Below are 230,686 nucleotides of genomic sequence, written 5' to 3' on the forward strand. Positions count from 1 at the left end.
AACAATTCGCTTTAACCACGGACCAAATATTTTTAAGTCTTTAAGCTCTTTTAATTTAGTAAATGCTAATAAAAAAGAGTCTTGCATAACATCTTCCGCCTCATAAGAATCTTTTACAATTCTAAATGAAGCATTGTACATCGCTTTGTAGTATCTGTTATAGATTTCCAATTGCGCTGATTGGTTACCCGATAAACAAAGCTGAACTAATTGTTCAGTATTAAATTTTTTTAAATTCAAAAAAGCAAATTGTTATAAGATAGATTAAAAGTATTTTGAATTGTTACAGTTTTAAACAAAAAAAAGACCTACATGCGCTAACGAATGTAGGTCGAAATTTTATGAAAGGCCTTATTTATTAAGACTCAGTGGGCTTCTCGGTTTTTTCAATTTTAATTTTTAACTCATCTGATTTTTTATCTAAATCAATAACGATTTTATCCCCTTCTCGTAATTGTGAGGATATAATTTCTTCCGCCAAAGCGTCTTCAACATACTTTTGAATGGCACGTTTTAAAGGTCGCGCACCATATTGTTTATCAAAACCTTTTTCGGCAATATAATCCTTTGCACTTTTACTTAACTTTAGAGTGTAGCCCAATCCTTTAATTCTAGCAAGAAGTTTATCTAATTCAATGTCAATAATTTTATTGATATCCTCTTTTTCTAATGGGTTAAAAACAACGACATCATCAATTCTATTTAAAAATTCTGGTGCAAACGATTTTTTTAATGCATTTTCAATAACTTTTATAGCATTGGCATCTTCCTGAGCTTTTTGAGAGGCAGTTCCAAAACCAATACCTGTACCAAAATCTTTTAACTTTCGCGCGCCTATATTAGAAGTCATAATAATTATGGTATTTCTAAAATCGATTTTTCTACCAAGACTATCAGTTAGGTAGCCATCATCAAGTACCTGAAGTAGCATGTTGAATACATCTGGATGTGCCTTTTCAATCTCATCAAGTAAAATAACAGCATAAGGTTTCCGTCTAACTTTTTCGGTTAACTGTCCACCTTCTTCATATCCTACATATCCAGGAGGAGCACCAATTAGTCTTGAAATAGCAAATTTCTCCATGTACTCGCTCATATCAATTCTAACTAGTGAATCTTCACTATCAAATAACTCTCTTGATAATACTTTTGCGAGTTGTGTTTTTCCAACACCTGTTTGACCTAAAAAGATAAATGAACCAATTGGTTTATTAGGGTCTTTTAGTCCAGCACGATTACGCTGTATAGCCTTTACTACCTTTGCTACAGCTTGGTCTTGACCAATAACTTTGCCTTTAATAAGGTTTGGTAATTCCGATAGCTTATTGATTTCAGTTTGAGCAATTCTATTTACAGGAATACCTGTCATCATTGATACGACGTCTGCAACATTATCTTCCGTAACAATTTCGCGATGCTGTTTTGTTTCTTCTTCCCATTTTTCTTGGGCGATAGCTAGTTCTTTTTCAAGTCTTTTTTCATCATCTCTAAGCTTTGCAGCCTCTTCATATTTTTGCTTTCTAACAACCGAATTCTTGGTTTCCTTAACATCTTCCAGTTTCTTTTCAAGTTCTAGAATTTGTTTAGGGACATCAATATTGGTGATATGAACTCTAGAGCCGGCTTCGTCTAGTGCATCAATCGCTTTGTCTGGTAAAAAACGTTCAGTCATATAACGATTTGTTAATTTAACACATGCTTCAATCGCTTCAGGTGTAAAATCTACATTATGATGTTCTTCATATTTACCCTTAATATTATTTAAGATTTCAATAGTTTCTTCAACCGTAGTTGGTTCAACAATTACTTTTTGGAAACGACGTTCTAAAGCTCCATCTTTTTCAATATACTGTCTATATTCATCAAGTGTTGTTGCGCCTATGCATTGAATTTCTCCTCTTGCGAGAGCTGGCTTAAACATGTTAGATGCATCTAAACTTCCAGTAGCTCCACCCGCTCCAACTATAGTATGAATTTCATCAATGAATAAAATAACATCATCATTTTTTTCAAGCTCATTCATGACAGCCTTCATACGTTCTTCAAACTGACCTCTATATTTAGTGCCAGCAACCAAACTTGCTAAATCTAATGTAACAACACGTTTGTTAAATAAAATACGCGAAACTTTTCTTTTCACAATTCTAAGAGCTAATCCTTCTGCAATAGCAGATTTACCAACACCAGGTTCTCCAATTAAAAGCGGATTGTTTTTTTTGCGACGACTTAAAATTTGAGACACGCGCTGTATTTCCTTTTCTCTACCAACAACCGGGTCTAACTTGCCTTCGTCTGCTAAAGCCGTTAAATCACGGCCAAAATTGTCCAGAACAGGTGTTTTAGACTTCTTATTAGACTTACCAGCGGGAGCGTTAAAAATATTGTCCTTAGATGTGTCCTCAGAACTTGTATCATCATCTTGAAAAGATTCTGCTTTAGGTTCTATATAATCATTATCGTTAGTAATCATAAGTTTGAATTGTTCTTTAACATTGTCATAGTCAACTTTTAATTTATTTAAAAGTTTGGTGGTTGGGTCGTTTTCATTTCTTAATATACAAAGTAGTAAATGAGCAGTATTAATAGAAGTACTTTGAAATAGTTTTGCTTCTAAAAATGTTGTTTTTAAGGCGCGTTCCGCTTGTCTTGTTAAATGCAAGTTTTTCTTTTGGTTTGAAGCAACTGCTATGTTCGGGTTTGCGGGACTCAAGATTTCCACCTTGCGTCTTAAATGATTCAAATCAATCTCTAAAGCATTAAGTATATTAATAGCCTTTCCATTGCCATCTCTTAAAAGACCAAGCATTAAATGCTCGGTACCTATAAAATCATGACCAAGGCGTAAAGCTTCTTCTTTACTAAAAGCGATTACATCTTTTACTCTAGGTGAAAAATTATCATCCATGACAGTCTCCTTTGTGCATTAAAAATACTAAAACATTTTACTAAAGGCAAAAACTATACCTTAAATTGCTAATTGACGAAAAAATCTTTATAAAATCAAAACTTTTGAGGGCTTACTTATTAACTAAAAAACATGGTGAAATTGTTAATAAAAAACACGAAAAAGAATCGTCGATTGTCTTACTATGACTAATGAAATACTTATATTAGCATGTTTTGAAAAACTCATAAAAATTTAATCAAATTATATATGGCAGAAGGAGAAAAATTGATCCCTATTAATATTGAGGATGAGATGAAATCGGCTTACATTGATTATTCAATGTCAGTCATTGTGTCACGTGCTTTACCAGATGTTAGAGATGGTTTAAAACCCGTTCATAGACGTGTACTTTACGGTATGCACGAATTGGGTGTTAGAGCAAATTCGGCACATAAAAAATCAGCAAGAATAGTAGGGGAAGTTTTAGGAAAATATCATCCTCACGGTGATACTTCGGTTTATGATGCAATGGTACGTATGGCTCAGGAGTGGAGTTTGCGTTATATGTTAGTTGATGGACAAGGGAATTTTGGATCTATTGATGGTGATAGTCCTGCAGCAATGCGTTATACTGAAGCCCGTATGCAAAAGATTTCTGAAGACATGTTGGCAGATATCGATAAGGAAACAGTCGATCATAAATTAAATTTTGACGATACCCTAAAAGAGCCAACAGTTTTGCCAACGCGCATACCAGGTCTATTAGTAAATGGAGCTTCTGGAATTGCAGTTGGAATGGCAACAAATATGCCGCCTCATAATTTATCTGAAGTTGTTGATGGTACTGTTGCTTACATTGAGAATAATGACATTGAGGTAGATGAATTAATCAAGTATGTTAAGGCTCCAGATTTCCCAACCGGTGGTACTATTTATGGTTATGACGGCGTAAAGGAGGCCTTTCAAACAGGGCGTGGTCGTATTGTAATGCGAGGAAAAGCAATTATAGAAGAAGTTGCTGGTCGCGAGTGTATTATAGTGTCTGAAGTACCATATCAAGTTAATAAGGCAGATATGATTAAAAAAACTGCCGATTTAGTTAACGAGAAGAAACTTGAAGGTATTTCAACGATTCGTGATGAATCCGATAGAAACGGAATGCGTATTGTATATGTTTTAAAACGTGATGCTATCCCTAATATCGTTTTAAACAAGTTATATAAATATACTGCATTGCAATCATCTTTCAGTGTAAATAATATTGCGCTTGTTAATGGAAGACCTCAACTTTTAAACCTAAAAGATTTAATCCATTATTTCGTAGAACACAGACATGAAGTGGTTGTGCGACGTACAGAATATGAATTAAGAAAAGCGGAGGAGCGTGCTCATATTTTAGAAGGATTAATTATTGCTTCTGATAATATTGATGAAGTTATTGCTATTATTAGAGCATCTTCTAATGCTGATCAAGCAAGAAATAACCTAATTAAGCGTTTCGAGCTTTCCGAAATTCAGGCAAAAGCAATTGTGGAAATGAGATTGCGTCAGCTTACAGGATTAGAGCAAGATAAGTTGCGTTCAGAATATGATGAATTATTATTAACTATTGATGATTTAAAGGATATTTTAGATAAGAAAGAACGTCGAATGGATATCATAAAAGACGAGCTATTGGTTGTTAAAGAGAAATATGGAGATGAACGTCGTTCGGTTATTGAATATGCTGGAGGTGATTTGAGCATCGAGGACATGATTCCAGATGAAAAGGTGGTAATTACCATTTCACATGCGGGATATATTAAGCGTACATCACTTACCGAGTACAAAACTCAAAATCGCGGAGGTGTAGGCCAAAAAGCTTCCACTACGCGTAACGAAGATTTCTTAGAACATTTGTTCGTAGGTACAAACCATCAATACATGTTGTTCTTTACACAAAAGGGTAAATGTTTCTGGATGCGCGTTTATGAAATTCCAGAAGGGAGTAAAACCTCGAAGGGAAGAGCAATTCAAAACTTAATAAATATTGAGCAAGATGATAAGGTAATGGCCTTCATTTGTACTCAAGATTTAAAGGATGAAGATTATATAAACAGTCATTATGTAATCATGGCGACTAAAAATGGTCAAGTGAAGAAAACGTCTTTAGAACAATACTCAAGACCACGAACCAATGGTATTAATGCCATCACAATAAAGGAAGATGATGAATTACTTGAAGCAAAATTAACTACTGGTGAAAGCCAGGTAATGCTAGCACTCAAATCTGGTAAAGCCATTCGTTTTGAAGAAGCTAAAACCAGACCAATGGGTCGAGGAGCATCAGGTGTTAGAGGAATTACTTTATCTCATGAAAATGATGAGGTTATAGGGATGATAGCTGTTGATGATATGGAAAGTAATATTCTGGTAGTGTCTGAGAATGGCTATGGCAAACGTTCAAGCCTTGAAGATTATAGAATTACCAATAGAGGAGGAAAAGGTGTAAAAACCATTTCTATTACCGAAAAAACAGGTAATTTAGTATCTATAAAAAATGTTACGGATGATGACGATTTAATGATTATCAATAAATCTGGTATAGCCATAAGAATGGTTGTAGCAGATTTAAGGGTTATGGGTAGAGCAACTCAAGGAGTTAAACTTATTAACTTAAAAGGTAATGATTCCATTGCGGCTGTAGCTAAAGTAATGCATGATGAAGATGAAGTTGATGATGCCAAAACTCTTGAAGACGCAGGTGCTTCAGATGATGGCACAACTATTGATAATACTAACAACGAGTAAGAATACTATTAAAACTAAATTTAAATTAAAATGAGAAAACAATTTATTATAGCATTTATATTTTCTATAACTGCATTTTCTTTTGCTCAAAAAAAGGAACTTAAAGCAGCAGAAAAAGCTATTAAAAATCAAAACTATGTAGAGGCAAAAGCAGCTTTGAGTCAAGCTGAAGGCTTAATGTCTGCGATGGATGAAAAGTCTAAAGAAAAATTTTATTTTTTAAATGGTCAAGCATTGTACGCTGGAGGGGAAGGTTCTTCGCAAGACATTGAAGCTGCAATTGATAATTTAGGGAAAGTTAAAAATGGTTATAAAGCAGAGATTGCCACCATTAAGCAGAATATGGTAAATAACTTTCTTACAAAAGGGAATACGGCCTATGAAAGTGAAAATTACAATGAGGCATCGTCATATTTTGAGCATGCGTATAAAACGAATAAAAAAGACACCGTTTATTTATATTACGCTGCCGCTACCGCTGTAACTGTGCCTGATTACGATCGTGCCCTTGTACTTTATGATGAACTAAAAAAATTGGGTTATACGGGTATAGCTGAACAGTTTTATGCAGTCGGTAAAGAAGATGGAGAAGAGGAGCTTTTTCCAAACAAAGGATTACGAGATATTGCTGTTAAACAGGGTACCCATATTAAACCAACAGATAAGAAGTCAGAATCAAAAAAAGCTGAGATTGTAAAAAATGTTGCACTTATTTATGTATCTACTGGTGATAATGAAAAAGCAATAGCGGCTATGAAAGATGCTAGAGCGGAAAGTCCAGATGATGTTAATCTAATATTAACAGAGGCTAATGTTCATTTTAAAATGGGCAATACGGAGAAGTTTAAGAGTCTATTAGAAGAGGCTACAAAAATGGACCCTAATAATCCAGAATTACAATATAATCTTGGTGTAGTTGCAGCGGAATCGAATGACATTGAGTCTGCGAAGAGTTATTATAAAAAAGCTATTGAATTAGACCCAAATTTTATTAATGCCTATATCAATATGGCTGCTGTTATTCTTGGTGAAGAGGAAGGGTTAATTGAAGAGATGAATGGTCTAGGAAGTTCAGCGGCAGATGATAAACGATATGATGAATTAAAAGAAGAACGACAACAACTTTATCGCGATGCGATTCCATTTTTATCTAAAGCTTTAGAAATGGATGCCGGTAGCGTTAGTGCCGCGACTACATTAATGAATATTTATAGTGTTTTAGGTGAAACAGATAAGTATAAAGAAATGAAAGCGAAAGTTGATTCTATGAAAGAATAATATTTCTAAGTATTAATTATTAATAGAAAAGCCACTTATTTAGTGGCTTTTCTATTATACTATTTTCTTTATAACCCTTAGCTTGTGTGTATGTTTTTTCGTATCTACATTATAGATTCCAGAATGATCTAGTCTATCTATCCTTACTTTGCCATGCGCATGGATAATGTAATTATCTTTCATAATAATGCCTACATGAATAATTTGCCCGTCATTATTATCAAAAAATGCTAAATCTCCTGGCTCACTTTCTTCTATAAAGCTAAGTGCTTCCCCTTGTGTAGCTTGTTGAGAAGCATCTCTTAAAAGTTTATAACCATTTAGTTTATAAACCATTTGTGTAAACCCTGAACAATCGATTCCAAAAGGTGTTTTACCTCCCCATAGATATGGCGTATTTAAATATAAAAATGCCGTTTCAATAATATTAGTTTTGTTCGAACTACCCTCAAAAACATTACCGTCGAAGGAATGTTTTAAAATTGATAATCCGTTTAGACATGAGCCCAGTGTAATAGATTGTAATTGAAGGTCTTTGTCTTGAACAAATTCAACTAAATCTAATGAAAGTTTCAGCTCTGAACAGTTAAGATTTTTGTATTGTTCTTCAGAAATTTGAAGGTATTGCTTATTATCTACCCATCCTTCATATTTATCAAAAGCTAAACGTATTTTACTCCAAGATTTGCGGTACTCTAATACCTTAAAAAAGTCTCCATAAAGAATTTGGGAAACTAGTTCAGTTTTGTCGGAAGGTTCAAATCTAAGAGGAACAATGCTTAAGTTACAAATCCCGTATTGCATTAATTAAGATTAATTGCGTTCTATAATAATTGCTGAAGCACCACCGCCACCATTACAAATAGCTGCTGCTCCAATTTTAGCATTATTTTGGTCAAGCACGTTAAGTAATGTAATAAGAATTCTTACACCCGAACAGCCCAATGGGTGTCCTAATGAAACTGCTCCTCCATTTACATTTACATTACTATCATCAAGCCCAAGAATTTTCATATTGGCCAGCCCAACGACTGAAAATGCTTCGTTGAATTCGAAATAATCTACATCTTCAATTTTTAAACCAGCTTTATTAAGAGCTTTAGGAAGTGCTTTTGCCGGTGCCGTTGTAAACCATTCTGGTTCATGTGCAGCATCGGCGTAACTTTTTATAGTAGCTAGTACTTTTAAACCTAATTCATCTGCTTTTTCACGGCTCATTAAAACCATAGCTCCAGCACCATCATTTATAGTTGATGCATTTGCGGCTGTTACGGTGCCATCTTTTGTAAAGGCAGCTCTTAGTGCCGGTATTTTTTCTATTTTCACATTGGTGAACTCCTCGTCTTTATCTACAACTAAAGGCTCTCCTCTGCGTTGTGGTACTTCTACAGGAACAACTTCATTATCAAATTTGCCATTTTCCCATGCAAATGCAGATCTTTTATATGATTGTATTGCATAGGCATCTTGTGCTTCTCTTGAAAAATCATATTTTATGGCGCAAGCATCTGCACAAACCCCCATGGCATTTTCATCATATGCATCAACTAACCCGTCTTTTTGCATACCATCAATTAAAGTTGTTGGTCCAAATTTATTTCCTGTCCTAGCATACAAATAATGAGGGATTAAACTCATGTTCTCCATGCCGCCAGCAACAATAATATTGGCATCTCCAAGGGCAATAGCTTGAGTAGCTTGCATGACTGACTTCATCCCAGAAGCACATACTTTATTTATTGTTGTACAAGGAACGTTATTAGGAATTCCCGCCAGAATAGCTGCTTGTCTAGCTGGGGCTTGACCTGTGCCAGCTTGAACAACGTTACCCATTAAAACTTCATCAATTAGTTCTGGATTAAGATTAATTTTGTTCATTGCTGCTTTTATAGCAACTGCACCTAACTTTGGAGCTGATATAGTGGATAAAGCACCAAGAAAACTACCTATTGGTGTTCTTGCGGCAGAAACAATAACTACGTCTTTACTCATGGCTTATTTATCAAGTTTAGTTCTTGCGAAAATAATCAATTTTTAGTAGAAAATTCAATGATTCCATCATTATAAAGACTGTATAAAGTTTATAAATTTACTACATTTGAAAAACCTGCAATTCTTTGATGAAAGACTTTATAAATAAATTCTACAGAAATCATTCCTTAATTTATAAAGGCCTGCTATTTGTGTCAACAGTTTTTTTAATTGTGTATTTATTCCCAAAAAGTGGTAAGTTTAAGTACAACTTCGAAAAAGGAAAACCATGGCAGTCCGAAAATTTATATGCACCTTTTGATTTTGCAATAAAAAAATCAAATGAGGAAATTACACAGGAGAAAGAAAGAATCTCTAGTAATGCTGTTTTGTACTTTAATTTAGATAGTATAATTTATAATGGTGTTGATAATCTTTTCGATTCAAAATTCCCAGAAGTTTTTAAAGATACAATTCCTAAGCAAGATTATGAGCAGCTTTACATTACTGGAAAAGAAATAATTGATGAGCTGTATCTATTTGGTGTTCTTGAGGAAGAATATAATTTCAACAAAGACAAATCTGTTGTTGTTTTAAATGGAAGAAAAACAATCCATAAAACGTTGTTTTCAAATCTTGTAGAATTAAATGAGGTGCCTTCGATGGTTAGTGCATCTATACTAGAAAAAGGCCTAGAGCCATATAAAACTAGTTATTTGTCATTGTTCTTTGACTTAGTTCAGCCAAATTTAGTTTTTAATAAGTCTTTAACAGATAAGGCTTTACAGGATGAAATAAATAATATTTCGTATTCTAGAGGAAGTGTAAAAAGGGAGACTTTAATTATTTCCAAGGGTGAAATAGTAGAAGGAGACAAGTTTCAAATATTACAATCACTTAAATCTGAATATGAATCACAGTTATGGAGTGAGGCTAATTATAATTGGATTTTAATTGCCTACACTTTGTTAGTTTCTTTGGCGCTTTTGATGCTTTTATTGTTTTTGCGAAAATATAGAATAGATGTTTTTGAAAATAACACAAAAGTCACGTTCATATTTTTTAACATTTTTCTAATTATACTAATAACAACGTTAGTCGTAAATTATAATTCAAAATACATCTATGTAGTCCCTATTTGTATTTTGCCTTTAGTGTTTAAAGCGTTCTTTGATGCACGTTTGGGATTATTTGCTCATGTAATTACAGTGCTTTTGCTCGGTTTTATTGTACCTAACAGTTATGAGTATATGTTTCTTCAAATAATTGCGGGAATTGTAACTATTTTAACTGTTTCAGAGCTTTACAAAAGAGCGAATTTGTTTATTTCTGTTGGGCAAATAACACTTATTTATATTGTAGCTTATTTTGCATTTTTCGTAATACATGAGGGAAGTATTGAAACCATTGAATGGGAGACATTCATGTGGTTTGTATTATGTGGACTTGCGACACTATTTGTTCAGCCTTTAATTTATGCTTATGAAAAATTATTCGGTTTAGTTTCCGATGTATCACTTTTAGAATTGTCAGATACAAATACAAAATTACTTAAGGAATTATCTAATAAAGCGCCAGGCACCTTTCATCATTCATTAAACGTTGCAAATTTGGCGGAAGCATGCGCTAATGAAATAGGAGCTAATGCCATGTTAATACGTGTTGGAGCACTTTATCATGATATTGGAAAAATGAAAAACCCGGTTTATTTTACAGAAAATCAATCTACAGGAATTAATGCGCATGATGAGTTATCATCAAAAGAAAGTGCAAAAATTATTATAGAACACGTTATTGATGGTATTGAGATTGCTAAAAAAAATAATCTTCCAGATCGAGTAATCGATTTTATAAGAACACATCATGGAACCAGTGTGGTTTATTATTTTTATTCGAAAGAAATGAAGCTTTTGGATAAGAAAGTAAATAAACATGATTACAGCTACCCAGGACCTAAACCATTTAGTAAAGAAACTGCTATTTTAATGATGTGTGACAGTGTTGAAGCTGCATCAAAAAGTTTAAAAGAACCAACATCCACTAAGATTGATGCATTTGTTGAAAATATAATAAATAAGCAAATTGAAGAAGAACAATTCTTAAATGCAAACATTACATTTAAGGAAATTGAATCGATTAAAAAGATACTAAAACGAAAGCTTGCAAATATTTATCATTTGAGGATAGAATACCCAGAATGATAATTAAAAAAGTAAAAAAATAGTTGCGTTCTATGTGCATATAATATACATTTGCAACCGCAAATTTATTGCATAAGTTCTTATTGAATTTAGGAGAGGTGCCAGAGTGGTAATGGAGCAGATTGCTAATCTGTCGACGCGCAAGTGTCGCCCGGGTTCGAGTCCCGGTCTCTCCGCAAAATAGATAACCATTTCGGGGTGTAGCGTAGCCCGGTTATCGCGCCGCGTTTGGGACGCGGAGGTCGCAGGTTCGAATCCTGCCACCCCGACTTAAGGTCGCGTAGCTCAGCTGGATAGAGCATCTGCCTTCTAAGCAGACGGTCACAGGTTCGAATCCTGTCGCGATCACATAATAACCTGTTGATTATCAGCAGGTTATTTTTGTTTATACCATTTGGTAATTTTCCAGAGAAGCAGATTATTTTGCTATTTTATCACGCAAAACGTGCACAATACGACGCACACTTTGACCATAATACTTCTAATTATGGCAACGGTAAAAACCACTCTAGACACACGTAGACCAAAAGTTAATGGAGCTTACAACATCATTTTTAAAATTAGACACCACAGCAAAGTCTATACTATTAACTCAGGCATTGCGATCCTAGACCGCTATTGGGATTACGAACATTCTAAGATTACAAAACAGCATCCTAATTCTAAGCTATTAAACTTAAAGCTTTTAAAAGATTACTTTAAAATTGAAAAAGCTATGCTCACATTAGATGATGATTTTACAATTGAAAAACTGCGAAATAACTTTAAAGGAATTGCACCAAATACATCAAAATCGTTTAAAAAGCATGCACAAAAATTAATAGATGAATTAATGGCTACCAATAAAACAGGTAATGCTATTGTTTACAGAACTGCTACCAATAGATTATTAGAGTTTTGTGGCAAGGATATTATGCTTAATGAAATAGATTATAAACTTCTAGATAAATTCATACATCACTTACAACTAAAAGGCCTTAAACAAAACAGCATATCAAACTATTTAAGGACTATACGAGCAATTTACAATAAGGCTATAAAATACAAGCTTGTTGATCGTTCTAGTTATCCATTCTACGATATTAGTATCAAGTCCCAGAAAACAGCAAATAAGGCTATTACAAAAGAGAATTTAGAGCGATTGATAAGTTTACCTTTAGAAGAAGATTCAGCCTCATGGAAGGCCTTAAATTACTTCATGCTAAGCTTCTATTTAAGAGGGATTTCATTTACTGATATGGCCTATTTAAAACGCTCTAATATCATAAATGGTAGAGTAGAATACATTCGTAGAAAAACACATAAGCATTATAGTGTTAAACTATTTGGCAATGCAAAATCTATTATAAACAATTTGCATGAAATGGATCAAGATTATTTGTTGCCCGTATTAAATAATAGTATTGTTGAAGATAGCCTAGATGCTAAACGAATCATAAAGCAATGGATAAAAACGACTAATAAGTATTTGAAACGCTTCTCTGGAGAGATTAAAACCTCGGTTATCATAACCACATATTCTTCTCGTTATTCATTCGCTAATGTTGCTAAACAACTAGGATATTCTAATGAGCTTATTGCTGAGGCACTTGGCCACTCTTATGGCAATAAAACAACAGCAATTTACCTAGATTCATTTGATACAAATAAAATAGATGATATGCACTTCAAGGTTATTTCATTTTAATAAGTGCTAATAACTTAGTTAAAGTTTTTAATTTTTTTCTTGATTTTGTGCATTTTACGCTTTCTTTTAACTTCTTCAAGCAACTCAGGTTTAATTTTACTTATCTCGATTTTTAAAGTTTGATACGCTCTAGATTCAAGACTTACTTTATTATGTCCTTTTTTTGGTTTGTAAATCATATTCCATAGTTCAAAAGGGTGTCTGTCTATCATAAAATCAATACGCACATAGTTGTCTTTCCATTTTATAATATCGTTTAGTCTTATTTTTTTAGAAATCGGTAAAATACTGTTCTCTGGTACGTGTGCAGATGGTTTTAAACATCTAAAATTACCAATTGGTACATTTGCTTTTTTTCTTTTCATTTTTACTAAATTTTTAAGTGTTATTAAATTGAGGAGATGTTAGACAGATACTATTAATCAGCAAGCTTAAAGTTAACTCTCAAGCTCAACAAATGCAAGGGGTAACAACACTTTTATGAATATTTCAATGAAAATTTTATTGCTATGATATGGCTAAAAACAAGTTACTATTTGGCTTATTTTGATGTGTTTTTTAACAATTCAAAAAAAAGCATTGCATTATTCGCAATAAAATGGTGTTTTTGTTGATAGCCTTAACTCAAAAATTAAGTCAATTATGAAAAATTATTGCAAATTTTAGTATAGTTTCTTCTAGTTTTTGATAGAAGGCTATTTTTTTGATTAAATAATAAATAATGATCGCATCAATGAGCTCTATAATTAGCTCGGATGCTCCAGATAAGAATATAAAATTATAGGGTTTATAATACCATTAAACTTTAATTTTTAATGTTAAAAGCTATAATTAAATTTATTGTAGAAAAAAGAGGTGTACTCTAAATACACATATTTTGTTACTTTTTACAGCAATTAAAAAATCTAAACATTATAGTAATATAGCTTTCTCTTCATATTAGGAGCGAGTATAATGTTAATTTTAATCTATTTGAAACAAATAAAGGTACTTCTTATAACAACGCCCACATGTTTTAAGCAAAATCGGTGTACTCCCATCAAGTTTATCTACACTGATGCCAAAGCTATGTCTACACAATGTGCTGTTATAGTACAGACAAGCTGTAAGCTATAACTGTATTATGCTAAAATAGCCTCAAGATTGGACCATGTTTTGATAAAGTGAGGTTTTAGTAATTCTTTTCGGAAACCATCTTTCCATCTTCATAGATGGTTTCTTTTATCAGTTTTCCTTCTTTTGACCATTTTTTCCATAAACCGTCCTCCTTTCCGTCCTTGTAAGATTTTTCAGTTACCAACGTCCCATTATAATGCCAAGATTTCCAAACACCAACCTTTTTTCCTTCCTTGAAAGTACCTTCAAGTTCCAACTGCCCGTCCCTAGTCCACTCTTTCCAAACGCCATCCTTTATTCCATCCTTGTAAGATTCTTGACTTAACAAATCCCCGTAATAATACCTTTTCCAAACACCATCCTCTTTCCCATACTTGAATGTACCTTCATTTTCTAACTGTCCCTTATAATCCCAACTTTTGCTAACACCTTCTTTCAATCCATCCTTGTAAGATAATTTAACTGCCAACTGCCCGTTATAATGCCACTCTTTCCAAAGGCCATCCTCTTTTCCGTCCTTGTAAGAATGTTCACTTCTTAACTGCCCACCTAAATGCCAGGTTTTAAAAACACCAACCTCTTTTCCATCCTTATATGTACCTTCACCTGCCAACTGCCCGTCATCATGCCACAATTTCCAAACACCATCCTTTATTCCATCCTCGAAAATACTTTCACCTGCTAACTGCCCGTCCCTATACCAATTTTTCCAAACACCAACCTCTTTTCCATCCTTGTATGTGCTTTCACCTGCCAACTGTCCGTCTATATGCCAATTTTTAAAAACACCATCCTCTTTTCCATCCTTGTAAAATTCTTCACTCCACAATTGACCGTTACTATGCCATTTTTTCCAAACTCCAACCTTTTTCCCATCCTTGTATGTACTTTCACCAGCCAACTGCCCGTTATCATGCCAAGATTTCCAAACACCATCCTTTTTTCCATCCCTGTATGATTCTTCACTTTGTAATTGCCCATCCCAATACCAAGATTTCCAAACACCATCCTTTTTTCCATCCCTGTATGATTCTTCACTTTGTAATTGCCCATCCCAATACCAAGATTTCCAAACACCATCCTCCTTACAATCTTTATAGGTTTGTTCTTTCATTAACTGACCATTTTCCCGCGAGGCTCTATAAACTCCGTTCCTTTTACCATCTTTATATGTCCCTTCAATCGTATGCATCCCATCCCAGCCTTTAACCCAGCCATTCACTAGAGTTGAATCCTTCTTAAAATAGGCAATATCTTCTTTATAGAATATTTCAAAGGGATCGATAACTCTAACTTCAATGGGATCGATAACTCTAACTTCAAAGGGATCGATAATTCTAACCTCTTGAGCGAGAGAAATTATGGGTAAGGCCACTAATAAAAACAGCAGTTTTTTCATTACAGATAATAATAAGTTAAACACAAACCATCCAAAAAACTATAATTTTCAGGGGATAAAAAGAATAATATCTTGAATTGAGGCATTAAGATAATAAAAAGCTAAATAATTTATTTTTTAATCAGGTTAAAGTAGTGCACATAGTGAGCACACGCGTTCACTGGAATCACAAAGGCTAGAAAACATCGTAGCTCAGCTGGATAGAGCATCTGCCTTCTAAGCAGACGGTCACAGGTTCGAATCCTGTCGCGATCACATAAAGCCTTACTAGAAACAGTAGGGCTTTTTTGTATGTTATACTTGATTAAGTTTTAATAGGTTGCCCGCTCGAATGTTGAAACTCCTGTGTGCCTAGAATAATTAAATTAAAACACTGTTAAACGTATGTTTATCAATGTTTTTTTATTTTATATTGTTTAATTTGAGATGATATTTTGTAACTTGACGAAACGTTTTTCTGTTTGGTTATTCCTATTAGATTTACAAACACACTTTATATAAGGTGTGTTTAACGTTTAGTTAGATTCGTTGATTGTATTGTTGGAGAATGAAGTGACTATGTTCAAAACTAGGGTCAATCCAAAGAATCGCGAATAGTTAATTTGGAAATACTTTTATTTGGACCGAATATCTCTCTTGAAAGTATAGCGTTAATTGATGTTAATAATACCGAAATCTATAGCTTCTAGAGAAGCAATTTCAGTAGCTGTGAAAGGAGGCACTGTTTTCACATATGTTTAGTAACTAAAATATAAATTAAAGATGATTAAAAGAATAATTTACACACTTACAATTTCACTTTTAATACTTTCTTGTAGTAATAAAAAAGGAAGTAACGATTTAGTAGTTGTAGAACCCAATCAAACTCTGGAGAAAGTTTCGTTAGAAGGTAAAGAAGCACTCATTTTTACAACGGCTAAGGATACCGACAAAAAGTTATCTTTAGACTTAAAAAAAGTATTTAAAAATGCTAAGCAACCCTTAGAAACTGAAGTGGCAATTTTTGTTAACCCTGAAAAGCACTTCCAAAAATTTTTAGGAATAGGAGGAGCAATTACAGATGCAGCTGCAGAGGTTTTTTCAGTCTTAAGCAAAGATAAACAAGAAGAACTGTTAAAAGCCTATTATTCTAATGAAGGAATAAACTACAATATTATAAGAACGAGTATTCATAGCAGCGACTTTGGATTGGGAAGCCATACTTACATTGAAGAAGGTGATAAGGATCTTAAAACATTTTCTATTGAAAAAGACAAGGTAAAGCGCATACCTATGATTAAACAAGCACAAGCTCTAATTAGTGATGAGATGGTGTTTTATGCAAGTCCTTGGAGTCCACCTGCATTTATGAAAACTAACAACAATATGTTACAAGGGGGCAAATTGCTACCAGAATTTAACCAAGCATGGGCAAATTATTATGTAAAATTTATTGAAGCATATGAAGCTGAAGATATACCAATTTGGGGTATAACCATTCAAAACGAACCTATGGCGGTTCAACGTTGGGAGTCATGTATTTATACTGCAGAAGAAGAACGCGATTTTTTAAAAAATTATTTAGGACCAACATTCGAAAAAAGTGGTTTGGGAGATAAGAATATTGTTGTATGGGATCATAACAGAGATTTAATCTCACATAGAGCAAACACTATTTTTGAAGATTCCGAAGCTTCAAAATATGCCTGGGGAATAGGATTTCATTGGTATGAAACATGGACAGGCGGTGAACCTAAATATGACAACTTAAAGAATATTAAAGAATCATTTCCCAACAAAAATTTGCTATTTACTGAAGGTTGTCAAGAAAAGTTTGATTCAACCCAATACCAGAGGTGGTCTAATGCAGAACGCTATGGCAATTCAATGATTAATGATTTTAATAGTGGAGTTGTAGGTTGGACAGATTGGAATATTTTATTGGATGAAAATGGAGGTCCAAATCATGTTCAAAATTTTTGTTTTGCACCTATACATGCCAACATAAAAACAAATGAACTCATTTATACACCATCTTATTACTACATCGGTCATTTTTCTAAGTTCATAAATCCAAAAGCAATTAGAGTTAGCACAACAACGAGCAGAAGCACCCTTGAAAGCACCTCCTTTAAAAATACAGATGGCACTATTGTCACTGTAGTTATGAACAAAACAGACAGTAAAATTGTCTATAATCTGATAGTAGGTAATAGTGAAATTTCATTAGAAATTGAACCTCACGCTATGCAATCGGTAATATATTAAAGTATAAAAAAAGAAGATTTAAAATTAATAGTATTGTCTTATTATTTAATTAATCCTGTTACACATAACTATTAACTTCTTATCATCTAAAGTTGTTGTAAAAAACAAATACACGTCGCCGCCATCTTTAATCTTTGACTTTTTTCTGATTTGTTGAACGGTTTCAGGGAAATTACGAGTTGTAATATTGGCTTTTTTTATCCCCAATCGTTTTAATGATTTGTTGTTATAAACAATGACATCGTTTATTTGAAATCTTCTCCCAGGAAAGTCGATAAGATTATCGCTTGTGTATAAATGAGAATGTTTATGAAGTTTGTGAACTTGTAGATTTTGAGAAACTATATTGAAACCACCACTTTTTAATAAAGCTGGATTAGGTTCATACAAGTAGAAGAGTGGTGCATGATAGGAGGCTATAGCTTCATTTTCTTCATGTATTGAAAACTCAAAAGAATCCATTGAATCACTTTTTAAGTTAACAGTCTTTATGCTAACATGCTGCGAGTAACCTTTTTCTAAAACCCAAAGCAGTTCTTTAACTTCATTATTTACAGAAACTACATGTATTTTTTTTACATGCTCCAACTCGTTAATTCCAATTGAAATATCTAATAAAGGTGAGGTTTTTATTAGAATATTGTTTGAGTATTCAAAAAGGGTGTCTAAATGTTCAGGAACATTAGGTAGGCAGTCTTTTAGAAAGAAAACTTTGCCTTTGCTATCATGTCTTCGTGATGGGTCAATATAAATCCAATTAAAAGAATTTCCGTTTTGCTTTAAAAAATTCAAGCCATCATCACAGATAGTTTGAATATTAGTTACACCCCATTGTTCATAGTTGTGCGTAACAATATCAGACAGTGATTGATTTATTTCACAATGTGTAACAGTTTCAAATTGTTTTGAAAAATAAAAACAATCAACCCCGAAACCTCCAGTTAAGTCGATAATAGATTTTCCAGAAACTAAATGCGATTTATACTTAGCTGTAATTTCAGATGAGGTTTGCTCTATGTTTAGCTTATTCGGGTAGTAAATATTAGCGCTTGAAAACCAAGTGGGTAGTTTTTTTTCACAGCGCTTTTTAGCTTCAATTTGTTCTACTATCGATTTTATGTCGACTTCAGGAAAAGGACTTCCCTTCAAAATTAAAGTGTTTGCATCAGAATTTAAATTATTGTTTATAAATTCCTGAATGTCAATATTTAGAATCCTTTTATACAAACTAAAACTATAAGCCTTGAGTGAGCTTTTTTACAATTTTATTTTCAGATAAAAACTCTTTTAAAATAACCTTTATGGCAGTATATGCGGGTACAGCAATTATTAATCCAATGACGCCAAATAAGATGCCGGTTATTAAAATCACCAAAAATATTTCAAGAGGATGCGACTTAACACTTTTCGAAAATATAATGGGTTGACTTCCAAAATTATCTACCAACTGTCCAATAATGAAAACAATAAAAACCCAAAAGGTTTTAGGTAAAATCACCTCACTAAAAGACAGGCCAAGATTACTGGTCATGGTAAGTGTAATCATTAAAATACTGCCAATTAAGGGACCAACGTAAGGAATTAAATTTAACAAGGCACATAAAAAGGCAATGACGATGGCATTTTCAACTCCAATAATTAAAAGGCCTATCGTATAGATTATGAACAGAATAAAGATTTGAAAAATAAGACCTACAAAATACCTAGATAACAAGTCCTTTATTTTATTAGATGAGTTTTTCCAACGAGACTCTTTGTTGTCCGGTATAAAAGTGAGCAAACCATTTTCAAATAGTCTGCTGTCTTTTAAAAAGAAAAAAGAAATAAACAACACAGAAAACAGGCCTATACTAAAGCTTCCTAAGCCGCTTATAACTGAATTTAAAAAATCAGGAATGAGTCCATAATCAATTTTAGAAAGCAGATTAGATTCCTTTAAAGACTGCTCTACATCAATTTGATGCAAATCGAAATAAGCTATAATTTCACTGTATAAATTCTCAAGATTGCGTTGTAATTCGTCAATGTTTAATAACGATAAATTTTGACCTTGTTTTATAATTAACGGAATAAACAAACCAACTAAACCAATAAAAATACCAAGCAAAAGAACCATGGTTACGATAACAGCAATGGTATTCTTAAATTTTAACTTTCGCTCTAAAAACAATACAATAGGTCGCCCTATTAACGAAATAACCGCAGCTATGGCTATATATCCTATAACAGATTGAATTTGATATAGAAAATATAAAATCAAGGCTGTTCCTAGAATAATGGCGACTGCTCTTAAAATGCCGTTGGAAATGGTATTAGAATTCAAGTTTTGCGGTTTTAAGAGTAAATCTAGTCATTTCAAGTTTCATTTAAAAGTTTAAACAAAATTAATCAACCTTCAATCACATCTTTGTAATCTTCAAAAAATGATTCAAATAAGCTCATGTTCTCATTGAAGAATTCCATGACCTGCCGCCATGTTTGTTTGTTATGTATCGATACCTTTTCTTCTAATGGCACATAAATTCTAGATATTTCCTTGTGGTTTTCAAGTAGGTACGATTCATCAAAAATAGCCTCGGGAAGAAAGTCGTCCAAGAGAATCGATTTTAAAGACAATAGCTTCTCCCAGCGTTTAATACGGTATTCGAGATCATCTTCGAGATCTAAAGCAACTAAAGCTTTTTTATTATCAAAATGAAATTTAAAGCTTAATCCTTTTAACTTGGTATTGTAAAGAATCCACTTTTTGGGAAATGACTTTCTAAAGCTTGTCCAAAACTCTTGCCTTAGTAATCGAGATTCTTCTTTTGAGAACATGTAAAATAATCAGTTTTAATTATTCCAGTTTTAGAAGGAATGAAAGCTAAACAAAATAAGCAATACCAACACCCAGAATTATGGCGATAAACTTAGAAAGGTTGAACTTGTGTCCTTCGCCACTTTCAAATAAAATAGTGGTAGCAATATGAAAAAAGATACCTATAACAATGGAATTAATACTGTGCGCTAATTGAAGACCTAAGTCTACCGTATTAGAAATATAAGTTCCTAGCGGTGTCATTACTGCAAAAACCACTAAAAAGCCAATGATTTGTGTTTTGCTAAATTTCGATTGAAACAAAAATAAACTTAGAATAGTTGCAATAGGAATTTTATGAACCAAAACACCATAAACCATATCATTGTGCTGATTTATTGGAAATCCCTCTAAGAAACTATGAATACACAAGCTTATAAATAACAACCAAGGAAATATGTTCGATTCTTTATGGATGTGAACATGACCATGTTCGGCACCTTTGGAGAATAACTCCAAAACAATTTGGAGCAATATCCCGCACATAATAAACAGTCCTGTAAGCTTAGTTTCTAAGTGAGAATATACTTCTGGCAACAGTTCAAAAAGAGTTAGTGCTAATAAAAAAGCACCACTAAAAGACAGTAGGAGTTTTGTGTTCCAGCTCGTTTTATTTTTGGTGAATTTGGCAATTATTATCCCAATAATAACGGCGTAAACAGGAAAAAGATATTTATTCATTCAAAAATATTAATCAAATATTATTTAAAAACCATCACTAGTCTTTCAGAGGTTTTTGGGTTAAACTTATTTAATTTATAATCACCAAAAACGTCTAGCAAATGTACATCGGCTTTTTCAAAAAGGGTCTCAAAATCTTTCAAAGTAAACCCTCTAACACGTTCTTCAAAGGTAAAGTCATCACCCATGGCATTAAATCTTATATGCTTTACAATAAAATCCTCCTCAACATAACGTTTTAAATGAAAATCAATACCATCAACAGTCTTTGTTTCCTCTGGTACTAAAGTATCAATCACAAACTCACTATTCATAAAATCTATAACAGCAAATCCAGAAGCGTTTAAATTAGTCTTAATGGCTTTAATCGTGTTTAGGTTGTCCTCATCCTTATCGAAATACCCAAAGCTTGTAAATAAGTTAAAAACGGCATCAAAAGTTTTATGATATGGTTTACTCATATCATGCACTTCAAAACGCAGTCGGTGGTTTTCAAACTGTTTTGCAAATTTAATACTGTTCGCACTCAAGTCTAAACCCGTAACCTCGTAGCCAATTTTATTTAAATACCGCGCATGTCGTCCTTTTCCACAAGCCAAATCTAAAATGCTGCCACCCTCAGGGATATTCAAATAATTTGTAAGCGTATCCATAAAGGCATGCGCCTCAGTATCGTCTCTATCCTTATATAAAATATGATAAAATGGTGTGTCAAACCAAGAGGTAAACCATTTTGTGGTGTCTGTACTCATATGTTTTTATGGTGGTTCCCACGCTTTGGCGTGGTCGGGCTTTTCGCTATATCTTTTTTTCGAACCTCAAAAAAGGATGCCGCTACAATCCCTAACCTAATTGTCAATAAACTTTAACGTTTGCCGCAAAATTACGTTATTTTTGCAAGGTATTAGACGAAAAAAATGGAAGAAAATTTCAAGATGGTGGCCAAAACTTTATTTGGCTTTGAAGACTTATTAGAAAACGAACTTTTACAATTAGGCGCTCAAGACATAAAAAAAGGTGTTCGAAATGTATCTTTCGTTGGCGATAAAGGATTTATGTACAAGGCCAACTTGGGCTTGCGTACCGCCATTAAAATTTTAAAACCCATCCATTCTTTCAGAGTAAGTAGCGAAAAGGATTTATACGATAAAATCTACAAAATGGATTGGGAAAATCACCTGAAACCTACAGGGAGTTTGGCAATAGATGCCACCATCCATTCCGATTTGTTTTCACATTCCCTTTACATTGCCCAAAAAACGAAGGATGCCATTGTCGATAAGTTTAGAGACACAGTTGGGCAGCGCCCTAATGTGGATTTAAAATTTCCAGACCTTAAGATAAACGTCCATATCGATAGACGCCAATGTACTATTTCGTTAGATTCTTCGGGAGATTCCTTACATAAACGCGGCTATAAAACGGCTACCAATATTGCGCCTATAAACGAAGTGTTGGCAGCAGGTTTGGTAATGTTATCGGGTTGGGACGGACAATCCGATTTTATGGACCCCATGTGTGGTTCTGGCACCATGCTTATAGAAGCTGCTATGATTGCTTGTAATATTCCACCAAATTTGATGCGTAAGGAGTTTGCATTCGAGCGCTGGCAAGATTGGGATGTTGATTTATTTGAAAAAATAGAAGAATCGCTTCTTAAAAAAACACGCGATTTTCATTATAAAATTACAGGGTACGATAAAGCACCAAGCGCCGTAAACAAAGCAAAAGAAAATGTAAAGCACGCACAGTTGGACGATTTTATACATGTGCAACACGAAGATTTCTTTAAAACCCAAAAAGGAGGCGAACAAAAACTGCACATGGTGTTTAACCCGCCTTATGGTGAACGTTTAAATATCGATATGCAAGAGTTTTACAAAAGCATAGGCGATACCTTAAAACAAAACTACCCAGGTACCGATGCTTGGTTTATAACTTCAAATCTAGATGCATTAAAGCATGTTGGGTTGCGCCCTTCTCGTAAAATACAATTATTTAATGCCAAGTTAGAAGCGCGTTTGGTTAAATATGTGATGTATGAGGGGAGTAAGAAGGGGAAGTATATGAAGTAGGATTTTTGGGGATTGGCTTGTCTTTAATGATATACGTCAGTTTTAATGACTTATATCAGTCGATAAGCGAAGTTCTCTTTTAAAATGCATAAAAACAGTTTGCACTTGTAAGTAATTATAAACAATTTGCATTTCAATATAGTAACAAGAAATAACTCTTGAACATCGTAATAGTTAGTTTTAAAGTATTCCATCCAAATACAACAAGGCTATATTCGTTTCATGCAAAACTCTAAAACATTTATTTATGGTGTGCTTTTAGGTATTTTAGGAATTGTACTATTTTCTTCAAAAGCGGTTATGGTTAAACTGGTTTATAAGTATAACATAGATGCTATAAGTGTACTGCTATTGCGTATGCTGTTTTCCTTTCCTTTCTATATCGGCGTTTTAATATATCAAAGTAAGCGCGATACCGTAATTCAAGTCACAAAAAAAGACTATTTGTGGGTTGTGCTTTTTGGTATCGTTGGTTATTATTTGGCAAGCTATTTTGATTTTATGGGGCTCATTTATATTAAGGCAAGTTTAGAGCGTATTATTTTATTTGTGTATCCTACCATAGTACTCGTTTTAAATAAAGTCTTTTTTAAGAAGAGCATAAGTTTTCTGCAATGCGCTGCTATATTATTAACCTATTTGGGAATTGTATTTGCCTTTTGGGATGAGGTTGCTATTTCCGGTTTCGAGACTTACATTGGTGGTGCTTTTATTTTGTTGAGCGCCATAACGTACGCCTCTTATCTGGTTGGAAGTGGCTGGTTAATACCAAAATTTGGTGTTGTAAAATTTACGACGTATGCTATGTTGGTGTCTTGTCTCTGTGTTTTTATACATTACGGATTTGCAACACAAACGAGTCTTTATGGATATCCGTGGCAAGTGTATTTTATTGGTTTTTTAATTGCAATTGTGGCCACCGTTATTCCATCGTATTTGGTGTCGCTTTCTATCAAAATGATTGACTCATCTAACTTTGCCATTATTGCGGGCATCGGGCCGATATCTACCATTATTCTTGCTGCCATATTTTTAGGTGAAATATTAACGTTGATGCAGCTTTTTGGAGCTTTATTGGTAATCGTTGGGATTCTTTTTGTGTCTGTTAAAAAAAAGTAGAAAAGGCGACTAAATGTTCTCAACATTATTGTACTTTTATTGTTAATTACTTTGTTTAGGAGCTATTTCATTTTTTCCATTGAAATACTATATTAGCGTTCTATCACAAATTTTTACGAGTTTCTATGGCTGTACAATCTAATTATACCGAAGATAATATACGTTCACTTGACTGGAAGGAGCATATTCGTATGCGTCCAGGAATGTATATTGGAAAACTCGGTGATGGGTCGTCGCCAGATGATGGTATTTATATACTGCTAAAAGAAGTTTTAGACAACTCCATAGACGAGTACGTAATGGGAGCTGGCAAAACCATTGAAATCTCTATTCAAGGCACTAAAGTAACGGTACGTGATTATGGTCGTGGTATTCCCTTAGGGAAAGTGGTCGATGTTGTTTCTAAAATGAATACGGGTGGTAAGTACGACTCTAAAGCCTTTAAGAAATCGGTTGGTTTAAATGGGGTTGGCACTAAAGCTGTAAACGCATTGTCGTCTTATTTTAGAGTAGAATCTACGCGAGACAGTAAAAGTGCCTCCGCAGAGTTTGAACAAGGTAATCTAACCAATCAAGATTTATTAGAAGACACATCGCGCCGAAAAGGAACTAAGGTATCTTTTATTCCAGATAACATCATTTTCAAGAATTATAAGTTTAGAAGTGAGTATATCGTAAAAATGCTTAAAAATTATGTGTACTTAAATCCTGGATTAACCATTGTTTTTAATGGTGAAAAATATTTTAGCGAAAATGGATTAAAGGATTTGTTAAGTGAAAATATTGGAGAAGGCGATCGATTATATCCCATAATTCATCTAAGAGGCGATGATATTGAAATTGCTTTAACACACAGTAAAACGCAATACAGTGAAGAATATCATTCTTTCGTAAATGGACAAAACACAACTCAGGGAGGTACGCATTTAAATGCTTTTAGAGAAGCATTGGTAAAAACCATTCGTGAGTTCTATGGTAAAAATTATGATGCTTCAGATGTTAGAAAATCGGTAGTAAGTGCCATCGCTATAAAAGTTATGGAACCTGTATTTGAAAGCCAAACTAAGACGAAACTTGGTTCTACAGATATGGGCGGTGATTTACCAACGGTTCGCACATATATTAATGATTTTGTAAAACGAAACTTCGATAATTTTTTACATAAAAACCCAGATACTGCCGAAAAAATACAACGCAAAATTTTACAAGCGGAGCGGGAGCGTAAGGAGTTGTCAGGCATTAGAAAATTAGCAAAGGATAGAGCGAAAAAGGCTAGTCTTCATAATAAGAAATTAAGGGATTGTCGTGTTCATTTTGGAGATACTAAAAATGAAAGAAATCTAGAAACTACGTTGTTTATTACAGAGGGAGATTCGGCTTCAGGAAGTATCACAAAATCTAGAGATGTTAATACCCAAGCGGTTTTTAGCCTAAAGGGAAAACCTTTAAACTGTTATGGACTAAGTAAAAAAATAGTTTACGAGAACGAAGAGTTTAATCTTTTGCAAGCTGCGTTAAATATTGAGGAATCATTAGAGGATTTGCGATATAATAACGTTGTCATAGCAACCGATGCTGATGTTGATGGTATGCATATTAGGTTGTTACTAATAACGTTCTTCCTTCAGTTTTTTCCTGAGGTTATTAAAGAAGGACATTTATATATTTTACAAACCCCACTTTTTAGAGTTCGAAATAAAAAAGAAACTATTTATTGTTATTCCGAACAGGAGCGCATTAATGCCATTGAAAAACTAAAACCAAAGCCTGAAATAACACGTTTTAAAGGACTTGGTGAAATTTCACCAGACGAGTTTAAACATTTTATTGGTGATGATATTCGCTTAGACCCAATTATGCTTGACGATAACATGTCCATAGAAGAGCTATTAGCATTTTATATGGGGAAAAATACACCATCACGACAAGAATTTATTATTGATAACCTTAAAGTGGAATTAGATTTAATAGAAGAAAACTAAAACTAAACTAGATATGTTGTATAATAAAAACAAAAAAGAACCAAAAAAGAGATCTTACGACTATTTACACAAACACGATGTTACTTCCAATGCAAAGAAGCGTCGAAAAACTGGAAGAGTCATGCTTAATGGAAAACCAAAACAACAGTAAAATTATAACATCACATATTAAAACCGAAGCTTTAACAAGAAAGAATCTATGAGAACGAACAATGGTAAAATTCGAAACGTAATAATTTCGGTTTATTTTATACTCATTGTTACAGCTATTATAATGGCTACTGTCTTTAGTGCTTTTAAGGATTTGACCAGTAGTACTACTTACACCTTTTTATTGTTTTTATTGGTCTTTGTTGGTTTATTCTTTTTTGTTCACTGGGTGGCAAAATACTTCGAGTACGATAGTGATGGTATGAAAGTGGTTTTAATAAACCGAGGCTTATTATTATCGGATTATTTAAACTATCGGGAATTCAAAGTTGAGTTTGAAAAAGCAGATTTGGTATCCTATAGATTCCATAATTATGTGGTATTTAAAAGCCTAACTTTAATTATAAGAAAGTCATCGGGTAATACGAAACGCGTAAGTTTTAATGTAACACTAGTAGATCGTAAAAAAAGAAAATACATAAGACAGTCCTTACGAAAAATGGTAAAGGCTAATAGAAATAAAGGAAATAGTTAATGGCAGAAGAAAATGATGATTTATTAAATCAGCAAGACGAACCTCAGGAAACCATTACCCGAGTAACAGGGATGTACAAAGATTGGTTTCTAGACTATGCGTCTTATGTTATATTGGAGCGCGCAGTACCTGCGATAGAAGATGGTTTTAAGCCGGTACAACGACGCATCATGCATTCTATGAAAGATTTGGATGATGGACGCTATAATAAAGTAGCGAACATTGTTGGTCATACCATGCAATATCACCCACATGGTGACGCTAGTATTGCAGACGCCATGGTTCAAATTGGCCAGAAAGATTTACTAATTGATACCCAAGGAAACTGGGGAAATATTTTAACAGGAGATAGAGCGGCTGCCTCTAGATATATAGAAGCGCGTATTTCTAAGTTTGGATTAGATGTTGTTTTTAATCCGAAAATAACAGAGTGGCAATCCAGTTATGATGGTCGCCGAAAAGAGCCGGTTAATTTACCTGTAATGTTTCCGTTGCTTTTAGCTCAAGGAGGTGAAGGCATTGCTGTTGGCCTTTCAACCAAAATATTACCACACAATTTTATTGAACTAATTGATGCTTCGGTAAAGCATTTACAAGGCAAACGTTTTACTATTCTTCCAGATTTCCCCACAGCAGGAATAGCCGATTTTTCTAATTATAATGATGGCAATAGAGGTGGTAAGGTACGCGTGCGCGCAAAAATATCGCAACTAGATAAAAACACCCTAGTGATTACCGAACTACCTTTTGGTACAACCACATCATCTTTAATAGATTCTATACTAAAGGCTAATGACAAGGGAAAAATTAAAGTCAAAAAAATTGAAGATAATACAGCTGCTGAAGTTGAGATTCTAGTGCATTTGCCGTCAGGATTATCTCCAGATAAAACGATTGATGCCCTTTATGCTTTTACAAGTTGTGAGTCTTCTATTTCACCATTAGGTTGCGTTATTGAAGACAATAAACCGTTGTTTATTGGTGTCACCGAAATGCTACGCAGAAGTACCGATAATACAGTTCAACTTTTAAAGCAAGAGTTAGAAATAAAACTCGGCGAACTAGAAGAGCAATGGCATTTTGCTTCATTAGAACGGATTTTTATTGAAAATAGAATCTATCGAGATATAGAAGAAGAGGAAACTTGGGAAGGTGTTATTAGCGCTATTGATAAAGGATTGCAACCTCACATAAAACATTTAAAACGTAAAGTAACAGAGGAAGATATTGTTCGGCTTACAGAAATTAGAATTAAGCGCATTTCTAAATTTGATATTGATAAGGCGCAACAGAAAATTGATGCTTTAGAAGAACAGATAGCCGAAGTAAAGCATCATTTAGCACATCTTATAGACTATGCCATTGCTTATTTCACCAGACTTAAAAAGGATTATGGAGAAGGAAGGGAACGTAAAACAGAAATAAGAACGTTCGATGATGTAGATGCTACTAAAGTAGTTATTAGAAATACTAAACTTTATGTAAATAGAGCAGAAGGTTTTGTTGGAACATCGTTACGTCGTGATGAGTATGTGTGTGATTGCAGTGATATTGATGATATTATTGTGTTTACGAAGACTGGCACAATGATGGTCACAAAAGTGGATTCTAAAACGTTTATAGGTAAGGATATTATTCATGTTGCCGTCTTTAAGAAGAAAGATAAACGTACCATTTATAATATGATTTACCGCGATGGTAAAGGTGGGCCTTCATATATAAAACGATTCGCAGTTACATCCATAACGAGAGATCGAGAATACGATTTAACTAATGGCAACAAGAATTCTATAGTTCTATACTTTTCTGCAAATGCAAATGGAGAGGCCGAAGTGGTTACGATTAATTTAAGACAAGCAGGAAGTATCAAAAAATTAAAATGGGATATCGATTTTGCCGATATTCTTATAAAAGGGCGTGTTTCAAAAGGGAATTTAGTCACGAAATATACAGTAAAACGAGTCGAGCTTAAAGAGAAAGGTGTTTCTACATTAAAACCTCGAAAAATATGGTTTGACGATACCGTGCAACGACTTAATGTTGATGGTAGAGGTGAGCTTGTTGGTGAGTTTAGAGGAGAGGATAAATTACTTCTGATTAATCAATCTGGAATTATTAAAACAGTTACACCAGAAGTCACCATGCATTTTGATAATGACATGATTGTTATGGAAAAATGGATTCCTAAAAAACCCATTTCGGCTGTTTACTTTAATGGTGAAAAAGAGTTGTATTATGTCAAACGCTTTTTAATTGAGAATGAGGGAAAAGAAGAGTCCTTTATTTCAGATCATCCTAATTCTCAACTAGAAATAGTTTCTACCGACTGGAGACCTATGGCTGAAGTTGTTTTTGCTAAAGAAAGAGGTAAAGATAGAAAGGATAATTTGGAAGTGAACCTTGAAGAGTTTATATCCATAAAAGGGATTACGGCATTAGGAAATCAGCTAACTAAGGATAAGGTTAATCAAGTAAATTTGCTCGATCCATTGCCTTATGAAGCCCCAGAGGAAGTACATGCTGATGATTTAGAGGTTGTAGATGAAACAGAAGTTATACCAGAACCTAATCGAGATGCAACTAAAAGCAATGGTCAAATGCCTGCATCAAAGAATGGGCAAGACCAAGATTTTGAAATAGATGATGAAGGGCAGATAACCTTATTTTAAACCTTTATTCTCCAAAAGCTAAAAGTTCTTCTTAATTCAAATCCAAGCTTTTTATAAAGATGAATAGGACCAACGTTGGTTTGGTCGACATGTAGAAAAGGTATTTTGTTTTTATCAAAAATAATGTTGGCTGTATGTGTTATTAATTGTTTTGCATAACCGTTCCCAGTATGGTCGGGATGCGTAATAACAGCACTTATTTCAATAAAATCATGAGTCTGCATGCGTTCTCCAGTGGCAGCTACTAGTTTTCCATTTTTGTAAATGCCAAAATATTGCCCTAAGTTTTGGGTCTTTGACTTGAAAAACTCTGGATAAACTAACTTTATAAGCTCCAATAAATCATCATAATGCTCTTGGGTGAGTTCTATAATTTCTTCTAAAATAGGATGCGTTAATCGTTTATAAACAATCATTTGTAACCCAATATATTCTTTAAGATAAGTTATTTGCTCTGGTAGTTTTGGCTTATCTCCAACAATAAAAAAGTCTTTAATTAATTTAGAATGCGCATTAATGGCGTTACTTGTATCTTCATTATTAACAAATGCTCCAAAAGGTGCATAGTCAGGATGATAAAATTTCACATTACCATAGTCTATAGCATGCTCGAATTGATGTTCGGTTAATGAATACCAAACAGGATTGTCTAATGGTGTTTCATCAAACGAATTCATCTTCTATTTTATTGATTATAACATCTTCTGGAGTTAGATAATCGAACCAAAAAGTTTCTTTGTTTCTTTTAAACCATGTAAGTTGACGCTTTGCAAAACGTCGTGTATTTTTTTTAATTTCTGAAACAGCAAAATCTAAGTCCCATGTATTGTCAAGATAATTAAAGATTTCTTTGTACCCAACCGTATTGAGTGCATTCAAATTTTTAAATTTATAAAGTGTTTTCACTTCATCTAAAAGTCCGTCCTCTAACATAATATCGACACGCCTATTTATTCTTTCATAGATAGTTTCCCGATTTGCTGTCAACCCAATAGTAAATGTTTTAAAATGCCGTTTCGTTTTACCTTGGTTTAAAAAAGAAGAATATGGTTTCCTTGTGCCGATAGATATTTCTAAAGCACGAATTACGCGGTGCGGATTATCTATAGCAATGGTTTTAAAAGCAACCTCATCTAAATCTTTCAATTTATTTTGTAAGTAGCTAAGTCCTTTATTTTTTAAGTCATTATTCAATGATTCTCGAATGCTAGAATCTATATCTGGAAAAATATCAAGTCCGTTGGTTACAGCATCAACATAAAGCCCAGAACCACCAACCATTATAACTATATTATGCTGTTTGAAAAGCTCATTGATTTTTTGCAATCCTTCTTTTTCAAAAGAACCTACGTTGTAATTATCTTCAATAGATTTATGATGAACAAAATGGTGTTTTGCAGCTTCAAGCTCGGCTTTAGAAGGAGCTGCTGTACCTATCTTCATCTCTTTATAAAATTGCCGAGAGTCGGCAGAAATTATTTCAGTATTATAATGTTGGGCTAACTTTATGCTGAGAGCCGTTTTACCTATAGCAGTAGGACCGACAATTGATACAAGATATTTAGTCTTCATTTAATAATTCACCACAGTTGTAACAATATTCAGCATTATCACGATGCTTTCTAGACATGCAATACTGACAAGTTTGGGTATTAGTTTCAATGGAACGTTTATTCGTTTTTACCATTTGTGCAGAAACAATACCTGTAGGTACCGCAATTATGGCATAACCCATTAACATGATAACAGAGGCTATTAATTGTCCCAATGCTGTAGCTGGAGCAATGTCTCCATAACCCACGGTGGTTAGTGTTACAATAGCCCAATAAACACTTCTAGGAATACTTGTAAAACCGCTGTCTTGACCACTTTCGACTAGATACATTATGGTTCCTAAAATCACGCATAGTATGAAAACAAACATCATAAACAAGATTATTTTCGCGCGACTTAATTTTAAAGCTCTTATAAGGTTAGTTGATTCCCCAATATATCGTGTAAGTTTAAGAATCCTAAAAACACGCAGAAGCCTTAAAGCTCTCAATGCTACTAATGAGTGAGATCCAACTAAAAAGAACGACAAGTATTTCGGTATCGTAGAAAGAAAATCAATAATACCATAAAAACTAAAAATATATTTACTTGGTTTCTTTACTGCTATAATTCTGGCAATATATTCTATTGAAAACAATATCGTTATTACCCATTCTGCAGCGTTTAAAAGCGTATGATATTTATTGTCAATTTCTTCAATGCTCTCGAGCATTACAAAAATAATGCTAACAATTATTGCAATAAAAAGTACGATATCAAAAAACTTACCAGCAGGTGTGTCCGCTTCATAAATTATTTCATGTAGCCTAAATCTCCAACTATGTTTTTTTGGTTTATTCATGTAACCAAATGTAATAAAAAGATTAGTTCTTTTAATTAAGAGTTAATCTCTATAACCTTTAACCGTTTATTTCGTCGTAAGTAACTTTGAATAATATGTTGTGTATCTCTATTGTTATTCATAGGTGTAATAATGGATTCCAGAACGTCTATATTATTTATTTGATAATTTAAATTGAAAAACCCTAAACCTTTGAAAACCCCATTTTCAATGAGTATAGCACTTCGCTCGTCTATATCGCGACCATTATCAACAATGACCATATTTTTATTTTTGTAACTATTTTTTTCAATTAAAACAGAAACTCTTCGATTATAATGTTCTGGTAATTCTTCTTGAATGCAAGCACCTTCGCAAGTTTTTATATCATAATTAAAGCAGCTGGTTTTTGTTTTGTAAACTCCAGTTAGTTTCTGGCAAAGTGTATAATCTTCAATAGCTTTTTCTATAAAACTCTTCCCGCTTTGTCGGTTACTAAAGGTTGTTATAGGTTTTTTTCTATGGTCTGCTATATCTATTTTTAGGTTGATATAATCATTCTCGTCTACAAAGCTATAAAGTGCATGTGTAAAACTTGTTCTTCTTAAAGCGCGGTTCAGAATTGGTTTATTTCGTTTTATTTCTTCACTCTCTTTAAGCAAAGCAACGAGTTCGCTGCCTGTCGCTTCAAAAGTTACCGCTGTAACTAAGGCTTGAATTTTTTTCGATTTTGGATTTGTTCCAGTAAAGTGCTGATTAATTCGTTTTTTTATGTTTTTGCTTTTACCTATATAAATAATCTCGCCATCTTCTTGATGAATATAGTAAACTCCTGTAATCGAGGGTAATCCTTCAATTATATCAATATGCCTAGGTTCTAATTGATATTTAGGATTCAGTCTTATTGATTTTTGAATTATAGTTTTCGATGTGTCTTTATCTATAAGTAGTTTAAAGAGTTTAACCGTAGCTAGGGCATCACCAGAGGCACGATGCCTATCTGTAACTGGAATACCGACGGCGCGGACTAATTTGCCTAAACTATACGATTTTTGGCCTGGAATTAAATCTTTTGAAAGCTCTACAGTACATAACGTTTTGCGCTCATAATCGAAGCCCAATCTTTTAAACTCTGTACATAAAATTCTATAGTCAAATTGAGCGTTATGAGCCACTAATATGCAGTTCTCTGTAATTTCAACGATACGCTTAGCGAGCTCATAGAATTTAGGTGCATTTCGCAACATGCTGCTATTAATACCAGTTAAGTTAACTACAAAGGGTTGTATTTCTCTTTCAGGGTTTATTAAACTAATAAATTGATCGACTACTTTATGGCCATCATATTTATATATCGCGATTTCCGTTATACCTTCTTCATTATACTTACCACCTGTGGTTTCTATGTCTACTATTGCGTACAAATATTTTTAATTTCTTTTTCGAATTCTATTTAGTTTTAATTACGTAATCCAAAAATACTGCTTCCTATTCTTACCATATTACTTCCACAATTAATGGCCTGTTTATAATCACCGCTCATCCCCATGCTAACAATATGTAAATCACAATTTTCTTGATTCAATGATTTTAAATTTTCGAAGGTACTTTTCAAAAGTTTGAATTCATTATTTACTTGGGCTTGATTATCAGTAAATGTAGCCATTCCCATTAAACCAGTAATTTTTATGTTTTTTAAATCTAAAAACTCTTCAGAATTTATAATATCAAATGCCATTTTAGGCGACATACCAAATTTTGAATCTTCTGATGCAATTTTTATTTGAAGTAAACATTCTATAACTCTATCATGTTTTTTTGCTTGTTTATCAATTTCTTTAAGTAGTTTAAAATTGTCTACACCATGAATTAAACTTACAAAAGAAGCCATGTATTTAACTTTATTCCGTTGAACATGACCTATCATATGCCATTGAATATCTTTGGGCATAGTTTCATGCTTGTCAACCATTTCTTGAATTTTATTCTCTCCAAAAATGCGTTGCCCCGCGTTGTAAGCTTCCATTAAATCATTTAATGGTTTTGTTTTAGATACTGCAACTAATATAACGTCTTGTGGTAATTCAGCTTTTAATTTAAGAAGATTTTGCTTTATAGACATAGATTAGAAATGATATAATAAGTTAGGCTATCTACTTATTTCAAGAATTGTTGCGCCACTTTTTCGGCTTTTCTACTTTCAGAATAGTCATAAAAGCCTTCGCCAGATTTCACGCCTAATTTCCCTGCTCTTACCATATTTACTAATAATGGGCAAGGTGCATATTTTGGATTTTTGAAACCATCATACATGACGTTTAAAATAGATAAACACACATCGAGGCCAATGAAATCAGCTAATTGCAATGGTCCCATTGGGTGTGCCATACCCAACTTCATTACAGTGTCAATTTCTAGTACACCAGCAACCCCGTTATATAAAGTTTCTACAGATTCATTTAGCATGGGCATTAAAATGCGATTGGCAACAAAACCTGGGTAATCATTAACCTCTACAGGGTCTTTGCCTAAAGTTTTTGATAACTCCATAATAGTTTTTGTAACCACATCACTTGTATTATAACCACGAATGATTTCAACTAACTTCATTATCGGGACAGGATTCATAAAATGCATCCCAATAACACGTTCCGGTTTTGAGGTTGCCGCAGCTATTTGAGTAATTGATATAGAGGAAGTATTTGTTGCTAAAATGGCAGAACTTGAACAAAATTCATCTAACTCTTTAAAAATTTTTAGTTTTAAATCGAGATTTTCTGTAGCTGCCTCGACAACCAAAGTGGCGTAATCAATCCCTTCTTTAATACTAGTAAAGGGAGTAATGTTATTAAGAGTATCTTGTTTTTGTTGTTCAGTTATTTTTTCTTTGGCAACCATTCTATCTAAATTAGAAGCAATGGTTTGAATACCTTTTTTTAAGTTGTCTCTATTAACATCAATCAAGTGCACTTTAAATCCATTTTGAGCAAAACTATGAGCAATGCCATTACCCATAGTGCCAGCACCTATTACTGCAACGTTTTTCATTTAGAAATTATTTATTATTTGAGTAGCAACGCGAAGTGCTTCAGTCCCATCATGTAATGTAACTGTGGGTGTGGTATTATTGTTTATAGCATCAGCAAATGTTTCTAATTCGTCTAATATAGAATTGTTATCTGGAATTGGAGGGTTGTCGAAATATATCTGCTTTTTGACACCTTCAGCGTTTTGAAGAATCATATCAAAATCGCCAGGATTTTCAGGAGCATCTTTCATTTTAACAACTTCACATTTTTTGGTAAGAAAATCTACTGAGATGTAAGCATCTTTTTGAAAAAATCGAGCTTTTCTCATTTTTTTTAATGAAATTCTACTTGCTGTTAAATTAGCGACACATCCATTTTCAAACTCTAGCCTTGCATTAGCAATATCTGGAGTATCACTAATAACGGCTACACCACTTGCAGAAACATGTTTCACTTTAGACTTCACAATACTTAAAATGATATCGATATCATGAATCATTAAATCTAAAACAACAGGAACATCCGTACCGCGAGGATTAAACTCTGCAAGGCGATGTGTCTCAATAAACATAGGCGAATTTATATCATCCTTAACAGCAATAAATGCTGGATTAAAACGCTCAACATGCCCGACTTGACCACGTAAGTTATGCTCTGCTAAAAGCTCTCTAATATGTTCGGCTTCTTCTACAGTATTTGTGATGGGTTTTTCAATAAAAATATGTTTGCCCTTAGCTATGGCTTGCTTTGCACAGTCGTAATGCGAGAGAGTTGGTGTAACAATATCAACCATATCGACAGCATCAATTAATGCTTCAATAGAATCGAAAAACTTATATCCAAATTCTGCTTCTACCTTATTTCCATTCGTTTTATCGGCATCATAGAAACCAACTAATTCGTATTTTTCCGATTGATTAAGTAATCTTAAATGAATTTTTCCAAGGTGGCCAGCACCAAGTACACCAGCTTTTAGCATAATTTTAAGTTTTCAACAAAAATAAGATATTTAAAGGACGATTTTATCTATTTCTTGCTAATTTTTGGCCCTAAATTCATAAAAATAAATTGAAGATAATTAGTTTTAAAATTAAAATCTTTATCTAATTTTAGCATTCAAAATACTGTTAAAAATTGAATGATACTTTTAAACATCAAGGGCTAAGAAAAAAACTCGTTAAAGTTATAAAAAACAAGGGAATAACCGATGAAGCGGTATTAAACGCTATTGGAAAAATTCCGCGTCATTTGTTTATGGACTCTGGGTTTTTAGATCATGCATATCAAGACAAAGCTTTTCCTATTGCAGCAAATCAAACAATTTCTCAGCCTTATACTGTTGCTTTTCAAACTGAATTACTTAATATTAAGCAAGGAAGTAAAATTCTCGAAATTGGTACAGGAAGTGGTTATCAAACTGCTGTGTTATGTGAGTTGGGAGCCAAAGTTTATAGCATTGAACGACAGAATGAACTGTTTAAAAAAACGAGTAAATTTTTACCGAAGTTGGGTTACAGAGCAAAGAAACTTATTTTTGGTGATGGCTATATTGGTCTAAAAGAAGAAGCGCCTTACGATGGTATTATAGTAACTGCAGGAGCGCCATTTGTTCCTAAACCCTTATTAAGTCAGTTGAAAATAGGTGGTAGGTTGGTCATTCCAGTTGGAGATGATGTACAAGTTATGACTATGTTTACTAGAAAAGGTCATAAAGAATTTGAAAAAGAAGAATTTGGCGAGTTCCGATTTGTACCTCTGTTAGAGGATAAAAATTAACTACCTAATCTGGTAAATAAGCTTTTGGGATAGGATTGTTCTCTGTTTCTTGAGCCCAGTAAATGTTTATAACCCACCAACGTTTACCGTCATTTAATAGTTGAATGCTATTAATACCTCGCATGAAGGGTTTAGTATCCTTTTCACTGTAATAAGACTCATAAGTACTAAATACTTGGGCAATTGGGCCAAAAGTATTCACACGTCTACTAATTTCTTTTTCAAAAAAACCGTTTTCTTCTAACCATGTTCCAGAATTGTTAATATAATCTTCCGGAGACATGTAACGCACTTGATAAAGATTGGCTTTATTTTTTCCAGATGGAATTAATTTAGCATCTGGTTTAAAGAGGTATTTAAATTGTTTCCAATTTCTCTTTTCTCCTTTTTCACCTGAAATTACAGCATATAAGTTCTTTAAAGTGCTATTTAAAGTATTTACAGCGGAGGAATCTATTGTAAACTCAAATACGTCGTCTTTGGTCTTATCCTGTCCGTTTAAATTTAAAATAAATAAAAGAGACGTTAGAAGTGTTAAAAGTATTTTCATTATATTAATTTTTGGATGGAAAAATAAAAATTTAAAGAATGATTAGGCGTTAACAGTCTCTTAATTTATTTAAAATTTTTCTTAATTCTATCGAGGTTTCGCTTATTATCCCGATCTTTAATGGACTCACGTTTATCGTATAATTTTTTCCCTTTTGCTAAAGCGATATCTAGTTTAGCATAACCCTTTTCATTTATAAATAAACGTAAGGGTATAATGGTTAGACCTGTATTTTGAACCTCTTTATTAAGCTTTTTTAACTCTCTCTTATTTAAGAGTAATTTGCGCTCAGCTTTTGGTTTATGATTGTAATATGTACCATATATATATTCCTCTATAGTCATGTTGATAACGAAAAGTTCTCCATTTTCATTAAATTCACAAAAACTTTCGGTAATAGATGCTCGACTGTTTCTAATAGATTTTATCTCGGTTCCTGTTAAAACAATACCAGCAGTATATTTATCCAATATTTCATATTGAAAACGCGCCTTTTTGTTTAGTATGTTAATGCTTTTTTGCATGGAGCACAAAACTACATAAATTTAGTGCTTAATCAAGAATATTTCTTTTAACATAATGGAATGTTAACCTATAGTTAGGTGTAAATAATTCTTTTTAAATTTAGTAAAACTTAAAATGCGTGAATCGTACTCAATTTATTAAAACAGTAGGGGTTTCATCTATATTTATTCCTGTTATACCATTGTTTTCTTTTTCAAAACAGCAAGAAGAACCACAATTAGAGAAAACTTTGGTTGAAAAATTTATTCAGGTTTCACATGGGCAATTTGATATTGTTAAACAACTTCTTGAAGAGCACCCTACACTTCTTAATGCTGCACATGATTGGAGACGTGGCGATTTCGAAACAGGATTAGGTGCAGCCTCTCATGTTGGAAATAAAGAAATAGCCATGTATCTATTAGATAAAGGAGCACAAGCAAATATATTTACTGCAGCTTTGTTTGGTAAATTGGATATTATTAAAGCAATGTTTGATTTCTCACCAAAATTAATTCATGCAAAAGGTCCTCATGGATTTACACTTTTACACCATGCAGAAAAAGGAGGCGATGAGGCATTAGCAGTTAAGGACTATTTAATTTCATTGGGATTAAAAGAAACTAGAATTCCATTATATTAAGCTTGTAATTTTCATTGTCTTCCCGTAAAACATTTGTATTTTTGGGTTCGATTTTTTAATTCAAATTTTTTATATGAACTCATATGATGTAGCCGTTATCGGTTCTGGTCCTGGAGGATATGTTGCTGCAATTCGCTGCGCTCAATTAGGTATGAAAACTGCCATAATAGAAAAATATGCCACATTAGGAGGCACATGTTTAAATGTAGGTTGTATCCCTAGTAAAGCGTTATTAGATTCTTCACATCATTATGAAGATGCTGTAAAGCATTTTGAAGAACATGGGATTGAAATACCTGGAGATGTAAAAGTAAATTTGGAAAAAATGATTGCTCGTAAGCAAGCCGTTGTTGACCAGACTACAGGTGGAATTGATTTTTTAATGAAGAAAAATAATATCGATGTTTACCAAGGGTTAGGAAATTTTAAAGACGCAACACATATTATAATTTCGGGAGAAAAGACTCTTGAAATTGAAGCCAAAAACACCATAATTGCTACAGGTAGTAAACCATCAAGCTTACCTTTTATAAATATTGATAAAGAGCGCATAATTACTTCAACCGAGGCTTTAAAACTTAAGGAAATACCAAAGCACATGATTGTTATAGGTGGTGGTGTAATTGGTTTAGAATTAGGACAAGTGTATCGGCGTTTAGGCTCAGAAGTTACAGTTATTGAATATATGGATAGAATCATCCCAACTATGGACGCAGGTTTGTCTAAAGAACTGAACAAAGTTTTTAAGAAAGCAAAATTTAAAATTAATGCATCGCACCAAGTTAAATCTGTCGAGCGAGTAGGAGATGAAGTTGTTGTAAAAGCAGATAATAAAAAAGGAGAAGAAATAGAATTTAAAGGAGACTATTGTTTAGTTTCTGTTGGTAGGCGCCCATATACAGATGGTTTAAATGCTAATGCGGCTGGTGTTAAACTTGACGATCGTGGTAGAGTAGAGGTAAATGAACATTTACAAACATCGGCTTCTAATATTTATGCTATTGGTGATGTTGTTAAAGGAGCGATGCTAGCGCATAAAGCTGAAGAAGAAGGTGTTTTTGTAGCAGAAACCATTGCAGGGCAAAAACCACATATAGATTATAATTTAATACCAGGTGTTGTTTATACGTGGCCAGAAGTTGCTGCTGTCGGTAAAACAGAAGAAGAATTAAAAGGGGAAGGTATAGAATATAAGTCTGGTCAGTTCCCAATGAGAGCTTTAGGTAGAAGTAGAGCGAGCATGGATTTAGATGGGTTTGTTAAAATTCTTGCCGATAAAAATACCGATGAAATATTAGGTGTCCATATGATTGGAGCCAGAGCTGCAGATATGATAGCTGAAGCTGTTGTAGCCATGGAATATAGGGCATCTGCTGAGGATATTTCTAGAATGTCTCATGCTCATCCTACATTTACAGAGGCTATTAAAGAGGCAGCATTAGCAGCTACTGAAAATAGACCTTTGCATATTTAAGGTTAAATGAAGTAAAAAAAAGCAGCCCATTGGCTGCTTTTTTTTATGAAAAATTTCAAGTTGTTAATATTATGTTAAAAGATTTTTGTAAATTTAAAGAGCTAACTAATAACCAACTTATATGAAATCTCTTATTTTTATAGCATTTACTATGCTTAGTAGTATTTGCTTCTCGCAAACTATTGATATTCCAGACAGAAATTTTGAACGTGCGCTTATACAAGAAGGCATTGATACGGACAAAACTTTAAACGGACAAGTTCTGGTTCAGGACGTACAATCTGTATCATTTTTAGATTTGTACAATAAAAAAATTAAATGTCTAAAGGGTATCGAAGCTTTCACTTCGTTAACCTATCTGGACTGCCGGAATAATTATATTTCAGACTTAGATTTAACCAAGAATATCTCTTTGCATACCCTTTATGCCGATGTAAACGATGTTTCGAAGAATAACCTAGAAATTAATTCTGCCAATTGGTTTGGGAATTAATTTAACGTTATTTAATTGCCTAATTCTTTGGTTTTTATTAATTTAGAGAACTCCTTTTTATTTAATAGCGCCTTCCCCTAATCGAATTGCCTTTTGCAATTTGAACGCATGTGCTGTTGCCTGTAAATGTTATGTTTAATTCGTTAAACCCTCACATTTATGAAAACGCAATTACTTTTTTGGGCCCTGTTTCTATTTGTTATTAATTTAACTTACCCACAATGCCCATCAGCAGGATATACTTGCATTATAGATTCAAATTTTGAAGGTGCTTTAATTACTCAGGGTATTGATACTGAAGGAACTCTTGATGGAAGGATTTTGACTTCTGATATTAGCACTCGTACTTTTCTTGATGTCAATAGAAACGGAATTACAGACTTAACAGGAATTGAAGATTTTATAGCTCTTGAACAATTAAATTGTGATTGGAATAATTTAGTTAGTCTTAATTTATCAAATAATTCCGCTTTAAGAGTATTACTGTGTAATAATAACCAGATAGAAAATACTTTAGATTTATCTGCAAATAACGCATTAGAAAATGTCGTTTGTAATAATAATAAGTTAACAGACCTAGTTTTACCTAGTTCACCGATCAATCTTACCCAAGTATTTTGCCAGTTCAATGACCTTACCACATTGGATGTTACAGGAGCTGTTAATCTTGATAGATTAAACTTCACTCAAAACACTATACCAACAATAAATTTGGCTAATAATACTAAGTTGACCAGACTATTTTGCTCTATAGCAGGTCTTGAAAGTTTGAATCTTACCACCAATGTTCTTCTAGAAAGAGTTGATTGTGATAGAAACTTATTGACAAGCTTGCTATTACCTAATACTGCGACATTAAATAGACTTTATTGTTATGGAAATAATTTAACCGAAATTGATGCCGGAGAACTAATGGGGCTTGAAATTTTTAATTGCAATTCTAACTTTAACCTAACGACTTTAACTTTACCAAGTACGACAACATTAAGAGAGCTATATGCATGTTGCGCTAGTCTTTCTAATTTAGACTTTTCGGGAAATACAAGTTTACAATACTTAGATTTAGGAATTAATGATTTTGCGTCATTAGATGTTAGCATGTTAAATGGATTAATATGGTTTTGGTGTAATCAAAATGATTTAACATATCTTAATATCAACAACAACAGTAACGATATATTAGGGACTTTTAGAGCACAAGATAATTTACTTACATGCATACAGGTTGATGATGTTGTACAAGCTAATCAAGCCACAATAGATGGTGATTGGGTTATAGATGGAGGTGTAAATTATTCAACAAGTTGCCCACCATTAAGTACCCTAGAATTCAACAAAGAAATGATTTCAATATACCCCAACCCAACAAATAACATCATGCACCTTAAATTAACAACCGGTGCTAACTATTCTCTCATTAATCCTTTAGGAAAAGTAGTTAGCAAAGGCGAATTAATAGCGGGTGAAAACCAAATAAATGTAACTAATTTAACCAATGGTATATACTTTTTAAAAGTTAAATCTGTTTTGGGTGATTTAACCAAAAAAGTATTGAAAAAATGATGTTTGGTTATATTTGGGGAAGCGAACCGAAAGGTTCGCTTTTTTTTATGCATTAGGGCCTTGTTTTTCAATTCATTTGCTCGAATGAATTTCAAAAAATCAGAAAATCTTTACTAAATTCGTTAGCTTGATAATTTTAATGTGACTTTTAGAATAGTTAGGTGTCTTAATAACAATCAACAAATTAAATAGCGTAAGCTACACTTGAATACCCTAGACAATATTAATAGCCAAACAGATGAAAATCTGGTAGAAGCAATCGTAAAAAACAACGATACGTTGCTTTTTGAGATATTGTATGACAGGTATTCAACAGTTGTTTACAATAAATGTTATGGATTTGCGAGGGATGAAGACGAAGCCAAAGATTTAACACAAGATGTATTTTTAAAACTCTTTATAAAATTAGCGAGTTTTAAAGGGAAGTCGAAATTTTCGACATGGCTATATGCATTTACATATAACCATTGCGTAAATTATGTAACCAGGAATACAGCAAAAAAAATTGAAAAACAATCGGTAGATTATAAGGATATAGAAAATATATCTGATAATGAAATAGAAGACAAGAGTTTTCTAAAAATGAAGGTAGATAAGCTTAAAAAAGCTATGGAACTAATTTCACCAGACGAGAAAATGATTTTGCTATTAAAGTACCAAGATTATTTAACTATAAAAGAAATTGAATCGGTATTAGGAATAGGAGAGAGTGCAGTAAAAATGCGCATTAAAAGAGCCAAAGATAAACTAACGTCAGTATATGCTGAGAACCAATAACCATGGAAAATCCGTTTAAACAAATAGATAGACCGCTAAAGGAAGTTCCACCAGAGCTTAAGTCTAAAGTAATGAGCGACATTGCTATGGCTAAGCTTATTATGGAGTTGGCAGCCCTGTTTTCATATAATATTGGCGATATTATTGAGACTGTAATAAATAACAGAAAAAAAAATTAATACATAAAACCCTAACTAAAAAAAGTAATCATGGAAAAAGCAACAAAATGGAAAGATATGGCCATGGAGTCTCTAACCGCAATATGGAAAGAGATAGCTGAAGTATTTCCTAATATAATTGGTACCATTCTATTATTAATTTTTGGATGGCTATTAACGAAGTTAATTGTTAAAGTTGTAAAAAAAGGTTTAAAACTTGCTCATGCCAATAAATTAGATGACACTTTAAACGACATTGAGATTGTTGAAGGAAAAAAACTGAATTTTGATACTATTAAAATCGTTTCGAAATTTGTAAAGTGGGTCATGTACATCATGCTTATTATCATGGCTTTAGACATCATGAATCTAACCATGATATCTGAAAAAATAAGTGATCTGTTAAGTTACTTGCCACAATTATTTACAGCGCTTATCATATTTACTATTGGACTTATTTTAGCGAACCTTATAAAAAAGGGTATAAAATCATTTTTCGAGTCTATGGAATTGTCTGGAGCCAAGTTAATAAGTCAAGTGGTCTTTTTTATCATATTAACCTTTGTTTCTATAACTGCATTAAATCAGGCTGGAGTTGATACAGAGATTGTTACAAGTAATATAACCATGATTTTGGCGGCCTTTTTGCTAGCCTTTGCATTTGCATTTGGTTTTGGAGCACAAAGCGCAGTAAGTAATCTATTAAAAACATTTTATGCGAGAAAGATATATGAAGTTGGACAGGTCATAGAATTCAATAATATAAAGGGTGAAGTTGAAGCTATTAATAGTATTTCGGTAACCCTAAAAACAGAAAAAGGAAAACTAGTAGTACCTATTAAAGACATTGTTGAGAGTCAAATTAAGATTCAGGAGTAATTTTAAGTTAGGGTTAAAATTTGGTTGGTTACTAATCCTGAACCTATAACTCTCTTCATATCCCTTACCATTAGTTTGGTAAGGGATTTTTCAGCTTTATTTTATACTGTTTTTGTTTTTATAGCCTTTATATCCATTGTTCCTCAATTAAGATAAACCTTCTTTAGCTATTAATAGTCAATATTATATATCATTTTCACTGCCTTAATTATGAAGACACAAAAGCATCAGTTTTCTTATTAAAATTGAATTTTAAAATTATCATTTTATTAAAATAGCTGCAATATTTTAAACAACTCATTCTTAAATATTACTAAAATTTTTGAAGTGATAATTTATTAAATATAACCTTTCTAAACCTTTTCAACCATTTCATTAAAATGTATCTTTAGGTATACACTTTTAATTAATTTGCATGCGAATAGGTATTATTATTGGAAGAATAGGTGGTGTTGACGGTGTGGCACTTGAAACAGAGAAATGGATAGAAATATTAAAAAAACTTGGTCATGAAGTCTTTATTATGTCGGGAGAATTTGAGTCTTGGAATATGGATTATGAGTATCATTATCTTTTTCCAGCTTTATCTTTTTTTTCGGTAGAAGCCGAATGGGGACAGCGTAAAGCGTTTTACGAACCCGATAAAAATCCAGAGCCTTTACTAGAGCATGTTGAAGATGCCTCTAACATGATTTATAAAGCGATGCTTCAATGGGTAGTAGATAAAAAAATCGATGCCATACTTTCTGAAAACGCTTCCGCACTGCCGTGCCATTTATCTATGGGAGTTGCTATTAAGAAACTCATTATAGATACTGGATTACCAATTGTAACCCATGATCACGATTTTCATTGGGAACGCGGTCAGCGTTATGTTTCAGCACATCCAGAAATCAATCAATATGTTGATGATAATTTCCCTTTATTAATTCCTCATGTTAAGCATGCGGTTATTAACACATTCGGAGTAGAAACCTTTAAAAATAGATTTAATATTGATGCGACTTTAGTACCTAATGTAATGGATTTTAATCGTGTTTATGGGGTGCCAACTCCAGAGAATCAATTCTTTTTAAAAGATATTGGTATTACAAATGATGAAATTGCATTATTACAAGTCACTCGTATTGTCAGGAGAAAGGGTATTGAAACAGCCATCTCACTAATTGATAAGTTGGATGATAAAAAATTAAAGCTTGTTATTACAGGCAATAATAACGATGATGAAAATAAAGAATATTACAATGAATTAATCGATCAAATTCATGATTTAAATTTGGCTAATCAAGTCATATTCGCAGCACACAAAGTACTAGATCATAAAGATTTATCTGACGTTTATGCACACGGAAGAGCCTGCACTTACTTTAGCACTTATGAAGGTTTTGGAAATGCTTTTGTAGAATGTATACTTGCCAAAAAGCCCATATTCGTAAATAATTATAAACCTGTTTATATGCAGGATATTGGTAATAAAGGTTTTGAAACTGTGATGACTGAAGACGGGAATTTAACCAATGAAAAAGTGCAGCAAATGTCTGATATAATTTATAATCCAAAACGATGTCTAGAAATTGGTGAATATAATTTTAACCTTGGTAAAAAATATTTTTCATACGATGTGCTTGAAGAAAAATTAAATAGCCTATTTACGTTTTAAGAAGCTAAAAATGACTAAAAAAAAGACAACGAAAATTACAAATATTTTAAATGAACTTAAGAATGAAAAAATAAATACCTGGTTTGATTTAGGGTTATTTATAGACAGATTTAAAGAACGAGATTCACAATCAGCCTTTACAGGAGATGCACCATTATTTGATGCACACATAGAAAAAGGCGGTATCGCATTTTTAACCTTTTACTTCACCATAGATGGTATTACTGTTGAAACCGAGAAATACGCTAAAACCTTTAAAAAGATTTACCCTAATATTCCCATTCATTTTGTAGCTGGAGATATTAAACAAGAGGCCGATGAATTGATTCCAAAAGACGCCTTTAAAAAAGTATTTCCAGAAATGGAAGCTTTTGATGCATGGCCATTATATGATGATTTCTTTAGAATAAAAATGGAACGTGGTAGTGAGGCATATAATAATCTTATAGGTAAGTTTTGGCAAGAGGTTTTAGTCTTGGTAGAAAAGTTGGGTTCTTATATTGAAGAGCATGATATTTCACTGTTGTATCTAATTAATGTATGTTCAAATCCAGGTAATGTATCTTTAGCCTTTGCAACCGTTTTAATTTCAGAATATTTAGGTATTCCAGTTATTAATAATAATCATGATTTTTATTGGGAAGGTGGCAATAGAGAAGTAGAGATTAAAACCAAAGGTCTAAAAAAAGGCCCGAGAGATTTCTTTTTTCACAATGCTCATGTTGGCGAGTTTTTCTCAGTAATTGAAATGATATATCCTTGGGAAAGTCGCTCATGGATGAACGTAAATATCAATAAAATTCAGCAAAACCATCTTATAGATGTCAATGGGCATAATCCAGCTAATGTGGCATTATTAGGTACAGCGGTAGATACCAAAATGCACCAAATGAGTAAACGCGATGTTATAAAAGCATTTATGCAAGTGTCTACAATTTTTGCTAATAAAAAAGAGACCATAACGGTGCATACCGTGGCACATCATACAGATAGTGAACGCTCATTAAAACCAATTTTATTGGGCCATAAAACCATTCGTGAATTCGATTTTGTAAACAATAACATTGTTTTTTTACAGCCCACACGAGTCATTAGTAGAAAATCAATTGAGCTTAATTTTAAATTGATTAAACGCTTATTTTCGTATGATTCATTTGCGGAAAAATTTATTACGAATCCGCAATTAAAATTGTCTTTAATTGTTTCAGGTCCTATACCACATGGGCAACAAAATTATTATCACGATTTAAAAAAAGATTTTAAAAATTTCCTTAAAGAGCTTCCAAAAGAATTCAAATCAAGAGTGCTTCTTGGGTTTTTGTTTAGTGAGTTTGATAAGAATGAATTCAAGAAAAAATATAAAAAGCCATTAGATATAGAACAGCTTTATGATGTAGCGTCTTTAATTTTATTGCCAAGTCAAACAGAAGGTAGAGGCTTACCAATAATTGAAGCAGCAGCCTGCGGCACACCTATATTTTGCAGACAATATGAGCCTAGAGAAGTTTACGATGAGGTTATTGGACGCCATTTAGATGAGTCGTTACGTCTTAATGTTTTTGAATTTAAAGGCTCAAAAGTACCTAAAAGATTAGCTGAAAAAATATGTGATCACGTGTTCTATCCTCAAAACAGAATGGTTGACGTTACGCATAATAGAAGTGTCATTAATAAACGCTATAGTTTAGAAGCTTTGCAAAAAAACATGGCTTATATTATCGGGCGACTGCATTTACAGCTAAACGCTATTTCTAATACAGTTAATACGCAGGTGGTTAATTTATTAGAAGCATACAAAGCCATGATCAATTTTGAGAATGACGACCTTCATGCTATTCTTAATAAAAAAACCAGACACTATTTACCAGGTTATGGTAGGCTGTCGTTTATGACCTATTTAAAGTCGTTGATTGACCCCAGTTTTTTTAGGGTAGAGGAGCAGCTAATAAAAGGAAAAGTGATGAGTTATGCTAGAATGATGGAAAATGATATTCCAGATTTGGTAAATACCGATTTACAACTCATTCATAAATATTACAACTCCATTGATGATATTTTTAAGTATGTTGATGGAGAATTTGAAATAAGACATGACCATGCCTTAGCATACAGACACAGAAATAAAAAGAAGTATGCCTACCAAGATTTTACCTATCAAGAGGTAACAGGTCTGGTAAATATGATTTACAGTGATGTTTTTAAGCCAGAACATTTACCAGACTTAACTTTAGCACCACAATTTTTTGCCGATTGGGAATTGGCCTTATTTCAATTGACTAATAGTCGGTTTTTAGGCATAGACGACCGTAAGATTTTAACAGAAAAGTTAAAAAATAATGTTCCTAAAGGCTATTTCCCTGGTCGTTATATTAAGCATGAATTAGAGTATTTTGTATTGCAACCTATTCGCGCACAACTTAAGCTTAAAATTGAAGAAGAGCTAACCGCTGAAGTTCTTAAAGCAAAGGGCGAAGCATTAGAAAAGGTCTATATTTTTATTCATGAACCAAGAATAACCAAATGGTTTTCAAATGCGAATATTAAGGAGTATTTAGAAAGTGATAAAGAACCTGAACTAGGACTACTATTTAAAATGGGCGTTGTTGAAATTATAGAAACTAAACAGTGGTCTGAAGGGGTGCATTTTCCGCAAATGGGAGCTAAGGCTATTAAGGTTTTACGAGATATTAAAGATGCTAACGGTTTTATTATTACCAATGGTGAATATGCAGCAATGATGACCGATATTATAGAAATTGATCATTTTCATATTGGTAAGGTACAACATACATTGACTGCTAAAATTATGGGAATTCCTAAGGATAGCGGTTTTATACAATTTGTGCCAGCGGCGGTAAGAACTACTTTAGCATTTCCTACACCCATACAAACAGCTAAAGATTTTGATACTATTTTAAAAGGCGATTTATATAAAACACTTAAAAGTAAGCTTGGAGAAAAGGTCTTGTTGCAATTAATATCTAAAGATGCCATTGAAAACGGAACCCCTATTGCGAAACTATTAGAACAAATAAACGCCAGTTTAAACGATATTAAAACGGTTGAAAAAGTAAAATCATCATTTGCAGGTGGTGTTTATGAAGATGGTTTACCGTGGAGCGGTGTATTAGCCGAAATTGATACTAAAAAGCATAACTGGAAGTTTGCAGCACATATTGCAAATAAAGAGCCAAAAAATGTGCCAGCACTCATCAAGGAATATCAAAAGAAAAACAAAAACAAAAACAAAATAGAATTAGCTTGGAATGGTGGTTATATATTAAACCCTGAATTGGTTGGAAAATTAGGTTTACCAGAAACCTATATTGGCTCACCTTTAGGCTTGTTAATCATGAATAGGGCTGTATTTTGTCCACCTCTTTTTAATAAACCAGCATTTATTATTTATAAGAATGGCGATGTTGATATACGGAAGGTAAATTGTAAAGCAGGTTTTATTATAACCGGCAAACGCGATATGGTATTTAAGCCAAGTCATTATAACACACACAGCAATACTGAACCCTGTTTTTACGATTTGACTTATACAGAAGATAATATTCAAGGTGATGGTAATGTTATTTTAAGATTGGCAGGCCATACGGTTAAGCAAATTATTAAAACAAAGGTCAATGAGGTGATACCTGTTATTCCAGTAGGGATTACGTTGTCTATACCAGCGGCGGTGTATGCTAATATAAAGATTGAAGAAGGTATGCCGCTAGATATTCAATTATTAGAACCAGAAACCAACCCCTACAATTGGGATGAGATCTCGTATGCAATTGAAGCAGGTCCAATGCTAATAGATGACGGGAAACAAATTTTAGATATGGAAGATGAAGGTTGGAAAACCTTGAATTCTATTAAAACACAAGCAGCCCGATTGGATTTTACAGATATGCGAGGTCCAAAAATAGCCGTAGGTATTACCAAATCAGGTAAATTAATGGTGCTTATGGTAAACGGACGTATTAGAGAATCTGTAGGGGCTACCCATTTTGATATGGTAGATATACTTTTGAAATATGGAATGGATAAAGCTATGGGCTTTGACCCAGGCGGAAGTAGCACTCTAGTAGTGGATGGGAACATTATGAATATTTCGCCTTACAATAAAAACTATGAGAAGGATATTTATTCCTTACCACCTGAACCACGGTTTGTAGCGAATGCAATTATGGGTTGGATTGAAGCTTGATTTTTTAAAATCGAGATTTTATTATCCTAAGTCTCTTAATGAAAATGAGGAGTAATAATCCAATAATGATTAGTGGTCATAAATGAACAATTAAAATAAATCATTCAAAACTTTAGCTAATCTTATACCAGCAATCTGTAATTGCCTTCTAACAGTTTCAAAATGAGTATAGGAATACCTGTATCTTAAATTTTCATTTGGTTCTGCCGATTTATAGGCAATTTTTGATAATTTATGTGTTTCATTCACCCAATCAAAGATACTGCCTTGTTGTATTGCCTTTACTTGTTTATTGTTCAGTACATCAGCGTTTTCTGCTAATTCGGTATAAGTCATACCATATTCCTCAATCATTTCTTTATCCCAAACGCGATGTAGGTTGGTATCTTTATAAAACCATTGCACTTTAAAATCGTTACCCCCTTTGTCTTCCTCTAAACCTATATGCATAGGTTGATGTAAATCTCCAACTAAATGAATTAAAAGTTTTAAGTAAAACGCCTTATCATCGTCTGATGCATTTTTATCTTGTATTACAGTTTTACAATATGCTATGCCAGTAACTAAATCACCATCAGGATTTTTTTTAGAATCCTCATAATTAGTTTCTAACGGCATGTTTATATAATGCCATGTATAGAACTTATTATATCTGCGATCAGATTTTATTTCATCAGCATACGTAGAAACGAGGGCCAATGATTTTCTGTTCAATAATCGTCTAACTTCTCTTTTGGCTTTGCCAGATAAGTAGTCATCTGCTATTTTTCCAACAACACGATGCCCTGTCGAACCCCAATAGGTATTGGCTGTGTTTCCATACATTGGAATAATAAATAATAGCGCTATTATAAAAATGTAAAGTGTTTTCATTATTTAAATTACTTTTTCTTATTCCTCTTATTATAATTTTTATCGCCTTTGGTCTTTGGTTTTTTATACTTTTTTGCAATTTTAAATTTATAAGAACCACCTAAATTTTCCTTCTGGTTCTTTTCCTTTTTCTCATGGAATGCTGGTCCAGGTGCATTTTCATCACGACGTTTTATAGGGTTATTACGTTCTCTTATTTGCGGACGTTCTTCTTCAATTAATTCGGTTGAAATCTCAACACTAGCTGGTAGCTCTAAAACCGGAATTTGCATTTGCATTAGGTTCTCTATACTTTCTATAGCTTCCTTTTCTTTTTCAGTTGAAAAAACAAGTGCTTCACCCTCACGCTCCGCCCGACCTGTTCTACCAATGCGATGCATATAGTTTTCAGGATAAATAGGCACATCAAAATTTATAACATGGCTTATATTGTCAATATCTAAACCTCTTGCCATCACATCCGTAGCAATTAAAATACGGTTTACACCTTCCCTAAATTGCTCAATACTTCGCAATCTATAATTTTGTGTTTTATTGGAGTGAATGACACAGAGTTCTTCTTTAAAATACTCATCTAACTTATCAAACAATCTGTCCGCCATTCGTTTGAATGCTACAAAAATCAAGACTTTATTAAAACGTTCTTCGTCTTGCAAAAGATGCACTAATAGATTTACCTTGGTATAAAAATTAGGCACTTCATATCTATTCTGCGAAATGTTATCTAGAGGTGTTCCAGAAACCGCAATAGAAATACGCTCTGGTTTTCTAAAGAAATCTGTTATCAATTCATCAACATCTTGCGTCATAGTTGCCGAAAACATGATGTTTTGTCTTCGTTCTGGAAGTATATCAAAAATATTAATTAGTTGATGTCTAAATCCCAAATCTAACATAACATCAACCTCATCTATTACCAATTTTTGAATAGATTTTAATTGCAATGTTCTACTTACAGCTAGATCGTATAAACGTCCTGGTGTTGCCACAATTATGTCCAAACCTTGCGCAACAGCTTGCTTTTGAGTATTGATGTTGGTACCACCGTAAACACCTAAAACACGATTATTAATATATTTTGATAGTTTCTCAATTTCCTCAACAACTTGCACAACTAATTCTCGAGTTGGCACTAAAACTAGAACACGAGGGTTATCTTGCTTAGAAAATTTTAAATTCCGAAGAATGGGTAACATATAAGCAAACGTCTTTCCTGTACCTGTTTGAGCAATCCCCACTACATCTCTACCTGAAGCCACTAAATTAAAGGCATTGGTTTGAATAGGCGTTGGAGTTGTAAATCCCAAATCGTCTAGGGCATTGTAAAGCGGAGTGTTTAAATTAAGGTCTTGAAATGTCACGGTAACTATTTAACAGGCAAAGTTAAGTTTATTAAATGGGTTAGGCTAAAAGGGTTTCGTTAATTTCAATTTGGTAGGCCGCTTCGAAGGTTTTATTTGGTTTTAAACTAATAACACCTTCCTTGGTAGTAAATTCTTGATTAGTGTTTTCAGAATCTGCAATACCCAACCAAGGTTCAATACAAACATAGTCACCATTTGGTTTTGCCCATATACCTAAATAATTAAAATCTTGATAACTCACAGATAAAATTTCACCATTTAAAGCACTTTTTAAAGTCACTTTTCGAGATTTTAAATCTTTAAAAATAAGGGCGTCTTCATTAAATAAATCGTGGGTTAGTGGTAAAGTATTGGTGTTTACAATCATTGGCTTAGTTTTAGAAGAAATCAAACCGTTTTTCATGTTAATTAAATGGGTTTTCGAGTTTTCAGCTTGTTCGAATTCTAAAACATAATCATCATAGTTTTCGTTATTAAATACAGGGCATTTAAAAGCAGGGTGCCCACCAATAGAAAAATATATGGATTTATCATCGCAGTTTTTTACGGTGTGTTTAACCTCTATGCAATTTTCTATAAGGATGTAAGTAATATAAAATTCAAATTTAAAAGGGTATATTTTTTGCAGGACTTTATTTGAGGTTAATTTAAAAGTTAAACTATTTTCAGTTTGTTCGTTTAGTGTAATAGCATCATTATGCCTAATAAAACCATGTTTTGGAAGCTTATACTTTTTATTATCAAAAATATAGGAATTGTCTTTTAATGCTCCAATTATTGGGAATAAATTTGGTGCAAAACTGCCCCAAACGTCAGGGTTCGCATTCCACATAAAATCTGTTTTGTTTTTAACGGAAATTATCTTGCATAATTCTGCTCCAATTTTTTTGATTGAAATTTTTATTTTATCGTTTTGTAAAGTGAACATAGATGCTGTTTAAAGTAGTTTACAAAATACTTAAATTTTTAAATCACTTCATTAACTTTGCTCGATAAATTTATCTGTTGAGAACAACTCAAATTCATAAACTTAAAGACGTTAACCGCTTTTGCAAACAACTATTAAATTGGGCTCAACAATTTGATGATGTGGTTTGGTTAGATTCTAACGCTAATAGAAATCGGGATGAGCAAAAATATTCTAGCTATGATGCCATATTAGCTGTGGATGCATTTACAAGTATTAAAACCGATTATCATCAAGGTTTTGAAAAACTCAAGGAGTATCAGACTTATACTAAAGACTGGATTTTTGGATATTTAGGGTATGATTTAAAAAACGACACTGAAGAATTAAAATCTGAAAACTTTGATGGATTAGGGTTTTCAGATTTGTGGTTTTTTCAACCTAAAAAAGTATTTTTAATTCAAGATGATCATGTTGAAATTCAATATTTGAATTTTGTTTCAGATGAAATTAATGATGATCTATTCGATATAAAACAAGCTAATGAAACTGCAAGAGGAAAGGCTTTTTCTGAAATTAAGATTAAACTTCGAATTCATAAAGACGCCTATTTCGAAAAAGTAAACGCTATTTTAGAGCATATTTATCGTGGGGATATTTATGAGGCTAATTTTTGTCAAGAGTTTTATGCTGAGAATACTCGGATAAATCCTCTCGAAACTTATCGTAAACTAAACCAGATATCTAAACCACCGTTTGCATCCTTTATAAAATTAGATGACAAATTCATAATAGGGGCTTCGCCAGAAAGATTTATTAAGAAAGAAGAAACAACTATTATTTCACAACCTATAAAAGGCACAGCTAAGCGTTCAGATATTGTAGAAGAAGATTTACAATTAAAAACAGATTTGGCACAAGATGAAAAAGAGCGAAGCGAAAATATTATGATTGTAGATTTAGTTCGAAATGATTTGTCAAAAACGGCTTCAAAAGGAAGTGTTAGTATTGAGGAGTTATGCAAGATTTACACTTTCGATCAAGTGCATCAAATGATTTCTACTGTTACATCAAAAGTAGACGAGAAAACACATCCGGTAGATATAATAAAAAGTACGTTTCCTATGGGAAGTATGACAGGAGCTCCAAAAATTTCAGCAATGAATATCATTGAGGATCTGGAAGAAACCAAACGAGGTGTGTATTCTGGGGGTGTTGGTTATTTTTCGCCTTCAGGTAATTTTGATTTTAATGTCGTTATAAGAAGTATTTTGTATAATGCCTCGAAACGTTATGTCTCATACTCCGTAGGGGGAGCCATTACCGCAAAAAGCGATCCATTAAAAGAATATGAGGAATGCTTAGTAAAAGCAAAAGCTATGCGCGAGGTTCTAGAAAACTAAACTATGAAAGATACTTTCAACTTAAAACTTCATAATTCTAATTTACATGGTAAATATTGGACTACCGATGAAGTTAAAAGTGTGGTGGTGCTAATTCATGGCATGGGAGAACATATACAACGCTATGAGAAATCAGTCATTAAACATTTGGTAGAAAATGGCTTCGCTGTGGTTGCTTGCGATTTATTTGGACATGGAAAAAGTGAAGGCAAACGTGGATATGCATCAAGTTACGATTCACTTTTGGATTTAGTAGGAGCTACTATTGACAAAGCTCAAGAGATATTTCCTAATAAAAAGAGTATACTCTATGGGCACAGCTTAGGTGGGAATCTTGTGATTAATTATGTCTTGAGAAGGCAGACAAATGTGAAAGGAATCATCTTATCAAGTCCATTTTTAAAATTGGCTTTTCAACCTCCAAAGTGGAAAGTGCATTTGGGTAAATTGTTGCTTAAATTTGCGCCTAAAATTACACTTTCAAATGAAATCGATCCAAGTAAAATTTCTAGGGAGCTCAATGAGGTAAAGCGATATCTGGCTGATCCTTTAATTCATAATAAAGTGAGTCCTATTTACGCTTTTCCTATTATGGATGCGGGTAAATGGGCAATTGAAAATGCGAATCACCTAAAAATAAAAACCTTAGTACTACATGGCACTGGTGACAATCTTATTGATTACAATGGTAGTAAAACCTTTGTCGGTAAAGCAAAATTTGCTGAATTAAAGTTGTTCGAAAATGGCTTTCATGAATTACATCACGACTTATGTAGAAAGGAATTCATTGAAACTGTTTTAAATTGGCTTAACAAGCATTAGATTTGTGAAATGCTCAATAGCTTTAGAGATCATATACATTCAAAATTCCCCTTTCTTAAAGAGAGTAAAATCCTTGTGGCAGTTTCTGGTGGGATTGATAGTGTTGTTTTAACACATTTGTGCCATAAAGCTAATCTTAATATTGCTTTGGCACATTGCAATTTTAATTTACGTGGTGATGAAAGTGATGCCGATGAAGATTTCGTAATTGAACTTGCTGAAAATTTAGATTTAGAAGTATTTGCGCAACGCTTTGATACCAATAAATATGCCGAAGACAACAAGCGTTCCATCCAAATGGCGGCACGCGAGTTGCGTTACAATTGGTTTAGTGAATTAGCAGAGCAATTACAATTCGATTATATTTTAACCGCACATCATGCAGATGATAATTTAGAGACGTTTTTAATCAATTTTACTCGAGGAACAGGTTTGGAAGGATTAACGGGAATCCCAGAAGTAAACGCAAAATTTGTGCGCCCGTTATTACCATTTTCTAGTGAAAGTATTGAGTATTATGCCAAAGCGAATCATATAAAATGGCGTGATGATAGCAGTAACAAATCGGTTAAATACCTACGGAATAAACTACGACATGAAGTAGTGCCCATTTTAAAGGAGATTAATCCAAGTTTGTTGCAAAGTTTTCAATCTACATTAGAGAATTTAAATGGTACAGCGGATATTGTTGAAGAAAGCACCAATGACGTATTAAAGCGTGCCATTGCCTCTAGAGATGAAAATCATATAGCTTTTAAAATTTCAGAATTCAAAAAAGTGAACAACCCAAAAGCTTATTTATTTGAGGTATTTAAAAGCTTTGGTTTTTCAGAATGGAACGATATGGTAGATTTATTAGATGCAGAAACAGGTAAGCAGGTTTTGTCTAACACCCATCGCCTTATTAAGAACCGAGAACATTTATTATTAAGTACTATTTCATCTGGTGAAAGTGAGATTATTTCAATTGTTAAAGGCGAAAAAGAAAAGCAAACACCGTTTGGAGTTGTTTGTTTTGAAGATGTGGCTGATGTTACGGATGTAAATGAAAATGAAATTTTTGTGGATAAAGACAAACTCAAATTTCCTTTAGAATTAAGAAAAAGTCAAGAAGGGGATGTCTTTTATCCTATTGGGATGAGAGGTAAAAAGAAACTGAGTAAGTATTTTAAGGATGAAAAATTTTCGCTACTAGATAAAGAGAATACATGGTTATTGTGTTCGGGAGATGACATTGTCTGGGTTGTTAACCATAGAGCCGATGATAGATTTAAGGTTGAATCTGGTACTAATCAAATTTTTAAAATAGAATTGAAATAATGCTGTCATTCCTGCTGATGCAGGAATCCATAAATATGAAACTCCAAGGTCAAATAGTCGATATAGAAAACAAACGGATTTACAAAGGTGAAATTACTTTTGAAAATGGAAAGATTGTATCTATTGAAGAAAAAGATCACGACGTGAAACATTATATTCTACCCGGGTTTGTAGATGCCCATATTCATATTGAAAGTTCCATGTTAGTGCCATCTGAATTTGCTAGAATAGCTGTAAAACATGGTACAGTTGCCACAGTTTCCGATCCACATGAAATAGCAAATGTATTAGGTGTTCCAGGGGTTGAATTTATGATTGAAAATGGGAAAGAAGTCCCGTTTAAATTTAACTTTGGTGCACCGTCATGCGTTCCTGCAACTAATTTTGAATCAGCTGGAGCAAAAATTGATGCTCAGGACATAAAAGAACTTCTTCAAAACCAAGACATCAAATACCTAGCGGAAATGATGAATTATCCTGGAGTAATTTTTGATGATGAAGAAGTTTTAAAGAAAATAGTTTGGGCCAAACATTTTAATAAGCCTGTTGATGGTCATGCTCCGGGAGTGAGAGGGGAGGATTTAACCAAATATATCAAGGCAGGAATTTCAACAGATCATGAATGTTTCACCTTTGATGAAGCTTTAGAAAAACTTCAAAAAGGGATGAAGATTCTCATTCGGGAAGGAAGTGCGGCTAAAAATTTTGATGCACTAATCGATTTGCTACCGGAATATTATGAAGATATGATGTTCTGTAGTGATGATAAACATCCGGACGATTTAATAGTTGGTCATATCAATCAACTTTGTGCTAGAGGCGTGTCAAAAGATGTTGATGTGTTTAAGGTATTGCAAGCTGCTTGCGTTAATCCTGTAAAGCACTACGATTTGAATGTTGGTTTGCTTTCAATTGGTGATGCAGCAGATTTTATTGTGGTCGAAAATTTAACCAATTTTAAAACATTGAAAACTTACATTGACGGAAAGTTGGTTTATACGAAAGGGGAATCATTAATTAAGTCAGTGCCTTTTAAAAATTTAAACAATTTTAATTGTCAAAAGAAACTAGTAACAGATTTTAAGGTTGAATCTTTAGCGAAAAAAATTAAAGTTATTGAAGCCTTAGAGGGACAATTAATTACCAATGAAATTATTGCCGAGGCTACCGTTGAAAAAGGTAATCTAATTTCAAATACCAAAAAAGATGTTCTTAAGATGACGGTCGTAAACCGTTATCAAAACCAAAAACCAGCATTCGCTTTTATTAAAAATTTTGGATTAAAGGAAGGTGCCATAGCGTCATCTGTTGGTCATGATTCTCATAATATTATTGCCGTTGGAGTTTCAGATGAAGCTATTTGTAAAGCAGTAAATTTAATTATTGAAAATAAAGGAGGTATTTGTGCTGTTTCTGATTCCGAAGAAAGCGTTGTTCCTCTTCCAGTAGCAGGAATTATGAGTGATAAAGATGGAGCAACTATTGGAAAGCAATATGCTGAATTGGACGCATTTGCAAAACAGTTAGGAACCGAATTATATGCTCCTTACATGACCTTATCTTTCATGGCGTTACTGGTTATCCCTTCACTAAAATTGAGTGATAAAGGATTGTTTGACGGCTCCAAGTTTGACTTTACTCCTTTAGAATTTGAGTAAATCAAAATAACTATTTCTAAAACAATTGACGAAATCATGCCAGTAATCGAATCCAAATATACCCCCCCTTTTTATTTTAAAAACGGTTTTATTTCTACGGTTTATTCTGGCTTAATTAGACGAGTTTCATTAAAACAAGAACGAGAGCGTATTACTCTAAGTGATGGTGACTTCTTAGATTTAGATTGGAGCTATTCAAAAAAAGAATCTAGTAAACTCATTATACTTTTGCATGGGTTAGAAGGTAATGGTCAACGTCCCTATATAACTGGTGCTGCGAAGTTGTTCAATGAAAGTAAGACAGATGCGGTATGTGTAAATTTTAGAGGCTGCAGTGGTGAAGAAAATCGATTTTATTACAGTTATCATTCTGGAGCGACTCAAGATTTAGTTGAGGTGATTGAACATGCAATATTCAATAAGAACTATTCAGAAATTTATTTAAAAGGAATCAGTTTGGGAGCAAATATTATTTTAAAATATTTGGGGGAACGTGAGGAAATACCAAATCAAATAAAGGCAGCAATAGCTGTATCAGCGCCATGTTGTTTAAAAGGGGCATCAGAAGAATTACATACTTTTAAGAATAAACTTTACCACGATTTGTTTTTAAAAGATTTGGTAAAAAGACTTAAATTAAAACAAGAACGATTTCCTGAAATGATAACTAAAAAGGAAGTTAATTCTATAAAGAAGTTAATTGATTTGGATAACTTATATACTGCCAGAGCACATGGATTTAACGATGCTATAGATTATTATGAAAAATGTAGTAGTCACCAATTTCTTCATAATATCAAAGTGCCAACTTTAATAATTAATGCTTTAAATGATTCATTTTTATCTCCAGAATGTTATCCAGTTAAGAAAGCCAAAAAAAATCCTAACTTGTTTTTAGAAATGCCAAAGTACGGAGGGCATTCTGGATTTATTGATAAGGCAAATGTTTATTACAACGAGAATAGAGCTCTTGAATTTATTTCAAAAGGATAAAATTGGATTAGTCTAGGTGTTATTTGTTTAAGTTAACCCTGTGTTAAAATATTAAGTTAGTTAAAAAGTCAAGACTAAATTTAATATCTTAATAGCAAAATACAGATTATGCCAACATTTAACTTAAAAATCAACAACGAAACACATTCTGTCGAGGCAGATATGGATACACCACTATTATGGGTGTTGCGAGATAAAATTAACTTGGTAGGTACTAAATTTGGATGTGGAATTGGCCAATGTGGCTCTTGTACCGTTCATGTAGATGGTAATGCTATGAGAAGTTGTCTTTTACAAGTATCGCAAGCGGAAGGAATGGATATTACTACTATTGAAGGTCTTTCAGAAAATGGAGATCATGTTGTTCAACAAGCGTGGAAAGAAGTGGATGTCCCGCAGTGCGGTTATTGTCAAGCCGGACAAATAATGACAGCTTCTGCATTTTTGAACAATAATCCAAACCCTTCAGAATCTGAAATTCGAAACGCTATGCATGGCAATATTTGTAGATGTGCAGCATATAATAGTATTGAAGAGGCAGTAAAATTAGCCTCAGAAAAATTAAGTTAACCTATAAAAAATTAAAAACAATGACACCTTCAAAAAAACTAACTTTCAGTAGAAGATCGTTCTTAAAAACTTCTGCCTTAGCAGGTGGAGGGATAATTATAGGTTTTAACTTATTCAATTCATGTAAGTCTGATGTGAAACCAGCGATTGATTTAAGTCAATTAAATTATAACGATTTTAATGCCTTCATAAAAATTTCACCAGAAGGAAAAGTAACAATTTTTTCACCGAACCCAGAAATTGGTCAAGGTGTAAAAACGTCAATGCCGATGATTATTGCAGAGGAACTTGAAGTTGCATGGGAAGATGTTTATGTGGTGCAAGCACCTTTAGATACAGCGAATTATAACCGCCAAGTTGCAGGTGGTAGTCAATCTATACGTCATGGTTGGACGGCATTACGTCAAACTGGAGCTACGGCAAAACAAATGTTGGTTAATGCAGCTGCCGCTAAATGGGGTGTTGATGCCTCCGAATGCTCTGTTAAGGAAGGAGTTATAAGTAACGCCAAAGGCGAAACCTTTAATTACGGCGATGTTGTTAATGAAGCGGCAACACTAGAAATTCCAGAGGAGGTAAGTTTAAAAGATCCAAATGATTTTACAATTATAGGTCAAGGAAAAGGAAATGTCGATATAGACAGAATAATTACGGGCAAACCTTTATTTGGTTTAGATTATAAGGTAGAAGGGATGCTCTACGCCTCAGTTTTAAGACCGCCAGCATTTGGTCAAAAATTAGAATCTTATGATGCATCTGCAGCAAAATCTTTACCTGGTGTTGTTGATGTTATAACAATTGGCAAGAAGGTAAGAGCGTATAACGAAGCTGGAAATAGAAATTGGTCTATGGTAATGAGTGATTCAGATAAAGTTGTCGTTATTGCAAAAACAACTTGGGATGCTTTTAAAGGAAAAAAAGCTCTAAAAGCTGTTTGGAAAACGGATACTCCATTAGAAAGTACAGAAAAGCACGATGAAATTTTAAATGGTTTATTAACAGGTAAAGAATTTAATACCAGAAGAAAAGATGGTGATGTAGCAAAAGCTTTTGCTAACGCTGATAAGGTAATTGAACGGGTTTATGAATCACCCTTTTTACCGCATAATACTTTAGAACCAATGAATTTCTTTGCAGATGTTACAGATGAAAAAGTGAATTTGGTTGGTCCTGTTCAAACTCCTGAATCTGCCCAAAAGGTTGTTGCTGACTTGTTAGGAAGAGATATTGAGACAGTTTCTGTCGATATGACAAGAATGGGTGGTGGATTTGGACGACGCCTTTATGGTGATTTTGTATATGAGGCAGCAGAAATTTCAGATGCCATTAGAAAGCCAATTAAAATGGTGTCTTCACGTGAAGACGATATGACTACTGGAGTTTATCGACCTGCTATTAAGTATAGAATAGCCGCGTCGATAAAAGATGGGAAGTTAACTGGGTATCATTTAAAAGAAGCTGCTGTTAACTCCAATATGTATGGGCTAATTCCTAATTTCTTTCCAGCAGGAGCAGTCGAAAATTATCAGGTAGACACCGCTAATTACCGGAGTAACATTACTACAGGTGCTTGGAGAGCTCCTTACACAAACTTTTTGGCAAGTGCAGAGCAGAGTTTCTTTGACGAATTAGCAGAGGAATTAGGTGTAGATAGAGTTAAGTTACACATGGATTTATTAGAGAATGTAAAAAACAATCCAGATCCAAAAATAGAATACAGTCCAGAGCGTTTACAAGGCGTTTTGAAATTGGCCGTTGAAAAATCGAATTGGGGAAAATCCGAAAGTGGTGTTTACCAAGGATTGTCTGTTTATTATTGCCATAACACGCATGTTGCAGAAGTAGCCGATATAACAATGGAAAATGGAATACCAAGCGTTAAAAAAGTGACTTGTGCTATAGATTGTGGTATTGTTATTAATCCTTTGGGAGCTATGAATCAGTGTAAAGGAGGCGTACTTGATGGTATTGGTCATGCTATGTACTCGGATTTTGGCTTCAGTAATGGAGTTCCACAGTCTAATAATTTCAATTCATATCAGCTTATCAGAATGGGACAAACACCTAAGGTGGATATTCATTTTATAGAGAATGATATTGATCCAACGGGACTTGGAGAGCCAACGTTGCCTCCGGTTGGAGCTGCGGTGGCAAATGCCATTTACAAGGCTACAGGTAAGCGTTTAACAAAACAGCCTTACATGAGTAATATGAATGTTGAAGAGAAGATTTTAGGTTAAAAATTTTAATTAGTTTAAGAAAAGAGCTTTTGTATTTGAAGCTCTTTTTAATTTAAATAATGACACACGAATTTAAATTAATAATAGAAGAAGCAATAAAAGCTAAAACAGGTGGGTTAAAATCTGTTTTGGCTTCGGTTGTTGATTTAGATGGATCTTCATATCGAAGACCAGGGGTACGCATGTTAATTTTGGAGGATGACACCATGATTGGAGCAGTGAGCGGTGGGTGCGTTGAAAAAGAAGTGCTATTGCAAGCGCAATCTGTTTTCAAAACAGGAAAATCTAAAATGATGACTTACGATGGTCGTTACCGATTAGGGTGCGAAGGTGTTCTCTACATTTTGTTGGAAGCGGTTAATTTTGATACTACTTCTGAAACCTCTTTTTTCAAATGTTTGAATGAAAGAAAATCGTTTGAAGTTATCTCGCATTATAAAAAGAAAGAAGGTGTTTTTGAAGGTTTAGGTTCTGAGGTTAAAATTGGTAATATTGGTTTTTCCATATCTTTAAGAAGTTCAAAAACAGAAGGTGATTTAATTTTTCATCAAAAGATGCCTCCGTGTTTTAAATTAATAATAATTGGTGCAGAACATGATGCTGTTCAATTATGTAAATATGCAGCTTTAACAGGCTGGGAGGTAACGGTTGTGGCAGGAATCTCAGAGTCTAAGTCTTTAGATAATTTTCCAGGAGCAAAAGTTTTAATACCAACAACACCAGAGGATTTGGATATTTCATCTGTTGATAATCAAACTGCCATCGTTTTGATGACGCATAATTTTGCTTACGATTTACGTCATTTGGTAGCTTTAAAAGACACAAACCCTAGTTACATAGGGCTTCTAGGACCAACAAAAAGACGTGAAGATTTATTGTCTCAATTTATAGAATATTGTCCAGAGGTTTCGGATCAGTTTTTAGAAGTTATTCATGGACCTGCGGGTTTAAATATTGGTTCCGAAACACCCCAAGAAATAGCTATATCAATTGTTTCTGAGATTTTGGCAGTATCTAGAAAACGCAATCCAATGTTTCTTAGTAAAAAAACAGGGAGTATTCATTCGAAACATTAAACCTTGTCTCAATCTTCAAATATCATAATAGCCATTTTAGCAGCTGGAGCCTCAACTAGAATGGGAAGTCCTAAACAACTTTTAAATTGGGGAGAAAAAACGATAATTAATCATTCTATTTCTACTGCCAGAAACACGTTAGCTAAAGAAGTTATAGTTGTTCTTGGTGCAAATAATGAAACCGTTAAGTCTCATGTAATAGATAATTCGGTTTCAATTGTTGTAAATAAAAATTGGAAAGAAGGTCTTGGGAAATCAATTGCTCATTCTGCCGAGTACGTCTTAAATTCTTATGAAAATTTTGATGGACTTTTAATTGTTTTAGCTGACCAACCTTTGGTGACAAGTGAGTATTTAGATGACATCATTAAAGCATTCTGTCCAAATAAAAATGAAATTATTGCTACTTTATATAACCAAGATAAAGTAGGAGTGCCTACCTTATTCGATAATGCATATTTTAATGATTTAGCACAATTATCTGGTGATGAAGGAGCAAAGTCTATTTTAAAAAAGTACATGGACTTTGTAAAGGTTCTTTGTCCAGATTTTGAAAATTTGGATATTGATACTAAAGCTCAATATGAAATACTTAGAAATAAGGTTTCTAAATAATATTATTCCCGTTATTTCTTATATTAGAGTATGAGTAAGTCACCAATTGATAAAGCGTTAACACCTGAGAAGTTCGAGAATTTAAAAATTAAAACCCCACCAACTAATAGTGCAGGTTTTAGGGGTCTAAAAGCGGCCTTAAGTCATGCAAATAAGTATATGAAGATAAAAGACGCCTTAAAAGTGTCTTTAAAAATAAATCAAAAAGGTGGTTTCGACTGCCCAGGATGTGCATGGCCTGATCCAGACGACGACCGTTCTTTTTTAGGTGAGTATTGTGAAAATGGATTAAAGGCTATGGCTGAAGAAATGCAAAATAAGCTTATTGCTCGAGATTTTTTTGCACAACATTCTGTTGATGAGTTGGCTAGTCTATCAGATTTCGAAATCGGCAAATCAGGACGATTGGTAGAACCTATGTTTTTGCCAGAGGGAGCAACACATTATCAACCAATTTCTTGGGATGAAGCTTTTAGCAAAGTTGGAACAAACTTAAATGCATTAGATCATCCAGATGAAGCTGTATTTTATACTTCTGGAAGAACCACAAATGAAGCGGCCTTTTTATACCAATTATTTGTGAGAGAATTTGGTACTTCAAATTTACCAGATTGTTCTAATATGTGTCACGAAGCTAGTGGTAGTGCCTTATCAGAAACACTTGGTATCGGAAAAGGTTCTGTTACTTTAGACGATTTGTACAAGGCAGAACTTGTGATGGTAGTAGGTCAAAACCCAGGAACTAACCACCCTAGAATGTTATCTGCTTTGGAAAAGACAAAGAAGAATGGTGGTAAAATTATAGCGATTAACCCTTTACCAGAAGCTGGATTAATGAAGTTTACCCAACCACAAAACCCCATTAAAATGTTAACAGGTGGAATACAGCTGTCTGATGTTTTTGTACCAATAACGATTAATGGTGATGTGGCATTTTTTAAAGCATTACTATTAAAGCTTTTAGAAAAAGAGGAAAACACTGGAAATGTATTTGATAAGCCTTTCATTGAGGAGTATACGAATGGCTTAGAGGATTTTATTTCAGATTTAAAAACCTATGATTTTGATGAATGTTTGCAAGCCTCTGGAGTCTCTAAAGAATCATTTGATGAAGTTTTTGATTTAATTCTGAGTAAAAACAAGATTATCATTTGTTGGGCAATGGGTCTTACACAGCATGAAAATGCTGTTGATAATATCCGCGAATTGGTGAATCTGTTATTGTTGAAAGGTAGTATAGGGAAGGTAGGTGCTGGGACATGTCCTGTTAGAGGGCATTCTAATGTTCAAGGAGATAGAACTGTTGGTATTTGGGAATCCGCTCCACAAGCGTTTTTAAATAAAATTGAAGCAAAGTATGGCTTTAAACCTTCAACTAAACATGGTTATAGTGTGATTGAGTCGATTAAAGCTATGTATGAGAAAAAAGCAAAGGTCTTTTTCGGTTTAGGAGGAAATTTTATTTCTGCGGTTCCAGATACGGTTTATTCTGCCCAAGCTTTAGCGAATTGTAACTTAACAGTTCATGTAAGTACAAAGCTAAACCGTTCTCATTTAGTCACTGGAAAAGAAGCTCTTATTTTACCATGTTTAGGTCGTGCTGAAAAAGATTATCAAAAAACAGGGGTTCAAACTCAAAGTGTTGAAAATTCGATGGGTGTGGTGTCATCTACAAAAGGCATTTTAGAACCATGTTCCGATAGTTTGATGAGTGAAGTCGCCGTAGTTTGTGGAATTGCCAATGCAACGCTAAATGAACGTTCAAAAATTAATTGGTTAGCTTACAAAGACAATTATAATTTAGTAAGAGATGATATTGCTGAAGTCGTTGAAGGATTTGAAAATTACAATTCTAGAATAAATCTACCATCAGGTTTTTATTTACCAAATGGAGCAAGAGTTAGAAAGTTTAAAACCAAAACAGGAAAAGCAAATTTCACTATTAATAAATTACCAGATTGGAAATTAAAAGAAGATGAATTGATAATGATGACCATGCGCAGTCATGACCAATTCAATACAACCATTTATGGTCTTGATGATCGCTATCGTGGTATTTTTAATGAACGACGTATTATTTTTATGAATCGTGAAGATATGAAACTACGTAGTTTAGAGGAAAATGACGTTGTACATCTAAAATCAGAATATAACGGTGTGATTCGTGAAGCCAATAACTTTAAAGTAGTTGGGTATGATATTCCTAAAAATTGTTGTGCGACGTATTTTCCAGAAACTAATGTCTTGGTGCCGTTAGATAGTTTTGCGCATACAGCTAAAACCCCGGCCTCAAAGAGTGTGAGGGTTGTTGTCGAAAAAGCTTAATATTTTCGGAAAATCATAACCAATAATTTATTAAATAATAACCATTTCCAATTTTAGAAAAACAATTTAACTTCAAACTGTTTAGAAAAACCTTGAGGCATTTAATAAAAAAAGTAATTGTGTATCTTGCCTATTATAGAATTTAATCCCAATAGATAATGAAACCCACACGTTTTGAAACTGCTATTGCGCTTATTGATAAGGCTAATTCTGAAGATATAAACGCTTACGAAGTTGCTGGAATAAAATATCCTAAAGAACTATTGTACTCGCAACGTATGTCGCGAAAATTGTTGCAGTTTAAGCCTAGTGCCTCTAAAGCCTTGCAAATTGCTGCACGAGCACAACATATTTGTAGATGGAAAATTCCAAGAGATGAATACCCAATGAATCGTGTAGGGTATATAAAATGGCGCGAAACTTTGAAAATGATGCATGCAGATTTAACGTCAGAAATCTTAAAGAAAGTTGGCTACGATGATCTGTTTGATGATAGAATTAGAAAAATTATTTTAAAGAAGTTCATTAAGAAAAATGAAGAATCTCAGGCTTTAGAGGATACTATTTGCCTAGTATTTTTAGATTATTATTTTGAAGAATTTGCTAAAAAACACGCAGATGAAAAAGTGATAGATATTCTGCAAAAAACATGGGTAAAGATGAGTGATGAAGGCCAAAAAGAGGCTTTGAAGCTTAACTTTTCTGAAAAATCTTTGGGTTTGTTAAAACAAGCTATCGTATAAGGATACTCAACAGGAAATAAATTGATTAACAAAAAAGAGTATTGATGAGAAAAATGAGCTTGCAATTAATTATCTAAACTAGGACTATTAAGAATAGAGATTAATAAATTTATATAACACAAAAACATTAAACTAAATTATGATGCGGAAATTGATAAGCTCAGGCTCTACATTCGAAGAAAAAATTGGTTATTCAAGAGCAGTTATTCAAGGCGACTGGATTTTTGTTTCAGGTACTACGGGTTATGATTATAAAACCATGACCATTAGTGATGATATTGTTATGCAAACTGAGCAATGCCTAATGAATATAAAAAGTACTTTAAAACAAGCAAAAGCAAGTTTGTATGATATTGTACGTGTTACTTATATTTTACCAAATGTTAGTGATTTTGAACGCTGTTGGCCGGTGCTTAAGAAATACTTTGGAGATATTAAACCTGCCGCAACTATGTTAATGGCTGGACTTGCAGACAACAAAATGAAAATTGAAATTCAGGTAACTGCGTTTAAAGGTTAAAAGCACCTACTTTAGATGAGGTTGTTTATAAAGAAACCTTATTTAAAGAACAATTAATTAATTAATTTTAATTGCTCCAGTTCCAGCTTCCCAAAGCTTTTTATTAAAATTTAGAAATTTTATTAAAAACCATTCATCGACACTTAATTGCATCTCAACTATACTTAAATTCAATTAATCGAATGCTTATTATGCAACGCATAGATTTGTTCTATTTTCACAGTTAAAAAACGTATAATGAATAATTGTTTAAAAATCTTGCTTATTGAAGATGATATGATAGAAGTTATGAAGTTGAATAGGGCTATATCTTCGCTTCAACTCAATCATAAAATTGTGGAAGCAAATAACGGTGAGGAGGCCTTAGAAATTTTAAAGAATAAAGAAGCCTTACCAGATATAATTTTACTAGATTTAAATATGCCAAAAATTAATGGCATTGAGTTTTTAAAAATCTTAAAAGAAGATAATAATTTGAAATATTTACCTACTATTATTTTAACAACATCAAATAATAAAAGAGATTTATTAGAATGTTTTAAAATTGGAATAGCAGGCTATGTTTTGAAACCTTTAAAATATGAGGATTATGTCTTTAAAATTAAAAATATTTTGTCCTATTGGAGTATTAATGAATTAATAAAAATTTAAATGAAAGGTATTGTATTTACGGAATTCTTAGATTTAGTTGAAGATAAATTTGGTTTAGAAATGGTTGATAAAATCATTGAACAATCGGAATTGGAGTCTGGTGGGGCCTATACTTCAGTGGGGACATATGACTTTTCTGAAATGCTTCAATTATTGAAAAATTTAAGTTCATATACTGGTATTTCAATTGATGATTTGCTCTTAGTATATGCAGAGCATTTTTTTTCAGTTTTAGAGGAAAATTATCCATCTTTTTTTAAAACGTATACAGATCCTATTGAAATGTTAGCTTCTATTGAAAATCATATCCACGTCGAGGTAATTAAAATTTATCCAGATGCTGAGTTGCCTACGTTTGAGCTTGTGGAAAGAACGGATAATTCCTTAATAATGATTTACAAATCTAGTCGAGCAATGCATCATTTTGGTTTAGGATTAATGAATAAAACCTTTGAACACTTTAATACCACCGCTTCTATAATATTGGAAAAAATAAAGGAAGATGGTACTGAGGTTAAGTTTATTATTAATAAAAATTAATGAGTCAAGATAATATTGACATATTAAAGCGAGCCCTTAAACGAGAAAAAGAGGCAAGAAAATCTGCTGAAAAAATTTTAGAACAAAAATCTACAGAACTCTACTATTCCAAGAAGAAAATAGAAGAATTGTATAGAGAAGTAGAATCTGAATTAACAAGAACAGACTCTCAACTTCAAGGCGTTTTTGAAAATATTGTTGATGCCTATGTTATTATAGATATGGCAGGAAATGTTTTAAAAATGAATGTTACTGCAGCTGACTTATTTGATTTTAAATCTGTTAAGGCGGAAGAAAACCTAATGAGTATGGTACTTCCAGAAGATATTGATTATGTTTCTCAATCGTTTAAAAAGCTCCAGAAAGAAGGTTCTATTAAGGACTTTAAAATTAACATAAAAACAAATAGAAATTACGTAAAACATGTTCATGTAAATGCTAGCATTATTTATGATAAAGGAATAGCTGTTGCAGCTCAAGGTATATTGAGAGATATTACTCAAGAAAATAAGTATCAAAAAAGTTTAGAGGCTGAAAGAGAGAAGTATCGCGCTATTACAGCAAACATGAACTTAGGATTACTGGAGGTAAATAATAATGACGAAATTTTATTGTGCAATTTAAGTTTTTGTGAGATGTCTGGTTATGCACAAAAGGAACTCATTGGTAAGAGAGCCAGTGACATATTTCTAGATAGTGAGGTTGCTCAAATTATTAAAGAAGAAAATTTAAAAAGGCAAAAGGGTCATTCAAATTCTTACGAGTTAAAAGTTAAAAACAAACATGGTAAAATAAGATATTGGTTGGTTAGTGGGGCGCCAAATTACAATCTAGAGGGGCAAGTTATAGGTTCAATAGGTATTCATTTGGATATTACCGCTTTTAAAAAATTGCAAGAACAAAAGGAAAAATTACTAAATGAACTTGAAAAAAGTAATGACGAGTTACATGAGTATGCACATGTAGTCTCCCATGATTTAAAATCACCGTTGCGTAGTATAAATGCTTTGGTAAGTTGGTTGAAGGAAGATAATATTGAAAAGTTGGACGCAACAAGTATAGAAAACTTTGGACTCATTGAAACTACTTTAGAAAAAATGGAACAGCTTATATCCAACATTCTAACTTATTCAAGCCTTGGTGAACAAAAACATTCAAAAGGACTTGTTGATTTGAATGATGTTTTATTAGAAGTTAAACGAACTATTTATTTACCAAAGCATATTTCCTTAAATGTTAACTCCAAATTACCATTTATAAATGGTGATAAAATCAAATTGGAACAACTGTTTCAAAATTTAATCGGTAATGCGATTAAGTATTGTGATAAAGAAGAAGGATTTATAGAAATTAATTGCCAAGAGTTTGATGATCATTTTGAATTTTCGGTTAAGGATAATGGAATTGGGATTGAAGAAAAACATCATGAGAAAATATTTAAAATATTTAACTATCTAAATAAAAGTAAAGACTCTTCAGGCATTGGTTTGTCTATAGTTAAAAAGATAGTGAGCCTTCATGGTGGTGAAGTTTGGCTAAAGTCAGTAGTAAATGAAGGAACCACCTTTTATTTTACTTTAAAAAAATAAGTATGGAGCAACCTAATTTATCATATATTAATAGTATGTCTGGAGGGGATGAACGTTTTGAAGAAAAACTTATAATGATTATTAAGGATGAGTTTCCAATTGAGAAGAAGGATTATTACCACAATTATAAATCCAATAATTTTAAGTTAGCAGCAGGAAACGTACATAAACTTAAACATAAAATTAGTATTTTAGGCCTTGAAAAAAGTTATGAGATTGCTGTAGCATTCGAGAATAATTTATTAAAAGGCAATACCAACCTTAGTCAAGAATTCGAATCTATTTTAATAAACATAACTAATTATTTAAAAAAGTTATAATTAGTATATATGAATTGTATTATTATTGACGATGAGGCTGCTTCTCGAGCTATTATTAGCCATTTTTGTTCAAGTTTTAACAACATAAGCGTTATAGAGGAGTTTCCTAATGCAATTCAAGCAATAAAGTTTTTAAATCAAAATGAAATTGATTTAATTTTTCTAGATATTCACATGCCTGACTTTAATGGAATTGATTTTATTCAAACCTTAAAGAACCCTCCAAAAATAGTGCTTACAACATCTGATGCGAATTTTGCTATACAAGCCTTTGAATATGACTGTATTGTAGACTATTTGGTAAAGCCAATTGCACCCGAGCGTTTTTCTAAGGCAATTACGAAGGCCAATAATTTGGTGTCAAAATCCAATTTAGAGGATACGAGTTCTAGTACAGAAAATATAGAGACTATTTCAGGTAATGACTTATATGTAAATATTGATAGACGTTTAATTAAAATTGATATTCCGAGTATTTATTTGGTTGAGGCAAAAGGGGATTATATTCAAATAAAAACAGAAAATAAAAACTATACGGTTCACTCTACTTTAAAAAAAATAGAAGATAAATTACCAATAGATTTATTTTTAAAGGTGCACCGATCTTTCATAATTAATATTAAAAAAATAATTGACATTGAAGACAATAGTGTTTTAATTAAGAAAGATGTTATTCCGGTAAGTCGATCAAATCGTCCTGAATTAATGAAACGACTTAATCTTCTATAAGCATTTAACTAATTATCAGTGGTCCTGTGTCATCCATCTACACATTTTGTTTATTTGCCGAAAATAATAATACTTAGGGTATAATAAATAGCATCTTTGTTTATATAAATACTTATAACAAGATAAAGATGTCACTAAAAATTACTGAAAATAATGGTGTTTACTTTTTAAGGGGAAACCTTAATGCCCTCACAAGTAATTTTCTTCTCAAGCATATTGAATTATTAAAAGAGCTTGGACACGGCATAACTATAAATATAGATTTTGTGAACGAAATTGATGCCTTTGGTATGTTAACATTAAGGAATTTATATAAAAGTACTTTAAGAAGAAACCAAAACTTTTGGATTACTGGAAACGGATGCAAAGAAATTTATCAAGATTTCGTGAGTAGTGGTTTAGAAAAACGCTAGATTTTATAAGTGAGTTAAATGAAATAAATACTTGTAATGCAATCTATTAATAATTAATTCTTCTCTTTTGAGAGTTAATAGCAGCGGTAGTCTTATTTAATAAGGCTGCCGTTTTTTATTTTTATAAACGATAATTATTTAATGATCTATATTTCCATATTATATTCATAAAAGCTTTAAATCAAATAAACTTTGTTGCGTGTAGAAAAAAATTATTCTATAAATCTCCTATAATATTTACCAAAGGGTTTTATCTATCAAAACCTCAATTGTTGAGTAGTTATTTTCTTAAACTGTTTTAACAGTAAATATAAATCACTCATCTACATCAATCTTCTATTCATCGAAATATAACGTCGCAAGGCTGATTTTCAAAGTAAGTTTGTTTCATAAAAAATTAATATTATGAATATAACAATTATTGGAAGCGGTTATGTTGGACTTGTAACAGGCGCTTGTTTTTCAGAAGTGGGTATTAATGTTACATGTGTTGATGTTGATCAACAAAAGATTGATAACCTAAGAAATGGAATTATCCCAATTTATGAACCTGGATTAGAGAAAATGATTACCAGGAATATGAATAAAGGGAGATTGCATTTTACAACAAAAATATCGGATGCCGTTAGGAGTTCTGATGTTGTTTTTATTTCTGTTGGAACACCTCCAGATGAAGATGGTAGTGCAGATTTAAAGTATGTTATTCAAGTTGCTCGAGATTGCGGTAAACATATGAATGATTATACACTCGTAGTTACTAAAAGTACGGTTCCCGTTGGTACATCGTTAAAAGTGAAAAACGCTATCAAAGAAGAATTAGATAAAAGAAAAGTTAACATTGATTTTGATGTAGCTTCAAATCCAGAATTTCTTAAAGAAGGTGCTGCTATAGACGACTTTTTAAAACCAGATAGAATAGTGGTTGGGGTTGAAAGTACCAGAGCAGAAGAACTTTTAAATACGCTATACAAACCATTTACGCTTAACGGGCACCCAATTATATTTATGGATGTTATATCTGCAGAAATGACTAAGTATGCAGCAAATTCTATGTTAGCTACTAAAATTAGTTTTATTAATGATATTGCAAACCTTTGTGAAATTGTTGGAGCAGATATAAATAAAGTAAGAAAAGGTATAACTTCAGATACCCGAATTGGCAACAAATTCCTTTACCCAGGTATTGGATATGGAGGTTCGTGTTTTCCTAAAGATGTACAAGCCTTAATTAGAACTGGAGAAGAATATCAGTACGAACTAAAGGTCTTAAAAGCAGTCGAAGCTGTAAATAATTCTCAGAAGTCCATTCTGTTTAATAAGATAATGAAATATTATGATGGCGATCTAAAAGGTAAAACAGTGGCTTTATGGGGCCTTTCTTTTAAGCCACAAACCGATGACATGCGCGAAGCCCCATCATTAGAAATTATTAGAAAATTATTAGCGGCTGGTGCTAATGTAAGGGCATATGATCCTGTGGCATTAAATGAAGCTAAACATCACTTTGGAAATGCAATAACTTATTGTGAAGATCAATATGAGACTTTAATAAATGCTGATTGTTTAGCTGTTTTGACAGAATGGTCAGAATTTAGAATTCCAAATTTTAAAATAATGCACAAGTTATTAAATGTTCCTGCAGTTTTTGACGGAAGAAACATCTATGATAAAAGTGAGCTGAAAAAAATTGGATTTGATTATTTCTGCATTGGTGTTAATACTGATAGCGATATTTTAAAACCAAAATTAAGTTTATCATATTAAATTTTTTAATTAATTATTATGATACGAAAAAAAATTCTTGTAACCGGAGGAGCTGGTTTTGTTGGATCTCATCTTTGTGAAAGATTATTAAATGAAGGAAATGAAGTTTTTTGCTTAGATAATTTCTTCACAGGACAAAAGCAAAATATTATACACTTATTAAGTAATCCATATTTTGAGTTGATTCGTCATGATGTTATTAACCCATTCCATATTGAGGTTGATGAAATATACAACTTAGCATGTCCAGCTTCACCTGTTCATTATCAATATAACCCTATTAAAACTATAAAAACTTCTGTAATGGGAGCCATAAATATGTTGGGTTTAGCTAAAAGAGTTAATGCGAAAATATTGCAAGCTTCTACAAGTGAGGTATACGGTAACCCGTTGATTCATCCTCAACCAGAATTATATTGGGGAAATGTAAATCCTATTGGAGAACGTTCTTGTTATGACGAAGGTAAGCGAGCTGCAGAAACATTATTTAGTGACTATAATAAACAAAATAATGTTAGAATAAAGATTGTTAGAATTTTTAATACTTACGGTCCAAGAATGCATCCTAATGATGGTAGAGTGGTGTCTAATTTTATTGTTCAAGCCTTACAAAACCAAGATATTACCGTTTATGGTGTAGGTCAGCAAACTAGGAGTTTTCAATATGTTGATGATTTAGTTGAAGGTATGATTAAAATGATGGCAACAGAAGATAGTTTTACTGGACCTGTAAACATAGGAAACCCCAGCGAATTTACAATTGTTGAGCTTGCTGAAAAAGTTATAAAGATGACGGGGTCAAAGTCAAAAATTGTATACCAACCTTTACCGTCTGATGACCCTTTGATGAGAAAACCAGAGATTTCTATTGCGAAAAAAGAACTTAACTGGACCCCCAATATAAAACTAGAAACTGGTTTAGAAAAAACGATTAAGTTTTTTCAAACGATTATCTAATTCCATAGCATATATATTCAAAATCATGAAGAAAAAAATACTAATTGTTGATGACGAATTAACAACATGTGCATTATTAGAGCACTTTTTATCAAAGCAATATAATGTTGTTACTAAAACATCTGGATTACAGGCATTAATTTGGTTAGAGCAGGATTTGCCAGATTTAATTATAAGTGATATTCAAATGACTGAAATGAATGGTTTCGATTTCTTGAAAGAAATTAGGTTAAAGGGTTATACCAAGCACACTCCAGTTATAATGCTTTCCGGTCGCACTGAGAGTAAAGAACGTATAAAATGTTATCAATTAGGAGCTCAGGATTACCTGATGAAACCATTTAATCCAGAGGAACTTGAGGAAGTAGTTAAAAAGAATTTATTCCCAATTCATTATTCTAGTAATTGGTAAACTTAACTGCTCTTTAAATCAAATCTAATCATAAAAACTCATTAAATATTTTTGTTATGACTATACTTTATGTAGGAAACTCACCAGAAAGTTATAGCCGCTGTGCTAAAGAAAAAAATATTGAAATTATTACAGCTAGCAATTCTCTAGAAGCCTTAAAATTTTTAAACAAAATAAAGGATATATCTGTTATTATATGTAGTTATAATTTACCTGGTAATAGTGGAATGTTTTTATATGAAAGTATTGTAGAAGAACCATCAATAAAGGACACACCTTTTATATTATTATCTGAAGAATATAACAAAAACCTTTTTGAACAATCTTTTAAGAAAGGTATTAGCGATTATTTTGTTGTTAAAAGTACAGAGGTTAACCACATAATAGACAAAGCACAATCATTACAGTATTTTAAAGGAAATGAAAAAAAAGTAAATAAAGATTTAGATCAAAAAGTAGCGTATAAGATACCGACATCTAAGAGAGCGTTTGATATTGTTTTTGCTTCATTGGCATTAGTTGCTCTATCCCCGTTATTGTTAATTATAATGCTTGCTATTCGTTTGGAGTCTAAGGGTAAAGTCTATTACAATGCAAAACGCGTTGGTAGGAAAACCTTTGATTTTTATAAACTACGGTCCATGAGAACAGGATCTGATGAATTAATAAAAAAACTAGCAAAAGAAAAAAATCAATATAATTCAGAAAAAGCAGAAGTAACAATAAACTTAAATAAAGTCTGTCCCAAATGCGAAAAGTTAAAAGAGGGTCAGTTTTGTTCTCCAATCCTGCATGTAGACAATAATGAAATATGTGATTACTGGTATAACTATCAGAAAAAAGAAGTCGAAAAAAACAAATCTACGTTTATAAAAATAGTAGATGATCCTAGAATTACAAAAGTTGGGAAAATTATAAGAAATACAAGTATAGATGAATTACCTCAATTAATTAATGTTTTAAAAGGAGACATGTCTATCGTTGGAAATCGTCCGTTACCTGTTTATGAGGCAGAACTACTTACCAAAGATGAGTTGTCAAAACGCTTTCTGGCACCGGCAGGTATAACAGGATTATGGCAAGTTGAATTGCGCGGAAAAGGTGGGGATATGTCGGAACAAGAACGAATGCAGTTAGATAGTAAATATGCTGATTATTTTATAGGGAACAATTATTCTTTTTGGTATGATGTTCAAATAATTTTGAAAACAATACCTGCTCTAATGCAAAAAAGTTCAGTTTAACAAATGAAATTAATTATGAAACGAAAGATAGAATTAATAGTATATGTGTTCCTTTTTTTCCTAACAATTCAACAAGTTGAGGCACAGAATGAGGTTTCTGATTCTAAATCAGAATCTATTGAACTTCTAATACCATCATTACAGACATTAATAGATTCTGCAAAAGTTAATAATGGATTGGTGAAATATAGACGTTTAGAAATAGAAGCCAAGGAATCTAATTTAAAATCCAAACGAAAATATTGGACTAGAAACTTTGGTATTCAAGCTGATTCAAGATATGGAACATTCAATAATTTTGCTACAGTAACTGGAGATAATTCAACAGTAAATCTTGCTAGTAACACACAACAATTTAATTATAACGTTGGGTTATATTTAAAAATCCCTGTTTTTGATGTTATAAACCGGAAATCTCAAATAAAGCAAGCCAAGGCAGAATATGAGCAGGCTAAAAGCATGGTGAAATCACAAGAAGATGAGTTAATAGAAATTGTGATTAGATATTATGAAGATTTGGTGCTTAAGCAAAGTTTACTTGAATTAAGATCTGAAAACATTGGTAATGCCAGAGTAAACATGGAAATGGTAGAAAAGGAATTTAAAAATGGGCTAGTTGAGATTACAGAATATGTTAGAATCTCAGACATGACATCAAGAATTGCAGCTGAATTCATGAAGGCAAAATCAGATTTTTTAATTTCTAAAAAATTGTTAGAAAACTTAGTTGGCTTTCAAATTAACTAAATAATCATTTATATATCTAACAATAACTCTTCCCATTAAGGCTTTTTTTAAGTAAACTCTCTTTTACATCTAGCCAAATTTTCAAATTAAATTAAAATGCAATTTTTTGACATAAAAAAGATTCCATTCAACTACACATAAGTTCTAACCATCGAAATATATCACCAGTATCTTTATTATGAATGTAAGTTTGACCTATTAAAAAAAGTTAAAATTAATTTAAAATATTAAAAGGTTATTAAAATTATTTTAATCCCCAAAAAATGAAACTGATAGACTTCATAAAATTAATATTAAAACATAAAGTAATACTCATTTTTGTGCCATTACTGATTGGTTGTCTTGCAATACTACTAACAAGTAATCCAAATCATAAATATTACTCACAGACAATGCTATTTACAGGTTTGGCTTCTGGCTCATCCATTGATATGGATAAGTCCTTTAATTATTTCGCGTCCAATATTGCATTTGATAACTTAATTAACATTATTAATTCAAGAGAAACTCAAGAGGAAGTTGCCGTTAGATTATTGAGTCAACATTTATTACTAGATGGACCTGATGATAGATTTATTTCAAGTAAAAATTATAATGAACTTAAAAATGAAATACCACAAGACATATACAAATATGTTGTAAAATCATCTAAAACTAATACTGAAAATGAATTTTCAGAAAATTATGAAAATGGGGGTGTAAAGTCTTTACCTGAATCTATTAATAAGATAGATTATGAGCAAACGGTTACTAATCTAATGGCTTTAATGAATAGTGATAATGTGAATTTTGTTTATTCATTATTAAATTTTGAACACCCAGTATATTCTTTAGAAACTATGTCAAAGGTGAAATCTATCAGAATCTCTAATAGTGATTTAGTAAAAATCAGTTATGAGGCGGATGATCCAGCTATTTGTCAACAAACCTTAGCCATTTTTAATGAGGTATGCATTAGAAAGTATAAAGATTTAAAAGAAAACGGGTCTGATGCTGTGGTTAAGTATTTTGAAGCACAACTTGAAAAATCACAAAAAAACTTAACTGCTATTGAAGAAAGACTATTAAAATTTAATCAAGATAATAGTATAATTAATTACTATGAGCAAAGTAAGGCTGTGGCTATTGTTAAGGAAGAGTTAGAAGTAGAATATAGCAATAAAAGAGCTGATCTTGCTGGTTCAGAGGCTTCAACTAGAAAACTAGAACAAAAGCTAAAAATTCAAGAATTAATTCAGAATAAGAATGATAAGATATTAAAAAACAAAAAGCTTCTGGGAGATTTACAATATAAGATTGTAATGATGGAAGCTAAATCTTTAGAATCTGAAGAACGTTTAAATAATCTTAATAGCTTAAAAAAAGAAGCTAATAATCTAGAAAAGGAAATAGAATCTAGTGTTAGTCAATTATATTCATTTCAAAATAGCGTCGAAGGGGTTCCTATAAAAAAAGTTTTACCTCAATGGGTAGATCAGATAGTGGAGACTGAAGACCTAAAGGCTAAACTTAATGTTATGGATACACGTAATAAAGAGTTTGAACAAAAATATGCCAATTATGCACCAGCAGGGGCAAATCTTAAACGTATAGAGCGTGAAATTAATGTAGCCGAAGAAGAATACCTTGAGATTTTACACGGACTAAATCTTGCTAAATTAAAGTATCAAGACACCCAGTTATCTAGTAATCTAAAAGCAGTAGACCCACCATATTTCCCTTTAAAACCAATGCCTTCAAAAAGGAAATTGATAATAATTGCCGTTTTGTTAGTAAGTTTTATTATGCTATTAGGGGTCATTTTGGTTATGGAATATTTTGATAATACCTTGAAAAATATTGATATAGCAGAAGAGAAACTTAATATTCCTGCAATGGGAATGCTAGCTAAACTTTTTAAATCAAATAGTCAAATAGATTTAGTTAGTATTCAAGATAGATTGATGGACATTTTTATGCAAAACTTAAATCATACCCTTAAAAAGCAAAATACCTTCAATCAGCCTAAGGTCATTACTATTTTTAGCATGCAAAAGGACGAAGGTAAAACAGTAATTGCAAATAATATTGCTAGAAAACTAGAGCAATCAGGTAAAACAGTTTTATTCCTTAATCATTCAAATATTGAAAAACAAAAAAATAATAAAACCAAGCATTCTCGTCTGCATAAACTTTTAGGGTATCAAGACCCAAGAAATGACTATAGCCATCCATTTTTAAAAACGTCTACTGAAGAAACAGATGGTATAGATGTGAAAGCATATAAGGTAGATAAAACCTTTTATAATGCTAAAACTTTTGAAGACTTGAATCGTAACATCTCTGCGAAAATAAAACAAGATTCTGATTTTGTAATTATAGAATTGCCGAATATTTTGGAAATTAATTATCCGGCAGATTTAATGATAAATACAGACATAGCATTACTCGTGTGTAGGTCAAACAGACTTTGGTCTAAAGCGGATGAGAGTTTGTTAAATAACGTCAAAGAGCTTACACCTTCTAAGTTACAATTCATTATAAATGGTGTGGAATTGAATGAGGTTGAGGCACTCGTAGGAGAGTTGGTTAAGGAAAGATCGAAATTCAGAAGACGGATAAAAAATATTCTTAGACTACAGTTTTATTCAGAAAGTCATATATAAGTAAATGTATCATTTTATAGCAAAAATTTTAAAAGAAGATAATTTCTTGTCATTAGCGGGAAACCTCATTATCGCTGTTTTTGGTCTTGGTAGTTTTGCCTTGATAGCTAGGGACCTAGATCCAATATATTTTGCACAGTGGGTGTTATTTGTTTCGGGAGGAGCTTTAGTTGAAATGTTACGCTTTGGAGTAACTAATAATGGTTTAGTTAGATTTTTAAGTGGTGCGTCTAAAAAGGAAAGCGCTGAATTAATAGGTTCTAATGTATTTATAAGCTTTGTTACTACTCTGATAATAGTAGCATTGCTAATTGGTTTTAAGTTTCTATTTAAAGATTCTATAAACAATTCTGGTTATGTTCTCTTTTTTTCTTGGTACCCTATATTGGCATTTGTAAACCTACCATGGAACAATGCGCTTGTTGTAATGCAGGCAAAAATGAATTACGGAAAAATTCTTGTTATAAAATCTATTAATAGTGGTTTGTTCTTTTTGTTTCTAGTCCTTAATTATATCGTGTTTAAACTTTCTGTAATTGAATTAGTTTGGACATTGATTATCATAAACCTTTTTACATCTACGCTCTGTGTTATTAAAAACTGGGACGGTTTAAAGTTCATAAAAAAGGCGAATAAAGCAACCAATAAAACTCTATTAAATTTTGGTAAGTATAGTACATTTACATTAATTGGAACAAATCTATTAAGGAATGCAGACATACTTATTATAAGTATAAGCCCTCTGGGAAGTGCTGCAGTTGCGTTGTTTAGTATTCCATTAAAATTAACAGAATTACAACAAATTCCGTTGAGAAGTTTTGCTGCTACAGCTTTTCCCAAAATGTCAAAAGCCAGTTTGGAAGGAAATATTAAAAAAGTACAAAGCCTATTTCATTCATACTCTGGCGCTTTAACATATTTATTCTTATTTATTTCTATAATCACGTTTATTTTTGCTGAATTTTTTGTTGTATTAATTTCAGGTTATCAATATTTAGACCCAGCTACTACAAGTTTCAATATTGTAACACTTGTTAGAATACTTTCGGTGTATGGTCTACTTTTGCCTATTGATAGAATGACAGGAATTGGTTTAGATAGTATTAATAAACCAAATATTAATGCCTTAAAAGTAATAGTAATGTTAGGCGCAAATATTATTGGGGATTTAATTGCTGTTTACATTTTTAATTCCTTAGAACTAGTTGCCGTATCTACGTTGGTGTTTACTTCAATTGGAATAGTTTTAGGCTGGTACTTCCTTAATAAGGAATGTAAAATAACCTCAATTGAAATATATAAAAGCGGTAATAGGTTTTATAATGGGCTGTGGCTTCAAACTAAGGTTCTTTTACAACAATTTAAGGTTTAAAAATAAGGTATGAGTTCATTTAATAATGATATAAACCCATTTGAAACCAATTCTGGTTCCCTACGATTAGCTAATCTCAATATTCTAATTCCTGTAATTGCTATTGCATTGTTAATGGCTTTTGTTATTATTAAAATTGAAATTTTAGGTTTTATATTGTGCCTTACACTATTTATTGTTATTGCCCTTCTTTATGTAATATTTAAAAAACCAAAAACGGGTATTTTTCTTTTAATTATATTGGGATTCTTTGTTACAGGTGCGGGAAGATATGTTTCAGCTCCATGGGGTTTAACAATAGATGCCTTATTGGTGTTAATATATATAGCATTATTTTTCAAAGCATTTGCCGAAAAAATCCATTGGATAAAAGCAAAATCAAGTTTAACTTGGGTCGTAACTATTTGGATGGGTTATGTCTTACTTCAAATAGGCAATCCCGAGGCTCAAAGTATTGAGGCCTGGTTTTACGCCATGCGTGGTGTAGCTTTCTATCAATGGCTTTCCATACCGTTGTTATTTATACTGTTTAACAAGTCAAAGGATTTAGATACTTTTTTTATTATTTGGGGAATTTTGTCATTGCTTGGGACTCTTAAAGGGTTTCAACAATTCCATTTTGGAGTAGATCCTTTTGAGCAACGATGGTTAAATCAAGGAGGTGCTGAAACTCACATCCTTTTTGGAAAACTTCGAGTTTTTTCTTTTTATTCCGATGCAGGACAATTTGGTGCCTCCCAAGCGCATACCGGAGTTGTATTTGGCATTTTAGCTTTCTTCAAAAAGGGCAATTTAAAACTAAAATCATTTTTTGCATTTGTAGCATTAGCTGGTTTTTTGGGAATGCTAATCTCTGGAACACGAGGTGCTATTGCTGTACCTGCCTTAGGTGGAATTATGTTCTTAATTCTTAAAAAGAATCTAAAGTTTCTTGTTTTAGGAGGTATATTAGGCATTTCCATATTTATATTTTTTGCTTATACAACGATTGGTCAAGGTAATGCGGAAATTAGGAGGATGCGCACGGCTTTCGATCCTAATGAAGCTTCTCTACAAGTAAGATTATCTAACCAGAATAAATTGAAGGGATATCTTGCTTCCCGTCCTTTTGGTGGTGGTGTTGGAGCCACAGGAAATTGGGGGCAACGTTTCACACCTCATACTTTTTTAGCAAATACTGCTACAGATAGTTGGTATGTAATGATTTGGGCAGATACAGGTGCAGTAGGGCTTATCTACTATTTATTTATGATCTTTTTTATTTTAATTACAGGAGCTTATAATGTTATGTATAAGATAAAGGATGATTGGCTAAAATCCCAAATTGCTGCTTTGGTATGTGGTATGGCCGGAATTATCATGGCCTCTTATGGCAATGGTGTATTCGGACAAATGCCAACAGGTATACTTATGTATGTTAGTATGGTTTTTATGTTTATTTCACCTAAAATGGACAAATTGAAACAAAAAGCTGCCATTCAACTACACTAAACTTCTATCCATCGAAATATCCAGTAAGGCGGTATTGTCTAAATGTAAGTTTGTACTATAAAAATTTAGTATTATGAACTATAGAAGTATAGATGATTTAAACAATGTAATTCTTAAACAACTTCATTTAATCCCAAGAGATATTGATCTTATTGTTGGAGTTCCAAGGAGTGGTATGTTACCAGCTAATTTAATGGCGTTATATCTCAATTTACCATATACTGATATTCATTCTTTCATGAATGGGGTTATCTACAAATCTGGAGCAAGGAAGCAATTTTTTAATGAAAGTGATTATAAAAATATTTTAGTGGTTGATGATTCTATTGCTTCAGGGTCAGCCATAAAAGAATGTAAAAATGATTTAATTCATTTAGAGTCTAAATTCAACATTAAATATTGTGCAATCTACTTTACACCAGAAAACAAAAATTTGGCAGATATTGCTTTTGAAGCCATACCTACACCTAGATATTTTCAGTGGAATATTTTTAATCATACAACGCTTGAAAAAGCATGTTTTGATATTGATGGTGTGCTTTGTGTTGATCCATCAAAAGATCAAAATGATGATGGTGCTTTGTATAAGTCTTTTTTACTTAATGCAGCACCACTCTATATTCCAGGGAGTAAAATAGGGACTATTGTAACCTCTAGACTTGAAAAATATAGAAGTGAAACAGAAACCTGGTTGAAGAATAATGGAGTTCATTATGATAAGCTAATAATGTTGGATTTACCAGATATGAAGGCGAGACAAAAAGCTAACAATCATGCTGGACATAAAGCAAAGGAATATCAATTAGGTAATTACAATTTATTTGTAGAAAGTGATTTTGGTCAAGCTATTGAAATCAATAGAAAGACAAAAAAACCAGTATTCTGTACAGAAAATTTTAAAATGATTTATGATTCTGAATCCATGATATATAATTTAAAAAGCGGTAAATACCTTCCTTTTCTTCGTCGTTATGGATTAAAGCTAAGAGAAACAATTAGAAAGTTCAAAGTTCAGAATCAAAAGCAAACCATTAAAGAGGCCTCAACAATTCCAAATTAATAATTGTGGTTTTATAAACACTTTACAGCCATGTCTTTTATGCAATTAATAGAATATATTTTAAAAGGAATTGAATACAGTTTATTTGGTTACTTCACGATGTCTAGTTTATACATATTTGTTTTTGCTTTTGCTGGTCATTTCTACGAAAAACGTAGAACTAGTAAAAGTAAAGTCCATGATAAAATAGCGGTACTTATTCCTGCATATAAGGAAGATACTGTGATTGTTGATGTAGCAAAAATGGCACTTAAACAAAAATATCCAACTGAATATTTTGATGTGGTAATTATTGCCGATTCTCTAAAAAAGCAAACAATAGTCGCTCTTAAAGAACTTCCAGTTATACTTATAGAGGTGTCATTTACGAGAAGTACAAAATCTAAAGCTTTGAATTTTGCATTGGACAACTTAAGTAACCCTTATGATGTTGCTTTAGTCTTAGACGCTGACAATATTATGGAGCCTGAATTTCTGGTAAAAATCAATGATGCTTTTCAAAAAGGAAACCAAATAGTTCAGGGGCATAGAAAGGCAAAAAATCTAAATACCTCATTTGCCATATTAGATGCGGCAAGTGAAGAAATAAACAATCACATATTTAGAAAAGGTCATAGAGTTTTGGGTTTATCCTCTGGACTAATAGGTTCGGGAATGGCATTTAATTACAATTTGTTTAAATCAATGATGGCATCAGTTAAGGCCATTGGAGGTTTTGATAAGGAGTTAGAGTTTAAATTAGCCATGAATAAAATTGAAATTGAATATTTACAAGATGCCATTGTCTTGGACGAAAAAATTCAAAAATCATCTGATTTTTCCATCCAGCGTAGAAGATGGCTTTCAACACAGTTTGTCTATTTACAAAAATATTTTGGCAGCGGTTGTAAAGAATTTTTCTTAAAAGGTAATATTAATTTCTTTGATAAACTTTGGCAAATGTTGATTCCACCAAGAATATTGCTTATTGGATTAACCTTTTTTATATCCTTAATTTATTTTGCTTTACCATTTATATTTAACATGGAATACCCAAGCCTTACTAATTTCTGGTATTTCAATCTGCTTATAACAGTAATTGCATTTGTTTTAGCTCTACCAAGATCATTTTACAATTTACAGACAATTAAAGCATTGATTTCATTGCCCTCGGCTTTTATTAGAATGGCACTATTGCTTTTCAAACTTAAAGGAGCGAATAAGAAATTTATTCATACCGTTCACGGAACAATCAAAAATTAAAAATTATGAGAATAGGTATAGAAGCACAAAGATTATTTCGTCCTCATAAGCATGGAATGGACATAGTAGCACGTGAATTAATTTTAAATCTTCAAGTTATAGATAAAGAAAATGATTATTTCATTTTTGTAAAACCTGACCAGGATAAATCAACAATTAAAAGTACAGCAAACTTTAAGGTTGTAGAAATTCCGGGTGGCCCTTATCCATGGTGGGAGCAGTTTAAATTGCCAAGAATTGCCAAATCATTTAATTGCGACATATTACATTGTACTAGTAATACTGCGCCTTATTATAAGAACATTCCTTTGATTACAACTCTTCATGATATTATTTATATGGAAGGTAGTATGTTGAATTTGTTATTTAATAAAGCATCTCTATATCAAAAATTCGGCAATCTATATAGAAGGGTTATTGTGAGTAAAGTGATAAAGAATAGTAGACGTCTTATTACTGTTTCAAATTTTGAAAAAGAGAACATAACTAAATATTTTAAGCTAAAACACAAGGTAATTAAAGCTGTTCATAATGGAGTGAATAAAACATTTACGGTAAATATTGATGCTGATCACATAGCAAGGGTAAAATCAAAGTATAAATTACCGGAAAACTATTTTCTGCATATAGCTAATAAAGATCCAAGAAAGAATACTAAAAAAGTGCTGATGGCATTCAAAGAATTTTTGGGAAGAACAAATTCCAGACAAAAGCTTTTGATGCTCGGATATAAAGATGCTTACCTAAAAATTTTATTAAATGAAATTGGGGCTATAGATCTTTACGATCATATTATTTTAACCGGATATGTTTCAGATGACGACTTGCCAGTAATTTATAAGTTGTCTCAACTTTTTTTGTTTCCATCGCTAAGGGAAGGATTTGGGATACCAATTATAGAGGCCATGGCTTGTGGTGTTCCAGTTATTACATCAAATACTTCTTCAATGCCAGAAGTAGCAGGTAATGCAGCTCACTTAATTAATCCAAATAAAATAGAGGATATATCTAGTGCAATGCTGAAGATTGTTTCTGACGAAAACTATAAAAACATGCTAATTCAAAGGGGGCTTAAACGAAGTAAAGAGTTTTCTTGGAATAAAATGGCATTTCAAGTTTTAGAGCAATACAAACAATTATATAAAGAAATTAACACCTAAGGTTATGATAAAAGGAAAAGATATTGTCATTATTGGTATTCAACCATGGGATATTGAAATAGGAAGTAATTGCAAAAATATAGCCCTTGAATTTGCTAAAGATAATCGAGTGCTTTATGTAAATCCACCAATGGATAGAATAACACGAATTAAACAAAAGAATAATCAAAGAATTCAAAAAAGAATTAGAATAGCAAAAGGGCAAATTCCAAATCTTGAAAAGATAAGTGATAACCTTTGGAATGTTTATCCCAAAAACACAGTAGAATCTATAAACTGGGTTGGTTCTCACAGTATTTTTAAAATTTTAAATAAGCGGAATGCTCATTTATTATCAAGTGATATTAAATCGGCCATAAAACGTTTAAACTTTTCAGATTTCATTTTGTTTAATGATAGCTCAATGTTTCTTGGACTTCATTTAAAAGAATTGCTTCAACCAAAAGTGTATGCATATTATATGAGGGATTATCTTGTAAAGGTACCTTATTGGCAAAAGCATGGAGAGAGAATAGAACCGCACGTTGTTGAAAAAGCAGATGTGCTTACAACTAACTCTGACTTTTTTGCTGAGTTTGGTCTGTGCTATAATCCTCATAGTTATATGGTCGGGCAAGGTTGTGATGTTTCTCATTTTAGTGATGAAGATGATACTATAAAAGTACCTGATGAGTTTAATGATATACCGTCACCAGTAATTGGTTATGTTGGTTCTTTAACAACACTAAGGCTTGATATTAAACTACTTGAGCACATTGCAAATGAAAGAAAATACTGGAGTATTGTTTTGGTTGGGCCAGAAGATGAGGATTTTAAGAAGTCCGAATTACACAACTTACCAAACGTGTATTTTTTAGGAAGAAAAGATAGTTCTGAACTCCCAAATTATGTAAAAGGGTTTGATGTGGCGATGAATCCACAGTTGATAAACAACTTAACCATTGGGAATTATCCACGAAAAATCGATGAATATTTAGCAATGGGTAAACCTATTATTGCAACTAAAACTAAAGCCATGGAGATGTTTAAAGATTCTGTTTACCTAGGCTCTACAAAAGAACAATACATAGAATTAATAGAAAAGGCATTAAAGGAAGATTCAAAAGAACGTGCTAAAAAAAGAATTAATGTAGCGAAAAGTCACACCTGGTCAAATAATGTTGAAGCTATTTACAATGCTATAGTAACAGCTACCAAACACAGAGTGAAATGGGATTAAAAGAGAAAATAAAATCTAATAATAGGCTGAAGAAGCTCGCGCATTGGTCAATTCTTATTCCAAATCAAACAAGACCAAGATTATGGGTAAAGTGGTTTGTTAATCCATTTTACCATAAAAAAGGTAAAGGAGCCTACGTAAGAAGAAGAACGCGTTTAGATGTAACTCCTTGGAACAAATTTGAATTAGGAATCAAATCAACTATCGAAGATTTTTCGGCCATAAACAATGGTGTGGGCCCTGTGGTTATTGGAGATAGGACTAAAATAGGATTGAGTAATACTATTATTGGTCCGGTAACTATTGGTAATGATATACGTTTGGCTCAAAACATAACCCTTTCAGGTTTAAATCATAATTATGAAGATATAACACTTCCTATTCATGAACAAGGTGTTTCTACATCTCCAATCGTTATTGAAGATGAAACTTGGATTGGCGCAAATGTGGTCGTGGTTGCTGGTGTAACAATCGGCAAGCATTCTATTGTGGCAGCAGGTAGCATTGTGACTAAAGATGTTCCGCCTTATTCAGTTGCCGTTGGTAATCCGGCTAGAATAATAAAACAATACAATTTCGAAACAAGCACTTGGGAAAAAATTAAAAACTAAACTTATGGAATTTTTAAAACTGTTTTTTTGGATATTATTATTTATTGTATTCTATACATATATTGGTTACGGTATTCTATTATATTTAATAATTAAGATTAGAAGAACCTTCAAAATTGGTAAAAAAGTAGATTTAGATAGCTCTTATGTACCAGAAGTAACTTTATTTATAGCCGCTTACAATGAAAAAAATTATGTAGCGGCCAAAATGAAAAATTCTTTAGAGCTTGAATATCCTAAAGATAAATTAAATATTGTTTGGGTTACTGATGGATCTGATGATGGCACACCAGAATTGTTAATTAAATATCCAAATACTACTGTACACCATTTAGATGCCAGAAACGGCAAAATAGGAGCAATGAACAGAGGCATGGAATTTGTAAAAACGCCTATTGTCATTTTTAGTGATGCTAACACCATGTTAGGTAAAGAATCTATAAGACGAATTGTGAATCAATTTAGTGATGCAACTGTAGGATGTGTCTCTGGAGAAAAGCGCATAATTAATAAAGAAAGTGATGTTGCCTCCGCCGCAGGTGAGGGTTTATATTGGAAATATGAATCAACCTTAAAGAAATGGGATGCAGAACTTTATTCTGTAGTTGGGGCAGCTGGAGAATTATTTGCAATTAGAACAAAATTATATCGTCATGTTGAAAAAGATACCTTGCTTGATGATTTTATAATCTCATTACGTGTTGCACAGGAAGGTTATACAATAAAGTATGACCCCGAGGCATATGCTATTGAAACAGCTTCTGCTAATGTAAAAGAAGAACTAAAACGAAAAATTAGAATTTCAGCTGGAGGGATTCAATCAATAGTAAGGCTGAGGTCTTTACTTAATGTATTTAAATTTGGAACACTTTCTTTTCAATATATATCTCATCGTGTCTTACGATGGACTTTAACGCCTTTGTGTTTGCTTGTAATAATTCCAGTTTCTTTTTTACTAGCGTATAGCACAGGAATGTTTGAAGTTGGCCTATATTCCATTTTATTTTGGCTTCAGATACTTTTTTATTTTGCCGCGTTATTAGGTTGGTTTTTGGAAAATAGATCTACACGAGTAAAAGCATTGTTTGTTCCTTATTATTTTTTCATCATGAACCTTTCTGTTTTACTTGGATTTTTTCGATATATGAAGAATTCGCAATCTGTAAATTGGGAACGGGCTAAAAGAGCTGTTTAATGTTATTAACTACTTTTAATAAAGAACTCTAATACATATCAAAATATAGAAAATGAAAATAGGAATCATAATCATATGTTATAATAATGAAAATGATATTGATATAGGCCAATGTGCTAAATATTTAAATGAATTAAAAGATATTGAGATATGTTTGGTGAATAATGACAGTAAAGACAATACTTATAATCTTTTGGAGGAACTTAAGGAGCATTGTGTTAACGTTTCTATATTGGATATAAAAAGGTTTAAATCTGATAATTCAGCAGTTAGGGCTGGAGCTAGGTTCATGTCGAATCAATTTAGTCTAAAATATTTGGGATATGTTAATTCAAATAGTTTATTTAAGTATCATAGCATAGTTCTATTATTTAAAGCAATTAGAGATAATCAAGTTGATATATTAAATTATAATCAAAGCTTTCTAAATAAGAAAGGAATAAGACTCACAATGTTTCAAAGCTTATTTCCAGTTATGGATTATTTAGAAAAAATGAATATCGAAAATCTGTACACTAGCCTTAATCATAATCAGTAACTAAAGAGCCGGCATTCTAAAATTTTATGAATTTTTAAAGACTTTCTGCTTAAATGATATAATTTGAAAACCATTCGTCTACATAAATAGGCTTACCAACCTTTTAAAATTGTCAATTATAGATTAGTTGTAAAGTAAGCACAATCTATTAATAAATTTGTGTTTAGTTGGTGAACCTTTAAACTTAGGTTTTACTTAATTATAAAATCAATTTTCAACCTTAGAGTATTATGAAAAAACTTTTGAATAGCTTTTCGATTTTTAGTGTATTATTTTTTTTCGTTTGTTCTTGCGACGTAGATCCTGAGATTGAAGAGTCAAATACCGTAATAGAAGCAGAGGGTATTTCCATAATTGTTCCCAATGGATTTGATTTTAGTACGCAACAAGAAGTACAGATTAATATAAATGATAACACGAAAAATGTGAGATATGATGTTTATGCTTATTCTGAAAATAAATACTATGCAGGAACAGAAACTTTTGAAAACCAAGAAGGAGAAATAGTAACAGAAGGTTTCTATAAATCGGATGTTCTGAGTAAATTAGTTTTCTCAGGAGTACCATTTGAGGGTGTTTTAAGTCAAACAATAAGTTTACCAAAGTATTATGATAAAGTATACATAAGAAGGAATGATAATCTAAAGTATTCATCCTCAATTGAAAATATTATTAGTGAAAAAGTAGAATATAATTACTCTTCAACAAATAAAAGCTTGGCTGGGAAGTCCAGTTTGCCTGATATTGTAAGCGATTTTTTATATTGCGTAAATGGATCAGCACAATTATTTCAAGTTGACCCTCTTACAGGAGACCTTACCGACCTATCTGAGATGCCTATGGGCAGCTGGACTTGTGCTATAGATCAAGAGAATAAAACTTTATATTCCATAGGAAAAAGTAGCCCTTATCCTTTAATGAAGTATTCTATTGAAAATGACACATGGGAAATTGTTGCTAATATTGGTAGAGGCGGACCAAGACTAGATTATAATTATAGAGATGGGTTGCTTTATTTTTCTACTGGAAATAAACTTTATACATATAATCCAACAAATGGTGTAAATTTAAATACCTGGATTATTAATGGCTTGCACAGTACGAGTGGTGGTGATTTAGCATTTGCAGAAGATGGTACTTTGTTTTTATGCACCTTTTCAGGCCTGTACAGATTAGAGTTGGATGAAAACAATGAATATCAAAGTTATAGAATAAGTGCAGATAATCTGCCATTTCAGCCTACATCAATGACGTTTGATTCTAATCAAGAATTATGGTTAGCCAATAACGCTAGTAGTTCTGATTTAATTATTATGGATACGCAAACAGGTGGTTGGAGATATAATTATGGAGTTAACGCCAATAATAACTCAGACTTGGGAAGAACTATAAATGATTTGACAACATTTAGAGTTTTTACTCAAATAGAAGAAGATCCTGACACTGATGGCGATGGCATTGTAGATAGAGATGACAGCTATCCTGACGATGCAAATAAAGCTTTCGAGATGTTTACTCCAAGTAAATATGGTTGGGGAACTGTAGCATTTGAAGATTTATGGCCTACAAACGGTGATTATGATTTTAATGATTTAGCTGTAAATTATAGGGTTGTTGCTATTTTAAATGCAGAAGGTTTAGCTGTACAATTAGATTTTATGATTAATACAAAATCAAATCGTGCAAGTTTTACAAATGGTTTTGGTATTGAGTTAGATTCTATTTTACCAACTCAAATAGAAACTGTTTCTGGTAATATTTTGATTCACAATTATATTAATCAAAACACAAATGGAACGGAAGCTGGTCAAGACAAAGCTGTAATAATAATTTTTGACGATTCTAATTCAATGCTAAATAACGAGCATAAAGTATCTGTTAAATTTACATCTCCCATTAGCACAAATGATTTGGGAATGGCACCATTTAACCCCTTTATGATTATTGATAAATTAAGAGAAAAGGAAGTTCATTTAGCTTATATGAATACAACAACACTAGGATTAAATACTTTTGATGTAGAAGGCACTAATAATGATGAGGATGGTAATTATATTAGTAATAATGGGTTCCCTTGGGCCATTAATATTGTACATGATTTTAAAGTGCCAAAAGAAAGTAAGGCTGTAAATAAGGCTTACAATCATTTTGATTCATGGGCAATTTCAGGTGGCTTAGAATATAAAGATTGGTATAAAGATAATCCAGGGTATAGAAATACTGAAAATATTCAATTCTAAAATATTTACGTTTTATAACCTTCTTAGAAGAATAGTTAGAAATAATTAAACATCTATCCTCCAATTGTAATCATACTTCTATTATTGTTATGAAATTTAGGTTCTTGTAGCTTTTTTAAAGTATTCATACCACCACGAACTTTAAGTTTCAACTTAACCGCTTTTTGAATAATAGGTTCAATAGGTTTTCCTGCACGAAATGAGGTTAATAAATCTGATTCAGTTGAGGAAAACAAACAGTTTTTTAATTGACCATTAGCGGTTAATCGTAGTCTATTACAAGAATCACAAAACGGATTAGTCACAGAGCTTATAATGGCGAAAGAACCTTCATATCCTTTTATCTTATAATTTTTAGAGGTGTCATTTGGAGCATCTTGTAAACGTTCTATTTTATTTTCTGAAAATGCTTTATTTACACAACTCATTACTTCTGCATAAGAAACCATTTTACTCATATCCCATTTATTACCATCAAAGGGCATAAATTCTATAAATCTAACTGAAATAGGTAAATTCTTGGTGAAATTGATAAAATCAATAATTTCATTATCATTAAATTCCTTTATTAAAACAGCATTGACTTTAACAGTAAATCCTTCTTTAACAAGTAACAAAATGTTGTCGTAAACTTTTTGAAATTTTTGACGACGTGTGATATGTTTAAATTTTAAAGCGTCTAAAGAATCTAAACTCACATTTATTTTATTCACGCCGTTAACTTTAAGTACATCGATAAACTTATCAATGATTACAGCGTTTGAAGTAATAGATAATTCAACTGGAAGCGAAGAAAGCATCGCTAAGATTACAGGAATATCTTTTCTAATTAAGGGTTCTCCGCCAGTCAATCGAATTTTGGTAACGCCATTGTCCACAAAAATTTTGGCGATTTCATAAATTTCCTCATAAGTCATTAAATGACTTTTAGGCGATAATTTTACACCTTCTTCAGGCATACAATAAGTGCATCTTAAATTACAACGTTCTATCAAAGAAATCCTTAAATAGGCGTGATCTCTACCGTGAGAATCTTGTAATATGTTTTGTTGTTTATTCATTAATCGTGTCTAGCACCTTTTAAAATTCTAAAACTGTGTAGTATCGCTGGAAATATAGCATCCATTGATTCTTTTGCGCCATTAGTTGAGCCTGGTAAAGCTAAAACTAAAGTATGACCAATGGTACCTGCAACGCTTCTTGATAACATGGCAAATGGCATACGTTCTTGACCGTAGCTTCTGATGGCTTCCTCAATGCCTGGTATTCGTCTGTCTAATATGGGAAGAAGCGCTTCTGGAGTAACATCTCTTCCTGATAATCCTGTTCCACCAGTATAAATTATCATATCGATACCTTGTTCCTGGTAAGTTCTTGCTTTTTGCTGAATATTTTCAGCTTCATCAGGAATTATAACATATTCAGAGATTTTTACATTACAACTTTCAAGCTTGTTAATTATAGCTTTTCCAGCTTTGTCTTCTTTATGACCTGCGGAAATAGAGTCAGAACAAACCACAACAGCAGCTGTTAAGTCTTTTCTAAAGGTGTCTTTGAAATCAGATTTCCCACCTTTCTTTTTCAAAAGTTTAATGGCGTGTATTTCAATGCCTTTATCTATAGGTTTTAGCATATCATACATATTTAATGCTACAACACTAGCACCATGCATCGCTTCAACTTCAACGCCAGTTTTGTAAATGGTTTTTACGGTAAATAATACAGTAATTTCTAGACCATCAATTTTGTACTCCACACCTGTAAATTCTATAGGCAAAGGGTGGCAATCTGGCAAAATATCTGGAGTGCGTTTTACGCCTAATAAACCAGCAGCTTTACTCATGGCAAATACATTGCCTTTTGGAACAGTATCATTTTCAATTGCGGAGATAGTTTCAGGTTTACTTACTTTAACAATAGCTTGGGCTACTGCAGTTCTTAGTGTTGTATTTTTGTGTGTGATGTCTACCATAATTTAACTATTTAATTTCCATTGATGACTTTCATCTTCAAAAATTTCCTTTCCAAAAACAGGAACATCAGCTTTAATGGCTTCAACTATAAACTCTAAAGCTTCAAAAACTACTTTTCGTCTTGGTGATGACACAAACACAAAAAGACAAATTTCACCTGCTTTTACGGTACCTAAGCTATGGTAAATATGCATACATGTTAAATCAAATTTTTCAAAAGCCGATTCTCGTACCTCATGGAATTTTTGATTTGCCATATCTTCATAAGCAGTATATTCAATAGCGGAAACCGTTTTACCCTTAATATCATCTGCACGTACTTGTCCGAGAAAAATATTATGTGCACCTATACTAGTCTTAGTTTGATGCTTGTAAATAGAATTCCCTATAAACTCTGAAGTTATAGCACCTGCTTTAAAAACACTTTTCATTGGTTTTTTATCTTTCATTAGATAGTATTTTATTATGTTCTTTTAAATAATTGTTAATTTCTGAAGCGCCTTGAGGTATACTAAAACAGTTGTTAATATTTAATTCTTGCAATACTTTTACGGCATTTTTACTGCGCATTCCCGATTTGCAAAAAAGAGCTTTCTTTTTTGATAAATCAATTTTATGTAAACTAGTTTCTAATTCACTTAATGGAATATAAGTAACCTTTAAATGGTTTACTTTGGGTTGTTCGTGTATCTCTCTAACATCAATAAACTGAACGTTTTTTTCTGAAATCATCTCGGATATTGAAACTTCCATGACTTCAATTTGACAGTCAATAATGAGACGCTTATTCTCAAAACTATCTTGCTCATCTAAAACAGATTGAATACTAGTTTCGTTTCTGTTTATTTTTAAAGTTGACGTTTGGGATGTCATAGCATTATAGCAAAGCAATTTCCCTGAAAGCAAATTACCAATACCTAAAATGATTTTTAGAACTTCGTTGGCTTGCATACTACCAATTATTCCAGGAAGCACTCCTAAAACACCAATTTCAGAGCAATTAGGAACGGCTTCTTTTTGCGGTGGGTTAGGGAAGAGGCATCGGTAACTTGGTCCATTTTTATAATTGAAAACAGAAACCTGTCCTGCAAATTTATAAATGGCTCCAAAGACTAGCGGTTTATTTGTAATGATGCAAGCGTCATTTACCAAATAACGCGTTTCAAAATTATCTGAACCATCAACGATAATATCGTATTCTCTAAAAAGGTTAATTGCGTTTTGATAGGTGAGTGGTTCTGGGTAAGCAATTATTGAAATATCACTATTTAAATCTTGCAAACGTTCTTGTGCTGCAATGGCTTTATTTTTTCCCAGAGATGAAGTTCCAAAGAGCACCTGACGCTGTAAATTTGAAAGTTCAACCACATCAAAATCTATAACTCCAATAGTACCAACACCAGCAGCGGTAAGGTATTGCAACACAGGGCATCCTAAACCACCAGCACCAATAACCAAAACTTTTGCATTGGAAATTTTATCCTGACCTTCTTGTCCGATTTCTGATAAAATGATATGTCTGCTGTATCTATTCATTTGTTTTATCCTCCGGCAAATGGTGGCAATAAAGCGATTTCCGCTCCAGTTAATTCCGTATCTAAATCCACTAACTCTTGATTCTGCGCTATTTGAAAATCTTTGTTTTTTAAATCTGAATACTTAGTATTCAGGGTATTTAAAAGCCCTGAAACACTGCCTTTAGAAACTTCTAATTGCTCCTCTTCTTTTTGAGTAACTTCTGCAATTTGTCCGAAATATTTAATCGTAATAAGCATCTTCAATTTGTTTAAATTCTTCTTTTGTATTCACATTTAATGTAGCATTTTGATATGCTTCATATAAAACAACATTTTTATAATTACAACTTTTTATAGCGACTCTCAATCGCCGTTCATCCTGTTCTATAAAGCTTTTGAATGTATCCTTAATACGCTTTTTGTAAAGCGCAATTAGAGGCATAGATTTACCATTACTTTCAACTTGGATAATATCAGAAGTATCATCGATGGCATTCGCTAATAATTGTAGTACTTCAGAAGTTATCAGTGGGATATCACAACTCAAAATGAAATTACATTCAGTTTTTGAAGCTTCTAATCCTGAATAAATACCAGAAACAGGACCTGCGTCTTTGGTAATATCCGTTATGCGTTTTAATCCGAAAGCATCATATTCTGAGACATCTGAAACAATAATGATTTCAGAAACTAAAGGCTTTAAAGCATCAATACTGTATTGTACAAAAGGTTTATTGTTTAGCATTAAAAACCCTTTATCAGAACCCATTCTTGAGCTTTTTCCTCCAGCTAGAATAATGCCGGTTATGTTGGTTTTATCTATCATTTAGGTGAAAAATAATTTAGCACAAGCTATAATTAATACAAAAGCCAATATATATCTTAGACGCTGATTGTTGATTTTTTTACTACCATAATACCCTCCTAAAACACCACCAATTAACGCGATAGCTACTAGCACAAAAGCGTCTTTTTTTATTGAAACGCCACTACTCAATTGACCTATTAAAGCCGCCGCTGAATTTACCCAAATAAACAATGCTGAAACCGCTGCAGCTTCTTTCATTTTACCCCAATGTAATAGCAGGATTACTGGTGTTAATATAATCCCGCCACCAATGCCAATAAGTCCTGAAAAGAAACCAATTATGCCGCCAACAATTAATCCTTGCCATAGTTTAACTTGCTTTGTATTATCACTTTCTTTTCCAAACACATTTAGCATTTTAAGAATAGCGAAGATTAATAAAACAGCTAAAATCTTTTTATAAATAGAAGCATCAACGTCAATTGTGCCTCCTAAATAAGCCAACGGAATAGAAGCTATGGCGAATGAGATAAACAGTTTCTTATTAAAATGTCCTGCTTTAAAATAGTAGTAGAACGAAATTCCAGCAACAAAAATATTAAGCAATAATGCTGTAGGTTTCATGCTTTCTGGAGCAAATGAAAACAAAGCCATTAGCGCTAAATACCCACTTGCACCGCCGTGTCCTACGCTTGAGTATAAAAAGGAAACTACAGGTAGAATGATTAAAAAAAGATATATGTTTTCGGTTTGAAGCATTTAAAGATGTTCAATTTTACTTAGTTGTTCATCCAAAAACGCCCAACAATTCTTATTAATTTCATCAAATGCTTTAATCAATGATTTCCCATATTTTGTAAGTTGTGCGCCACCACCTCCTTTGCCACCAATGCTATTTATAGTTACTGGTTTTTTAGCCGATTTGTTTACAGAGTCTAAAAGTTGCCACGCTTTTTTATAAGAGATATTTAGTGATTTTGCAGCTTTAGAAAGAGATCCAGTTTCATCAATAGCTTTAAGCAAATGCACACGTCCTTCTCCCAGAAGCACATTGTCTTCCGATTCAATCCAAATGCGACTTTTTATTTTATAACTCATATTACTAAATTATTGTGGCAATAATATCACTTCTAATGCATCACCAATATTAATAGTGCTTATATCTTCAGGTGCAAAAACTAAAGCGTTTGAAAGCGCAAATGTTTGTAACATTGATGAGTTTTGTCCATCTAAAATTTCAATTTGCCCATCGTTATAAATGCCTTTTAAAAATTGTGGTCTATCACCTTTCTTTACAAAACCGTTTATAGCTTTAGCCTTTATTCTTGGTAATTCTAAATCTTTACGATGCATCATTTGTTGTAAAGCGATATACACATATACATAAAAGCAAGATAATGCTGCTGCTGGATTCCCAGGAAGTGCAAATACTTGGGTGTCTTCTTTTTTTCCATAAAATAAAGGCTTACCAGGTTTTTGCTTTACTTTATAAAAGAGTTCTTCAACTTGTAATTCTCTTAACGCTTTACCAACAAAATCATAATCTCCAACTGAGATACCGCCCGTAATTAACACCAAATCATTATTACCTATAGCACCTTTAAGCGTTTTAACAGTTTTAGTATAATCGTCTTCAACTTTGTAAAGGGTAGCATCGTAAAACTTTAAATTATAAAGCGCACTCAAGAGCATTTTCGAATTGCTTTCGTAGATTTTCCCATAAGGCAAATCTTCTCCAGCATCTATTAATTCATTTCCAGTAGTAACAATTGCAATATTCGGCTTTTTGAAAACCGAAACCTGATAGATGCCAAGAGAAATCAAGTACCCAATGGCAGCAGGAGTCAACTTTGTGCCTTTTTTTAAAGCAATAGCTCCAGCTTTTACTTGTTCACCTAACGGACGAATATTATGCTCTAATGGAATTTGTTCTGAAATTCTAATGGTTTCACCATCAATAGCCACTTTTTCCTGCATCATAACGACATTTGCCGATTCAGGAACAGGTGCACCTGTAAATATTCTAACGGCTTCTCCTTTTTTTAATTGAGGTTCATGACCGTCACCAGCCTTAACTTCTCCAATTAGTTTATAAGATAAGTTGTCGTGCAAATTCAAAGCATACCCGTCCATAGCTGATTGCCTAAAAGGAGGCATGTTTATCGGTGATAAAACATCTTCAAACAACTCGTATCCACCAGCTTTTTCAACCTTTTTTATAGTCGATTGTAGTAACGGTTTGCCGTTTTGTTTTACAATAGAGATAGCTGTAGAAATGGAAATCATTAGAAATTTTCGTTATATCCAATCAAATATAACGAATTGATTTTGTTTATTACTTTCTTTGTTAGATTTTCCTAATGTGCACTGTGGAACTTTTAGATTCTTAAAACAAACTAATGTTCAAGGTATGAGAAGTTATTTTTTGAGTTTTATTACTTATTTAAAAATTCCAGTTTTAACATCCCACTTCGGCGGGATTTTTTTACATAAAAAAACTCTGTATAAATATTTATACAGAGTTATGGGTTTTTTTAAATTCCCCCTTCGGAATTAATTAATAGCATATCAAAGATACTTTAGTCTTACCAAAACAACAACAGCGGGATTAATCAATATGTTTGCTATATTAACCTTAAAACTGAGGTATATTAAACTCTGGGTAAAAATATCATACAAAATTACATTCGCTAGTTTAAATACATTTCTTACATTTAAACAGTAAAGAAATTATATGCTTAAAAAAGTTTTTGGTAGTGCCGTTTTCGGTGTTGAAGCTACCACCATAGTTGTTGAGGTAAACGTTGATAATGGCATTGGATATCATTTAGTTGGGTTGCCCGACAATGCCATTAAAGAAAGTAACTATCGTATTGCAGCTGCTCTTCAGAATAATGGATATAAAATCCCAGGGAAGAAAATTATCATTAATATGTCACCTGCCGATTTGCGCAAAGAAGGTTCGGCTTACGATTTAACTTTAGCTATTGGGATTTTGGCATCTTCAAGTCAAATTAAGACAGAGAACTTAGAAAAATATTTAATTATGGGTGAATTGTCTCTTGATGGTAGTTTACAACCAATAAAAGGGGCATTACCTATTGCAGTTAAGGCTAGGGAAGAGGGTTTTAAAGGATTCATACTCCCAAAAGTAAATGCAAAAGAAGCGGCTATTGTAAACAGTTTAGAAGTCTATGGGGTGGAGAATATAAAGGAAGTTATTGACTACTTCGATAAAGGAACACCATTAGAGCAAACAATAATTGATACTCGAAAAGAGTTTGAAAAAAATTTAAACTATCCTGAATTCGATTTTGCCGATGTAAAAGGACAGGAAGGTATAAAACGTTGTATGGAAATTGCTGCCGCTGGTGGCCACAATATTATTTTAATTGGTCCGCCAGGAGCTGGTAAAACCATGTTAGCAAAGCGATTACCAAGCATTCTGCCACCAATGACTTTACATGAAGCATTAGAAACAACAAAGATTCATTCTGTTGTGGGACGCGTAAAAGATACAGGATTGATGGCGCAGCGTCCTTTTCGTAGTCCTCATCATACAATTTCGGATGTTGCCCTTGTAGGCGGTGGGGCTTACCCACAACCAGGAGAGATTTCTCTATCTCATAATGGTGTTTTGTTTTTAGATGAACTACCCGAATTTAAGCGGAGCGTGTTGGAAGTCATGCGGCAACCTTTAGAAGATAGAGAAGTGACTATCTCGCGGGCGAAGTTCACAGTAACCTATCCGTCGTCTTTTATGTTGGTGGCTAGTATGAATCCTAGTCCAGGAGGATATTTTAACGATCCTGATGCACCGGTAACGTCCAGTCCAGCAGAGATGCAACGGTATTTGAGTAAAATTTCTGGTCCTTTATTAGATCGAATTGACATACATATCGAAGTAACGCCCGTTCCCTTTGATAAATTATCAGACGATAGAAAAGGTGAAACTTCTGTTGAAATAAGAAAACGTGTCACGGCTGCCAGAGATATACAAAGTAACCGCTTCGAAGATTCGGAAACGGTGCATTACAATGCTCAAATGAATACCAAACAAATTCGAAAATATTGTGTTTTGGATGAAGCCTCAAAGCAATTACTCAAAACAGCTATGGAACGATTGAATTTATCCGCTAGAGCGTATGATAGGATTTTAAAAGTTTCACGTACAATAGCAGATCTTGAGGATTCTGAATATGTAAATGGATCTCATATAAGTGAAGCTATTCAATATAGAAGTTTGGATAGAGAAGGTTGGTTGGGGTAAGTATATTATGATTAATTAACAAGGAGTAGTCGATATCTTAAAAAAAGAAATATGAAGAATTTTATATTCATTGTCATACTGCAATTTTCAATTTTCGGATGTAATCCAAAAAAAGAAAAGCAAGAAATTGCTGCACCTTCAAAAGTCGAAATTGTAGAAAAACCTATTCTTAATTTAGAACAAGCCAATAAATTAGCGGCCTTACCATTACACTGTATTAACACAGAATATCCGAACAGGCTATCCCAGACTTTAGGCGGTAATGAGGATTTAAAACCACCTACAACCTTGCATCCCGCTTTTTATGGTTGTTTCGATTGGCATTCTTCTGTGCATGGTCATTGGAGTTTGGTAAGCCTACTAAAATCCTTTCCTAATCTTGAAAATGCAGAGGAAATAAAACAGCGTTTACTGAGCAATATTTCAAAAGAAAATATTGATGCGGAAGTAGCCTATTTTCAAGGCAAACATAATAAATCTTACGAGCGTACCTATGGATGGGCGTGGTTACTAAAATTAGCAGAAGAACTTCATACCTGGGATGATTTGGTAGCAAGAGAATTGGAAATGAATATGCAACCTTTAACCGATTTACTGGTTGAAAAATATATTGCCTTTCTTCCTAAATTGAACTACCCACAGCGGGTCGGTACGCATACTAATACTGCTTTTGGTGTATCGTTCGCGTATGATTATGCAGAAACTGTCAATAATGAAGATCTTAAAAATGTCATTCGGGAGCGTGCCTTATACTTTTACCAAAATGATAAAAACTGCCCGATAACATGGGAGCCGAGTGGTAGTGATTTTTTGTCCCCGTGTTTAGAAGAAGGCTCTTTAATGAAGCGCTTGTTATCTAAAGAAGACTTTAGAGAATGGATTAATACCTTTTTGCCTCAATTAAAAGATCCAAACTACAATCTTGAAGTAGGGATAGTTTCTGATAGAACCGATGGACAATTGGTACATTTAGATGGTGTAAACTTTTCAAGGGCTTGGGATCTATATAAAATAGCAGAAGATTTACCAGAGTATAATCATCTTAAAAACTTAGCTAACAAGCATATCAACTATTCACTACCTAGTATTTTTGGCGACAGTTACGAAGGTGGACACTGGCTAGGTAGCTTTGCTATTTATGCGCTTAATGCATCGCAGAATGATTAAAAAATGGTTTCGTAATATTGGACCTGGCCCTTTAATAGCAGCTGCTTTTATAGGCCCTGGTACGGTTACAGTTTGTACGCTTGCTGGTGTTGGATTTGGGTTTGCATTGCTTTGGGCTATGACGCTATCTATAATAGCTACTATTGTTTTACAAGAAATGGCGGCAAGATTAGGCATTATTTCTCAAAAGGGTCTTGCAGAAATTTTAAGATCAGAAATAAAGCATCCTATATTAAAAGGGTTTGCCATTGTTTTAACACTTTCAGCAATCGTAATAGGTAATGCTGCCTACGAAGCCGGTAATATCTCTGGTGGTGTTTTAGGATTAGAAACTATAGTTGGTCATCAGTTTATTGCATTTGGTGATTTTTCATTGAATTTATTAAGTCTTACCATAGGATGCATTGCATTCATTTTATTGTATATAGGAAATTATAAAGTACTCGAAAGGGTTTTGGTTTTTCTGGTGATTTTAATGAGTTTATCATTTTTGTTTTCAGCAATAATAACTAAACCGAATCTTTTCAAGGTTTTTGAAGGTGCCTTTATCCCTAATTTTCCAAAGGAAAGTTTATTAACTATTTTGGGTTTAATTGGTACTACGGTTGTACCTTATAACTTGTTTTTGCATGCTTCATTAGTAAAAGAGAAATGGAAAGGTGAGAGCGACTTACAATATGCTAGAAAAGATACGTTTATAGCCATTATTTTAGGTGGCTTAGTTTCTATGTGTATTATAGTATCTGCAGCTTCCATTGATTCGTTCCAAATTAATAATGCTTCTGATTTGGCTAAAGGCTTAGAACCAGTTTTTGGAAGTTTTGCTAAATACTTTTTGTCAATCGGGTTGTTCGCAGCTGGTATTACAAGTGCCATAACAGCTCCTTTGGCAGCAGCCTATGTAGCAAGTGGTTGTTTAGGGTGGAAAACAAATTTGCGTTCAAGAAAGTTTAGAGCAGTTTGGATATTTATTTTAGTTTTAGGGGTGTTGTTTTCATCGCTCAATATCAAACCCATTACTATTATCAAGTTTGCACAAATAGCTAATGGTATTCTTTTACCTATTATTGCTGGATTTTTGCTATGGGTTATGAATAAGGAAAGTGCACTCGGAGTTTATAAGAATAGTTTAAAACAAAACTTATTAGGATTTGTTATCTTAGTTATCAGTTTATTATTATCCATTGTGGCGCTTAATAAAGTGCTTCAACTTAATTTATTTTAGTGAATAATCTTATAGTTGATATTAATGCTGATGTAGGAGAGGGCATAGGCAATGAATCGGAATTGCTACCATTAGTTTCTTCGTGTAACATTGCATGCGGTGGTCATGCAGGGGATAATGAGACAATGGTTAAAGTTATTAAAGAAGCTAAGAAAAATGGCGTTAAAATTGGGGCGCACCCTTCATTTCCAGATAAAGAGGGTTTTGGAAGAAAGCCAATGGATATTTCTTGTGCAGCTTTATTTAAATCGCTAGAAGATCAAACAAATCGACTATTAAACCACTTGAAACATGCAAACGCAGCGTTGCACCATATTAAACCTCATGGAGCACTTTATAATTTGGCTGCAAAAGATGAAAGAACGGCAAATGTAATTGTAGAACTTATGAAGTGTTTTGCCTTACCTATTTATCTTTATGTACCCTATGGTTCGGTAATTGCTGTAATGGCTCAAAAGAACAATATCCCCATTATTTATGAAGCCTTTGCCGATAGAAATTACAATGATGATTTAAGTCTTGTTTCACGTGAGTATTCGAACGCTATTATTTCAGATTCAGAAGATATGTTTAATCATGTTTATGGGATGATAAAAAATAAAAAGGTAAAAACAGTTAACGGTGCCCATATTCATATTGAAGCACATACGTTTTGTGTACATGGGGATAATCCTGAGGCTATAAAACTGTTGAAAAGTTTGAGATTACGATTATTAGAAAATAATATTCAAATTCTTTAATATGTCGAATTATGAATTGTCGTTCAAACGTTTTGGTGAATCCGCTATTCTTATAGAATGGCCTCAGATAATTCATAAGGATGTATTAAATAATATCTTGAATTTTAAGCAGTCACTACTTGAATATTATAAAGATTATCAAGTTTATTTAAACCATGCATATTGCTCGTTATTAATCAATTATGAGACATACGATTTCAAATATTATAATGAAGTTAAAGTTTTAAAAGATCTATATAATTCAAATAAGGATAATTTATCAAAGTCTGCGTTGTTATGGAAAGTTCCTGTTTGTTATGACAGTTCATTTGGAATTGACTTGGAGGAACTTTCTGAAGCTAAAAAGCTTAATGTAGACGATATTATTAACCTGCATACCAAAGTGGATTACTTAATTTATTTCGTTGGTTTTTTACCTGGATTTTTATATTTAGGAGGGCTGGAAGAAGTACTTCATACACCTAGAAGGGCAACACCTAGATTAAACATTGCAAAAGGAGCTGTAGCTATTGGTGGAAAACAAACAGGGGTTTATCCTAGCCAAAGTCCTGGAGGATGGCATATAATTGGTAATTCACCAATAAATTTTTTTAATATCGAACATGAAAAGCCTTGTTTTGCCCAGGCTGGAGATTTTATTAAATTCTATTCCGTGACAACTGAAAAGTTTAGAGAAATAAAAACGTTAGTAGAAGCTGGTGTTTACCAATTAGAAAGTGAGATAATCAATGATTAAAGTATTAAAACCTGGATTTTATTCAAGTATCCAAGATATAGGTCGTATTGGTGGTCAAGCTTTCGGCGTTCCGGTTTCGGGGACTATGGACGCTTATGCAGGTAAGCTGGCTAATGCATTATTGGGTAATAAAAGTGAAGTGGCGGTTTTAGAAATAACCATGACTGGTGCAACTTTTGAATTTAATTGTTCTACTTTAATTTGTATCACTGGAGCAGATATGAATCCTAATCTAAATAAAATTCAAATCAGAAACAATCAAGTTGTTCATATTAAAGAAGGAGATGTATTGAGCTTTGGGAAATTGAATAGAGGCTTTAGGGCTTATTTGGCCGTTTTTGGAGGTTTTAAGGCAAAAAGAGTAATGGGTAGTTATAGCATGTATAGGGGCATAACAGAGCAGACAAATATTAAGAAAGGAGATGCCTTAGATATAAATGTAATAAGTCCAACAACATATAATACTAATGCTTCATTAAGAGTTAAAAGTGATTATATTAATGATATTACTATCGAGGTTTTTAAAGGGCCAGAATTTCAATTACTCACTGAAATTCAGCAGAATAAATTATTAAATTCAGAATTTACAATTTCAAAAAACAATAATAGAATGGCATATCAACTAAACGATAAGCTTGTAAATAATTTGAAACCTATAATAACATCGCCTGTTCTTCCTGGAACAGTTCAACTGACACCTTCTGGGACTCTAATTATTTTAATGCGTGATTGCCAAACAACAGGAGGTTATCCAAGAGTGCTACAGTTAAAAAATATGGCTATTAATGTTTTATCACAGAAATTTACTGGGAATAATATTAGGTTTAAGCTAATACAGTTTTAGCAAAACTTTATAATATTTCTAGAAAGGATTATATAGTTTTACATACAAACCAAAGGTATGCGATTAAGTCTTTACATTTTGTTCAGTTTATTTTTTCTATGGTCTTGTAATTTGGAGAAACCTGTGGATGTGGAATTTATTGTAAATAAGTCTATTGAGGTTACAGGTGGCGAAATAATTAAATCCTCCGATATAACATTCGATTTCAGAAATAGAACTTATAAGGCCATTCGAGACAACGGTCAATTTACTTATATAAGAATGACCTTAAAAGATGGAGATTCTGTTTTTGATATTTTAAGCAATTCTGGATATGATCGTTTTATAAACGATAGTCTAGTAAAGGTTGCAGATTCGATGATTCCGAGATATTCTGCCTCAGTAAATTCGGTGCATTATTTTTCTTTATTGCCCTATAGTTTGAACGATCCTGCGGTAAATAAAACATATATCGGAAAATCAACAATAAATAATTCAGAGTATTATAAAGTTAAAGTAACCTTTGATCAAGAAGGTGGAGGGCAAGATTATGAAGACATTTTTGTCTATTGGATAAATTCAAAATCTTTTAAAACAGACTATTTAGCTTACTCTTATCTTGAATCGAATGATGAGATTGGACTTCGTTTTCGTGAAGCATTTAATGAGCGTTATTTGGAGGGTATCCGTTTTATAGATTATAATAATTATAAACCTAAAAAAAAGGGCGTTTTTTTAAAAGACTTAGATAAGTTTCTTAAAAATAATGAGTTAAAATTACTTTCTAAAATTGAACTCGAAAATATTGTAGTTAAACCTCTTAATTAATAAACAGCAATTTATCCGTAATAGCAGTTCCGTTAATTGTAACGATGTATAAATTTCCGTTATTATTATGCTCAATTTGTTTGTATTTATCCTTCTTTAATATTGAATTTACAAAACTAGGTGTTGAATTGCTATGTCCAACAATTAGAACATTACTTCCTTTTGTTTCTTTTAAGAATTTTTCAGTTTTTAATGATTTATGGTTGTAAATGGTTAATTCTATTTTGTTTTTGGAAGCACTAGGTAAAGCAGTTTCACGTGTTCTAAAAAAATCCGTGGAGTAAATGGCATCAAATGAAATATTTTTAAAAACTTCTGACCATTTTTCTGCACGTAAAAGACCTTTATCTGTTAGATGTGGGTTTCTATCGGTACTATCACTTTTATCTTTTTCGGCATGTCTGATAAAATAATAATTGGAAGTTTTTAGATCGTAATCATTTTGAGAAAATGATGAACAAGTAATTAAAAGAATTAATAATGCTAGTATATTTTTCATAATAAGTTAAATTGCTTGTTATACAGAATCCAAGTGATTGTAGTTATAAGTTTAGTTTTTTTTAAATATAAATATTAAGCTAATTCTATTGCAATCTCAATCATATCTTTAAAGGTAGTTTCTCTTTCTTGACTTGTGGTACGTTCGCCAGTAACTAAAGAATCAGAAATGGTTAAAATTGATAAAGCATTAACATTATGCTTAGCCGCTACCGTATATAACCCAGCTGTTTCCATTTCAACACAAAGGACCCCAAATTTCGACCACTTTTTATAAGATTCGAAGTCGTCGGCATAAAATTCATCCGAGGTAAATACATTACCAGCTTTTAACTCAATGTTTTTAAATTTGGCTGCTTCAACTGCTTTTTGAAATAATTTAAAATTTGCTGTTGGTGCATAATCCGCTCCTCCAAACCGTAATTCATTGACTCCAGAATTGGACGACGCTGCCATCGCTAAAACGATATCACGTATTTTGACATCTTCTTGGTAAGACCCAGCACTTCCTACGCGTATTAGGTTTTTTACTCCATAATCAGAAATAAGTTCATGAGCGTATATTGATATTGAAGGCACCCCCATTCCTGTGCCCATAACAGAAATTGCTTTTCCATTAAATGTTCCTGTATACCCTAACATTCCTCGTATTTTGTTAAAACACTTTGGGTGTTCAAAAAATGTTTCTGCTATCCATTTGGCGCGTAGTGGATCTCCTGGTAATAGAATAGTTTCAGCAATTTCACCTTTTTTGGCTTCAATATGTACACTCATAAATTTTAATAATTTGAATTCGACGAATTACCAGTAATAATGGCAATTCCAGAAGATGTTCCCAATCTGTTAACACCAAGATTTATATATTCCATGGCGGTTTTAAGATCTCGTATACCGCCTGATGCCTTAATCTTGGTATTACCATTATTTATTACAGATTTCATCAATTTTATGTCATTTAAAGTAGCGCCTTCAGTTCCAAAACCCGTAGAGGTTTTTATATAATCTGCACCGCTTTGTATGGCTAATTCACTTGCCTTTATTATTTCAAGCTCATTCAAATAACAGGTTTCCAATATGACTTTTAAAATGTTATTTGGCATTATGTTTTTTACAGCTTCTATGTCTTTCCAGACACTATCAAAATCTTTACTTTTTAAGAACCCTATGTTTATCACCATATCAATTTCATCGGCACCGTCATTTAAAGCTTGTTTGGCTTCTTTTACTTTAGAAAGAGTTGACATAGCTCCTAAAGGGAATCCTATGACACTGCAAATTTTTATGGATGAATTATTTAAATACTCTTTCGCTAATGAAACATAACAACTATTCACGCAAACAGAATAAAACTCATGTTTCTTAGCTTCATTACATAAATTTTTAATATCCAATATAGTAGCAGTAGCTTTTAAAAGGGTATGATCTATGTATTGATTTAATGGTTTCATATATCTGTTAAAGTTAAGTTTATTTTTCTAAATAAATCTAAGTAAAAAACATCTTTGTCATGTTTTAGTTTAAGATTCTAAATGTCCACACACTAATGAGATAAACGGAAATCAATTAAATAAAAATGCCCAACAAACATGCTGTGTGAATTGGGCATTTTAAAATATTAATTTTTAATTATTTAAACCGAAACAGATTCTGCTTTCAATTCTACAGAGGTATTAATTCTATGCACACCAGCATCAATAAATTTTAATGCAGTTTCAATGTCATTTATTCCTCCAGAAGCTACTATTTTTACTTCATCTTTGACAGTTTTCTTAATTATTTTTATGGCGGTTAAAGTTGCTCCACTTTTAGTAAAACCGCTAGATGTTTTTATAAAATCTGCCCTTGTATCTAAACATATTTCGCATGCTTTTATAACTTCGTTTTTACTTATTTCAGAAATCTCAAGAATAACTTTCAAAGGTGTGTTTCCAATAGCTAATTTGACATCAGTGATATCTTTTAAAACGGAAACATAATTCTTACTTTTAAGAAAGCCAAGGTTAATAACCATGTCAATTTCACTCGCTCCGTCTTCGATGGCTTTTTTTGCTTCATATACTTTAGCTTGTGTTGTCATTGCTCCTAATGGAAACCCAACAACTGTACAAACCTTAATACTGGTGCCTAAAAGTAATTGTTTAGCTAGTGCAACGTAAGAACTATTAACACAAACTGCATAATAATTGTTCTTTTTTGCTTCATAGCATAGATCTATGATTTCACGTTCTGTTGCTGTAGATTTTAGTAGGGTGTAATCAATGTACTTGGATATGTTCATTATTATAAGTAGGTTTTTTATCTATTTCATAATAAATCAGGAAATAGAATTGCTATTAATTAATAAAATTTATGTAGAGTTTGGGGCCTTACATGTTACCAAGTTATAAATTTATCTTGTTAAAATGTCTTATAGAAACTTATTTTCGACGAACTGCAAACTCAAATTATTTAACTTGTTTGTTATCAAAATATTGCATTTTGGCTAAGTTTTATGATTTTTAACGATTTTTTTGGTTTTTTCGTCTAGAAACAAAGAAATCACTTCTGATTAGATTAAATAAGAAAAGCAACGCTTACCTAAGAAAATAGATTTACGTTGCTTTTCAACTAACCAACCAACTAATAGACTGTTTGTATGAAGAATTGTTACAAATTGAGTCTATTATTTTTTAAAATTCTTCAGTTACAAGGTCTCCTTGATTTCTGAAAACTAAATTATCATCGAACGCATCAAGAAGTATAATACTATCGGTCGTTATTTTACCCGATAAAATTTCTTTGCTTAGAGCATTTAATACCTCTTTTTGAATGACTCTTTTAACAGGTCTTGCTCCATACTCTGGATTATATCCTTTTTTAGCTAAATAGCTTATTGCTTCTTCTGTAGCATCAAAGGTAATACCTTGTTGTGCGATAACCTTTGTAACAGACTTTAGTTGCAGCCTTACGATTTCAAGAATGTCCTTTTTACTTAGAGGTGAAAACATTACGATATCGTCTATTCTATTTAAAAATTCAGGTCTTACACTTTGTTTTAATAAACCAAGGACATCAATTTTCGCCGATTCAATTGCAGATTCTAAATCTTTAGTTGCCTCAAATCGCTCTTGAATTAAATGACTTCCAATGTTCGAGGTCATTATAATAATGGTGTTTTTAAAATCTGCTACACGTCCTTTGTTATCTGTTAAATGTCCTTCATCTAAAACTTGTAAAAGAATATTAAATGTATCTGGATGCGCTTTTTCTATTTCGTCCAAGAGTACCACAGAATATGGTTTCCGCCTAACTGCTTCTGTTAATTGACCACCTTCATCATATCCAACATAACCAGGAGGAGCTCCAACTAATCTACTCACAGCATGACGTTCTTGATATTCGCTCATATCTATTCGGGTCATGGCGTTTTCGTCATCAAACAAATATTCTGCTAAAGCTTTTGCTAATTCTGTTTTTCCAACACCAGTAGTGCCTAAAAACAAAAACGTTCCTATTGGTTTTTGTGGATTCTGTAGACCTGCTCGACTGCGTCTTACAGCGTCGCTTACGGCAACTATAGCTTCTTCTTGACCTACAACTCTCTTGTGAAGCTCGTTTTCTAATTTTAGCAATTTTTCACGTTCACTTTGAACCATTTTGGTTACTGGTATCCCTGTCCATTTTGCAACTACCTCTGCAATATCATCATAAGTGACTTCTTCTTTTATTAAAGAGTCTTCCGCTTGTTCTTGAAGTTGCTTTTGGAAGTTTTCAAGATGCTCTTGAGCTTCTTTTATCTTTCCATAACGCAACTCTGCAACTTTACCATAGTCACCTTCGCGTTCTGCTTTTTCCGCTTCTAACTTATAGTTTTCAATATCTTGCTTTGTGTTTTGGATATTATCAACTACTTCTTTTTCGCTTTTCCACTTTGCATTTATTTCATTGCGTTGTTCTTTTAAATTAGCCAAATCTGAACGAAGTGATTTTAGTTTTGCTTCATCCTTTTCACGCTTAATAGCTTCAATCTCAATTTCTAATTGCATAATCTTTCTATCCAAAACATCGAGCTCTTCTGGTTTAGAATTAATTTCCATTCTGAGCTTTGAAGCAGCCTCATCCATTAAGTCAATAGCTTTATCTGGTAAAAAACGATTTGTAATATACCTTGTAGAGAGCTCTACAGCTCCGATTATAGCATCATCTTTAATGCGTACTTTATGATGTGTTTCGTATTTTTCTTTAATACCTCTAAGAATTGAAATTGCACTTTCAGTATCAGGCTCATCAACCATGACTTTTTGAAAACGACGCTCTAAGGCTTTATCTTTCTCGAAATATTTTTGATATTCATCTAGTGTAGTAGCACCTATAGCACGAAGCTCGCCGCGAGCAAGAGCAGGTTTTAAGATGTTTGCTGCATCCATTGCACCTTGTCCGCCTCCGGCGCCAACTAAAGTGTGGATTTCATCTATAAACAACACGATGTCTCCATCGCTAGTTGTTACCTCTTTAATAACCGCTTTTAAACGTTCTTCAAACTCACCTTTATATTTGGCTCCAGCAATAAGAGCTCCCATATCTAGAGCAAAAATCTGTTTATCTTTTAAGTTTTCTGGAATATCGCCGTCTATAATTCTGTGGGCTAAACCTTCAGCAATGGCTGTTTTACCTGTTCCAGGTTCACCAACCAAAATGGGGTTGTTTTTGGTTCTGCGGGATAGAATTTGCAATATTCTGCGTATTTCCTCGTCGCGACCAATAACGGGATCTAACTTACCATCTCTTGCCAATTGGTTTAAGTTTTTAGCGTATTTACCAAGCGAATTATAAGTTTCTTCTTGGCTTTGTGAGGTTACATTTTCACCTTTACGTAATTCTTCAATGGAAGCCTTTAGACCTTTTTCAGTGACTCCCTGATCCTTTAACATTTGTGCTATTTTGCTGTTTGATTTAAAAACAGCTAATATTAAATGCTCAATTGACACAAAGTCATCTTTCATTTTTTTTGCAATAATTGATGCCTCATTTAGAGTTTTTCCGGCTTCACGTGAAAGCATAAGGTCGGCTCCAGAGACTTTCGAAAAACTTTCAAGTTGTTTATCTAAGGCCTGCTTTAGTATTGATACATTAACATTTAATTTTTTTAAGAGAAATGGCAGTACGTTTTCATCTACTTCAAAAACACCCTTAAAAAGATGCTCATTTTCAATTTGTTGATGGCTATAACCCTGCGCAATTTGCTGCGCTTGTTGGATAGCTTCTTGTGATTTTATTGTATAATTATTTGGGTTCATATGATGTAAATTTTTCTTTTCATTACCTAAAAGTCAATAACCTTACCAAGCACTGTAACAAGACAAAATGTCTTTAAAGCCATTGTAATTAGTGACGTTTTGTCCTGTTTTATGATATGAAAAAATTTGCTCATGGCTGTTTGGTTAATGTATGGGTTGAATTTTTTTTAAATCAATCTGTGAAGTCTATATTTGAAAGAATTCAAAAATTATCTAATATGCGTTTTTCTACTATTGTATTATTGTTTCTTTTTCAATTCTCTAATATTTTTTATGCTCAATCGGTTGAAGAGGTTGTTATAAGTGATGTTGATTCCAAATTCAATAAATTAGTTTGGTCCGACGAGTTTGATGATAGCGGTGAGGTTGATAAAACAAAATGGCATCATCAAACGAAGTTAATTTTTGGTTCTGGTTGGGCAAACAATGAAGAACAGCATTATACAAACAGAGTTGCAAATTCTTATGTTAATAATGGTACATTGAAAATAAAAGCAATTAAGGAGCACTATAAAGATCAAAGTCAAGAAAAACAATATACTTCGGCTAGACTAAACTCAAAATTTGCTTTTAAATACGGAAAAGTGGTCGTACGAGCTAAATTACCATCGGTTGCCGGTACATGGCCAGCAATTTGGCTATTAGGGAAGAACATTAGCGAAAATGGAGGTTATTGGCACGGCGAAGGATTTGGAAATACTATTTGGCCTTTATGTGGAGAAATTGATATTATGGAACCTAATAAGTTAAAAACCGAAACTTTGGCAACATGGCATTGGCACAATGGTGAGAAATATCAAATGAATTCTAAGAGCGTGCCTTTAACAAATATAGATGCTTCTGAAAATTATCATGATTACATTTTGGAATGGGATTCAAAATCAATGCGTATTTATATAGATGATACTTTGGTTAATGAGATGCCTACGGAAAAGCCATATCATGCTGAATTTTATATATTGCTCAATGTAGCTATGGGCGGTAATCTTGCCGCAGAAATTGACTCTGAATTTACTCATGATATTATGGAAATAGATTATGTTAGGGTTTACAAATAATACGTTTCATCTGTTTAACATTAACATGACTGACCTAATATATTATTGGGTTATTAAATTACTTTTGTAAGCTTCAGAATAAAATTCGACTTTTAGCACATGGGATTATTAAATAAAATTTTTGGAGACTCTGCTGAAATTAAGGAAGAATATGTTTTGCCATGGATTACCTTGAATAATTTAGGGCAATTAAATCATATCGAGGAAAAATCCAATAAAAAAACTCAGGTTATTTTTAAACATTCAACACGTTGTGGTATTAGTTCTATGGTTATGAGACAGTTTGTGGATGCTTATAATTTCAGAGAGAAAGATTTAGATTTATATTATTTAGATTTAATAAATTTTAGAGAAGTTTCTAATGAAGTTTATTATAAATTTCAAGTCATTCATGAATCGCCGCAACTTTTGGTTATTAAGAATGGCACAGCAGTGGCACATGCGTCACACGGAGAAGTGAATAATATTGATTTAAGTAGGTTCATATAAAACTGGAAAAAGTTGAAGATTTTATAACTGTCCATTCCTCTTTTAGAATACCATAGCAACAAGTACTTCGCTTAAACCCATCTAACATCAAAGTATCCTTTCTTAGAATTCCCTCAAGCTTAGCTCCAAGTTTTTCAACAGCTTTTCTTGAGCGCACATTGCGCTTGTCTACGCGAAATTCAACTTTATTAAAATTTAACGTTTCGAAAGCATATTGTAGCATTAAAAATTTCATTTGTGTATTCAATCCGGAACCTTGAAACTCATTACCTATCCAAGTCCAACCAATATGTAATACTTTGTTTTTCCAATTAATAAGCCCGAAACGTGTGCTTCCAGCATATGCCTTTTTACTTTTGTCATAAACTATAAAAGGTATGGTAGTTTTTTGGGTTATACCATCAATAGCCGTTTGAACATAAGCCAATAAATCTTCTTCAGTGTCAATTTTACTAGGAGAATATTGAACTAAGTTTTCTTCCTGTGCAATGTCTATCAAGTTTTTATAATTACTAAGACTTAGGGGAGATAGTTTTACAAAATGATTTTCAAGCGTTGGTATATTCATATAAAAATTAAAAGTAGCAACAAAGATAAATTAGTTATCGCAATTGTTTTAACCGTAATAGGCATTTTGTATTTTTACCCCATTCAGTAAAACATTTTTAATGCAATTATCGAAAAAAGAAATTTTACGGCGCGCTAATTCTATTACTAAGGATACCTTAATGGAGACTTTAGAAATTGAAATGATTGATTTTGGCGATGACTATGTAATAGGTAAAATGCCCGTTAATAAAAGAGTGCATCAGCCGGATGGCGTCCTACATGGTGGTGCTACTGTTGCTTTAGCCGAAACGACCGGGAGCTTTGCTGCTGAACTTTTGCTTGATACTAAGAATTATTTTGTTAGAGGTATAGAAATAAGTGCTAATCATATTAAAAGTATTCGAGAAGGCCATGTGTTCGCCAAAGCTAAGTTTATACACAAAGGTAGAACAACACAATTATTAGAGATAAAAATTACCGATGAAGATAATAACCTTATTTCACTCTGTAAATTAACAACCGTTTCATTACCTAGAAAGAAATAATGACTGATAATCAGTTTTTTGGTAATCTTCAAGATCATTTCGATAAAAGCCTTCCCTTTGTGGCTTATAGAAAACCTAATTTGAATGAGGTTAATGCGTTTTTACAATCTGATAATAGGGTATATAAGACTATAAATTTTCAAGAAAAAGGCTTTATTTTTTCTCCTTTTAATAATCTAGATGACACTATATTAATACCACTGGAAAAGTCTGAAAAGATTAATCTTTTGTTTAATTTTTCAAATATTGAAAAACTCTCTGACCTTGTAAAAAATGAAGATAGTCTGCAAAAACAACAGCATATAATTCTTATAAAACAGGGGATAGAAGCCATTAAACAAAAGGCTTTCAAAAAAGTTGTGCTTTCCAGAAAAGAAATAATAGATATTGAAAATAGAAACACCATAGATGTTTTTAAAAACCTTTTGAAAACTTATAAATCTGCTTTTGTGTATTGTTGGTATCATCCAAGAATAGGATTATGGCTTGGTGCAACTCCAGAAACATTAATTAAAATAGAAGGAAAACGTTTTTCTATTATGGCACTAGCAGGTACACAAGAATTTAAAGGATCTTTGGACGTAACGTGGCGACAAAAGGAAGTACATGAACAAAAAGTTGTAACCGATTTTATTGTAGAGAATTTAAAACCATTGGTTGAAAATTCAAATATTTCAGAAACTGTTACGGTTAAAGCAGGTAATTTACTTCATTTAAAAACAATAGTTACTGCTAAATTAAAACGAAATTCCACTTTAACAGATTTAATTTCAGCATTACATCCAACACCTGCTGTTTGCGGTTATCCAAAGAATAAAGCGAAACAATTTATTTTAGAGAACGAAAATTATAATCGTGAATTTTATACTGGTTTTTTGGGAGAGTTGAATCTAGAAAACAATAGGAGTCCTAGAGCCAGTAAAAGAAATATAGAGAATAGAGCTTATACAGTTATTAAGAAAAGCACGCAATTATATGTTAACTTAAGGTGTATGCAAATTAAAGATAAACAGGCTCTCATTTATATAGGAGGTGGTATTACCGAAACTTCAAACCCGGAGAAGGAATGGGAAGAAACAGTATCAAAGTCGTTAGTAATTAAAAGCGTCTTAAATTAAGGTGTTTTACATGTGTTTTGTTACTTTTACTTATTCATTATAATTAGATGATTTACCCTAAAATTCCATTAGCACAAACCGTTGTGCAACTTTGTAAGGCAAAAAACATTAAACATATTATTATCTCTCCAGGTAGTAGAAATGCACCCTTAACGATTGGATTTACAAATGATAGGTTTTTCACCTGCTATAGTATCGTAGATGAACGCTGTGCCGCCTTTTTTGCAATTGGTATTGCCCAACAATTGGGAGAGCCAACTGCCGTTGTTTGCACCTCGGGAAGCGCTTTACTTAATTATTACCCTGCGGTTGCTGAGGCATTTTATAGTAATATTCCTTTGCTTGTTTTATCCGCAGATAGACCAAAGCATCTTATTGGAATAGGAGATGGGCAAACCATCAATCAAAAACATGTTTTCGAAAAACATATTTTATATTCAGCCAATTTAAAATTAGATTTAAAAGACGAAAAAAACATTCCTCCAGCGCAAGAATTACCCATAATGAAGAACCTTGAGAATAAGTTAGAACGTTTTTTAGGTTTGCAAAAAGATATTCAGATTTACAACGAAGAAGAGCTTAACGTTGCAATTAATTATGCTATTCATAAAAAAGGTCCTGTTCATGTAAATGTTCCTTTCGATGAGCCGTTATATGAGACTGAAGCAGCTTTAAGTATTGCTCCTAAGTTAGTTGATATTCAAAGAAAGTTGATACAGTTAGATGATTATACAATAATGGAATGTTTAGATACTTGGGTGTCTGCCCAAAAGAAGATGATTCTAGTTGGCTCTAATGCGCCTAACGCTATTGAACAGAAGTGGCTTGACGAATTAGATAAAGATGACAGTGTTATTGTTTTAACCGAAACGACATCTAACATTAATCACCCCAATTTTTTCTCAAGTATTGATCAAATTATTGCACCGTTAACAGAGAAAGAACAAAAAGAGTTACAACCTGATTTATTATTGACTTTTGGTGGATTGATAGTTTCAAAAAAAATAAAAGCACTTTTACGAAAGTTCCAAGCAAAAGCGCATTGGCATATCGATGAAATAAGTGCTAACGATACGTTCTTTTGCTTATCGAATCATTTGGAGATAAGTCCAAATACCTTTTTTGAAATTTTTCTTCCTAGAATCACACATTACGCCAAAAGTAATTACAAGGAACATTGGACTTCGGTGAAGAAGCATCGATTGGAAAAGCACGCACAATATTTAAATGAGCTACCATTTAGTGATTTTAAAGTATTTAGTGCGTTGGTAAAATCGTTACCTGCAAATTCTATATTACAAGCGGGAAATAGCTCTACAATACGTTATTTGCAACTTTTTAAATTAAATAAAACAATTCAGGTTTTTTGTAATAGAGGAACAAGCGGTATCGATGGAAGTACTTCTACAGCTATTGGCTGTGCGGCCATAAATACAAAGCCCACTATATTTATTACTGGAGATTTGAGTTTCTTTTATGATAGTAATGCTTTATGGAATAGTCATATCCCTAGTAATTTTAAGATAATTGTAATAAACAATGGTGGTGGTGGAATTTTTCGAATTCTACCAGGTCATAAGAACACTGATAATTTTGATGAGTTTTTTGAGACCAAGCATGAATTAACCGCAGAACATTTATGCTCGATGTATGGTTTTGATTATCTAAAAGCTTTAAATGAAAATGAACTTAGTGATCATTTAAAATCATTTTATAAGAAATCAAAGCAACCTAGATTGTTAGAAATATTTACACCTCGCGTTTTTAATGACGAGGTGCTTCTAGATTATTTCAATTTTATAAAATGATGATGTGACCAAATGGTTTTTCTTGTGTCTAATAAATAGCTATCTTTAAAAAGATTGAAATATTAACCCTTAAAAAATTATCTAATCATGAGTAAAAGAGATGAACTTATTGTTAAATATGCTGCCGATTTAAAAGAAAAGTGCGGTGTAGATGCAGACATGGATTTATTAACTAAAGTAACTATTGGTTGCGGACCATCAATTTACAATGCAGATTCTTCAACAGTATCGGGCTCTGACGATTCAGAACTAGCAACGGTAAAAAATAATTTCTTAATTAAGAAATTGGGCTTAAGTGATGGTGCTAAACTAGATGAAGGTATATCAGCTGTAATGGAGCAATATGGACGTTCTAATAGAAACAAATACAGAGCAGTAGTTTACTATTTGCTTACTAAGCATTTTGGTAAGGAATCTGCTTATTAGTTTAGTTGGTTTGATTTGTTTTTAAAGCGTTGCATTTGCAACGCTTTTTCTTTACATAAAATTTAAACAGTACATCTTATAATATATTACCTTTGCGGCATGATAAAATTAGGTCAATATAATACCTTAGAAATTCTTCGAGAAGCAGAACAAGGCATCTATTTAATAGATGATGAAGATAATGAAGTATTATTACCAAATAGATATGTTCCAGATACTTTTAAAATATGGGACAAATTGGAGGTTTTTGTTTATTTAGATAATGAAGAACGTCCCGTTGCAACAACCGATAGACCATATATTGAATTAAACGATTTCGCTTTATTGCGTTGCAATCAAGTTACAGAATATGGTGCTTTTTTAGATTGGGGTTTGGTAAAAGAATTGTTTTGTCCATTTAAAGAACAGGCTTTTAAAATGAAACCAGGAGGTTGGTATTTAGTGTATTGTTATATGGATGAAAAAACCGATAGGTTAGTAGCATCGAGTAAAACAAATCGTTTTTTAGATAACAGAGAACTAACTGTTAATCAGTTTGATGAAGTTGATTTAATAGTGTCACATCCTTCGGATATTGGAATGAATGTAATTGTAAATAAGAAACATAAAGGTTTGATTTACAAAGACAATATTTTTACCGACTTAAGTATTGGTGATAAACTAAAAGGTGTTGTTAAAAAAATACGACAAGGTAATAAGTTGGATATTGCTTTAGGTCAGGTTGGCTATAGAAATATTGAGCCAAATGCTGATCGTATTATGGCAGAGTTGGCAGATAATAGCGGTTATTTAAATCTTACAGATAAGTCGAACCCTGAGACGATAAAAGATTTACTTCAAATGAGTAAAAAAAGTTTTAAGAAGTCTATTGGAACACTTTATAAAAATCGGCTTATTGAAATAAAACCAGATGGTATTTATTTAATTCAGTAATTCGGCAACTTTATTTTCTAACGCAGGACCCCTTAAGTTTTTCGCAACAATTTTACCGTCAACATCTAAAAGAAACGTCGCAGGAATCCCACGGACATTATACATTTTAGCAATTGGGTCTTGCCAATACTGCAAGTTAGAGATATGATGCCACGTCATTTTATCGTCATTAATGGCTTTTATCCATCTATCTTTATGTCCTTGTCTATCTAAAGAAACACTAATAATTTCCAGTCCTTTATCGTGATATTTATTGTATACCTTTACCACGTTTGGGTTTTCTCGTCTACAAGGTCCGCACCAAGACGCCCAAAAGTCGATAAGTGTAAGCTTTCCTTTTATATCATTTAGGGCGAGCGTTTTCCCCTTCGGTGTTTCAGCACTAAAATTTGGTGCAACACTACCTATCTGAGTTGCTTTTTCAGCTTCTCTTATCATTTTTTGTGTTTGTATAAAACTACTTATGTTTTGTCCTTGACGTGAAGCTTTTAAATTTTCTGCCAAACTAGAATATGTACTTTCTATGGGTTCTAATTCTGCACCTCTAACTTTAATAGCTTCGTTTAATAAGATAATTGCAACATCAGAACTTTTATTTTGCATAGCATGATTTACTGACAAATCATTTAATTTTTTTCGGGCTTGGTTAATTGCTTCGAAGATATTTTGTCTATCTACACTTTGGTTTATATTCGCTATTCTGTATTCATTATGCAATTTTTGCAATTTTTCATTTTGTCGTTTCTGTGCCAAATAATATGCTTGATATACCTCATTATTTTTACTTCCTAAAACTTTTGAAGTATTCAAACTGTCTTTTTCAATTGAAATTGAAATATCACCATTCTCAACAATCAATGGTAAAAATCCTTCTGTTCCATTAATGAATAGGTATTCTAAAGAAGGCTCTTTACGTTTGCCTTCAAAAATAAACTTTTCATCAATTACGATAGCGGTATCCTTGTTTACCATTTGTCCACGCTCATTTTTAACTTTTAAATAGGCACGCATACCATTATATATACCAGGTGCATTCGCTTCAATCACAAAATTATCTGTTCTTTTTGGGGTTTGACAAGCCAAAATGATTCCTAAAAAAAGAAAAATTATAAGTTGTTTCATTGCAGGAGTATTTTAGCTCAAATATAATTATTTTTGCTATATGATAAATCAGGATACCATAGTAGCTTTGGCTACACCTTCTGGAGCAGGAGCCATTGCCATTATTCGTTTGTCTGGCAAAAATGCAATTGATTTAGCAGAAAGTAGTTTTAAATCTATTTCGGGTAAAAAACTAAAGAATCAAACTACACATACTATACATCTGGGTCATATTATTGATGGTGTTAAGACTATAGACGAAGTGTTGCTATCTATATTTAAAAACCCAAATTCGTATACTGGTGAAGATGTCGTTGAAATATCTTGTCATGGCTCAAATTATATACAACAAGAAATTATTCAATTGTTTCTTCGGAAAGGATGCCGTATGGCAACAGCTGGTGAGTTTACGTTGCGCGCTTTTTTAAATGGTAAGTTAGATTTATCTCAGGCTGAAGCTGTAGCTGATTTAATAGCGAGTGACAATGAAGCGTCGCATCAAATAGCTATGCAACAAATGCGTGGCGGCTTTTCTTCTGAAATTGCCAAACTTCGTGAAGAACTTTTAAATTTTGCTTCGTTGATAGAATTGGAACTTGACTTTGCAGAGGAAGATGTGGAGTTTGCAGACAGAACGCAATTTAAAGAATTAATTGAGCGTATCACATTTGTTTTGAAACGATTAATAGATTCGTTCGCCGTTGGTAACGTGATTAAAAATGGAATTCCCGTGGCTATTGTAGGTGAGCCCAATGTAGGGAAATCAACTTTGCTTAATGTATTGCTAAATGAAGAACGTGCCATTGTTTCGGAAATTGCAGGAACCACAAGAGATACTATTGAAGATGAAATCTCTATTGGTGGTATTGGCTTTAGATTTATAGATACTGCTGGCATTCGTGAAACTAAAGATGTAGTAGAGAGTATTGGTATTAAAAAAACCTTTGAAAAAATTGAGCAATCACAAGTTGTTATCTATTTATTTGATAGCACAAAGTATAAAGCACAAAGTGATAAATTTAAAATAGAGCTAGAGAAAATAAAAAACAAATATCCACTAAAGCCATTAATCATTCTAGCCAATAAAATAGACCAGATTGATGACATTCAAATTACACAAATGCAATCAGAAATACCACAGATAAAATTATTATCGGCTAAAACAGGTTTTGGTGTAGTAGGATTAACCAATTCACTCTTAAATTTGATTAATACTGGCGCTTTACGCAATAACGAAACTATTGTTACCAATTCACGTCATTATGATGCTTTACTAAAAGCTTTTAAAGAAATACAAAAGGTAAAAGAAGGTTTAAACACTGACCTATCTGGGGACTTATTAGCAATAGATATCAGACAGGCTCTTTATCACTTTGGGGAAATTACAGGCGAAATCACAAACGACGATTTATTGGGTAACATATTTGCTAACTTCTGTATCGGTAAATAACAGAAATTTAGCAATTTCATAATACGAAGTCTCTAACAACCTATTAATTAACAATTATTGTAATAATATTTAATATCTTGTTATATTGAAGCCTCATTTAATAGATGTTAACACATATTGCTTTTATCGAATGATTTATAGTATATTAAAAAATAAATAATTAAAAGATGAATAAAGGTTACAGTATTTTCATAAGTCTTGTGGTTGCATTAGGAGGCTTTCTTTTGGGGTTTGATAGTGCAGTTATTTCTGGTGCTGTTGGAGGAATAACACATTACTTTAGTATGACAGATTGGGAATTGGGTTTTTCTGTTGGTTGTGTGATTTTTGGCGCTATGGCTGGAAATATTAGTGCTGGACCATTAAGTGATAGATTTGGCAGAAAAAAAATTCTTATAATTACCGCCATTTTATTTACAGCTTCGGCGAGTTGGTCTGCTTTGGCAACGGGTTATTTAGAGTTTGTTGTGGCTAGAATTATTGGAGGCGTTGGAATTGGAGGAGCCATATTAATTGCTCCTATTTATATTGCTGAAATAGCACCACCTAAATTAAGAGGAAGTTTAGTTTCTCTAAATCAACTCAATATTGTTCTAGGAATTTCAATAGCGTATTTTTCTAATTATTTTTTAAAAGATATTGAAGGAGATAGCTGGCGTTGGATGCTTGGTGTAGAGGCTATTCCTGCTTTTATTTATTTTTTAGCCTTATTTATTGTTCCCAGAAGCCCTAGATGGTTAATTCAAAAACTGAATCATGTTGAAGTTGCACGAGGAATTTTAACAAAAATAGGAGGTGAAGATTATGCATTAGCAACCATATCAGAAATACAGAGAGGTATAGCAAAGAAAGAGCCTAAAGGAACTTTTTATCAGCTCTTTCAAAACAGAATGCGCACTATCATGATTATCGCATTTGGTATTGCTTTTTTTCAGCAAATAACAGGCATTAATGCCATATTTTACTACGCACCTACAATTTTTGAACAGGCAGGAGGCAGTACCGACTCATCATTTCTTCAGGCGATTGTTGTTGGTTTAACAAATTTAGTTTTCACACTTGTTGCTATTTGGCTTATTGATAAATTAGGCAGGAAGCCGCTTCTTATAATAGGTACTGCAACTATGGCGATAGCTTTATCAATGGCAACTTTAGCATTTAATAATGCCACATACAATTTTAGTAAGGTATCTATAGACCAAATTGAGAATAGTGAAATAAGGAAAGCGCTAAATGAATATCAAGGGAAATCTTTTAGTTCTCAAAAGGAATTATTTAGTAATCTTGGACCCGTTTTGAACGAAAGTCAGTTACATGAATTTAAACGTAATCACGTTAAAAAATTCATATCAATTAACGCAAACTTAGTGCTTATAGCAATTTTACTTTACGTAGCGGCGTTTGCCATTTCATTAGGACCAGTTATGTGGACATTACTTTCAGAAATATTCCCTTCAAATATAAAGGGTATAGCTATTTCGGTTGTTGGATTCTTTAACTCATTAGTAAGTTATACGGTTACTCAATTTTTTCCATGGGAGTTAACAAACCTTGGTCCAACATTAACTTTTGCAATATATGCGATAATGGCAATTTTATCTTTGGTCTTTGTAATAAGATACGTTGTTGAAACAAAAGGAAAAAGTTTGGAGGAAGTTGAGGCATTATTAGTTAGAGGTTAGTAAATCTGTTAGTTTGCAATTAATTAAATAAGCTCGCCTACATTATGTTTAAGACACCTGTGACTTTTTATTCATTAATGCCTCCTTTACATTTGAGCATTAATTATTAAACCAAAACTTAATTTACTTAAACCGCTTCAGTTTGTGAAGCGGTTTTTTGTAATAAATTGTGATATGATCAGGATAAAAGGGGTTTGTCATCTTCTATATTTATATTGAGATCATGTATTTATTCTTTCATTAAAAATAAAAAAATCGATAAAACGCTTGTTTTTAACGATTAATTACATATTTTTGCTAAATAAACCCTTAAATCTATCAGTAATGAAAACAAAATTAATCTTGCTTAGCTTCTGCTTTGTATTACTTGGTGTTTCTAGTTTTGCACAAAAGAAAAAGGAACCTCAAAGCATTATTTCAGGAGACGTAGCTATTAAAAAATACCATAGTAAAGAAGATCTAGACCGCATGCAAAAAGGAGAATTATTAGGTCTTTATGTAGAGCGTATTGAAAGTCTTGTTGGGTTATTGCCATATATCGCTTTCGCAACTAAGCCTGGTATAACCATGTCTACTTTAGGAATTCCTAATGACAGTGAAAATAGAAAAGCATTAGAAGGCCAATTTGAGGCTACTGACAATTTCCTTGAATCTAACCAAGAGTTCCAGAAACGTATTTTACCTTATTCCGATACAGATAATTTGGTTTCTGCTATTCTCTATTATGAAGAAACTCTTAAGGCTCTGCACGAATACAGTGAATTTCATTAAGAATTATCCAGTATTTATCTAGGCATATTTAAATCATTTTGACATTTAATCGAGTTTATTTCGTTAAAATTTTATGATAAATATGCATTTTGTCGATAAAATTGGTATTTCATGGAATATTACAGTATAATTGTAAACAACTTAAAGCTGATTTAATATAAATTTTCAATCATGAAAAGTTTAATAAAAATAGTATTCATATTTCTTTTTGCTATAGGAAATATTTGTGCGCAACAAGAAAAAGGGATTGTTGGTGTAAATAACTGGCTAAATAATTGGACAGAATTTAAACCTAGTCAACAAGATTATGGTGAAGTAACTCAAATTATAACGGGTAATATAATCGAAGACACCAAGTTATATAAGAGATATAGATATTTACTTTTAGGAAATGTATTTGTTGCTAACGATGCAACGCTTACTATTGAACCTGGAACTGTAATAATTGGTGATTACGAGTCTAAAGCATCGCTGACTATATCAAAAGGAGCAAAAATAATTGCAGATGGATCTGAAACAGATCCAATAGTTTTTACATCCAATCGAAGTGTTAAAAGAGCTGGAGATTGGGGAGGACTAATTTTGCTTGGTGACGCTCCTATGAACAAATTTGGTAATGGATCGGTGTCAAATTACTATACAGACTTAGATCAATCTTCTTATGGTTATGTTAATTATGGAGGTGAAACGGCAAATGGGACTTCTGGAATTCTTAGATATGTGAGGATTGAATATGCAGGAAAAAGAATAGGGAGAACCGATTACTTTAGTGGATTATTGCTTGCGTGCGTAGGTAATGAAACTATATTAGAAAATATAATGGTTAGTTATGCTGCTAATAATGCTTTCGAAATAATTGGAGGTGGTGTTAATTTGAATAAGGCCGTTTCATATAAATCGAACGGAATAGATTTTAAATTCAATTATGGAACACAATCTGTAATAAGTAATTCTTTGGCAGTTCGGTCACCTTACATTTCAAGTAGTAATGGGTCTAGATGTCTTCAAGCCCTATCTTACAGTAATAATAAAGAAGTGGACTTTAGCAAAAAAGGGACTTTTGTTGACGCCGATAATTTGACTGTCTTAAACTTGAGCGATAACTTAAGTAACGATATAAAAATGGGCTTAGTTAAGGAGGCAATTTTCATTGGTGAAAATGCTTCATTGGATATGAACAAGAGTGTAATTTCTGGGTTCAATCCGGCTGTTTTATTAGCTGAGAAGATTACCATTAACCAAGAAAATTTAGAAAAAATAAAATTTTCTGAAATGTATTTCAACAACTGTAATGGAAATATTTTCGTTGAGCATAATTCAAATAATGAAGACTTAGAAAACTGGTATGGTAATAGTGCTTTTTTTAATGTCTATTCCAAGGGTGTTGATTCTCAAACTTTTATTGATGTACAAAATGAAAGAAGACCAGACTTTAGATTAAAGATTAATAAAATAATTGCAACTAACGACATTAATGAAAATTAAGAATCTAATTTTGAAAAAGAACATATTTAGATTTTATATAAAGCCTTTAGGCTGAATCGGATTCATACATTTTAGAATATAGCCCCAATAAAAAAATAATATATGATGAAAAGCTCCAAATTTATTCAAATTTTTATTTTTTTATTTTTTGCTAAAGTATGTAACGCTCAAATAGTAATTAGTAAGCCAAATCTTGGTTTTACACAAGCATGTGCAAGCCCTTCATTTAATAGTTATAATGTAACATTTACATTTTCTCCAGATACAGGCATAACAGCTTCCAATCAATTTATTATAGAATTGTCTGATGAAACGGGAAGTTTTGCAAGTGCAGAAGTTATTCATACCACATCTGCTGGTAGTGTTACAGCTTCTCCTGCAACTCTTAATTTTATGTTTCCAACTACTATAGCTGGAGGGGCTTATAAAATTAGAATAAAAAGCACATCTCCTGCAGCTACTAGCACAGGATCGGATGCTTTTCCCGCATATTATAAAGAGCAAGATGAACCGTTTACAATTAATAATTTAATATCGACAGCCGTCTATTGTGCAGGTGAGACTTATACTCTAACTATCGATAATCCAGGTACGCCACCTAATAATTCGCCACTGCAATACCCAAACTTGTCCTTTAATTGGTTTAGAGAAACAAGCGAAACTACATCTGTTTTTGTAGCTTCTGGTGAATCTTTAGAAGTAAGTGAATCTGGGACTTATTTTGTAGAAACCGATTATGGTTCTTGTACATCAAACTCCTTCTCGAACCGAGTAGCCGTCAGTCAATCGGGATCTGGGTCAACAACATCTATAAGTTCAAGTTTGGGTAATCCCTATTGTTCTGGTGATGGACCAACACGACTAAGTGCTATTAATGGCAGTAGTTATAAATGGTTTAAAGATGGAGTAGAAATTACCGGAGTGACCACACAGATGTATGAGACAAATGAATCTGGTCTGTATTCAGTAGAAATAAATTTAGGTAATTGTTTGGAAACATCTACAATCGATCTTAATGCTGAAGGATTTTCAAGTAGTATCGACGTTCCTGAGAATAATTTTTTAGATGAAGGAGAAACATTGGATGTAGCAGTTACCACCGATGCTATAAATCCAGAATTTAACTGGTATAAAGATGGCATCTTAATTTCTGGAGAAATTAATAATAGCTTTACATCATCAGAAATGGGTAGTTATAGTGTAGTTGTAACACAAACTTCTGGATGTTTAGCTTCAAGTGAACATATATTCAATATTCTTGATGCATTTCCATCGGTAGCAAAAATTCCCAATATAGTAAGTCCTAATGGAGATAGTGTTAATGACACATGGATTATTCCTCAGGAATATGTCTCTGGAACCAACACTGAAGTTATCATTATTAGTTCGCAAGGAAAAATAGTTTTACAAACTAAGGATTATCAAAATAATTGGCCAGAAAATCAATTGGAATTTAAATCTATAAATCCAGTTTTCTATTACATAATAAGGCCAGAAAACAAAAAAGAACAAAAAGGTTCTATAACGGTTATAAAATAGCATGTACAAACATTTTCTATATATAGTTTTCTTTGTCTGTATTTTACAACAATCCCATTCTCAGCAGGATGGCGTTGTTGCTTTAGAGCTTCCCGTTAGAAACTCTTTAAAATTTAATAGATATGCCATTAACCCAGCGTTTAGTTTTGTAAGAGAGCAGAATAGATACATAAGTTTTACTAATAAACGTCAATGGGTGCAATTTGATAATGCACCACAGACTTATCTTTTTAGTTATTCTGGCAGATTTAGGGAAAATATTGGTACTGGAATTGCTTTATTTCAGCAAGACTATGGTGTATTAACCACGTTTGGAGGATTACTAAATTTTGCTTACAATGCTAGTATAAATAGAGATAGCAACTTAACTTTTGGTGCAAATATTGGTTTTTATACAAGTGGTATAAATGAAGGAAATGTTATTACAAATTTTCAAGACCCATCACTTAACAATATTCCTTCTAATTCTATATTAACGATAAGCCCTGGAATTAATTATGGAACTGCATTCTTCGATTTTGGACTGGCTATCAATAATTTAGCATCTTATAATTTCACCAATTCCGAAATGCTTGAGGACAATCCGCAACAAGGAGTTCAAGCACATATCATGTACACGGGATATATGAATACTCGTGGATTTTTCGATCAAAGCAAATTTTCAATGTTGATTAGGTCGGAATTTCAAAAAGATGATACTATACTTTCTGGTCTTGCTATGTTAACAATCCCAAAAGGGATATGGGCTCAAGCTGGTTATAATACACGCTACGGAATGTCTGCAGGAATAGGTCTTAATATTACTCAACAAATTGCTTTAGAGTACAATTATGAAAAAGCTATGGGTGATTTTGTAGATTTTGGAAGTTCTCATGAAATTACTTTAGCCTATAAGTTTAAGAAGCAGTATCGCTATGATTATGGCGATGATGACGATGAGGAAGCGCTAATTATGCCATCTAGAAAGTCAAATCGAGTACTTGCCAAAAATAAACCTGCTAAGTATAAAAATTTGCCAAGAGTTAAGCGTGTTCCAAAGGTTGAAAATGAAAAAGTTGAGAATGCTATAAAAACAGACACAATTGCGGTTGCTAATAATGTTCCAGATATTGAACCAGAAAAGACTGATGAAGAATTAATTGAAGAACAACGATTAAGAGCTATTGAAATACTAGCAGAGAAGCGCAAAGAAGAAGAAAGATTAAAAGCAGAAGCTGAAGCTAAAGCAAAACAAGAAGCTATTGCTAAGCAAAGAGCAGACGAACAAGCAAAACTGAAAGCAGCGCAAGAAGAACGAGCAAGATTGGCAAGAGAAGCTAGGCTTAAAGCTGAAGCTGAAGCAAAAGCTAAGCGCGAACAAGAAGAAGCTGCTAGAATTAGAGCAGAAGAGGAGGCTCAAGCTAAATTAGCAGAAGAAGCTTGGATTAAGGCTTTAGAGGAGGAAAAAATTAGGCTTGAAGAAGAGACTAAGTTAAAAGCAGAGCAAGAAGCCCAAGCTCAAAATGTGCAACCGGAGATAGTTGCAGATGAAATTATTGGCATGATAGACCTAGATGGTGTAATGGTACCAGCTCCTAGAGACAGACAAACGAGAGAAATGAATGGTCTTACCCTTTTAACTAGTAACTCTGGACTTGAGCAACAAGATTTATTAGAGCAGTTAAAAGAGAAAATTGCAATGAAGCAAAAAGATCTTGATGACTTAAAAGAAGAAAACGATTTAAGCGAACAAGGAATTTATAGCGCGCCTAAGGCGTTTAAGAGTATTTCTGCGGAAAATGCAGCAATGGCGGCAATTCAATTAAAATTGGATAATGTTATTAAAGCTAGAGATTTAAATATTAAAGAGCTTGAAGCATTATATAATGAACGCTTAAAAACGGTTAGAGATAAGCAAGATGTTACCAATAAATTTTATGCTGATAAAATAAAAGAATTAAAATCTCAACAATTGCAAGCTATAAATACTCGATCTAGTTTAATGACTAATCTAGAAGAAATAAAAGTGGCTACAGATATAGAAAGAAAACGCCGCATAAAACGTGCTGCTTTCGATAATGACCAAGTGAGATATCAAAAAGATCGAGCAACCTTAAAACAAATTAAGGATTACACACCAGTTAGTAATGAGCCGCTAGAACCAGAACATTTTGATTCTGGGGAATTATTGAGTAACATCCAAATTTTAAAGGATGTTAATAATGTAGATAATGGTTATTATCTAGTTATTGCTGTTCATAGAGATGTTGCTAAAAGGGACGAATTCTTGAGAAAAGCAGTAGCCGCTGGTGAGTCGAATATCGATTTCTTCTTTGATGTGAATACTAGTAAGTACTATATTTATTATCAAAAGTTTGATTATATAGATACTGCAAATGAAGCACTTAAGTCTAAAGGCTCACAGGCATATAATACGAATATGTCTGTGGTGAAAATTGAAAACTAATAGATATAAATGCCCTTAAAAATGGTTTATCCTTTACTTTCAGGACATCTTTTCTTTATTTAAAATAGGTGTTTCAGAATCCTTATCAATGCAATTCCTAGCAGCATAGATTCTGACTTTAGAATTATTAAACCGACTGCAATTAAAGGTTTTAAAAATAATCTTTGATATAGATTTATACTTCAATATTATACAAAAAGTAATCTAAAGACTACTTTATAAGCGAATAATATAGATAAAACGACTAAAAAAATCGATAAAATGCATAAAAAACACATATTCCTTTCTTTATTACAAAATTAATTACGATATTTATACCGATTAAAATCATTAAATAACGACGAAATGTCGATTTGGTAGTAATATACGTATGATAAAATAAATTTAATGAAACAAAATTAGAGTTCTTATTTCTTTGTTAAGCCCCAATTTATAAAGAAATAATAAATAGAATTGCCATGAAGAAACCTACTTTTTATAATTTAACACTTGTTGTTTTATTATTATTATTACTACTGTCTGCTAGTAGCTTTGCTCAAACCTACGATCCATTTACTGAAAGAGTAAAAGTTGAAGTAAGAGGAAGTATGTTAGTTGTAGGTAATAATATTATTGGGGAGAATAACTTACCGTTTAATGATTTAACAAGAGATAATCAAGATGTCGATATGAGATATATCGATATCGACTCAGATGCATCAACGTTTAGTTCCAGTAGTGCAGAAATACAATTACCACCTCATGAAGATGGAAGTGCGACAGATTGTTATAGAGTTGTTTATGCAGGTCTTTATTGGGCTGCTTCACTACAAAGCGGTGATAGAAGCGATATTAATCAAGTAAAATTCCAACTACCTGGAAGCTCGACGTATACAGATATCACGGGGGAAATAGTTTATGACGCTATTGCTAGCCCGATAGCAGCAGAGGCAAGTGAACCAGGAAACACTCCTTATGCTTGTTATGCAGATGTTACTAGTTTAGTTACAAGTTTAACTGATATAGAAGGAAACTATACTGTTGCCAATGTTACTTCAAGTGAAGGATTTAACCATTCTACAGGATTATCTGCTGGATGGACACTTATTTTAATTTATGAGGACCCTGAACTTTGGACAAAATCGTTTACCATTTTCGATGGTTTTAGCCATATTTTTGACGGTCATCAAGAAACCATAAATGTTACGGGTTTCCAAACACCTCCAGCTGGAAATATAGATTTACAATTTGCTTATGGTGCTTTAGATGGCGACCGAACTAAAAGAGCTACAAAACTTGAGATAAACGGAAAAGAAGTTACAACAGAATTAAGATCAGCCAATAAATTCTTTGGTTCTGTAATAGAAAACCTTGGTTATGATGGTAATCCTAATCCACCAAGTCTTGTTTATCCTAGGAATCCACAAAGTGAAAACACATTGGGATATGACACAGGACTTTTAGAAATCATTAATTCAGAACCAGAATTTATACGTAATGGTGATACTGCAGCCGATTTCAGGTTACAGGTAGCAAGAGGACAGGCTGACCCTATTTTCGCTTTTATGAGTGCTTTTGGTGTAGATATTATTGCCCCAGATATCGATCTCACAAAAATTGTATTGGATGAATTTGGAAATGATATTGATGGCGATGATGTGGTTTTAGGCCAGAATCTATTCTATGAAATTACTTATCAAAGTGTTGGTAATGATAATGTCACACAGTTTACGCTTAAAGATATTTTACCTGATAACATTATTTTTGATCCGGCAACAGATATAGATTATACCAATGCTGGTGGAGCAACATTGCAATCATGGGATCCCGTAACAAGAGAATTAATTTTCAATATTCCCGATAGTTCGGTAGAAGTTGGAGACCCCGCATTTGTAATTCGATTAGCGATTCAAGTAGTTCCCAATTGTTACGATTTAAGTCAGGCCTGTTCTAATGAAATTAGAAATCAGGCATTTGCTACATATAGAGGTGTTATAAATCCAACAATAATTGAAGAAGAAGGAAGTTTTGCTACAACGCAATGTTTAGGCGTTCCAGGATCTACCAATTTTATAGTAGATATTTCTAATTGTGATTTTCAGCAAACTGAAGTTTTATGCGGTTCTAGTGTGGAATTAGTCGCTGCATCGGGTTACGATAGTTATTCATGGTCAACTAGTCCAACTGGTACTCCAGTTATTGGAACAGGACAGACTTACACGGCGACAGCCACTGGAACATACTATGTGCAAAATACAACAGCCGCTACCTGTATTTCAATTAATGAGCAATTTAATGTGATAACTTATGGTAGTTCATTAACGAATCCAGTAATTCCTTATGCAGATTTATTGCCTATTTGTCCTAACGACGGTAAGGTGTTGCCTTATATATTCTTATGTGGAGGGAACGAAACAAGAACCATAAACACCAATATAAGTGATTCGGTATCAATTATTTGGGAACAATTAGATGATACAAGTTGTGCTCCTGTTGGAGTAGACGATTGTGCTAATGAAGACGATACGTGTACATGGAACCAAGTTGGAACTGGGGCAGATTATATTGCAGATACCTCTGGAGAGTTTAGAGTAGTGATTAATTATCCAGGAGGGTGTTTTAGTATATTCTATTTTAATGTGTACCAAAATTTATTAACACCAACTATTACGGCTGAAGATATTTTATGTACAACACCCGGTAGCGTTACTGTTGGGGGAGTACCATCTGGATATGAATATAGTCTAGACCCAAATGGTCCATTTCAATCATCAAATACATTTATAGTTAATGCACCAGGTTATTACGAAGTTTATATTCGTCAAGTTGGTGTAACCACTAATCCATGTATTTTTCAAACACCAGAAGTATTAGTTAGAGAAAGAGATTTTACTGTAACTACTAATGTAATTCAGCCCAATTGTAATGGAGAAACAGGAAGTATTAGTTTAGCTGTAAATGATGCGCTGCCACAATATTATTATAGTATTTATGAAGGAGGAACACTTGTAAATACTGTAGCTCCAATTACAGCAAGTGATTATACATTTTCATCATTAAATGCTGGTTTATATACAGTAAATGTTACAACTGATGATGGCTGTACTTATACTGAAGACATCACAATTGTAGAGCCACCATTGCTTACTGTTGCTGCTGGATTAACAACCCCATTAACATGTGCAGATGGTGAAATTACTATTTATCCTGTAGGGGGAACACCCCCATATAACTATTATATTAATAGTACAACTATATCTCAAAATGTACCTACTTACACAGTAACTACACCAGGAGTTTATGATATTACAGTATTAGATTTTAACAATTGTTCTGCAACAACTTCTATTACAGTAGATGCAATTTTGCCTCCAGATTTTACAGTTACACCAACAGATATTCTCTGTTCAGATGATCCTAATAGTGGGTCTATTACGATTAACGTATCAAATGCCAACGGAAATAGTTTACAATACAGTATTGATAATGGAGTAACCTTTGTAAGCTCACCTGTATTTACAGGTCTTATAGCAGGAAATTATGATGTAGTTGTGCAGTATACTATTGATGGTTCAGTATGTACAACAGCTCCTCAAAGTATAATCATTACAACAGCCTCACCTATAACAGGGACGGCCACATTAACGGCACCTTATACATGTGTTTCTAATGGCGAAATTTCAGTATCTGGAGTTACAGGAGGAACTGCGCCATATACTTATAGTATTGATGGTGTAACATTTCAGAGTGGTACGATGTTTACAGGTTTAACAGATGGAACGTATACAGTAACCATAAGAGATGTTAACGATTGTTCTTCAATCTTAGCACCAATAACAATAGATTCTTTAGATCCACCAACAGATTTAGATTTTAGTAGTTCATCATTAACTTGTCCTTCAAATACATCTGATGTTACCTTAACAAGTACTGGAGGTACAGCTCCGTTGGAATATCAAATAATTGCTCCATCAGGATCAGCTGCGGCTTATCAATCATCAAACGTCTTTACTGGTTTGGCTCCAGGTACGTACACATTTCAAGTTAGAGATGCTAATGACTGTACTTATGTTGAATCATATACTATTGATGCTTTACCAGCACTAACCATTGTGGGTCAAGTATTGAATGATGTTAGTTGTTTAGGAGCTTCAGATGGTTCCGCAAGATTCACAGTTTTAGGAACTGCAAACTTCAATTATACCATTAACGGAGGTTCTTCTACATCTGGGACTTCAATAATAAATTTAACAGGATTATTAGCCGGAGATTATACAATCGTAATAAGCGACAATGTGACAAATTGTTCAGCTACTGAAACAGTTACTGTTAATGGACCACCTTCAGCATTAAATATTTCGACAACCGTTACACCAATTGCCTGTAATGCAAATGGTAGTGTAACTATTAATACCACTGGAGGTTGGGGAGGATATACCTATGAAATTACGCAACCAGATACCACTGTTATTGGACCTCAAGGGAATAGCACATTTACTAATCTTACACAAACAGGAACTTATACAGCGGTTGTTACAGATTCAAATGGATGTATGGAGAATACAACATTCACCTTAAATGCGCCAACTAATCCAACTGCAACAATTGATGCATCATCAGATTATTGTTATGATGGCACGAATGGAGCCACTTTAGTTGTGAATGCCACTGGAGGTGTAGCACCATACGAATATAATATAAATGGTGGGCCATATGGATCAAGTAATACTTTTGCTAACCTAACACCTGGAAATTATTTCATAACAGTAAGAGATGCGTTTGGTTGTATTTATAATGTACCAAGCCAAACTATTGCTGATCAATTAACGGCTACGGCAACTTTAACAAAAGGATTGGATTGTACAACATCACCAGACGCTGTAATTAATATTACAGTTTCTGGAGGAACAGCACCTTATACTTACGAAGTATCCTATAATGGTGGTGCTTTTACATCTACTACAAATCCACCATATACTTACAGTAGTGCTCAAGTAGGAGATTATCAATATCGAATTACTGATGCCTTAGGCTGTAACACAATAACAAATATAGTCGCTATTCAACCTATTACTAATCCATCTGCAACAGTAACAACTACTGATGTTTTCTGTAACGGTGATAGTAGTGGAGTAGCAGTTATTGACGTCGATGAAACTTTAGGTCTACCGCCTTATCAAATAAGTTTTAATGGTTCAGCATATACATCGCAAACGGTATATAACGGTTTAGCTTCTGGAAATTATAATTATACGGTAAGAGATAGTAATTCGTGTGAATTTAATGGTGTAGCCACTATTAATGAGCCATTAACGGTTATATTGGGTACAGAAATAATTATTCCAATAACCTGTAGTGGTGCTGGTAATGTACTTGGTGCTATTCAAATTTTAAATGTATCTGGAGGAATACCAGATTATACCTATACTTTATTGGATAGTTCAGGTAATGCAGCTTCTACAAGTTCTGCTAATCCATCTGGACCTACAGCGAGTACGAATGTGACCTTCAACGATTTAAATTTTGGAAATTATTATTTGCGAATTGTTGATGCTAACGGTTGTGAATATAATTTTGGACCATATTTAGTAGCTTCAGATGTTAGTGAATTAGATATTGTAACAAACTCTAGTGGTAGTTGCTTAACGGGTGTTGACTATAATATCAGTATTGTTAATGGTACGGGACCTTTTAGAGTAAGAATATATGATGGAACAACAACATTTAATCCTACCGATGGTGTTGCTCCAAATGGATTACCAACATCTGATGTTTCACCAAATGAAAGAAACCATCAGTTTGCGGGCTTACAGTTTGATGTAAGCTACTCTTTTGAAGTTTTAGATATAAATACAGGTTGTTCGTACATTGAGCAAGTGCCAGCTATAGTAAGTCCTTCAACCATTTCGGTAACTGGTACATCAACTGACATAACATGCTATGAAATTCCAGGCCTTGATGACGGTACTTTCGCTTTTACTATTTCAAGTTATAATGGTAATGCACTTTCGTGGGAGGTATTTAATAATTTAACGAATACCACTACAGGAATTACAGGAAATGCTACTGGTTTAACAGGAACTGACTATAATGATTCGGTGACAAATTTACCACCCGGAGATTACTATTTGTTGGTTACTGAAACGGATATTACCTCAACGCAGTGTACGGCCCTTATAAACTTCCAAATAACCCAACCAACAGAGTTATTACTTGCACAAGTGGTTAATACCAATGCTAACTGTAATCAAGATGCCCAGGTTGTAGTTAACGGAAGCGGAGGAACACCTCCATACGAATATGCTTTTGTTGAAGATGGTGTTATACCTAGTGGAGGAGATTGGACTCCCAATAATTTAGCAATTTTGGATATTGCTGTAAATACAGATTGGGATGTATATGTAAGAGACATGAACGGGTGTGATATAAGTACACCTTTGGATGTAACTATCTCATCTGATCCATTACCAGTTGTTACTTTACCGATATTGGCAGACGATCAATGTACTTCTAATGGTAGTTCGTATACCTTTACGGCAACACCTGGAGGTGCTGAGATAGCACCTGTATCATATAGTGTTGATGGTGTGAATTTTCAATCTAGCCCAACGTTTATAGTGTCTTCAGACGGGACATATACTGTGACTATTAGAGATGGTAATGGTTGTACCGCCACAGATACAATTACGATTTATCCTCCTTTAAATTTAACACCTATAGTAACCGCATTGCCAACATGTCCAGATAATGATGGAGAAATTACAGTTACTGGGTTTGGAGGCTCCGGAGTATATACTTATGAAATTATTGCGCCTATATTAGTTGCTCCACAGGCTTTAAATGTATTCTCTGGACTATCAGCAGGAAATTATACAGTTAGAATCACAGATACTACAACTTTATGTACTAATGATGCTAATATTGAATTAGATGCTGCAACACCTGTAACATTCACTGCAGCTGGGACCGATGCAATATGTAACGGAGGAACAGATGGAATTATAACAGTTAGTTTATCAGCTGGAAATGATAATCCATCGTATACCTATGAAATAACAGCTCCTATAGTAGTAGTGCCTCAAGCATCTAATATTTTTACAGGACTTGCTGCTGGAACTTATACAGTGCAAGTGAATTCAGGAAGAGGTTGTTTTACAACTGAAGATGTTATTGTTGGTGAGCCAACACTTTTAACTGCTTCTGGAGTCGCAACAGATTTTGCTTGTGCGCCAAATAATTCGGTTGATACCTCAACGCTTACTATAACAGAAACTGGAGGTACAGCTCCATTTGGTTATAGTATAGATGGTGTAAATTATTTTGCATCAAACCTATTCGATATTATTGACAACGGAAGTGTTCAAAATATAGATATTTATGTAAGAGACTCTAATGGTTGTATAGCAACTAATACAGTTACAATTAATCCATTACCAGCAATAACTGCAACTTCGGTAGTAATAGGTAACCCAATTGATTGTAATGGAACGGGTACAGTTTCTATAACGGTTACTGGAGGTTCGGGGAACTTTAGTTATCAAATGTTACCAAGTGGAACCCCACAAACCTCAAATATATTTGCCATTACCAGTCCTGGAGATTATTATTTCCAAGTGAACGATATTGATACTGGATGTACCGCAACAACGGCACCATTTGCTGTATTGCCTTTTGATATTATTGATGTTGTTGCTACTGCGACCAATGCGGTTACATGTTTTGGAGATTTAGATGGTGCTTTAGAAATCAACATTAGCGGATATTCGGGATCATATACTTATAATGTATTCAATAGTTCGGGAACTCTAATTGTAGGTCCAATGACAGGAAACACGTCAACCAATCCTTTGGTAGTTTCAGGTTTATCTGGAGGAAATTACTATGTTGAGGTTACTGAGACTACAAGCCCGTTTTGTACAGTCACTTCGAATTCCATCACTATAGATTCACCAACTGAACCATTAGACCTTACGATTACTGAAACATCTAATGTTAGCTGCGATAATAATCAAGGTACAATAACAGCAGTTGCTGCAGGAGGATGGGGAACTTATGAGTATGCCTTATCAGGAACAGCATCTGTAGCTTTTTCATCAAATGGTTCGTTTACAAATTTATCAGCAGGTTCATATACCGTTTTTGTAAGAGATGCTCGAGGTTGTATAGTATCAGATACTATTGTTTTAAACACACCACCACCAATTACGGCTAACATTGCTGCAACGCCAACCATGTTAAATTGTTTTGGGGATAATAATGCGACCATAACGATAAGCAACGTAACAGGAGGGCAAGGGTCAAATTATACGTATACGCTTAATAGGGTTGCTCCAACAACAAGTTCTTCTGGACCTCAGACATCTAATGTATTTACAGGTTTAGGTACTGGGACTTATAATGTTTCTATTAACGACGGCTATAATTGTCAATTTACCACAGCTAATGTAACTATAAACGAGCCAACGCAAATAGATGTTAATTTAGTTTTGGCAACATCACAAACTTGTACCAACGATGCCACATTAACATTAAGTGCTTCAGGTGGAACAGGATCTTTTGAGTATAGTGATATTTCAACTTTCACAAGTGTTTTAGGTGTGTTTACAACTAATATTACGTTTAGCGTAACACCTGGTTCTTACTCATATTATGTAAGAGACGCTAACGGTTGTATAGTTACAGTTTCAAATGAAATAACTATCGATCCGCTTCCTGCTTTAATGGTTACTTTAGATACAACAAATGCAACGGTAAATTGTGCTGGAGATAGTACTGGTGTTATCATTGCTGAAGCAGAAGGTGGATTAGGAAATTATTTTTACACATTACAAGATAGTTCTGGTAATGATATTGTAGGCGCTACACAAAATAGCCCAGGTGTTTTTACAGATTTACCAATAGGTACTTACCAAGTTCAAGTAGAAAGTGGGGATTGTCTTGAGGTTTCGTCACAAGTAACAATAACTGAGCCTACAGCACCTTTAAGTGAAACCCACACCGTTACTCCAGTAACTTGCGCAGGAGGTGATGATGGTATTATTGAAATAACTGCAACAGGAGGAACAGGTATTATTAAATATGCAATTTCACCACGCTTAGATCAGTTTTTTGAAGAGAACATTTTCGATAATCTTGCTCCTGGTACTTACGAAATAATAGTTCAAGATGAATTAGGTTGTTATGTAACTTTTACTGAAACTTTGATTGACCCAATTCCAGTATCAATCATCATAGTTCCAAATTCTATTTTACCTGAAGTTTGTGATGGTGATATGAATGGTGAATTTAGTATTGATATTTCTGGAGGTAATATGCCATACAGCGTAAGTCTGGATGATATTAACGGTACTTATACAACTGGAACAGCAACACAAACACAGTTTGATTTTACCAATCTAATTGGAGGAGATCATATTGTTTATGTGCGTGATGCTTTAGGTTGCGAGTCCGAATGGAATATTACTTTCCCAGAATCTGTTATTATAAATCCAACTGCTGAGGTTGTATTTGGCTGTACAAATAACATCTCAAGTAATACAGTAATAGTAACTGTTGATGCCAGTAATACAGATCTATCTCAGTTAGATTATTCATTAAACGGAGGGCCGTTCCAGCCTAGTAACGTGTTTATAAATATACCAGCAGGTATAGGACATTACATTGATGTTAGACATACTAATGGATGCATCCAGCAAACACCACCATTTGATGTTCAATCTTTTGATCCTTTGCAATTAGTGATAGAAGATGGTGCAATAAATGAAATTGTGGCATTGGTGTCGGGAGGAACAGGAGATTATGAATTCACGCTTAACGGAGAGTCTTTTGGTAATACAAACACCTTCTTGATTTACGAATCTGGAGATTATACAGTTACAGTAACAGACTCTAACGGTTGTTTTGCAACTGCAACAAGATATTTTGAATATGTGGATGTATGTATACCTAATTATTTTACACCTAATGGAGATGGCAATCTTGATGGTTGGGGACCAGGTTGTACAGAGCAATATAGAGACCTAACGTTTGATATTTTCGATAGATATGGAAGAAAGATCGCTACGCTAAGAGTGGGTGAGAAATGGGACGGTAGATATAACGGACGTGAGCTTCCTACTGGTGATTACTGGTATGTTGTTAAGTTAAACGATGAAAGAGATAATAGAGAATTTGTGGGACATTTTACATTATACCGCTAAAAATTAATGCCTCAAAGATTAAAATTATGAACCTTAAAAAACCAATCATATACCTACTTTTATTAGTTGCATCATTCAACTATGGTCAGGAATTAAACTTACCTGTATTCACCCAATATTTGGCTGATAACAACTTTGTAGTTTCACCAACTTATGCTGGAATTGGAGATAATTTAAAAATTAGAGCCAATGGTTTAACGCAGTGGGTAGGCATTAAGGGCGCACCAGATAATCAATCGGTGTACGCCGATGTTAGGCTAGGTGACAGATCGGGTTTAGGGTTTTCTTTTTATAATGATAGAAATGGTAATACCATACAAACAGGCTTAAAATTCTCGTTTGCCCACCACCTTATTTTAGATGTTACTTCAGAGCAATATTTATCTTTAGGTATTTCGTTAAATGTGAATAATTTCAAAATAGATATTCATAATTTTAATACGACTATTGAAAATCCGATTATAGATCCGTTTGTAACAGACGATAGAAGAACCTCAAACACTAATTTCGATATTGGAGCTTTATATAGAAACAAAGCTTTCTTTTTCAGTTTTAACGCTAATAATATTCTTGAGAAAAGTGTTGAGGAGATTCGTGTGGCAGAGCCTAATTTGCTTTTAAATTATCAAATATATTCGGGTATTACCTTTGGAGATACTAAAAAGAATAGTATTGAGTACGAGCCTTCTATTTTCTACCAATATTTTAGTAGTGATAAACGTTCAAGTACCGATGTTAATTTTAAAATGCGAAAGTATGGAAGAAACGACGATTATTTTTGGGCTGGTATTTCTTACCGCTTCCTAAACGATCAATTCTTTAAACCACTAAATATAGGACCAATGGTGGGATTCAATAAATCCATATTCTATTTTGGATATGCTTATCAGATTACTACTAACGAATTATCTGCGTATAACTCTGGAACCCACGTAGTAACTATTGGATTAAACTTTTTACGGGGTATTAGTAATTGTCCATGTACCAAGACTAGAGTAAGATATTAATATGCAAGCAAGAAAATAAGCTACTTCTCAACAATTTCAACCTCAAATAGTTTATCCCAACGTTTACCAGTAACAAACAACGTATTTGTATTAGGATTAAATGCGATACCATTTAGTACATCTAGGCCTTGATGCTGGGTGACTTTTGCTTTTAAAGGTTTAAAATCGATAACACCAGTTACAGCACCATTTTTTGGGTTAATAATAGCTACCCCATCTTTTTGATAACGGTTAGCATAAATACTTCCATTAACCCATTCCATTTCATTAATTCCAACTATTTTACCTTTGTTGGTATAAACTTGTATGTATTCTTGTTCAACCAAAGTTTCTGGATTTAATAGCCAAATTTTTTCAGTGCCATCGCTTTTGTATATCTGGTTATTGTTGTTACATAATCCCCAACCTTCCTTACTATTACCGTATTTAAAACTACTTAATTTATCAAATGTATTAATGTCGTAAACAAAACCAGTGCTTTCTTTCCAAGTCAATTGATATATTTTATCATTTAAAATAGTTAGCCCTTCTCCAAAGTATTCATCAGCTAAATCAATATTTTTGATAACTTCACCTGTTTTATAATCTACCTGTCGTAATTTAGATTCTTTATACTGCCCAGTACTTTCGTATAAATTTCCATTAAAAAACTCGATACCTTGGGTGTAGGAAGTAATATCATGTGGATATTCATTAATGATTTTATAGGTGTATATTTTTGGTGGTAAATCATTCAAAATGGTAATGTTACTCGATGTTTCTTCCTTTTTATCATCATAATAAACAACAGCTCTAATCGTTTGTTTTCCTAATTTAAAATCAGCTAGATTATTCGATTTTTGAATTGCTTTTCCATCAATAAAATATGAAACAGAATCAATAGAGTGATTTTGTTTGTTTTTTATTGTGATATTTAAGGTATCAGAAATAGAAATATTTCCTTTATCAGCATTAGTTATAATGTTGAAATTACTTTTTTTCTTGTTGGAATTCGAGCCGCAAGAAAATAAGATCCCAAATAAAAATATGATTGTTAGAGACTTAAAAAAATTCATTTTTAGGTTAATTTTGGAGCAAGATATTTATTTAAAATCAGTTTAAAAAATCATTGTGAAAATTTTAAAAGGTTGTATCTTTGCAACCGGCAAGTCCTACACAACCAGCTCCTGTAGAATCCTCCAGGGCGGGAACGCAGCAAAGGTATACGGTTGTAGCGGTGTGATGTAGGTAGCTTGCCTTTTTTTGTACAATAAACTGAAATCTTCTTATCGTTTCTATTTTGTATTTTGGTACTATTATTAAGTAATCATAATCTTTATGTCAAAAGTTGTTTTAATAACAGGCGGGTCATCTGGAATTGGAAAGTCAACAGGTGAATGTTTAGTAAATAAAGGCTATACCGTTTATGGAACAAGCAGGAGTCCAAATAATTATCCAGACAGCAAATTCCCTATCTTGGAACTAGATGTAAAGAATTTGGATTCAATTAATAAAACAGTCAATAAAATTATTGAAACGCAAGGTAAATTGGACGTTTTAATAAACAATGCGGGAGCGGGTATTACTGGTCCTATCGAAGAAACTCCAGATGCAGAGATAAAGGCAAATTTTGAAACTAATTTTTTTGGTCCCATCAATGTTATTAAGTCTGTTTTGCCACATATGCGTAGTCAAAAATCTGGATTAATAATAAATGTTACATCCATAGCTGGCTACATGGGTTTGCCATATCGCGGTATTTACAGTGCTAGTAAAGGGGCACTCGAGCTTTTAACCGAGGCTTTTAGAATGGAAATAAAACATTTTAATATCAAGATGGTTAATATCGCTCCGGGTGATTTTGCTACTAATATTGCATCAGGACGTTATCATGCGCCACTATTGGATGATTCGCCTTATAAACAGCCCTATAGCAATACCCTAAAATTAATGAATGAACACGTTGATAAAGGTAGCAATCCGGAATTAATGGCACTCCGTTTATTTAAAATAATAAATGCAAAGAATCCAAAAGTGCATTATAAAGTTGGTGAGTTTATGCAAAAATTCTCAATTGTTCTAAAAAGATTGCTTCCAGATAAAATTTACGAGAAGCTTTTGATGAATCATTACAAGCTCTAAAAATACTTGGTACGTTATTTGATATTGATGATTCAAAAATCAACAAATCATGATACGTCCTTTATCAATTATTCTATTACTTCTTTCTTTTAGTTTTGTAACAAGTTGCCAAGATATTTTGGAATGCGTTATAAATAGACATCCCAGATTGGACGACAAAAGACTTGTTACAGCTTTAGTCGATAATTTTTATTTTGACGAAATAAGGGCAGATATAAAAAATGAACCACGAGATAATAGTTATTATTACTATTTCTCTATTGATGGAGATTTACCACGAGGTTTGGAATTTTTTATTGATTACAGAAGCGTGATTATAGAAGGAACACCTTTAGAAACTGGGATTTATAATTTTACCATTCGTTTAAGTGTTGAACAAGCTAACGATTACTACGAGGAATGTGAAAATCAACTAAACGATTGCGACGGCTTGTGTGACGATACTACTTTACAGAGGTATAGATTGGTAGTTCAATAAAATCTCTTTGTAAGTTGTTAATATATTTTGATATAATTTAATTTAACGACAATCTTATTATTGTAAATTCGCCAATAAAATTTAATCAACTAAAAATAATTTGTTAGAATGAAGTTTTTTATAGACACAGCTAATCTGGATCAAATAAAAGAAGCACAAGACCTTGGTGTTTTAGATGGAGTAACTACCAATCCATCTTTAATGGCCAAAGAAGGCATTACTGGGCATGATAATATCTTAAAGCATTATGTAGACATTTGTAATATAGTTGATGGTGATGTAAGTGCCGAAGTTATTGCTACAGATTTTAATGGCATGATTAGAGAAGGTGAGGCACTTGCAGAACTTCATAAACAAATAGTTGTAAAATTGCCGATGATTAAAGATGGTGTAAAAGCTTGTAAATATTTTTCTGAAAAAGGTGTAAAAACAAATGTAACTTTAGTATTCTCTCCTGGTCAGGCTTTGTTAGCAGCTAAGGCAGGAGCAACCTATGTATCTCCCTTTATAGGTAGATTAGATGACATTTCAACAGATGGTTTAAACTTAATTGCTGAAATAAGGCACATTTACGATAATTATGCTTTTGATACAGAAATATTAGCAGCCTCTGTAAGACATACTATGCATGTTATTGATTGTGCAAAATTAGGAGCCGATGTTATGACAGGACCACTTAGTTCTATCGAAGGTTTATTGAAGCATCCTTTAACAGATATAGGTTTAGCAAAGTTTTTGGCAGATTACAAAAAGGGTAATTAATACTGAAATGATAAAAATAAAAAAGCCTTTGCATTAATTTGCAAAGGCTTTTTTTATAGGGAATGAGTTTATTATTTATTTAATAATCCTAGTAGTTGCTCCTCAAAATTTGAGTAAAAAATATTAGTATTACTATCAATTATCTTTTTATTTTTATCAACAATAATCGCCTTTGTAATGGGATACAAGGCTAGTACTTCCTTGGACTCTTCTGGGTTTTTAAGTTGATATTTGTCTTTGCAAGACAACTTGTTTCGTTTTAATGTTTTCGTCATCATTTTCAAATCATAGTTGTCAATATTCACTGTTACAAAAGATACTTCTGGGTATTTTAACTTTAATTCTTCGAGCTTCTTATGAGTGTCTTTAAAATGACTGTAAATTGAGTGTGACCAGAAACAAAATACTGTAGGTGTATTTATTACCGCATTTAAATCATACTCATTATTTTTACAATCTATTATAGCAACTTCAGGAAGAATTTTTCCTTTTTTTAATTTGTAAATGGCTAAAGAATAATGTTTAATTAAATCGTTTTGCTCCTTATTATCGCTCTTTGCTAGAAAGGATTTTAGAACAGCTTCGCTACAGGATTCACTTTTATTTTTAGTTAAAAAATTGATTGTATAGTGATAAAGAAGATCATTTTTAATTGATGATTTGTCAACCAAACTATCTATAAGTTTAAGCTTGTCAAGAGTAAAACAAACCGATTTACTATCAAAATAATCTTTCTTAGAATGTTCTAAATGCTCTTTAAGCGCAAGGTTATTAAAATTCGACTTTAAAAAAGATTGATAACTAAAATAGTCTTTCAAGAAATCATCATTGTAGTTTACGTTTTTTCTATATTCATAAAAACCAGAGGGCAAGGAGGCAAGTATTTCGGCTTTGTTTTTACCATAATGAACAAAAGGATATATTTCTTTGTTAAAGTAGTAATTATAATCTATGTTGGCCTTGGCTAATTTGTTGAAAAGGGTAGAGGTTTCATACTTACTTTTAAAATGATCTAAATGCTTTAATTTTTTCGATTTTATGTATTCAATCTTTTTCTCAAAATCTTTGGCTTCCAACTGGCAGTATTTAAAAACACTTTTTTCTTGTTTTTCATTCTGCAAAAATTCATCAATAAAATAATTGTTCTTTTTTGCCCCTCTACCAGAATAAACAAGAGATTCGTCAAAATCTAAAGTATTTAATCTAAGCAATAAACTATCTTGAGATTCAAGCAGCACCATTTGGAATTCGTCTCCATGGCGAAAAGTATACAATCCTTCAGTTAAGTTCTCTATCTTATACAAGAATCTGTTGTTTCCATCAAGAATAATGGTATCCTGAATAGTTTCAGGTTTGGCAACAACAACAAAGTTATTTTTAGGGTTAATTATTTGACCTCCTAAAAAAGCATAATTCTTATCAATAGAATTACTTTCCTTTTTGCAACCTACAAAAGCAAGAATACTTAATAATAATGCAAAATATAATTTCATAAATCCTTTTCTATGCAATTGGACAGGATGTCCTCATTTTCTAAGCAAAAATATGTCTTGTTATTAAAAGGTGCTGTTAATAGGCTGTTAAATATTAGTATAACTGAATTTCAACAGATTTCTGGTGTTTAAAAATATATGAGATACATTTCGCCTAACAATTTGATTTTTCTACTTTTGCAAAAATTTTAATAAACGTTATGTTATCAGTTTCTAATCTTTCAGTTCAATTCGGTAAAAGAGTACTATTTGATGAAGTTAATACCACTTTCAATAATGGCAATTGCTATGGTATAATTGGTGCAAATGGTTCTGGGAAATCTACCTTTTTAAAGATTCTATCTGGAAAGCAAGACCCTACATCTGGACATGTCTCTCTAGAGACAGGTAAGCGTATGTCTGTTTTGGAACAAAATCATAATTTATATGACGAACATACTGTGTTAGAAGCCGTTTTAATGGGTAATAAACCTTTGTTTAAAATTAAAACTCAAATTGATGCTTTGTATGCAGATTATTCCGATGAAAATGCCGAGAAAATTGGAGAGCTTCAAGTAGAATTTGAAGAAATGAATGGTTGGAATGCTGATAGTGATGCAGCCGCAATGTTATCAAATTTAGGTATTAAGGAGGAGTTTCATTATACGCTCATGTCCGATTTAGATGGTAAGCAAAAAGTGCGTGTCTTATTAGCACAAGCTTTATTTGGTAATCCTGATGTTTTAATAATGGATGAGCCCACCAATGATTTGGATTATGAAACGATTTCATGGTTAGAAAACTTTTTAGCTAATTATGATAATTGTGTTATTGTAGTTTCTCACGACCGTCATTTCTTGGATGCTGTTTGTACTCATATTTCTGATATTGATTTTGGTAAAATAAATCACTATTCAGGTAATTACACGTTTTGGTATGAATCTTCTCAATTGGCTGCTAAACAAAGAGCACAGCAAAATAAGAAAGCTGAAGAAAAGAAAAAGGAACTGGAGGAGTTTATTAGAAGATTTTCAGCTAATGTTGCTAAGAGCAAGCAGGCGACAAGCAGAAAGAAAATGATAGACAAATTGAATATCTCAGATATTAGACCTACAAGCCGACGCTATCCTGCTATTATTTTTGAGCGTGATAGAGAAGCTGGGGATCAAATATTAAATATTGAAGGACTAGCTGCATCTATAGAAGATGAAATACTGTTTAAAAAAATCGATTTAAACCTTGCTAAAGGGGATAAAGTAGTTGTGTTTTCAAGAGATTCGCGTGCAACTACAGCCTTTTATCAAATACTTAATAATAAAGAAAAAGCAGATGAGGGTAAATTTGCTTGGGGTGTTACTACAACTCAATCTTATTTACCATTGGATAATAGTGAGTTTTTCGATAACGAACTTACCTTAATAGATTGGCTTCGTCAATGGGCTACTACTGAAGAAGAGCGTGAAGAAGTTAATATTCGCGGGTTTTTAGGTAAAATGATATTTAGTGGAGAAGAGGCATTTAAAAAGTCATCTGTATTGTCAGGTGGTGAAAAAGTTAGGTGTATGCTTTCTCGTATGATGATGATGAGGGCTAATGTACTGCAGCTTGATGAACCAACTAACCATTTAGATTTAGAAAGTATTACAGCCTTTAATAATTCACTTAAAAACTTCAAAGGAACAATTTTGTTTACAACCCATGATCATGAGTTTGCTCAAACTGTTGCTAACAGAGTTGTTGAATTAACACCAAATGGGATTATAGATCGTTATACAACCTTTGATGAATATATGCAAGACAAGAAAATCAAAGAATTAAGAAATAAAATGTACGCTGTAAGTGTTTAGATAAAAAAGCCCGATAATGATTTATCGGGCTTTTTTTATAATGCTTCTTGATTGGATCTAACGCTTTCCACAATTTTAACTGCTTCATCAAGCTCGTCCTTGTGAACATGAATTTCTTGTAGCAAGTGACCTCCAAAAATAGGATTTAAATTTGATTCATTTTGTTCTTTAATCACTGCATTAATACCAATATCTTCTAAATTTTGCTTAATGTGTTGCGCGTTAACTAAATTACCAGTAAAAATTTTAATATAATTAGAATCTGTCATAGCCATAACGTTTAAAGGTTCTTCTTAAAGATACAACATTTTGAAATGATTTAAAAATTTTTATAAACTCTGTTATAATGAAGAAAATTAAAATCATTAAATTTAGAAATGATAAATCAATTAAGTAAATAATAGCCATTTACCATGAAAAACATTTTAGTTATCTTCTTTTTGCTTAATGTAGCTTGCAAGGAAAAAGGAGCTATCCAAGAAGAATCTATTATTTCTAAAAGCAACATTTTTAACTATACTAAAATTATTGACTTAACTCATGACTTTTCAGATGAAACTGTTTATTGGGTAACGGCTAAAGAATTTCACTTAGATACGGTTGCGCACGGTGAGACAGATCAAGGTTTTTTCTATGCGGCTAATAATTTTACAACCGCAGAACATGGTGGAACACATATAGATGCGCCTATTCATTTTGCAAAAGATGGACAAACAGTTGATAAAATACCCCTTGAGCATCTCATTGGTCAAGCTATAAAAATCAATGTGTCAAGCAAGGCATTTAATAATCCTGATTATTTAATTCGCATTGACGATTTTTTACAATGGGAAAAAGATGAAAATATAGAAATACCTAATGGCAGCATTATTTTATTGGAGACTGGTTTTTCAAAATATTATCCGAATAAATTAAAATATTTAGGAACAGAAATGCGAGGCCCAGAAGCCGTTAAAGATTTACATTTTCCAGGATTATCACCGGAAGCGGCTACTTGGTTGGTTGAAAACAGAAATATCCATGCGATTGGTCTTGATACACCTAGTATTGATTTTGGACAATCATCTGATTTCAAGACTCATGTCATTTTATTAAGTGAAAATATACCCGCATTTGAAAATTTAACCAATTTAGAGAAACTTCCAAGTAAAGGTTTTACCATTGTTGCATTACCTATGAAAATAAAGGGAGGAAGTGGAGGCCCTTTAAGAATAGTTGCTTTATTAAACTAGGCTCTAAAAAGAACCTTTGACACCTATTCTATTTCCACTAAAAGAAAGGTTCCATGTTATTTTATTAGACTTTGGATTTTGAATACCGTAAGCTTCTTGCTTAAATAGAAACTTATCGATGCTATCCACAACTATAATACTCAAGGCTGCACTAAAGGCAACATCTGTTAGCCAATGAGCGCCGTCTACAAGTCTTGATATAGGCGGGATAGCTCCGATGGTATAAATACCAGCTTTAACCCACACATTTTCGAATTGCTTTGCTATGGCATGAGTCATGGTTACAGATAAAACAGTATGACCAGAAGGAAAGGAATGAAAAGCACCTTGAGACGAGAAAAAATTAAACTCATGAGCGCCTAAATTTTCTCCAGGTCGTGCTCTACCCATAGCAGTTTTGGTAAAACTCTGAATAAAACCTGTAGTAACAGACGATGAAATGATTAGAATACTTGTTCGTCTTATTTTTTTGTTTTTAGTAAACAATCCAAAACCATACAAACCAGCATTGGCCATAAAATAATTTTGAGGACTACCAAAATACCAGCCAAAATCTCTAACAACGCCTGGAAAGTCGTCCTTTTGTCTAACTATAAAATCATCGAAACCTTCATCTGCTGCAGACAACGCAATCGTACCAACTACGAGCCCTCCTAATTTAGCAAAATCTCTACCTTTCCAGTCTAGTGGTCTTGTAAACGAATGTTTAACACTTTTCCATGTAGTATTGACATCATATTTAAAGTCCTGCCATGTATTTGTAGTATCAATATTAGCGTTATTTGATAATTGTTGGCAATTTGCATAACTTAAAAGTAATACTGTAATTACAAGAAATAAATATTGTTTTAACTTCATAAAACTATCTTAATTCAGCGTTAAGCTGTTTTTCAAAATTATTCTGAAGTTTATTCATTATCTTATCTATTTGCTTATCGGTAAGAGTTTTGTTCTCATCTTGTAAAGTAAAACTAACGGCATAACTCTTTTTACCTTTTGGTAGGTTCTTGCCTTTATAAACATCAAATAGATTAATTGATTTTAGTAGCTGTTTTTCGCTTTGCTTTGCAATTTTATAAATAGATTCGAAATTAACATTGTCGTCTAGCAATAAGGCAAAGTCACGACGAACTTCAGGATATTTTGGAATAGCTTTAAAAACGATTTTATGCCGCTTCACAATTTCTAAAATATTATCCCAGTTAAAATCGGCATAAAGAACATCTTGAGCTATACCAAAATATTTTCGAACAGATTTAGATACTAATCCAAATTCTAACAAATTCGTTTTTCCTAGCTTAAAAGCTAATCCTTCACTAAAAACATCATTAGTTACTGGGATTTCATTAAATCTACTGATGCCTAAACGTTCCAAAACAGAGGTTAGAATACCTTTTAAATAGAAAAAATCACTTTTTTCATTCTTGGTATGCCATTGCTCGTAATCTCGATTACCAGTTACTAAAATTGTTAAATGTTTAAATTCTTCTCTTTTCTCATTAAAATTATGATAGCTTTTTCCAAATTCAAACAATTTTAAATCGTTTCGTTTTCTGTTTATATTATGGGAAACAGCTTCTAAACCAGAAAAAAGTAAAGATTGTCTTAAAACCGATAAATCATTACTTAAAGGATTGAGCATGGTTATATTATGTTCTTCCTTGAGTTGCTCACTAAGTGCAATATAATTAGGAGTAGTAAGTGAATTTGATAGAATCTCAAAAAATCCTTGATATGCTAACTGATTACTTACTATATTCTGAATTTTATAATCTTCAAACTTAGACGTATTAGAAATTGAAGCGTTTAGTTTTCTTGAAGTATTGATATTGTTATAGCCATAAACACGCAGTATTTCTTCAATAACATCGGCCTCGCGTTGTACATCGTTACGATATGAAGGAACTGTTAAACCAAGTCCAGCTTCAGTTACGTTATTTACTTTTATGTCTAAGGATGTAAGAATACGCTTTATAATCTCCTTCGGAATCTCTTCACCAATTAAATTTTTCGCGCTATCAAAACTTAAACGCACTTCAAAATCTTTAATCTTCGTTGGGTAAATATCCATTAAATCACTCGTTATTTCTCCCCCAGCTAACTCTTGAATTAGTAAGGCAGCTCGCTTTAAAGCATATTCAGTAATATTGGGATCTATACCACGTTCAAATCTAAAAGACGCATCTGTGTTTAACCCATGACGCTTTGCTGTTTTACGAATGCTAACAGGATCAAAATAGGCGCTTTCGAGAAAAATACTTGTTGTGTTTTCTGTAACACCTGATTCAATTCCTCCAAAAACACCAGCGATACACATCGGTTTTTTTGCATCACAAATCATTAAATCTTCTTCATGGAGCTCACGTTCAACACCATCAAGCGTAGTAAATTTAGTGCCAGATTTCAATGTTTTAACCTCAATTTTATTACCCGAAATTTTAACGGCATCAAAGGCGTGAAGCGGTTGGCCTAGCTCATGCAACACATAATTAGTAGCATCTACAATATTGTTTATTGGATTTAACCCAATAGCTTTTAATCTATGCTGAAGCCAGCTTGGAGAATCTTCAACCTTAATTCCAGAAATAGTTACACCGCAGTAACGAGGTGCTAACTCTTTATTCTTTACATCAATATCAATCTTTAGAGTGCGATTATGAATATGAAAAGCGCTTGGTGATGGTGTAATTAGTTCTAAGTTTAGTTCTTTTTGAACCAAGCCTGATTTTAAATCGCGTGCAACACCATAATGACTCATAGCATCAGCTCTATTAGGGGTTAAACCAATTTCAAAAACGGCATCATTTTCAATTTGAAATACATCTGATGCTGGTGTTCCAACTTTAAGTTTTTCGTCTAAAACCATGATGCCATCATGTGATTTCCCTAATCCCAATTCATCCTCCGCACAAATCATTCCATGACTCGCTTCACCACGAATCTTACCTTTCTTTATGGTCCATGATTCACCCTCATCAGTATAAAGTGTTGTTCCAATAGTTGCTACTGGAACTTTCTGTCCTTTAACTACATTAGGCGCGCCACAAACAATTTGCAACGGTTCTTCAGTACCAATATCAACTCTTGTTAATTTAAGTTTGTCGGCATTTGGGTGTTTAATACAGGTTAATACTTTTCCAACAACAACACCGTCCAGACCTCCTTTTACAGATTGATAGCTTTCTATACCTTCAACCTCAAGCCCTAAATCTGTAAGTAATTCTGCAATTTGTTCCGGACTCCAGTCAATCTTTATAAACTGTTTTAACCAGTTATATGAAATCTTCATAAAACATTTTCTATTTAAGCAAGCAAAGATAAAATATTGAAGCTAGCATTCAAACATTGCTATATAATTTGTATTTTCAATTTTCAAATAATAAAACTTCATAAATGAAACCTTTTTTAAAATTAGCATTTGTTGTTTGTGTGTTCGTGTTTTTTTCGTGCAGAGACTTAAAAAAAGAAGAGGAAGAAGCAAAAGCGGTGATTGAACAGATTGAAGCTATTGAGACTCAAATTGAAGGGATATCAGAAGATATCGATAACAAAGTATCAGAATTGGAAGAAGCGCTAGAAGCATTAGATAGTATTTAAAATCGAAACATGATGAAAATAAAATTCATATTAGTTTTTACCACATTAATTATGATTGCCGGTAATCAGTCAGTTTTTGCTCAAGGACAATCGGATAAAGTAAAAGAGAAAATTAAAAAAGAAAAAAAACAAGTAAAGCAAGCAGCAAAAGATGAAAAAAAACAATTGAAAAAAGCTGAAAAAGAAAACCTTGAGGGTGTTGAAGATGATCTAAATGAGGAATTAAAAGACCGAAAGGAGAAAGCAGAAGAAAAGTTAAAAGAGAACAAAGGAAATTCGTATGGTAAGTTTAAAGGTGATTTGAAGGGTAAAGAATTTGGACAGTTTAGAGCTAATCAGGCTAAGGAAAAGCTGGAACATGAGTCTCAGGCTTTAGATAAACGTGAAAGTACGGTCCGTAAAGGTAGAGAGCTTATAAAAGAGGCTAAGGAAAAAGTTGAAAAAGCTAAAGAAAAGGGAGAATTATCTGAAGAAGAAGCTAATGAGAAAGAAAAAAAGATTAACAAGGCTGAAGAAAAATTAAAAAGTTTAGATGAGACTATTATGAAAGGTAAGGAGCGTATAAAAGAAGAGAAAGAAAAGTTAATGAAAGTGGACAAGGAAGAATAAGAATTTTTATTAGAAATAATTTAAAAGTGCTACAATTGTGTAGCACTTTTTTTTGTAAAATGCCTAGGGATATGATGGTTTAACGCTGAATTTTGATGCTATTGTTTTTCTTAAAGAATCGTTAATTAACAGTTTTACTATATTCTTTAACAGAACTCTAACATCCGTGTTTTGTAATTGTGTCTACTTTAGTTTAAGAACTTTAAACAATCAAAAATGAAAATCAACTACCTACCAAAATTATTCATGTGCTTTTTGCTTTTAGCAACTTCAAACGCTTTTCCTCAATTAAATACGCCTAGAGGGAGTCAACAAGCTACGATATCTCAACGAATTGGTATTACTGATGTGATGATTAAATATTCAAGACCAAGTGTTAATGACCGAGAAGTTTGGGGTCAATTAGTACCTTATGGAATGAATAATCTCGGATTTGGAACCGCCACAGAATCACCTTGGCGCGCTGGTGCAGATGAGAATACCATTATAAAATTCACGGATGATGTAACCATTGAAGGCAAAGCTTTAAAAGCTGGCAAATATGGTTTTCATATTATTGTAAATGAAAACGATACAGCTACGCTCATTTTTTCTAAAAATTACAAAGCTTGGGGAAGTTATTTTTACGAACCAAGTAATGATGCTTTGCGTGTAGACATTGCTACTCAAGAAATTCCTCATACCGAATTGCTAACATATAGTTTTGATTATGTTGATGCTAACTCAGCCATAGCTTCTTTAAAATGGGAAAAGAAACAGTTTCCTTTTAAAATTGAAGTGGATGTTCCTAAAATAGTTTTGGCTAACATTAGACAGGATTTTACAGGGCAAAATGGTTTTCAACGTCAAAACTGGGAGCAAGCCGCTAATTACGCCTTAAATAATGGAGGTGATTTAGAAGAAGCCTTAGGCTGGATAAACGGTGCTATTTCTGGGCAGTTTTTTAGTCAAAAAACCTTTAACAACCTTCAAATTAGATCTCAAATTTTATCAAAACTTGGGAAAGAAGATGAAGCTTCTAAAGCGATGGATGAGGCTTTAGGTTTAGCAACTATTTTTCAAGTTCATCAATATGGAAGAACATTAATCGGTCAAGGAAAAAAGGATAAAGCATTAGAGGTTTTTGAAATGAATGCTAAAAAAAATAAAGATATATGGCCAGTTCATTATGGTTTAGCAAGAGGATATTCAGCCCAAGGCAATTATAAAAAGGCGCTTTTACATTTAAAGTTAGCCTTAAACAATGCACCTAATGATGCAAGTAAGGATAGAGTACAAGCTAATATTGAGAAACTGGAAAAAGGCGAAGACATAAACTAAATAAAATTCATCAATCAAACTATTCATCAATCAAACTACAACAGTTTTAAAAGCTCAATTAATTATTTGATTGGGCTTTTTTTAGCTAATATAGTTCCAAATGTTTCGGTACTTACCCATGGATTGATATGTGCTTAAAATGGGTTTATTTTTATCTTTAATTAATGTGGGGTCTTCATTTAAAACCTTTTTAGCGTAATACCTAGCATTCATTAAAATATCCTTGTCTTTTAATATATCTGCAATTTTTAAATTAAGAACGCCGCTTTGTTGGGTCCCCATAATATCTCCAGGACCCCTAAGTTTTAGGTCTACTTCGGCTATTTCAAAACCATCATTAGTACGAACCATCGTTTCAAGTCTTGTCCTACTGTCGTTTGTTAATTTATGACTAGTCATTAAGATGCAATAACTTTGTTCAGCTCCGCGACCCACACGCCCTCGTAGTTGATGTAGTTGTGATAAACCAAAACGCTCTGCGCTTTCAATTATCATAACTGAGGCGTTTGGCACATTTACACCAACCTCAATAACAGTAGTGGCTACCATAATTTGAGTTTCACCTTTTATAAAGCGTTGCATTTCGAATTCTTTATCGGCAGGTTTCATTTTACCATGTACTATCGAAATTTGATAATTAGGTAAAGGAAAGTCCCTTGATATGCTTTCATATCCATCCATTAAATCTTTAAAATCTAATGCTTCACTTTCTTTTATTAATGGATATACAATATATATTTGGCGTCCTTTTGCAATTTCATCTCTTATAAATTTAAAAACATTCAGTCTGTTTTTATCATAGCGATGCACTGTTTTAATTTGTTTTCTCCCTGGCGGTAATTCATCAATTATAGAAATATCTAAATCACCATAAACTGACATTGCTAAGGTTCTCGGAATTGGGGTTGCAGACATAACTAAAATGTGTGGAGGAGAGAGATTTTTCTTCCATAATTTGCTGCGCTGTGCAACGCCAAATCTATGTTGTTCATCAATAATGGCGAGACCTAAACTTTTGAATTTCACTTTGTCTTCAAGTAAGGCATGTGTGCCAATAAGAATTTTCAATTCACCATTCTCGAGTGTTTCATGAATTTCTTTTCTTTTGGATGTTTTTGTAGAACCAGTTAATAGTTTTATTGAGATATTAACTTGTTCACACCATTCCAATAAACCATTATAGTGTTGGGTTGCTAAAATTTCTGTTGGAGCCATGAGGCAAGCTTGAAAGTCATTATCTATAGCAATTAAAATTGACATGAACGCTACTATAGTCTTACCTGAGCCTACATCACCCTGCAAAAGACGATTCATTTGTGCTTTACTACCTAAATCCGCTCTAATTTCTTTTAAAACACGTTTTTGAGCATTTGTTAATTCAAAAGGCAAATGCTCATTAAAAAAAGTGTTGAAATAATCTCCAACATATTCAAAAGGAAATCCTTTAATTTTAGTTTTATTAATAAGGTTTTTAAGAATTAACTGTAGTTGGATAAAAAAAAACTCTTCAAATTTTAAACGATATTGAGCTTTAGCAAGTAATCCTTGGCTTTTAGGAAAATGAATATTAAATATAGCTTCACTTTTACTTATTAACTTTAAATCGCTAAGAATATTATTTGGTAATGTTTCAACAAACCGTCCTTTGGTTTCAAGAAACAGTTGCTGCATTATTCTATTAATAACTCTATTCGTAATGCCTTTGTTATTAAGTTTTTCTGTTGAAGGGTAAATGGGTTGCATTGCAGATCGAACACTTTTTTTATGTTCAGAAAGCAATTCCATTTCGGGATGCGGCATATTAAATTTACCATTAAACCAATTAGTCTTTCCGAAAACAACATAAGGCGTATTTAGTTTTATCCCTTCGCGTATCCATTTCTGACCTCGAAACCAAACCAATTCCATAATTCCCGTTTCGTCTTGAAATGAAGCAACTAGTCGTTTGCCGCGTTTTTGAGAGATCTCCTTTAAATTAATTATTTCTCCAATTATTTGAACCTCGGCACTACTGCGTTTTAATTGGTTTATTTTGTAATATTTGGTGCGGTCTAAATAGCGATTTGGAAAAAGATTAAGCAAATCCTGATAAGTGTGAATACCCAACTCCTTGCGCAGTAAGTCAGCACGATTAGGGCCGACACCTTTTAGATAATCAATTGGAGTTTGTAGGTTGGTATTCATGCAACTAAAATAATTCTTTTGTTATTAATAGCAGATAGCATTTTGGACTAAAGTTTGCTATATTCGAGGTATGAAGGTATTACTCAAGTTATCTTTTTTTATTCATGCAGCACTTTGTTTAGCACAACAGACTGATTATGTTGATTTTAAATCAGTAAATGCGATTATTGAAATTAAGCCTAAAAGTAACCAGGTTACTGGTGAAATAACCTTGAGTTTCGATATTTTAAAGACAACAGATTCAATTTTCATAGATGCTCAAAATATGCAATTGGAGAATGTTCGATTCAATAATGATTCTATAAATTGGTCTAATGATGGGAAAAAATTATGGCTTATAAAGTCTTTTAAGCCATCGCACAACAATGAAATTTCATTTCGATATAATGCGAATCCAACGAAGTCAATTTATTTTATCGATTGGGAAGATGATGTTATAAACTCGGGACAAATTTGGACACAAGGTCAAGGTAAATACACTAGCAATTGGTTACCAAGTATAGATGACATGAATGATAAGATAGAATTTGATTTATCTGTTACTTTCGATAAAGATTATGAAGTTATTGCAAACGGCAACCTAACATTTAAACAATTTAACGATTCCACAATAACATGGCATTACGATATGCAAAAACCTATGTCCAGTTACTTGGTAGCCTTAGCAATAGGGAAGTATAATAAAAAAGTTGCGTATTCCAAAAGAGGAATTCCATTAGAAATGTATTATTATCCAGAGGATTCTTTGAAGTTTGAACCGACATATCGATACACAAAAGCTATGTTCGATTTTTTGGAGAATGAAATTGGAGTGCCCTATCCATGGCAAAATTACAAACAAGTACCAGTGAAGGATTTTTTGTATGCTGGTATGGAAAATACAAGTCTTACAATTTTTTCAGATAGTTTTGTGGTTGATTCTATTGGATTTGTGGACAAGAACTACGTGAATGTGAATGCACATGAATTAGCACATCAATGGTTTGGTAACTTAGTGACTGAAACTTCAGGGATGCATCATTGGTTACACGAAGGTTTTGCTACGTATTATGCACTTTTAGCCGAAAAAGACATTTTTGGTGAAAATTATTATTACTGGAAGTTGTATGAATATGCCCAAGAACTTTTAGATCAAGATAGAGCAGGACAAAGTACTTCGTTGCTGGACCCAAAGTCTAGTAGCATTACATTTTATAAAAAAGGGGCTTGGGTTTTACACATACTACGAGAAAGTATTAAGGATAAAGCCTTTAGAACAGCCGTAACAAATTATTTAATAAAACAACAGTTTAAAAATATAGAAACAAATGATTTTATTGGTGAGGTAGAAAAGGTGATTGGGAAAGATCTAAATGAACTGGTTGAAAGATGGTTAATTAAAAAGGAATTTCCATATGATGAGGCTATGCAAAGTCTAAAAAAATCAACTTTCATTCAGGAATTTCTAATGGTAGATTGTGAAGTGCAAACCTCTAAATGTAAAAAATATTTATCCTCACCAATTTCGGCTGAGGCTAAATCAAAAATTATTCGTCAAAATGACGGATTAATCACAGTAGAAACTTTTAGAAACCCATTAAAGGTAAGACAAACCATTTCCAAATCGTTATCAAAGGTTCCTTTGGAACTAAAAGAAAACTATGAAACACTTTTAGACGATAAATCATACATTACCTTAGAGGCCGCCTTATTTGGATTATGGAATAGTTTTCCAGATGAACAAGGAAAGTATTTAAATAAAACAAAAGGATTAGTAGGTTTTAGTGATAAGAATATAAAAACGTTATGGTTAACTTTAGCCTTATTGACGGATGATTTCGAACCAGAAAATGATAATGAATATTTTTCTGAATTAACAGATTTTACAAGTTCTAAATATAGTTTTGAAGTCCGACAAAATGCCTTTCGTTATTTAGCTTGGGTAAGTTCTTGTGGTATTGAATGTCAAGAAAATTTAAAAGAAGCAACAAAGCATCATAATTGGCGATTTTCTAAGTTTGCAAAAGAATTATTAAAAAAAATTGAATGAAAGCACTAGTTATTTCAGGAGGTGGTAGTAAGGGCGCTTACGCTGGAGGCGTCGCACAGTACTTGATTCAAGAAGCTGGTAATGACTATGATATGTTCTTGGGTACATCCACAGGGAGTTTGTTGGTGCCGCACTTAGCTTCTGGCAAGATTGACAAGCTTTATGATATTTATACAAATGTTAGACAACGTGATATTTTTAGTGTAAACCCTTTTACGATTAGAAAAAAAGGAAAACGTGAGTTCGTTTCAATTGATTTTATCAATACGGTTTGGCAGTTCATTAAAATGAAACGAACTTTTGGTGAAAGTAAAGCATTGCGTCGCCATATAAAAAGGAATTTTACTGAAGCCGAATATAATTTAGTGAAATCGACTAAAGATGACGTTGTAGTTACAGTTTCCAATTTGTCAAAAAACAGGGTAGAATATAAGTCCATTAAAGATTTTAATTATGAAGAATTCTGCGATTGGATATGGATTTCTTGTAATTATATTCCTTTTATGTCATTAGCAAAAAAAGATGGTTTTGAGTATGCTGATGGTGGTTTAGGCTGCGTAGTTCCTATAAGAGAAGCCATACTTCGTGGCGCGACAGAGGTTGATGCTATTGTACTAGAGAAAGAGTCTTTGGAGTATAATAAAGTACTTGGTAAAAACCCCTTTTCTCTTATGATTAATTTATTTGGGCATTTATCAGATCAATTAGAAAGAAATGATATCACAATTGGAAAACTTGCAGCCAAAAACAACAACGTAAAGCTTAACCTTTATTATACACCATCTAAACTAACAGAGAACTCCTTAATATTCAACAAGGCTTTAATGACTTCCTGGTGGCAACAAGGTTTTGATTATGCTAAAGAGAAATTAAATGAAGCGCGTTCTAACGAACTTCGAATTGATTAATAAAGCTCACTTACTTCATCTTTAATAAAAGAAAGGGCTGCATCACTTGGAGCTCTTCGCTCCATCATTTCGGTTAAAATGACTTCTCGCAACTTCTCTGCTGTATCTGTTTTTTTCAATAAACTAGCTTTTCTAATCAATTGAATAGTGGCGTTTTTTGCAGCAGAAATAATGTTCCAACATTTATCACTAATGTAGATTTGCTGTGATAAATTATGCTCTAACTCTTGTTCAATACTTGATATAAGTAAAGATTCATAATCTTCTTTATTTGAGGATGTTGGCTTTACTCTAACAAGAAGTTTGCTTGGGGATATACGCTCTAAATATAGAGCCATACGTTCGTATGCTTGTAACCGAATAGGAAGTGCTGTTACCTCCATGTCTTTTTTTAATAAATAGCGTCTCCTACCATCTTCATTTTTTGTATGTTCCTTGAAAAAGTAATAGGCTAAAATTCCAGTTATTAACGAAGGAATAGCAAACATGAATAGGTCAACAATGCGTTCTGCGTCCATAGCAATTAGATTTGATTTGGATTACTACCACCCAAATATACACAATCTTTTAAGCTTTGCATATTGGTAAATGGCACCGGGGTTTTGTTATACATATAAGCCCTGCTTAATTCTTTTGAAAGATTATGATCGTCTACATTCATTTCTATATCTGTCATTTTAAATTGACACGGATGCTCATAACCTGCAGCATGAGTAATTTCAATAAGTTCTTTTTTAAAGGTTTGAAAGTATTGAGCAAGTCGCACCGATTTAAGAGTACGATCAATACCATTTTGTAACCATTTACTTTGAGTAGCTACCCCACTTGGACACCGATTTGTATGACAAATTTGCGCCTGGATACACCCAATACTAAGCATCGCTTCTCTAGCAACATTAATACAATCGACACCCATAGCGAATGCCATGGCTGCTTTAGCCGGAAAACCTAATTTCCCACTTCCAATAAAGACTAATCTTTCAGTTAAATCTTTATTTTTAAATAGTCTATACAAATCGCTAAAACCGTATACCCAAGGCAACGACACATGATCTGCAAAGCTAGGAGGTGCAGCTCCTGTACCACCTTCACCACCATCTATAGTTATAAAATCAGGGCCTTTTCCTGTTTTCAACATAAGATTAGCTAATTCTTCCCATTCCCCTAATTTACCAATAGCTGCTTTTATACCTACAGGTAATCCGGTAGCTTCGGCAATGTCTTCAATAAAAACTAGTAGTTCTGGTACATTTGAGAATGCTTTATGGTTAGGAGGTGATAATACATCTTTACCAACTTCAACACCTCGAATCTGTGCAATTTCCTTGGTGATTTTTGCTCCAGGCAAAACACCTCCTTTACCAGGTTTAGCCCCTTGCGATAATTTAATTTCAATAGCACGTATGAATGGGTTTTCTTCAACAAGCTTTATCATTTTTTCCATGGAAAAACTACCATCTTTGGATCGAACACCAAAATATCCTGTTCCAAAATGAAAAACTACATCACCTCCATGGCTATGATAAGGAGATAAACCGCCTTCACCCGTATTATGGTAAGCATCCGCCATTTTAATGCCTTTGTTTAAAGATTCTACTGCTTTAGCTGAAAGTGAGCCAAAGCTCATTGCGGAAACATTTATAACAGACTTTGGTCGATACGGCCTTTTTCTTTTATTGTAAGCACCCATAACTTTAGCGCATGGAAGAAATGACTTGTCAATTGTATTAGGGTGATTTTCATTTATTTTAAATGGCATCATGGCATTATTTATAAAAATATGCTGATGTTCATAAATATCTCTATCGGTTCCAAAACCTTCATAATTGTTTTCCTTTTTGGCAGAAGCGTATATCCAACTGCGTTCAATGCGGTTGAAAGGCAATTCCTCTCTATTGTTCGCTACAAAATATTGGCGCATTTCTGGTCCAATACTTTCAAGCCAATAACGTAAATGCCCCACAATAGGGTAGTTGTGACTAATTGTATGCGCTTTTTGGAAAAATATATCGCGTATAGCAACCAATAATAAGAAAATCAATACCCATCCCCACCAAGGAATATTTGACATGAAATCTAATAAATCACTCATTAAATCTAGTTATTTAAAAAATCGAAAGTTATTTGTGTTAATGCTTTCACGCCTGTAATTAAACCGCTTTCATCAATGAAGAAATCTGGAGTATGATGAGGAAAAGCTTCAGTATTACCAGGCGTCATACCTCCTAAGAAAAAGAAAAACCCAGGCACAAGTTCTTGATAATATGAAAAGTCTTCACCTCCTGTGGTGGCTTTACGCAAACGGACATTTTCATTTCCAACAACCTTTTGAAGAGACGGTAGCATTTTATCAACCAAATTGAAATCATTATAAGTTATCGCTGTATTATTTTGAAAGCTAATGGTTGCTTCACCGCCATAAGCTTTAGCCAATGTAGTTACCATTTCGGTCATTCTTTTTTCAATAAGTGCTTTCATGCCGGGGTCTAAGGTTCTAACAGTACCAATGAGCTCAGCGCTTTCAGGGATAATATTAAAACGTGTACCAGCAGTAATTTTACCCACAGTTATAACTGCTGCTTCATCTACTAATTTGGATTCCCTACTAATAATAGTTTGAAGCCCATCAATGATTTTTGCAGAAATCAGTATTGGGTCTACGCCTTGCCAAGGTCTACCACCGTGAGTTTGCTTCCCCTTTACATTTATTACAAAACGTTCTACAGATGCCATTACGCCACCTTTCTTGTAATAAATAGTTCCAACCTCATAATTTGACCGAATGTGTAATCCGAATATAGCATCAACTTTTGGGTTCTCTAAAACCCCTTCTTTTATCATTAATTTAGCACCGCCTTCTTCTCCAGGAAGAGGCCCTTCTTCTGCTGGCTGAAATATGAATTTTACAGTACCGTTTAATTTGTCTTTATTCTTAGTTAGAATTTCTGCTACGCCCATTAAAATAGCAGTATGCGTATCATGACCACAGGCATGCATAACGCCAGTTTCTGTATTTAAAAAAGTAGTTTTTACTTCAGATTTGAACGACAGGTCATTACGCTCGGTAACTGGTAACCCATCTATGTCGGCTCTTAAAGCTATTACTCTCCCAGGTTGACTCCCTTTTAATACAGCAACCACACCAGTATGAGCAACACCTGTTTGCACTTCAAGTCCTAAAGATTTTAGATGTTTAGCAATTTTTTCAGCAGTTTTAAATTCTCGATTTGATAATTCTGGGTATTTGTGAAAATCACGACGCCATTCAATAACTTTAGATTCAATGTCTGCAAATTGTTTTTCTAGACTTGACTGAGCTTGAATGTTTACAGTAAATAAAATGCTTAGGAATATGATATAAAACTTCATATTGGGAATACAATTAGTGATTTATAGAAAGTTAAAGATATTAAAATTTGATAAAGGAAGAATTGTTTATAATTATTAATAATTACGGCATGTTAAAAGCTTAACATTGGTTATTTTCACGATATAAACTACTAGTATTTTGGAAGCATATTTAGAACAGTTAAATGAAGCTCAGTTGGCTCCAACACTTCAAATGGAAGGGCCTATGATAGTTATTGCAGGAGCTGGTTCTGGAAAAACTCGAGTCTTAACGTATCGCATTGCTTATATGATGAGTAAGGGTATTGACCCTTTTAATATTTTGTCTTTAACCTTTACCAATAAGGCTGCTCGAGAAATGAAAGAGCGAATTGCCCACATAGTTGGTGCAAGTGAAGCTAAAAACTTATGGATGGGAACCTTTCACTCTGTGTTTGCTAAAATTTTGCGTATTGAGGCAGATCGTTTGGGCTACCCAAGTAATTTTACCATTTATGATACTCAGGATTCGGATAGATTAATTGCATCGATTATCAAAGAAATGAATCTTGATAAAGACGTTTATAAGTATAAGCAGGTGCGCTCTAGAATATCTTCCTATAAAAATAGCTTAATAACTGTTAAGGCATATTTCAACAATCCAGAACTTATCGAAGCTGATGCCATGGCACGCAGACCTAGAATGGGGGATGTATATAAAGAATATGTTGATCGCTGCTTTAAAGCTGGCGCCATGGATTTTGATGACTTACTATTAAAAACAAATGAGCTTTTAACACGGTTTCCAGAAGTTTTAGCAAAATATCAAAATCGGTTTAAGTATATTTTGGTAGATGAGTATCAAGATACTAATCATTCACAGTATTTAATAGTTAGAGCCTTATCAGATAAGTTTCAAAATATATGTGTCGTAGGAGATGATGCGCAAAGTATTTACGCATTTAGAGGAGCTAATATTAATAATATTTTGAATTTTCAGAAGGATTATGATGATGTAAAAGTGTTTAGACTAGAACAGAATTATAGATCGACTAAAAACATTGTTAATGCAGCCAATTCTATAATTGATAAAAACCAAACGAAGCTCGATAAGGTTGTTTGGACGGCAAATGATGAAGGTGCAAAAATAAAAGTAAATCGGTCTTTAACAGATGGTGATGAAGGCCGTTATGTGGCTAGCACCATTTTTGAAAACAAAATGAATCACCAATTGAAGAATAGTGATTTTGCTGTTTTATATAGAACTAATGCACAGTCTAGAGCGATTGAAGATGCTCTAAGAAAGCGAGATATTAAATATAGAATTTACGGAGGCCTTTCGTTTTATCAAAGAAAGGAGATAAAAGACGTACTGTCATACTTACGACTTATAATAAATCCTGCCGATGAGGAAGCTTTAAAACGAATTATTAATTTCCCTCCAAGAGGTATTGGTCAAACTACAGTTGATAAACTTATTGTGGCTGCAAATGGTTATAATAAAACCATTTTCGAAGTAATGAAATCCATTGACAAAGTGGAAGTTAGAATCAATTCAGGTACAAGAACAAAACTTCAAGACTTTGTAACGCTTATTGAAAGTTATCAGGTCATGAATCAGTCTGCCGATGTTTTTGAGTTAGCAGAGCATGTTACAAGAACTAGTGGTTTAATAAAAGAGTTTAATAAGGATGGTACTCCAGAGGGTGTTACCAGAATGGAAAATATTGAAGAACTCTTAAATGGTATGAAGGATTTTGTTGAAGGTCAAAGAGAACTGGCTGATACAACAGGTTCATTAGCTGAGTTTCTTGAAGATGTGGCATTGGCGACCGATTTAGATGCAGATAAAGGTGATGCCGACCATGTTGCTTTAATGACCATTCACTTAGCAAAGGGATTAGAATTTCCTTATGTTTATATTGTAGGTTTAGAGGAAGATTTATTCCCAAGTGCTATGAGCATGAATACACGTAGTGAATTAGAGGAGGAGCGTAGGCTCTTTTATGTCGCCTTGACTAGAGCAGAAAAGCAAGCGTACTTAACTTATGCTTTATCGCGTTACCGTTGGGGAAAGCTTATAGATTCTGAACCTAGCCGCTTTATTGAAGAAATTGATGATAAGTATTTAGATATAGTGACCACTATAGAAGAACGTCGTTTTAATCCGATGTTGAGTGCAGATATATTTGGTGATGTCGAGCCTAATAAAATTAGATTCAAGCCGGCAAAACAACCAACTCTTAAAAAGAAAGGTTCAGTTAAAAAAGAAACAGCAAAATTTCAAGTTTCAACACCTAAAAATTTAAAACCAGTAGCAAAATCTAATGGTAACACGAACTTATTCGATAGTAAACTAGCTGTTGGAAACATCGTAAAGCATATCCGTTTTGGAACAGGTGAGGTCATGCAAATAGAAGGAGCAGGAGCAGATTTAAAGGCAGAGATAAATTTCCAGCATGGTGGTGTGAAAAAGTTATTGTTACGATTTGCTAAATTGGAAGTGATAGGGTAATGGCAGAGTTTATAAAGATATATGAAGAAAATCCTAACCCACGAGAGATTGATAAAGTGATTAAAGTGCTTAAACGGGGTGGTTTAATAATTTATCCTACCGACACCGTTTATGGTTTAGGGTGCGATATATCTAATTTAAAAGCGCTGGAACGCGTTGCTAGAATTAAAGGCGTAAAACTTGAAAAGGCGAATTTTTCATTTATATGCAAGGATTTAAGTAACCTTAGCGATTACGTTAAACAAATAGATACTTCTACTTTTAAGATTTTAAAACGGGCACTTCCGGGGCCATATACATTTATTCTTCCGGGATCCAAATCGTTACCAAATCCGTTTAAAAAAAGAAAAACAGTAGGTATTCGTGTTCCTGATAATAATATAGCTTTAGAAATTGTTAATCAGCTAGGGAATCCAATTATTTCTACTTCTATCCATGATGAAGATGAAGTTCTTGAATACACCACTGACCCTGAGCTTATTTTAGAAAAGTGGTTCGATTTGGTAGATTTAGTAATCGATGGAGGCTATGGTGATAATGAACCATCAACAGTAATTGATTTATCTGAAGACCAGCCAATTATAGTGAGAGAAGGGAAAGGAAGTTCAGAAATATTTTAAAACAGAAAGCCCAACTTAAAGTTGAGCTTTTTAAATTTTATTTTTCGTTTTTTTAATTAACGTGTTTTTCTAGAAATTCGGCAACACCTTGATGCGTTGCTTGCATGCCAGTTTTACCTTTATTCCAGTTTGCAGGACAGACTTCACCGTTTTCTTCATTGAATTGCAAGGCATCAACCATACGCAATGCTTCGTCTACATTTCTACCAAGAGGTAAATCATTTACTATTTGATGGCGTACAATACCTTCTTTGTCAATTAAAAACAAACCACGATAGGCAACTAACTCCCCAGAAGCTTGAAGCATGTCATTATCATCATAAAAATAATCACCAGCAAGAACGTCGTAATTTTTTGATATAGTTTTGTTTGTATCAGCAACTAGAGGGTAAGTTACTCCTTTTATACCACCATTACTTTTATCTAATTGTAACCAACCCCAGTGTGATTGTTCTGTATCTGTTGAAACACCAACTATAGCTGTTTTTCTAGATTCGAATTCTTCTAATTTTTCTTGAAATGCATGAAGTTCTGTTGGGCAAACAAAGGTAAAATCTTTTGGGTAAAAGAATAATATCACATGTTTTTCACCAAGAAATTGATCTAACGAAAAATTGTCTACAAATTCGCTTCCGTTTATAACCGCTTGTGCATTAAACTGAGGTGCTTTTTTTCCTACTAATACAGCCATTTTTTTAAAATATTTTGTTTGAAATTTAATTTATCGGATGCAAAGATATTTTGCTCCAATAGACTAGCAAAACATTATTATTTTAAAAACTTATACAACTATAAATTAGTCTAATTTGGCTTTAATCATTCTAATTTTTAATCTTAGAGCAGCAAATAGAAGTGTAGTGAAAGGGCTTAGCCAATTGAAGATGGCGTAGAAGAAATATTCTCCAACTCCAACACCTAAAACACTAGATTGGTAAGCGCCACAAGTATTCCATGGAATTAAAACAGATGTTACAGTCCCGGAATCTTCTAAAGTTCTACTTAAATTTTCTGGAGCTAAACCTTTATCATCGAAAGCTTTTTTGAACATTTTGCCAGGAATTACAATCGCTAAATATTGATCTGATGCAATGGTATTTAAACCTAAACAACTTATTACTGTACTAGCAAACAGTCCGAAAACAGAAGATGCAATAGATAATAGAACACGAGTTATTCTTGCTAACGCTCCAATAGCATCCATGATGCCACCAAATACCATTGCGCTAATAACCAGATAAATGGTCCATAACATGCCCTTCATTCCTTTTGCAGCAAAGAGTTCATTCAGTTTTTCGTTATCTGTGGCTATTTGTGTGTCTACGAAAATAGAATTAAAAACAGAGCCTATTTTAGAATTACTTAAGGCATTTAAAACATCAGGTTGAAAAACAAGAGCAAAAACTCCTCCAATAATTACCCCGGTACCGAGTGCTATTAAAGGCTTTGTTTTTTTTAATATTAGAATAATTACAACTGCCGGAACTAAAAATAACCATGGTGTAATATTAAACGTATTTTCGATTGATCCCAATAAACTACTTATATCTGCATTCCCTGAAGTATCTATAGTAATACTTATTATTGAGAATACAATTAATGTGATTAAAATTGTTGGCACAGTTGTAAACGTCATATATCTAATATGAGTAAATAGATCTGTACCAGCGATAGCTGGGGCAAGATTGGTTGTGTCACTAAGCGGCGACATCTTATCACCAAAATAAGCTCCAGAAATAACAGCACCAGCAATCATTCCAGGGCTTATATCTAATGCACCACCTATTCCGATTAGTGCAATACCAACAGTTGCAGATGTCGTCCAAGAACTACCAGTAGCTATCGAAATAATAGCACAAATTATTACACATGCCGGCAGAAAAATATTTGGATTTAAAACTTGTAAGCCATAATAAACCATTGCTGGAATAACACCACTTACTAGCCAAGTTCCAGCTAAAGCACCAACAAGAAGAAGAATTATTATAGGAACAAAAATACTTCTTAAGTTTTCCCATACCTCAGAAGCCATAAGTGAGAGATTAACTTTATTGAATAATCCAACCACGGCTGCTACTAAACCACCAGTTAAAAGAATAAGTTGATTTGAATATTCCCCAAGCATCTCTCCATCAGCAAAAAATATGTTATAGGCTAATAATCCCATTAATATAGCTACAGGAACAAGGGCTTCCAAAATGTTTAATTCGGTATTCTCTATAATATTTTGATCCTCAATTTTTGTTTTAGATATATTTTTGTTGTCTTTCATCTGAGTGGTTTTGATTCGTAATGTTACAATTTTAGCCTCATGTATGCAAATAGATAATAGTTCTGTATTTTTACTTTTCAAGAATATACTATGGATTCGTTAACCCAAATTGTACTTGGCGCCGCTTGCGGAGAAGCCGTGTTAGGAAAAAAAATTGGAAATAAAGCGTTGCTTTTTGGAGCAATAGGAGGAACTATTCCTGATTTAGATGTTTATGTTGGGAGTTTGCTATATGGTAATCAAATTGATGCTATGTTATTCCATAGAGGTTTTATGCATTCCATTTTGTTTTCTGTTTTAGCAGCGTTTCTTTTTGGTTGGTTCGCATTTAAATTATATAATTCAGGTAAACGAAGAGGAACAACTATTCAAAAAGATTGGATAAGTTTGTTTTTTTGGTCACTCTTTACACATCCAATTCTTGATTGCTTTACGCCTTATGGGACTCAGTTGTTTTCACCTATAAGTAGCTATAGGGTAGCTTTAAATAATATTGCTGTTGTGGATCCTATTTATACCATTCCATTTTTGTTATGCATGATTATTCTGATGTTTTTCAAGCGAACATCCAGTAGACGGTTACTTTGGTTGAGACTAGGAATAGGTGTTAGTTCGATATATTTATTGTTCACGTTTGCTAATAAATTATATATGGATTCAATATATAGAAAATCTCTAAACTTTAATAATGTAATCTATAAGCGCTATTTTACGCAACCTACCATTTTTAACAATATTCTATGGTATGGTGTCGCTGAAACCGATTCTACTTATTACGTCGGTTATTATTCATTATTGGATAATGAAAATAAGTTTTCTGATTTTAAAGAATTGCCAAAAGAAAGAGCTCTAAACGTTAATGATTACAGGCGGGTTAATGATTTAGCTTGGTTTAGTAATTACTATTTTAGTATTTATAAAATAGCTGAAAATGAATATCAATACAATGATTTACGATATCCGCTTACAAGTGATGAAAATTCTAATTCATCAGTATTTAGGTTTCGGTTATTTGATGAAAATGGCATATTAAATATGAAACCATTTGAGCGAAATGAAGACAATGTATCTGATGCTTTATCAGCCTTATGGAAAAGGATAAAAGGCAAGTAGACTTTCTAAACAGGTATTTTGCGACCTAAAGGATCTAAAATATTTAATTCCACCATGCATTCTCGCATCATGTAGTAAGTTCTATCTATATCTGCATCTAAGCCTATTGAAAACCGGATAAGACCATCAGTCAAGCCCATCGCTTTTTGTTCTTCAATTGGTATTTCAGAAGATGTTGAAGTCCCAGGAGCACTAAAAAGTGTTTTATAAAAACCTAAGCTTACCGCTAAATAACCTAAGTTTTTATTTTGCATCATTTCCATAAGCTCATTCGCTTTTTTTAATGAACCAACATCAATTGTGAGCATGCCACCAAAACCATATTGCTCGTTCATTATACTTTTAAATAAGTCATGAGATGGATGTGATTTTAAACCAGGATATACGGTTTTTAAGCCATCTCTTTCAAATTTACCCGCAAGGAATAGTGCGTTTTTACTATGCTGTTGCATTCTAATATGCAAAGTTCTCAAGTTTTTTAAAACAGATGCCGCTCTAAGGCTATCCATTGTTGCGCCTAATAGCATAGAAGCTCCATTGTTAACATTTCTCAATTCATTAATAAAATCTTGTGTGCCACAAACTACTCCTCCAACAGTATCACTTGTACCGTTTATAAATTTAGTTAGGCTGTGAATCACCACATCGGCGCCCAAAATCGCTGGTGAAATTGACAATGGGGAAAACGTATTATCAACAACTAATTTTAAATTATGTCTTTTAGCAATCTTCGAAAGACCATTTATATCTGCAACTTCCAAAAGTGGATTACTTACCGATTCACAATAAATTATCTTAGTGTTTTCGGTTATTGCCTTTTCTACTGCGTTTAAATCCGTAATGTCTACAAATGAGGTTTTAATATTAAATTTTGGAGTGAAATTTTTAAAAAATGCATAAGTTCCCCCGTAAATTGTTCTGCTAGTAACAATATGGCTTTCGGCCTTACAAAGTTGAAGTATTGCTGGCGTAATAGCACCCATTCCAGAAGCCGAAACATTTGCTGTTTCTGTTCCTTCCATAGCAGCCAAGGCTTCACCTAAATATAAATTAGATGGAGAAGAATGTCGTGAATATAGGTAGCAACCATCCGCATTGCCTTCGAATGTATCAAACATGGTTTTGGCTGAAAGGAAAGTATAGGTTGATGAGTCTGAAATAGAGGGGTTTACGCCTCCAAATTCACCAAAATATTGTAAATCCTGTATACTATTTGCTGGTTTAAATGCCATATTAATTGTTTTTATAATACAAAATTGAGTATTTTTAGACTAAATATCAATATTTAGTATTTTATATAGAAAATAAAACTATATTTAATTAAATAAATAGTTTTATTAAAAGTAAAATTAACTTTTAAATGATTCTGAATTAAATTTTTTCTGATATGAGTTTTGATAATACTGATAGAAAATTACTTGAATATTTACAGTCTGATAGTAAACAAACAACAAAGGAGCTTTCAAATAAACTTAATCTTTCTGTAACCGCAGTTTACGAGCGTATTAAAAAGCTGGAACGAGAAGAAGTTATTTGCAAGTATGTAGCACTTTTAAATAAAGAAAAAATAAATAAATCCTTTATAGCCTATTGCAATATTAAATTGGTACAACATTCTAAAGCCTACGTTATACAATTTGAAAGAGAGGTTGCAAAATTAAGTGAAGTCTTAGAATGTTATCATATTAGTGGAGATTATGATTATTTATTAAAAATTCTAGTTGAAGATATGCAAGCTTACCGAGAATTTATGGTGAAAAAGCTAACAACAATTAGCCATATTGGAAGCACACACAGCACTTTTATGATTAATGAGGTTAAGCATACTACAGTGATAAGTATTTAAGAATTAATATGAAATCAACTCAATATAAATTCATAGAATTATTAATATGTTTTATTCTTATACCAATAAGCTTTACCATCGATTATTCTATTTGGATTAAGCTGCTTATTGCCCTTTTTGGGTTTATCTATACCTTATTGATTATATTAAAAGTTGAAAGATTAAAGTTTAAAATAAGCCCACAAATAAACTGGAACCTATTCATTAGAGAAATCTTTTTAAAGCTTACAGTTATTATAATAGTAACAACAGCGTTTGTTTATTTAACAGATAAAAGTTCCTTATTTAAAGTGGTTCTAGAGAAACCTAAAATATGGATTTTTATATTGTTCTTTTACAGCATGTTTTCAGTATATCCTCAGGAGTTAATCTACCGAAAATTTTTTTTTAAGAGATATTCAAAACTATTCACAAATGAAAGATTATTTATTTTTCTAAACGCCATTTTATTTTCTTTAGGTCATATCTTTTTTAGAAACACTTTAGTCTTAGTTTTAACTTTTCTTGGAGGTCTTTTATTTGCTATAACATTCAATAAAACAAAATCCATAATTCTTGTCTCAATTGAGCATGCCATTTATGGTTGTTGGCTTTTTACGGTTGGTATGGGTGAAATGTTAGGGTTTCCCGCTTAATTGTAAAATAATATTTACATAATAAATAGGTTTATTACTTCTTTTTTCTATTTTTAAAAAACTATTAACTAAACCAGAATAAAGTATGAAAAAAATTGGCTCGATTATTTTAGGGTTTATCATTGGCGCATTTGTAACATATTATTTTTGTCCTCGGACAGTTAGTGAAGTTAAAGAAGCCAAAATTATAAAACCATCCGGAGTAATTTCCATTGCTGAAGCAGATTCGTTAAATAATAATTGGACTAAATTTAGAAAGGTAGCAGTCGATTCAGCTGCTAAAAAGCAAGGACGAAACAAAGATAATCGTTGGGCTGCCTGGTCTCTGGATGATATTGAAAATTATATTTCTTACGCTAAGAATCAATCGGATAGTTTAGGTTATGATATGACTGGAATTCGCATTTATCTTGGTGTTTATGGAAAAAATGCAGGGCAAACAAAAAAGAATTTAACGACCATGTTTATGGTTCCAACGGGTAAAAAATCTGTATCTCAGGCAAGTTCTTTAATCTTCCAATCTAGACGCGATAACATACCGATTGATCCCCTTAACGAAGGTCAAGGAGGTGATAGTTCTTACCCATGATGGATTATTTAATTCTTGCTTACTTTAATGATAGACTTTTTACTTGAATACAAAAGTCCGCTAACTTTCATATTAGAAATGCTTGCTGCTGTTACGGGCTTGGTACTTTATGGAAAATATAAATACCATTATGCAAAGTATTTTATATGGTTCATAGTTTACCTTTTTATCTGTGATTCTCTAGGAGGTTATTATAAAAATCTTATTAGAAATGATGGTGTTTTAAGTTTTTTAGAAGGTACAGTTTTTGTAAAAAACTATTGGTGGTTTACTATTTTTTGGAAAATAGGAGCAATCCTCTTTTTCGCATTTTATTATAATAAAATTTTGCAAAAATATTATTTTAGACGTATTGCCAAAATAAGTGGTTCGGTGTTTTTTATTTTTTCAATCTTCCATGTTATAATGAATTTAGAAGATTATTTTAAAACATTTTTGCCGGCTATAAGTATTTTTGGCGCTATTGTTATATTTATAGTAACAGTACTCTACTTTATTGAGCTTCTTCAAAGTGAAAGAATTTTAACTTTTTATAAATCCTTAAATTTTTATATCACTTTCACAATTTTTATTTGGTGGTTAATGGTTACACCATTGGTTTTTTATGATATTTACATGTCTAATCTTGATAATAGCTTTATTTTTTTAAGGACAAGAATCTATTTATTTGGTAATTTATTTATGTATTCAATGTTTGTTTTCGCATTAATATTTTGCAAGCCAGAAAAAGAGACCTTAATTGACTTTACCAAATAATTCTAAAAAAAAGACTTATTACTGCTGCATTTTTAGATAATAATCGGCCGAATGTTTACCTGATCCATATATTAGAAAGAATGCGCAAACGAACAAGGTTACTATTGCTAAAATAAGATTGTTAGAATTCATATCTCCCACAAAGTTTATAGCTATAGCTCCTATTAAAATTGGAACCTGAGCTAAAATAGCCCATCTTGTTAATAATCCAAAGGCTATAAGAATACCACCAATAAAGTGGGCAGGAGCTACATAATGAATAATAATCATACCACCAGCCATATTTTCCATAGGCTTAAAAAGATTCATTAGCATCTGGCTGTCTCCCATAAAATTTATTCCTTTTATAAATAGGAAAACACCAAGAGCAATTCGTAGTAAGTCAATAGGCAAATACGTATGTGCATTAGCCCATTTGTTTAATGATTTAATTGTTCCCATGATTGAAGTTGTTGATTTTCAATCAATAAGATACGAAAAAATAAGAAGTTTTTAAAATTAAACTTGAAGCACACCCAAATTAAACTGTTTTTCAATAGGAGCATGGTTAGCAGCTTCAATACCCAAAGAAATCCATTTACGAGTATCTAAAGGATTGATTACAGCGTCTGTCCAAATTCTGGCAGCAGCATAATATGGTGAGACTTGATTATCGTAACGGTCTTTTATTTTATTGAATAGTTCTTCTTCTTTTTTAGGAGTAATTTTTTCGCCTTGTTTTTCTAGTGAAGCTTTTTCTATTTGAAGTAAAACCTTAGCAGCTGAGTTTCCGCTCATAACCGCCAATTCTGCACTTGGCCATGAAACAATTAATCTGGGGTCATAAGCTTTGCCACACATGGCGTAATTTCCAGCGCCATAACTATTACCGATAATAACGGTAAACTTAGGAACTACAGAATTGCTAACGGCATTTACCATTTTAGCTCCATCTTTAATAATCCCAGAGTGTTCGCTTTTACTCCCAACCATAAACCCAGTAACATCTTGCAGAAATACTAATGGAATTTTCTTTTGGTTACAATTGGCAATAAACCTAGTGGCTTTGTCCGCAGAGTCATTATAAATCACACCACCAAACTGCATTTCAGTTGGTTTGGTTTTAGAGCCTGTGGTTTTTACAATCTGTCGCTGATTTGCCACAATACCAACCGCCCAACCATCAATGCGAGCGTAACATGTTATAATAGTTTGCCCATAGCCGGCTTTATATTCTTCATATTCTGAATTATCAACCAATCGTTTTATAATTTCGAACATATCATACTGATCTGCACGACTTTTTGGAATTATTCCAAAGATATCTTCAGGGTTTTCAGTAGGCTTTTTTACTTCAATTCTATTAAAACCAGCTTTATTGTAATCGCCAATTTTATCTACTATGCTTTTGATTTTATCCAAGGCATCTTTATCATCTTTTGCTTTATAATCGGTAACTCCAGAAATTTCACAATGTGTTGTTGCCCCTCCTAAAGTTTCATTGTCTATACTTTCACCAATAGCGGCTTTTACTAAATAACTTCCAGCCAAAAAGATACTTCCTGTTTTGTCAACAATTAAAGCTTCATCGCTCATAATAGGAAGGTAGGCACCACCAGCAACACAACTGCCCATAACTGCCGCAATTTGAGTAATACCCATACTGCTCATTATGGCGTTGTTTCTAAAGATACGTCCAAAATGTTCTTTATCAGGAAAAATCTCATCCTGCATGGGTAAATAAACACCCGCAGAATCCACTAAATAAATAATTGGTAATCGATTTTCAATAGCTATTTCTTGTGCTCGAAGATTCTTTTTACCAGTAATCGGAAACCAAGCTCCTGCTTTAACCGTAGCATCATTGGCAACAACAATACATTGCTTACCTTGAATGTATCCTATCTTTACTACAACACCTCCTGATGGACAACCACCATGTTCGGTATACATATCTTCACCAGCAAACGCACCAATTTCAATGGATTTGGCTTTGTCGTCCAACAAATAAGTGATACGTTCTCTAGCCGTTAATTTGCCTTTGCTATGTAGCTTTTCAATACGTGATTTTCCACCACCTAAACTAACTTTAGATAAACGTTTGTTGAGTTCAGAAACTAATAGTTTATTGTGATCTTCATTTTTATTGAAGTTGATATCCATAGATGTATTTATTTGTAGACGAATTTACGAAACCAATTCCTGTCTGAAAAGTGAATAATTTGTTAAAATATATAACATGGAAATATATTCCTTGGAATATAAAATTATTTATTGTAATTTTGTAATGTAATTTATAATTAAAGAAATGAAAATAAATAAAATAATTTATTATATAGCAACAATAATATTAACTGCTGTCATGTTATTTTCAGTAAGTATGTACTTTTTAAAGCACGAGATGATAAAAGATGCTTTTGAAAGTTTCGGTTACCCCACATATATCATATATCCTTACGCTATGGTAAAATTATTGGGACTAGTAGCACTGTGGTTACCTGGATATAAAATATTAAAAGAATGGGCTTATGCTGGGTTCTTTTATGCATTTATACTAGCGTTTTTTGCACATTATATGATTGGTGATGGACAACAAGGGACAGCTATTGTTGCTTTAATAGCTTTAATTATATCATATATATTTTTTAAAAAAACAAAATAAATAGAATAATAGTCACAAATTTCTTCTTTTGAGGAAATAAATAAAAATCAATTCAATGAAAAAGATAATAGCCTTTGCAGGGAGTAACAGTAAAACATCAATCAATAAACAATTAGTCGTTTATACTTCAAGTTTAGTTGATGATGTAGAAGTAGAAGTTCTTGATTTAAATGATTTTGATTTACCACTATACGGTATTGATTTAGAAAATGAAAAAGGTATTCCAGATGATGCACATCGATTTTTAAACTTGATAAAATCATCTGATGGAATTGTTTTATCCTTAGCAGAACACAACGGGGCATATTCAACTGCGTTTAAAAATTTGTTTGATTGGATGTCAAGAATAGACGGAAAACTTTGGAGTGAAAAGCCAATGCTTTTAATGGCAACTTCTCCTGGAGCTAGAGGTGGAGCTACTGTTTTAGAAATTGCTAAAGGACGTTTTCAATACATGGGCGGCAATATAGTTGCAGATTTTAGTTTCCCTTCATTTGGAAATAATTTTTCTGAAGAAAAGATTATTAATGAAGCATTGCATGCTGATTTGAAAGAAAAAGTGAGTGTATTTAGAGCATCTTTATAACTAAAAACTAAGAATATGGGCGATTTATCAAAAGATATAAATTCAACATTTGCGAATAATAGAGTGAAGGCTTTATTGAACATTATTTATACGTCCAATTGGATAATGAGTCACCAGAATGAGTTTTTTAAAACCTATGGAATTTCGCCCCAACAGTACAATGTTTTAAGAATTTTAAGAGGTGCAGATGAACCATTAAACGTTCAAACGATTAAAGATAGAATGATAGAGCGTTCACCTAACGCAACGCGTTTAATGGATAAATTATGCGCCAAACAATATATAGAGCGTTGCCCTTCAGAACATGATAGACGTGTTGTTAAAATTGCGATAACAGAAGAAGGTAAGGCGTTTTTAGAATCTATACCAAATGATTTCAATAGAGATTTATTAAGGAATTTGAGTGAAGAAGAAGCGGAACAATTAAGTAATCTGCTTGATAAAATGCGATAGTCGCGTTTTTTTACCCAAATAGTTTCCATGGAAACTATTTTAAAAATAATTATTATGAAAGCAAATACAATAAAAACAGTTGGGAGAAGCGATTTCGTCAACATGGGGCCAATACAATTACGGCAGCCCATCCCAACAAGAACGATTGATAATATAGATCCGTTTATATTATTGCATCATTACGGACCTTATGATATTTCAGAACGAAATAATCCGTTTGATTTAGGTCCACATCCGCATCGCGGATTTGAACCGATAACCTTTTTAATTCAAGGGGAACAACTGCATAGAGACTCACTTGGAAATGAAAGTGTAGTGAAAGCAGGCGATGTACAATGGACAACGGCAGGTAGGGGTATTATTCATGCCGAAGCACCAACAAAGGACTTTGTGCAAAAAGGAGGTGCACTTGAAGGTATTCAGTTGTGGTTGAATCTGCCCGCTGAAAAGAAAATGATCGAGGCTAATTATCAGCATGTTGCTAATGAAGATTTTAAAACCGTTACTTCTGATGATAAGAAAGTGAACATTCAAATAATAGCTGGTGAGTTGGAAGGTGTTTATGGACGTGTTAAAACACAATCCCCAGTAAATGCTTTTATGATTACTGTTGAAGCAGGTGGGGGTCATGAGATTAAAGTTCCAAATTCACATCAATCTACAGTGTATTTGTTGAAAGGTGATGTTACAATTAATGATTCAGAAACTTTGAAATTGGATGCAAATCAATTAATTCAATTTAATCAAGATGGTGAAGGGTTTTCTATTACCGGAAATGAAAATAGTATGCTATTATTTCTTTCAGGAGAACCATTTAATGAACCAGTAACGACGTATGGCCCTTATGTGATGAATACACAAACTGAAATTATGGAAGCGATGCGAGATTACCAAATGGGAAAAATGGGTTTTTTACCCGCAAATTAATAAATGTCAGTTCGAGTATCCCGATTTTTTAATCGGGCTATATCGAAAATAATTTTAAAAAGTAAATATTATGAAAACAGTAATTCACAAAGCAGATACTAGAGGTTACGCCAATCATGGTTGGCTAAAATCACATCACACATTTAGTTTTGCGAGCTACCAAAATCCGGAGCGTATGAATTTTGGAATGTTGCGCGTTTTGAATGACGATGTAGTACAGCCAAAAATGGGTTTCGGAACGCATCCGCATCAAAATATGGAAATCATTTCTATTCCGTTAAAAGGCGCTTTGTCCCACAAAGATAGTATGGGTAATAAACGTGCTATTGAAGTTGACGAAGTGCAAGTGATGAGTGCGGGTACGGGACTGACCCATTCGGAATTTAATGATAGTCAAACGGATGAAGTTAATTTTTTACAGCTTTGGATTATACCAGAAACCATGGGTGTAGCCCCAAATTATGAACAGCGTAAGTTTGATTCATCTGAACGTAAAAACAAGCTACAAACCGTCGTTGCACCAATGGATAAATTAGAAGGTGATGCGTTACCAATTAGTCAGCAGGCATATATCTATAGAACAGATTTAGATGCGGGAAAAGCTGTTATATTAACGCCTAAAAACACTGATAATGGTTTTTATATTTTCCTTGTTGATGGTAGTATTGAAGTTTCAGGAAATAATTTAAATAAACGAGACGCTATTGGTGTTTGCGATGCACATAGTTTGGAAATTACAACCCAGAAAAGCGCACAAGTAATAATAATTGAAGTTCCCATGGACTAATTATTATTATGGGGTAATAGCGAAAAAACATCGAAAAATAGATTTTCGTAAAATTAAAAAAAGTGTTTAATATCAATAAAATTATTGATAATGTATAGTTTCAAATAAGGTGAATTTTGTTAATTTGAAAAACTAAACTTTAAAGGCTAATCTTGATAAAGAAAGCACCATTATTATTAATTTTCACACCTCTCATAGTATTGGCGCTTATCGGGATTTTTGTTATTCTTCCTTTTTGGGTTTATGTAAAAGAGCTAATAGCTTTTACATGTACTTCAATAATTTGTGCTTCAACTTTAGTTATTTTACCTAAGATTCTAAAAAAAAGCATGCTATTTTTTTTCATGTTTATCTTATATACTTTAATTTTTATAAAATTAAGTTTTTATTTAAATTATGGAGCTAGATTAAATGCCTCAACACTTTATGCAGTTTTTGAAACTAATGAAAGAGAGTCCCTAGAATATTTATCATCTTATTTTAATAATCAAACAAATTTACTTTTAGCTACGGTATTGGGTTGTTTTTGTGTTGTGGTTTTTTTTGCTCGAAGTTTAAATGTTCACTATAACTATAATAAATATTTTAAGTGGATGTCAATAGGTGTAATTGTGCTATCTGGCATCTTATTGTTAAATAAATTTCATTATTATAATTTAATTATAACTGGTGCTAATTCTTATCAGGAATATAGTGAAGTGAAAAAATTAATCAATTCTGAGCTATCAACACCAAAAAGTAAAAATTTGGTTGTTGACATTAACAGAGATGAACAGACTTTTGTCGTAATCATTGGGGAGTCAACAACAAAATGGCATATGGGTTTGTATGGGTATTATAGAAACACTAATCCAGAACTCGCTAAGCTTAAGGAGAAGCTTTATATATTCAATAATGTAATTTCACCAAACGTAAACACGATAGTTTCATTAGATAAAATTTTAACATTTTCTGATTTTCACAACCCAAATAGGGGTGGAAACACTTCGCTTGTGCAAATGGCTAACATGGCAGGTTTTGAGACTTATTGGGTGTCAAACCAACATGTGCACGGTTTAAATCAGTCCTTTGCAGCAGAAATTGCTTATGCTAGTAATTATAGCTATTTTTTAGCGATGGACCATTATCATTTTTCAACCAGTTATGACGAGGTAGTGTTACAAAAATTTGAAAACATTATAAATACTAAAACTAAAAAAAAGCTTATATTTCTTCATCTTATAGGTACTCACATTCGTTATTCTGATAGATATCCTAAAAGTTTTAATGTGTTTAAATCAAAGGAACAGGAGTTAGATAAGGATGTAGATATGGAAAAAGAAAGTATAATTGACCATTATGACAATGCGGTGCTGTACAATGATCATATAGTGAGTGAGGTTATCAAAAAAATCAGCAAGCAACCCACAAAAAGTACGGTTGTTTATTTTTCAGATCATGGTGATGATGTTTACGATGTAAATCAAAATATATTCGGACATAGTGAAGATAATGCAACACCTCCTATGTATGAAGTCCCTTTCCTATTGTGGTTTTCTAAGCAAAACCCAAAAAGAACAAAAGATTCAATATTAAGAAGTTATACTAATAGAAAATATAATTTAGAAGATTTTGAACATACATTTTCTGATTTACTAGGTGTTTCTCATAACCTTTTTGAACCCAGTAAGAGTATAGTAAATGATAAATTTAAAGAAAAGAACAGGTTAATTAAGGATGGTGTGGATTATGATGTTTATAAAGCGAAAAAGTAAATTAGGATTACTTTTTTTACTACTTATATTACTTGGATTTCTTGTTGTTAATGTTACTATAAGTGTTTATAAAGCACCTTTTATGGGTTTTTATACCTCTAAAATTTATGGGCACAGGGTAAATTATTTAAATAAGTTGCAACAAGCTAAATCAAGTTTTATAGGGGTAGAATTAGATCTTGTCTATTTAGAGGATTTAAATCTTTTTGATGTGAGACACCCTCCTGAAGCATCTACAAATTTTTATTTTGAAGATTATTTAAATGAAATAGGTGAGGAAAATGATTTAAAATTATGGTTAGATATCAAAAATCTTAATTCGGACAATGCCGAAAATATCTTAGCAAGAATGGATTATCTTTTAAAGACACATAATCGGTTAAGAGAAAGTATTTTGATTGAAACAGTATTTCCTGATGCTTTAAGTATGTTTCAAAAAGCAGGATATACCACAAGTTATTATTTACCATACTTACACTTATTAAGTAAGTCTGACCAAAAAGACACCTTATCATATATCAAGAATACATTAAAAACTTATCCGGAGCTAGGAATTTCTACCCATTACATGGGTTATCCTATTCTTGAAAACGAATTTCCGGAATCAAGTAAGTATCTATGGGCTTTGGGTGGAAATAATATTTATAAAGATATTTTTTTAATTCGTAAGCTTTTAAAAGATCAAACTGTTAAAATTGTTTTAGTTTCATTTTAAAATATAGAAAAGTAAATTACCCAATTAAAAAAGTATTCTGGTAAAATGTAAAATAGGTGAAAAGAGATTAATATTTTACGATATTTGCTTTCAACTAACTAATAAAAGAAAGATTATGGCGATGAATAAAAATACGGTTTTAGCATGGGCAACAGTTTTAATGATAGTTATGGGTGTTGTGTTAATTTTAATGGGAGCTTACAGATACGATGATGTAGCCGGTTGGGGTTTTGCAACTGTTGGTATTGGTTTTTTTGCAATAGCATGGGTGTTTAATGCTTTAAAAGGAAGAGTGTAATGAGTGATGATAAAAAGATAATTTTTTCAATGTCTGGTGTTACCAAGACATTTCAAAGTGCAAATACACCAGTTTTAAAGAATATTTATTTAAGTTTCTTTTATGGAGCTAAAATTGGGATACTAGGACTTAACGGTTCAGGTAAGTCCACATTATTAAAAATTATTGCTGGCGTTGATAAAAATTATCAAGGGGATGTGGTGTTTTCTCAAGATTATTCTGTTGGATATCTAGAACAGGAGCCTCAGCTTGATGAAGATAAAACAGTAATGGAAGTGGTCCGTGAAGGTGCTGCAGAAACCGTTGCTATTCTTGATGAATACAATAAAATTAACGATCAATTTGGTTTAGAAGAAGTCTATAGCGATCCAGACAAAATGGAAAAGCTCATGAACCGACAAGCTGAATTGCAAGATCAAATTGATGCCTCAAATGCCTGGGAATTAGATACAAAGCTTGAAATTGCTATGGATGCGCTTCGCACTCCTGATGGTGATAAGAAGATTGGTGTATTGTCTGGTGGTGAACGACGTCGAGTTGCCTTATGCAGGTTGCTTTTAAAAGAGCCCGATGTATTACTTCTAGATGAGCCAACTAACCACTTAGATGCCGAATCTGTGCATTGGTTAGAACATCATTTGGCAAAATATAAAGGCACAGTAATCGCCGTAACTCACGATCGATACTTTTTAGATAACGTAGCGGGTTGGATTTTAGAGCTGGATAGAGGTGAAGGTATTCCTTGGAAAGGGAATTATTCATCTTGGTTGGATCAAAAATCAAAACGTATGGCCCAGGAAGGTAAAGCGGCCTCAAAGCGTCAAAAAACGTTAGAACGTGAGCTGGAATGGGTGAGACAAGGTGCAAAAGGACGTCAAACCAAACAAAAGGCGCGTTTAAAAAATTACGATAAGTTAATGAGTCAAGACCAAAAACAACTTGATGAAAAACTAGAAATATATATCCCTAACGGACCTCGTTTAGGAACAAACGTGATCGAAGCCAAAGGTGTGGCCAAAGGTTATGACGATAAATTATTATATGACGATTTAAACTTTAATCTTCCGCAGGCTGGAATTGTTGGGATTATCGGACCAAATGGGGCAGGTAAGACCACTATTTTTAGAATGATAATGGGCGAAGAAACTCCTGATAAAGGGGAATTTATAGTTGGGGATACGGCTAAATTGGCCTATGTAGATCAAAAGCATTCTAACATTGACCAAGAGAAAACTATTTGGCAAAACTTTAGTGATGAGCAGGAACTGGTGATGATGGGTGGAAAACAAGTCAATTCCAGAGCATATTTAAGTAGATTCAATTTCTCAGGAAGCGAACAAAACAAGAAGGTTAAATTACTTTCTGGAGGAGAACGCAACCGTTTACATTTGGCTATGACTCTTAAAGAAGAAGGTAATGTGTTGCTTTTGGATGAGCCCACTAACGACCTTGATGTTAATACATTACGTGCTTTAGAAGAAGGACTTGAAAATTTTGCAGGGTGCGCCGTAGTAATTAGTCACGATCGTTGGTTCTTGGATAGAATCTGCACACATATTCTAGCTTTTGAAGGCGATTCTCAAGTATATTTCTTTGAAGGAAGTTTTTCAGATTATGAAGAAAACAAAAAGAAACGACTAGGAGGAGATTTGATGCCAAAGCGAATAAAGTATAAGAAATTAGTAAGATAAAGACTAGAAACGTTCACTATTAAAGTGGACGTTTTTTAATTATCCTGGCCATACATATGTCCTTCTGTAAAATCTTGATAAGGCTTTTCTTCATCTTCTGCTATTTTTTTATTTATAGCATCCAAACGTTCATTTTCCTTTTTTAACTTATAAGATTTACGAATTCCAAGTAGCAACAAAATCCCAAAGAATACCACTACAACAATAAGAAGATTCACAATAGTACTTTCATTAACCAATAATATTGCAAAAAAATTGTGAGTCATTCGATTTGGGTTACTTTTTTAAATTGATGATAACAAATATAGTACATTCTTTCATTTTGTCCGAAAATTTTAACAAGTGTAACAATTATATAATTTATTATACTAATTATTTGAGCACCTAAAATTTCTAATTTGAGATTTTTTAACGAAATTGCTTGTCCGTATAATTGTTCAACCTTTAATATAAATAACATGTCTGACGACTTCGATTTATTAGAAACTAATTCCAACGAAAAAACAGAGAAAGTAGATGTCAATTGGGGAAAAGCCATTGACACCATGAAATCTAAACTTTCACAAGAGGATGATCCAGAGGTGCGTCAAAAAATATTGAATGCTACTTTGGATGATGTAGTTCATATGGCTGAAAAAGACAGAACTACACTTTTAGATGCCATTAAAGACTTAACAGATTATCAAGATGAGGTTGGTATTATATTTGAAAAGTTTTCTGAGTTAAATGCTACCGAGCAAAAAGTTATTGATGATGCTCAAAAAGCCTTAGAGCGTGCGAAAATAGAATTAGAAGATTTTCAAGCAAAACCTGATACTTGGTGGAACAACCTATGGGGACGTAAAAGCAAAATTAAGAACGCGGAAGATGTGCTAAAAGCTGCTGAAAAAGTTAGGGCAGGAGCGGATAATAAGGCAAAAGCCATGTTCCAAAAGCGTATAGAAAGTGCGGATGTGCAAACACTCTTAAGTGAATTATCCTATAAATCGCAAGCAGCGGTTACCCGTTTAAAAAATCGTGAAGTTGAAATCAAAGAGGTCGAGGATAAACTTCAAGATGCCATTGTTGAAGCCACTAAAAACCATACAAAAGCTTTAGAGAAAAAGAAAGAAGTTGAAGCAAAACTTGAAGAACGATATGCTTTGTTAAGGCAAGCACGTCAAGAATTAGAGGATATTGTTGACAAGCAGTCAGCTGAATACGCGCAAGCTATTGGTAAAGTTACAGAACTTGAGCAAAAGGTAGAAGAGCTAGAAGGCCTTAAAAATGCTTATACAACACTTGCTGCAAGTAAAGATAGCTTCGTGCATAAACATAATTTGACTATTAAAGTGCTAACATCTCTCAGAAGCAATTTACAAACACATCGAGCAAAATTAAAGAGTGATACCGAAGAACGTCTTAAATATTATGATGGTTATGTGGTGGCTTTAAAAGCTAGGACAGATCAAGAATTCGCAGCTATTTTAGAGCATTTAGGTGTTAAAACCGATGAGCATATTGGAGAAACGTTGGCATCTATGCATACTGCGAGTGCTAAGGCACGTCAAGATATGATGGACAACATCCCAGTTCACGAAAAAGTAATGCAAGGTGTTTACAGTAGTTATGCCGAGGCCTTACAAGAAATTAGAGCTAAAGATGGTGAAATCCAAAAGAATTTTGCAGAACGTTACGGCATTGATATGAAAGAGATTTTTGAAGATTATTACAATGCTGATAAAAATATACCTTCTGCAGATGATAGTGAACCAGCAGGACAAACAAAACCAGAAGTTAACGACGACGATTTATTGTCTTAAAATACTAAGGGCGTTACCCTGATGAAAATTCGGGGTCGGTCTTTTTGTTATAACTTTTTTCAAAAGAAGAAAAAAAATGCCGCTTCAATCCTTAAAGCTGGCAAATCTATAAATATTCAGGCTTTACTAAGAACTTTTAATTTTTAAAATGTCAATAAACCACATTGTAACCCCTTTAGATTCGGCGATACTTGACTCCAAAGAGCAATACGTTTTTTATTATAAAATGGTAGACTTTGCTTTTAAAGAATTAATTGTAGCCGTGCAGCTAGAAAACATCTGTAATGATATTGAGGTGAAATTGTTTAAGCAATATTGCGATTTACTATTGTATTCTATTGAGGCTATGCGTGTCAAGTACATGTATGATGAGGAAGATAATATGAAAGTGGACTTGACAGATTCTGGGTTTCCAAATTATTTAGAGTTTCGATATTTATTTAACGATTTGGAATTGCGCGATGATTACTTAGGTAAGCTAACGCCAATAGAAACCTTGAAAGATGAGTTTTTAGATGCCTTATTACGAAAAAAAGAACCTATTAAAAAGAGCAAGCTGTTTCAAGCATCCTCAATTGTGTATTACACTTCGGTGAATAAACAATACATTTTCAATAGGTTTGTTCAGGGGAAAATTGTTGAAGCTCCAGAAAATTCTAAGGCAGATTTATTGACAAGCTGGAGTTTTTATGATGTGTCCCACAACCGCCCTTTTATCTGTTTTATGTATTTTAATTATGATGGAAATAAAATCCTTGATTATCGGGATGAGATATATAATGTGTTAAAAACAGTTGCAGATAGATATATGTCGCTGGATACCATGGCATATACAATAGATAGAAAATTGCCAAAAATATCTCCAAAACTCATTAAGCGTATCGATTTAGGGCCTTTACATAATGTATTTGCAAAAGATGAAAATATAATAACTCATAATATTCTAGAAAGTATAGGAAAAAAGGAAATCCCTTTGGAATCTTATGCGTTTTCAATGCAAGTTGATGATGTAAGCTCTAAAAGTGAATTTAAAGAAGGTGGTTTTTTTAGTAAACAAGTTTTACAAAAATGGGATGATGTCTTTAAACAAAAATATGTTTTAGCACCACATAGAGTAATTCAGTTAATATATAACAAGACACCTGAAATTATAGATAAGCTTGTTAAAGCACCCATTGAAATGGCAGGTTTAGAAATAGATTTAAAAAAGACGTCATAACGACGGGCTAAGCGACATGTTATCTAATTAAATATATCAGATTGCCAAGTTGCACTCTCTCAATGACGTAAAGAATAAAAATATGGAACACAACTCAACATTTCCAATAAAATTAACAGAATTGAACATGCTTCGTGACGAAGCGTCTTCATTTTTAAAAAATATACAATGGGAGCAAGGTTCTCGTGCAAAGAGCAAGGATAAAGAAGCTAAAGACGACTCTATATTATTGTATTTATCACGAGCCAACAATGGTTCTAGTAGTGCAGAAATCACATCTGTATCTAAAACTATTTTAGCCTTAAAAAAACGGTTGCTTCCAGATTCTGTTGCGATTCCTATTTTTTTGAACCAAACTTTATTTGCTGTTCAAGAGGGAATTACCTTGGGCATTTGGATTAAGGATAGTTACTATGATGCGTCTGGATTATCCAGTTTGAATGAAAATAAAGCGGCATTAGATAATATTGGAAAGCGTGAGTTTGAAAGTAAAATGCATACAGCCACTGCTTTTATGCTATTTTCAATAGCTTATAAAATATTACACGATTTAAAACCACATGCATCGGACGATTTAAGTGTAATGAAGCAGAAATTTGCTGGGATTCCGGAGGTGTCATTAATGTCGCCTTTAAAAGGTGTTTCCTGCAGTTTGTTCTATTTTGACAAGTATTTAGGGCATCCAGATATTATAAAATCTGATAGAGATGTTATTGATTTTACTGTTGTTTATTTTGAAGCTTTAATTGATGAAATTCAAGTTCGTAAAAGCTCTTTGGAATATACTGAGACTATCGAAGATAGAACTTATAAGTTAGAAAACTCGGAGTTTGCCGTTTCAGGCTGGAATAATGTATTTCAAGGTGCTGCCAAAAGTGTAGAGTTTAATAAAATACAGTTTGAGCAAATAGTTGGTAATAGAGATGCAAAACATTTTGCACGACGACTAACCGAACGTTTATTAAGCTACGATTTTACCGAAAAGAAAAATCCGTTTCAGGAGTTAGGAGGTTTTATGCCTGTTTTTATGGGCTATGGGATACCAGGAACAGGCAAGAGTATGTTGATTGCTGCTATAGCAACACGGCTTAAAGAACATTGTGATACTTTAGAAATTCCATTTTTATTTCATCCTATGCCAGATACTTTGATTTCGACTTTTCAGGGTGGTTCTGCAGAAAAAATGGTAGAATGGATGAAACCGATGCAAGATCCTTCGAAACTTATTTTTGCGCCTATAGATGATGCAGAGAACAACTTACAAGAAAGGACATTACAAGGTGTTTCGGCAGGAGTTAAAGAGGTGATAGGTGTATTTTTAAGATATACAGAAGGTGCGTATGCGGTAAATTATGGTAATAGTTCCATTGGCTTATTTACTAATCTTCCAGAAATGCTAGACAAAGCGGTTATTTCACGTGTGCAAGGCAGATTTAAAATCGATGGAGCCAGAACTGAGCATGATTTTTTAGACCAAGATCATCTATGGTGGCGTAAATTGGATGATACCATGCCAGATTTTGTAAACATGCAAGGTCCTGAGAATTACAGCTATTTACAGAATCAAGGATTAGCTAAAAACATGGGAGAAATATTGAATTTAACAGACAAACCATCTGAAGAACGCGTTCATGCCATTTATGATAAGGTAGAGAAACAATTCAAAACAAATCAACATTTATTTTATGCCAATCTTTATAAAGATATGCAAAAGGCATTTTCATTCTTTTCTTCAAGAGACGTTAGAAACATTCAAAGTGCCGTATCTCTTAGATTAACTGATTTTGATTTAGAAGAAGATTGGTTTGAAAACCCAGAAATATATTTTAAGCAGGATTATGAAACCAAATATAATATGCTTCAAGAACTCATGCGGAGCAATATGAAAGGACTTGATTTCTCTGAAATTCGTCGTCAAGAGGTAGTGCGTTATCTTGATAATGTTGCAACCATTGCAGATACCGATTTTAAACGAAAAGTAGATGCTAGAGTGAATCAACTAAATATTGAAATGGAGGCGAGACAAACGTTTGAGAATGGACAATAACCAAATCAACAATATCGAAAGCACTTTACTTTCAGATAATTATTTTTTTCTTAAAAAGTATAATTTCGATTATCTGATGCCCAATGGTAAATGGGTTAATCAAATGAGAGAGGTTTACGACAGGGGTGATGGTGCTGGAATTCTACTATATAATAAAACAAAGAAAACAGTCATCTTAATAAGGCAGTTTAGAATGCCGACATATTTAAATGGCAATGAAGACGGGTTTTTGTTAGAAATTTGTGCAGGACTTTTGGATAAAGACAACCCTGAAGCTTGTATTATTCGTGAAACTGAAGAAGAAGTAGGATATCGTTTAAAGTCAGTGAAAAAAGTATATGAAGCATATTCTTCCCCTGGCGTTATGACGGAAAAAATGCATTTTTTTGTTGGCGAATATACCGCTGCAATGAAAGTAAGTGATGGTGGTGGATTAGATAGTGAGCATGAAGATATTAAGGTCTTAGAGATCCCTTTTAAAAAAGCTTTAAGTATGTTGCACAATGGAGAAATAGTTGACACTCGCACTATTGTCTTGATTCAGTATGCTATAATTCATAAGCTAATAGAATAAATGGACAAATTAAAACAAGCAAACCTATACAGAAGCGAATTAATCCCTGTTAGCGGGAAGTTGGTTGAGCGTTACAATAAATGTTTGGTAAAACTTGGTTTTACAAAAACCAAACTTAAAACCTTTCACATTGACGGCATTGGTTGGAGTCCAGAAATTGCTAAAGAAAAAAGAGTGAGCCATTATTTAAGCAATGGAGAAGCAAATCCGCATGGTATTTTAATATCGCCTTTACAGAAAGGGAAACCGATATATTATCCATTTCATAGTTTTGATAGGGATATGATGCGTTTTATTTTCAGAGCATACGGCGATAAAATAAACGATATTACCCGAGATTCCGCTATTTGCATTGATTTTGACCAAAAAATAGATGCTTTTTATGAGCCTTTAGATGTTCTTAAATATAATACGGTTCATATTAATTTTCATTTAATGGATAATCTCTATCATCTTCAAAATGATCAATTAGAGCTTATCGAAAAGTTTAATCAGGGGAATAACTTTATAGATGAAAATATACATCAAGAGCTGTTGAATTCTGCGAAAACTTATGGCGATTTAAGACATAGAGATTTAAAAATGCCAGCCTTAAGCTTTTCAGTAAGTTCATTTTATACCAAAGCATTTGGAGGTATTTATTTGCTAAGAGATTTTATTTCACCAATTATAATATTTGAGGATACAAAGTGGCATAAAGAAGCTATAAAAGACACGAATTATGATGTGTTAATTTATCATATTGAGCAACCCGAATTGATGGATAAATTACGTGACCACGTTATTATAGAATACGATTTGGAAAAAGCTATTAATACTAAACGTTATGAACGTATTAAGAAGTTTGAATTAACTAAATACTTAGAAAAGCCAGAACATAACATTAAAGAGATTCTAAATAATCCTATTTTATTTAAAAGCTATTTAAATAAATTAGATATAAATTCTCGTAAAAAAGTAATGAGTGTTGAGCGCTACTTAGAAAAATTAGAAGTTAGTAACCAATATAAAATAGCAGATATTGTTGATTTAAAACTCTTTGAAGCTCTGCATGAACCGCATTCATCATTAGATGAAAAACATAAAGATTTAATTTGGAAACTATTAATCAATATAGCACCAAAAGATATTCTGTTTTGGTATTGGTATGATAAAGAAGATTTTTATAAAAGTTTTAAAACATGGGATGATTCTCTTAAAGAATGGGCTATTGAAACCATTAGTAACAATATATGAAAAAAATAGACTCATAGTTTATGGAGCTTTATCATTTTGTTTATATCATTTTAACTCTTATTATATGGAATATAAGCTATCTGCATACAGGTAAATATGTTAAACCTAAATGGAAACAATTTGGTAAATTTATATTTTACATCACGGTTTCTATAATTTTCATTTTTTGGGTTAAGCATTACAGTCTAATTTTTATAATTGGACATCAGCTATTGGGTTTATTATTCCATATAAAGGTTTGTAAACAAAACAGAATTAATTGGATAAATTGTGAGCCAACAGAAGAATATTTAAAGCTTCATAAATTGTGGGCTCAAGGAAAATTTAAGGAATAAAACTAAAGATTATGACACTAGAATTAATCATTTTTATCGCTTCTATACTATTTGGAGCCCTTATATATTGGAGAGAGTCTCATGGTAATGGGTTATATAGGTTCTTTAATAAACTTATGTATTCCAAAGAACTTCAAATGAAATCTACCGATAAAACAGGGTTTTTATACCAACAGAAGTTTATAATACGTCTAGTATTTATTGGTTTCTTATTTATAATAGGAATTATAGTTACGCGTTTTTTAATTCCTATAGATATTGCAACCATTTCCATATTTGCTTCAATGATAGTTGGCACATTAGTAGGAACTTATTTGGCAAATTTTATTTTCAAATCAAGTGAAGTTATTGATGAAAAAAGTGATTCCATAGAAGATATGGTACATGATACTATTGAGAAAGGTAAGGACTTTATTGAAGATTTGAAGACTAAAGATTCAGAAGAAATTGTTGAAGAAATTAAAGAATCACCAAAAGTTAAAGGAAAAAGTGCTCGTGAACGGTTAAAAGATAAAGGATATCTAAAATGAAAATGATATCGAATAAGTCTAGGTATATATTAATTTGTGTATTTGCAGTTCTGCTTATTACTGAATTGATTATAATGGACTACGACAACTTTACAGATTGGAAAAACTGGTTAGCTCTATTAGCACCAATTCTAATGATAATAGCTATGGTGCTGAGTATAAAGCAGGTTAATAAACAGGGAGAGAATTAGTGACTATGATAAAAAACTATTGGAATAAAGGTAAAAAGCAAAAACGAATAACCATTATTTTTGGCTTAGTCTTACTATTTCTATTATTTGTTTTACGTGACGATTACCAGCCAGCGCTCTTATTTGTAAGGAAATATATTTTTATTATTTTATTGAGTGGAATTGTGCTATTCTTCGGATTGCGAAAGTTTAGAAGATCGGCAAGCACCGGAGCTAGATTAGCTATACTGGGGCTGTTACTAGCCTTTTTTGGTCTTTTATACATTGTTGGTTGGCATTTTAGAATGTATGATTATATGAAAACTTATAATGTGTTCAATAATCTAAATCGGGTTGAGATAAATGAATTACCATTAACTCAAAATGAACGCATTCAACCACTTCGAAATGTTTTTTCAATGGCAAATGAAAGTGTTGGCGAAACTAAAGATGTTTCGTTACCTCATTTAGTTAGAATCGAAAATGAAAATAAATGGACCATGGCCATTCAGCCCACTGAGAAGTATGTCTGGCAAGGAATGACAGATAATACCGAGGAGGTGTTTGCTGTGTCGAGTACGACACCATTTCCTAGGTTTTCGAGTGAAAATAGAATTCCAGTTACCTTTTCAATAGGAGAGTCGTTAAAGTTTAGTAGAAATACATATAATGCGGTGGTACAGCGATTTAACTTTTTTAAGCTTTTTTTAATGGAACCAAGTGACACCTATTATATGCAGAATGATTCTGGGCAATGGGTGCAGGTGGTAAGCTTGATAAAATGGAAAGGGTTTTTGTTTCCATACCCAACGTTTGGAGGTGTTATGGTTATAGAAAATGGTGAGCATGATTTTAAAGATTATTTAGAGCGTATTCTAATAGGTAAGGGAACTTTTATTAGTCCTGAAAACATGAAAAATCATGACTATTTAACACGACAAAATACACTTGCCGAAAAAGTCTCGAGATTGCAAGCCGAATCATTAAAATTTTTAGGAGGATTTAGCGACCCGCTACCTTGGAATATGGAAACGGCAGTTAAAATTCCAGAAATGCCCAAAGATCAAAACCAACAACCCTATGTTACCGATTTTGATTTTTCGGACACACAATCTGCAGCTTATAGCGGTTTGTACCATTGGTTTGGACTAGAGCCAGTGGGAGATGAGCGTACAAGTTTAAGTTTTAGTGTATTTGTTCCTGCCGATGGCACAGACAAATTATACTATTACAATCACGCAGCAAAGAAACAAGGATATGCAGGTGTCTCTGCAATGCCTTTAAAAGTAAAGGAGTCGAGAAAAGAATACGATTGGACCGCAAATACACCAGTTGAATTTAGACCTTACATAAAAGATATTGCAGGAAGAAAGCGCATGTTTTTTATGGGAACAGTGTCTTCAATTAGTAATGAAAATGCAGAACAATTTGATGGCTCTGCAACTCCAGATTTGGTTCTGATTGATAGTGAATATCGCGATGTGGTTTGGATAGATGTTAAGCATCCAAGTGAATGGAATAAAAAGGTCTATAATCAATTGAACGAAGCATGGCGATCTAGCGAAAAAATTGGTTATTATTTTGTTGAAGAGTCCAAAACTATTGATATAATGCCGGAGTCAACAGATACAATAGCTCCAGTTTTAAGGGATAGCTTAAAAACAAATGAAATTGAAAGGTTACAACGACAAATTGATTCTTTAAAATCTTTGAATAATTAAAACACCAACTTCATTTTAATATTACTCCGTGCATATGGTGAATTTGGCTCAACTGGAATTTCAATAAAACCATACTTTTTATAGATATAGATGGCATTTTCTAACTTGGTGTTAGAATAAAGTATAAGTTTTGGTAGCCTCATATTTTTCGCAAAATCAATACAATACTGCATTAATTTTTGTCCAATTTTATAACCACGATGTTTGGGTGATACAGCCATTTTAGTTAACTCGAAAAGACCATCATCTCCCAAAGGCATAAGTGCAACCGTACCAACAATTTCATTATTCAGTTTCGCAAAAAATATATGACCGCCCTTGTCTATTATATATTGCTTTGGTTTACTTAAAACCTCTTCGTCATAGGCTTCTACATAAAAATAAGTTTTTAACCATTCTATATTTAACTCGTAAAAGTATCGTACATATTCTTCTTGATACAAAACGATATTCAATTCTTGTAATCCATATATTTTTACATTTTTAATAATAGTTTCACTAAAACTTTTAGATCCAAGTTTATTTTCCAAAATATTTAAGTGCTCGATAAGGGAAGAAGAATTTTCTAAAGTAAATTCTTTTATAACGTCTTCGATACTTTTCCAAATGGGCTCTAATTTCATCAAAGTTCTTTTTCCATGATTAGAAAGATGAATTATTTTTTTTCGCTTGTCTAAATCGTCATGTTTAAAGCGAATAAGACCTTTGTCGTTTAGTTTATTGACAGCTTGTGTGATAGCAGGCTGTGTAAAGTGTAATGAATTTTGAATATCTTTATTTGTAACACCATTTTTATTAACTATAATTTTAAAAATAGGGAATAGGTAAGGATCAAAATCTATATTAAAATAATCATAGACTAACTGTGTTTCTTTCATAATAAATTCACTTACTCTTTTTAATCGAGAGCCTAAACCCAGTTCGCCATAACCTCTTAAAGCATCCATATTATTATTTATATAAGTACTTATGTAAATCTAATATAAATTGTATTCTAATTCAAAACTTTATGCCTTAATAAAGTCTGTAATGAGGTAGGTAATAAGTTTACCAATTTTAGTAGCAGTCTTTTTTGTTGGTGAAGCTTCACATATGTGTAGATAGCAAACATTGTTTTTCTTAGCAAAATAATCTAGAAACTGTCTAGATTTATTAACGGTGAAACCACTAGGTGTCATCGCACTCGAGGGTATATTTTCAATAGCATCACAATCAATTTCAATACCAAAATAGTCATCACCCACATGTTCTGAAGCACGCTGCAATTCATATTTAAATTTGGTTTTTTTTCTAATTTCTAAATCTTCAAAGGTATTATATAGTATTTGTTTTGTTTTATTCAATACTTTAAAGACCTTATCTGAGGTATAATTTTCATGTAAACCGAAAATAAAGTATTTGTTTATAAAACCTTCATCGAAGGCGTAACTAAATCCATTTCCACTATGCCGACCTTCTTTATCTCTAAAGTCGGAATGTGCATCTAGGTTTACAACATTAATCTTTTTTCCTAAAGCTAAGGCAGTACCCTTAATATTTCCGTATGCATTATTATGTCCACCTCCTATAATTATTGGTTTTTTTCCAGCTAAAACTATTTGATTTATAAGATGAGTAACAGAATCATCAATATTATTTACCAGCTTTCTTGCCCTTAAAACATCCTTTTTTCTAGAAGAATTTAATCTTGAAACAGCCAACATTTCATTGGTGAAATCTAAATGACCTAATATTAATGCGTTATTTGCTCTTGTAAATTGGTTACTCTGTATGTTTAACAAAACTTTAAGTGTAGCACTCCAAGCCTTTGCTGTTCCACGTTTACCATGGTTTGCAAAAACACCAATATCTTCAGGCAAACCAAAAATAACATACTTAACATCCAAATTTTTAAGTTGTTCGTATATATTGGAAATGCTGGTTAAAACTTGAACGTGTTGACCAAATTTGGATTCACCAGAGCGTTTGTTTAGTAATTTATTTCGAGTAGCGTTATTAAATAAAACTAGGTTGTCCATAAAACAATAAATATTGAATAATAAAAATACATCATTATTTATTTTTAGCATTATAAAATTGAAGTTATAAAATTTAAAAACATTAGACCTTAACAAACATTAAAAACAAGTAATTATGGAAAACAACAAAAATAGTATGGGCCTTAAAATAGCTTTAGGAATAGCATTAGTTCTATTTTTAGGAACTGGATTTTATACTATGAATCTTTACAAAGAAAGTAATGATACCAAAAAGCAATTAACTGAAGAGAAGCAATTAGTAATGAATGATTTAAACGCCATGGCAAAACAATATGATGAGGCTATTAGCGAGAATGATGTGGCTAATGCTAACTTAGTTGATGCCAGAGCAAGAATTCAAGGTTTAATAGATTCTTTAAAGATTTCTGAAACTAATGTGAAGAGTTTATGGAGATATAAAAGTAAATATCAGTCTCTACAAAAGGAAATGGATGTTCTTTTAGCTCAAAATGATTCTTTACGAGTAGAGAACTCTTACTTAGCCACATCTTTGGATAGTACTCGTGTACGTCTCGAAGAGCGCACTGTATTTACAGATTCATTATTGGTACAAAATACAGCTTTGGCTGAAGTGGTTGAAAATGCTGCTGTATTATCTACTGTTGGATTAAAAGGATTTGGAGTTATAGAAAGAACTTCGGGTAAGTTAATCCCAACTGAAAGAGCAAGTCGAGTTGATAAAATTCGTGTTTGTTTTACAGTTGCTAAAAATGCGTTAGTACAGGCTGGAGATCAAGAATTATACGTACAGGTAATAGATCCTAACAGTAATACATTAGGATTAAACGATCAAGTACAATTTGGTGAAAAAATACTTAACTATAGTATGATTAGTAAATTCAATTATGAAAATAGCAACCTAAATATTTGTGAGTTTGTTGTTTCTAAAGGTGAAGATAAATTTGCTAAAGGTCGTTATGTAGTAAATGTTTTCAACCAAAAAGATTTAGTATCAAGCTCTGAGTTTACTTTAAAGTAAACAAAATATAACACTTAAGAGCAAAGCCCTAAACTAAATGTTTAGGGCTTTTTTATTCAACCACTTTTCCATTTATAATGACTTGGTCTATGTGGTTATCACCAAAAGCATAGGGTAAATAATTATAGCTTGGAATATCCTTTGTAATAATAATATTAGCTTTTTTTCCAGTAGTAATGCTTCCATAATCTTCAGATATACCCATGGCATATGCGCCATTAATGGTTGCAGCATTTATGGCTTCTTCAGGTGTCATCTTCATTTTTATACATGCGGTACTCACAACAAAATTCATATTACCACTAGGGGTAGAACCAGGATTATAATCGGAAGCTAATGCTAAGGCTAAACCAGCATTTATAAGTTTACGAGCAGGTGTATAGGGGATACTTAAAAAGTAAGAACATGAGGGCAAAGCAACAGGTATCGTGTTACTAGCTTTTAATGCATTTATATCTTCTTCTGTTAACTCTTCCAGATGGTCTACAGATAATGCATTGTTTTTAACAGCTAATGGTACACCTCCAAAAGCATTAAACTGGTTGACATGTATTTTTGGAGTTAGACCATATTCTAAACCAGCTTTTAAAATCCTATTGGTATGCTCCAGAGAGAAATAACCTTTCTCACAAAAAACATCAATAAAATCAGCTAGATTCTCTTTATGAATCAAAGGAAGCATATCATTAATAATTAAATTGATATAAGCGTCTGCATCACTTTTAAATATTTTAGGAATGGCATGTGCTCCTAAAAAAGTAGCTTTTATTTTTATAGGTGCATTTTCACGAATTCGTTTTATAACACGAAGCATTTTTAACTCAGCATCAACGGTTAAACCGTATCCTGATTTAATTTCTAAAGCACCTGTTCCTAATTTTATTATGTTTTTTACTCTTTTTAAAGATTGTTCGTACAAAGAGTCTTCATCCGTATTCTGTAACTCTTCTGCAGAATTCAATATACCACCACCACGATTGGCAATTTCTTCATACGTTAAACCATTTATTCTATCAACAAATTCTTGCTCCCTATTACCAGCATAAACAATATGAGAATGAGAATCGCACCAAGATGGTAGAACTATTTTACCAGAAGCATCAATAACTTTATCAGCGTCAATATTAGTGCAGTGATTCATCTCACCAAATTTCATGATAACATCGTTTTCAATTAAAAGAAAGGCGTTTTTAATAGCTGGCAGTTCTTTCATATCAGCTCCTGATACTTTTAGTTCCGTTCTTTCTCGAATTTGTAGTAATTCTTTAATATTGGTAATTAATAGTGTCATGTAAAATATTATTGACAGGAAATATCGCTAAATTTAGCAACAATAAATTTAATGAGATGCAAACTATAGGATTAATTGGAGGTATAACACCACAATCAACAATAATGTATTATCAGATATTAAATGATCTAGCCGAAAAAGAATTTGGTGAGTTTCATTCTTGTAAACTTATTATAAACTCAGTAGATTTTGCTGAAATTAGTAAACTACAAAAAGTAAACCGTTGGGATGAGCTAGATAAAATTATGAGTGATGCTGCACAAAGTTTGGAAAGAGCAGGAGCTAATGTTATTTTAATATGCGCAAATACGATGCATTTAACAATTGATGCTGTAAGAGAAGCAATTTCAATTCCAGTTGTTCATATCGCTGATGCTACTGCTGAAGAAATAAAAAAGCAGAAGTTAAGTAAAGTAGGATTGTTAGGTACTAAATATACCATGGAAAAGGATTTTTATAAAGATATTCTGAAGTCTAATGGTATTGACGTAGTTATTCCAAATGAAAAAGAAAGGATTGTTATTAACGAAGTTATTTATAACGAACTTTCGAAAGGAATTTTAAAAAAAGAAAGCAAAGCATTGTATTTAGAAATAATAAATTCATTAATTTTAAGAGGTGCCGAAGGAATTATTTTAGGTTGTACTGAAATTCCTCTTTTAATTGAACAGAAAGATGTGAAAGCGCCCATTTATGACACTACAACAATTCATGCATTAAAAGGCTACAGAAGAGCACTTATAAATTAATAAATGAATAGAAACTTTACTTTTTTAAATTCTATTACAGATATATCTGAAGAGGCTTTCGCTATCATTAAAAATATATCTGTTTTTAGAAGAGTACCAGCAGGGTGTCAACTAGTAAAATATGGAGAAAACACCTCAAAGGTATATATGCTTGTAAATGGTATTATTCGATGCTATTTAAGTACAGAAGAAGGAAAAGAATTTAATAAAAGTTTTTATCTACCTATAAGTTTTGTTGGATCCTTAACCGCCTTAATGAAAAAAAAGCCATCAAAATTTGTTTTTGAAACATTGACCGATTGTAAATTATATGAAATAGATTTTTATAAACTAATGAAACTTTGTGAAGAAGACACTGGCTTTAAAAGCTTATACAACAAAGTGTTAGAAGGTTTATATATAAAATATGAAAAAAGGTTAGTTGAATTAATTTCATTGGATGCCAAGGAACGTTACTTAGCTTTAAGAAATCAAATACCTAATGTAGATGAGTTAATACCGCAATATCATATTGCCTCATACTTGGGTATAACTGCCGTGCAATTGAGTAGGATCAGAAAAAAACTGGACGGTGATTAACATTTGTTAACAAAATTATGATTGGTAAATAATAAATTTACATCGATTTCTTTTTGATTTAGCAAAAGGATTGATAGCTAACCAACCAAAAAAAAACAGGTATCTATTAAATACCTGTTTTTTTATTTTATTATTTCAAGTTTAATTATTTCAAACTGCCTACCATGTCTTCAGGTTTTACCCAAGCATCATAATCTTCGGCATTAACATAACCTAAATTAATGGCCTCCTCTTTTAAAGTTGTTCCATTTTTATGAGCTGTATTCGCAATTTCTGCAGCTTTATAATACCCAATTTTAGTATTTAATGCAGTCACTAACATTAACGAGTTATTAAGTAGTTTAGTGATTACTTCATAGTTAGGCTCAATACCAACGGCACAGTTAAGATCAAAACTTACACAAGCATCACCTATTAATTGAGCTGATTGTAATACATTGGCTGCCATAACAGGTTTAAAAACATTTAGTTCATAATGACCTTGCAAACCACCAACAGAAACGGCTACATCATTACCTATCACTTGAGCACAAACCATTGTTAATGCCTCACATTGGGTTGGGTTCACTTTACCCGGCATAATAGAACTACCTGGTTCATTAGCAGGAATTATTATTTCGCCTATACCACTTCTAGGTCCAGATGCCATCATTCTAACATCATTGGCTATTTTATTTAGAGAAACCGCTAATTGTTTTAATGCTCCATGTGTCTCTACCAAAGCATCATGAGCTGCAAGCGCCTCAAATTTATTAGGAGCAGTTATAAATGGCAATCCTGTAAATTCAGCTATAAATGCTGCAACTTTCTTGCTATATCCTTTAGGTGTATTTAGTCCAGTTCCAACTGCAGTACCTCCAAGTGCAAGTTCACTCAAGTGGGGTAATGTATTTTCTAAAGCTTTTATACCATGATCTAATTGAGCTACATATCCAGAAAGTTCTTGCCCCAATGTTAAAGGTGTGGCATCCATTAAATGCGTTCTACCAATTTTAACGACCTCATTAAAAGCTTCAGATTTTTTCTTTAAAGTATCCCTTAGTTGTTTTACACCTGGTATAGTAGTTTCAACCACTTTTTTATATGCTGCTATATGCATTCCAGTCGGGAACGTGTCATTTGAGGATTGCGATTTGTTAACATCATCATTTGGTTGAATTGTTTTTTCGCCTTCACCAATATTTTTACCAGCTAATTGATGTGCTCTGTTTGCTATGACCTCATTGACATTCATATTACTTTGAGTGCCAGATCCTGTCTGCCATATAACTAAAGGGAATTGATTGTCGTGTTTTCCTTCCAAAATTTCATTACATACCTTTCCAATTAAATCACGCTTTTCCTCTGATAAAACACCTAATTCACAATTGGTATATGCTGCCGCTTTTTTAAGGTATGCAAAACCGTAGATAATCTCCATAGGCATTGAAGCAGTAGGTCCAATTTTAAAATTATTTCTTGAACGCTCAGTTTGTGCTCCCCAAAGCTTATCAGTAGGTACTTTTACCTCACCCATTGTGTCTTTTTCAATTCTGTAACTCATGGTAATAATAATTTAATTTTAAGTTGCAAAGTTAATTCTTTTAGCCTTGTTTCAATTATGATATATGTTAGTTTTTTGAAAGTTTTTTAACATAATTACGAGCCAATATTTTCGTTTTATTACACGAAATATCATAACTTAGTAGAACTTCAATAAGTTATCATTAAATAATAAATAATAAAAAAATATGGCAGCAATAAGATTAGGAGACATAGCTCCAAACTTTACAGCAGAATCTACAGAAGGCGCTATTAATTTCCATGATTGGTTAGGAGATAGTTGGGGTATATTATTTTCACATCCAGCGGATTATACACCTGTATGCACAACAGAATTAGGAACTGTAGCAAAATATAAGATTGAATTCGAAAAAAGAAACGTTAAAGTTGTAGCACTTAGCGTTGATGGTATTAAATCGCATCATGGTTGGATTAATGATATTAATGAAACCCAAGGCACAACTGTTAATTTTCCAATTATAGCTGACGAAGACCGAAAAGTTTCAGAATTGTATGATATGATTCATCCTAATGCCGATAGTAAATTAACCGTACGTTCGGTGTTTGTAATTGGCTCTGATAAAAAGGTAAAACTCACTATTACTTATCCGGCTTCAACAGGAAGAAACTTTGATGAGTTATTACGAGTTATTGATTCCTTGCAATTAACCGCTTATCATAAAGTGGCAACGCCTGCTAATTGGAACAATGGTGATGACTGTGTTGTTGTGCCTGCAGTAGCAACAGAAGATATTCCGGTCATTTTTCCGAAAGGGTATAAAGAGGTCAAGCCTTATTTGAGGATTACACCACAACCCAATTTAAATTAGTTCATAATGCTGTTAATAATTTTTAATTTGATATTGTATAAGAAAGCCTTTTCAATTATCTTTGCCAAAGATTTATAAAAGACACTTATTATTATGTTTGATTTCGACCAATATTTAGGCTTTTTAGCATTTTTAACGATTTTAACCATTGGTTTTTGGTTAATGATTTTTTTATTGACTTTCGTTATACCTTATTGGATTGGTGGATCTTTAATTGAAAGATTAAAAGAAATTAGAGAAGCAAAAAAAGCTAAAAGAAACGCATAGTTAAAAAATAAAGTAACAATTATAAAAAAGGAAGCTTATTAAGCTTCCTTTTTTATTTCTACATATCTATATCACCACCTCTAAAGTTTCGTTGGAATTCTCGCTTTTTCTTTTGATTAAACCTGTATGTGAAAGATAGGTTATATGAGCGTACACCACGGTAACGCAGGTCTCGAATGGTTATGAAATCGTCTGTTTCGACAGTTCCTGTAAATGCCCGTGTGTTAAATAGGTCATTGACATTAAAGGCAATAGATGCTTTTTCCTTAAACATATCTTTACTAAATGCAAGGTTTACTGTTAGCACACCATCTCTGGTATTTTGAGCATCTAAACTGGGGCCTCTATAATTAATGTTTGTTTGCCAATCTATTTCCCATGGAATAGTTAATTTATTACTTAATCGAGCCCTCCAACTCACATTTTCCGAATCGAAGTTAGCACCATCAAATTCACCATCGATTATAGAATTAAAAAGGTTAAAATCGGTATTTACGCGCCATTTACGAGATGGACTATAGGTAAGATTAAATTCAAAACCATAGCGGTTTTCTGTTGCAATATTAGCAGGTGTTCTTAATATTACTGGTACTTGAATGCCGTCAACTTCAACAAATTCTCCTGTCCCTCTACTAACAAATCGCATTACATCGGTAGATCTTTGATAATATGCTGATGTACTTAAAACAAACTTATTAAACCTATTTAAGTAGCCAAGGTCGATTTGCCCTGAATACGTTGGATTAAGTCCAGGGTCACCTTGAAAAATATTGGTAACACTACTTCTTGAAGGGTATGGGTTAAGAAAGAATGACCATGGTCTTCTCAATCTTCTATTAAAACCTAATGTAAGATTTTCATCTTCGTTAAACTCATAGGTTAAGTTTATTGTTGGAAATAGCCCTGTAAAATTTCTTTTTTCGAAGTCACCAGAAGTTGGTTGATCTAATGTAAGTTGCGTATTTTCCATTCTTAATCCCAGCAAATAAGAAAACTTATTTATTTTACTCCCAAATTGAAAATAAGCAGCATGGATATAATTTCTAAAATTAAAGACGTTTGTGAGATTTGTGTCAATTTCGAATTCACCAGTATTACTATTTAGCAATTCTACTTTATAATCTGTTGTGGTATCATCATAGTCGCCACGATATCCCATTTCAAATTGGCTATTCTCTCCAAGAGGTAATACATAATCAGTTCTTAAAAATATTTTAGAACCATCGACTATCTGTGATAAAATGTCACTATCAATACCATCTACATTTATCAATGAAAATTCATCTCTATCATTATCTTCAAACTGAAAATCAAAAGTTAATTTGTGACCACTTGTTTTAAAGTTTTTAGTATAATTAAACGAGTATTGAATATTTTTAGAATCGGTATCTTGAGGGTCAATTCTTAAATTATCACTTAATAGATTCATATTTGAATCTAACTGTAATAATCTCGTAGTAGATTCATCCAGTCCATTATTATCACTAAAAACCATTGATGTTGTAATAGAAGACGAGTCATTTATATACCATTCCACACCAAAATTATTTGTAATTCCTTTCGAGGTATTGACCCAGTCTCGCTTTTCATCGTTTATGTTTCCATTGTTTTTAAATGTTGTATATGAATACCAATAGCCTGGTGATTCGTTGTATCTATAAGAGATTGTGTTAAAAATATTAAGATCACCAGTTCTAAAATTGATATTGCCAGAAATTCCAGCACGATCTGGATAGCCAACATTGGCTGTAACAGCTCCATTTAAGCCTTGCAGTTTACTACGACGCAAGATTATATTTAAAATTCCAGCAGTACCTTCTGCTTCATATCGAGCAGATGGTGAGGTAATAACTTCCACTTTTTCAATAGCCTCTGCAGGTAATTGTTGTAGCGCATCGGATGAATCTAGACCAACTAATCCAGAAGGTTTGCCATTTATAAGAATACGAACATTGTCATTACCACGAAGTGCAATATTCCCCTCGGCATCAACAGAAACAGAGGGTACATTATCTAGAACATCACTTACGTTTCCACCCCTTACTGTTAAATCTTTACCTACATTATAAATTTTCTTGTCTAGTCTAACTTCAACAGTTGTTTTTTCAGCTATAATCTCAACTTCATTTAAAGTCTCTAAGTCCAGAGATAATGATACCGTACCCATATCTAAATTGGAATCTATCTTTTTATTGGAAAGTTCAAAAGTTTTATAAGATATATATTCAATTCTAATATCATAGATTCCTTCAGAAACTTTAATTTGAAAATTTCCATTAATATCGGTAATAGTACCATCTACAACTTTCTGTTCTTTATAACTGAAAAATGAAATAGTCGCATATTCAAGAGGTTGCTTTGTTTCTTGATCTATCACATTTCCTTTAACAACTCGATCTTTAACAGTTTCAGGCTCAGCCAAAAGTTTGGTCGTTGAAATCAAAAGAATAATTAACAAGTAGAAATACTTCATTTTAAAAAGTCTTATTTAAAAACAAAGCAAAATTATTGATATATAGTGCTGCTCTCGGTTAAAGAAAAGTTAAATAAAACCGAGGAATGATTGATTGATACTATGCCTAAATAAGCAAATACTATTTGATGAAATTCGCTATTAATTCTGGAGGTCTTCCAATTACTGCTTTGTCACCATTTATGACAATTGGACGTTCAATTAATTTGGGGTGGCATACCATGGCTTTAATGATTTCTTCATCAGAAAGGTTTTTACCTTTATAATTTTCTTTCCAAATAGTTTCATTGATTCTCACCAATTGTATGGGTTTAATATTCAATATTTTGATGATTTTACCCAATTCTTCAATTGAAGGAGTATCTTCCAAATACTTAATAACTTTAAATTCTTTTCCTGAAGTTTCTAAGATATTTAAACCTTCTCTTGATTTGCGACATCTGTTATTATGGTAAATCTTAATCATTTTAAATATGAATATTAAAACCTATTAAATCTTCTTTTAGCCGTTCGGGACTTGTAAATCGAATACCATTGATTCCTAAATTATTTGCTGCTTCAATGTTTCTGAGATTATCGTCAATAAATATTGAGTTTTCAGCTTTAATGTTAAATCGATTTAGTGTAAGATTGTATATCTCATCAAATGGTTTCCTAGTTTTCTCTTCTCCAGAAACAATAATACCTTCAAACCAATGCAAAAACTCAAAACGTTCTAACGCAATAGGAAATGTCTCAGCACTCCAATTTGTTAATGCTACAACTTTATACTTTTTCGAATGTATAAGCTCTTTTAAAACTGCGACTGTACCGGCAATGGCATCTCCCAACATCTCTACCCATCTACCATAAAACATTCTAATCTCTTTTTCGTATTCTGGAAACATTGTAATACGCTCTTCAGTAGCTTTAGCCATAGGATAACCAGCATCTTGATTTTCATTCCAGTCATGAGTACATATGTTATCGAAAAACCACTGCATTTTTTTTCGGTCGCCATCAAATACATCTAAAAAAACGTATTCTGGATTCCAATCGATAAGTACGCCGCCTAAATCGAATATTATCGTGTCTATTTTATTCATCTTATAATGTGTTTGAATCTTCTTTATGTTTTTGCCCCATCATCATTAAATAGGCTTTTAGAAAAGCATTAATATCGCCGTTCATTACATTATCAACATTACCTGTTTCGTAATTGGTACGAACATCTTTTACTAATTTATACGGGTGCATCACATAATTTCTAATCTGGCTGCCCCATTCAATTTTCATTTTGCCAGCTTCAATATCGTCACGCTGTTCTAATTGCTTTTGAAGTTCAATTTCGTAAAGCTGCGACTTAAGCATTTGCATTGCTCGGGCTCTATTATCGTGCTGAGAACGGGTTTCTGAACATGAAATTTGAATCCCTGAGGGTTTATGTGTTAACTGAACTTTGGTTTCTACTTTGTTCACATTCTGTCCACCAGCACCACTAGAACGTGCCGTAGTTATTTCAATATCGGAAGGATTAATTTCAATTTCTATAGAATCGTCAACCAGCGGATATACGTACACTGAAGCAAAACTTGTATGACGCTTCGCATTACTATCGAAAGGGGAGATGCGAACCAATCGATGGACTCCATTCTCACCCTTTAGCCATCCAAATGCAAAATCGCCATCAATCTCTAAAGTTACTGTTTTAATACCTGCAACATCACCTTCTTGAAAGTTAAGCTCTTTAACTTTAAATCCACTCTTTTCAGCGTACATGAGGTACATTCGCATGAGCATACTCGCCCAATCACAAGATTCGGTTCCACCAGCTCCAGCAGTTATTTGCAAAACGGCGCTTAAGCTGTCACCTTCATCTGAAAGCATGTTACGGAATTCAACATCCTCTATTAAATCGGAAGCTTTATTAAAACGGTTTTCAACATCTTCTAAAGTAGATTCACCTTCTTTAAAGAATTCATATATAACCTCTAAATCCTCAATAAGAGTTTTTAAATCTGTGAAGTCTTTTACCCATTTCTTTTTAACTCGCAAAGACTTCATTATTGTCTCTGCAGCTTTGGGGTCATTCCAGAAATTTGGATCGAATGTTTGTTCTTCCTCGTTTTGGATTTCTATAAGTTTGGAATCTATGTCAAAGATAGTGCCTAAGTTTATCTAGGCGGGTATTGAGAACTTTTATCTGATCAGATGTAATCATTTCGAATAAATAATTTTCACAAAAATAAACTTTATATTACGATATTAAAATAATGCTTAGCTTTAAGAACAAATTAATTTGTTATGAGGAAATTTATATTGGTCTTTTGTTTGTTCGTTATGAATTTGGATGTTTTTTCACAAGCTTTAAAAGATAAAAATCTAACAGCTTACACAGGCTTTTTTAATTTTTATTATGAAGAGAGTCAGGATAAAATTTATTTAGAAGTAAAAGAACTCAACTTTGAATTTTTATATGTTAATTTCCTAGCTACAGGTGTTGGGTCTAATGATATTGGCTTGGACAGAGGGCAATTAGGAAAAGAGCGGCTAGTGAAATTTGAAAAAGCAGGTAACAAATTACTATTAGTTCAGTCAAATTTAGTATATCGAGCTAATACAGATAATAAATTAGAAAAAAATGGTGTAGAACATGCTTTTGCAAAATCTGTATTATTTGGATTTGAAATAATTCAGGAAGAAAACGGAAAGTATATTATTGACATAACCCCGTTTTTAATGCAGGATACCCACGGCGTTTCAACCGTTTTAAAAGTTAAAAAAGAAGGAGATTATAAAGTAGATTTAACAAAAAGTGCATTATCCAAGCAAAGAACTAAAGCATTTCCTAAAAACGTGGAATTTGAAGCTTTGTTGACACTAAAAGGCACTCCAACAGGAAAATATCTTCAAACCGTAGTACCTACACCGTCGTTAATAAGTGTTATACAACATCATTCATTTATCGCATTGCCAGATGGTAATTATAAACCTAGGGTTTTTAATGTTGGAAGTGGTGCGCTATCAATGTCTTATTTAGATTATGCCGCACCAATTCAGGACCCTATAAAAAAGCATTTTGTTGTTAGGCATCGATTAAAGAAGAAAAATCCAGAGGCAGAAATTTCTGAAGCCATTGAACCAATAATCTATTATTTAGATCCAGGTACTCCAGAACCTATTAGGACAGGCTTGCTGGAAGGTGCGTCTTGGTGGAACCAAGCTTTTGAAGCTATTGGTTTTAAAAACGCCTTTAAGGTTAAAATGCTGCCTGAAGATGCTGACCCCATGGATTGCAGATATAATATTATTCAATGGATACATCGCTCAACAAGAGGCTGGAGTTCCGGAAGGAGCGTTGTTGACCCTAGAACAGGAGAAATAATTAAAGGGCATGTTAGCTTGGGTAGTTTAAGGATTCGTCAAGATTTTTTAATTGCTCAAGCCTTAATGGATAAGCCGTTTAAAGAAAATGATAACAAATATAAACCTATTCTGGAAATGGCCTTAGCAAGAATTCGTCAATTAAGCGCACATGAGGTGGGGCATACATTGGGCTTTGCACATAATTTTGCTGCAAGCACTAATGGCAACGCCTCTGTTATGGATTATCCGCATCCGAAAATAGAATTAAAAAATAACGAAATCAGCTTAGAAAACACTTACAGTACTGGTATTGGTGAATGGGATAAAATTGCTGTAGCCTATAGTTATAGCGAGTTTAGCGAAACTGAAGATGACTTGAATGCTTTAAAAGATATTTTGGATAGCGCTTCAAAAAAAGGGCTTCGCTTTATAACAGATAGTGATGCAAGAGCTCCAGGGAGTGCACATGCATTTGCTCATTTATGGGATAATGGTAAGAATCCTATAAATGAATTAGATGCGGTTTTACAGGTTCGAGAAAAAGCAATATCAAACTTTTCTGTAGATAACATAAGAACATTCGAACCTTATTCTGCCCTAGAGGATGTTTTTGTACCTCTTTACTTTTTTCATCGCTATCAAACAGAAGCTGCAACAAAACTAGTGGCTGGTTTAGATTATAATTATGCGATTAAAGGGGATGGTAATAATATAACAGACGCCTTAAATGCTGATACACAAAGGAATGCTTTAAAAGTAATTATTAAGACGCTTTCGGCAGAAACATTAGCTATCCCAAAAGAAAAATTAAAACTATTTCCACCACGAGCTCCTAATTATCCGAGAACAAGAGAATCTTTTAAGGGGTTAACAGGAGTAAGTTTTGATGCTTTAAGCGCTGTTTCAACCTCAAGTGCGTTAACTTTAAAATATTTGTTACATCCAGAACGTATGAACAGATTAATACAACAAAAGAGTCTAGATAATGAGCAGTTAAGTATTAGAGAGCTTTTAGAACAATTAATTGATAGTTCATTCAATAAGAAATATGAGGATGACTATTTAAATGAATCACAACAAATGATAAATGTTGAAGTTCTAAAATATATTATGAATTTAGCTGTAAATGATAAAACATTTTTTCAAGTAAAAGCAGAGGCTAATCAAACGATAGAATATATATTAATGCTATTGGAGGATAAAAACAATCCTAATAAATATGCCAATCAATTTGCTAAAATGATTTCTGAGTTCCGAAAAACTCCTAATAAATTTAAAATAAACCATGCACCTCAAATACCTGATGGTTCGCCAATTGGTTCAAGTATTTGTCATTATAAATTAAATTAGGATTTAATATTTATTCTTTAATAAACAAAAGAAAAAAGTATATAAGATTTTATACTACAGAAAATGTAATAGTTCGATAAAGTGGAATTTAAGATTTGGGAATACCCTTAGCCTCAATGATATAATCACTGCCGTAATTACTTGTGAAATTTATTAGATGTGGTTTAAATTGAAGATTCGAATATTTATTTGATAACAAAAAATGTTGACTGTTTTAATTAGTAAATAGTGATATATTTATAACATCAATTAATATTTTGTTTTAATGATAATAGATTTAAGAAGCGACACGGTTACAAAGCCTACAAAAGGGATGCTGGAAGCTATGATGGAGGCTAAAGTAGGTGACGATGTTTTTAGAGAAGATAACACTGTAAACGAATTGGAAAACCGTCTCGCTGAGATGTTCGGAAAAAGTGACGCTTTATTTTTTCCATCTGGAACTATGGCGAATCAAACCGCCATAAAACTAAACACTAACCCTGGCGAACAAATTATTTGTGATAAATATGCACATATTTATAATTATGAATCTGGTGGCGTTTCCTTCAATAGTGGCGTGTCTTGTAAGTTAATTGATGGTAACCGTGGTATGTTTAATCATGAGCAAGTTATCGATGCTATAAATCCTGAAGCTTATTATTATAGCAAATCATCTTTAGTTGAAATTGAGAACACCACTAATAAAGGAGGTGGAGCATGTTGGGATTTTGATGAAATAAAAAAAATTAAGAAGGTGTGTGATGATAATCAGCTTAGATTTCATTTAGATGGAGCGCGTATTTGGAACGCATTGGTAACTAAAAATGAATGCCCAAAACAATATGGTGAGCAGTTTGATACTATTTCTGTATGCTTAAGTAAAGGTTTGGGATGTCCAATTGGATCGGTTCTTATTGGTAACTTAGATATTATGAAAGATGCTTTGCGTATTAGAAAAATATTTGGAGGTAATATGCGTCAAGTAGGCTATTTGGCAGCCGCTGGACTTTATGCTCTTGATAATAATATTGAAAGATTGGTCGATGACCACAAAAAGGCTAAAGAAATTGGAGAGGAGCTTAAGAGACTAAATAAAATAAAAATTGTGGAGGAAATTGAAACCAATATTATTGTTTTTGAGTTAAACAATGATGTTAATGAACAACAATTCGTTCAAAACTTGGCTGATAAAAATATATATATAATTAGTATGGGGAGTGGAAAATTACGAATGGTAACCCATCTCGATTATACCAATACCATGCACGAAAAGTTAATAAGTACTATAAAGACTTTATAAACGTAAAAAGTCTTTTACAATTTATAACATATCCATTCCTGGAATATTAGGCATACCTTCTTTAGCTACGGCAGCCAATTCAGCTTCGTTCACAGAAGTAGCTTTTGTAATAGCTTTATTTAATGTTAATATTAAATAATCTTCAAGTTGTTCTTTGTCTTCAAGAAGTGTGTCATCAATTTCAATAGCCTTAATCGTTCTATTTGCGTTAAGTGTTATCTTTAATTGACCATCAGAACTTGCTTCATCAATAAATACAGTATCTAATCTTTTCTTTGTTTCTTCAACTTTCTTCTGGGTTTCTTTTAATTTCCCCATCATTTTCATCATATCTCCAAACATACTTTTAAGTTTAAATTGAATTACAAAATTATCAAAATTAATATTTAAATTTCGGCTATTATACTTTAAAAATGAAGAATAAAAGTATTATTTTAATCTTAAGCATTATTTTTGCCATTTCCTGTAAAAAAAATCATCAAATGTTAAAAGATTCAGCTGTCATTAATCCTCCCAAAGCAACAAAGATTCCACATGAATTAAATATTCATGGAGATACACGTATTGATAATTATTACTGGTTAAATAATAGAGAGAGTAAAGAAGTATATGACTATCTAAAAGCTGAAAATGATTACACGAACGTTATTCTAAATCATACCAAAAATTTACGGAATACGCTTTTTGAGGAAATGAAAGGGCGAATAAAAGAAAATGATACATCTGTTCCTTATAAGTTAAATGGGTATTGGTATTTAACGCGTTATGAAGAAGGAAAGGATTATCCAATTTATACAAGAAGAAAAGAGAGTTTGGATGCTGTAGAGGAAATTCTCTTTGATTGCAATGAAATGGCAGAAGGCCATTCATACTTTAAACTTGGAGGGATTTCTATTAGTCCAGATAATAATATGGCAGCGTTTTCAACAGATATAATAAGTAGAAGAAAATATACCATTCATATAAAAAATTTAATTACTGGTGAGGTCCTTTCCGATAAAATAGAAAACACCACTGGTGGTTCAACTTGGGCTAACGATAACGAGACACTATTTTACACAATGAAAGACCCTGTTACTCTGCGGTCCAATAAAATATTCAAGCACAAACTAAACACTAATATAGTTGACGATAAAGAGGTGTACCACGAATCAGACGAAACCTTTAACACATTTGTTTATAAATCTAAATCGAAAAAGTATATTATTATTGGATCTTCAAGTACGTTATCAACAGAGTATCGCTTTTTAAATGCCGACACACCAGATCAAGAATTCAAAATTTTTCAAGAACGCACTCAAGATTTAGAATATAGTATTGCCCATTATAATAATCATTTTTACATCATTACTAATAAAGATAATGCTACAAATTTCAAACTTTTAAAAACTCATGTAGATAAGACCGAACTTAGTCATTGGGAAGAAGTTCTTAGTCATAGAAAAGAGGTTTTGATTGAAGATATAGAAATTTTTAAAGATTTTTTAGTAATTAATGAACGTGAAAATGGCTTGAACAAATTGAGAATAATCAGTTGGAATGGTGAAGAAGATTATTATATGCCTTTTAGTTCCGAAACTTACACAGCTTACGTTGGAAACAACCCAGATTTTGACAGCCATAAGTTACGATATGGTTATACCTCATTAACTTCTCCAAATTCCGTTATTGACTACGATTTAAAGTTAAAAGTTTCGGAAGTTAAGAAAGAGCAAGAAGTAATTGGAGGTAACTTCAAAAAAGAAAACTATAAAGAAAAGCGCATTTGGGCAACAGCAAGAGATGGGGTTAAAGTCCCTATTTCTTTAGTTTACAAAAAAGGAATCGAGTTTGACGGTAATAACCCATTATTACAATACGCCTATGGTTCTTATGGTTCTACCATCGACCCATCATTTTCATCAATAAGGCTAAGTTTACTCGATAGAGGATTTATATATGCTATTTCTCATGTAAGAGGTGGCGAATATTTAGGTAGAGACTGGTATGAAAATGGGAAACTTTTTACCAAGAAAAATACGTTTACCGACTTTATAGATTGTTCTAAACATCTGATTGAAGAAAAATATACATCCAAAGAACACTTATATGCTTATGGCGGTTCTGCTGGAGGATTACTAATGGGAGCTATTATTAATATGAATCCGGAATTATATAATGGTGTTTTAGCAGCTGTTCCATTTGTCGATGTGCTAACTACTATGCTCGATGAAACAATTCCTTTAACAACAGGAGAATACGATGAGTGGGGAAACCCTAATGATAAGGGATATTATGATTATATGAAATCTTATTCTCCTTACGACAATATTGAAGCTAAAAAATATCCGAATATGTTAGTTACAACCGGATTACATGATTCACAGGTACAGTATTGGGAACCTGCCAAATGGGTAGCAAAGCTGAGAGAATATAAGACGGACAATAACAAATTATTACTCCATACAGATATGGATTCTGGTCACGGTGGAGCCTCCGGAAGATTTGAAAGCTTAAAGGAAGTTGCTTTAGAATATGCCTTTTTATTAGATTTAGAGGGAATTAATCACTAATAAAAAAAAATGTATTATTTTTGCAAGGTTTTAGGCTTTGTATAAATTGAAATTTGTGAAGCCGTTAAAAAGCATCTATGGAGCAAAAGAATCAAGTTTTTGATAATGTATTAGATTTAGTAGGGAATACGCCTCTAATTAAACTCAATAGATTGACTGCCGATTATAAAGGAGACTATTTTGCAAAAGTAGAATCTTTTAATCCAGGAAATTCTTCAAAAGATAGAATAGCACTTTACATTATTGAGCAAGCTGAGAAGCAAGGTATTTTAAAGCCTGGTGATACAATCATTGAAACTACCTCTGGTAACACTGGATTCAGTATTGCAATGGTTAGTATTATCAAAGGATATGATTGCATTTTAGCTGTAAGTTCAAAATCATCTACAGATAAGATTGATATGCTTAAAACAATGGGAGCGAAAGTTTATGTTTGTCCTGCCCATGTTAGTGCTGATGACCCAAGATCTTACTATCAAGTAGCAAAACGTTTACATGAAGAAACCAAGGGTTCTATTTATATTAATCAATATTTTAATCAATTAAATATTGATGCGCATTACCATAGTACAGGTCCGGAAATTTGGAATCAAACGAAGGGTAATATAACTCACCTAGTCGCATGTAGCGGAACAGGAGGAACTATTTCTGGTACTGCAAAATTTTTAAAAGAGCAAAATCCAAACATTAAAGTTATTGGGGTAGATGCTTTTGGTTCGGTAATTAAGAAATATCACGAAACCAGAGAATTTGACGAAAAGGAAATTTACCCTTACCGAATTGAAGGTTTAGGTAAAAATCTTATTCCATCTGCAACAGATTTTGATGCTATTGATGAATTTATAAAGGTAACTGATGAAGAAAGTGCTCATTCTGCTAGAGAAATAGTTAAGAATGAAGGTTTATTTGTGGGCTATACTTCTGGAGCTGTAATGCAAGCTGTTAAGCAATTGAACGAACAAGGCAAATTCAAAAAAACAGATAAAGTTGTAGTCATTTTTCCAGATCATGGATCGAGATATATGAGCAAGGTTTACAGTGATAAGTGGATGAATGAACAAGGTTTTTTTGATAGTGTTCATGAAGCTACTGCTGAAGAAATACAATACATTAAGTAACAGTTCAGTAGATATTTCAAAAAGAGATGATTTTTGTTGATTTAACAGCAAATTGTCTCTTTTATTATTTTATTGACAAATGGACGTGCAAAAATTATGCTCTAACAATATAAATATTTAATTTTGCAGCATGTTTTAAGTGCTTAATATTTGTTTAGAATTAGAAGTATCTTTAATTAATAGCAATAAGATTTATAATAAATGAAAGATTTATTTGATAAGATTTATAAGGACAAAGGACCTTTAGGTAAGTGGGCTTCGCAAGCCGAAGGCTATTTTGTTTTTCCTAAATTAGAAGGAGAAATTTCTAATCGTATGAAATTTCAAGGAAAAGATGTTATCACATGGAGTATTAACGATTACTTGGGGCTTGCTAACCATCCAGAAGTTCGTAAGGTTGATGCTGAAGCAGCTGCACAGTATGGTTCGGCCTATCCGATGGGGGCAAGAATGATGTCTGGTCACACAGATTTGCATGAAAAGCTTCAGAATGAGTTAGCTTCGTTCGTAAGTAAAGAAGCAGCTTATCTTCTTAATTTTGGTTATCAGGGTATGGTGTCTACAATTGATGCTCTTGTTGCTAAAGATGATATTATTGTTTATGATGTAGATGCACATGCTTGTATTATAGATGGTGTACGTTTACATATGGGAAAGCGCTTTACTTATAAGCATAATGATGTAGAAAGTTTAGAGAAAAACTTGGAAAGAGCAACAAAAATGGCCGAGCAAACGGGAGGTGGTATTTTAGTGATTTCCGAGGGTGTATTTGGTATGCGCGGTGAGCAAGGACGTTTAAAAGAAATTGTTGAACTTAAAAAGAAGTTTAAATTTAGATTATTTGTTGATGACGCGCATGGTTTTGGCACTCTAGGAGCTAATGGAGCAGGAGCAGGAGAGGAGCAAGGCGTTCAAGACGATATTGATGTATATTTCGCAACCTTCGCGAAATCACTAGCAAGCACTGGAGCATTTATTGCTGGCGATCAAGAAATTATAGACTATTTAAAATATAATTTGCGTTCTCAAATGTTTGCAAAATCTTTGCAGATGCAGTTAGTAGTGGGAGCGCTTAAGCGATTGGAAATGCTAAAAACTATGCCAGAACTTAAAAATAAGTTATGGGAGAATGTAAATGCATTACAATCCGGATTGAAGAAACGTGGTTTTGACATAGGGACCACACAAAGTTGCGTAACACCAGTTTATTTAAAGGGCAGTATTCCTGAAGCAATGGCTTTAGTTAAAGATTTACGTGAAAATTACGGTATCTTCTGTTCTATAGTTGTTTATCCTGTAATACCTAAAGGATTAATACTGCTTAGATTAATTCCAACTGCCACACATACTTTACAGGATGTTAAGGAGACTTTAGATGCATTTGATGCCATTAGAGATAGATTAGAAAATGGAACTTATAAGCGCTTATCTGCAGCTGTTATGGCAGCAATGGGCGATTAATAGGGGTAAAATATTATCTTTATAGAATAAAAAAATCCGATTCTCAATGAGTTGGATTTTTTTATGGAATATCTTTTCTAAAAGTACATCGTTTTTTATAAATAATTGGATTAAAATTTCTCCATAGTTTATTTATAGCTGCATTATCTGCTAATTCTGGAGTTCGAATACATTCAATTATTCCTTTTTCTGTAAAAGTATTATGAAACTCATTAAATATTATGGCATGTACTCCTTTTTGCTGGTATTCTGGGTGTACTCCAATTAAGTAAAACGCTACCTTTTTACTATGTTTTTTTGCATGTAGCAAATGTTTTATACCAAAAGGAAATAGTTTTCCTTTCATTTTTTGTAATGCTTGAGCAAAAGAGGGCATTACTATACCAAATGCCACTAATTCATCATTTTCATCAACAACAAACTTTATATATTCAGGGTTAATAAACCCTAAGAATTTCTTTTTGAAATAATCTTTTTGAATATCAGTAATAGCGACAAATGAAGATAAGGAAGCATAGCTTTGGTTGAAAAGATCAAACATTTTATCTGCATACGGCATTACTTCTTTTGTTTTTTTAAAGTAAAGAGGTCTTAGTTTATAACGTTTTTTAATAATTTCTTGAATACGTGAAAAGTTTTCTCTTTTAATATCAACAAAAGCGTGTTTATGCTCTAGATATTCTTTTTCAACTCTATAACCTAATTTTTTAAAATGTTCTGCATAGTAGGGGTGATTGTACCAAGTAATCATAGTGCCTATGTGATCAAATCCTTCAGTTAGTACGCCAACTTTATCTAAATTTGAAAAACCTATTGGACCTTCAATAAATTCTAAATTATTCTTTGTTCCAATTTCTAAAACTTTATCAAGTAGCTTTTTAGTTACTTCTATATCATCGATCACATCAAACCAACCAAAGCGCATTTTGCGTTGGTTTTGGTTTTTAACTTCAAGCCAATTGATAATTGCAGCAACCCTTCCTACCACTTTATTTTCCTTATATGCCAAGAAAAGTGTAGCCTCTGCATCATTAAATACAGGGTTTTCTTTTTTGTTAAAAGTTTTTATTTCTTGACTTATAATTGGCGGAACCCAATATTTAGAATCTTTGTATAGCGTAAAAGGAAACTTAACAAATGTTTTTAATTCCTTTTTAGTATTTACTTCTTTTAGTGTAATCATATAAAAATGATAGATTGTGACATTTAATTATCGTCAAAATCTGTGTCTTTTCTTTTTTGTTTCTTTTTTTCGCTAGAATCCGAATTCTTGTTCTTTTTAGTTTTATTACGTCTTGCTTGTCGTTTACCTTCTTCTTTTGCCGACCCTCCGTTATCAATATCTTCGTTTTCCTTGTCTTTATGAAAATCGAATCTATAAGAAGCTCCAAAATTAACGCTAAATACAGAAGGTGTATCTTTTGTGTTAAATGTTAAGGCTGTGTCTAACTGAAAATCTTTACCCCATAAATAGGCACCACCAAAGCGTAATAAATTATCGGCATAAAAGTCACTTTTAATTCCTTGAGTTTCACCAAATATCACCCACTTTGGGTTAAATGAATGTGTTAAGGTTATTATGTATTGAAAATCGGATTGATCTGTTCCTATTCTATCCTTTATTAAATTAAGGACCAATACCCATCCACCGGCAAAATTATTTTGGGAAGCAATCATTACTTTCGGGCTGAAACCTTCTATTTCAGGTGCCGTATATGGATTATTTTTAGTGTCAAAATTGGCTCCAACATAAACAGAAACTGCTGGAATTAAAGATTTCCACTTAAAACGATGGTTGGCGTGATAACTATAAAGGTTGGGTTTGTCCTCTTCTGAGTTTTTATAAGGATCGAAAACTAAATATTTGGCGCCAATTGTTAAAAATTTAAAATTAGCTCGATCTTCATCAAAAGGCACACTTGATAAAAATGTCTTGGTGTCATTTTGGTAATTACCTTCAATATTTAATTCTAATTCTTCAAAAAATAAACCATAGCGCGCACTGAAATCAACTCCAAAGCCATCTACTTCTGTGCTCAACGCTGGCGTGCGCTTTTCATTAATTATGTAAGGTCCAACCTCAAACTGTAGGACATTTGTCCCAACAGAAAAGGCGCTTCTTGAAACTCCAGGTCTATTTGAGTTTATAACATCGGTATATTGTCCAAAGCAAAGTGCAGTTAAAAGGCTAAAAAAAAGAATGCAAGTAGATTTGATAGGCTTCATAGTTATGATTTTAAATGAAATCTGAATTTGTTTGTTTAATAGCGTTAATTAGTTTTGCTTAAGGGTTCTCAAATATAGATATTTTAATGATTTTTTATCATTTATGAACGTTTTTTAAGTTGATAGAATTGTATTTTTGTACTTAATTATTAATCAAAGTTAAATTATGGGTTTATTAAGAACCATATTTATAATAGTTGTTGTTTGGTATTTGTTTAAGGTATTGGGGCGACTATTTGCGCCTTTTCTAATAAAATTTGCCGCTAAAAAGGCAGAGCAACGTTTTGGAGATCAATTTGGTCAGTTTCAAAAACAACAACAAGACACAGTCAAAAAGCCTGGAGAGGTTACTATTGATAAAATACCAAAGACAAAAACTTCAAATAAAAATGTAGGCGACTATGTAGATTATGAAGAAATTGAATAGTATTAATTTACACTTTCAATTTATGTAATTCTTGAAAATTATAACTATTTTTCACAATCATTGTTTTAATACTTTTTTATGCCATCTTCTGTTAAAAGATTCCTGATACACTTTTCGGTAATAATTGGATTCATAATAATTTCACTAGCATACTTCAGTCCCGTTTTAAAAGGTAAACAAATATTTCAAAGTGATATTATGCAGTATATTGGGATGTCTAAGCAGCAAACCGATTTTAGAACTAATACAGGAGAGGAGACTTACTGGACCAATAGTGCCTTTGGAGGGATGCCAACCTATCAATTAGGAGCAAAATATCCGCATAATTACATAAAAAAGCTTGATTTAGCATTGCGGTTTCTGCCAAGGCCAGCTGACTATTTGTTTCTATATCTATTAGGGTTTTATATCTTTTTACTAGTCTTGAAAGTAGATTTTAAATTGGCCATATTAGGTGCTTTGGCATTTGGGTTTTCAACCTATTTGATTATAATTCTGGGTGTAGGACATAATAGTAAAGCACATGCTATTGCTTATATGCCATTGGTTTTAAGTGGTATTTTGTTAACTTTTAGAAAGCAATATATTTTAGGTTTTTTAACAACTGCATTGGCAATGGGACTAGAGTTGGTTGCAAACCATTTTCAAATGACCTACTATTTAATGCTTTTAGTAATTGTTTTAGGTTTAGCTTACCTAATTGATGCTTATAAAAAGAAATTGTTACCTCATTATTTTAAGTCAATTGGGATTTTAGTTGTTGCTGTTATGATTGGTATTGCGCTTAATGCAACAGGAATTATGGCAACTCAAGAATATGCAAAAGAAAGCACTCGTGGAAAAAGTGAGTTAACTATTAATCCCGATGGAAGTCCTAAGGAAGTTACTTCTGGTTTAGATAAAGAGTACATAACACAGTATAGCTATGGTATTTTGGAGTCCTTAAATTTGTACATACCAAGGTTTATGGGAGGAGGCAATGGGGAGAATGTTGGAAAAGATTCAAAAACCTATGAGGCATATAGAAAATTAGGAGCTAGCCCTAGCCAGGCATTGCAAGAGTCGAAGAGAGCTCCTTTATATTGGGGAAATCAACCCATAGTTGAGGCTCCTGCTTATGTTGGTGCCGTCGTATTGTTTTTATTTGTTTTGGGATTATTTTTGGCTAAAGGTCGCTTGAAATGGTGGTTGGTAGGAGGTATTTTGCTTTCATTATTATTGTCTTATGGCAAAAATCAACCTTTTGCTTTTATAACCGATTTATTTATAGACTATTTTCCGCTTTACAATAAGTTTAGAGCAATAACTTCAATTCAAGTTATTTTAGAATTATGTATTCCGGTATTGGCAGTTTTTGGAATATCACGTTTATTCAATGATTTTGACAAGAAAGATGAAAAACTTAAAGCATTAAAGTATTCGGCTTTAATTACTGCAGGATTGGCGTTATTATTACTCGTTTTAAAATCATCATTTGATTTTGCTGGCGGAAGTGATAGTTTTTACAGGCAGAATTATGGACAAGCGTTTGTAGATGCTATTAAAGAGGATAGGAAGGCCGTATTTACTTCCGACACAATAAGATCGCTTATTTTAGTATTACTAGCTGCAACGGCTTGTTTTATGTTTTTGAAGAACAAGTTGAAAGAAAAATGGTTAATGGTTAGTTTAGGAGTTTTGATTTTGTTCGATTTAATTGGGGTGGACAAACGATATGTTAATAACGATGATTTTATCTCAGCCATTCAAGTAAATAAGCCTTACACTGCAAATTCTGCTGATAAAGATATCTTAAAAGACACAACTCATTTTAGAGTGTTTGATATTGTTTCGTCTGGAGCTCGAGCTTCATATTTTCATAATTCACTTAATGGTTATCATGCTGCAAAACTTAAACGCTATGAGGATGTTTTTGAATTTCATATTAGACAGAATAATATTAATGTACTTAACATGCTTAATACTAAGTATATTTTAGTGCAAGATGAGGAAGGGAAACCCATGGCGTATTATAATGAAGAGGTAAATGGCAATGCTTGGTTTGTAAAGGAATTAGAAAAAGTTAGTTCTGCAAATGATGAAATAAAGTTATTAGATAGCTTAGATACTAAAACTAAAGCAATTTATACTTATCAATCATCAAGAGATATTGATAGAGAAGTGTCAAAGTCTCCAAAAGAAGCATTTAAAATAGATTCACTTGCACACATAACACTTAAAGAAGTAAAACCTAACTACTTAAAATACGAGTCTAACAACTCTAATGATGGATTTGCAGTATTTTCTGAAGTCTATTATGGTAATGGTTGGAAGACTTTTATTGATGGGGGAAAAGCATCACACATGCGTGTTAATTATACCTTACGAGGTATGCATGTACCTTCAGGTAAGCATATAATTGAATTCAGATTTGATCCAAATGTTGTTAAAACCGGGAGTAAAATTGCATTAGCAAGTTCAGTTTTATTTGGAATACTGCTTCTTGCGGGTATATTTTATGAGTTTAAAAAGCGAAATAAAAGTGCGTAAAAAAGCACTCATTATAACTTATTATTGGCCACCTGCTGGTGGTCCTGGGGTACAGCGTTGGTTAAAATTTGTAAAATATTTACCTGATTTTAATATTGAACCAATTGTTTATATTCCAGAAAATCCTAATTATTCCATAGTTGATAAAAGTTTGTTAGAAGACGTTTCTGCTGAGTTAGAAATTATTAAACACCCTATAAAAGAGCCTTATAGGTTGGCTAGCTTTTTTTCAAAAGCATCTACTGATAAAATAAGCAAGGGTATTATTACCGAAACGAAAAAGCAAGGTTTATTAGAAAAATTAATGCTATGTGTTAGAGGGAATTTCTTTATTCCTGATGCTAGAAAAAATTGGATAAAACCCTCTGTTAATTATCTATTAAAATATATTTCTGAAAATAATATAGATACTATTATAACCACAGGTCCTCCACATAGTTTGCATCTTATTGGTTTAAATTTAAAAGAAAGGCTAGGAGTGACGTGGTTAGCAGATTTTAGAGATCCATGGACAACAATTGGGTATCATAAACAATTAAATCTCGGAAAAAGAGCACAACAAAAACACAAAGTTTTAGAAAGTAAGGTTTTAAATGAAACTGACCAGGTGATTGTAACGAGCTATACAACTAAAAGTGAATTTGAAAAGTTAACACAAGTTCCAATTTCAGTTATTACTAACGGATACGACAAAGAATCAACTGGGAATTTGGAATTAGATTCAAAGTTTACCATGGCTCATATAGGTTCTTTATTATCCAAAAGAAACCCGACTGTTTTATGGCAAGTGCTTTCAGAATTAATAAAAAGTAACAAAAGTTTTGCTGAAGATTTTCAGTTGAATTTAGTAGGTTCTCTAAGTGATGAAGTTGTTAGCACACTTCAGTCTTATGATTTAAGTGATTATTGTAATAATTTTGGTTATGTATCTCACAAAGAAGCAGTTAAATTTCAAAAAAATTCACAAGTATTATTATTAATCGAGATCGATTCAGAAGAAACGAAATGCATCATTCCTGGAAAACTATTTGAATATATGGTCTCAAATAGGCCAATTCTGGCAATTGGACCTCAAGATTCTGATGTAGAAAAATTAATCAGAGAAACTAATACTGGGAATTACTTCTTGTACGATAACTTGGAACCTTTAAAAAACACTATATTAAAGCATTACAATGCTTATAAAAAAGGTGAATTACAGTCTCATGCTATGGGGTTACAAAAGTATAGTAGAAAGGCTTTAACAAAATCATTGGCTGAATTAATTTAAAATGGGAGTTGTTTTATCGCAATCAATAAAGAACACGATTACTACTTATATAGGTTTTATTATTGGTGGAATAAACACACTGTTTCTATTTACAAACTTTGTAAGTGATGATTATTTCGGGTTAATTCAATATATTTTCTCAACAGCTGCTATTATGATGCCACTAATGGCTTTTGGTGTTCACAATACAATAATTAAGTTTTATTCTTCATACAAAACAAGACATTCTCAAAATAGTTTTTTAACCCTTATGCTTGCACTACCGATGTTTATAGCTATTCCTGTTGGATGTCTTGGTTATTTAAGTTTTGAAGTACTTAGTTCTTGGCTTTCTCAAAAGAATGCTATTATTGAAGATTATATCTGGTTAATCTTCTTATCAGCTTTATTATTTGCCTATTTTGAAGTTTTCTACGCATGGAGCAAGGTCCAAATGCAAAGTGTATTTGGAAACTTTATGAAAGAGATCTTCCACCGAATGTGCACAACTATTCTGCTATTTTGTTTGTACTTAGAAATACTTAATGTTAATCAATTAATAGTTAGTATTGTTGGTGTTTATGCTTTGCGCATGATAGTGATGGCTTTATATGCCTTTAGTTTGAAATCACCTGTTTTAAGATTTAACCGACTGCCTAATTTTCAAAAAGTCATAAAGTATTCCGCCTTAATTATTATAGCAGGTTCTGTAGCAAATATCATTTTAGAAATAGATAAGTTTATGATAGGTCATTACATTCAAATAGAGAATGTAGCTTATTATGCTGTCGCTATATATATAGCAATGGTTATTGGCGTACCTGCCCGTGCCATGCATCAAATTACAAGCCCGATAACGGCAAAACTTCTAAATGAAAATGATAAAAGCGAATTAAAGGTGTTATATCAAAAAAGTTCATTAAGCTTATTTATTATAAGCGGCTTCATTTTTTTATTAATCGTTTTAAATATTTCGGAATTATACCATTTAATACCCGAGAAATTCAGAGACGGTATTGTAGTTGTATTCTTAATAGGAATAGCAAAGCTTTCAGATAACGTATTAGGTAATAATAATGCTATTTTATTTAATAGTGATTATTATAAAATGGTACTTCTTCTAGGATTGGGATTGGTTATATTAACCATTACATTAAATGCTTTATTTATTCCAATGTATGGTGTTTTAGGCGCTGCATATGCCACATTTATAGCAGTAATTATTTATAACGTAGCTAAAATATTATTTGTGAAGTATTTATTTAAAATGATGCCTTTTACTGTAAACACTCTAAAAACACTGTTTCTCATAGTTGTAAGTTTTGGTTTATTTTATTTCTGGAATTTTTCTTTTCACCCTATTATTAATATTATTCTTAAATCTTTAATATTAGTTGCGTTTTATGGTTTTATTGCACATTACTTAAAAATTTCGGATGATGTTTCTAGTCTTATAAAGAAAATTATAAACCTATAATTTATAAAAAAAGAAAACCCCACGAATTTGCTTTGAGGCAAACTTATCGCGGGGCTTTCCAACTAACCAACCAAAACGGTTATGATCTTCTTCTTGAAGTAGATCTTGTATTGTTATTAGAAGAACTTCTACTTTGAGTTGCTCTAGATTTACTTGTTGAAGTTCTAGAAACCGATTTTTGTGTTGTTATTCTCGGTTGTCTTTGAGAACTTCTGTTTGCTACCTGAGCAGTTCTTCTGGTGCTGCTATTTTTATTATATGTACGAGAATTTGTTCTTCTTGGTTTATGGGTAAGCGAATTATTTCTAGATTGGGTTACAGCACTTTTTCTCGATCTTGAGTTATTAACGCTTGGTCTTACACTTTTATTATCACGAGAAGGTGTATTACTGCGTATTATATTTCTGTTAGCATTGTTATTAATTCGTCTTGAATCTCGGGTTGCTAAATTGTTACTTCTTCTTGAATCCTGACTTCTTGCTACTTTTGTATTCGAACTTCTAGAAATTTTACTAGATATATTATTATCACGTCTTGATGTTCTACTAACAGCAGTATTATTAGTTCTTCTAGAACTTGTATTTGAACTAGCATAGCTTCGTCTTGATGAGGCTTGTCTATTTACTTGAGTTCTATTTCTATCGCTTCGGTTAACCGTAGCATAACGAGAATTTCTGGTTATACTGTTACCACGTCTACTTGCTACTGATGTTCTTGGTCTGTAATTATTATAGAACGGTCTGTTATACACATATCTTATTGGAGAATAAAATTGTCTGTATGGTCTATTATAAACTACACAATAATTAAATGCAGGAACACCGTAGAAAACATGCCATGGTCTATACACATAATGTCTATTGTAAATATTTATAAATCCTGTGTAGTGTGAAAAATTATTGAATCTGTTATAATGAACAAATAATCCACCTACACGAGAAACGCGACCGAAGTTATTGTAATGAATATTCACATTTCCAGCTTGAGAAATTCGTCCATAAAAATCGTAAAAAATTGGTGTATTCTCAATTTGAATTACAGCACCAAATTCATCATACTGTACATAGGCGTTATAGTTGTAACCTGAATTAAAACTAATATTTGCATTTGGAGATCCAATGGAAACATTAATATTAGAACCGAAATAACGTTGGATGTTAAAATCGAACTGCCCATCTGGAAAAACAGAAAATTCAATTCCATTTTCTACAAATATGAAAGAATTACCGTAGCCACCATAAGTAATAGTGGTTGCATTAATATTGGTATTAACTGTTTCTGCATTAACTGTAAACCCTGTTAGGAGTAAACCGGCTAATAAAAAGGCTATTTTTTTCATAATTGTAAAATTTAATTTGTGAATACATTTTACTGATTACAAACAGCGTGCCAAAAATCAGAACCAAGATTCAACTGTTTGATTATCAGTTACTATAATAGTGAAATATATTTTAACTTTACTTATTTATAATTCCTCAAAACAAAACTCGAAACCTAATGGCCTCGAGTTTTATTTATATTAAATAGTTAATATAATATTATTGCTTATTCTTCTTTTGCTTTTTTATCTTACCATTTTTCTTATAATAATAATTGTCATCTCGTTTATTATCAAACCAATCATTGTCATGGAAATGTCTGTCTCTGTGGTTTCGAAAATCATGAATCATACTACAAGAATTAACACCACATACATGGCAAAAATCATCTTGATAACGATTAACTTGCCCTCTAAGGTTTACAATTTCACCCCAATGGTTGTAGTTTACTTGTAAGCCACCAACTTGTCTTAAAGTGCCATTTCTTCCTCTTCTGTATTCAATAAATACAGACCCAATTCTGGTTACCTTTCCACGTCTATCATAATTTAAAAACACATTTCCAATTCGTCTTACTTGCCCAAATCTATCTCTAGATATGTAAACACCATTATTTCTTGTATTATTGGAATAGGCAACATTCATATTTGGACCTTTATAGTTCGCATTTATATCGCTGCGTTTCGATCTATTAGATCTGTAGTAAGCACGATTATTATAATATGGATCATAATTATTGGTATTGAAATCGAAACTACCATCTGGGAATATCAAGAATTCCACACCGTGTTCCATAAAAATAATGGGTTGAGCATAACGATCATATTTATTATTCTTTTTGTTATAATCTGAGTGATGGTTGTTGGTTGCTGATACACCTGTTAATCCCATTAACAGCATTGTAAGTAAAAGTATTCTTTTCTTCATAGTTCTAGGATTTAATATTGTGCCTACTCTTTAGCTTTTCGGCTTGCGCTATATAACTTCAGGATTTCAATATGCGTGCCAAAAAAATAAAAAACATAATTCATTAACTTAATATATATAGTAAATTTGTTATTAAGATATTGAATTACTGTTGGTTATAATTTTATCTTGTTGTATGAAAATAAAATAGATAATGATAATCTTATATGTACATCGTAATTTTATTTAATAATTATTACATTTATAAAAGTCAACTAATTAAATGTCAAAAGAACAAGAAATTTGCAAAAATTGCGAAAGTCAATTCGATGAAGGCTTTTATTTTTGTCCATATTGTGGGCAACAAGCAAAAGAAGAATTAACTGTTGGGGTTTTATTTTATAATACCATTAGTAATTATTTTTCTTTTGATGCTCGGTTTTTGAAAAGTTTCTTTCCGTTGATGTTCAAACCAGGGTGTTTAGCAAAACGCTTTATAGAAGGTAAGCGTTTGCTTTACTTACATCCTGCTCAAATGTATTTATTCATTTCGGTAGTGTTTTTCTTTTTATTATCGGTGACAGTTGTTAGGAATCAAGTAGAAACTTTGGATACTAACCTAAAAAAAACACTAAATAAACCCATTATATCGGATAGTTTAAAACAAGAAAGCATCAAAGTTTTAGATTCGACAATAATGGATAGTATTTTTAAACATCTTGGAACAGCTGATATAACTGGTTTAGGAATTAATGACATTAAAGCTTCAGATTCAATAAAAAAAGATAGTATTTTAACGCCATTAAAAAATGTTAACATACCTGGTTTAGAAATTAAAGATGTAGAAGCTATAGACTCAATAATACAAGCTAATACAACTAAAGAGACTAAAGAATCATTAGCATTTGATTTTAATAGGAAGAAAGTAGATTCGCTAATTGCCTTGGGTGCTGCAGATGAAGACGTTTTTAAGGCTATGGGAATGTCTGATGATGCAGGTTCAATTGCTCGAAAATTTTATTCTCAAGTACTTAAGTTTTATAAACAACGAAATGGTGGTCAAATTTTACAAGCTTTTTATGACACAATTCCTATTTCCCTTTTCGTTTTATTGCCAATTTTTGCATTAATTTTAAAACTATTTTTCAGAAAAAGAGGAAGCTATGCCCATCACTTAGTCTTTAGCTTTTACTATTTTTCTTTTCTATTTTCTGTGTTCAGTTTAATTCTAATTATTAATAATTTTATAGAGATACCAGATTCATTAGATTTTTTAATAGTAATGTCGACATACTTCTACTTATTGATAGCTATTAAACATTTTTATCAACAAGGTTGGTTTATTAGTTTTATTAAAACAGGAATGACAACATTTATCTATTTAATGTTTGTTGTCCCAATTGCCTTAATAATCATTAGTTTAGTTAGTTTTTTCTTTTATTAGAAAGTTCTAATTAAACACACTTGAAAGTTTCTCGTTAAGGTATTTTCCTGTTACTGAAGTTTCAATTGTAATAATTTCCTCTGGTGTACCAGATGCTACTATTTCTCCGCCATTTTCACCGCCGTTTGGACCAAGGTCAATAATGTAATCTGCACATTTAATTAAATCGATATTATGCTCTACAACAATTATAGAATGTCCTTTTTCAATAAGCGCATTAAACGATTTTAATAGTTTTTTGATGTCGTGAAAGTGTAGGCCAGTAGTAGGCTCATCAAAGATAAAAAGCGCCTTTTCTTTATTATTTCCTTTTCCTAAAAATGTAGCAAGTTTTATGCGCTGAGCCTCACCTCCAGATAGGGTAGAAGAGCTTTGCCCTAGGGTCACATAGCCCAATCCTACATCTTGTAATGGTTGGAGTTTGTTTTTAATTTTTGACTGCTTATGTGTTTCGAAAAATGAAATAGCATCATCAATAGTAAGATTTAGAATATCATCAATACTTTTATCTTCAAACTTAACTTCTAACACTTCTTTCTTAAAACGTTTGCCTTTACACGTTTCACATTCTAAATGGACATCTGCCATAAACTGCATTTCAATAGTTACTTCACCTTCACCTTTACAAGTCTCACAGCGTCCACCATCTACATTAAAGGAGAAATGTTTAGCTTGGTAATTACGTAAATTGCTAAGCTTTTGTTTAGAATATAATGACCGAATATCGTCATAGGCTTTTATATAGGTTACAGGATTAGATCTTGATGATCGCCCAATAGGGTTTTGGTCTACAAATTCGATATGATTAACATTAGAAAAACTACCCTCTAAAGAGGTGAATTGTCCTGGTTTATCACCAAAATCGGTTAATTTCTTTTGCAATGCAGGATAAAGTATTTTTTTAACTAAAGTACTCTTACCACTACCAGAAACTCCTGTTATAACTGTTAGCATACCTAATGGAAAACGTACATCTATATTCTTGAGATTGTTTTCTCTTGCACCTTTTATTTCAACGAAATATTTGGAGCTACGTCTCTGTTTAGGTAATTTTATAGATAGCTTATGACTAAGATACTGAGATGTTAATGAGTTAGAATTTAAAATATCATTGAAATTACCACTTGCAACTACTTGCCCACCAAGTGTTCCAGCCTCTGGTCCAATGTCAATTATATTGTCCGCCGATTTCATAATATCCTCATCATGTTCTACAACAATAACCGTATTTCCTAAATTTCTTAATGATTTTAAAACGGAAATCAATCTTTCGGTATCTTTTGGATGTAGGCCAATACTAGGTTCATCTAAAATATACATGGAACCCACCAAGCTACTACCAAGTGAGGTTGCTAGATTAATTCGTTGACTTTCTCCACCTGAAAGCGTATTAGATTTTCTATTTAATGTTAAATATCCTAATCCAACATTAGAGAGAAAGGATAATCTGTTTTTAATCTCTTTAAGTAACCGTGTTGCTATTTTGGTATCATGATCATTTAATTCTAAGTTGTTAACGAAACTAGATAATTTATCAAGAGGTATTTCAACTAAGTCAGTTATAGTTGAATTTCCAACTTTAACATAATTAGCTTCAACTCTTAGTCGTTTACCATTACAGGTTTTACATTTAGTTTTTCCGCGATAGCGTGATAGCATAACGCGATTTTGAATTTTATAAGCCTTTGATTCTAATTCAGTAAAAAAGGCATTCAAGCCTTCAAAGTATTGATTCCCATCCCAGATAAGCTGTTTTTGTTCATCAGTTAACTCAAAAAACGGTTTATGAATCGGAAAATCAAATTTATGAGAGTTATTAACTAATTGATCTTTATACCAACTCATACTTTCTCCGCGCCATGGAAAAATAGCGCTTTCATATACCGACAATCCTGTATTGGGTATCACTAAATCTTCATCAATTCCAATAATATCACCATAACCCTCACATTTTGGACATGCACCATAGGGGTTATTAAAACTGAAAAGGTGAATATTAGGCTCAAGAAACGTGATGCCATCCAATTCAAATTTATTGCTAAAAAGACGCTGTTTTTTATCTTTTAAAGATTCAATTATACATGAACCTTTTCCTTCGTAAAAAGCCGTTTGAATAGCATCGGCTAATCGATTGTAAAAGTCTTCATCGTTTTTGGTGATTATCCTATCTACCACTAATAATGTGCTATCATCTTTATTTGTTTCTTTTACCTCATCAAGTCTTAAAATATCTTCATTCACCTTTATTCTTGCATAACCTTGTTGCTGTAAGGCTTTAAGCTTATCTGCCATGGTTCTTCCTTCTTCAAGGTGGATAGGAGCTAAGAGCAGAAGTTTTTCGTTTTCGGTAAAGGTTTTTAAATAGTTTAAAACATCTGTTACCGTATTTTTTTTAACCTCGTGTCCAGAAATTGGCGAGTAGGTCTTACCAATTCGAGCAAAAAGAAGTTTTAAGTAATCGTAAATTTCGGTGGTTGTACCTACGGTTGATCTTGGATTTGTTGAATTTACTTTTTGCTCAATAGCAATTGCTGGAGCTATACCTTTTATGTAATCTACTTTAGGTTTATTTAACCTCCCTAAAAACTGACGTGCATAACTTGATAAACTTTCGACATAGCGTCTTTGCCCTTCTGCGTAAAGCGTATCGAAGGCTAAACTAGATTTACCAGATCCAGATAACCCAGTAATAACGACTAGTTTATTTCTCGGTATTACAACATCAATATTTCTTAAATTATGCAATTTAGCACCTTTTATAATGATGTTTTGTTTGGGGTCTACTTCAGAAATATTAGGAATCATAAGAGGTTTAAAGGAATAATCTTGCAAAGATACTACAAGTATTTCATCTGATAAAACGCATTATAAATCCAAAATAAGCTAAAAAAATGTGTTAATTTTTGTTTTTTAGGAATGATTGTTGTTATATTTGACCAACTATTAATCACTTAATTATCACTTGCCTATAACATAATATTACTTTTAAACAGTTAAACCCCAAGCAAAGAAGCCTCTTCTTTTGCGTTAAAAGTAATGATTATGCAACACCAAATTATTTCAGATGCTACGTTAGTTAGTAGCTACATTAATGGCGATGAAAGTGCCTTAGAAGTTCTTATTACCAGACACAAGCAAAAGATTTATAGTTTTATTTATTCCAAAGTTTACGATAGAGATGTCGCCGAAGACATTTTTCAAGATACTTTTATAAAAGTTATAAGAACGCTTAAGCGCAAGGCTTATAACGAAGAAGGAAAGTTTTTACCATGGGTAATGCGTATTTCTCACAATCTGGTTATCGACTTTTTTAGAAAGAATAACAGAATGCCTAAGTTTGATAATAGTGGGGATTTTAGTATTTTTTCTGTTTTAAGTGATAATAATTTGAATGCAGAAAAACGAATTATTAAAGAACAGGTAGAAAATGATGTAAGACGATTGGTTGACGAATTGCCAGAAGATCAAAAAGAAGTCCTTTTAATGCGTATTTATAAGGATATGAGTTTTAAAGAAATATCAGACAGGACTGGTGTTAGTATTAACACCGCTCTAGGGCGTATGCGCTATGCTTTAATTAATTTAAGAAAGATAATAGAGAAACATAATATTGTTTTAACAAACTAACACAATAAAGTAATACTTGCCACGTTATTTAATCATAATAACCCTTTAATTAAAGAAATGGCAAAACTTTACTCTGAAAAACATTCTATTAAAAATTTTAATGATCTAGAACCGAGAGAAGAAACGGTTAATTTTCTTCTAAATTACTCTAAGGCTTTAAGTGTTATAAATTGTAATAAAATGAAGTTTGAAGCGCTTCTAAACTAAGTTTTCAAAAGCTCTGATTTTTTATCAGGGCTTTTTTGATTTTAGATAATCCTGTATAACGGATTTTCTCCCAACAGTTTTAGTTATTATATCTTTATGTAAATCCCATCCTCTAGCCGGAGAATATTCTCTACCATACCAAATAATTTGAAGATGCAAATCGTTCCATAATTCTTTTGGAAATAAGCGTTTAGCATCTTTTTCTGTCTGGCTTACATTTTTACCATTACTTAAATTCCAACGATACATCAATCTGTGTATATGCGTATCAACTGGAAATGCAGGAACACCAAATGCCTGGGACATGACCACACTTGCAGTCTTATGACCAACTGCAGGTAGCTCTTCTAATGCTTCAAAGCTTTTTGGTACTTTACCCTTGTGTTTTTCGATTAATATTTTAGATAACCCATGAATGCCTTTACTTTTCATCGGAGACAACCCGACAGGTTTTATTATATCTCGTATATCTTCTACCGAAAGTTTAACCATATCATAAGGGTTGTCTGCTTTTTCAAAGAGTAATGGTGTTATTTTATTTACCCTTATATCTGTACTTTGAGCAGACATTAAAACAGCTATCAACAAAGTGTAAGGGTCTTTATGATCTAACGGAATTGGAATTTCAGGATAAAGTTTGTAAAGTGTATTAATTATAAATTTAACCTTCTCAGTTTTAGTCATAAGTTGTACTTTTGGTAAAAAATCAAAGTTAAGACTATGAATACTCTAAAACAAGGTGAAGCTGTTCCTAATTTTACAGCTAAAGATGAACAAGGAAATACAATTTCATTAAGTGACTTTAAAGGTAAGAAGTTAGTTGTTTTTTTCTACCCAAAAGCTAGTACACCTGGCTGTACTTTAGAAGCTTGTAATTTAAGAGACAATTACAAAGAACTTCAGGGACAAGGATATGAATTATTGGGTGTAAGTGCAGATTCAGCAAAAAAACAATCCAATTTTAAAAATAAGTATGAATTTCCTTTTCCGCTATTAGCTGATGAAGAGAAAACTGTTATTGATGCTTTTGGCGTCTGGGGACCAAAAAAATTTATGGGTAGAGAATATGATGGGATACACAGAAAAACATTTATTATAGACGAAAATGGAGTAGTTGAGCGAGTAATTGATAAAGTGAAAACTAAAGATCATGCAGCTCAAATTTTAGGATAAAAAAAGCAGTTATTAACATAACCGCTTTTTTATTCAATGAATTTTTTATTTCTTTTTTACACGCTTTTTAATTCGCAAAGGACTCAAAGGTTTCCTTGTATAGCCGAACAAACGGTAGTCTTTAATTAAATCTGCAGTGCCTTCTGGAACCATATCTTCCCAACCACGATCTCCAGCGTCAATCATTTGCAGTATTTCTCTTGAAAATATACTCATGATACTTTTATCATAATTTTCAATATCAATTACTTTTCCATTGTATTTAAAGAATTTGTATAATTCTTTCATTCTAGGGTAAACCTTTAAATTATCACTATTTATCAACTCTCCAGTTTTAGAGTCAAGCATAGGATATAAATAAACCTTAAGGTCTTTAAAGAATAATTTCCCAAAAGCTTCCAATATGCCACCACTTAAATGACGGTAATATTTTTCATCAAAAATATCAACCAAATTGCTAACACCCATTGCTAATCCCATTCTAGCCTTAGTGTATTTAGAGAAATACTCAACTACTTTATAGTATTCTTGGAAATTGGAGATCATAACAGATTGACCAAGTGAGCAAAGTAAATCTGCTCTATCCATAAAATCTTGCTCATCAATTTCGCCTTCAGCTCTAAGGTTTGATAGCGTTATTTCAAAAACAACCTCCGTCTTATCTACATCAACTTTATTTTCCTTAATAAACATTTCATATGACTTCTCATACATGGCCATGTTTACCTTAGTTACAGGTCTAAAACTACCACGTAAAGCTAAAATATTTTTCTTGTATAGAACTCTTGCTG

Annotated in this window: 198 protein-coding genes, 3 tRNA genes and 1 other RNA gene (2 of these 202 cut by a window edge); 132 read left to right on the top strand and 70 right to left on the bottom strand. The window is 32.7% G+C overall.

Annotated features, from left to right (window positions below):
- Positions 1-240, bottom strand: the 5' portion of a protein-coding gene (locus FEF17_RS10785) for an RNA polymerase sigma factor (protein WP_139002407.1). Its footprint begins 318 nt before the window's first position; 240 of the gene's 558 nt are visible here — the first part of the coding sequence; its start codon is at positions 238-240; the stop codon falls past the left edge of the window.
- Between the two features lie 118 nt (positions 241-358).
- Entirely contained in the window at positions 359-2,905 is a 2,547-nt protein-coding gene (locus FEF17_RS10790; RefSeq protein WP_139002408.1) for an ATP-dependent Clp protease ATP-binding subunit, read from the bottom strand.
- 249 nt (positions 2,906-3,154) lie between these two features.
- On the opposite strand from FEF17_RS10790, the gene gyrA reads away from it, so the two are divergent.
- Together gyrA and FEF17_RS10800 are read left to right on the top strand one after the other, a co-directional pair.
- Positions 3,155-5,677, top strand: a complete 2,523-nt coding sequence (gene gyrA, locus FEF17_RS10795) for a DNA gyrase subunit A (RefSeq protein ID WP_139002409.1) — start codon at positions 3,155-3,157, stop codon at positions 5,675-5,677.
- A 30-nt stretch (positions 5,678-5,707) separates the two neighbouring features.
- The gene (locus FEF17_RS10800) at positions 5,708-6,955 is read left to right on the top strand and encodes a tetratricopeptide repeat protein (RefSeq protein WP_139002410.1); all 1,248 of its coding nucleotides are present in this window, start codon (positions 5,708-5,710) and stop codon (positions 6,953-6,955) included.
- Positions 6,956-7,009: 54 nt separating this feature from the next.
- On the opposite strand, the gene FEF17_RS10805 is transcribed toward FEF17_RS10800, so the two are convergent.
- The gene (locus FEF17_RS10805; protein ID WP_139002411.1) at positions 7,010-7,759 is read right to left on the bottom strand and encodes a C40 family peptidase; all 750 of its coding nucleotides are present in this window, start codon (positions 7,757-7,759) and stop codon (positions 7,010-7,012) included.
- A 9-nt stretch (positions 7,760-7,768) separates the two neighbouring features.
- Complete coding sequence (locus FEF17_RS10810) at positions 7,769-8,947, bottom strand: acetyl-CoA C-acyltransferase (protein WP_139002412.1); 1,179 nt, start codon at positions 8,945-8,947, stop codon at positions 7,769-7,771.
- Positions 8,948-9,075: 128 nt separating this feature from the next.
- Between FEF17_RS10810 and FEF17_RS10815 the strand changes: the two genes are divergently transcribed.
- From FEF17_RS10815 to FEF17_RS10835, 5 genes are all read left to right on the top strand, one after another.
- A complete protein-coding gene (locus FEF17_RS10815) occupies positions 9,076-11,127 on the top strand; it encodes an HD family phosphohydrolase (protein WP_139002413.1) in 2,052 nt (683 codons plus the stop codon).
- Between the two features lie 92 nt (positions 11,128-11,219).
- Positions 11,220-11,303 (top strand) — tRNA-Ser (locus FEF17_RS10820).
- Between the two features lie 18 nt (positions 11,304-11,321).
- A tRNA-Pro gene (locus tag FEF17_RS10825) sits at positions 11,322-11,396 on the top strand.
- Positions 11,397-11,401: 5 nt separating this feature from the next.
- Positions 11,402-11,475: transfer RNA gene (locus tag FEF17_RS10830), tRNA-Arg, on the top strand.
- Between the two features lie 139 nt (positions 11,476-11,614).
- Positions 11,615-12,814: a tyrosine-type recombinase/integrase gene (locus tag FEF17_RS10835; protein WP_139002414.1), complete on the top strand. Its 1,200-nt coding sequence runs from the start codon at positions 11,615-11,617 to the stop codon at positions 12,812-12,814.
- A 14-nt stretch (positions 12,815-12,828) separates the two neighbouring features.
- Here FEF17_RS10835 and FEF17_RS10840 read toward each other — a convergent pair whose 3' ends face one another.
- Together FEF17_RS10840 and FEF17_RS10845 are read right to left on the bottom strand one after the other, a co-directional pair.
- Positions 12,829-13,179, bottom strand: a complete 351-nt coding sequence (locus tag FEF17_RS10840; protein WP_139002415.1) for a hypothetical protein — start codon at positions 13,177-13,179, stop codon at positions 12,829-12,831.
- An 806-nt stretch (positions 13,180-13,985) separates the two neighbouring features.
- On the bottom strand, positions 13,986-15,329 hold the full coding sequence (locus FEF17_RS10845) for a toxin-antitoxin system YwqK family antitoxin (RefSeq protein WP_139002416.1): 1,344 nt from the start codon (positions 15,327-15,329) through the stop codon (positions 13,986-13,988).
- A 762-nt stretch (positions 15,330-16,091) separates the two neighbouring features.
- Between FEF17_RS10845 and FEF17_RS10855 the strand changes: the two genes are divergently transcribed.
- Positions 16,092-17,576, top strand: a complete 1,485-nt coding sequence (locus FEF17_RS10855) for a glycoside hydrolase family 30 protein (RefSeq protein ID WP_139002417.1) — start codon at positions 16,092-16,094, stop codon at positions 17,574-17,576.
- Positions 17,577-17,621: 45 nt separating this feature from the next.
- Here FEF17_RS10855 and FEF17_RS10860 read toward each other — a convergent pair whose 3' ends face one another.
- The 5 genes from FEF17_RS10860 to FEF17_RS10880 form a co-directional block, all read right to left on the bottom strand.
- A complete protein-coding gene (locus tag FEF17_RS10860) occupies positions 17,622-18,725 on the bottom strand; it encodes a THUMP-like domain-containing protein (RefSeq protein WP_344736932.1) in 1,104 nt (367 codons plus the stop codon).
- A gap of 85 nt (positions 18,726-18,810) precedes the next feature.
- Entirely contained in the window at positions 18,811-19,899 is a 1,089-nt protein-coding gene (locus FEF17_RS10865) for an AI-2E family transporter (protein WP_139002419.1), read from the bottom strand.
- Between the two features lie 65 nt (positions 19,900-19,964).
- On the bottom strand, positions 19,965-20,393 hold the full coding sequence (locus FEF17_RS10870) for a DUF4268 domain-containing protein (RefSeq protein ID WP_139002420.1): 429 nt from the start codon (positions 20,391-20,393) through the stop codon (positions 19,965-19,967).
- Between the two features lie 46 nt (positions 20,394-20,439).
- Entirely contained in the window at positions 20,440-21,114 is a 675-nt protein-coding gene (locus tag FEF17_RS10875; protein ID WP_139002421.1) for a ZIP family metal transporter, read from the bottom strand.
- A 20-nt stretch (positions 21,115-21,134) separates the two neighbouring features.
- Positions 21,135-21,866, bottom strand: coding sequence for a class I SAM-dependent methyltransferase (locus tag FEF17_RS10880; protein WP_139002422.1), 732 nt, complete (start codon positions 21,864-21,866; stop codon positions 21,135-21,137).
- Positions 21,867-22,031: 165 nt separating this feature from the next.
- Here FEF17_RS10880 and FEF17_RS10885 point away from each other — a divergent pair, with 165 nt between their 5' ends.
- The 6 genes from FEF17_RS10885 (at position 22,032) to FEF17_RS10905 (ending at position 29,644) form a co-directional block, all read left to right on the top strand.
- Positions 22,032-23,189, top strand: coding sequence for a THUMP domain-containing class I SAM-dependent RNA methyltransferase (locus FEF17_RS10885; protein WP_139002423.1), 1,158 nt, complete (start codon positions 22,032-22,034; stop codon positions 23,187-23,189).
- Between the two features lie 222 nt (positions 23,190-23,411).
- Entirely contained in the window at positions 23,412-24,308 is an 897-nt protein-coding gene (locus FEF17_RS10890) for a DMT family transporter (RefSeq protein WP_139002424.1), read from the top strand.
- Between the two features lie 125 nt (positions 24,309-24,433).
- Complete coding sequence (locus FEF17_RS10895; RefSeq protein ID WP_139002425.1) at positions 24,434-26,290, top strand: DNA topoisomerase IV subunit B; 1,857 nt, start codon at positions 24,434-24,436, stop codon at positions 26,288-26,290.
- A gap of 13 nt (positions 26,291-26,303) precedes the next feature.
- Entirely contained in the window at positions 26,304-26,441 is a 138-nt protein-coding gene (locus FEF17_RS14305; protein ID WP_170180997.1) for a hypothetical protein, read from the top strand.
- A 48-nt stretch (positions 26,442-26,489) separates the two neighbouring features.
- Positions 26,490-26,975 carry a hypothetical protein gene (locus FEF17_RS10900; RefSeq protein WP_139002426.1) on the top strand — a complete coding sequence of 162 codons (486 nt, stop codon included), beginning with the start codon at positions 26,490-26,492 and terminating at the stop codon, positions 26,973-26,975.
- A complete protein-coding gene (locus FEF17_RS10905) occupies positions 26,975-29,644 on the top strand; it encodes a DNA gyrase/topoisomerase IV subunit A (protein ID WP_139002427.1) in 2,670 nt (889 codons plus the stop codon). Before FEF17_RS10900 ends, FEF17_RS10905 begins: the two co-directional genes overlap by 1 nt.
- Here the strand turns inward: FEF17_RS10905 and FEF17_RS10910 are convergent.
- From FEF17_RS10910 to FEF17_RS10940, 7 genes are read right to left on the bottom strand one after another with little or no spacing between them, the layout of a single operon-like run.
- Complete coding sequence (locus FEF17_RS10910; RefSeq protein WP_139002428.1) at positions 29,641-30,321, bottom strand: GNAT family N-acetyltransferase; 681 nt, start codon at positions 30,319-30,321, stop codon at positions 29,641-29,643. The genes FEF17_RS10905 and FEF17_RS10910 overlap by 4 nt on opposite strands.
- Positions 30,308-31,216 (bottom strand): tRNA (adenosine(37)-N6)-dimethylallyltransferase MiaA, encoded by a 909-nt coding sequence (gene miaA, locus FEF17_RS10915; RefSeq protein WP_139002429.1) that lies wholly within the window; start codon positions 31,214-31,216, stop codon positions 30,308-30,310. Before miaA ends, FEF17_RS10910 begins: the two co-directional genes overlap by 14 nt.
- Entirely contained in the window at positions 31,206-32,039 is an 834-nt protein-coding gene (locus FEF17_RS10920) for an ion transporter (RefSeq protein ID WP_139002430.1), read from the bottom strand. The genes miaA and FEF17_RS10920 overlap by 11 nt, the downstream gene beginning before the upstream one ends.
- A gap of 35 nt (positions 32,040-32,074) precedes the next feature.
- Entirely contained in the window at positions 32,075-33,442 is a 1,368-nt protein-coding gene (locus FEF17_RS10925; RefSeq protein WP_139002431.1) for an exonuclease domain-containing protein, read from the bottom strand.
- Between the two features lie 35 nt (positions 33,443-33,477).
- Positions 33,478-34,140, bottom strand: a complete 663-nt coding sequence (locus FEF17_RS10930; RefSeq protein WP_139002432.1) for a YggS family pyridoxal phosphate-dependent enzyme — start codon at positions 34,138-34,140, stop codon at positions 33,478-33,480.
- A gap of 35 nt (positions 34,141-34,175) precedes the next feature.
- Positions 34,176-35,066 carry a 3-hydroxyacyl-CoA dehydrogenase family protein gene (locus tag FEF17_RS10935; RefSeq protein WP_139002433.1) on the bottom strand — a complete coding sequence of 297 codons (891 nt, stop codon included), beginning with the start codon at positions 35,064-35,066 and terminating at the stop codon, positions 34,176-34,178.
- A complete protein-coding gene (locus FEF17_RS10940; protein ID WP_139002434.1) occupies positions 35,067-36,026 on the bottom strand; it encodes a Gfo/Idh/MocA family protein in 960 nt (319 codons plus the stop codon). It lies immediately after the preceding gene.
- Between the two features lie 155 nt (positions 36,027-36,181).
- On the opposite strand from FEF17_RS10940, the gene FEF17_RS10945 reads away from it, so the two are divergent.
- Entirely contained in the window at positions 36,182-36,823 is a 642-nt protein-coding gene (locus FEF17_RS10945) for a protein-L-isoaspartate(D-aspartate) O-methyltransferase (protein ID WP_139002435.1), read from the top strand.
- A gap of 4 nt (positions 36,824-36,827) precedes the next feature.
- On the opposite strand, the gene FEF17_RS10950 is transcribed toward FEF17_RS10945, so the two are convergent.
- Both FEF17_RS10950 and smpB read right to left on the bottom strand, forming a co-directional pair.
- Positions 36,828-37,373, bottom strand: coding sequence for a hypothetical protein (locus FEF17_RS10950; protein WP_139002436.1), 546 nt, complete (start codon positions 37,371-37,373; stop codon positions 36,828-36,830).
- 65 nt (positions 37,374-37,438) lie between these two features.
- On the bottom strand, positions 37,439-37,897 hold the full coding sequence (gene smpB, locus FEF17_RS10955) for an SsrA-binding protein SmpB (RefSeq protein WP_139002437.1): 459 nt from the start codon (positions 37,895-37,897) through the stop codon (positions 37,439-37,441).
- Positions 37,898-38,016: 119 nt separating this feature from the next.
- On the opposite strand from smpB, the gene FEF17_RS10960 reads away from it, so the two are divergent.
- The 9 genes from FEF17_RS10960 (at position 38,017) to FEF17_RS10995 (ending at position 49,725) form a co-directional block, all read left to right on the top strand.
- Complete coding sequence (locus FEF17_RS10960) at positions 38,017-38,520, top strand: ankyrin repeat domain-containing protein (protein ID WP_211342478.1); 504 nt, start codon at positions 38,017-38,019, stop codon at positions 38,518-38,520.
- 73 nt (positions 38,521-38,593) lie between these two features.
- Positions 38,594-39,994: a dihydrolipoyl dehydrogenase gene (gene lpdA / locus FEF17_RS10965; RefSeq protein ID WP_139002438.1), complete on the top strand. Its 1,401-nt coding sequence runs from the start codon at positions 38,594-38,596 to the stop codon at positions 39,992-39,994.
- Between the two features lie 121 nt (positions 39,995-40,115).
- A complete protein-coding gene (locus FEF17_RS10970; protein ID WP_139002439.1) occupies positions 40,116-40,487 on the top strand; it encodes a leucine-rich repeat domain-containing protein in 372 nt (123 codons plus the stop codon).
- 159 nt (positions 40,488-40,646) lie between these two features.
- The gene (locus tag FEF17_RS10975; protein WP_139002440.1) at positions 40,647-42,050 is read left to right on the top strand and encodes a T9SS type A sorting domain-containing protein; all 1,404 of its coding nucleotides are present in this window, start codon (positions 40,647-40,649) and stop codon (positions 42,048-42,050) included.
- A 204-nt stretch (positions 42,051-42,254) separates the two neighbouring features.
- Positions 42,255-42,827 (top strand): RNA polymerase sigma factor, encoded by a 573-nt coding sequence (locus tag FEF17_RS10980; RefSeq protein WP_139002441.1) that lies wholly within the window; start codon positions 42,255-42,257, stop codon positions 42,825-42,827.
- A 2-nt stretch (positions 42,828-42,829) separates the two neighbouring features.
- Complete coding sequence (locus FEF17_RS14310; RefSeq protein WP_170180998.1) at positions 42,830-43,006, top strand: hypothetical protein; 177 nt, start codon at positions 42,830-42,832, stop codon at positions 43,004-43,006.
- Positions 43,007-43,036: 30 nt separating this feature from the next.
- A complete protein-coding gene (locus FEF17_RS10985) occupies positions 43,037-43,864 on the top strand; it encodes a mechanosensitive ion channel family protein (protein ID WP_139002442.1) in 828 nt (275 codons plus the stop codon).
- Positions 43,865-44,279: 415 nt separating this feature from the next.
- Positions 44,280-45,524, top strand: a complete 1,245-nt coding sequence (locus tag FEF17_RS10990; RefSeq protein ID WP_139002443.1) for a glycosyltransferase — start codon at positions 44,280-44,282, stop codon at positions 45,522-45,524.
- 10 nt (positions 45,525-45,534) lie between these two features.
- A complete protein-coding gene (locus tag FEF17_RS10995; protein WP_139002444.1) occupies positions 45,535-49,725 on the top strand; it encodes a phosphodiester glycosidase family protein in 4,191 nt (1,396 codons plus the stop codon).
- Positions 49,726-49,815: 90 nt separating this feature from the next.
- Here FEF17_RS10995 and FEF17_RS11000 read toward each other — a convergent pair whose 3' ends face one another.
- The 3 genes from FEF17_RS11000 to FEF17_RS11010 are packed head-to-tail and all read right to left on the bottom strand — an operon-like array spanning position 49,816 to position 52,890.
- Entirely contained in the window at positions 49,816-50,598 is a 783-nt protein-coding gene (locus FEF17_RS11000) for a S1/P1 nuclease (RefSeq protein ID WP_139002445.1), read from the bottom strand.
- Between the two features lie 8 nt (positions 50,599-50,606).
- Positions 50,607-51,959, bottom strand: a complete 1,353-nt coding sequence (locus FEF17_RS11005) for a DEAD/DEAH box helicase (RefSeq protein ID WP_139002446.1) — start codon at positions 51,957-51,959, stop codon at positions 50,607-50,609.
- Between the two features lie 40 nt (positions 51,960-51,999).
- Positions 52,000-52,890: an aldose 1-epimerase family protein gene (locus tag FEF17_RS11010; protein WP_139002447.1), complete on the bottom strand. Its 891-nt coding sequence runs from the start codon at positions 52,888-52,890 to the stop codon at positions 52,000-52,002.
- 77 nt (positions 52,891-52,967) lie between these two features.
- Here FEF17_RS11010 and pabB point away from each other — a divergent pair, with 77 nt between their 5' ends.
- The 34 genes from pabB (at position 52,968) to FEF17_RS11180 (ending at position 91,293) form a co-directional block, all read left to right on the top strand.
- Positions 52,968-54,272, top strand: a complete 1,305-nt coding sequence (pabB, locus tag FEF17_RS11015; RefSeq protein WP_139002448.1) for an aminodeoxychorismate synthase component I — start codon at positions 52,968-52,970, stop codon at positions 54,270-54,272.
- Positions 54,273-54,275: 3 nt separating this feature from the next.
- Positions 54,276-55,094: an alpha/beta hydrolase gene (locus FEF17_RS11020; RefSeq protein ID WP_139002449.1), complete on the top strand. Its 819-nt coding sequence runs from the start codon at positions 54,276-54,278 to the stop codon at positions 55,092-55,094.
- 9 nt (positions 55,095-55,103) lie between these two features.
- A complete protein-coding gene (gene tilS / locus FEF17_RS11025) occupies positions 55,104-56,414 on the top strand; it encodes a tRNA lysidine(34) synthetase TilS (protein WP_139002450.1) in 1,311 nt (436 codons plus the stop codon).
- A 35-nt stretch (positions 56,415-56,449) separates the two neighbouring features.
- On the top strand, positions 56,450-58,072 hold the full coding sequence (gene ade, locus FEF17_RS11030) for an adenine deaminase (protein ID WP_139002714.1): 1,623 nt from the start codon (positions 56,450-56,452) through the stop codon (positions 58,070-58,072).
- A gap of 36 nt (positions 58,073-58,108) precedes the next feature.
- Positions 58,109-59,065 carry a YheT family hydrolase gene (locus FEF17_RS11035; protein WP_139002451.1) on the top strand — a complete coding sequence of 319 codons (957 nt, stop codon included), beginning with the start codon at positions 58,109-58,111 and terminating at the stop codon, positions 59,063-59,065.
- A gap of 108 nt (positions 59,066-59,173) precedes the next feature.
- Positions 59,174-59,635, top strand: a complete 462-nt coding sequence (locus FEF17_RS11040) for a (2Fe-2S)-binding protein (RefSeq protein ID WP_139002452.1) — start codon at positions 59,174-59,176, stop codon at positions 59,633-59,635.
- A gap of 20 nt (positions 59,636-59,655) precedes the next feature.
- Positions 59,656-61,875 (top strand): xanthine dehydrogenase family protein molybdopterin-binding subunit, encoded by a 2,220-nt coding sequence (locus tag FEF17_RS11045; protein ID WP_139002453.1) that lies wholly within the window; start codon positions 59,656-59,658, stop codon positions 61,873-61,875.
- A 59-nt stretch (positions 61,876-61,934) separates the two neighbouring features.
- On the top strand, positions 61,935-62,951 hold the full coding sequence (locus tag FEF17_RS11050) for an XdhC family protein (RefSeq protein ID WP_139002454.1): 1,017 nt from the start codon (positions 61,935-61,937) through the stop codon (positions 62,949-62,951).
- 3 nt (positions 62,952-62,954) lie between these two features.
- A complete protein-coding gene (locus FEF17_RS11055) occupies positions 62,955-63,566 on the top strand; it encodes a nucleotidyltransferase family protein (RefSeq protein ID WP_139002455.1) in 612 nt (203 codons plus the stop codon).
- A gap of 30 nt (positions 63,567-63,596) precedes the next feature.
- Entirely contained in the window at positions 63,597-65,891 is a 2,295-nt protein-coding gene (locus FEF17_RS11060) for an FdhF/YdeP family oxidoreductase (protein WP_139002456.1), read from the top strand.
- A 158-nt stretch (positions 65,892-66,049) separates the two neighbouring features.
- Complete coding sequence (locus FEF17_RS11065; protein ID WP_139002457.1) at positions 66,050-66,634, top strand: DUF4202 domain-containing protein; 585 nt, start codon at positions 66,050-66,052, stop codon at positions 66,632-66,634.
- 139 nt (positions 66,635-66,773) lie between these two features.
- Entirely contained in the window at positions 66,774-67,154 is a 381-nt protein-coding gene (locus FEF17_RS11070; protein WP_139002458.1) for a RidA family protein, read from the top strand.
- A 237-nt stretch (positions 67,155-67,391) separates the two neighbouring features.
- On the top strand, positions 67,392-67,805 hold the full coding sequence (locus FEF17_RS11075) for a response regulator (RefSeq protein ID WP_139002459.1): 414 nt from the start codon (positions 67,392-67,394) through the stop codon (positions 67,803-67,805).
- Entirely contained in the window at positions 67,806-68,345 is a 540-nt protein-coding gene (locus FEF17_RS11080) for a heme NO-binding domain-containing protein (protein ID WP_139002460.1), read from the top strand.
- Positions 68,345-69,934, top strand: a complete 1,590-nt coding sequence (locus tag FEF17_RS11085) for a PAS domain-containing sensor histidine kinase (protein WP_139002461.1) — start codon at positions 68,345-68,347, stop codon at positions 69,932-69,934. Before FEF17_RS11080 ends, FEF17_RS11085 begins: the two co-directional genes overlap by 1 nt.
- A 2-nt stretch (positions 69,935-69,936) precedes the next feature.
- Complete coding sequence (locus FEF17_RS11090; protein WP_139002462.1) at positions 69,937-70,254, top strand: Hpt domain-containing protein; 318 nt, start codon at positions 69,937-69,939, stop codon at positions 70,252-70,254.
- A 9-nt stretch (positions 70,255-70,263) separates the two neighbouring features.
- Positions 70,264-70,983 (top strand): LytR/AlgR family response regulator transcription factor, encoded by a 720-nt coding sequence (locus tag FEF17_RS11095; protein ID WP_139002463.1) that lies wholly within the window; start codon positions 70,264-70,266, stop codon positions 70,981-70,983.
- A 128-nt stretch (positions 70,984-71,111) separates the two neighbouring features.
- Positions 71,112-71,396 carry an STAS domain-containing protein gene (locus FEF17_RS11100; protein WP_139002464.1) on the top strand — a complete coding sequence of 95 codons (285 nt, stop codon included), beginning with the start codon at positions 71,112-71,114 and terminating at the stop codon, positions 71,394-71,396.
- A 405-nt stretch (positions 71,397-71,801) separates the two neighbouring features.
- Positions 71,802-73,160, top strand: coding sequence for a UDP-glucose dehydrogenase family protein (locus FEF17_RS11105; protein WP_139002465.1), 1,359 nt, complete (start codon positions 71,802-71,804; stop codon positions 73,158-73,160).
- A gap of 18 nt (positions 73,161-73,178) precedes the next feature.
- Positions 73,179-74,117, top strand: a complete 939-nt coding sequence (locus FEF17_RS11110) for a UDP-glucuronic acid decarboxylase family protein (RefSeq protein WP_139002466.1) — start codon at positions 73,179-73,181, stop codon at positions 74,115-74,117.
- Positions 74,118-74,142: 25 nt separating this feature from the next.
- Complete coding sequence (locus FEF17_RS11115) at positions 74,143-74,529, top strand: response regulator (RefSeq protein WP_139002467.1); 387 nt, start codon at positions 74,143-74,145, stop codon at positions 74,527-74,529.
- Between the two features lie 56 nt (positions 74,530-74,585).
- The gene (locus tag FEF17_RS11120; RefSeq protein ID WP_139002468.1) at positions 74,586-75,773 is read left to right on the top strand and encodes a sugar transferase; all 1,188 of its coding nucleotides are present in this window, start codon (positions 74,586-74,588) and stop codon (positions 75,771-75,773) included.
- A 15-nt stretch (positions 75,774-75,788) separates the two neighbouring features.
- Positions 75,789-76,520 carry a TolC family protein gene (locus FEF17_RS11125; protein ID WP_170180999.1) on the top strand — a complete coding sequence of 244 codons (732 nt, stop codon included), beginning with the start codon at positions 75,789-75,791 and terminating at the stop codon, positions 76,518-76,520.
- Positions 76,521-76,783: 263 nt separating this feature from the next.
- On the top strand, positions 76,784-79,165 hold the full coding sequence (locus tag FEF17_RS11130) for an exopolysaccharide transport family protein (RefSeq protein ID WP_139002470.1): 2,382 nt from the start codon (positions 76,784-76,786) through the stop codon (positions 79,163-79,165).
- 4 nt (positions 79,166-79,169) lie between these two features.
- Complete coding sequence (locus FEF17_RS11135) at positions 79,170-80,537, top strand: lipopolysaccharide biosynthesis protein (RefSeq protein WP_139002471.1); 1,368 nt, start codon at positions 79,170-79,172, stop codon at positions 80,535-80,537.
- A 9-nt stretch (positions 80,538-80,546) separates the two neighbouring features.
- Positions 80,547-82,028 (top strand): O-antigen ligase family protein, encoded by a 1,482-nt coding sequence (locus FEF17_RS11140; RefSeq protein ID WP_139002472.1) that lies wholly within the window; start codon positions 80,547-80,549, stop codon positions 82,026-82,028.
- A 73-nt stretch (positions 82,029-82,101) separates the two neighbouring features.
- A complete protein-coding gene (locus tag FEF17_RS11145; protein ID WP_139002473.1) occupies positions 82,102-83,088 on the top strand; it encodes a phosphoribosyltransferase family protein in 987 nt (328 codons plus the stop codon).
- 39 nt (positions 83,089-83,127) lie between these two features.
- Positions 83,128-84,330 carry a glycosyltransferase family 2 protein gene (locus FEF17_RS11150; RefSeq protein ID WP_211342479.1) on the top strand — a complete coding sequence of 401 codons (1,203 nt, stop codon included), beginning with the start codon at positions 83,128-83,130 and terminating at the stop codon, positions 84,328-84,330.
- Positions 84,331-84,335: 5 nt separating this feature from the next.
- The gene (locus FEF17_RS11155) at positions 84,336-85,490 is read left to right on the top strand and encodes a glycosyltransferase family 4 protein (RefSeq protein WP_139002475.1); all 1,155 of its coding nucleotides are present in this window, start codon (positions 84,336-84,338) and stop codon (positions 85,488-85,490) included.
- 4 nt (positions 85,491-85,494) lie between these two features.
- Entirely contained in the window at positions 85,495-86,709 is a 1,215-nt protein-coding gene (locus tag FEF17_RS11160) for a glycosyltransferase (RefSeq protein WP_139002476.1), read from the top strand.
- A complete protein-coding gene (locus FEF17_RS11165; protein WP_139002477.1) occupies positions 86,700-87,320 on the top strand; it encodes a DapH/DapD/GlmU-related protein in 621 nt (206 codons plus the stop codon). The genes FEF17_RS11160 and FEF17_RS11165 overlap by 10 nt, the downstream gene beginning before the upstream one ends.
- Positions 87,321-87,324: 4 nt before the next feature.
- Positions 87,325-88,515, top strand: coding sequence for a glycosyltransferase family 2 protein (locus tag FEF17_RS11170; protein WP_139002478.1), 1,191 nt, complete (start codon positions 87,325-87,327; stop codon positions 88,513-88,515).
- A 52-nt stretch (positions 88,516-88,567) separates the two neighbouring features.
- A complete protein-coding gene (locus FEF17_RS11175; protein ID WP_139002479.1) occupies positions 88,568-89,053 on the top strand; it encodes a glycosyltransferase in 486 nt (161 codons plus the stop codon).
- Positions 89,054-89,283: 230 nt separating this feature from the next.
- Positions 89,284-91,293, top strand: a complete 2,010-nt coding sequence (locus FEF17_RS11180; RefSeq protein ID WP_139002480.1) for an LruC domain-containing protein — start codon at positions 89,284-89,286, stop codon at positions 91,291-91,293.
- 53 nt (positions 91,294-91,346) lie between these two features.
- On the opposite strand, the gene moaA is transcribed toward FEF17_RS11180, so the two are convergent.
- From moaA to FEF17_RS11225, 9 genes are read right to left on the bottom strand one after another with little or no spacing between them, the layout of a single operon-like run.
- Complete coding sequence (gene moaA / locus FEF17_RS11185; RefSeq protein WP_139002481.1) at positions 91,347-92,354, bottom strand: GTP 3',8-cyclase MoaA; 1,008 nt, start codon at positions 92,352-92,354, stop codon at positions 91,347-91,349.
- Positions 92,354-93,265, bottom strand: a complete 912-nt coding sequence (moaCB, locus tag FEF17_RS11190; protein ID WP_139002482.1) for a bifunctional molybdenum cofactor biosynthesis protein MoaC/MoaB — start codon at positions 93,263-93,265, stop codon at positions 92,354-92,356. The genes moaA and moaCB overlap by 1 nt, the downstream gene beginning before the upstream one ends.
- A 3-nt stretch (positions 93,266-93,268) precedes the next feature.
- Positions 93,269-93,715 carry a molybdenum cofactor biosynthesis protein MoaE gene (locus FEF17_RS11195; RefSeq protein WP_246046840.1) on the bottom strand — a complete coding sequence of 149 codons (447 nt, stop codon included), beginning with the start codon at positions 93,713-93,715 and terminating at the stop codon, positions 93,269-93,271.
- A complete protein-coding gene (gene moeB, locus FEF17_RS11200) occupies positions 93,705-94,802 on the bottom strand; it encodes a HesA/MoeB/ThiF family protein (RefSeq protein ID WP_139002483.1) in 1,098 nt (365 codons plus the stop codon). Before moeB ends, FEF17_RS11195 begins: the two co-directional genes overlap by 11 nt.
- A 5-nt stretch (positions 94,803-94,807) precedes the next feature.
- Positions 94,808-95,041 (bottom strand): MoaD/ThiS family protein, encoded by a 234-nt coding sequence (locus FEF17_RS11205; protein ID WP_139002484.1) that lies wholly within the window; start codon positions 95,039-95,041, stop codon positions 94,808-94,810.
- On the bottom strand, positions 95,025-95,609 hold the full coding sequence (gene mobA / locus FEF17_RS11210) for a molybdenum cofactor guanylyltransferase (protein WP_139002485.1): 585 nt from the start codon (positions 95,607-95,609) through the stop codon (positions 95,025-95,027). Before mobA ends, FEF17_RS11205 begins: the two co-directional genes overlap by 17 nt.
- The gene (locus tag FEF17_RS11215; RefSeq protein ID WP_139002486.1) at positions 95,610-96,350 is read right to left on the bottom strand and encodes a sulfite exporter TauE/SafE family protein; all 741 of its coding nucleotides are present in this window, start codon (positions 96,348-96,350) and stop codon (positions 95,610-95,612) included. It abuts the gene before it with no gap.
- Positions 96,351-96,689 (bottom strand): winged helix-turn-helix domain-containing protein, encoded by a 339-nt coding sequence (locus FEF17_RS11220; RefSeq protein WP_139002487.1) that lies wholly within the window; start codon positions 96,687-96,689, stop codon positions 96,351-96,353. It abuts the gene before it with no gap.
- 9 nt (positions 96,690-96,698) lie between these two features.
- On the bottom strand, positions 96,699-97,877 hold the full coding sequence (locus FEF17_RS11225) for a molybdopterin molybdotransferase MoeA (RefSeq protein ID WP_139002488.1): 1,179 nt from the start codon (positions 97,875-97,877) through the stop codon (positions 96,699-96,701).
- A gap of 448 nt (positions 97,878-98,325) precedes the next feature.
- Here FEF17_RS11225 and FEF17_RS11230 point away from each other — a divergent pair, with 448 nt between their 5' ends.
- Genes FEF17_RS11230 through FEF17_RS11260 form a run of 7 tightly spaced genes read left to right on the top strand, consistent with a single transcriptional unit; the run spans position 98,326 to position 105,380 of the window.
- Positions 98,326-99,861, top strand: a complete 1,536-nt coding sequence (locus FEF17_RS11230) for a YifB family Mg chelatase-like AAA ATPase (RefSeq protein WP_139002489.1) — start codon at positions 98,326-98,328, stop codon at positions 99,859-99,861.
- Between the two features lie 51 nt (positions 99,862-99,912).
- Complete coding sequence (locus FEF17_RS11235) at positions 99,913-101,028, top strand: DUF2891 domain-containing protein (protein ID WP_139002490.1); 1,116 nt, start codon at positions 99,913-99,915, stop codon at positions 101,026-101,028.
- The gene (locus tag FEF17_RS11240) at positions 101,021-102,253 is read left to right on the top strand and encodes an Nramp family divalent metal transporter (protein WP_139002491.1); all 1,233 of its coding nucleotides are present in this window, start codon (positions 101,021-101,023) and stop codon (positions 102,251-102,253) included. The genes FEF17_RS11235 and FEF17_RS11240 overlap by 8 nt, the downstream gene beginning before the upstream one ends.
- Positions 102,253-102,993, top strand: coding sequence for a 5-oxoprolinase subunit PxpA (gene pxpA, locus FEF17_RS11245; protein ID WP_139002492.1), 741 nt, complete (start codon positions 102,253-102,255; stop codon positions 102,991-102,993). Before FEF17_RS11240 ends, pxpA begins: the two co-directional genes overlap by 1 nt.
- A 1-nt stretch (position 102,994) precedes the next feature.
- Positions 102,995-103,729 (top strand): 5-oxoprolinase subunit PxpB, encoded by a 735-nt coding sequence (gene pxpB / locus FEF17_RS11250; RefSeq protein ID WP_139002493.1) that lies wholly within the window; start codon positions 102,995-102,997, stop codon positions 103,727-103,729.
- Positions 103,722-104,573, top strand: a complete 852-nt coding sequence (locus FEF17_RS11255) for a 5-oxoprolinase subunit C family protein (RefSeq protein WP_139002494.1) — start codon at positions 103,722-103,724, stop codon at positions 104,571-104,573. The genes pxpB and FEF17_RS11255 overlap by 8 nt, the downstream gene beginning before the upstream one ends.
- Before the next feature lie 57 nt (positions 104,574-104,630).
- Positions 104,631-105,380, top strand: coding sequence for a DUF6503 family protein (locus FEF17_RS11260; RefSeq protein WP_246046841.1), 750 nt, complete (start codon positions 104,631-104,633; stop codon positions 105,378-105,380).
- Here FEF17_RS11260 and FEF17_RS11265 read toward each other — a convergent pair.
- The 5 genes from FEF17_RS11265 to clpB all read right to left on the bottom strand — a co-directional run bounded on the left by FEF17_RS11265 (position 105,373) and on the right by clpB (position 111,154).
- A complete protein-coding gene (locus tag FEF17_RS11265) occupies positions 105,373-105,879 on the bottom strand; it encodes a phosphoglycerate mutase family protein (RefSeq protein ID WP_246046842.1) in 507 nt (168 codons plus the stop codon). The genes FEF17_RS11260 and FEF17_RS11265 overlap by 8 nt on opposite strands.
- Before the next feature lie 74 nt (positions 105,880-105,953).
- Positions 105,954-106,652: a purine-nucleoside phosphorylase gene (deoD, locus tag FEF17_RS11270; RefSeq protein ID WP_139002496.1), complete on the bottom strand. Its 699-nt coding sequence runs from the start codon at positions 106,650-106,652 to the stop codon at positions 105,954-105,956.
- A gap of 5 nt (positions 106,653-106,657) precedes the next feature.
- On the bottom strand, positions 106,658-107,326 hold the full coding sequence (deoC, locus tag FEF17_RS11275; protein ID WP_139002497.1) for a deoxyribose-phosphate aldolase: 669 nt from the start codon (positions 107,324-107,326) through the stop codon (positions 106,658-106,660).
- 182 nt (positions 107,327-107,508) lie between these two features.
- Positions 107,509-108,156 (bottom strand): deoxyribose-phosphate aldolase, encoded by a 648-nt coding sequence (gene deoC, locus FEF17_RS11280; protein ID WP_139002498.1) that lies wholly within the window; start codon positions 108,154-108,156, stop codon positions 107,509-107,511.
- Positions 108,157-108,547: 391 nt separating this feature from the next.
- Positions 108,548-111,154: an ATP-dependent chaperone ClpB gene (clpB, locus tag FEF17_RS11285; protein ID WP_139002499.1), complete on the bottom strand. Its 2,607-nt coding sequence runs from the start codon at positions 111,152-111,154 to the stop codon at positions 108,548-108,550.
- 116 nt (positions 111,155-111,270) lie between these two features.
- Between clpB and FEF17_RS11290 the strand changes: the two genes are divergently transcribed.
- Entirely contained in the window at positions 111,271-112,212 is a 942-nt protein-coding gene (locus tag FEF17_RS11290; protein WP_139002500.1) for a glycoside hydrolase family 16 protein, read from the top strand.
- Between the two features lie 99 nt (positions 112,213-112,311).
- Entirely contained in the window at positions 112,312-112,701 is a 390-nt protein-coding gene (gene ytxJ, locus FEF17_RS11295) for a bacillithiol system redox-active protein YtxJ (protein WP_139002501.1), read from the top strand.
- Here ytxJ and FEF17_RS11300 read toward each other — a convergent pair.
- Positions 112,694-113,269 (bottom strand): GNAT family N-acetyltransferase, encoded by a 576-nt coding sequence (locus tag FEF17_RS11300; protein WP_139002502.1) that lies wholly within the window; start codon positions 113,267-113,269, stop codon positions 112,694-112,696. The genes ytxJ and FEF17_RS11300 overlap by 8 nt on opposite strands.
- Before the next feature lie 100 nt (positions 113,270-113,369).
- Between FEF17_RS11300 and FEF17_RS11305 the strand changes: the two genes are divergently transcribed.
- From FEF17_RS11305 to FEF17_RS11325, 5 genes are all read left to right on the top strand, one after another.
- The gene (locus tag FEF17_RS11305; protein ID WP_139002503.1) at positions 113,370-113,795 is read left to right on the top strand and encodes a PaaI family thioesterase; all 426 of its coding nucleotides are present in this window, start codon (positions 113,370-113,372) and stop codon (positions 113,793-113,795) included.
- Positions 113,795-114,913 (top strand): chorismate-binding protein, encoded by a 1,119-nt coding sequence (locus tag FEF17_RS11310; RefSeq protein ID WP_139002504.1) that lies wholly within the window; start codon positions 113,795-113,797, stop codon positions 114,911-114,913. The genes FEF17_RS11305 and FEF17_RS11310 overlap by 1 nt, the downstream gene beginning before the upstream one ends.
- A gap of 47 nt (positions 114,914-114,960) precedes the next feature.
- The gene (gene menD, locus FEF17_RS11315) at positions 114,961-116,721 is read left to right on the top strand and encodes a 2-succinyl-5-enolpyruvyl-6-hydroxy-3-cyclohexene-1-carboxylate synthase (protein WP_139002505.1); all 1,761 of its coding nucleotides are present in this window, start codon (positions 114,961-114,963) and stop codon (positions 116,719-116,721) included.
- 87 nt (positions 116,722-116,808) lie between these two features.
- Positions 116,809-117,147: a DUF2853 family protein gene (locus tag FEF17_RS11320; protein ID WP_139002506.1), complete on the top strand. Its 339-nt coding sequence runs from the start codon at positions 116,809-116,811 to the stop codon at positions 117,145-117,147.
- Between the two features lie 99 nt (positions 117,148-117,246).
- A complete protein-coding gene (locus FEF17_RS11325; protein ID WP_139002507.1) occupies positions 117,247-118,080 on the top strand; it encodes a CvfB family protein in 834 nt (277 codons plus the stop codon).
- On the opposite strand, the gene FEF17_RS11330 is transcribed toward FEF17_RS11325, so the two are convergent.
- Entirely contained in the window at positions 118,069-119,202 is a 1,134-nt protein-coding gene (locus FEF17_RS11330) for a TlpA disulfide reductase family protein (protein ID WP_139002508.1), read from the bottom strand. The two genes, FEF17_RS11325 and FEF17_RS11330, sit on opposite strands and share 12 nt — an antisense overlap.
- A 40-nt stretch (positions 119,203-119,242) precedes the next feature.
- Here FEF17_RS11330 and mnmE point away from each other — a divergent pair, with 40 nt between their 5' ends.
- The 8 genes from mnmE (at position 119,243) to FEF17_RS11370 (ending at position 139,739) form a co-directional block, all read left to right on the top strand.
- Entirely contained in the window at positions 119,243-120,631 is a 1,389-nt protein-coding gene (gene mnmE / locus FEF17_RS11335) for a tRNA uridine-5-carboxymethylaminomethyl(34) synthesis GTPase MnmE (RefSeq protein ID WP_139002509.1), read from the top strand.
- A gap of 167 nt (positions 120,632-120,798) precedes the next feature.
- The gene (locus tag FEF17_RS11340; RefSeq protein ID WP_139002510.1) at positions 120,799-122,313 is read left to right on the top strand and encodes a sugar porter family MFS transporter; all 1,515 of its coding nucleotides are present in this window, start codon (positions 120,799-120,801) and stop codon (positions 122,311-122,313) included.
- A gap of 324 nt (positions 122,314-122,637) precedes the next feature.
- Positions 122,638-123,084 carry a hypothetical protein gene (locus FEF17_RS11345; RefSeq protein WP_139002511.1) on the top strand — a complete coding sequence of 149 codons (447 nt, stop codon included), beginning with the start codon at positions 122,638-122,640 and terminating at the stop codon, positions 123,082-123,084.
- Positions 123,085-123,255: 171 nt separating this feature from the next.
- Complete coding sequence (locus FEF17_RS11350; RefSeq protein ID WP_139002512.1) at positions 123,256-124,569, top strand: hypothetical protein; 1,314 nt, start codon at positions 123,256-123,258, stop codon at positions 124,567-124,569.
- A 102-nt stretch (positions 124,570-124,671) separates the two neighbouring features.
- Positions 124,672-126,108 (top strand): T9SS type B sorting domain-containing protein, encoded by a 1,437-nt coding sequence (locus FEF17_RS11355; RefSeq protein WP_139002513.1) that lies wholly within the window; start codon positions 124,672-124,674, stop codon positions 126,106-126,108.
- A 1-nt stretch (position 126,109) separates the two neighbouring features.
- Positions 126,110-128,554: a PorP/SprF family type IX secretion system membrane protein gene (locus FEF17_RS11360; RefSeq protein ID WP_139002514.1), complete on the top strand. Its 2,445-nt coding sequence runs from the start codon at positions 126,110-126,112 to the stop codon at positions 128,552-128,554.
- A 458-nt stretch (positions 128,555-129,012) separates the two neighbouring features.
- On the top strand, positions 129,013-138,732 hold the full coding sequence (locus FEF17_RS11365) for a T9SS type B sorting domain-containing protein (protein ID WP_139002515.1): 9,720 nt from the start codon (positions 129,013-129,015) through the stop codon (positions 138,730-138,732).
- A 26-nt stretch (positions 138,733-138,758) separates the two neighbouring features.
- A complete protein-coding gene (locus FEF17_RS11370) occupies positions 138,759-139,739 on the top strand; it encodes a PorP/SprF family type IX secretion system membrane protein (protein WP_139002516.1) in 981 nt (326 codons plus the stop codon).
- 20 nt (positions 139,740-139,759) lie between these two features.
- On the opposite strand, the gene FEF17_RS11375 is transcribed toward FEF17_RS11370, so the two are convergent.
- Entirely contained in the window at positions 139,760-140,794 is a 1,035-nt protein-coding gene (locus FEF17_RS11375; RefSeq protein ID WP_139002517.1) for a glutaminyl-peptide cyclotransferase, read from the bottom strand.
- 87 nt (positions 140,795-140,881) lie between these two features.
- Between FEF17_RS11375 and ffs the strand changes: the two genes are divergently transcribed.
- From ffs to fsa, 4 genes are all read left to right on the top strand, one after another.
- Positions 140,882-140,980, top strand: an RNA gene (gene ffs / locus FEF17_RS11380) — signal recognition particle sRNA small type.
- 76 nt (positions 140,981-141,056) lie between these two features.
- Entirely contained in the window at positions 141,057-141,860 is an 804-nt protein-coding gene (locus FEF17_RS11385) for an SDR family oxidoreductase (protein ID WP_139002518.1), read from the top strand.
- Between the two features lie 49 nt (positions 141,861-141,909).
- On the top strand, positions 141,910-142,338 hold the full coding sequence (locus FEF17_RS11390; protein WP_139002519.1) for an Ig domain-containing protein: 429 nt from the start codon (positions 141,910-141,912) through the stop codon (positions 142,336-142,338).
- A 108-nt stretch (positions 142,339-142,446) separates the two neighbouring features.
- Entirely contained in the window at positions 142,447-143,100 is a 654-nt protein-coding gene (gene fsa / locus FEF17_RS11395) for a fructose-6-phosphate aldolase (protein WP_139002520.1), read from the top strand.
- A 71-nt stretch (positions 143,101-143,171) separates the two neighbouring features.
- Here fsa and FEF17_RS11400 read toward each other — a convergent pair whose 3' ends face one another.
- A complete protein-coding gene (locus FEF17_RS11400; protein ID WP_139002521.1) occupies positions 143,172-144,593 on the bottom strand; it encodes a TlpA family protein disulfide reductase in 1,422 nt (473 codons plus the stop codon).
- A gap of 200 nt (positions 144,594-144,793) precedes the next feature.
- Between FEF17_RS11400 and FEF17_RS11405 the strand changes: the two genes are divergently transcribed.
- Positions 144,794-146,419, top strand: a complete 1,626-nt coding sequence (locus FEF17_RS11405; protein WP_139002522.1) for an ABC-F family ATP-binding cassette domain-containing protein — start codon at positions 144,794-144,796, stop codon at positions 146,417-146,419.
- A gap of 35 nt (positions 146,420-146,454) precedes the next feature.
- On the opposite strand, the gene FEF17_RS11410 is transcribed toward FEF17_RS11405, so the two are convergent.
- Entirely contained in the window at positions 146,455-146,688 is a 234-nt protein-coding gene (locus FEF17_RS11410; protein ID WP_139002523.1) for a putative signal transducing protein, read from the bottom strand.
- A gap of 144 nt (positions 146,689-146,832) precedes the next feature.
- Between FEF17_RS11410 and FEF17_RS11415 the strand changes: the two genes are divergently transcribed.
- Positions 146,833-147,651: a cyclase family protein gene (locus FEF17_RS11415; RefSeq protein WP_139002524.1), complete on the top strand. Its 819-nt coding sequence runs from the start codon at positions 146,833-146,835 to the stop codon at positions 147,649-147,651.
- A 3-nt stretch (positions 147,652-147,654) separates the two neighbouring features.
- On the opposite strand, the gene FEF17_RS11420 is transcribed toward FEF17_RS11415, so the two are convergent.
- Complete coding sequence (locus FEF17_RS11420; RefSeq protein ID WP_139002525.1) at positions 147,655-148,509, bottom strand: phosphatase PAP2 family protein; 855 nt, start codon at positions 148,507-148,509, stop codon at positions 147,655-147,657.
- A 4-nt stretch (positions 148,510-148,513) separates the two neighbouring features.
- Positions 148,514-150,940, bottom strand: a complete 2,427-nt coding sequence (pheT, locus tag FEF17_RS11425) for a phenylalanine--tRNA ligase subunit beta (RefSeq protein ID WP_139002526.1) — start codon at positions 150,938-150,940, stop codon at positions 148,514-148,516.
- Between the two features lie 104 nt (positions 150,941-151,044).
- Between pheT and FEF17_RS11430 the strand changes: the two genes are divergently transcribed.
- The 3 genes from FEF17_RS11430 to FEF17_RS11440 all read left to right on the top strand — a co-directional run bounded on the left by FEF17_RS11430 (position 151,045) and on the right by FEF17_RS11440 (position 153,177).
- Positions 151,045-151,248 (top strand): hypothetical protein, encoded by a 204-nt coding sequence (locus FEF17_RS11430; protein ID WP_139002527.1) that lies wholly within the window; start codon positions 151,045-151,047, stop codon positions 151,246-151,248.
- Positions 151,249-151,257: 9 nt separating this feature from the next.
- Positions 151,258-151,857 (top strand): hypothetical protein, encoded by a 600-nt coding sequence (locus tag FEF17_RS11435; RefSeq protein WP_139002528.1) that lies wholly within the window; start codon positions 151,258-151,260, stop codon positions 151,855-151,857.
- A gap of 216 nt (positions 151,858-152,073) precedes the next feature.
- The gene (locus FEF17_RS11440) at positions 152,074-153,177 is read left to right on the top strand and encodes a DUF2911 domain-containing protein (RefSeq protein ID WP_139002529.1); all 1,104 of its coding nucleotides are present in this window, start codon (positions 152,074-152,076) and stop codon (positions 153,175-153,177) included.
- Positions 153,178-153,258: 81 nt separating this feature from the next.
- Here the strand turns inward: FEF17_RS11440 and recG are convergent, their stop codons facing one another.
- Positions 153,259-155,361, bottom strand: a complete 2,103-nt coding sequence (gene recG, locus FEF17_RS11445; protein WP_139002530.1) for an ATP-dependent DNA helicase RecG — start codon at positions 155,359-155,361, stop codon at positions 153,259-153,261.
- Positions 155,362-155,431: 70 nt separating this feature from the next.
- Between recG and FEF17_RS11450 the strand changes: the two genes are divergently transcribed.
- Complete coding sequence (locus FEF17_RS11450) at positions 155,432-157,390, top strand: M1 family metallopeptidase (protein ID WP_139002531.1); 1,959 nt, start codon at positions 155,432-155,434, stop codon at positions 157,388-157,390.
- The gene (locus FEF17_RS11455; protein ID WP_139002532.1) at positions 157,387-158,298 is read left to right on the top strand and encodes a patatin-like phospholipase family protein; all 912 of its coding nucleotides are present in this window, start codon (positions 157,387-157,389) and stop codon (positions 158,296-158,298) included. The genes FEF17_RS11450 and FEF17_RS11455 overlap by 4 nt, the downstream gene beginning before the upstream one ends.
- Here FEF17_RS11455 and FEF17_RS11460 read toward each other — a convergent pair.
- The 3 genes from FEF17_RS11460 to FEF17_RS11470 are packed head-to-tail and all read right to left on the bottom strand — an operon-like array spanning position 158,295 to position 161,667.
- Entirely contained in the window at positions 158,295-158,816 is a 522-nt protein-coding gene (locus FEF17_RS11460; protein ID WP_139002533.1) for a DUF7935 family protein, read from the bottom strand. The two genes, FEF17_RS11455 and FEF17_RS11460, sit on opposite strands and share 4 nt — an antisense overlap.
- A 5-nt stretch (positions 158,817-158,821) precedes the next feature.
- Positions 158,822-160,390 (bottom strand): FMN-binding glutamate synthase family protein, encoded by a 1,569-nt coding sequence (locus tag FEF17_RS11465; protein ID WP_139002534.1) that lies wholly within the window; start codon positions 160,388-160,390, stop codon positions 158,822-158,824.
- Between the two features lie 5 nt (positions 160,391-160,395).
- The gene (locus tag FEF17_RS11470; protein WP_139002535.1) at positions 160,396-161,667 is read right to left on the bottom strand and encodes an amidohydrolase; all 1,272 of its coding nucleotides are present in this window, start codon (positions 161,665-161,667) and stop codon (positions 160,396-160,398) included.
- Between the two features lie 139 nt (positions 161,668-161,806).
- Here FEF17_RS11470 and FEF17_RS11475 point away from each other — a divergent pair, with 139 nt between their 5' ends.
- Together FEF17_RS11475 and FEF17_RS11480 are read left to right on the top strand one after the other, a co-directional pair.
- Positions 161,807-164,140 carry an ATP-dependent helicase gene (locus tag FEF17_RS11475; protein WP_139002536.1) on the top strand — a complete coding sequence of 778 codons (2,334 nt, stop codon included), beginning with the start codon at positions 161,807-161,809 and terminating at the stop codon, positions 164,138-164,140.
- Positions 164,140-164,760, top strand: a complete 621-nt coding sequence (locus tag FEF17_RS11480) for an L-threonylcarbamoyladenylate synthase (RefSeq protein WP_139002537.1) — start codon at positions 164,140-164,142, stop codon at positions 164,758-164,760. Before FEF17_RS11475 ends, FEF17_RS11480 begins: the two co-directional genes overlap by 1 nt.
- Positions 164,761-164,812: 52 nt before the next feature.
- Here the strand turns inward: FEF17_RS11480 and FEF17_RS11485 are convergent, their stop codons facing one another.
- Both FEF17_RS11485 and nhaC read right to left on the bottom strand, forming a co-directional pair.
- Complete coding sequence (locus FEF17_RS11485; RefSeq protein WP_139002538.1) at positions 164,813-165,451, bottom strand: peroxiredoxin; 639 nt, start codon at positions 165,449-165,451, stop codon at positions 164,813-164,815.
- A gap of 105 nt (positions 165,452-165,556) precedes the next feature.
- Positions 165,557-167,029, bottom strand: coding sequence for a Na+/H+ antiporter NhaC (gene nhaC, locus FEF17_RS11490; protein ID WP_139002539.1), 1,473 nt, complete (start codon positions 167,027-167,029; stop codon positions 165,557-165,559).
- 90 nt (positions 167,030-167,119) lie between these two features.
- On the opposite strand from nhaC, the gene FEF17_RS11495 reads away from it, so the two are divergent.
- Positions 167,120-168,142 (top strand): metal-dependent hydrolase, encoded by a 1,023-nt coding sequence (locus tag FEF17_RS11495; protein WP_139002540.1) that lies wholly within the window; start codon positions 167,120-167,122, stop codon positions 168,140-168,142.
- Positions 168,143-168,147: 5 nt separating this feature from the next.
- On the opposite strand, the gene FEF17_RS11500 is transcribed toward FEF17_RS11495, so the two are convergent.
- Positions 168,148-169,374, bottom strand: coding sequence for an aminotransferase class I/II-fold pyridoxal phosphate-dependent enzyme (locus FEF17_RS11500; RefSeq protein ID WP_139002541.1), 1,227 nt, complete (start codon positions 169,372-169,374; stop codon positions 168,148-168,150).
- Between the two features lie 155 nt (positions 169,375-169,529).
- Here FEF17_RS11500 and FEF17_RS11505 point away from each other — a divergent pair, with 155 nt between their 5' ends.
- From FEF17_RS11505 to FEF17_RS11520, 4 genes are all read left to right on the top strand, one after another.
- Positions 169,530-169,988, top strand: coding sequence for an Lrp/AsnC family transcriptional regulator (locus FEF17_RS11505; RefSeq protein ID WP_139002542.1), 459 nt, complete (start codon positions 169,530-169,532; stop codon positions 169,986-169,988).
- An 8-nt stretch (positions 169,989-169,996) separates the two neighbouring features.
- The gene (locus tag FEF17_RS11510) at positions 169,997-170,623 is read left to right on the top strand and encodes a CPBP family intramembrane glutamic endopeptidase (RefSeq protein ID WP_139002543.1); all 627 of its coding nucleotides are present in this window, start codon (positions 169,997-169,999) and stop codon (positions 170,621-170,623) included.
- An 85-nt stretch (positions 170,624-170,708) separates the two neighbouring features.
- Entirely contained in the window at positions 170,709-171,212 is a 504-nt protein-coding gene (locus FEF17_RS11515; RefSeq protein ID WP_139002544.1) for a hypothetical protein, read from the top strand.
- A gap of 27 nt (positions 171,213-171,239) precedes the next feature.
- Positions 171,240-171,968 carry a hypothetical protein gene (locus FEF17_RS11520; protein WP_139002545.1) on the top strand — a complete coding sequence of 243 codons (729 nt, stop codon included), beginning with the start codon at positions 171,240-171,242 and terminating at the stop codon, positions 171,966-171,968.
- Between the two features lie 18 nt (positions 171,969-171,986).
- Here FEF17_RS11520 and FEF17_RS11525 read toward each other — a convergent pair whose 3' ends face one another.
- The gene (locus FEF17_RS11525) at positions 171,987-172,409 is read right to left on the bottom strand and encodes a DoxX family protein (RefSeq protein WP_139002546.1); all 423 of its coding nucleotides are present in this window, start codon (positions 172,407-172,409) and stop codon (positions 171,987-171,989) included.
- A gap of 57 nt (positions 172,410-172,466) precedes the next feature.
- Positions 172,467-174,110, bottom strand: coding sequence for an acyl-CoA carboxylase subunit beta (locus FEF17_RS11530; protein WP_139002547.1), 1,644 nt, complete (start codon positions 174,108-174,110; stop codon positions 172,467-172,469).
- Positions 174,111-174,255: 145 nt separating this feature from the next.
- Between FEF17_RS11530 and FEF17_RS11535 the strand changes: the two genes are divergently transcribed.
- From FEF17_RS11535 to ettA, 9 genes are all read left to right on the top strand, one after another.
- Complete coding sequence (locus tag FEF17_RS11535) at positions 174,256-174,609, top strand: DoxX family protein (RefSeq protein WP_139002548.1); 354 nt, start codon at positions 174,256-174,258, stop codon at positions 174,607-174,609.
- Between the two features lie 55 nt (positions 174,610-174,664).
- Complete coding sequence (locus FEF17_RS11540) at positions 174,665-175,195, top strand: NADPH-dependent FMN reductase (RefSeq protein WP_139002549.1); 531 nt, start codon at positions 174,665-174,667, stop codon at positions 175,193-175,195.
- Between the two features lie 15 nt (positions 175,196-175,210).
- Positions 175,211-175,648, top strand: a complete 438-nt coding sequence (locus FEF17_RS11545) for a MarR family winged helix-turn-helix transcriptional regulator (protein ID WP_139002550.1) — start codon at positions 175,211-175,213, stop codon at positions 175,646-175,648.
- A gap of 54 nt (positions 175,649-175,702) precedes the next feature.
- Positions 175,703-176,575 carry a pirin family protein gene (locus FEF17_RS11550; RefSeq protein ID WP_246046844.1) on the top strand — a complete coding sequence of 291 codons (873 nt, stop codon included), beginning with the start codon at positions 175,703-175,705 and terminating at the stop codon, positions 176,573-176,575.
- A gap of 70 nt (positions 176,576-176,645) precedes the next feature.
- Complete coding sequence (locus FEF17_RS11555; RefSeq protein WP_139002552.1) at positions 176,646-177,362, top strand: pirin family protein; 717 nt, start codon at positions 176,646-176,648, stop codon at positions 177,360-177,362.
- 152 nt (positions 177,363-177,514) lie between these two features.
- Entirely contained in the window at positions 177,515-179,116 is a 1,602-nt protein-coding gene (locus tag FEF17_RS11560) for a sulfatase-like hydrolase/transferase (protein WP_139002553.1), read from the top strand.
- A gap of 82 nt (positions 179,117-179,198) precedes the next feature.
- Positions 179,199-179,831 (top strand): hypothetical protein, encoded by a 633-nt coding sequence (locus FEF17_RS11565; RefSeq protein WP_139002554.1) that lies wholly within the window; start codon positions 179,199-179,201, stop codon positions 179,829-179,831.
- A gap of 115 nt (positions 179,832-179,946) precedes the next feature.
- Positions 179,947-180,129: a CAL67264 family membrane protein gene (locus tag FEF17_RS11570; RefSeq protein WP_139002555.1), complete on the top strand. Its 183-nt coding sequence runs from the start codon at positions 179,947-179,949 to the stop codon at positions 180,127-180,129.
- The gene (gene ettA / locus FEF17_RS11575; RefSeq protein ID WP_139002556.1) at positions 180,129-181,820 is read left to right on the top strand and encodes an energy-dependent translational throttle protein EttA; all 1,692 of its coding nucleotides are present in this window, start codon (positions 180,129-180,131) and stop codon (positions 181,818-181,820) included. The genes FEF17_RS11570 and ettA overlap by 1 nt, the downstream gene beginning before the upstream one ends.
- Positions 181,821-181,855: 35 nt before the next feature.
- Here ettA and FEF17_RS11580 read toward each other — a convergent pair whose 3' ends face one another.
- Entirely contained in the window at positions 181,856-182,086 is a 231-nt protein-coding gene (locus FEF17_RS11580; protein WP_139002557.1) for a hypothetical protein, read from the bottom strand.
- Between the two features lie 192 nt (positions 182,087-182,278).
- On the opposite strand from FEF17_RS11580, the gene FEF17_RS11585 reads away from it, so the two are divergent.
- The 8 genes from FEF17_RS11585 to FEF17_RS11620 all read left to right on the top strand — a co-directional run bounded on the left by FEF17_RS11585 (position 182,279) and on the right by FEF17_RS11620 (position 191,454).
- A complete protein-coding gene (locus FEF17_RS11585) occupies positions 182,279-183,622 on the top strand; it encodes a coiled-coil domain-containing protein (protein WP_139002558.1) in 1,344 nt (447 codons plus the stop codon).
- A 148-nt stretch (positions 183,623-183,770) separates the two neighbouring features.
- Entirely contained in the window at positions 183,771-184,841 is a 1,071-nt protein-coding gene (locus FEF17_RS11590) for a hypothetical protein (protein WP_139002559.1), read from the top strand.
- 82 nt (positions 184,842-184,923) lie between these two features.
- Positions 184,924-186,888, top strand: coding sequence for an AAA family ATPase (locus tag FEF17_RS11595; RefSeq protein ID WP_139002560.1), 1,965 nt, complete (start codon positions 184,924-184,926; stop codon positions 186,886-186,888).
- The gene (locus FEF17_RS11600; RefSeq protein ID WP_139002561.1) at positions 186,878-187,462 is read left to right on the top strand and encodes an NUDIX domain-containing protein; all 585 of its coding nucleotides are present in this window, start codon (positions 186,878-186,880) and stop codon (positions 187,460-187,462) included. The genes FEF17_RS11595 and FEF17_RS11600 overlap by 11 nt, the downstream gene beginning before the upstream one ends.
- A complete protein-coding gene (locus tag FEF17_RS11605; RefSeq protein WP_139002562.1) occupies positions 187,463-188,698 on the top strand; it encodes a DUF6638 family protein in 1,236 nt (411 codons plus the stop codon). It begins immediately after the preceding gene.
- Between the two features lie 346 nt (positions 188,699-189,044).
- Positions 189,045-189,563: a hypothetical protein gene (locus FEF17_RS11615; protein WP_139002564.1), complete on the top strand. Its 519-nt coding sequence runs from the start codon at positions 189,045-189,047 to the stop codon at positions 189,561-189,563.
- On the top strand, positions 189,560-189,754 hold the full coding sequence (locus FEF17_RS14315; RefSeq protein ID WP_170181000.1) for a hypothetical protein: 195 nt from the start codon (positions 189,560-189,562) through the stop codon (positions 189,752-189,754). Before FEF17_RS11615 ends, FEF17_RS14315 begins: the two co-directional genes overlap by 4 nt.
- A gap of 5 nt (positions 189,755-189,759) precedes the next feature.
- Entirely contained in the window at positions 189,760-191,454 is a 1,695-nt protein-coding gene (locus FEF17_RS11620; RefSeq protein WP_139002565.1) for a hypothetical protein, read from the top strand.
- Here FEF17_RS11620 and FEF17_RS14505 read toward each other — a convergent pair.
- Both FEF17_RS14505 and FEF17_RS11630 read right to left on the bottom strand, forming a co-directional pair.
- Positions 191,451-192,401 carry a GNAT family N-acetyltransferase gene (locus tag FEF17_RS14505; protein ID WP_139002566.1) on the bottom strand — a complete coding sequence of 317 codons (951 nt, stop codon included), beginning with the start codon at positions 192,399-192,401 and terminating at the stop codon, positions 191,451-191,453. The two genes, FEF17_RS11620 and FEF17_RS14505, sit on opposite strands and share 4 nt — an antisense overlap.
- A 60-nt stretch (positions 192,402-192,461) precedes the next feature.
- A complete protein-coding gene (locus FEF17_RS11630; RefSeq protein ID WP_139002567.1) occupies positions 192,462-193,472 on the bottom strand; it encodes a formimidoylglutamase in 1,011 nt (336 codons plus the stop codon).
- Positions 193,473-193,587: 115 nt separating this feature from the next.
- Here FEF17_RS11630 and FEF17_RS11635 point away from each other — a divergent pair, with 115 nt between their 5' ends.
- Positions 193,588-194,472, top strand: a complete 885-nt coding sequence (locus FEF17_RS11635; protein ID WP_139002568.1) for a DUF8428 domain-containing protein — start codon at positions 193,588-193,590, stop codon at positions 194,470-194,472.
- Between the two features lie 52 nt (positions 194,473-194,524).
- Here the strand turns inward: FEF17_RS11635 and hutI are convergent, their stop codons facing one another.
- The gene (gene hutI / locus FEF17_RS11640; RefSeq protein WP_139002569.1) at positions 194,525-195,763 is read right to left on the bottom strand and encodes an imidazolonepropionase; all 1,239 of its coding nucleotides are present in this window, start codon (positions 195,761-195,763) and stop codon (positions 194,525-194,527) included.
- Positions 195,764-195,819: 56 nt separating this feature from the next.
- Here hutI and FEF17_RS11645 point away from each other — a divergent pair, with 56 nt between their 5' ends.
- Complete coding sequence (locus FEF17_RS11645) at positions 195,820-196,512, top strand: aspartate/glutamate racemase family protein (protein WP_139002570.1); 693 nt, start codon at positions 195,820-195,822, stop codon at positions 196,510-196,512.
- Positions 196,513-196,515: 3 nt separating this feature from the next.
- Entirely contained in the window at positions 196,516-197,091 is a 576-nt protein-coding gene (locus tag FEF17_RS11650) for a Crp/Fnr family transcriptional regulator (protein WP_139002571.1), read from the top strand.
- 145 nt (positions 197,092-197,236) lie between these two features.
- Here the strand turns inward: FEF17_RS11650 and fumC are convergent, their stop codons facing one another.
- Positions 197,237-198,634, bottom strand: a complete 1,398-nt coding sequence (gene fumC, locus FEF17_RS11655) for a class II fumarate hydratase (RefSeq protein WP_139002572.1) — start codon at positions 198,632-198,634, stop codon at positions 197,237-197,239.
- 187 nt (positions 198,635-198,821) lie between these two features.
- On the opposite strand from fumC, the gene FEF17_RS11660 reads away from it, so the two are divergent.
- Positions 198,822-199,463, top strand: a complete 642-nt coding sequence (locus FEF17_RS11660; RefSeq protein WP_139002573.1) for a peroxiredoxin — start codon at positions 198,822-198,824, stop codon at positions 199,461-199,463.
- A 325-nt stretch (positions 199,464-199,788) separates the two neighbouring features.
- Here FEF17_RS11660 and FEF17_RS11665 read toward each other — a convergent pair whose 3' ends face one another.
- The 4 genes from FEF17_RS11665 to prfB all read right to left on the bottom strand — a co-directional run bounded on the left by FEF17_RS11665 (position 199,789) and on the right by prfB (position 204,403).
- Positions 199,789-202,203, bottom strand: coding sequence for a TonB-dependent receptor (locus tag FEF17_RS11665; RefSeq protein ID WP_139002574.1), 2,415 nt, complete (start codon positions 202,201-202,203; stop codon positions 199,789-199,791).
- A 121-nt stretch (positions 202,204-202,324) separates the two neighbouring features.
- The gene (gene arsC, locus FEF17_RS11670) at positions 202,325-202,669 is read right to left on the bottom strand and encodes an arsenate reductase (glutaredoxin) (RefSeq protein WP_139002575.1); all 345 of its coding nucleotides are present in this window, start codon (positions 202,667-202,669) and stop codon (positions 202,325-202,327) included.
- Between the two features lies 1 nt (position 202,670).
- Positions 202,671-203,288: an HAD family hydrolase gene (locus tag FEF17_RS11675; RefSeq protein ID WP_139002576.1), complete on the bottom strand. Its 618-nt coding sequence runs from the start codon at positions 203,286-203,288 to the stop codon at positions 202,671-202,673.
- Position 203,289: 1 nt separating this feature from the next.
- Positions 203,290-204,403, bottom strand: a protein-coding gene (prfB, locus tag FEF17_RS11680; protein ID WP_139002577.1) for a peptide chain release factor 2 whose coding sequence is annotated in 2 segments (ribosomal slippage) — positions 203,290-204,339 and positions 204,341-204,403 — 1,113 coding nt in all. Because the reading frame shifts where the segments join, the coding sequence is not laid out codon by codon here.
- A gap of 83 nt (positions 204,404-204,486) precedes the next feature.
- On the opposite strand from prfB, the gene FEF17_RS11685 reads away from it, so the two are divergent.
- Positions 204,487-206,898, top strand: coding sequence for a zinc-dependent metalloprotease (locus FEF17_RS11685; RefSeq protein ID WP_139002578.1), 2,412 nt, complete (start codon positions 204,487-204,489; stop codon positions 206,896-206,898).
- 265 nt (positions 206,899-207,163) lie between these two features.
- Positions 207,164-208,180 carry a threonine aldolase family protein gene (locus tag FEF17_RS11690; protein ID WP_139002579.1) on the top strand — a complete coding sequence of 339 codons (1,017 nt, stop codon included), beginning with the start codon at positions 207,164-207,166 and terminating at the stop codon, positions 208,178-208,180.
- A 21-nt stretch (positions 208,181-208,201) separates the two neighbouring features.
- Here the strand turns inward: FEF17_RS11690 and FEF17_RS11695 are convergent, their stop codons facing one another.
- Positions 208,202-208,522, bottom strand: coding sequence for a YbaB/EbfC family nucleoid-associated protein (locus FEF17_RS11695; RefSeq protein WP_139002580.1), 321 nt, complete (start codon positions 208,520-208,522; stop codon positions 208,202-208,204).
- Between the two features lie 71 nt (positions 208,523-208,593).
- On the opposite strand from FEF17_RS11695, the gene FEF17_RS11700 reads away from it, so the two are divergent.
- The 3 genes from FEF17_RS11700 to capB all read left to right on the top strand — a co-directional run bounded on the left by FEF17_RS11700 (position 208,594) and on the right by capB (position 213,311).
- Entirely contained in the window at positions 208,594-210,732 is a 2,139-nt protein-coding gene (locus FEF17_RS11700) for a S9 family peptidase (protein ID WP_139002581.1), read from the top strand.
- A 77-nt stretch (positions 210,733-210,809) separates the two neighbouring features.
- Positions 210,810-211,850, top strand: a complete 1,041-nt coding sequence (gene capA / locus FEF17_RS11705) for a cysteate synthase (RefSeq protein ID WP_139002582.1) — start codon at positions 210,810-210,812, stop codon at positions 211,848-211,850.
- Between the two features lie 201 nt (positions 211,851-212,051).
- Positions 212,052-213,311, top strand: a complete 1,260-nt coding sequence (gene capB, locus FEF17_RS11710) for a cysteate-C-fatty acyltransferase (protein ID WP_139002583.1) — start codon at positions 212,052-212,054, stop codon at positions 213,309-213,311.
- 61 nt (positions 213,312-213,372) lie between these two features.
- On the opposite strand, the gene FEF17_RS11715 is transcribed toward capB, so the two are convergent.
- Entirely contained in the window at positions 213,373-214,494 is a 1,122-nt protein-coding gene (locus FEF17_RS11715; protein WP_139002584.1) for a GTP cyclohydrolase, read from the bottom strand.
- Between the two features lie 23 nt (positions 214,495-214,517).
- Complete coding sequence (locus FEF17_RS11720; protein WP_139002585.1) at positions 214,518-215,537, bottom strand: transporter; 1,020 nt, start codon at positions 215,535-215,537, stop codon at positions 214,518-214,520.
- Positions 215,538-215,703: 166 nt separating this feature from the next.
- Here FEF17_RS11720 and FEF17_RS11725 point away from each other — a divergent pair, with 166 nt between their 5' ends.
- The 4 genes from FEF17_RS11725 to FEF17_RS11740 all read left to right on the top strand — a co-directional run bounded on the left by FEF17_RS11725 (position 215,704) and on the right by FEF17_RS11740 (position 221,219).
- Positions 215,704-215,964, top strand: coding sequence for a DUF4834 family protein (locus tag FEF17_RS11725; protein ID WP_139002586.1), 261 nt, complete (start codon positions 215,704-215,706; stop codon positions 215,962-215,964).
- Positions 215,965-216,042: 78 nt separating this feature from the next.
- On the top strand, positions 216,043-218,493 hold the full coding sequence (locus FEF17_RS11730) for a hypothetical protein (protein WP_139002587.1): 2,451 nt from the start codon (positions 216,043-216,045) through the stop codon (positions 218,491-218,493).
- Complete coding sequence (locus FEF17_RS11735) at positions 218,462-219,763, top strand: glycosyltransferase (RefSeq protein ID WP_139002588.1); 1,302 nt, start codon at positions 218,462-218,464, stop codon at positions 219,761-219,763. Before FEF17_RS11730 ends, FEF17_RS11735 begins: the two co-directional genes overlap by 32 nt.
- A 1-nt stretch (position 219,764) precedes the next feature.
- A complete protein-coding gene (locus FEF17_RS11740; protein WP_139002589.1) occupies positions 219,765-221,219 on the top strand; it encodes an oligosaccharide flippase family protein in 1,455 nt (484 codons plus the stop codon).
- A gap of 79 nt (positions 221,220-221,298) precedes the next feature.
- Here the strand turns inward: FEF17_RS11740 and FEF17_RS11745 are convergent, their stop codons facing one another.
- Positions 221,299-222,558 (bottom strand): hypothetical protein, encoded by a 1,260-nt coding sequence (locus tag FEF17_RS11745; protein WP_139002590.1) that lies wholly within the window; start codon positions 222,556-222,558, stop codon positions 221,299-221,301.
- Positions 222,559-222,757: 199 nt separating this feature from the next.
- Positions 222,758-223,465 carry a hypothetical protein gene (locus FEF17_RS11750; RefSeq protein ID WP_139002591.1) on the bottom strand — a complete coding sequence of 236 codons (708 nt, stop codon included), beginning with the start codon at positions 223,463-223,465 and terminating at the stop codon, positions 222,758-222,760.
- 262 nt (positions 223,466-223,727) lie between these two features.
- Here FEF17_RS11750 and FEF17_RS11755 point away from each other — a divergent pair, with 262 nt between their 5' ends.
- Positions 223,728-224,888, top strand: coding sequence for a DUF3667 domain-containing protein (locus tag FEF17_RS11755; RefSeq protein ID WP_139002592.1), 1,161 nt, complete (start codon positions 223,728-223,730; stop codon positions 224,886-224,888).
- 6 nt (positions 224,889-224,894) lie between these two features.
- Here FEF17_RS11755 and uvrA read toward each other — a convergent pair whose 3' ends face one another.
- Positions 224,895-227,693, bottom strand: a complete 2,799-nt coding sequence (gene uvrA / locus FEF17_RS11760; protein ID WP_139002593.1) for an excinuclease ABC subunit UvrA — start codon at positions 227,691-227,693, stop codon at positions 224,895-224,897.
- Between the two features lie 237 nt (positions 227,694-227,930).
- Between uvrA and FEF17_RS11765 the strand changes: the two genes are divergently transcribed.
- Both FEF17_RS11765 and FEF17_RS14320 read left to right on the top strand, forming a co-directional pair.
- Positions 227,931-228,515 carry an RNA polymerase sigma factor gene (locus FEF17_RS11765; protein WP_139002594.1) on the top strand — a complete coding sequence of 195 codons (585 nt, stop codon included), beginning with the start codon at positions 227,931-227,933 and terminating at the stop codon, positions 228,513-228,515.
- A 57-nt stretch (positions 228,516-228,572) separates the two neighbouring features.
- The gene (locus FEF17_RS14320) at positions 228,573-228,722 is read left to right on the top strand and encodes a hypothetical protein (protein ID WP_170181001.1); all 150 of its coding nucleotides are present in this window, start codon (positions 228,573-228,575) and stop codon (positions 228,720-228,722) included.
- A 24-nt stretch (positions 228,723-228,746) separates the two neighbouring features.
- Here the strand turns inward: FEF17_RS14320 and FEF17_RS11770 are convergent, their stop codons facing one another.
- A complete protein-coding gene (locus tag FEF17_RS11770; RefSeq protein WP_139002595.1) occupies positions 228,747-229,406 on the bottom strand; it encodes an endonuclease III domain-containing protein in 660 nt (219 codons plus the stop codon).
- Positions 229,407-229,442: 36 nt separating this feature from the next.
- Between FEF17_RS11770 and bcp the strand changes: the two genes are divergently transcribed.
- Positions 229,443-229,895 (top strand): thioredoxin-dependent thiol peroxidase, encoded by a 453-nt coding sequence (bcp, locus tag FEF17_RS11775; protein ID WP_139002596.1) that lies wholly within the window; start codon positions 229,443-229,445, stop codon positions 229,893-229,895.
- 45 nt (positions 229,896-229,940) lie between these two features.
- On the opposite strand, the gene FEF17_RS11780 is transcribed toward bcp, so the two are convergent.
- Positions 229,941-230,686 carry the 3' portion of a TonB-dependent receptor gene (locus FEF17_RS11780; protein ID WP_211342480.1) on the bottom strand. The gene runs 733 nt beyond the window's last position, so 746 of the gene's 1,479 nt are visible here — the last part of the coding sequence; the start codon falls outside the window, past its right edge — the gene reads right to left on this strand; it ends in the stop codon at positions 229,941-229,943.

Source organism: Hyunsoonleella aestuarii (genome assembly GCF_006148925.1).
Lineage (GTDB): Bacteria > Bacteroidota > Bacteroidia > Flavobacteriales > Flavobacteriaceae > Algibacter_D > Algibacter_D aestuarii.

What these genes read in the sequence shown, in the direction of transcription:
- recG (WP_139002530.1), bottom strand. Translation starts at nt 155,361, where the DNA reads ATGAATACCAACCTACAAACTCCAATTGATTATCTAAAAGGTGTCGGC.
- FEF17_RS10885 (WP_139002423.1), top strand. Translation starts at nt 22,032, where the DNA reads ATGGAAGAAAATTTCAAGATGGTGGCCAAAACTTTATTTGGCTTTGAA.
- FEF17_RS14315 (WP_170181000.1), top strand. Translation starts at nt 189,560, where the DNA reads ATGAAAATGATATCGAATAAGTCTAGGTATATATTAATTTGTGTATTT.
- FEF17_RS11000 (WP_139002445.1), bottom strand. Translation starts at nt 50,598, where the DNA reads ATGAAAACACTTTACATTTTTATAATAGCGCTATTATTTATTATTCCA.
- FEF17_RS11155 (WP_139002475.1), top strand. Translation starts at nt 84,336, where the DNA reads ATGAGAATAGGTATAGAAGCACAAAGATTATTTCGTCCTCATAAGCAT.
- FEF17_RS10930 (WP_139002432.1), bottom strand. Translation starts at nt 34,140, where the DNA reads ATGTCTATAAAGCAAAATCTTCTTAAATTAAAAGCTGAATTACCACAA.
- FEF17_RS11410 (WP_139002523.1), bottom strand. Translation starts at nt 146,688, where the DNA reads ATGACAGATTCTAATTATATTAAAATTTTTACTGGTAATTTAGTTAAC.
- FEF17_RS11125 (WP_170180999.1), top strand. Translation starts at nt 75,789, where the DNA reads ATGAAACGAAAGATAGAATTAATAGTATATGTGTTCCTTTTTTTCCTA.
- FEF17_RS11120 (WP_139002468.1), top strand. Translation starts at nt 74,586, where the DNA reads ATGACTATACTTTATGTAGGAAACTCACCAGAAAGTTATAGCCGCTGT.
- FEF17_RS11345 (WP_139002511.1), top strand. Translation starts at nt 122,638, where the DNA reads ATGAAAACAAAATTAATCTTGCTTAGCTTCTGCTTTGTATTACTTGGT.
- bcp (WP_139002596.1), top strand. Translation starts at nt 229,443, where the DNA reads ATGAATACTCTAAAACAAGGTGAAGCTGTTCCTAATTTTACAGCTAAA.
- FEF17_RS10875 (WP_139002421.1), bottom strand. Translation starts at nt 21,114, where the DNA reads ATGAATAAATATCTTTTTCCTGTTTACGCCGTTATTATTGGGATAATA.
- FEF17_RS11300 (WP_139002502.1), bottom strand. Translation starts at nt 113,269, where the DNA reads ATGAATATACCAACGCTTGAAAATCATTTTGTAAAACTATCTCCCCTA.
- FEF17_RS10790 (WP_139002408.1), bottom strand. Translation starts at nt 2,905, where the DNA reads ATGGATGATAATTTTTCACCTAGAGTAAAAGATGTAATCGCTTTTAGT.
- FEF17_RS11240 (WP_139002491.1), top strand. Translation starts at nt 101,021, where the DNA reads ATGATTAAAAAATGGTTTCGTAATATTGGACCTGGCCCTTTAATAGCA.
- ytxJ (WP_139002501.1), top strand. Translation starts at nt 112,312, where the DNA reads ATGGGATTATTAAATAAAATTTTTGGAGACTCTGCTGAAATTAAGGAA.
- FEF17_RS11215 (WP_139002486.1), bottom strand. Translation starts at nt 96,350, where the DNA reads ATGCTTCAAACCGAAAACATATATCTTTTTTTAATCATTCTACCTGTA.
- FEF17_RS11180 (WP_139002480.1), top strand. Translation starts at nt 89,284, where the DNA reads ATGAAAAAACTTTTGAATAGCTTTTCGATTTTTAGTGTATTATTTTTT.
- FEF17_RS11110 (WP_139002466.1), top strand. Translation starts at nt 73,179, where the DNA reads ATGATACGAAAAAAAATTCTTGTAACCGGAGGAGCTGGTTTTGTTGGA.
- FEF17_RS11050 (WP_139002454.1), top strand. Translation starts at nt 61,935, where the DNA reads ATGACACACGAATTTAAATTAATAATAGAAGAAGCAATAAAAGCTAAA.
- fumC (WP_139002572.1), bottom strand. Translation starts at nt 198,634, where the DNA reads ATGAGTTACAGAATTGAAAAAGACACAATGGGTGAGGTAAAAGTACCT.
- FEF17_RS11160 (WP_139002476.1), top strand. Translation starts at nt 85,495, where the DNA reads ATGATAAAAGGAAAAGATATTGTCATTATTGGTATTCAACCATGGGAT.
- deoD (WP_139002496.1), bottom strand. Translation starts at nt 106,652, where the DNA reads ATGAGTGTACATATTGAAGCCAAAAAAGGTGAAATTGCTGAAACTATT.
- FEF17_RS11370 (WP_139002516.1), top strand. Translation starts at nt 138,759, where the DNA reads ATGAACCTTAAAAAACCAATCATATACCTACTTTTATTAGTTGCATCA.
- FEF17_RS11630 (WP_139002567.1), bottom strand. Translation starts at nt 193,472, where the DNA reads ATGGACAACCTAGTTTTATTTAATAACGCTACTCGAAATAAATTACTA.
- FEF17_RS11170 (WP_139002478.1), top strand. Translation starts at nt 87,325, where the DNA reads ATGGAATTTTTAAAACTGTTTTTTTGGATATTATTATTTATTGTATTC.
- deoC (WP_139002498.1), bottom strand. Translation starts at nt 108,156, where the DNA reads ATGAACATATCCAAGTACATTGATTACACCCTACTAAAATCTACAGCA.
- FEF17_RS11700 (WP_139002581.1), top strand. Translation starts at nt 208,594, where the DNA reads ATGAAGAATAAAAGTATTATTTTAATCTTAAGCATTATTTTTGCCATT.
- FEF17_RS11455 (WP_139002532.1), top strand. Translation starts at nt 157,387, where the DNA reads ATGAAAGCACTAGTTATTTCAGGAGGTGGTAGTAAGGGCGCTTACGCT.
- FEF17_RS10975 (WP_139002440.1), top strand. Translation starts at nt 40,647, where the DNA reads ATGAAAACGCAATTACTTTTTTGGGCCCTGTTTCTATTTGTTATTAAT.
- lpdA (WP_139002438.1), top strand. Translation starts at nt 38,594, where the DNA reads ATGAACTCATATGATGTAGCCGTTATCGGTTCTGGTCCTGGAGGATAT.
- FEF17_RS10985 (WP_139002442.1), top strand. Translation starts at nt 43,037, where the DNA reads ATGGAAAAAGCAACAAAATGGAAAGATATGGCCATGGAGTCTCTAACC.
- FEF17_RS11450 (WP_139002531.1), top strand. Translation starts at nt 155,432, where the DNA reads ATGAAGGTATTACTCAAGTTATCTTTTTTTATTCATGCAGCACTTTGT.
- FEF17_RS11415 (WP_139002524.1), top strand. Translation starts at nt 146,833, where the DNA reads ATGAAAAACATTTTAGTTATCTTCTTTTTGCTTAATGTAGCTTGCAAG.
- FEF17_RS14320 (WP_170181001.1), top strand. Translation starts at nt 228,573, where the DNA reads ATGGCAAAACTTTACTCTGAAAAACATTCTATTAAAAATTTTAATGAT.
- FEF17_RS11435 (WP_139002528.1), top strand. Translation starts at nt 151,258, where the DNA reads ATGATGAAAATAAAATTCATATTAGTTTTTACCACATTAATTATGATT.
- FEF17_RS11320 (WP_139002506.1), top strand. Translation starts at nt 116,809, where the DNA reads ATGAGTAAAAGAGATGAACTTATTGTTAAATATGCTGCCGATTTAAAA.
- FEF17_RS11405 (WP_139002522.1), top strand. Translation starts at nt 144,794, where the DNA reads ATGTTATCAGTTTCTAATCTTTCAGTTCAATTCGGTAAAAGAGTACTA.
- FEF17_RS10845 (WP_139002416.1), bottom strand. Translation starts at nt 15,329, where the DNA reads ATGAAAAAACTGCTGTTTTTATTAGTGGCCTTACCCATAATTTCTCTC.
- FEF17_RS11290 (WP_139002500.1), top strand. Translation starts at nt 111,271, where the DNA reads ATGAAAAAATTTGCTCATGGCTGTTTGGTTAATGTATGGGTTGAATTT.
- FEF17_RS11045 (WP_139002453.1), top strand. Translation starts at nt 59,656, where the DNA reads ATGACACCTTCAAAAAAACTAACTTTCAGTAGAAGATCGTTCTTAAAA.
- clpB (WP_139002499.1), bottom strand. Translation starts at nt 111,154, where the DNA reads ATGAACCCAAATAATTATACAATAAAATCACAAGAAGCTATCCAACAA.
- mobA (WP_139002485.1), bottom strand. Translation starts at nt 95,609, where the DNA reads ATGATAGATAAAACCAACATAACCGGCATTATTCTAGCTGGAGGAAAA.
- FEF17_RS11220 (WP_139002487.1), bottom strand. Translation starts at nt 96,689, where the DNA reads ATGAGTTATAAAATAAAAAGTCGCATTTGGATTGAATCGGAAGACAAT.
- FEF17_RS11020 (WP_139002449.1), top strand. Translation starts at nt 54,276, where the DNA reads ATGAAAGATACTTTCAACTTAAAACTTCATAATTCTAATTTACATGGT.
- FEF17_RS10910 (WP_139002428.1), bottom strand. Translation starts at nt 30,321, where the DNA reads ATGAATTCGTTTGATGAAACACCATTAGACAATCCTGTTTGGTATTCA.
- FEF17_RS11225 (WP_139002488.1), bottom strand. Translation starts at nt 97,877, where the DNA reads ATGATTTCCATTTCTACAGCTATCTCTATTGTAAAACAAAACGGCAAA.
- FEF17_RS11770 (WP_139002595.1), bottom strand. Translation starts at nt 229,406, where the DNA reads ATGACTAAAACTGAGAAGGTTAAATTTATAATTAATACACTTTACAAA.
- uvrA (WP_139002593.1), bottom strand. Translation starts at nt 227,693, where the DNA reads ATGATTCCTAATATTTCTGAAGTAGACCCCAAACAAAACATCATTATA.
- FEF17_RS11130 (WP_139002470.1), top strand. Translation starts at nt 76,784, where the DNA reads ATGAAACTGATAGACTTCATAAAATTAATATTAAAACATAAAGTAATA.
- FEF17_RS11515 (WP_139002544.1), top strand. Translation starts at nt 170,709, where the DNA reads ATGAAAAAAATTGGCTCGATTATTTTAGGGTTTATCATTGGCGCATTT.
- FEF17_RS11095 (WP_139002463.1), top strand. Translation starts at nt 70,264, where the DNA reads ATGAATTGTATTATTATTGACGATGAGGCTGCTTCTCGAGCTATTATT.
- FEF17_RS11310 (WP_139002504.1), top strand. Translation starts at nt 113,795, where the DNA reads ATGACTGATAATCAGTTTTTTGGTAATCTTCAAGATCATTTCGATAAA.
- FEF17_RS10870 (WP_139002420.1), bottom strand. Translation starts at nt 20,393, where the DNA reads ATGTTCTCAAAAGAAGAATCTCGATTACTAAGGCAAGAGTTTTGGACA.
- FEF17_RS11115 (WP_139002467.1), top strand. Translation starts at nt 74,143, where the DNA reads ATGAAGAAAAAAATACTAATTGTTGATGACGAATTAACAACATGTGCA.
- FEF17_RS10840 (WP_139002415.1), bottom strand. Translation starts at nt 13,179, where the DNA reads ATGAAAAGAAAAAAAGCAAATGTACCAATTGGTAATTTTAGATGTTTA.
- FEF17_RS11205 (WP_139002484.1), bottom strand. Translation starts at nt 95,041, where the DNA reads ATGCTTATTACGATTAAATATTTCGGACAAATTGCAGAAGTTACTCAA.
- deoC (WP_139002497.1), bottom strand. Translation starts at nt 107,326, where the DNA reads ATGAAACCATTAAATCAATACATAGATCATACCCTTTTAAAAGCTACT.
- FEF17_RS11500 (WP_139002541.1), bottom strand. Translation starts at nt 169,374, where the DNA reads ATGGCATTTAAACCAGCAAATAGTATACAGGATTTACAATATTTTGGT.
- FEF17_RS10815 (WP_139002413.1), top strand. Translation starts at nt 9,076, where the DNA reads ATGAAAGACTTTATAAATAAATTCTACAGAAATCATTCCTTAATTTAT.
- FEF17_RS11750 (WP_139002591.1), bottom strand. Translation starts at nt 223,465, where the DNA reads ATGAAGAAAAGAATACTTTTACTTACAATGCTGTTAATGGGATTAACA.
- moaCB (WP_139002482.1), bottom strand. Translation starts at nt 93,265, where the DNA reads ATGGTAGACATCACACACAAAAATACAACACTAAGAACTGCAGTAGCC.
- FEF17_RS11390 (WP_139002519.1), top strand. Translation starts at nt 141,910, where the DNA reads ATGATACGTCCTTTATCAATTATTCTATTACTTCTTTCTTTTAGTTTT.
- smpB (WP_139002437.1), bottom strand. Translation starts at nt 37,897, where the DNA reads ATGCAAAAAAGCATTAACATACTAAACAAAAAGGCGCGTTTTCAATAT.
- FEF17_RS11590 (WP_139002559.1), top strand. Translation starts at nt 183,771, where the DNA reads ATGTCAATAAACCACATTGTAACCCCTTTAGATTCGGCGATACTTGAC.
- FEF17_RS11035 (WP_139002451.1), top strand. Translation starts at nt 58,109, where the DNA reads ATGCCAGTAATCGAATCCAAATATACCCCCCCTTTTTATTTTAAAAAC.
- FEF17_RS11460 (WP_139002533.1), bottom strand. Translation starts at nt 158,816, where the DNA reads ATGGACGCAGAACGCATTGTTGACCTATTCATGTTTGCTATTCCTTCG.
- FEF17_RS10935 (WP_139002433.1), bottom strand. Translation starts at nt 35,066, where the DNA reads ATGAAAAACGTTGCAGTAATAGGTGCTGGCACTATGGGTAATGGCATT.
- FEF17_RS11535 (WP_139002548.1), top strand. Translation starts at nt 174,256, where the DNA reads ATGAAAATAAATAAAATAATTTATTATATAGCAACAATAATATTAACT.
- FEF17_RS11230 (WP_139002489.1), top strand. Translation starts at nt 98,326, where the DNA reads ATGCTTAAAAAAGTTTTTGGTAGTGCCGTTTTCGGTGTTGAAGCTACC.
- FEF17_RS11545 (WP_139002550.1), top strand. Translation starts at nt 175,211, where the DNA reads ATGGGCGATTTATCAAAAGATATAAATTCAACATTTGCGAATAATAGA.
- FEF17_RS11715 (WP_139002584.1), bottom strand. Translation starts at nt 214,494, where the DNA reads ATGATTACACTAAAAGAAGTAAATACTAAAAAGGAATTAAAAACATTT.
- FEF17_RS11530 (WP_139002547.1), bottom strand. Translation starts at nt 174,110, where the DNA reads ATGGATATCAACTTCAATAAAAATGAAGATCACAATAAACTATTAGTT.
- FEF17_RS11555 (WP_139002552.1), top strand. Translation starts at nt 176,646, where the DNA reads ATGAAAACAGTAATTCACAAAGCAGATACTAGAGGTTACGCCAATCAT.
- FEF17_RS11605 (WP_139002562.1), top strand. Translation starts at nt 187,463, where the DNA reads ATGGACAAATTAAAACAAGCAAACCTATACAGAAGCGAATTAATCCCT.
- FEF17_RS11510 (WP_139002543.1), top strand. Translation starts at nt 169,997, where the DNA reads ATGAAATCAACTCAATATAAATTCATAGAATTATTAATATGTTTTATT.
- pxpB (WP_139002493.1), top strand. Translation starts at nt 102,995, where the DNA reads ATGTCGAATTATGAATTGTCGTTCAAACGTTTTGGTGAATCCGCTATT.
- FEF17_RS11375 (WP_139002517.1), bottom strand. Translation starts at nt 140,794, where the DNA reads ATGAATTTTTTTAAGTCTCTAACAATCATATTTTTATTTGGGATCTTA.
- FEF17_RS11595 (WP_139002560.1), top strand. Translation starts at nt 184,924, where the DNA reads ATGGAACACAACTCAACATTTCCAATAAAATTAACAGAATTGAACATG.
- FEF17_RS11075 (WP_139002459.1), top strand. Translation starts at nt 67,392, where the DNA reads ATGAATAATTGTTTAAAAATCTTGCTTATTGAAGATGATATGATAGAA.
- gyrA (WP_139002409.1), top strand. Translation starts at nt 3,155, where the DNA reads ATGGCAGAAGGAGAAAAATTGATCCCTATTAATATTGAGGATGAGATG.
- FEF17_RS11165 (WP_139002477.1), top strand. Translation starts at nt 86,700, where the DNA reads ATGGGATTAAAAGAGAAAATAAAATCTAATAATAGGCTGAAGAAGCTC.
- FEF17_RS10805 (WP_139002411.1), bottom strand. Translation starts at nt 7,759, where the DNA reads ATGCAATACGGGATTTGTAACTTAAGCATTGTTCCTCTTAGATTTGAA.
- FEF17_RS11145 (WP_139002473.1), top strand. Translation starts at nt 82,102, where the DNA reads ATGAACTATAGAAGTATAGATGATTTAAACAATGTAATTCTTAAACAA.
- FEF17_RS11615 (WP_139002564.1), top strand. Translation starts at nt 189,045, where the DNA reads ATGACACTAGAATTAATCATTTTTATCGCTTCTATACTATTTGGAGCC.
- FEF17_RS10880 (WP_139002422.1), bottom strand. Translation starts at nt 21,866, where the DNA reads ATGAGTACAGACACCACAAAATGGTTTACCTCTTGGTTTGACACACCA.
- capB (WP_139002583.1), top strand. Translation starts at nt 212,052, where the DNA reads ATGAAAGATTTATTTGATAAGATTTATAAGGACAAAGGACCTTTAGGT.
- nhaC (WP_139002539.1), bottom strand. Translation starts at nt 167,029, where the DNA reads ATGAAAGACAACAAAAATATATCTAAAACAAAAATTGAGGATCAAAAT.
- FEF17_RS11720 (WP_139002585.1), bottom strand. Translation starts at nt 215,537, where the DNA reads ATGAAGCCTATCAAATCTACTTGCATTCTTTTTTTTAGCCTTTTAACT.
- FEF17_RS11080 (WP_139002460.1), top strand. Translation starts at nt 67,806, where the DNA reads ATGAAAGGTATTGTATTTACGGAATTCTTAGATTTAGTTGAAGATAAA.
- FEF17_RS11660 (WP_139002573.1), top strand. Translation starts at nt 198,822, where the DNA reads ATGGCAGCAATAAGATTAGGAGACATAGCTCCAAACTTTACAGCAGAA.
- FEF17_RS11550 (WP_246046844.1), top strand. Translation starts at nt 175,703, where the DNA reads ATGAAAGCAAATACAATAAAAACAGTTGGGAGAAGCGATTTCGTCAAC.
- FEF17_RS11565 (WP_139002554.1), top strand. Translation starts at nt 179,199, where the DNA reads ATGGGTTTTTATACCTCTAAAATTTATGGGCACAGGGTAAATTATTTA.
- capA (WP_139002582.1), top strand. Translation starts at nt 210,810, where the DNA reads ATGGAGCAAAAGAATCAAGTTTTTGATAATGTATTAGATTTAGTAGGG.
- FEF17_RS11635 (WP_139002568.1), top strand. Translation starts at nt 193,588, where the DNA reads ATGGAAAACAACAAAAATAGTATGGGCCTTAAAATAGCTTTAGGAATA.
- FEF17_RS10940 (WP_139002434.1), bottom strand. Translation starts at nt 36,026, where the DNA reads ATGCTAAAAGCTGGTGTACTTGGTGCTGGCCACCTTGGAAAAATTCAT.
- FEF17_RS11465 (WP_139002534.1), bottom strand. Translation starts at nt 160,390, where the DNA reads ATGAGTGATTTATTAGATTTCATGTCAAATATTCCTTGGTGGGGATGG.
- FEF17_RS11525 (WP_139002546.1), bottom strand. Translation starts at nt 172,409, where the DNA reads ATGGGAACAATTAAATCATTAAACAAATGGGCTAATGCACATACGTAT.
- FEF17_RS11255 (WP_139002494.1), top strand. Translation starts at nt 103,722, where the DNA reads ATGATTAAAGTATTAAAACCTGGATTTTATTCAAGTATCCAAGATATA.
- FEF17_RS11480 (WP_139002537.1), top strand. Translation starts at nt 164,140, where the DNA reads ATGGCAGAGTTTATAAAGATATATGAAGAAAATCCTAACCCACGAGAG.
- FEF17_RS11695 (WP_139002580.1), bottom strand. Translation starts at nt 208,522, where the DNA reads ATGTTTGGAGATATGATGAAAATGATGGGGAAATTAAAAGAAACCCAG.
- FEF17_RS11485 (WP_139002538.1), bottom strand. Translation starts at nt 165,451, where the DNA reads ATGGCTGTATTAGTAGGAAAAAAAGCACCTCAGTTTAATGCACAAGCG.
- FEF17_RS11090 (WP_139002462.1), top strand. Translation starts at nt 69,937, where the DNA reads ATGGAGCAACCTAATTTATCATATATTAATAGTATGTCTGGAGGGGAT.
- FEF17_RS11040 (WP_139002452.1), top strand. Translation starts at nt 59,174, where the DNA reads ATGCCAACATTTAACTTAAAAATCAACAACGAAACACATTCTGTCGAG.
- FEF17_RS11540 (WP_139002549.1), top strand. Translation starts at nt 174,665, where the DNA reads ATGAAAAAGATAATAGCCTTTGCAGGGAGTAACAGTAAAACATCAATC.
- FEF17_RS11340 (WP_139002510.1), top strand. Translation starts at nt 120,799, where the DNA reads ATGAATAAAGGTTACAGTATTTTCATAAGTCTTGTGGTTGCATTAGGA.
- FEF17_RS14305 (WP_170180997.1), top strand. Translation starts at nt 26,304, where the DNA reads ATGTTGTATAATAAAAACAAAAAAGAACCAAAAAAGAGATCTTACGAC.
- FEF17_RS11325 (WP_139002507.1), top strand. Translation starts at nt 117,247, where the DNA reads ATGATAAAATTAGGTCAATATAATACCTTAGAAATTCTTCGAGAAGCA.
- FEF17_RS11620 (WP_139002565.1), top strand. Translation starts at nt 189,760, where the DNA reads ATGATAAAAAACTATTGGAATAAAGGTAAAAAGCAAAAACGAATAACC.
- FEF17_RS11100 (WP_139002464.1), top strand. Translation starts at nt 71,112, where the DNA reads ATGTCACTAAAAATTACTGAAAATAATGGTGTTTACTTTTTAAGGGGA.
- moeB (WP_139002483.1), bottom strand. Translation starts at nt 94,802, where the DNA reads ATGAATAGATACAGCAGACATATCATTTTATCAGAAATCGGACAAGAA.
- FEF17_RS10995 (WP_139002444.1), top strand. Translation starts at nt 45,535, where the DNA reads ATGACTAAAAAAAAGACAACGAAAATTACAAATATTTTAAATGAACTT.
- FEF17_RS11330 (WP_139002508.1), bottom strand. Translation starts at nt 119,202, where the DNA reads ATGAAACAACTTATAATTTTTCTTTTTTTAGGAATCATTTTGGCTTGT.
- FEF17_RS10920 (WP_139002430.1), bottom strand. Translation starts at nt 32,039, where the DNA reads ATGAATAAACCAAAAAAACATAGTTGGAGATTTAGGCTACATGAAATA.
- FEF17_RS11105 (WP_139002465.1), top strand. Translation starts at nt 71,802, where the DNA reads ATGAATATAACAATTATTGGAAGCGGTTATGTTGGACTTGTAACAGGC.
- FEF17_RS10835 (WP_139002414.1), top strand. Translation starts at nt 11,615, where the DNA reads ATGGCAACGGTAAAAACCACTCTAGACACACGTAGACCAAAAGTTAAT.
- moaA (WP_139002481.1), bottom strand. Translation starts at nt 92,354, where the DNA reads ATGAATAAACAACAAAACATATTACAAGATTCTCACGGTAGAGATCAC.
- FEF17_RS11430 (WP_139002527.1), top strand. Translation starts at nt 151,045, where the DNA reads ATGAAACCTTTTTTAAAATTAGCATTTGTTGTTTGTGTGTTCGTGTTT.
- FEF17_RS11600 (WP_139002561.1), top strand. Translation starts at nt 186,878, where the DNA reads ATGGACAATAACCAAATCAACAATATCGAAAGCACTTTACTTTCAGAT.
- FEF17_RS11735 (WP_139002588.1), top strand. Translation starts at nt 218,462, where the DNA reads ATGAGTTTAAAAAGCGAAATAAAAGTGCGTAAAAAAGCACTCATTATA.
- FEF17_RS11745 (WP_139002590.1), bottom strand. Translation starts at nt 222,558, where the DNA reads ATGAAAAAAATAGCCTTTTTATTAGCCGGTTTACTCCTAACAGGGTTT.
- FEF17_RS11235 (WP_139002490.1), top strand. Translation starts at nt 99,913, where the DNA reads ATGAAGAATTTTATATTCATTGTCATACTGCAATTTTCAATTTTCGGA.
- FEF17_RS11725 (WP_139002586.1), top strand. Translation starts at nt 215,704, where the DNA reads ATGGGTTTATTAAGAACCATATTTATAATAGTTGTTGTTTGGTATTTG.
- FEF17_RS11060 (WP_139002456.1), top strand. Translation starts at nt 63,597, where the DNA reads ATGAGTAAGTCACCAATTGATAAAGCGTTAACACCTGAGAAGTTCGAG.
- FEF17_RS11585 (WP_139002558.1), top strand. Translation starts at nt 182,279, where the DNA reads ATGTCTGACGACTTCGATTTATTAGAAACTAATTCCAACGAAAAAACA.
- FEF17_RS11355 (WP_139002513.1), top strand. Translation starts at nt 124,672, where the DNA reads ATGATGAAAAGCTCCAAATTTATTCAAATTTTTATTTTTTTATTTTTT.
- ade (WP_139002714.1), top strand. Translation starts at nt 56,450, where the DNA reads ATGAAACTCCAAGGTCAAATAGTCGATATAGAAAACAAACGGATTTAC.
- FEF17_RS11140 (WP_139002472.1), top strand. Translation starts at nt 80,547, where the DNA reads ATGAGTTCATTTAATAATGATATAAACCCATTTGAAACCAATTCTGGT.
- FEF17_RS14505 (WP_139002566.1), bottom strand. Translation starts at nt 192,401, where the DNA reads ATGGATGCTTTAAGAGGTTATGGCGAACTGGGTTTAGGCTCTCGATTA.
- FEF17_RS11195 (WP_246046840.1), bottom strand. Translation starts at nt 93,715, where the DNA reads ATGAAAGATAAAAAACCAATGAAAAGTGTTTTTAAAGCAGGTGCTATA.
- FEF17_RS10990 (WP_139002443.1), top strand. Translation starts at nt 44,280, where the DNA reads ATGCGAATAGGTATTATTATTGGAAGAATAGGTGGTGTTGACGGTGTG.
- FEF17_RS10890 (WP_139002424.1), top strand. Translation starts at nt 23,412, where the DNA reads ATGCAAAACTCTAAAACATTTATTTATGGTGTGCTTTTAGGTATTTTA.
- FEF17_RS14310 (WP_170180998.1), top strand. Translation starts at nt 42,830, where the DNA reads ATGGAAAATCCGTTTAAACAAATAGATAGACCGCTAAAGGAAGTTCCA.
- FEF17_RS11470 (WP_139002535.1), bottom strand. Translation starts at nt 161,667, where the DNA reads ATGAAGTTTTATATCATATTCCTAAGCATTTTATTTACTGTAAACATT.
- FEF17_RS11365 (WP_139002515.1), top strand. Translation starts at nt 129,013, where the DNA reads ATGAAGAAACCTACTTTTTATAATTTAACACTTGTTGTTTTATTATTA.
- FEF17_RS10970 (WP_139002439.1), top strand. Translation starts at nt 40,116, where the DNA reads ATGAAATCTCTTATTTTTATAGCATTTACTATGCTTAGTAGTATTTGC.
- FEF17_RS11135 (WP_139002471.1), top strand. Translation starts at nt 79,170, where the DNA reads ATGTATCATTTTATAGCAAAAATTTTAAAAGAAGATAATTTCTTGTCA.
- FEF17_RS11580 (WP_139002557.1), bottom strand. Translation starts at nt 182,086, where the DNA reads ATGACTCACAATTTTTTTGCAATATTATTGGTTAATGAAAGTACTATT.
- FEF17_RS10905 (WP_139002427.1), top strand. Translation starts at nt 26,975, where the DNA reads ATGGCAGAAGAAAATGATGATTTATTAAATCAGCAAGACGAACCTCAG.
- FEF17_RS11570 (WP_139002555.1), top strand. Translation starts at nt 179,947, where the DNA reads ATGGCGATGAATAAAAATACGGTTTTAGCATGGGCAACAGTTTTAATG.
- mnmE (WP_139002509.1), top strand. Translation starts at nt 119,243, where the DNA reads ATGATAAATCAGGATACCATAGTAGCTTTGGCTACACCTTCTGGAGCA.
- ettA (WP_139002556.1), top strand. Translation starts at nt 180,129, where the DNA reads ATGAGTGATGATAAAAAGATAATTTTTTCAATGTCTGGTGTTACCAAG.
- FEF17_RS11730 (WP_139002587.1), top strand. Translation starts at nt 216,043, where the DNA reads ATGCCATCTTCTGTTAAAAGATTCCTGATACACTTTTCGGTAATAATT.
- FEF17_RS11650 (WP_139002571.1), top strand. Translation starts at nt 196,516, where the DNA reads ATGAATAGAAACTTTACTTTTTTAAATTCTATTACAGATATATCTGAA.
- FEF17_RS11665 (WP_139002574.1), bottom strand. Translation starts at nt 202,203, where the DNA reads ATGAAGTATTTCTACTTGTTAATTATTCTTTTGATTTCAACGACCAAA.
- FEF17_RS11360 (WP_139002514.1), top strand. Translation starts at nt 126,110, where the DNA reads ATGTACAAACATTTTCTATATATAGTTTTCTTTGTCTGTATTTTACAA.
- pheT (WP_139002526.1), bottom strand. Translation starts at nt 150,940, where the DNA reads ATGAAGATTTCATATAACTGGTTAAAACAGTTTATAAAGATTGACTGG.
- arsC (WP_139002575.1), bottom strand. Translation starts at nt 202,669, where the DNA reads ATGATTAAGATTTACCATAATAACAGATGTCGCAAATCAAGAGAAGGT.
- FEF17_RS11690 (WP_139002579.1), top strand. Translation starts at nt 207,164, where the DNA reads ATGATAATAGATTTAAGAAGCGACACGGTTACAAAGCCTACAAAAGGG.
- FEF17_RS10950 (WP_139002436.1), bottom strand. Translation starts at nt 37,373, where the DNA reads ATGAAAATACTTTTAACACTTCTAACGTCTCTTTTATTTATTTTAAAT.
- fsa (WP_139002520.1), top strand. Translation starts at nt 142,447, where the DNA reads ATGAAGTTTTTTATAGACACAGCTAATCTGGATCAAATAAAAGAAGCA.
- FEF17_RS11495 (WP_139002540.1), top strand. Translation starts at nt 167,120, where the DNA reads ATGGATTCGTTAACCCAAATTGTACTTGGCGCCGCTTGCGGAGAAGCC.
- FEF17_RS10900 (WP_139002426.1), top strand. Translation starts at nt 26,490, where the DNA reads ATGAGAACGAACAATGGTAAAATTCGAAACGTAATAATTTCGGTTTAT.
- FEF17_RS10800 (WP_139002410.1), top strand. Translation starts at nt 5,708, where the DNA reads ATGAGAAAACAATTTATTATAGCATTTATATTTTCTATAACTGCATTT.
- miaA (WP_139002429.1), bottom strand. Translation starts at nt 31,216, where the DNA reads ATGAAGACTAAATATCTTGTATCAATTGTCGGTCCTACTGCTATAGGT.
- FEF17_RS11350 (WP_139002512.1), top strand. Translation starts at nt 123,256, where the DNA reads ATGAAAAGTTTAATAAAAATAGTATTCATATTTCTTTTTGCTATAGGA.
- FEF17_RS10810 (WP_139002412.1), bottom strand. Translation starts at nt 8,947, where the DNA reads ATGAGTAAAGACGTAGTTATTGTTTCTGCCGCAAGAACACCAATAGGT.
- FEF17_RS11070 (WP_139002458.1), top strand. Translation starts at nt 66,774, where the DNA reads ATGATGCGGAAATTGATAAGCTCAGGCTCTACATTCGAAGAAAAAATT.
- tilS (WP_139002450.1), top strand. Translation starts at nt 55,104, where the DNA reads ATGCTCAATAGCTTTAGAGATCATATACATTCAAAATTCCCCTTTCTT.
- FEF17_RS11065 (WP_139002457.1), top strand. Translation starts at nt 66,050, where the DNA reads ATGAAACCCACACGTTTTGAAACTGCTATTGCGCTTATTGATAAGGCT.
- FEF17_RS11260 (WP_246046841.1), top strand. Translation starts at nt 104,631, where the DNA reads ATGCGATTAAGTCTTTACATTTTGTTCAGTTTATTTTTTCTATGGTCT.
- FEF17_RS11645 (WP_139002570.1), top strand. Translation starts at nt 195,820, where the DNA reads ATGCAAACTATAGGATTAATTGGAGGTATAACACCACAATCAACAATA.
- FEF17_RS10855 (WP_139002417.1), top strand. Translation starts at nt 16,092, where the DNA reads ATGATTAAAAGAATAATTTACACACTTACAATTTCACTTTTAATACTT.
- FEF17_RS10895 (WP_139002425.1), top strand. Translation starts at nt 24,434, where the DNA reads ATGGCTGTACAATCTAATTATACCGAAGATAATATACGTTCACTTGAC.
- FEF17_RS11675 (WP_139002576.1), bottom strand. Translation starts at nt 203,288, where the DNA reads ATGAATAAAATAGACACGATAATATTCGATTTAGGCGGCGTACTTATC.
- hutI (WP_139002569.1), bottom strand. Translation starts at nt 195,763, where the DNA reads ATGACACTATTAATTACCAATATTAAAGAATTACTACAAATTCGAGAA.
- FEF17_RS11150 (WP_211342479.1), top strand. Translation starts at nt 83,128, where the DNA reads ATGCAATTAATAGAATATATTTTAAAAGGAATTGAATACAGTTTATTT.
- FEF17_RS11385 (WP_139002518.1), top strand. Translation starts at nt 141,057, where the DNA reads ATGTCAAAAGTTGTTTTAATAACAGGCGGGTCATCTGGAATTGGAAAG.
- FEF17_RS11265 (WP_246046842.1), bottom strand. Translation starts at nt 105,879, where the DNA reads ATGAAAAATATACTAGCATTATTAATTCTTTTAATTACTTGTTCATCA.
- FEF17_RS11305 (WP_139002503.1), top strand. Translation starts at nt 113,370, where the DNA reads ATGCAATTATCGAAAAAAGAAATTTTACGGCGCGCTAATTCTATTACT.
- FEF17_RS11755 (WP_139002592.1), top strand. Translation starts at nt 223,728, where the DNA reads ATGTCAAAAGAACAAGAAATTTGCAAAAATTGCGAAAGTCAATTCGAT.
- FEF17_RS11420 (WP_139002525.1), bottom strand. Translation starts at nt 148,509, where the DNA reads ATGAAGTTAAAACAATATTTATTTCTTGTAATTACAGTATTACTTTTA.
- FEF17_RS11400 (WP_139002521.1), bottom strand. Translation starts at nt 144,593, where the DNA reads ATGAAATTATATTTTGCATTATTATTAAGTATTCTTGCTTTTGTAGGT.
- FEF17_RS11085 (WP_139002461.1), top strand. Translation starts at nt 68,345, where the DNA reads ATGAGTCAAGATAATATTGACATATTAAAGCGAGCCCTTAAACGAGAA.
- FEF17_RS11440 (WP_139002529.1), top strand. Translation starts at nt 152,074, where the DNA reads ATGAAAATCAACTACCTACCAAAATTATTCATGTGCTTTTTGCTTTTA.
- FEF17_RS11520 (WP_139002545.1), top strand. Translation starts at nt 171,240, where the DNA reads ATGATAGACTTTTTACTTGAATACAAAAGTCCGCTAACTTTCATATTA.
- FEF17_RS11175 (WP_139002479.1), top strand. Translation starts at nt 88,568, where the DNA reads ATGAAAATAGGAATCATAATCATATGTTATAATAATGAAAATGATATT.
- menD (WP_139002505.1), top strand. Translation starts at nt 114,961, where the DNA reads ATGATTTACCCTAAAATTCCATTAGCACAAACCGTTGTGCAACTTTGT.
- FEF17_RS11740 (WP_139002589.1), top strand. Translation starts at nt 219,765, where the DNA reads ATGGGAGTTGTTTTATCGCAATCAATAAAGAACACGATTACTACTTAT.
- FEF17_RS11685 (WP_139002578.1), top strand. Translation starts at nt 204,487, where the DNA reads ATGAGGAAATTTATATTGGTCTTTTGTTTGTTCGTTATGAATTTGGAT.
- FEF17_RS11010 (WP_139002447.1), bottom strand. Translation starts at nt 52,890, where the DNA reads ATGTTCACTTTACAAAACGATAAAATAAAAATTTCAATCAAAAAAATT.
- FEF17_RS11765 (WP_139002594.1), top strand. Translation starts at nt 227,931, where the DNA reads ATGCAACACCAAATTATTTCAGATGCTACGTTAGTTAGTAGCTACATT.
- FEF17_RS11505 (WP_139002542.1), top strand. Translation starts at nt 169,530, where the DNA reads ATGAGTTTTGATAATACTGATAGAAAATTACTTGAATATTTACAGTCT.